The sequence below is a fragment of the Streptomyces sp. NPDC059743 genome (assembly GCF_042732975.1).
In the GTDB taxonomy this organism is placed as follows: Bacteria; Actinomycetota; Actinomycetes; order Streptomycetales; family Streptomycetaceae; genus Streptomyces.
Map to the genome: position 1 here is coordinate 1 of NZ_JBHWGS010000013.1, position 229,100 is coordinate 229,100.

Below are 229,100 nucleotides of genomic sequence, written 5' to 3' on the forward strand. Positions count from 1 at the left end.
CACAAGGACAGGGGTGCGGGCCCACGCGCGTAGTGCAGGCAGGACAACAGGCCGACAGGAAAGGTCAGCCGGCCAGAATGGCGCGGGCCAGCCCGGCCGTCTCGGTCGGCGTCTTGCCGACGCGCACGCCCGCGGCCTCCAGGGCCTCCTTCTTCGCCTGCGCCGTGCCGGAGGAGCCGGAGACGATGGCGCCGGCGTGGCCCATGGTCTTGCCCTCGGGCGCGGTGAAGCCCGCGACATAGCCGACGACCGGCTTGGTGACGTTCTTGGCGATGAAGTCGGCCGCACGCTCCTCGGCGTCGCCGCCGATCTCACCGATCATCACGATCAGATCGGTGTCGGGGTCGGCCTCGAACGCGGCGAGCGCGTCGATGTGGGTCGTACCGATCACCGGGTCGCCACCGATGCCGACGGCCGACGAGAAGCCGATGTCCCGCAGCTCATACATCATCTGGTAGGTCAGCGTGCCCGACTTGGACACCAGACCGATACGGCCGGGCTTGGTGATGTCGCCCGGGATGATGCCGGCGTTGGACTGACCGGGAGTGATCAGACCGGGACAGTTCGGACCGATGATGCGGGTCTTGTTGCCCTTGCTGCCCGCGTACGCCCAGAAAGCGGCGGAGTCATGGACCGCGATGCCCTCGGTGATCACTACGGCCAGACCGATCTCGGCGTCGATCGCCTCGACGACGGCGGCCTTGGCGAAGGCCGGCGGCACGAAGACGACGGACACATCGGCGCCGGTCTTCTCGATGGCCTCGGCCACGGAGCCGAAGACGGGTACGGACGTGCCGTCGAAGTCGACGGACGTACCGGCCTTACGCGGGTTCACACCGCCGACGATGTTGGTGCCGTCGGCGAGCATGAGCCTGGTGTGCTTCATGCCGGTGGCGCCGGTCATCCCCTGGACGATGACCTTGCTTTCCTTGGTGAGGAAGATAGCCATGGTGTTGGAGTTCCTGGTCCTTATGTCGGGTCGGAGACGCGCGTAGGTCAGCGTGCCGCGGCGAGCTCGGCGGCCTTGTCGGCCGCGCCGTCCATGGTGTCCACGCGCTGCACGAGCGGGTGGTTGGCGTCGGACAGGATCTTGCGACCCAGCTCCGCGTTGTTGCCGTCGAGCCGCACGACCAGCGGCTTCGTGACGTCCTCGCCCTTGGACCTGAGCAGCTCCAGGGCCTGGACGATGCCGTTGGCGACCTCGTCGCACGCCGTGATGCCACCGAAGACATTGACGAACACCGACTTGACGTCGGGGTCGCCGAGGATGATCTCCAGCCCGTTCGCCATGACCTCGGCGGAGGCGCCGCCGCCGATGTCGAGGAAGTTGGCGGGCTTCACACCGCTGTGCGCCTCACCGGCGTACGCGACGACGTCCAGGGTCGACATGACCAGACCGGCGCCGTTGCCGATGATGCCGACCTCGCCGTCGAGCTTGACGTAGTTGAGGTTCTTGGCCTTGGCGGCGGCTTCCAGCGGGTTGGCGGCGGCCTTGTCCTCAAGGGCCGCGTGCTCGGGCTGGCGGAAGTCGGCGTTCTCGTCGAGCGAGACCTTGCCGTCCAGGGCGATGATCTTGTTGTCGCCGGACTTGATCAGCGGGTTGACCTCGACAAGGAGCGCGTCCTCTTCGATGAAGACGGTCCACAGCTTCTGGAGCACATCGGCGACCTGGTCGGCGATCTCGGCCGGGAACTTCGCGGCGGCGACGATCTCGGCGGCCTTCTCGGGCGTGCAGCCGTCGTTGGCGTCGACCGGGACCTTGGCGAGCGCGTCGGGGTTCTCCTCCGCGACGACCTCGATCTCCACGCCGCCCTCGACGGAGGCCATGGCGAGGAAGGTGCGGTTGGTGCGGTCCAGCAGGAAGGAGACGTAGTACTCCTCCGCGATGTCGGCCGTCTCGGCCAGCATCACCTGGTGGACCGTGTGGCCCTTGATGTCCATGCCCAGAATCTGGCCGGCCTTCTCGACGGCGTCCGCCGGGTCGGAGGCCAGCTTCACGCCGCCCGCCTTGCCGCGGCCACCGACCTTGACCTGCGCCTTGACAACGGCCTTGCCGCCGAGACGCTCGGTCACCTCGCGAGCCGCGTCAGGCGTAGTGATGACTTCACCGGCCAGCACCGGTACACCGTGCTTGGCGAAGAGGTCCCTCGCCTGGTACTCGAACAGGTCCACGCGTGTCCGTCCCTTTGTCTTTTAAACCGCAGCCTGGTGATCGCGGGTTCGTTGTCTGCGTGGGCGTGCCGCGAAGGGCAACGTGACTGCGCTGTCACTGAGGGAGGCGTACTCGCTGTCCGGTACGCGGCATGTCCGTCTCGCAGGTTATCCCCGAGGGCCTTGGGTCCCTAAATCACAGATCACACCTGAGCGGTGATACCTGTCACATGAGTCCCGAACCCGGCAGATCGCTGTCCGGTACGGGTATCGGGCGCTTCTCGATCGCCGCCGCCATCACCTCCGGAAAGAGGTCCGGCGTACAGGCGAACGCCGGTGCGTCCAGGGCCGCGAGGGCCGCGGCATGCTCCCGATCGTACGCCGGGGCTCCTTCGTCGGACAGCGCGAGCAGGGCCACGAACTGCACGCCCGAGGCCTTCATGGCCGCGACGCGCTTGAGCATCTCGTCGCGTATGCCGCCCTCGTAGAGATCGCTGATCAGGACGACCACGGTGTCGGCGGGCCGGGTGATCCGCGACTGGCAGTAGGCGAGCGCGCGGTTGATGTCCGTACCGCCGCCGAGCTGGGTGCCGAAGAGGACATCGACGGGATCGTCGAGCTGGTCCGTGAGATCCACGACGGCCGTGTCGAAGACGACGAGCCGGGTGGCGATCGAACGCATCGAGGCGAGGACCGCACCGAAGACCGAGGCGTAGACGACGGACGCGGCCATCGAACCGGACTGGTCGATGCAGAGGACGACTTCCTTCTTCACGGACTGTGCGGCCCTGCCGTAGCCGATCAGCCGCTCCGGGACGACCGTGCCGTGTTCCGGGAGGTAGTTCTTGAGATTGGCCCGGATCGTACGGTCCCAGTCGATGTCCCGGTGGCGCGGCCGGCTGATCCGCGCGGACCGGTCGAGCGCTCCGGTCAGAGTGGCTCTGGTGCGGGTGGCCAGCCGCTTCTCGATGTCCTGGACCACCTTGCGCACCACGGCGCGGGCGGTCTCCTTGGTCGTCTCGGGCATGGCCTTGTTGAGCGAGAGCAGGGTGCCGACGAGATGGACGTCCGCCTCGACCGCCTCCAGCATCTCCGGTTCGAGCAGCAGCGCGGAGAGACCGAGCCGGTCGATCGCGTCGCGCTGCATGACCTGGACGACGGAGCTCGGGAAGTACGTACGGATGTCGCCGAGCCAGCGCGCGACGGACGGCGCGGAGGCGCCGAGCCCGGCGGAGCGGCTGGTGCCGCTGCCACGGTTCTTGCCCGCGCCGTAGAGGGCCGAGAGCGCGCCGTCCATCGCCGCGTCCTTGCCGGAGAGCGCGCAGCCCGTCCCGTCGGCGCTCTCACCGCCGAGCACCAGACGCCAGCGGCGCAGCCGCTCGTCCGCCGCGCCGTCCTTGGGCGTCGCGTTCCCGGTCGCCGCGGTTCCGGTCGTCGTGTCCCCGATCGTCGTGTTCCCGCTCATCCCGTCGCCTCCGAGAGGTCGTGGTCATGGTCGTCGGTGAGGTCAAGGTCGAGGCCGATGGCCTGGGCGGGCCCCAGCAGCAGGCGGAGCACCGGCAGTACGGCATCGGCCCGCGCCTCGTCGAGCCCTGGGCCGAAGCCGGGCGCGACGGCCCCGGGCCCGGACTCCACCGGCCCTGCGCCGGCGGGCCCGCGCCGGACCAGCTCGCCCAGCGTGCGGCGTACTCCCGGCTCGTACGCCGAGAAGGTGCGGCGCAGCAGCGGGAGCACATCGGTGAAGGAGTCGGCGGGCACTCCGGTCAGCCAGCCGTCGACCAGCCCGAGCAGCCGTTCGTCGTGGATCAGGAGCATGCCGCCGCCCGACGCGCCGCCGACGAAGCCCTCGATCCAGGCGGCGGCGTCGGCCGGTGGAGTGCCGGGCGACAGGGCGAGCCCCATGAACCGCGCGGCGTCGTCCTCGGCGAGCCGCCCGTCGTCCAGCAGCAGCCGGGCTGCCCGCCCTCTGATCACTCCCGCCACGGTGTCCCGCTCCGCGAGCTTGCGCAGCACGGCCGCCCAGCGCCCACCGAGATCCCGACCGTCCGGGAGAAGGCCGATCGCCGTGTGGACGCTGTCGAGGTGTCCCCGCATCTCGGCCGCGCCGTCGGCGTCGAGCCCGGCGCAGGCGGGCGGCAGACCCACGCAGATCCGCTCGGCGAGCCCGCCCGCCACATCTCCGAGCGCGGCGGTGTCCGTGGACCGTACATCCCCGTACCGCAGCGAGCGGGCGAGCGCGGGCAGCGCCTTGGCGAGCTGGCCGACATCGGCATCCAGCGCGGCGCGGTCCGCCAGGGCGCGCATCACCACGGGCAGGGCGTCGGGCAGTTCGGCCAGCAGACAGCGCTCGGCCAGCGCCGTGACCTCGGCGAGCGATGTCGCGGACGCGGCCTGGGACTCGGCCCTGGCGGTGGCGGCGGAGAGCACGGTGGTGCCCCATATGCCCGCCTCCGCGACCCGTACGTACAGCTCGGGCTCCCAGCGCAGTCGCCAGCTCTCCCGGAATGTGCCGGTGCTCCCTCGTCCCGCGGCCGGCTCGCCCCAGCCGATGCCCAGCAGCCGCAGCCGGTGTAGAAGTCTGCTGCGCGCCGTGTCCGTCTCCTTGCGCAGATCGAGCTCCAGCGCGCGCTCCAGCGCCTCCGGCTTGAGCCGCAGCGAGCGCTGGAGCCGGGTGAGATCGCGCTGCAACGGCACGGCGGGCGCCGCGTCCGGGACCTCGCCGAGCACATCTCCGACGACGAGCCGGTCCTGGATGAGCCCGAGCGGGATGTCCGATCCCTCGCACATCACCGCCCGTACGGCGTCGATGGTCTCGGTGAGACCGGCCAGCGGGCGACCGCGCATCACGGCCAGGGTCTCGGCGAGCCGTACCGCCTCGATGACATGCGCGGAGGAGACGATCCGGTCCTCCTCCCGCAGCAGACCCGCGACCTTGGTGAGCCAGCGCTCCACGGGACGGTCGGGCACGGCGAAGAGATGTCCGTACCAGCCGGGCGAGTCGATACCCGCGCCGTAGCCGCTGTGCCGGGCGAGCCTGCGATGGGTCCAGGGCACCCAGGTCAGCTCGGTCCTCACCTTGGGCAGGCCCTTCAGCAGCGCGCGGTCGGCGGCGACGGTGGTCTTCTCCGCCAGCGCGGGCACATGCCAGGCGCCGCAGACCACGGCGACGCCTCCGTCGCCGAACTCCTTGCGGGCCGCGCGCAGTTGGATACGCATATGGGCCTCGCGGACGAGATCACGCCGATGCCCGCCGGCGCCGTACTCCTCGCGCAGCGCTCCCATGGCCTCGGCGACCGCCTCGAACGGAGCGAAGGGACCGGCGGAGCGGCCAGGAGCCTGGTGCTCGACGACGTCCTCCCACCAGCGCTCCGGATCGTCGTATCCGGCGGCCTCGGCGAGAACGGCGAGCGGATCGATCCGCAGTCCATCGGCGTCGGGCCGCGTATCGGCGTCAGGGTGTCCGTCGGTGCCGGGCTCGTTCCCGTCGGATCCGTCCTCCGATCCGTCCTCCGTGGTCTGTGCCAGTGAGTGCGCCGCGGGCAGATCGATGAACCGCACCGGTACGTCATGGGCCAGCGCCCAGCGGATCGCGACCCACTCGGGCGAGAACTCGGCCAGCGGCCAGAACGCGGCCCGCCCGGGATCGTCCACCGCGTGCGCGAGCAGCGCGACCGGCGGTCGCATCGCTTCGTCCCCGGCGAGCGCCAGCAGCGCGTCGCCCTCGGGCGGCCCTTCGATCAGCACCACGCGCGGCGCCGCCGCGTCGAGCGCACTCCGCACCGCCCGCGCGGATCCCGGCCCGTGGTGGCGGACTCCGAGCAGCAACGGCCCGCGCCCGGCGGCGCCGACGGCCGCCCGTGCGGCCGATGCCGCCAGTGCCGCCGTCATGCGCTCACCTCGCGGCAGGCACGGTAGAAGTCCTTCCAGCCGTCGCGCTCGCGGACCACTGTCTCGACATACTCCTGCCAGATCACCCGGTCCGCCGCCGGATCGCGGACGACCGCGCCGAGGATGCCGGCCGCCACATCGCCCGGCCGCAGCACGCCGTCGCCGAAGTGGGCGGCGAGTGCCAGGCCATTGGTGACGACGGAGATGGCCTCGGCCGTGGAGAGCGTCCCGGAAGGAGACTTGAGCTTCGTACGGCCGTCGGTCGTGACACCGTCGCGCAGCTCGCGGAAGACCGTCACGACCCGGCGGATCTCGTCGATGCCCTCGGGCCCGGCCGGCAGATCGAGCGAGCGCCCTATCTGGTCGACGCGCCGGGAGACGATCTCGACCTCTGCCTCGGGCGTGGCGGGCAGCGGCAGGACGACGGTGTTGAAACGGCGGCGCAGCGCGCTGGAGAGATCGTTGACACCGCGGTCGCGGTCGTTGGCCGTGGCGATCAGATTGAAACCGCGGACGGCCTGCACCTCCTGTCCCAGCTCGGGGACCGGCAGCGTCTTCTCGGACAGGATCGTGATGAGCGAGTCCTGTACGTCGGCGGGGATACGGGTCAGCTCCTCGACCCGCGCGGTCATGCCCTCGGACATGGCCCGCATCACCGGACTGGGCACCAGCGCGTCGCGGCTGGGACCGTGGGCAAGCAGCTGCGCGTAGTTCCAGCCGTACCGGATCGCCTCCTCCGGCGTGCCCGCCGTGCCCTGCACCAGCAGCGTCGAGTCACCGCTGACGGCCGCCGCGAGATGCTCGGAGACCCAGGTCTTGGCGGTGCCCGGCACACCGAGGAGCAGCAGCGCCCGGTCGGTGGCGAGCGTGGTGACGGCGACTTCCACGATCCGGCGCGGTCCCACGTACTTCGGTGTGATCACCGTGCCGTCGGGCAGCGTGCCGCCGAGCAGATAGGTGGCCACGGCCCAGGGCGACAGCCGCCATCTCACGGGCCGCTGCCGGTCGTCGGCCGCGGCCAGGGCGGCCAGCTCGTCGGCGAACGCGTCCTCGGCGTGCGGACGCAGCGGCTCGCTCCCGGTGGCCGGGATGGCAGCGGTGGTTTCGGACACGGTCATGGATCCCCCTCCAGATCGATCGACCGGATGTGGATTCCACGGTGCACCACGCCACTGACAATCGGTCATCCGTGCAGGTCAGGGCGATTGTCAGTGGTGGGTCCTAACGTCGTAGCCATGAATCCAACGGGGGTGCGCTGGACGACGGAACAGGTGCTGGCCCTGGCTCCTGACGACGCGTCACGCAAGGCGGGGAACAGACTGGGCACGGCCGGACCGTGGTCGGGCGCGGGCGCCAGTGCCACGGGCTCCGTATGGGGGCTGTGCAAGGGCAGTGGAGGCAAGCCGTACCAGACGGTGGTGGACACCACGGGCCCGGCGTACAGATGCAGTTGTCCCAGCCGGAAGTTCCCGTGCAAGCACGCGCTCGGACTGCTGCTGCTCTGGGCTGCCGGCGAGGAGACCGTAGGGCAGGCAGAGGCGCCCGATTGGGCCGAGGAGTGGCTCGAAGGGCGCAGGAAGCGGAGCGAGGAGAAGCCGGCGGGCGGCCCGGCGGGCGAGGGCGGGCCCGGCAAGCCGGCCGATCCGGAGGCCGCGCGGCGCAGGGCTGAGCGCAGGGCCGCGCGGATCACGGCGGGGACGACGGAGCTGGAGCAGCGGCTGACGGATCTGCTGCGCGGCGGACTGGCCGCGGCGGAGCAGTCGGGTTACGGGCTGTGGGAGGAGACGGCGGCCAGGATGGTGGACGCACAGGCGCCGGGACTGGCGGGCCGGGTGCGGGAGTTGGGAGCGATCCCGGGCTCGGGCGCGGGCTGGCCGGTGCGGCTGCTGGAGGAGTCCGCGCTGCTGCATCTGCTGAACGCGGGATGGCAAGGGCTCGACCGGCTGCCGGAGCCGCTGGCGACGACGGTCCGCACCCGGGTCGGCCTCCCGTCGCCTCTGGCGGGCGCGCCGGTCAGGGACCACTGGCTGGTCCTGGCTCAGTACGACTCCTCGGACGGCAAGCTGACCACCCGGCGTATCCGGCTGTACGGACGGGACTCCGGACGTTCGGCGCTGCTGCTCTCCTTCGGAGCCGCGGGCCGGTCGCCGGAGCTGGGGCTGCCGGTGGGCCTGGTGATCGACGCCGAGGTCACGCCGCACGCGGGCGCCGGACAGCTACGGGCCGACTGGGGGCGGCAGTTCGGTGTCCCGGGCCCGATCCAGGAGCCGCCGCCCGGCGGATCCACGACAGCGGCGATCGAGGCGTACGGCGCGGCGCTGCGGGACGATCCGTGGCTCGACGCATGGCCGGTGACACTGCGGGATGTCGTCCCTGTTCCGGTGCCCGAGGCGGGCGGCGGCTGGCAACTGGCCGACGCCGACGGCGGATCCGCCCTGCCCGTGGCACCGACTGCCCTGGGACGGCCCGGGCTCTGGAAGCTGGCCGCGGTCTCCGGCGGCGGGCCCGTGACGGTCTTCGGCGAGTGCGGCCACCGCGGTTTCCATCCGCTCGCGGCCTGGGCCGAGGACATACCGGGAACGGTCCCGCTCACCTGACCGCCGCGTGCGGTCGCCCGCGCACCTTCGGAGGACCCGATGCATGTACGGAGGACCCGATGACAAGCACCACCACCGACACCGCCGGCATCAGCACGCGCGGGAGCGCGACCGCCTGGGAAGGGCTGGTCACCGCCGCGCTGCTCGGTACGGACCGCCGCACTCCACCCGCCGAGATCATGACGCCCGGCCGGGACGCGCCCGTCGCCCTGCTGGACGCCGCCGCGCTCCACACCGTACGGCGCAGGGCGGGCCTGCTGCCCGCGCGCGCCGCCGCCCGTCCCGAGCCTGCGCCTCACGACGGACGACGGCCGTTGCCCGAGCCGGCCAGGAGGCGGCTCGGACAGTTGCTCGCCGACCGGTCCGCGCCCTCGGGCGGTGGAGGCCGCCGCGGTACGGCGCCCGATCTCACCGAGCTGCTGCCTCAGTGGCTGGCCGCCGCCGATGAACACGGCTACCGCGCGCCCGCCGCCGCCCTGCCCGCGCTTCTCGACGCGGCCCGCGCGCGTACCGATCTGCGGCCGCTTGCCCTGGCCTTCGCGGGACCGCGCGGGCTCTGGCTCGCCCGGCTCAATCCCGAGTGGAAGTTCGCCCTGCGCGGCGCTTCCGGCGGCTCCGTCCTGCCCGACGCGCGGGACATCGAGGCCGTGCGGCTGCTGTGGGAGGAAGGCCTGTTCGCCGAGCGGATCGCCCTGCTCGGCGCCGTACGGGCCCATGACGGCGAGGCGGCCCGCGCGCTGCTGGCGTCGACCTGGTCGACCGAGCGCGCCGAGGACCGGCTGATGTTCCTCGACTCCCTGCGTACGGGGCTGTCCGAAGCGGACGAGCCTTTCCTGGAACAGGCCCTGTCGGACCGCAGCCGCAATGTCCGCTCCACCGCGGCCGAACTGCTCTCGGCACTGCCGAAGTCCGCGCTGGCCGGGCGGATGGCGGCGCGGGCGGCGACCTGCGTGAGCATGGACCGTACGGGCGGCGGCCGGGTCATCGTGGTCGAGGCACCGCACGAGTGCGACGCGGACATGCAGCGCGACGGCGTGGTGCAGACGCCGCCCTCCGGGCGAGGTGAACGGTCCTGGTGGCTGGGCCAGTTGGTGGAGGCCGCGCCGCTGAGCACCTGGCCCGGCCGGCTCGGAGGCCGCACTCCGGAGGAGATCGTCGCGCTGCCCGTCCTGGACGACTGGGCGGACGAACTCCACGCGGCCTGGTGCCGGGCCGCCGTCAGGCAGCGGGACGCGCGCTGGTCGGCCGCGCTGCTGGGCAGGCCGGTGACGTCCCGGGAGAGCGGCCCCGGCACGCCGTCTCTCGCGGAGCGGGCGAAACTGCTCGCGACGCTGCCGTCCGCCGAACGGGCCTCCTGGGTGGCCGCGTTCATATCCGCCCATGGCCTCTCCGAGGCGTTCCAACTGCTCGGCGTCTGCACGGTGCCCTGGGCGGAGCCGCTCGGCCGGGCGGTCGTGGACGCGCTCGACATCGCGCGGGACGCGGGCAGTTACCCCTGGAGCTTCAGCGGAGTGATGGGCCTCGCGGAGCGCTGTCTGGACCCGGCCGAGGCGAGCCGCCTTGAGCTGCTCACGGCGACCCCGGACGAGACGGAGGACACCTCGCCGGGCGCGGGCGGCTACTGGTCGGAGGCGTTCCAGCGCCTGGTCTCCACGCTGCGTCTGCGCGCGGCGATGCTGGCGGAACTGACACAGCCGTCGGAACTGGCTGAACTGACGCAACCCGCCGAACAGGCGGTACCGGCCGCTATGACCGTACCGGCCGAACTGGTCGCACCGACCGCACCGGCCGACCTGGCCGTACCGGCGGCTGACCAGGCCGTACCGCACATATCGGCCGAACACTCAGCGCCGTAGCGGCGGTAGAGCCGTGGCGGCCGGACCGGCCAAGGCCCGAGCCGTTATGCGCCTGTCGGCTGGCGGACATGGTCGTTGACCCAGGTGACGATCGATGTCGTCGTCGCACCCGGAGTGAAGATCTCCGCGACGCCCAGCTCCTTCAGCGGCGCGATGTCCGCCTCCGGGATGATGCCGCCGCCGAAGACCTTGATGTCCTCCGCGTCCCGCTCCTTCAGCAGCTCGATCACCTTCGCGAAGAGCGTGTTGTGGGCACCGGAGAGGATGGACAGCCCGATCGCGTCGGCGTCCTCCTGGATAGCAGTGTCCACGATCTGCTCGGGAGTCTGGTGAAGGCCTGTGTAGATGACCTCCATACCGGCGTCGCGCAGTGCCCGCGCGATCACCTTGGCCCCACGATCGTGGCCGTCGAGACCCGGCTTGGCCACCACCACGCGGATCGGACCGGTCACACCCATCACTGCCTCCACATACCGACTGCACACCGACCGCGCCGTCGACCGGCCCGGGTCCCCGCGCCCGCCCGGCCCGGAGAAGTGAACGAACGTTACCCACAGCATCCCGCACCCTGCTGTTTCGCGGCGGTCGGCGAGGGGGAAATCACACCTGGGACATGTTCGCTTTGCGGTGTTCCGGTACCACTCGGCCCCAGGGCCGGGTCGGGACAGCCGCAAGGGGAGCCGCAGAGGAGCCGCCACACGGGCGCTTCCACCGGACCGCCGGTCGGGCGGTCCGGTGGGCCACCGGTGCGTCGGCTCCGGCACGTCGGCCGCGATCCGACCCGCGTGAGCGGCGCCCCATGAGGGCACACGGGGGTCAGAGCCGCCTCCCGGGTGCCGTTCGGAGGTCGGCCATGCAAATTCTGCCGTTCTTTCCGCTCTCGCCGCTCCTGCCTCCACTGCTGCGCCAGATGAGCCGTGTACGCGAGGTGACGACACCACCGGCCGCCCTGCTCCGCGCCAGCGCGATCGATCTGGCCATCCTCACCGGCCATCTCGTCCTCTATCCGGCCGGAATCATCCAGGAGCGCCGCGCCGCGCCTCTGCCGCCCGAAACGCCTCAGCTTCCCACCGAGGGCCACGCCCGGCCGCCCGTCGTACTGCTCCACGGCCTCGTCGACAACCGCTCCGTCTTCGTGATGCTGCGCCGCTCCCTCTCCCGGCACGGCTGGACACGTCTCATCTCGCTCAACTACTCGCCGTTGACGTTCGACATCCGTACGGCCGCCGAGCTGCTCGGCCGGCACATCGAGGAGATCTGCGTCCGGACCGGCCACCATCAGGTCGATGTGGTGGGCCACAGCCTGGGCGGTCTGATCGCCCGCTATTACGCGCAGTGTCTGGGCGGCGACACCCGGATACGCACCCTGGTCACGCTCGGTACGCCTCACGAGGGCACCACCGCCGTGCCGCTGGCGGACGCCCATCCCGTGGTGCGGCAGATGCGGCCCGGATCCGCGCTGATCGAGGAGCTGAGGCTGCCCGCGCCCGGCTGCCGCACCCGCTTCGTGAGCTTCTGGAGCGATCTCGACCAGCTCATGGACCCGGTGGAGACAGCACGTATCGACCATCCCGATCTCCTCACACAGAACATCCGTGTGAGCGGTCTCGGCCATCTCACGCTGCCGGTTCATCCGTCGGTCGCGGCCGGTGTGCGGCAGGTGCTCGAATCCGGATTCCTGCCCGATCTCGGCTCCGGCAGCGGGCCCGACGGAGGTTCCGCGGCCGGCGGACCGGCCTCCGTCGCCTGACCACGGACCGGCTTGTCGGACCGGCCGATCGGATCGGCCGTCGGATCAGCCCGTCGGGCCCGCCGCCCGGCCCATCCACTCGAACAGCCTTCGAACGTACGGCCAAGCCTGTGCCCGCAGTCCGCCGAAACACGGCCGAATGCCCGTTTCCGCAGATCCCAAAACCTGCGGAAGATTGTCGCCGTCGCATACCGCCGGGTACAGTCGCGGCCACTGCTTTCCCTCTGGGGTCCTCTCCGCACAGGACCGGATTTCCCCAGACCTGGTCCTGCTGCCGAGGCGAGAGAGAAGTTGGTGAACGACCAGCACGCCCACGCCGGGTACGCCGCATACGACGGTTACCAGACCGGCAGCTACGAGACCGACCCGCTCTTCGGCTCCCTGCCGGGCGGTTATGAAGGCGCTCCGGCCCCCGTCGGGCCGTACGAGACGCAGTACGACACCGCAGGCCAGTGGGACAGCGGCGCACAGCAGCACCAGACGGCCGGGGCCGGATACGACGCGTACGGCACGCCGCAGTACGACACGAGCGGTCAGCAGTACGACACGAGCGGCCAGTGGGCGAACGTCACCACCAGCGGCACCGGATACCAGCCGTCGGCGGAGTACCAGCAGCAGGCGGACTATCAGCCGTCGTTGGGCATCCCGGGCCAGGCGGCCGAGCCGGACATGACCGGACAGTGGGACGCCGACGCCTGGAACCAGGCGAACCAGCTCAACGGGACCGGCCACCCAGGACAGTTCGAGAACGCGCCGTTCGGATACGACGCGTCGGGCGGGATCGCGACGGCCCCGTTCGACCCGGCGCAGGCCGCGCAGTTCGAGACCGCGGCGTTCGACGCCGAGCAGTTCAGGGCCGCGCCTGTCGGATACGAGCCGACCGCGCTCTGGATGGCGCCCTCGTTCGACACCGACACGTACGACGCCACCGCGTGGAACTCGGCGGGCACGACGCCCGATCCGGCGCAGGGCCAGTACGACACGGAAGGGCAGTACACCCAGGACGGTCAGTACGGCACCGATGGTCAGTACGGCACGGACGGCCACTACGACGCCGACGGCCAGTACGACACGAAGGACTCGTACGACGCGCAGGACCCGTACGATCCCGACCACCAGTACGACGGCAACCAGTACGATCCCGACGCCGAGTACGGCGCTCCCGGGCCCGAGCCCGAACCCGAGGACGGCTTCGACGCGGAGCCCGGTTACGAGACCGACGACCGCGACCACGCCAGGAGCAAGGCGGAAGCCGACGCCGAGTTCGATCCCGAGGTCGACTCGCTGCACATGGCCCCGACCATGACCGTGCCCGCCATAACCGTGACGCCCGTGACACCTCGCCCGGTACGCCGGGCCGGCGGAGGCGGAAACGGCAGCCGTGGCCGCCGCCGTACCCCCGCCAAGCGCTCCGCACTCCTCACCGTCGCCGTGCCCTCCGCCTGTGTGATGGGCGTCGCCGGTATCGCCGCCGCCTCCGTCGGCGGCCTCGGCGCGGAGGAGGCCCAGGACGACACCAAAACGACGGCGGCAGCCGCCGATCCCGGCTCCGTGAAGCCCGTCGCCGCCAACAACAAGCTGGACACCCAGCTCGCCGCCCTCAGCGCCGACGCCCGTGACTTCGGTGACCGCGCCAGCCGTACGCAGGAGCGCATCGACCTCAAGGAGCGGCAGGAGGCGGAGCGGAAGCAGCGCGCGGCGGAGGCGGCCCGCAAGGAGGCCCTGCGCCCCAAGTTCGCCCTTCCCGTGGCCGCGCACGGCCTCAGCGCGTACTACGGCCAGGCCGGCGTCAACTGGATGTCCGTACACACCGGGATCGACTTCCCGGTCTCGTACGGCACGCCGGTGATGGCCGCGACCGACGGCACCGTACGCACGCAGTACAACAGCGCCTACGGCAACATGGCCATCGTGACCGCGGCCGACGGCACCGAGACGTGGTACTGCCATCTCAGCAGCACGAGGATCCGCTCCGGCCTGGTCAAGGCCGGTGATGTGATCGCCTATTCGGGGAACTCGGGCAACTCCACCGGCCCTCATCTGCACTTCGAGGTACGTCCCGGCGGCGGCTCGGCGATAGACCCCCTGTCCTGGCTCCGCAGCCACGGCCTCGACCCGACATAGGCAAAGCAGAAAGCGGAAAGCCCCTCGGCCGAGGGGCTTTCCGCTTTTCGCTTTCCCGCCAACGTCGCTCCGGACCGAGCTCGCGGACCACGCCCTACAGCTTCTCCACCGGCGCGTACCGCAGCAGCAGGCGCTTGGGCTTGGTGTCGCCGAAGTCGACCGTCGCCTGGGTGTCCGCGCCCGTCCCCGTCACCTCCGTCACCGTGCCCAGACCGAACTGGTCGTGCGTGACACGGTCGCCGACCGCCAGCGAGATCACCGGCCGGTCGTTCGTACGCCGTGTGGCGAAGCCCGAGGCGCCGCCGGACCGCGAGCGCGAGGAACCGGAACCGCCTGCCGCCGCCGACAGCGAGGACGCGATACCGGACGTCGGGCCCGCCGGGATCTGCGCTCCGGTCCGCTTCCACTCCAGATGGTGGCCCGGGATCTCCTCCAGGAACCGTGACGGCGGGTTGTACGAGGGCTGTCCCCAGGCGCTCCGCATCGACGACCGCGTCAGATAGAGCCGCTCACGGGCGCGCGTGATCCCGACATACGCCAGCCGCCGTTCCTCCTCCAGCTCCTTCGTCTGGCCGAGCGCGCGCATGTGCGGGAAGACGCCGTCCTCCATGCCAGACAGGAACACCACAGGGAACTCAAGGCCCTTCGCGGTGTGCAGAGTCATCAGCGTGATGACGCCGGAGCCGTCCTCGTCCTCGTCGGGGATCTGGTCGGAGTCGGCGACAAGCGCCACCTGCTCCAGGAACTCGGCGAGCGTGCCGGCTGCGGGCGCGGCGGCCGGGGCAGCGGGGGCCGTGTCGTCGCCCGCCACCTCGCCCGCCACCTCGGCGGCGGCCTGCGCGCGGGCCTGCTCGAACTCCAGCGCCACCGCCGCCAGTTCCTGAAGGTTCTCGATACGCGTCTCGTCCTGCGGATCGGTAGAGGCCTGAAGCTCCGCCAGATAACCGGTCCGTTCGAGCACGGCCTCCAGCACCGTCGCCGGTCCGGCGCCCGATTCGACGACCGTGCCCAGCTCCTCCATCAGCGTGTTGAAGCGCTTCACGGCATTGGCGGAGCGTGCCGCCATGCCGTACGCCTCGTCCACCCGGCGCAGCGCCTGCGGGAAGGTGATCTTCTCCCGTAGCGCCAGGGCGTCGATCATGGCCTCCGCGCGGTCCCCGATGCCGCGCTTGGGCACATTGAGGATGCGGCGCAGCGGAACGTTGTCCTCCGGGTTGGCCAGGACCCGCAGATAGGCCAGCACATCGCGGACCTCCTTGCGCTCGTAGAAGCGCACTCCGCCGACGACCTTGTACGGCAGGCCGACGCGGATGAAGATCTCCTCGAAGACACGCGACTGCGCGTTCGTACGGTAGAAGACCGCGACATCGCCGGCCTTGGCCTCGCCCGCGTCCGTCAGCCGGTCGATCTCGTCGGCGACGAACTGCGCCTCGTCGTGCTCGGTGTCCGCGACATAGCCGATGATCTGGGCACCGGCGCCCGCGTTGGTCCACAGATTCTTCGGACGGCGGCTCTCGTTGCGCTCGATGACCGCGTTGGCGGCGCTGAGGATCGTCTGCGTGGAGCGGTAGTTCTGCTCCAGCAAAATCGTGGTGGCGTCCGGATAGTCCTCCTCGAACTGGAGGATGTTACGGATAGTGGCGCCGCGGAAGGCATAGATCGACTGGTCGGCGTCACCGACGACACACAGCTCCGCCGGATCGTGGTCCTCGCCGGAAGGGCCCACCAGCTCGCGTACGAGCGTGTACTGCGCGTGGTTCGTGTCCTGGTACTCATCCACCAGCACATGACGGAAACGCCGCCTGTAGTGCTCGGCCACATCCGGGAACGCCTGGAGCAGATGGACCGTGGTCATGATGATGTCGTCGAAGTCCAGGGCGTTGGCCTCGCGCAGCCGTGCCTGATACATCCGGTACGCTTCGGCGAGCGTCTTCTCGAAGCCGTCGGCCGCCTGGTCGGCGAAGGTCTCCTCGTCGATCAGCTCATTCTTCAGATTCGAGATCTTGGCGCTGAAGGACTTCGGCGGATAGCGCTTGGGATCGAGGTCCAGATCACGGCAGACCAGGGCCATCAGCCGCTTGGAGTCGGCGGCGTCGTAGATCGAGAACGACGAGGTGAATCCGAGCCGCTTGGACTCGCGCCGCAGGATCCGTACACAGGCGCTGTGGAAGGTCATCACCCACATGGCACCGGCGCGCGGTCCGACGAGCTGCTCGACGCGCTCCTTCATCTCGCCCGCGGCCTTGTTGGTGAAGGTGATCGCCAGTATCTCGCCGGGATGCACAGAGCGGTTGCCCAGCAGATACGCGATCCGGTGGGTCAGGACCCGGGTCTTCCCGGAGCCGGCTCCGGCCACGATGAGCAGAGGCGAACCCATGTGCACGACGGCCGCGCGCTGCTCTTCGTTCAGCCCTTCGAGCAGCGCGGCGGGATCCACGACCGTACGCGGCGAGCCGCCGCGGTGGTACGGATCGCGCGCCGGCGGTGCGTCGAACGCGCCGTTGAAGAGGTCGTCCGGCACCGCCTCCTGGGCATGCTCGTCGTGGTCCTCGGGCGGCGGCGGTGGCTCGTCACCGGAGGGCTGGAGGTCCGCCAGGAAACTGTCGTCAAAGAGGCTGCTCATCGCTCTCCGAGTCTAGGCCGCCGGACTGACAGCCCGCGCCCGCCTTGGAAAGTCGGGAAGTCTCCACCCGGTCACACGGTGTGACGAAAACACTCACTCGACCCCCGTGCGACACTCCGGAAACACTTTCCCTCATCGCATGAGCAAATGGTCACGAAAATGTATCGGGCATATCGGCCATCGACCTTCACATGAGGACCACAGTTTGGCTAGCGTGCTCGGTCAGGCACCCCGTACCACCGAAGGCGACCCGCGCCGAGCGGGCGACCTATGCCGAAATCGGACATTCCATAAGGAAGTTCGACGGAAGGAGATGCTGGCCTTGGCGTCGCATCGCAAGTCGCGCACCCGTAGCGGAGTACGCACCAACTCCCCCGCCGTCGGGCTCACGACGGCCGCCCTCGCTTCGGTCACGCTGCTCTCGGCGCAGAGCGCGAACGCCGCGCCCGCCGAGCCCAGGCCGTCCGTCGAAGAGGTGCAGAAGAAGGTCGACGATCTGTACCGCCAGGCCGGCGGCGCGACGCAGCAGTACAACAAGGCCAAGGAAGCCACGGAGAAGCAGAAGCGCGCGGTCGGCCGCGTGCTGGACGAGGTCGCCAAGCGCGCGGACAAGCTGAACGAGGCCCGCCGTACGCTGGGCAGCTTCGCGGCCGAGCAGTACCGCGAGGGCGGGCTCACCCAGACCGCCGCCCTGCTGTTCTCCGACAGCCCGCAGGCGTACTTCGAGCAGACACAGGTGATGGACCGGCTGGCGGACCGTCAGCGCGGTGTCCTGGCCGACTATCAGGCGCAGCAGGCCGCGGCGGCGAAGGAGCGGGCGGAGGCGGCGAAGAGTCTGGAGTCGCTCACCGCGTCACAGGCCTCGCTGCGGACCAGCAAGGAGAACGTACAGAAGAAGCTCGGCGCGGCCCGTGCGCTGCTGTCGCAGCTGACCGCGGCGGAGCAGGAGCGGCTGGCGGCGCTGGAGCGCAAGAAGGAAGAGGAGGCCCGCCGGAAGGCGGAGGCGAAGGCCAAGGAGGAGGCCCGCGCGAAAGCGGAGGCGGAGGCCGAGGCCGAGCGCACGCGCGAGCAGGAGCAGGCCGCCCAGCCGCCTGCGACCGGCACGGGCACGGATTCCGGGGCGGGAACGGGCTCCGGTACCGGCACCGGCACCGGCACCGGCACGGGATCCTCCGACAGCGGCTACGCCACCAAGGCCGCGAAGGTCCTCGCCTTCGCACGCGCGCAGATAGGCAAGCCGTACGTCTGGGGCGCGTCCGGGCCCAGTTCGTACGACTGCTCGGGCCTGACACAGGCCGCCTGGCGGGCAGCGGGCGTGGAACTGCCGCGCACCACCTGGGAACAGGTCAAGGTCGGCACACGCGTCGCGACAGGAGATCTGCTCCCCGGCGATCTGGTCTTCTTCTACGACGACATCAGCCATGTCGGCATCTACATAGGCGACGGCATGATGATCCACGCGCCCAAGCCGGGCGCGAATGTCCGCGAGGAGTCGATCTACTACATGCCGATCTACGGAAGCGTCCGCCCGGCCTGACCGGCACTCACACTCCAGTCATGCCTCAGGTCCAGAGTGTGGCGATGAAGATATTGGCCATCGTCAGACCGCCGACCGCGCTGAACAGGCCCTTCGGCGCCGTCTCCTCGTCCCGCTTCACATAGACGACGGCGAGGATCACGACGAGGATCGCGAGCTTGATGCCGATCTTGATGTTGTTCACGGGATTGTCGTCGGCCTGGTTCAGGCCGACCAGGGCGATGCCCGTGACCAGCATAGTCAGCGCTCCGTGCAGCATCGCGGGACCGAAGCGGGCCGTGCCGGTGCTCATCGACTTCATCTGGGTCAGAAAGCCGCCGAGCAGCGACGCTATGCCGATGATGTGCAGGGCGACGAAGACATTGATGAGTACGTCCATGACCGGAGCCTAACGGGGGCCATATCACCTCTCTCAGGTGAGGTACGGCTTTCTTTCCCTATCGGCCAGGTCGGACCGGAAGGGCACCGTTCCGCCGGGATCATCCTGATCACAAAGCGCTTCGGAACCTTCACCTCCAGCCAATAGCGGCCATGCCGACACCGAGCTGTGACCTTGCGCCATAGCGTCCCTCTCCAGGCGGCCGACTCGTACCGCCGGACCCGGACCGTACGTACCCGTACCGAAGGAAGTGGACGCCCTCGTGGCAGCGCACCGAAAACGCAAGCAGCGCCGGCTCACCGGCCCGACCGGCCGTACCGCCGCCACCCTCGCCCTCGCAGGCGCCGCGACCGCCACCGCCTCGGGCGCTCCCGCGCACGCGGAGCCCCGGCTCACCCCGGCCCAGGTCAAGGCGGAGGTCGAGGGCCTGTACGAGCAGGCCGAGGCCGCGACCGAGCGGTACAACGGCGCGAAGGAGAAGGCGGCGGAGGCACGGGCCTCGCTGACGGAGCTGCGTGACGAGGCCACCCGCAGAACGGACCGGCTCAACGCCTCACGCAACGCGCTCGGTTCGATCGCCACCGCGCAGTACCGCACGGGCGGTCTCGATCCCGCCGTACAGCTCGCCCTCAGCTCCAGGCCCGACGACTTCCTCGAACGCGCCGGGCTGGCCGAGCGCGCCGGAGCCCGTCAGGCCACCATGGTCGCCGGGATCCGCAAGGAACTCGCCGCGATCGCCCAGCTCCGCAGCCGGGCCGACGACCGGCTCGAAGAGCTCGGGGCCCGCCAGTCGGAGCTGGCCCGCCACAAGTCCGCCATCAAGGGAAAGCTCGACTCCGCCCAGCGGCTCCTGGACCGGCTGGCTCCGGCGCAGCGCGCCCTGTACGGCGAGAACGGCAGGGACGGCAGGGACGGCAGGGACGGCGAGAACAGCCAGAACGGGCTGTACGGTCCTGGCGAGACGGCCAGAAGCAGGGTGAGGGCGCCGGGCTCCCGCGCGGCGGCGGCCGTCGCCTTCGCGTACGGAGCGCTCGGCAAACCGTACGTCTGGGGCGCGACCGGGCCCGGTTCCTTCGACTGCTCGGGCCTGACACAGGCCGCCTGGCGCGCGGCGGGCGTATCCCTGCCCCGCACCACGTACACACAGATCAACGCGGGACAGCGCGTCACACGCGACCGGCTCGCACCGGGCGATCTCGTGTTCTTCTTCTCGGGCGTCAGCCATGTCGGGATCTATGTCGGCGGCGGGCAGATGATCCATGCGCCGCGGCCCGGCTCGGCGGTCCGGCTGGCGCCGATCGACCAGATGCCGTTCGCGGGCGCCACCCGGCCCGCGTAGACCGCCGCCCGGCCCGCGTCACCGGCCCGCGTCACCAGGACGGACCACCCTGGGTGCCGCGTCTCCTCCTTCGCGCCACGATGAGCAGCAGAACTGCCGTCGGCCGTGAAAGGGAAGCCGTGAGACGAGCCACCGCCGTCAGCGCGTCCGTCCTCACCGTCGGTGCGCTCTTCGTCCTGGCCCCGGTCGGTGTCACGCCCAAGGGCTGCGGCGACCTCTCCGGCGGCCGGCTCTGTATCGAGGGCCCGATCGGTGGTGCGGGCCGGTTCACCACGTGGTACGTCCAGCACGAGGACCGGCCCGGCACCGCCGTACGCCTCGGCTATCAGCGCAAGGACCACCGGATCGTCGCGTTCCCGGGCTGGTTCGGGACGCAGCACACCCGAGGCGGGCGCGCCGAGCTGGGCGGCACGCTCGACACCGCGCCGGGCGAGTGCGTACGCGGCCTGCTGGAGCACCGGGACAAGACATACGTCACCCAGTGGCGCTGCTCGTAGGCCGGTCCCGGAAACGGCGGCCGGCCCCGAGGCGGCGCCTCGTCAGACCAGCCTGCGCGCCGTCGCCCACCGCGTCAGCTCATGCCGGTTCGAGAGCTGAAGCTTCCTCAGGACCGCCGAGACATGCGACTCCACGGTCTTCACCGAGATGAAGAGCTGCTTGGCGATCTCCTTGTACGCGTATCCTCGCGCGATCAGCCGCAGCACCTCACGCTCCCGCTGGGTGAGCCGGTCCAGGTCCTCGTCCACCGGCGGCGCGTCCGTCGAAGCGAACGCGTCCAGCACGAAGCCGGCGAGCCGTGGCGAGAAGACCGCGTCGCCCTCCTGCACCCGGAAGATCGAGTCGACCAGATCGGTGCCGGTGATCGTCTTGGTGACATAGCCGCGGGCACCGCCTCTGATCACTCCGATAACATCCTCGGCGGCGTCGGAGACCGACAGCGCCAGGAAGCGCACCGGATTCTCGCCCGCGACCATCAGCGGCGCGCAGCGGCGCAGCACCTCCACACCGCCGCCGCCCGGCAGATGGACATCGAGCAGCACGACCTCGGGGCGGGTCGCCGTGATCACGGTGACCGCCTGGTCCACATCGGCCGCCTCACCGACGACCTCGACACCGGTCTGTTCGGTGCGGCCGATCTCCGCCTGTACTCCGGTACGGAACATCCGGTGGTCGTCGACGAGCACGACCCGTACACGGCGGCCGTCCCCGGCCGGGCCGCCGCCGCTGTCCGCCGGATTGCCCTTGGCCTGTACGCCCTCGCTCATGGTCTCTGCCCCTCGTCCTGGTCCTCGTCACCGCGCGGGCCACGGGTCATCCGTCCGCCCGCTCCATCTCCAGCTCGACCTCGGTGCCGCCGCCCGGCACCGAACACAGCCGCGCCGTCCCGCCGTTGCGCTGCATCCGGCCGATGATCGACTCCCGTACGCCCATACGGTCGGTCGGCACCGCGTCCAGGTCGAACCCGGGGCCGCGGTCCCGTACGGAGAGGAAGACCGTACGGCCCTCCACCTCCGCGAAGACCTGCACCGCGCCCCCATCGCCACCGTACTTGGCGGCGTTGACCATTGCCTCGCGCGCGGCCTGCATCTGTGCCGCCAGTTTCTCGTCGAGCGGGCAGTCGCCGACGACCACGACCTCGATCGGCACACCGTGGTAGTCCTCCACCTCGGCCGCCGTACGCTTCACCGCCTCGGCGAGGGTGGTGGGCTCGTCCTCCTCGTCCTTGCCGCGGCCCTCCGGCTTGTAGAGCCAGGCGCGCAGCTCGCGCTCCTGCGCGCGGGCGAGCCGGCGGACCTCGCCCGGCTCGTCGGCGTTGCGCTGGATCAGGGTGAGGGTGTGCAGCACGGAGTCATGGACATGCGCGGCGACCTCGGCGCGCTCCTGCGCGCGGATACGCATCAGGCGCTCCTCGGAGAGGTCCTGAGTCATCCGTACGAGCCAGGGCCCGGCGAGCAGCGCGACTCCGGCGACGACGGCGATGGCCCCGGTCAGTACGTTGCCGAACTGGGCCGCCGAGCCGCGCACCACCATGAAGACGGCGAGACCCAGACCGACCAGGGCGACTCCCGCGAGCGTGCGCGCGAGCTGGAAGAGCCTTCGGCGGCGGCCGACCTCGGTCCAGCGGGCACGGCGCGCGTTGTCCGCCTGACGCCAGACCAGAACGACGCCTGCGCCTATCAGCAGCAGCGGCCAGATATAGCGGTCGGCGTGGCTGCGGCCGAAGCTGACGTTGCCGATGAAGATGCCGGCGCCTATCACCAGCGCTATGAGCGCGAAGACCTGGCCCTTGTCCGGCTTGCGCAGCCGACGTCTGCCGTCGGGGCTGATCTCGAAGAGGGAGCGTGACTCGACGACCGTGCCGCCGACGCCGAGCGGGACGACGATCCAGAAGACGGCGTAGAGCAGCGCGCCGAGGCCCTGCGAGAAGAAGAGAGCGAGGAAGACGAGCCGCACCCAGACGACCGGCAGCCCGAGATGTCCGGCGAGACCGCGCGCCACACCGCCGAGGAGACGGCTGTCCGCGCTGCGGTACAGCTTGCGCGTCGGCGGCTCGTCCGGCACGGGAGCACGGGCGGCGGAGGGCGCGGTGGAGCGTGGCGGGGCGGCTGGCATGCCTTCGATGGTCACATGGCGGGATGCGGGAGGACATCAGGGTCGGACCCCTGATGCGACCCTGATGCCATATCGATCCCGGATCCCAAGGGCCGTCCGGTCCCGGATCCGCCTGGCTGCTGAGGGAACGGTCCTGCGAAGACGCGTCCCTCCGGAACGGCGCACGCGCAAACGTCCATGATCCCCGAAGCGGCCCGGGAGCCAATATCAGGGTGAGCCCAGGGTCGGCATGGCTGGAGGCGCGGGACACGGACCGTCACCATGGACATATGACCCAGCCGTCGGCCCCGTCGCCCATCGCACAGGCCGCCGCGCCGCCCGAGGCATCCGCTTCCGCGTCCGCCCCGGGCTCAGCGCCGCCGCCTCCCGCGTCCCCTCAGCTTCAGCGCAGCCCGCGCCAGAAGGTGTTCGCCGGTGTGTGCGGCGGGCTCGGGCGGTATTGCGACGTGGATCCGGTGATCTTCCGGATCGTCGTCGGAGTGCTCACGGTCACCGGCGGTATCGGGCTGATCTTCTACGGCTTCGCGTGGCTGCTGGTCCCGCTGGACGGCGCGGAGGAGAACGAGGCCCGCAGACTGCTGTCGGGACGGGTGGACGGAGCCTCGCTGATAGCCGTGCTGCTCGCGCTGATCGGCTGCGGGCTGTTCCTGTCCATGCTGGGCAATGACGGCACCCTCGGCTTCGCCGCCATGCTCTCGCTCGCCGTCGTGGGCTCCGCCGTGTGGTCGCAGCGCCGCCGCGCAGCCGCGCCCGACGGCGCGGCACTCGATCCGGCCACGGCGCAGGCAGTGGCGGAGGCACCTCCGGAGACGATGGCGCCGCCGATACCGGGCATCCACTCGTGGTGGCGTGACCCGATAGTCAAGGACGGCACCACGGGCCCGACCGTGGATGTCTATCTCTGGGGTCCCGAGGACGGCGAGGGCGGTGCGAACCGGTCGTGGCACCACCGCTCGGCCACCTCGCCGAGCCCGGCCCGTCCTCGGGGACCGCGCGGGATCGGCGGCAGCGTCCTGCTGCTCGCGCTGATAGCGGGCGGGCTCGGCACGGGCCTGTCCTGGGAGAGCCGGCCGTTCGGTACGAGCCTGGAGACAGGACTGGCCTGCGCGCTCGCGGTCTTCGGGATCGGTCTCGCGGTGAGCGCCTTCCTGGGCCGCACCGGTGTCGGCACGATCTTTCTGACCGTCGTCACGGCCGGGCTGCTCGCGGGTGCGTCGGCCGTCCCGAAGAACATCACCACGGAGTGGGGCCGTCAGCACTGGACACCTGCCTCGGTCGCCGTGGTGCAGCCGCGGTACGAGCTGGGCTCCGGCGTCGGCACACTCGACCTGTCCGGGCTCGCCGTGCCCAAGGGCCGCACCGTCAGTACGTCCGCCGAGGTGGGCGCCGGACAGCTCAAGGTCGTCGTACCGCAAGGAGTGACCGTGAAACTGCGTGCACAGGCAGGGCTCGGGGACATCCGGCTGCCAGGAGATCCGCCGAACGATGTGGACATAGCCCCGGACCAGTCCCGGCAGCGCACGCTGACACCGCGCGCGGGCGCCGGGCCGGCCGGCACGCTGGATCTGGAGCTCGAAGTCGGCCTCGGCCAGGTGGAGGTGACCCGTGCTGCGTCATGAGATCCGGCCCGGCCGGCTGGTCGCGGGACTGGCGGTGCTGGGCGCGGCGGTCGCGTACGCCGGTGATGCCGCGGGCTCCTGGCACACACCGTGGTACGCGGTGTTCCCGGTGGTCTTCGGTGGTCTCTTCCTGGCCTCCTTCGTGGCCGCCGCCGACTACCTCATACGCCGCCGCCGGTCGGCCAGGAGGGCGTCGAGGGAGAACACCGGGGCGCCGGCGAGCACCAGCGGCAGCCAGGCCATCAGATAGGCGAGGTCGTTGCCGTAGTAGTACGGATCGCTCTGCCAGCTCATGGTCAGCCACAGGCTCAGCGAGATGAGGGCGCCGCCGAACGCGGCGAGCCGGGCCAGCAGTCCGAAGAGCGTGCCCAGGCCGACGGCGAGTTCACCGATGGCGATGGCGTATCCGAATCCCGAAGGGCTCTTGAGCGCGAGATCGACCAGCGCGGGAATGGCCGAGCTGTCCCGGACCGCGCGCATCAGCTCGCCGACCGAGCCCGGGCCGGTCGCCGAGAAGAAACCACCCTGAGTCAGTTTGTCGATTCCCGCGTAGATGAAGGTGACGCCGAGGAAGATCCGCAACGGCAGCAACGCGAAGCGTGTGGCGTTCTCCCGCCAGCCGCGCCGCTCACCGCCGATCTGCCCATAGGTGTCCGTCCGGTAGCCATAGGTCATCGCCGGTCCGCCTCTCCCTGTCCCACACCGCTGCCACGGGAGCCAGTGCCCTCGTGTGCCCTTGCCCATGCATACGGATACGACTCGTCCGGCGCTCAGTGAACCAGCCGCCGGGCCTCAGGAATCGGCCATGTCTGTGAAGGGTTTGAACAACTGCGCGGGAGATACGTTCCGTTGCGGTCAGTCCATGACCTCGACGATCACGCGGTTGGTCTCCACGCCCGCCGCGGTCACGACCTGCACCTCCACGGAGCCCGGCTCCACATCGACCGGTACGGGCACGGTGAGACAGGTGTCGGACGGATTGGCGAAGCCGCCGGGCACCGGGATCAGCGGTACATGAACATGGACGGAGCCGATCCGCACGACCATGCGGGCCAGCCGGTCCGGAGTGCCCGCGCCGGGTGGTACGAAACCGGCGCCGCGGATCTCGATGTCGTCGCCGGTACGGATGGGCGCGTCCAGATCGCCCGCCTCCCTGGCCCGTACGACCGACAGGACGAGAGGCTTCCCGCCCTCCGCGTACTTGCCCGCGAAGTAGGTGGCGGCGGAGACGACGACCAGCAGGGCGAGCGCCCAGGGCAGATCGGGCAGTTGCTCGGGCCGCCTGGCGAGACGGACACCGGAGAAGAGAAGGGCCACGACATTGACGACCGCGTACTGCACATCGGTGAAGCTGCCGCGCCCGCCGTCGTCGCAGAGCAGATCGGCCAGCCGCGGCCGTTCGGCCCGTACCTTCTGGAGCCGCTGGGCCAGTACGCGTACGGCCACCACCCGGCGGACGATCACGGCGATACCGCAGACCACGGCCAGTACCGTCACCATGCCCGCGCCCCGGGCCAGTTCGAGCCCGGCGATCAGCTCGTCGCGCCGGCCGTGCCCGGAGGCGCCCGCGAGCTGGAGGGCGAGCACGAGCACGGAGAAGACGACGAGCAGCACCCAGGCGGAGGCGATGGTCCGTGAGGTCGACAGCCGGTTGTCCTCACCGATCAGCGGCGCGAGCAGTCCGCCACGGGCGCGGTGCAGCCGGGCCGCGACGGTGAGCAGTCCCGCGACGACGAGCGCGGCGACCAGCCCGGCCGTACGGGCGGCGCTCCAGCCGGCTCCGATCGCGGTCGCGGTCTGGGCCAGCGCGAGCGCCACGACGGCGCCCCAGACCACCAGCAGCGTATGGCGCCAGACGGAGTGCAGCCAGGCGTTGCCCGCCTCACGGCTGCGGTCGGCCACCGCGCGGGCGGACTGGGTGAGTTCGTCCGAAACCCACTGCCGGGAGGCTCCCGCGGAGTGCGCGACCGCGGCCGGCAGCCCTTGCCCGGCGGCCAGTTCGTCCCGCTTCTCCAGGAACGCGGCCACGGCCCGCCGATGCCCTTCGCGCGCTCCGTGCGGGCAGTCGCCGCACGTACAGCCCCCGCCGTGCGCGCCCTCTCTTGCCACTTGCACAGCCACGCCGAATGCCGCCTTCCCCGCCCCGCCCACGAACTTCCTTGCTACGCCTGGGAATTGTGCCGTACAGAGTGAGGTACGCGCGCAATCGGCCCGGTCGGTACGGGTGAGAACACGGTGACGATGTTGACTCCCGTCGACTCACCGACACCGGCTCACCGGCCCGGACGCGCGTCCGGCCGCTCCGGGCTCAGTCTCCTGCCGCGGTCACTCCCACTCGATGGTGCCCGGCGGCTTGCTCGTCACATCGAGGACCACGCGGTTCACATCCGCGACCTCGTTGGTGATCCGTGTGGAGATCCGGGCCAGCACGTCGTACGGCATCCGCGTCCAGTCCGCGGTCATCGCGTCCTCGGACGAGACGGGACGCAGCACGATCGGATGGCCGTAGGACCGTCCGTCGCCCTGGACGCCGACGGACCGTACATCCGCGAGCAGGACCACCGGGCACTGCCAGATGTCACGGTCGAGACCGGCCGCGGTCAGCTCCTCGCGGGCGATCGCGTCCGCCTCGCGCAGCAGGTCGAGACGCTCGCGCGTGACCTCGCCGACGATACGGATACCGAGCCCGGGGCCCGGGAAGGGCTGACGGTGGACGATCTCGTCCGGCAGGCCCAGCTCCTGGCCGACCATCCGGACCTCGTCCTTGAAGAGCTGCCGCAGCGGCTCGACAAGCTCGAACTCGATGTCGTCGGGAAGCCCGCCGACATTGTGGTGGGACTTGATGTTGGCGGTGCCGGTGCCGCCGCCCGACTCCACGACGTCCGGGTAGAGCGTGCCCTGCACAAGGAACGCGACGTCCTCGCCCTCCGCGCCCGCCTCGGCGACGATCTCGGCCTGGGCCTGCTCGAAGACCCGGATGAACTCCCGGCCGATGATCTTCCGCTTCTGCTCGGGATCGGAGACGCCGGCCAGCGCGGTGAGGAAGCGCTCCTGTGCGTCGACGACCTTGAGCTGTACGCCCGTGGCGGCGACGAAGTCCTTCTCGACCTGCTCGGTCTCGCCCTTGCGCATCAGACCGTGGTCGACATAGACGCAGGTGAGCTGGGAGCCGATGGCCCGCTGGACCAGCGCGGCGGCCACGGCCGAGTCCACGCCGCCCGACAGACCGCAGATGGCGCGCTTGGTGCCGACCCGCTCACGGACGAGGGCGATCTGCTCGTCCAGCACATTGGCGGTGGTCCAGGTCGGCTCGATACCGGCGCCACGGTAGAGGAAGTGCTCCAGGACCTGCTGGCCATAGGTGGAGTGCATCACCTCGGGATGGTGCTGGACTCCGTACAGCCTCTTCTCGTCGTTCTCGAAGGCCGCTACGGGCACGACATCCGTGGATGCGGTGACGGTGAAACCGGCGGGCGCGGCGGAGCAGGCGTCGCCGTGCGACATCCAGACCGCCTGCTCGGCCGGTGTGCCCTCGAAGAGCGTGGAGCCGGTCTTGGAGACATGCAGCGGAGTACGGCCGTACTCACGCGCGCCCGTGTTGTCGACGGTGCCGCCCAGCGCGGTCGCCATGAGCTGGAAGCCGTAACACATCCCGAAGACCGGGACGCCGGCCTCGAAGAGCGCGCTGTCGACGCTCGGAGCGTTCTCCGCGTAGACGGAGGACGGGCCGCCGGAGAGGATGACCGCCCTGGGCTTCTTCGCCAGCATCTCGGCCACGGGCATCGTGGACGGGACGATCTCGCTGTAGACACGGGCCTCGCGGACGCGTCGGGCGATGAGCTGGGCGTACTGCGCACCGAAGTCGACGACGAGGACGACATCGGGGGCGGCGGCGGTGGGCGCTGCTGGCACGGGGCGGCCTTCCGGCGGTGACTTGCGTGGGATCTGCTGGCTGTCTCGATTCTAACGGGGAGCGACGACGGGCCCGGGCCGCCGACGGCGGGGAGACCGGTCCGCCGATGGCGAGGGGCCCGGGCCGCCGATACGTCTCACCATCCGGTCACCGTCCGGGCCCGTTTTGACCCGGGCGGGGGCTCCGGGGCCATACTGGCCGCATGCGCGAGCAGCAGACCTTCGTCTTTACCTATGGCACCGGCCCGTCCGGCTGCCATGGTCGTGCTGCTTGAACTGACACGCGACTTCCCAGGCGCCCCGGGCCGACAAGGCCCGGGGCGTCTGTCGCGTTCGGGGCCTTACGACCTCCGGGACGCACCGCACTCCCGACAAGGACTCCGAGATGAACACCAGCTCCTCCGCCTCCTCTGTCTCCTCGACCACGTCAACCACCACCTCCAGCACCTCCAGCACCGGGACGGGCGCGCGTACGGAGCAGGCCGCCACGCTGATCGGCGGCGCGCGGGAACGGATCGACGCGCTGGACGACCGGATCATCGGTCTCGTCCAGGAACGGATGGCGGTCTCGGCCGCCATCCAGGACGCCCGGATCACTTCCGGAGGCCGGCGCGTCCATCTCTCCCGCGAGATGGAGATCCTCGGCCGCTACCGCGAGGCCCTCGGCAAGCCCGGCACGGCGCTGGCGATGACCTTGCTGGAGCTGGGCCGAGGCCGAATCTGAGCCATGGCCGTATCTGAGTTCGGGCACCGCTCTCACCCGTACGGCGCGTGACCGGGCCCGCGGAGGCTTCGTTGGACCAGGCGTCCGTGTCACCCAGGGGCGGGCTCGCAGAGATGGCAGAGAACCACACGTGGCCACCGCCGGGGCGTGCGACGTACCGCAGATACGTCGTGGGACCTCGTCCCGGCGTTCGTGACCGGTAAGCAGGGGACAGCAGCCCGGTCACCCAACGGCGGTCGGTTCCGGGGACGCCCGGACCGACCGCCCCGGCGAGACTCCCCGCTCCCCCGCTTCCCGCTCCCCCGCCCCCCGAAGCTCCCGCCGCGCGCGACGCGCGTCCACCAGGACACGTTCCCGAACGTGTGACGCAGGCCACTTAAAGATTCTGTGAAGTCGGCTGCAACCATCGCCCCATGTCATGGGTCTTGCTTGCGTAATGACCGGCCTCACCTATGACCCCAGATCTGGGAAGGCCCAACGACTCCGCACCGCGTCCGCGCGGTGCGCCGGACTTCGCTGAGGTCTTCATGAAACTTCGCCGCGCCATGGCCGTCGCAGCCGCGACCGCCGTCATCGCGCCAGCCGCGCTCTTCTCGGCGCCGGCCGCGTTCGCGAGCGGCAACGACACGGTCACCACCACGACCGAGTCGCCCTCCCCGAGCGCCTCCGAGACCACCACGTCTCCCGCTCCGGAGGAATCGGAGAGCAGCAGCACGCCCGCCACTCCGCCGACCGCCGAGAGCGGTACGCCGTCGAGCCCGGCCGCCTCGGAGGAGGACCTCGCGCCGGCTTCCTCGCCGCCCGCGACCGGGACCAGCACTACGCCGGCTCCCGGCACCGGCCCGAGCGACGAGCCGAGCGAGGGCCCGGTGGGCTGCCTGGACGCGAACGGCGAGGTCATCTTCAGCAAGGACCTTCAGACCGACGTCAGCGGGCTGCCCGAGAAGATCGTCGCGGGCAGCGGCTTCCACGCCCTCAAGCTCAACGTCACGAACAAGAGCGACGAGGACTTCAAGCGCGTCGACTTCGGCGCCTTCGCGAGTCAGCTCGTGGACGAGGAGACGGGCGAGGAGACCGGCCAGTATCTGACGCTCCAGTTCAAGGACCCCGAGTCGGGCGTGTGGGAGGACATCTCCCTCGACCAGGAAGACGAGAACTACGGCTACATCGGCTACACCGAGGTCAAGGCCAAGCAGTCGTACACCATCGATCTGCGGCTGAGCGTGGCCAAGGCGGCCCCGGCCGGGCTCGGTGTCGTCTTCAGCATCGGTCTGTACTCGGACGGCGAAGGCAACTGCGTCATCGAGGACAGCGACACCTTCTACGAGTTCGAGATCCTCGGCGCCGGTACGGACCCGGGCAAGCCCAACGAGGCCGAGCCGCAGGAAGGCGGCAAGAAGCCGCTCCCGAAGCCCACGGGTGACAACGAGATCAAGCCGCAGGGCAGCCTGGCCGAGACCGGCTCGTCCTCGATGGTGCCCGTCATCGGTATGGCCGGCGGTATCGCGATCGTCGCCGGTGCCGGTGTGGTGTTCGCGCTGAGGCGCCGCCAGGGCAGCGCCGCCGCGTAATCCGCGTACGGCCCGCATACACGCCAGAGGCGCTGCACTCGGAGGGGGGTGCAGCGCCTCTGGCGTGTCCGTCCACGGTGTCCACGGCCGACGAGGGCGTCCACGGCCGAGGACCTCGCGGTACGGCTCAGGTCTGCTTCGGCGGGACCGTCGGTATGCCCAGGAACGGCAGTCTCAGCGCGCCGAACGCCTCCGCCGGAACCGCTGGCGAAACCGGCTCGACCGGGACCGGACGGATGTACGCCGTGCCCGTGCCCTGTTCGGGACGGGGATCCGGCTCGCCCTTGTTCGGCCAGAAGGACATCGCGCGCTCGGCCTGGGCCGTGATCGTCAGGGACGGATTCACGCCCAAATTCGCCGAGACCGCCGAGCCGTCCACCACCGAGATACCGGGATGTCCGTACAGCCGGTGGTACGGATCGATCACGCCCTCCTGCGCCGACGCGCCGATGACACAGCCGCCCAGGAAGTGCGCGGTCAGCGGTGTTCCCATCAGTTCGCCGACATTGCTGCCCGCGAAGCCGTTGATCTCCTCGGCGATGAGCGTCGCGGCCCGAGTCGCCTCCGGTATCTGCTTCGGATTGGGCGCGCCATGTCCCTGGCGCGCGGTGAGCAGGCCCTTTCCCGGTCCGCCCGGTCTGCGGTACGTCGTCAGCGAGTTGTCCAGCGACTGCATGACCAGACCGATGACGGTCCGCTCCGACCAGCGGCGGTTCGAGAACGAACGGAGCAGCCGCAGCGGATGCCTGGCGGCGTTCCCGAGCCAGGCCCGTATCCGCCGGTCGCTCAGCGGGACCTGGAGGATGGAGAGCGCGCCCATCGCGTTGGAGCCCTTGCCGTAACGCACCGGCTCGATATGCGTCGAAGCGTTCGGATGGATCGAGGACGTGATGGCGACGCCCTGGGTGAAGTCGGCCCTGGCCGCACCGTGCCGCGCACGGTAACGCCGGTTGTCGGTCTGCGCGCCCACCAGCGCCTCGGAGTTGGTACGGGTCAGCTCGCCCAACCGCGCGGAGACGCGTGGCAGCAGGCCCTGGTCCTTCATCGTGTGCAGCAAGGTCTGGGTGCCGTAGGTACCGGCCGCGATCACAACCTGGCGGGCGCGCAGGGTCCGCGTACGGTCGTTCCGTCGGCCGTACCGTCGGCCCTTCCGACGGCCGCCGCTGCGGCGCGCGTCCGTGGGGACGGTGGTGACGCGGTGGCCGCCCGCCGGATCCTCCTCCACCGCGATCACCGAGGTCATCGGGTGGATGACGGCTCCGGCCCGCTCCGCGAGATACAGATAGTTCTCGTTGAGAGTGTTCTTCGCGCCCTGCCGGCAGCCTGTCATGCACTCGCCGCATTCGGTGCAGGCCTTGCGCGAAGGGCCGGCGCCGCCGAAGTACGGATCGTCCACGGCCGCGCCCGGCTCGGCCTTCGCCGTACCGTCGGCGTCCTCGCCGTCCCCGAAGAAGACACCGACCGGCGCCGGATGGAAGCTGCCGCCGACGCCCATCGCCTCGGCCGCCGCCTTGAGATGGACGTCCGAGGGAGTCATGGTCGGATTGAGCCGTACGCCGAGCATCCGCCGGGCCTGGTCGTAGTACGGCCTCAGCTCCTGCTCCCAGTCGGTGATGGCGGCCCACTGCGGATCCTCGAAGAACGCGGCGGGCGGTACGTACAGCGTGTTGGCGTAGTTGAGCGAGCCGCCGCCGACGCCGGCGCCCGCCAGCACCATCACATTGCCGAGCAGATGGACCCGCTGGATACCGTAGAGCCCGAGGGCCGGGGCCCAGAGGTAGTTCCCGATGTCCCAGGAGTTCTTCGGGAGGCTCTCGCGGGTGAAGCGGCGGCCCGCCTCCAGGACACCGACGCGGTATCCCTTCTCGGACAGCCGCAGCGCGGCGACCGAGCCGCCGAAACCGGAGCCGACCACGATCACGTCGTAGTCGTAGTCTGGCCCGTCGTCGTACTCGGGCCCGTCGTCGTCCTGCTCGTACTCGGCGTTGTTCTGGGCAGGTGGCACTGGCACTCCTCGTCGAGAACTACCGCAGCCCAAGCGCCTTCATGGCCCGCAGACTGCGGCTCATGAAGGCCGCGTACTTCTCGTCGTCCATCCCGAAGGACGGAGCCATGGGCAGGATCCGCTGCTGTGCGACGGTCTGGGCCTCGGTGTACTTGAGGATGCCCTCGGCGCCGTGCCGCCGCCCGAGCCCGGAGTCCTTCATTCCGCCCATCGGCGCCCGCACACTGCCGTACGCCGACGCGTATCCCTCGTTGATGTTGACCGTGCCGGTCCGCAGCCGCGCCGCCACCGCGCGTCCGCGTCCCGCGTCCTTCGTCCATACGCTGGCGTTGAGGCCGTACGGCGTGGCATTGGCGAGCCGGATCGCCTCGTCCTCGTCGCCGAACCGGTAGACGGACACGACCGGGCCGAACGTCTCCTCCGTACACACCGCCATCGGCGCCTCGACGCCTTCGAGGATGGTCGGCTCGTAGAAGAGCGGGCCGATGTCGGGACGCGCGACACCGCCCGCGACGACCGTGGCGCCCTTGGCCACGGCCTCCTCGACATGGCGGGTGACCGTGGCGAGCTGGCGCTCGCTCACCAGGGAGCCCATGTCCGCGCCGTAGGCGAGCGCGTTGCCGAGCCGCATCGCCTTCGTACGGGCGGCGAACCGCGCGACAAACGCGTCGGCCAGCGACTCGTGCACATACAGCCGCTCGATGGAGATGCAGAGCTGGCCCGCGGAGGAGAAACAGGCGCGCACCGCGCCCGCCGCGGCCTTCTCCACATCCGCGTCCTCCAGGACCAGCATGGCGTTCTTGCCGCCCAGTTCGAGCGAGACACCGACGAGACGGTCCGCCGCGCCTCTGGCGACCTCACGGCCGGTACGGGTGGAGCCGGTGAAGGAGACATAGTCGGCATGCCTGACGACCTCGGGACCGACGACCGGGCCCTCACCGAGCACCACCTGGAAGACCTCGGCGGGCAGTCCGGCCTCGATCAGCAGATCGCGGGCCCAGAGCGCGGTGAGCGCGGTCCCGGTGTCGGGCTTCATCACCACGGCGTTGCCGGCGACGAAAGCGGGCAGGGCATCGCCGACGGACAGCTCGAAGGGATAGTTCCAGGGCGCGATCTGGCCGACGACACCGCGCGGCTGGCGCAGTTCGATGACCTTGGTGAGGACCGGTACGGCGCCGATGTGGCGCTTCGGCCGCAGATACGACCGTGCCGCGCGCCCGTAGTGGCGGGCGGCGACGGCGACGGCCTGGACCTCCTCATGGGCGTGCAGCCGCGCCTTGCCGGTTTCGAGCTGGATCAGATCGAGCACCTCGGCCTGGCGCTCCAGTACGAGATCGTGGAAGCGGAGCAGTACGGCGGCGCGCCGACGTACCGGGAGTGCGGCCCAGCCGGGCTGGGCGGAACGGGCCCGTTCGAAGACGGTCGCCACGTCCTCGGGAGTCGACTCGGGCAGGTCCGCCAGCTTCTCGCCGGTGAAGGGCGTGCGGTTGGCGGTACGGCCGGAACCGACGACACCGTGTGTGAGCTGGGCGACCACCTCGGGCGTGACCACGTCGGCCGCGGTGCGCACACCGGCCGGGACGGCGGCCACTGGATTGGTGCCGACGTCAGCAGGGGAAGCGGCGCCGGGTCCGGGAGTGCCTGCGGAGGCCTGCGAGTCCGTCATGAGGCCGAGAGTAGGCCGCGTGCGAGGCTTTGGGTACCCACCGGTAACACCTTTTCACCGGGCGCTCACCGATCTGCACCGCACCTACGGCAGGGCCCTGTCCACGGCGCACAGCCCTACGACTGCCCGATGTCGAGATGGTCGACAACGTTCGCGTACAGCTCCTCGCCGTCCTTCACCGCCGCGCCCTCCGCGGGCATGGCCACGCGCAGCCGCAGATAGATGTTGCTCTCGCCGGGAATGACGAGTTCGTGCCAGCGGTAGCGGATCGGATCGTCGTCCGAATCGCCGTATGCCGTGAAGTCGACGACCGTCTCGAAGCCTTCCTTGCCCTGGTGGACGATGTCCTTGTTGGTGACCTCGGCGTCCTTGATCTCCGTGCCGTTCGATCCACCGCGCTCGTAGTACGCCTTCCAGACGCTCGGCCTCGGCGCCAGGATGTCCTCGTCGTCCGGCTGCTGCTGGACGCGCTCCGCGTAGATGGAGAAGACACCGCTGGGATCCCGGTAGGTGACGCCGGTTCCACTGGTGTCCTGGGTGCGCTTGTACTCGTCCGGGACGCCGACCTTGGCGGCTAGGATCTCGTTCTCCGGACGGATTCCCCAGCCCTCGGGCAGCTTGCCGCCGCCGAACGGATCGGCCAGGATCAGAAACAGCGCGAGCGCCACGGCGAGCACTCCGCCGCCGAGCCCGTACCGCGCCGCGCGGCTGCCGTACAGCACCGGCGGCACCCACGCGGCGGCGCCCGTCTGCCTCCGCACACCACCGGGTCCACCACCCGCGCCCGCGCCACCGTAGAGCTGTGTCGCGGCGAACGAAGGCTGCGGCGGCCGTGCCACCGACTCCAGGACCGCCCGTATCTCCGCCGCGTCCGGCCGCGCGGCCGGATCCTTGCACAGAAGCTGCATCACCAGCGTGCCGAAGGCGCCGGATCCCCGGGCGGGCATCTGCGGTTCGGCGGAGAGTACGGCCTGGAGCGTGGCGGGAACGTTGGAGCGGCGGTACGGAGACACGCCCTCGACCGCCGCGTACAGCACGACTCCGAGCGACCACAGGTCCGACTCGGGTCCCGGCCGCTGTCCCAGGACCCGCTCGGGCGCGATGAATTCGGGCGAGCCGACGAACGAGCCGGTCTCGGTCAGCCCTTGCTCGCCCTCGATCTGGGCGATGCCGAAGTCGCTCAGCACGACACGCTCACCACGGCCCAGCAGAACATTGTCCGGCTTGACGTCGCGGTGCAGCACGCCCTGCTCATGGGCCGCCGTGAGGCCGTCGAGTACGGCGAGTCCGATACGGGCGGCCTCGCGCGGATCGAGCGTGCCCTCCTGAAGCCGGTCGGCGAGCGACTGACCGCGCACCAGCTCCATCACGATCCACGGCTTGGCGTCCTCGATCACCACATCGTGCATGGTGACCACCGAGGGATGGTCGATCTTGGCGGCGGAACGCGCTTCCCGTTGCATCCGCAGATAAACGCGGTCCCGGTCGCGATCGCTCAAGTGGTCGGGAACGCGCGGCTCCTTGACCGCCACATCCCGGTCCACGACCTCGTCGTGCGCCAGCCAGACCGTACCCATACCGCCGTGGCCGAGCCGGGAGACCAGCCGATAACGCCCGCCGAGCAGCCGCCCGACGGCCGGATCGCCAACCGGGCCGCCCGCCGCACCACCCGCCACGCCGCCAACCGGTGCGGTCTGCGGTGGCGCGGACTGTGACGGCGCGCCCTGCGGCGGAACCTCAGCCCGTGCCGCATTCGGTGGCTGAAGTACATAACTGGTCGGCTCGTCCACCCGTCCCCCGTCGTTGGTCATGCGCACATCCTTACGAAGAGTGGTTGCGGTCGCCACCGTGAAAGCCGAGCGGATGCAGAGCCGTGACAGTGGAAGTGAACGCCGAAGTGAATGTGACAGCGGGCGTGGTGAGTTGTCGGCGTACGAGGTCAGCGCACGGGAGTGGGCACAGGCGTGCGCGCCGGGACGGGTACGAAGGAGTCGAGCGCGGTGTCGAAGTGCGCCCGCGCCGTGTCGAGTCCGTCCAGCGGGGCCGAGACCCAGACGTCGTACATCCGGCCGTCCTGGTCCCAGCAGAGGTCGAAGGTGTGGCGCTCGCCCTCCTTCCGTGAGAAGCCGTTCCAGGTGAACTCCCAGAGTGCCGCCGGGAATCCATTGTGCGTGGTGGGTGTGACACTGCCGTCGTGGTACCCGGGATTGGTGTCCGCGCCGCCGGCGTCCGCCAGCCGCATGGCTCCGACCGGACCTGCCGGGATCGCGCCCTGGACGCGGATGCCGATCCGGAACGCGCCGTCGGGCGACATGTAGAAGACGCGTTTGTCGTCGTGGGAGCGGCTGAATCCGTCGGGAACGGCGAGAGTGAAGCCCATCGGGTCGTTGACGAGGTGATAGCCGGGAGGAGCGGGCGCCGCCGAGGCCGTGGGCGTCCGTCCGGTACTCGCCGGAGGTGTGGTGCCGGGCGCGGGCCCGGAGCCGACGCCGGCATCGCCGTCGTCGGGCGCGTCGGTGTCAGTGGCGTCGGTGTCGGTGGCGGCATGGGACGTACGGCTCGGGCGGCCGTCCGTACGGTCGCCTTCGCCCGTACCGTTCCGGAGCAGGACCACGGACAGGGCGCCCGCGCCGACGAGCACGGCGACCACCGCGCACGCGACGAGTACGGTACGGCGGCTGCGGCGGCCGACGGAGTCCGCGGGAGCGGGCTCCGGCGCGGGCGAGGCCGGTGACGGAAGCGACGGACGCGGTAAGGACTGGTCGGGCGCTACGGGCAAAGGTGCCACGGACAAGGGCGGCACGGGCAAAGGCGGTACGGGCGCTCCCGTGGTCACGTACTCGCGCAGCAGCCGTTCCGCGCCCGCCGCGTCGAGCCTGTTCGCCGGATCGCGCTCCAGCAGCCCTCGTACGACGGGCAGCAGCGGCCCGGCCGCGGCGGGCGGCCGGATCTCGGCCTGCACCACCGCATGCAGCACTCCGGCCAACGAGTCGCGGTGGAAGGGCGATTCACCGCTCAGCATCGCGCACAGCAGCGCGCCGAGCGACCAGAGATCCGATGCCGGACCGGCCACATCGCCGTCCAGTACCCGCTCGGGAGCGGTGTACTCGGGCGAGCCCACGAACGAACCCGGATCGGTGATTGTCGTGGCGCCCACCAGCCGCGCGATCCCGAAGTCCGTCAGCACGACCCGTCCGGTGCCCTCCTCCAGCAGCACATTGGCGGGCTTGAGATCGCGGTGCAGCACCCCGAGCTCATGCGCGGCGCGCAGCGCGCCCAGCAGCGCGAGCCCGATCCGCGCCGCCTCGGGCGGGTCGACCGGGCCCTGGCCGGCCAGCCGGTCGGCGAGCGAACCGCCTTCGACCAGCTCCATGACGATGTACGGTCGGCCGTCCTCCTCCACGACATCGTGCACGACGACCACATGAGGATGTTTGACCCGGGCGACGGCACGCGCCTCGCGCAGCGTCGCGATGCCCTCGCCGTCGTGTGCCGCGTGGAGTTCCTTCACCGCGACGCGTCGGCCGAGGAGGTCGTCGTCGGCCCGCCATACGGTGCCCATGCCACCGCGCCCGAGCCTGGTGCCGAGCCGGTAACGCCCGGCGATCAGCCGCGCGTCCTGGGACGGAGGCGGAGACGGGGATGGGGATGGGGATGGGGACGAGGTTGGGGACGGAGATTGCTGACTCTCCGAAGGCGGCGTGCCGTCCGGGGGCCGCTGACCGCTCGAAGGCTGCTGACCGCCCGTAGGCCGCCGGTTGTCCAAGGGCCGACCGCTGTCCGCGGGCTGCCGGTCGTCGGGCAATACCGTCCCCTTCCGCTCACTGGCCGGAATCGCCGGGCGGCGGCTGCCAGCTCTGCAGCACGGCGTCGAACTGCTTGCGCGTCGTCGCCCAGTCTTCCTCAGGACCGGACATATAGATCGCGTACTCGGTGCTGTTGTCGGCCGAGAAATAGATCTGGTCGATCGCATGCCGCGGGCCCGGCTGGCCCTTTTCCTCGATCCAGGTGAATTCCCAGAGAGCCGCTTGCGTCTGGCGGCGGAACGTGTTGGGGGCCAGTTTGACGCGTGCGTACTCCGGCAGCCGCTGAAGACTCTGCTCCAGGCTCAGCATGTGCAGATACGGATTCTCGAACTCGGGCGCGCTGACGCTGATCCGGATGAGATGGCGGCCGTTGTCGGGAGTGAAGTCGATCTGGTCGCCGTCCATCTGGCGTTCCCATCCCGGCGGGACGCTGAGGCTGAAGCCCTCGGGAGCCTCGACGCGCTGCCAGCCGTCGGTTATGGAGCCGGAGCCGCCGCCGTCCGTGCCGCCGCCCTGGTCCGTGCCGCCGTCTCCGCCCGCGCCGTTGCCGTCGTCCGTACCGGCACTCTCGTTCGTACCGCCGCTCGTCGGCTGACCGCCCGTGGTGCCCGCGCTCTGTGAGCCGTCGCCCTTGCCGTCATCGCTCCCGGCGTACTGGAGAGCGGCGTAGCCGGCACCGCCGCCGAGGACCGCCGCGAGGACGACGGCCACGGCCGTCGTACGCCAGCGGCGACGGCGGCCGGGCCCGAGTGCGGGTACGGGCCCGGATACCGGTACTGGCCCAGGAACAGGCGTGGGTACGGGTACAGGCGCAGGCGCTACGGAGGGCACCGGCGCGGTGGCCGACCACCGGTCGCCGTTCGGCATGACCTGCGTCGGCGCGTACGCCTGCGCCTCGTCGGACGGACGTCCCTCCAGCACCGCGCGCAGCATCCGCTCGGTCTCGGCCGCTCCGGGCCGTCCCGCCGGGTCCTTGCACAGCAGCGCGGCGATCACGGGTGCCAGCGGTCCCGCCTGGCCCGGGTGGTCCGGCTCGTCCGTGACCACGGCCTGCATGGTGGAGAGCGGTGAGGAGCGACGGAACGGCGAGGTGCCCTCGACGGCCGTGTAAAGCGTGACGCCCAGCGACCAGAGGTCGGAGGCGGGGCCCGGATCGCTGCCGCGTACCCGTTCGGGCGCCAGATAGTCGATGGACCCGATGAGTTCACCGGTCCTGGTGATGGTGGAATCACCTTCGATCGCCGCGATACCGAAGTCCGTGAGCAGTACGCGGCCGTCGCGCGCGAGCAGCACATTGCCCGGCTTCACATCGCGGTGGAGCACGCCGGCGGCATGGGCGGCACCGAGCGCGCCCAGCACCTCCAGCCCGATCCTGGCGGCCTCACGGAAGTGGACAGGACCCGATTCCTTCGTGGTGTCGGCGAGCGAAGGGCCGTCGACGTACTGCATGACGATCCACGGCCGGTCGTCGTGGTCGAGGACATCGTGGACCATGACCACACCCGGATGGGTTATACGCGCGGCGGCCCGCGCCTCCTTCTGGGTGCGCTGGTGCAGTACGGCCCGGTCGGCCTCGGAGACATAGCGTCCCGCCGTCAACTCCTTGACGGCGACGGTCCGGTGCAGGACCTCGTCATGCGCGCGCCACACCTTGCCCATGCCTCCGGCGCCGATGGTCTCGCCGAGCCGGTAACGCCCGGCGAGCACCAGCCCCGTACCCGTACCCGTACCTGTACCAGCGGTCGCACCTGCACCCGTACCGGTACCCGTACCCGCGCCCGTGCTCTGTGAATGGTCCACGTCCCCCGCCCTGTTCCTTGGGAACCACAGGTTACGGAGGCGACGCGCGGACACGGAACCTCGGGTCGAGCACGGAAACAGCACTGTGACGCGGGAACGCGCCGCCACAGCACCGGCCGGCACCGCCGCCAAGGGCAGCGACCGCTCAGCCCGTCACCTGGTAGGCGGTCGTGGCCTGTTGGTAGATCTCGTCCACCTGGTCACGCTGGCTGTCGGGACCGATCACCTGGATGATGTGGTACCGGCCGTCGACGATCATGGCCAGATTCCGTACGAAGACCTCGCGCCCGCTGCTGTCCTGCCAGGTGTACTGCCCTTCCGCCATGGCCTGCCGGCCCACGTCTATCCGGCGCAGCCCGGAGGCCGTGGCCCAGGAGGAGTCCCGGAAGGGCTGGAGCTCCCGCTCCTTGTCGCGCTGGTACACCATGGGATCGCCGCCGTTGTCCGCCACGCTGTCCCGGCCCGGGACGACGATCAGCGTGAAGTCGCCACCGACATAGCGGACTTGCCCGCTGTCGTTGATGGAGCTCCGCTGCCAGTCCTTGTCGACGCCGATCCGGAAGCCCTCCGGGTCGTCGCGCAGGACATATCCGTCGGCGAGATCGACGGCGGAGCCGGAGGTCTGCGGAGCGGAGGTGTTGGGATCCGAGGGAGTGGGATCCGCCGTGCCCGTGCCCTTGCCGTCCGTGCTCCGGTCGTCCGGGGACTGCGGCGCCGAGGACGCGCCGGGCGTCGCCTCGCCCACGCTCTGGCCCTGCTGTCCCGTATCGGCCTTGGGCATGAACATCACGGCGTACACGACGGCGCCCACGAGCAGAAGCAGTATCAGCACCAGGAGGACACGGCCCAGGGAACGCGGGCCACGGCCGCCGCTCCGCCCGGACCTGTCCGGCCGCCGGTCCAGCCGCTCCGGCCGGTCGTACGACTCCTCGGACTCGTACGACCGCGGGTGCGGGCGCGCCTGTGGATGGGCCTGCTCATGGGACTGCTGATACTCGGGCTCGGACGGGTGCTCGTGCTGGTGCTCCTGCTGATACTGCCGCTGCTCTTCGAGACCGGCCCTGCCGCCCTTCTCCTTGCGCTCCTTGCCCTTCTTGTGCCGGTGACGTCCGGCGTCGCCCTTGCGTCCACGGCGCCTGCGCACCAGCTCGCCGCGCCGGCGCACTATCGGCAGCCGTGTCTCGTCCGCCGGTATCGGTACGACGTCCAGACCGGCCTCCGGCTCGGGCGCCGACCGGACGAGCGAGCGCAGCCAGCCGCGCAGCTCCTCGAAGTCCGGCCGCTCGGTCGGGTCCTGACGCAGCAGCGACTCGACCACGGGACGCAGCGGGCCGCACTCCTCGGCGAAGGCGGGCGGCTCGGCGCAGACGAGCTGGACCAGCTCGACGGCGCTCTCCTCCGGATACGGAGCATGTCCCTGCACCGCGCGATAGAGCAGCGCGCCGAGGGCCCATAGATCGGTGGCAGGGCCGATGGGCGGCGCGAGCTGCCAGTTCTCGTGCACGGGGCCCGCCTGCTCGGGCGCCCAGCGCTCCGTGACCGCTCCGACGACCGCGATACGGGCCTGCCGCGCGCGCTCGGCGGCGAGTGGCGTCGCGGGGCCTCGGTAGGCGGGCACGGAGCCGCTCGCCACGATGTCGTCCCACCGCCCGGCGCCCGCGCCCGGTCCGGCCACGGCGGGCAGCCGTGCGGTCTCCCGCTGGGCGTCGGCGCGCAGCGCGTCGCTCGCACCGCCCGACGGCCAGCCGCCGCCACCGCTGCGACCGCTGCCGGGCCCGGAGTACGGCGTGTCTCCGCCACGGGCCATGACGATCTCGCCGCCCTGCCCGGTCCCGGTACCGCCCGCGCCGCCGGTGCCGAAAGGACCCGCCGAGTCCGGACCGTACGGGCTGCCGCCACCGTGCTGGCTGCCGCCCGCCGGGACGGAGCCCGAGGCGTCGTTCCAGGGCGCCGGGCCGTCGCGCCAGGTGCCGGCCAGTTCGGCGCGGTAGGGCGTCGGCGGCTCGTCGTCCTCGTCGGCGTCCGGCTCCTCGAACGTACGGGGCTGGGCCCACCAGTCCGGATCGTTGCCGCCGCCCTGTGGCGGCTCCTGCGGGCCCGTGCCGCCTGCGGGCAGGCCGGTGCCCGCGGAGGGCTCCGGCAGCGGCGGCACCGCGGGCCCGCCCTTGCCGGAGGCGCGCTGGTCCTCGCTGGCGCGCGCGGCGGCGCGCGCTCCCGCGCGGTAGGCCGCGATGGCACCGGCGCGCGCGGCCCGGATGTCTCCCGAGGCGGTCCCGCCGGGCAGCGCGCCGCGCGTGCCGTACGGCGCCGGGATTCCCGGTGTACCGCTGTGCGGACGCGGCATCGCGCCGGACGTACCGGACGAGGTGCCGTCGTCGTAAGGGCTCTCCGCGGCGCGGCCGGGGCCCAGCGCGGCCCGGCCAGGCGCTCCGGGCACTCCCGCGGTCGGCCCGGGGTCGTACGGCAGTTCCGGTGTCTCATGGCCGGCCGGCGCCTCCGGCCGCGCGAACTGCTCCCGTTGCCCGAGCTGTTCGGTGGCCGCGAATCCAGGATCGCCGCCGAGCTGCCCGGCGGCGCCGGAGCTCTCGTCGGCACCCAACTGCCGCTCGGCGTCCGGCCGTCCGCCGGAGCCCAGCCGCCCGTCGTGGCCGGGCAGCCCGTCGGGACCGCGCAGATCCGGCGGCTCGGGCACCGGCGCGTATCCGCACAGCGCCTCCTCCGCCGCGCCCGCCGCGAGCCCGGTCAGTACGACCCGGCCGTCGTCGCAGACGAGCACCGTACGGACGGTGATGTTCCGGTGGGTCCAGCCGTGCGCGTGCAGCACACGTACGGCGGTGAGCACATCGGAGGCGATCTCCGCCGCCCGGAACGGATTCAGCGGCTTCTCGGCGAGCAGCGCGGCCAGCGGTCTGGCGGCGACGAGTTCACTCACTATCCACAGCGAGCCACCGTCCGCGAACACGTCGAAGACCTGGTCGAGCCGTGGATGGTCGGGGATCTGGGCGGCGCTCTGGGCGGCCTCTATGGCCCGCCGCACCGCCGGGTCGGTGGCCTTGCGCGGCGCGCGCCCGGGAACCCGCCGTGGCGCGGCGGTCCCTTCCGCGTCCACGACCTCGGCCTCCACGACCTCCGGCAACGGCACCTGTCTGACGAGGACTTCCTGCCCGCTGTACGTGTCGAACGCCCGGGTCTCGACGAGTTCGTACTCGTCGGACGGCGGCAACGGCAGGCGATAGCGGTCGGCCAGCACCCGCCCCGCGTAGTCGTCCACAACGCCTCCCCACAAACACGCTGTCTCCCGGTCCCGGAGACCCGCGAAACCGCCAATTCCGGTCGTTTACCGGCTCATTGTGGATGCGTACGGTTCGCGGGTTCTCACGATACGTGGCCGCAGGCGAACATGCCGCAGGGTCGGGACAACCCGCTGCGGAACGTTTACATCCGGTTCGCGGAGCCGATCACGGAGCCGGTCACCGCGACGGCCGGAATTCGCCGGTCCGGTCAGCCCTTCGGCTGGAACGTGTCGAACGCCGTTTCGCGCAGCGTCACGCACTCCTTCTCGTCCCACTCGCTCGCCGGGCAACTGACCATGATCGAGTAGCCGCGCTTGGCATCGATCTTGAAGCCTCGGTCGAGCACCCTGGTCCGCTGACCGCCCTCGTTCCGCTCGAACGTCCAGTCGGCGACGGTCGGATAGCCGTTGTAGTCGGCCTTCTTGATACCTATGAGCTTGTAGTTGCTGCTGCTGCCTCTGACCGCCGCCTCAAGCCCTTGCCACGCCGCCACCGCGTCGTCGGTCGGACTGTCGTTGAAGTCGACCTGGACGCGCGGGAATCCACCGTCGGCGCTGTAGATACCGCCTGAGTTCTGCCCGGCTATGCCCGTTCTGTGGAATCCCTTGGGCATCGCCATCGAGAACCGGAACCGCCCGTCGCTCACCGTGGCATAGCCCGCGGGCAACGCGTCGCCTCCGGCTTCCTTGCCGCCGGAGTCACCGGAGTCACCGGAGTCGCCTGAGTCGTCGGACGCGTCCGAACCGGAACCGGAGTCGCCGGACTCATTCCCGGCCGAGGCCGCCGCGTCCCCCTGGCCTTTGCCGTTGGCGCTCTTGTCCGGCTCGGGGCTCTGTGCTTGATCCTTGCCCTTGGCATCGCCGGCGCCGGCGCCCGCCGATGACGCCGTGCCGTCGGTGCCCTTCTCCGACGCCTTACCGTCTCCGCCATTGAGGGCGACGATCAGAACGGTGGACACCAGGGCCAGCGCGGCCACGACCGCGATGATCACCAGCGTGCGCCTGGGCACCACATCAGTGAGCGAGGCGCGCGGCGGCGAGGGCCGCGACGGCTGGGCCGGCTCGGGCCGCTGCCCTGCGCCGGGCGTCGCCGAGGCGGCGTTCCGTACGGAGCGCAGCGCACCGCGCATCCGGTCGCCGCCCGCCTCACCGGCGGAACTCATGGCCGTCGGCGCGGACTTGTCCTCGGCGGGCAGCGGCGGCAGCGGTACGACCCGGGTGGCGTCGGGGCCCGGCTCGGGCGCGCCCGGCGGCTGTTCGGGCGCCTCGATGATGTCGTTGAGGAGCGCCCGCGCGCCCGCGTCGTCGAGCCGCTGCGCCGGATCCTTGGCGAGCAGCCCGTAGATGACCTCCTCCAACGGGCCCGCGTTCTTGGGCGGATCGAGCGGCTCGGTCATCACGGCGGTGAGTGTGGCGATCGCGGAGCCCTTGTCGTAGGGCGGGCAGCCCTCCACCGACGCGTAGAGCAGACCGCCGAGCGACCAGAGATCGGCGGCGGGCCCCGGCTTGTGGCCACGGGCGCGCTCCGGCGAGATGTACGAGGGAGCGCCGACGAGCATGCCGGTGGAGGTGACCGACGGATCGCCCTCGACTTGGGCGATGCCGAAGTCCGTGAGCACCACGCGCCCGTCCTCGGCGATCAGCACATTGGACGGCTTCACATCGCGGTGCAGAATGCCCTCGCGGTGCGCGGAGCGCAGTACGTCGAGAACCGCGAGCCCGACCTCGGCGGCGCGCTTCGGTGTCAGTATGCCGTCCTCGCGGACGGCCTCGGCGAGCGACTTGCCCTCGATCAGCTCCATGACGATCCAAGGCCGGTCGTCCTCGTCCACGACGTCATAGACCGTGACCGCCCCGTTGTTGCGGATCCGGGCGATCGCCTTGGCCTCGCGCAGCGTACGTGTGATGAGCCGGCGCTTCTCGTCCTCGTCGATGCTGGAAGGGAACCGCAGCTCCTTCACCGCGACCGTACGGCCGAGCGTCTCGTCGAGGGCCCGCCAGACCGTGCCCATACCGCCACGGCCGAGCACCGCGCCGAGCCGGTACCTGCCCGCGAGCAGACGCCCTTCCGGGCTGCCTGCGGCGCTGCCGACGGCGCCGGAGCTCTTCGCCTCGTCCCGGGCGCTCTTCTCCTCGTCCCGCTGAGGCTCCTGCGCCGTGTCCCGCGACTGCTTCGACTCCGACATGCGTCCCCTCTGCGATCCCTGATCCTGGCCCGCGACTGCCGCCCGCCCGCGCGGTGCCGTAACGCGCCCTGACAGAGCCTTCATTGTCCCTCACTCCGGGACCGTCACCGCTCCCGGGGCCTGGGTACATCATGGCCTTGTTCGCACTTGACACAAATGTGCTGGGTACGCGTGTGCCTCATGGGAACGGAGTGACAGAAGATACAACGAACGGCGAACGCGGCCGACTCCGCTCTCCCCGCCGTCAGATCGCCACGATGTCCGGTGCGCCGAGCCGCGCCGCGTCCGCCGTCTGGTCGTCCGGCTGCCGCTGCGACTCCCGCTCCGCCTCCACCCGCTTCTCGTAATACTCGACCTCCCGCTCGATCCGGTCCTTGTCCCAGCCGAGCACCGGCGCCATCAGCTCCGCGCACTCCCGCGCGCTGCGCGTGCCGCGGTCGAAGGTCTCGATCGAGATCCTGGTCCGCCGAGTCAGCACATCTTCGAGATGGCGTGCTCCTTCGTGCGAGGCCGCGTAGACCACCTCGGCGCGCAGATAGTCGTCGGCCGCCGCCAGCGGTTCGCCCAGACCGGGATCGGCGGCGATCATCTCCAGCAGCTCCTCCACCAGCGTCCCGTACCGGTTCAACAGGTGCTCCACACGCGCCACATGGATTCCGGTGCGCGCGGCCATCCTCGCCCGCGCGTTCCACAGCGCGTGATAGCCCTCCGCGCCGAGCAGCGGAATGTCCTCCGTGACACACTCCGCCACGCGCTGGTCGAGGCCGTGCACCGCCTCGTCCACCGCGTCCTTGGCCATCACCCGGTATGTCGTGTACTTGCCGCCCGCGACCACCACCATGCCGGGCACCGGATGCGCGACCGTGTGCTCGCGCGAGAGCTTGCTCGTCGCGTCCGACTCGCCGGCGAGCAGCGGGCGCAGCCCCGCGTACACGCCCTGGACGTCGTCCCGGGTCAGCGGGACGGACAGCACCGCGTTCACACGCTCCAGCAGATAGTCGATATCGGCGCTGGAGGCCGCCGGATGGGCCTTGTCGAGATCCCAGTCGGTGTCGGTGGTGCCGATGATCCAGTGGCGTCCCCAAGGGATGACGAACAGAACCGATTTCTCCGTGCGCAGAATCAGCCCGGTCGCGGAGTGGATCCGGTCCTTGGGCACGACGAGATGGATGCCCTTGGAGGCCCGGACATGGAACTGTCCGCGCTCGGCGATCAGTCCCTGGGTGTCGTCCGTCCACACTCCGGTGGCATTGACGACCTGTTTGGCCCTGATCTCGTACTCGCCGCCCGCCTCCACATCCTGCACACGCGCGCCGACGACCCGCTCGCCCTCCCGCAGAAAGCCCACGACCCGTGCGCCGCCCGCCACCTGCGCGCCATACGTCGCCGCCGTACGGACCAAGGTCGCCACATAGCGCGCGTCATCCATCTGGGCGTCGTAATACTGCAACGCGCCCACCAGCGCGTCCTTCTTCAGACAGGGCGCCACCCGCAGCGCGTGCCGCCGGGAGAGATGGCGGTGGACGGGCAGCCCGCGCCCGTGCCCCGACGACACCGACATCGCGTCGTACAGCGCGACGCCCGAGCCCGCGTAGAACCGCTCCCAGCCCTTGTGCCGCAGCGGATACAGAAAAGGCACCGGCTTCACGAGATGAGGTGCCAGCTTCTCCAGCAGCAGGCCTCGCTCCTTGAGCGCTTCCCTCACCAGCGCGAAGTCAAGCATCTCCAGATAGCGCAGCCCGCCGTGGATCAGCTTGCTCGAACGGCTCGATGTGCCGGCCGCCCAGTCGCGCGCCTCGACAAGTCCGGTCGACAGCCCTCGGGTCACGGCATCGAGGGCGGTCCCGGCCCCGACCACACCCGCGCCCACCACCAGCACGTCCAGTTCACGCTCGGCCATCGCCGCGAGCGCCCGCAAGCGCTCGGCGGGTCCCAGTCTCGCTGTCCTCACTGCTGCCTCCCGTAGTCCCCCGTCTGGTCAGGCTCACCACATCGATTCTGTCCGCACCACACGACTTCAGCCACCGCCTGTGGATAACACCGGTCACACCCGAGGCGACAACGGGAAACACGGAAACGAACACGCGGAGAAACACACTTGCCCGGCCGCGCAATACCGCATAACGGTCATATTTAAGCCTAGTCTGACATTGCGCTTCCCCATTCTGTCCACCGGGCTTGCGCTCACTGTCCACTTCGGCTACGGGAAGGACGGCCACCACCGTGCCCGCAGATCTCGCCGTCATCGGTCTCGGCCATCTCGGCCTGCCTCTCGCCCAGGCCGCCGTGGCCGCCGGTGTCGACACCATCGGCTACGACACCGACCCGTGGCCCGTCGCCGAACTGGCCGCGGGACATCCACCGGTCGAGGGCTCGCTCACCGCCTCCGAGATCCGCCGGATGCTCTCGGGCGGCTTCCGGCCGACCACCAACCCGACCGATCTCGGCCGCGTCCGTACCGCCGTCATCTGCGCGCCCACGCCGCTCGGCGCCGACCGCACGCCGGATCTGAGCGCGGTCGGCGAGGCGGCCCGCGCACTGGCCGCCCGGCTGCGCCCGCACACCACCGTCCTGCTGGAGTCGCCCGTGGCGCCCGGCACCACGGAGGGCTTCCTGCGCACCATCCTGGAGGACGGCTCGGGCCTGCGCGCCGGACGCGACTTCCATCTCGCCTACTCGCCCGGCAGGCTCGACCCGGGCAACCGCACCCATGGCCTCGCCAACACCCCCAAGGTGATCGGCGGTCTCACCCCGGCCTGCACCGAATCGGCCGCCACCTTCTACGGACGGCTGACCGAGAAGGTCGTACGGGCGCGCGGCCCGCGCGAGGCCGAGACCGTCAAGCTCCTCGAAACCAACTTCCGGCATGTCAACATCGCGCTCGTCAACGAGATGGCCGTGCTCTGCCATGACCTCGGCGTGGACCTCTGGGACGTGATCCGCTGCGCCGAGACCAAACCGTTCGGCTTCCAGGCCTTCCGGCCCGGCCCCGGTGTGGGCGGCCACGGCGTACCGATGGACCCGAGCTGTCTGCCGCACGCGGGCCGCACGCCCGGCCATCCGCTCCGTATGGTCGGTCTCGCCCAGGAGATCAACTCACGGATGCCGCAGTACGTCATCCAGCGCTGCGCCACGCTCCTGAACGAGCACGGCAAGTCCGCGCGCGGCGCGCGGATCCTGCTGCTCGGCGTCACCTACAAGCAGGACCTCGCCGACCAGGAGAGTTCACCGGCCAGGGAGATCGCCTGCCGGCTGATGGACCTGGGCGCGACGGTCAGCTACCACGATCCGTATGTCCCCGACTGGCGGGTGCGCCAGGTGCCCGTCCCGCGCGCGGACTCGCTCTACGAGGCCGCCGCCGACGCCGATCTGACGGTGCTGCTCCAGCACCACCGTACGTACGACCTCCAGGGCCTGGCGGTCAAGGCGCAGCTCCTGCTGGACACCCGGGGAGCGAGCCCGGCGGGAGCGGCGTACCGGCTCTGATCAAATACGTACGGGAGTGTCGTACCGGACTGCTACTGTCCTGGCCCATCGTGCTCAAGTCATGCGCACGACACTCGTCCCGTGGGGGGATCTTCAGTATGAGTCAGCCCGTTCCACCACCCGGCAACCCGTTCGCCGACGGCGCCGTCCAGCCCGAGCCGTTCGGCGCGCCGCCGGCCCCGGTCCGCGACAACATCGGACTCGGTCTTGTGGCGGCCCTGGTCGCGGCTCTCGTCGCCGCCGGGGTGTACGGCGGGATCGCCGGCGCCATCGAGCGCGAGATCGGCTGGGCCGCCATCGGCGTGGGTTTCCTGGTCGGATTCGCCGCGGGCAAGGTCGGCGGGCCCAGCCCCGTCCTGCCGGTCGCCGGAGCCGTCCTGTCGCTGGGCGCCGTCTACCTCGGCCAGCTCATCGGTATCGCGATGATCGTCGCGAAGGAGCTGAACGTCTCGGCGACGGATGTCTTCTTCAACAACTTCGGTCTGCTGGGCGACGCGTGGAGCGAGAGCAAGGACCTCATGACCTTCGTCTTCCTCGCGTTCGCCGCGTTCGCCGCGTTCGCGGGCGCCAAGAAGGCGGCCGAGTAAGGACATCGCGCTGAGGACATCGTGGTAAGGGCGTCACCGACGCCGAAGGTGCCCGGACCACGTGCTGGTCCGGGCACCTTCCGTACAGCGCCGAAGAAACTCAGCGGCGGTGCTGCGAGTCCGCCACCGTCACCTCGACCCGCTGGAACTCCTTGAGTTCGCTGTAGCCCGTCGTCGCCATCGCCCTCTTCAGCGCGCCGAAGAAGTTCATCGATCCGTCCGGGATGTGCGAAGGCCCGGTCAGGACCTCCTCCGTCGTCCCGACGACACCCAGATCCACCAGCTTGCCGCGCGGCACGTCCTCATGGACCGCCTCCATGCCCCAGTGGAGTCCCTTGCCCGGCGCGTCCGACGCCCGCGCCAGCGGCGAGCCGATCATCACCGCGTCCGCGCCGCACGCGATCGCCTTGGGCAGATCGCCGGACCAGCCGACGCCGCCGTCCGCGATGACATGCACATACCGCCCGCCGGACTCGTCCATGTAGTCCCGGCGGGCCGCCGCGACATCCGCGACCGCCGTGGCCATCGGCACCTGGATGCCCAGCACATTGCGCGTGGTGTGCGCGGCGCCGCCGCCGAAGCCGACCAGCACGCCCGCCGCGCCCGTACGCATGAGATGCAGCGCCGCCGTGTACGTGGCGCAGCCGCCGACGATGACCGGCACATCCAGCTCGTAGATGAACTGCTTCAGATTCAACGGCTCGGCGGCACCGGAGACATGCTCGGCGGAGACCGTCGTCCCGCGGATGACGAAGATGTCGACGCCGGCGTCCACCACGGCCTTGGAGAACTGCGCGGTGCGCTGCGGCGAGAGCGCGGCGGCCGTGACCACGCCGGAGTCCCGTACCTCCTTGATGCGCTGCCCGATCAGCTCTTCCTTGATCGGCTCGGCGTAGATCTCCTGGAGCCTGCGGTTGGCGCTCGGCCCGTCGAGACCGGAGATCTCGTCGAACAGCGGCGCCGGGTCCTCGTACCGGGTCCACAGGCCTTCCAGGTTGAGCACACCCAGACCGCCCATCTCACCGATCCGGATCGCGGTCGCCGGAGAGACGACCGAGTCCATCGGAGCCGCCAGGAAGGGCAGCTCGAACCGGTAGGCGTCGATCTGCCAGGCGATCGAGACCTCCTTCGGGTCCCGGGTGCGCCGGCTCGGGACGACGGCGATGTCGTCGAAGGCATACGCCCTGCGACCGCGCTTGCCGCGCCCGATCTCGATCTCAGTCACGATGTGTGGCCTTTCGCTCTGCGTCTGCGTTGTCCAGTATCCCCGAACCGCCCCGCGCACCCCCGGCGCACCCATGAGGGGCGGTCCCGTACCTTCAGGGCCGCCCCTCATGGGCACACTCGCTCAGCGCTCCGTCAGCTCCGTGCCGCGTCAGCTCCTGGTGTAGTTCGGCGCCTCGACCGTCATCTGGATGTCGTGCGGGTGGCTCTCCTTGAGCCCCGCCGAGGTGATCCGTACGAACCGGCCGCGCTCCTGGAGCTCGGGCACCGTGCGTCCGCCGACATAGAACATCGACTGGCGCAGTCCGCCGGTGAGCTGGTGGACGACGGCGGAGAGCGGGCCGCGGTAGGGCACCTGGCCCTCGATGCCCTCGGGCACCAGCTTCTCGTCGGAGGCCACGCCCTCCTGGAAGTAGCGGTCCTTGGAGAACGAACGCTGTTCGCCGCGGGACTGCATCGCGCCGAGCGATCCCATGCCGCGGTACGACTTGAACTGCTTGCCGTTGATGAAGAGCAGCTCGCCCGGCGACTCCTCGCATCCGGCGAGCAGCGAGCCGAGCATCACCGAGTCGGCGCCCGCGACCAGCGCCTTGGCGATGTCGCCGCTGTACTGGAGACCGCCGTCGCCGATGACCGGGACGCCCGCCTCCTTGGCGGCGAGCGAGGCCTCGTAGATCGCGGTGACCTGCGGAACGCCGATACCGGCGACCACGCGCGTCGTACAGATGGAGCCCGGGCCGACACCGACCTTGATGCCGTCGGCGCCGGAGTCGATCAGCGACCGCGCGCCGTCACGGGTGGCGATGTTGCCGCCGATGACATCCACCGCGGAGTTGGACTTGATCTTGGCGACCATGTCCCCGACCAGCCGGGAGTGGCCATGCGCGGTGTCCACGACGATGAAGTCGACGCCCGCCTCGATCAACGCCTGCGCGCGTTCGTACGCGTCGCCCGCGACGCCGACGGCCGCGCCGACGAGCAGCCGGCCGTCCTTGTCCTTGGCCGCGTTCGGGTACTTCTCGGCCTTGACGAAGTCCTTGACGGTGATCAGGCCCTTGAGGACACCCGCGTCGTCCACCAGCGGCAGCTTCTCGATCTTGTGCCGGCGCAGCAGCTCCATGGCGTCCACACCGGAGATACCGACCTTGCCGGTGACCAGCGGCATCGGCGTCATGACCTCGCGCACCTGGCGCGTACGGTCCGCCTCGAAGGCCATGTCGCGGTTGGTCACGATGCCCAGCAGCTTGCCGCCGCGGTCGATGACCGGAACGCCGCTGATGCGGAACTTGGCGCAGAGCTGGTCGGCCTCGCCGAGCGTCGCGTCCGGATGGACCGTGATCGGATCGGTGACCATGCCGGACTCGGAGCGCTTCACCAGATCGACCTGGTTGGCCTGGTCGGCGATGGAGAGATTGCGGTGCAGCACACCCGCGCCGCCCTGCCGCGCCATGGCGATCGCCATCCGGGCCTCGGTGACCTTGTCCATCGCCGCGGAGAGCAGCGGGATGTTCACCCGTACGTTCTTGGAGATGTACGAGGAGGTGTCGATGGCGTCGGGCGTCATGTCGGACGCGCCCGGCAGCAGCAGCACGTCGTCGTATGTCAGCCCGAGCGTCGCGAATTTCTCGGGCACTCCGTCGACGTTTGCAGTCATGACACCTTCCCCAAATGGCCTTGATCGGTGCGGATGTCCATGCTAACGGGCTCCGCACGCCTCACATTCCACACCGGTGTACCCGATCTTCCGCACCCGGGTGCCGATCGCGTCACACACCATGGCCCGTTCCACGTTCCGGATCGCGGCCGGTGTCACTGCTCCACCGGCCGGTGTCGGTGCTCCATGGCCCGTGTCACTGCTCCGCCAGCGCCCGCAGTCTGCTCAGCGCGCGGTGCTGGGCGACCCGGACCGCGCCCGGGGACATCCCCAGCATCTGTCCGGTCTCCTCCGCCGTCAGCCCGACCGCGACCCGCAGCACCAGCAGTTCGCGCTGGTTCTCCGGCAGATTGGCGAGCAGTTTCTTGGCCCACTCGGCGTCGCTGCTGAGCAGCGCCCGCTCCTCCGGGCCGAGCGAGTCGTCGGGCCGCTCCGGCATCTCGTCGGACGGTACGGCCGTGGATCCCGGATGGCGCATGGCGGCCCGCTGGAGATCGGCGACCTTGTGCCCGGCGATGGCGAAGACGAACGCCTCGAAGGGCCTGCCGGTGTCGCGGTACCGCGGCAGCGCCATCAGGACCGCGACACAGACCTCCTGCGCGAGGTCCTCCACGAAGTGCCGCGCGTCGCCGGGCAGCCTGCTCAGCCGCGTACGGCAGTAGCGCAGCGCGAGCGGATGCACACGGGCCAGAAGATCGTGAGTGGCCTGTGCGTCGCCGTCGACGGCACGGTGAACGAGCGCACCGATCACCGTGGTCTCGTCATCGCGCATCGGACCATGGTGCCTTGGCGGCTGCTGATCGGTGGCACCGCGTCCGTAGTTGTGCACCGAAGCGTTATGAGCGGGTGCGGCAGAACTCATCCTCTGCGCCCTCCCCTCGCGCTCGTCCGACTCGTCCCCGAGGAACTCCACACCCTCAAGGATGCGGCATCGCGCGGGAAACGGATGCGCACGGGCGTACGTTGCCCCGCCCCGCCCAGGTCCTGTCCGGCTGGACAGGACCCGGCAGCGGACGGGTGGTGCGGGCTTTCGGCCGGCCTCGGCGGGCCTGCCGCCTCGGCGGCCGGGCCCGGCGTGGCGGACCGGGCCCCGGTCTCAGCGGACCAGGCCCCAGCGGAAACCGAGCGCCACCGCGTGCGCGCGGTCCGAGGCACCGAGCTTCTTGAAGAGCCGCCTGGCGTGTGTCTTGACCGTGTCCTCGGAGAGGAACAGCTCACGGCCGATCTCCGCGTTCGACCGGCCGTGGCTCATGCCTTCGAGCACCTGGATCTCACGCGCGGTGAGCGTGGGCGCGGCGCCCATCTCGGCCGAGCGCAGCCGGCGCGGCGCGAGCCGCCAGGTCGGATCGGCGAGCGCCTGGGTGACGGTCGCGCGCAGTTCGGCGCGCGAGGCGTCCTTGTGCAGATAACCGCGGGCACCGGCGGCGACCGCGAGCGCGACACCGTCCAGGTCCTCCGCGACCGTGAGCATGATGATCCGGGCTCCGGGATCGGCCGAGAGCAGCCTGCGGACCGTCTCGACACCGCCCAGGCCCGGCATCCGTACATCCATCAGAATCAGATCGGACCGATCGGCGCCCCAGCGGCGGAGGACTTCCTCGCCGTTGGCCGCGGTCGTCACGCGCTCGACGCCGGGCACGGTCGCGACCGCGCGGCGGAGCGCCTCTCGGGCAAGCGGGGAGTCGTCGCAGACGAGGACGGATGTCATGACCGTCCTCCGCAGCTGATGCGCGTCACCTTGAGCCTCCAGGCTGAGTACATATCGTCACCTGTGCGATTGACGCTCTCGGACATGTGCCCGAGCGCTCGTTCTGTCAACCGCCTCGCACACTCAACGACGGTCACTCGAAAGAGTTACGGGTCGGACGGTGGAGTTCGGCACTCCCTGTGAGGGGTCGGACACAGAGGAGAGCGCCGCAGGTCGCCGGGGTCTCACTCAGAGCTATGCCCTATTTGGCGGCTTTTCTTCACTTTTACTGGTGTCTGTGGCTAGATTCGCAATGAGTCATATTTACATCTACTTGGATAGTAGATGTACGGTCGTGAGCACCGGTGCGAGTTGCGCGTCGGGCTCGTACCCGGCGTCCAAGCGGCCCGTATCCACTTAGCACGGTTTCAAGGGGACATGAGCAATGGCAGATTTCTCCCGCCTTCCCGGACCGAACGCAGATCTGTGGGACTGGCAGCTCCTGGCAGCTTGTCGTGGTGTCGACAGTTCACTCTTCTTCCATCCGGAGGGTGAGAGAGGTGCGGCACGGAGCGCGCGTGAGAACTCGGCAAAAGAGGTGTGCATGCGATGCCCGGTACGCGCGGAGTGCGCGGCGCACGCGCTTGCGGTACGGGAGCCGTACGGCGTGTGGGGCGGACTGACCGAGGACGAGCGTGAGGAACTCATGGGACGTGCGCGCACCCGGCTGATCACCGCGTCGGCCTCGACCTCGGCGCCGGGCACGAACGGCGCCGACGGCCATGACAGCCACGACGGTCACACCAACGACTGACCCGGCAAGCACCGCCGATACATCGCAGAAACGTTCCTGCAACTCCCTTTCCGCCCGCGAGGGATCAGCGCGCGGCGGCCAGGACCAGCTGATCCAATGTCGCCGCCACCGCCGGCACCTGCGCCAGATCAGGCAGCGTCAGAGCGACGATCTCCCGGTGGACCGACGGCTCGACCGTGAGCGTACGGACACCTCTGGGACGTACGGCCTCCAGCGCCAGCTCCGGCAGCATCGCCACTCCCAGCCCCGCCGCGACCAGGCCGATCACGGCCGGATAGTCGTCCGTCGCGAAATCGATCCGGGGCGTGAATCCCGACTCCTCGCAGGCGTCCACGAGTTGCTTGCGGCAGCGCGGACAGCCCGCGATCCACGGCTCGTCCGCCAGCTCACCGATCGCGACCGTCCCCGCGCGCTCACTCGCGCCCTCACCCTCACCCTCACCCTCACCCGCGCCCTCGCTCGCGCCCGCCAGCCGGTGCCCTTCCGGGACCACTCCGACGAGCCGGTCCACCAGCAGCGGACGCACGACCAGGTCGTCCCACTCCGCGGCGGAGCCGCCGTACCGGAACGCCAGCGCCACATCGCAGTCGCCCTCGCGCAGCATCACCGCGGAGGCCGGCGGCTCGGCCTCTACGAGCGAGACCCGGGTGCCCGGATGGGCCGCGCGCAGGGCGGCGAGCGCGGTGGGCACCAGTGTGGAGCTGCCGCTCGGGAACGAGACCAGCCTGACCCGGCCCGCCCGCAGCCCCGCGATGGCCGCCATCTCCTCCTCGGCGGCGGTCAGTCCGGCGAGAATGCCCGTCGCATGCCGTACGAGCACCTCGCCCGCCTCCGTCAGCCGTGTCTCGCGGCCGGTCCTGACGATCAGCGGAGTGCCGGCGGACGCTTCGAGCGCCTTCATCTGCTGGCTGACCGCCGGCTGCGTACAGCCCAGTTCGCGCGCCGCCGCCGAGAAGGAGCCGGTGGCGGCCACGGTGCGCAGCACTCGGAGATGGCGGGCCTCGATCACTCCCTCACCATAAGAGAGTCTTTGGGAGATCGCCAGGTAGTCGATGGTTTGTTTGAGAGGAAGCCGGATGAGGCCGGATAACGTGGCGGGTATGAAGCTTCTGACCGTGAATGTGGGACGGCCGAAGGCCGTGGAGTACGCCGACATGGGCGCCACAGGGATCGACAAGCGGCCCGCCGACGGTCCCGTACGGGTGGCGGATCCGGGACCGAAGGGCGAGGGCGGGAGCGGTCTCGCCGGGGACACCGTCTGCGATCTGCGCCACCACGGCGGCAGCGATCAGGCGGTGTACGCGTTCGCGCGGGAGGATCTGGACTTCTGGGAGCGGGAGTTGGGCCGGCCGCTGCCCAACGGCACGTTCGGCGAGAATCTCACCACGTACGGCCTGGACATTACCGGCGCCAAGATCGGTGAGCGCTGGCGGATCGGCTCCGAGGTGGTGCTGGAGACGACGAGCGGGCGGATTCCGTGCCGTACGTTCCAGGCCTGGCTCGGCGAGACGGGCTGGATGAAGCGCTTCACGGGACAGGCCGTGACGGGCGCGTATCTACGGGTCATCACACCGGGCGAGATCCGCGCGGGCGATGCCATCGAGATCATCCACCGGCCCGCTCACGAGGTGACGGTCGCCATGGCGTTCCGTGCCGCCACCACCGAGCGCGCACTGCTGCCGCGCATCCTCGCCGCCGGAGAGGCGCTCCACGCCCGGGAGCTGAGGAGCGCGCGCGAGTATGTCGCCAAGTACGGAGACGGCGGGACGGCATAGCGGCGGAACGGCATGGAGGTCAGGGTTGCCCAAGGGACGGTAATGTCGGTGAAACGGCCCTGACCTGGGGCTTGTTGGGCGGAATACTTCTTGCGTAGGGGATGCCCCTGAGAGTGACCGATGGGGTCTCGGGGGCGCCTCGGGGGCGCCCCCGATGAAGTGAAGTGGCGCCCGCCGGGACGCTCTGAGCATGTCTGGCTTCAAGCGCGTCCTCATCATTCTGCTGTCGCTCGGGATCGTTCTCACCCTGGCGATCGGCGGTGGTCTCCTCTGGGTGTACTCCGGCGCCAAGGTCTCCACGGCCGGCCGCGGCGGCTTCCGTAACGAGCTGGCCGTACCACCGCTCGCCAAGTCGTCGGTCGATCCCGACGGCACCCGGGTCTTCGACCTGAAGATGCAGTCCGGCGAAACGGAGTTCACGGCCGGAAGGAGGACTCCGACCTGGGGCTTCAACGGCAGTTATCTCGGGCCCACACTGCGCGCCGAGCGCGGCGAGAAGGTCCGGGTGCGGGTACGGAACACACTGGACGAGGCCTCGACCGTGCACTGGCACGGGATGCGGCTGCCCGCGAAGATGGACGGCGGCCCGCACCAGATGGTCGCTCCCGGTACGGCCTGGTCGCCGCACTGGAAGATCGACCAGCCGGCCGCGACGCTCTGGTACCACCCGCATCCGCACGGCGAGACCGAGGACCATGTACAGCGCGGTCTTGCCGGGATGTTCATCCTCGACGACGCGAAGTCCCTCGGGCTCGGGCTGCCGGACACCTATGGCGTCAACGATCTGCCGCTGATCGTCCAGGACGTGAAGTTCGACGGAGCCCGGTTCGACCACGGACACGGAGTGCTCCAGACGGTCGGCTTCCTCGGTGACCAAACGATGGTGAACGGCACGCTCGATCCCTACCGCGTGGTCGAGGACGAACTCGTACGGCTGCGGCTCCTCAACGCCTCGACCGCCCGCACCTACGACTTCGGTTTTGACGACAGCCGCGCGTTCTCGCTCATCGCCACCGACGGCGGACTGCTGGAGAAGGCGGCGCCCATGGACCGGATCCAGCTCTCACCGGGCGAGCGTGCCGAGATAGTGGTGCGCGTACGGCCCGGGGAGCGGACCGTACTGCGCAACTATCCGCTCTCCATCGGCCAGGACTTCTACAACCAGCGCTTCAACGGCGGCGACGACACCTTCGACATCCTGGAACTCCGCGCGAGCAAGCATCTGCGTCACTCGCCCGCGCTGCCCGCCGCCTTCGGAAAGCTGGATCTGCCGGACGGTTCGCATGCCGCGCGCGGACGGTTCTTCAACCTCCAGGTGTCGGGAATCAACGGCAAGCCCATGAGCATGGGCCGGATCGACGACACGATCACGCGCGGGACCACGGAGGTCTGGACCGTACGGAACACCAATGGGATGCCGCACAACTTCCATGTCCACGGTGTGCAGTTCAAGGTGCTCTCGGTGAACGGCCGGGAGCCGGAACCGGCCCTGCGCGGCGCCAAGGACACCGTCTTCCTGCCGGACCGTACGACCGTGAAGCTGGCGATACGCTTCGACGGACCGGCCGATCCGAACGCTCCGTACATGTACCACTGCCATCTGCTCTACCACGAGGACCAGGGAATGATGGGCCAGTTCGTGGTGGTCGCCAAGGGACAGCGGGCGGGCCGTCCATCTGCCGTCCACGCACACCAGGGGCACTGACTCAGGCACTAACGTGCCGCGTATGACGACTGCTTTGATTACGGGCGCGACGGCCGGGATCGGTGCCGCCTTCGCGCGCCGGCTGGCGGCGGACGGGCACAATCTCGTACTGGTGGCGCGCGACACCACGCGCTTGCGGGAACAGGCCACCGAGCTGCACGACCGGCATGGCATCGAGGCCGAGGTGCTGACGGCCGACCTCTCCACCGACAGCGGGATCGCGTCGGTGGAGAGGCGGCTCTCGGACCGCAGAGCGCCGGTCGATCTCCTGGTCAACAACGCGGGCTTCGGCAACAAGGGACGTTTTCTCGATGTCTCCATGGCCGATGAGCTGACGATGCTGAAGGTGCACTGCGAGGCGGTACTGCGGCTGACATCGGCGGGCGTCGCCGGGATGAGGGAGCGCGGCCGGGGCGGAGTCGTCAATGTGGCGTCGGTGGCGGCGTTCGTACCGCGCGGTACGTACGGTGCGTCCAAGGCCTGGGTCGTGCAGTTCACCCAGGGCGTGTCCCGGGATCTGGCCGGGACGGGCGTACGGCTGATGGCGCTGTGCCCGGGATTCGTACGGACCGAGTTCCATGAACGGGCCGGTATGGGCACGGAGAACATCCCGGGCTGGATGTGGCTCGACGCGGACAAACTGGTGGCGGCGGCGCTGCTGGATCTGTCCCGCGGAAAGACGGTGTCCGTACCGGATCCCCGGTACAAGGCGCTGATGGGCGCGGTGAAACTGGCCCCGCGCGGCCTGCTCGGCGGAATCACCTCGAAGACGGGCCGCAAGTACGGGCCGCGGTAGGCCTCCGTAACGCGCGAGGCCCGGTACCCCCGCAGGAGTACCGGGCCTGATTCCTCACCGTAACCATCAATTGAGGAACCACGGCGGCGAGCAACCACCTCCGCGAGAGCGGCGGCGGTTCAGCCGCAAAGGCCGATCAGTGGCTGTGGCCGTGGCCGCCGTGGCCCGCGTCGCCCTCTTCCTCGGCCGGCTTCTCGACGACCAGGGTCTCGGTCGTGAGCAGCAGCGACGCGATGGACGCGGCGTTCTCCAGCGCGGAACGGGTGACCTTCACCGGGTCGATGACGCCGGCCTTCACCAGGTCGACGTACTCGCCGGTGGCCGCGTTGAAGCCGTGGCCCTTGTCCTGCTCCGCCACCTTCGCGGTGATGACGTAGCCCTCAAGACCGGCGTTCTCGGCGATCCAGCGCAGCGGCTCGACCACGGCGCGGCGGACGACCGCGACACCGGTGGCCTCGTCGCCCTCCTTGCCGAGGTTGCCCTCCAGCACCTTGGCCGCGTGCACCAGGGCGGAGCCACCACCGGAGACGATGCCCTCCTCGACCGCGGCGCGGGTCGCGGAGATGGCGTCCTCCAGACGGTGCTTCTTCTCCTTCAGCTCCACCTCGGTGGCGGCGCCGACCTTGATCACGCACACACCGCCGGCCAGCTTCGCGAGGCGCTCCTGGAGCTTCTCGCGGTCCCAGTCGGAGTCCGTGCCCTCGATCTCGGCCTTGATCTGGTTGATACGGCCCGCGACGTCGGAGGAGTTGCCGCCGCCGTCGACGATGGTCGTGTCGTCCTTGGAGATGGTGACGCGACGGGCGGCGCCCAGCACGTCCAGACCGGCCTGGTCGAGCTTGAGGCCGACCTCCTCGGCGATGACGGTCGCGCCCGTGAGGGTGGCGATGTCGCCGAGCATGGCCTTGCGGCGGTCACCGAAGCCGGGAGCCTTCACCGCGACCGCGTTGAAGGTGCCGCGGATCTTGTTGACGACGAGGGTGGAGAGCGCCTCGCCCTCGACGTCCTCGGCGATGATCAGCAGCGGCTTGGAGCCACCCGCCTGGATGACCTTCTCCAGCAGCGGCAGCAGGTCCTGGATGGAGGAGATCTTGCCCTGGTGGACCAGGATGTACGGGTCGTCGAGGACGGCCTCCATACGCTCCTGGTCGGTGACCATGTACGGCGAGAGGTAGCCCTTGTCGAAGGCCATGCCCTCGGTGAAGTCCAGCTCCAGACCGAAGGTGTTGGACTCCTCGACGGTGATGACACCGTCCTTGCCGACCTTGTCCATCGCCTCGGCGATCAGCTCGCCGACCTGCTGGTCCTGCGCGGAGAGCGCGGCCACGGCGGCGATGTCGGACTTGTCCTCGATCGGACGGGCGGTCGCGAGCAGCTCGTCGGAGACGGCCTTGACCGCGGCGTCGATGCCCTTCTTCAGGGCGGCCGGGGAGGCGCCGGCGGCGACATTGCGCAGGCCCTCGCGGACCAGCGCCTGGGCCAGCACCGTGGCGGTGGTGGTGCCGTCACCCGCGATGTCGTTGGTCTTGGTCGCCACCTCCTTCACGAGCTGCGCGCCCAGGTTCTCGTACGGGTCGTCGAGCTCGACCTCGCGGGCGATCGTGACACCGTCGTTGGTGATGGTGGGGGCGCCGAACTTCTTGTCGATGACGACATTGCGGCCCTTGGGGCCGATCGTCACCTTCACCGTGTCGGCAAGCTTGTTGACGCCGCGCTCGAGGGCGCGACGGGCGTCCTCGTCGAACTTCAGGATCTTCGCCATGGGAGCTTTCTCTGTCCTCTCACACGAACCGCGCCCCTGTCCGCCCGGCAATCGCAGGGCGGCCAGGGGCGCGGTTCACAAGCAAACTCGAACGTGGGTGATTACTTCTCGATGATCGCGAGCACGTCGCGAGCCGAGAGGACGAGGTACTCCTCGCCGCTGTACTTCACCTCGGTGCCGCCGTACTTGCTGTACAGAACGACATCGCCGACGGAAACGTCGAGCGGGAGCCGCTCGCCGTTCTCGAAACGGCCCGGACCGACAGCCAGGACGACGCCCTCCTGGGGCTTCTCCTTGGCGGTGTCCGGGATAACCAGGCCAGAGGCCGTGGTCTGCTCGGCGTCGAGCGGCTGGACCACAATGCGGTCCTCGAGCGGCTTGATGGCAACCTTGGTGCTGGCGGTCGTCACGATCCGACCTCCCCCTTCGGAGATCTCACGGGGTTAACTGTCTGAGGGTGGCGACCAGGTCGATCCGTCGTCGCGGGTGCCGGACCTGCCAGTCGCGCTTTGGCACTCTCCATTGGGGAGTGCCAGACCCGAGACTATGACCGCGGTTAGCACTCGGTCAAGCGGAGTGCCAATACGGCTGGGCGTGGCGGTTCTGTCTCAATACGGAAACGCGCATGCGGGGCCCTGGATTCCGTACGGCCGTACGAGCGGCGCACACGCTTACGCGACGGCGTACAGGGCTACGCAGCGGCGCGGCGGCGCGCACCACCGGGCGCGCGCCGTCGCGTGTACGGCTGGGCGCGCGCCGCTGGGGTCCCTGCGCTCACAGCCGGGCTCCCGCGTTCACGCCGGGGCCGCCGGGGCCCACGCCCGGGTCCGGGTCCAGGGCTGGACGTTCCTCCCCGGGGCACATCTCCCGGGGCTGCGGAGCGAGCCGTACGGCGCTCGGCCTGCCGTCCGCTCCCGGCACCGAGGGCGGCGTGTGCGGGCCGACCTTCTGCGCCGCCTTGCGGCCGAGCCGTTCGATCGGATCCACCGGATCGGACGACTGCGCGCAGCCGGCGGTGATGAGCGCGCCGGCCGCCAGCGCGCCGGCCAGCAGCCGGTACTCAGCCCTCGTACGGCCTCCCGTGGCCCCACGGCGCGTACGTGCCGTGCCCGCCGGAGCGACCGACGCGACGGGAGCGACCGGAGCGACCGGGCCGCATGCGTCCTCCCCGAGCCTCATAGCAGCGCCTCCGGTGTCATACGTACTCCTCCAGCGGTGTCATACGTAGTCCTCCAGCTTGCCCACGGCGTAGCCCTTGTCCGTGATCACCTTCATCACCTGCCGGATCATGTCGGGCATGGAGCCCGCCCACTCGTCCGGGCCGCGGAAGTGGGTGAGGATGATGTCCCCGGGGTGCATGTCCTTGTCCCACTCACGCCACTCCATGTGGTCGGGAAATGCCTCCGACGCCCACAGAGGTGCGGCCTTCACACCGCACTCCTTGGCGGCCACCAGCGTGTCGCGGTTGTAGTTGCCGAACGGCGGCCGGAAGAGCGTGGGCCGGTGCCCGTACCGCTGCTGGAGCTTGTCCTGCTGGCCGCAGATCTCCCGCTTCTGCTCGTCGTAGGACAGACCGGGCAGATAGGGATGGTTGAGGGTGTGGTTGTTCAGCGTCACCCCGTTGTCCTGCATCTTCTTGAAGTAGTCGTAGTTGTTGCTGATGACGTAGTCACTGAGGAAGGCGGTGTACGGGATCTTCAGCTCGCTCATCATCCGCAGCAGCTCGGGATCCTTCTCCGAGCCGTCGTCGATGGTCAGGAAGACGACCTTGTCCTTGGTCGGGACGGTGGTGAAGATCGGCGGCAGATCCTCGCTGTCCTGGACCTCGAAGCCCTCGCGGGTGGTGATGGCCGGCTTGACGGTCGGCGGCCTGGGCGCGGGCAGCGGAGTGGCGCTGAGCCCCCACTTCTTGGCCGCGATCGCACGGGCCGCCTGGTTGCGGCGGAGGTTGTCGGCGTAACCGGCGATCATGCCGGCCGGGGCCTCCTTCTGCGCCTCCTGGGCGCCGTGGCCGGGCCCGCCCGGCAGGCCAGGGCGCCCGGCGGCGGCGGGCTTGGGCACCTCGCCGGCTCCGGCGGCGCATCCCGAGCCGATCGCACCGACGAGCAGCGCCGCGGCGACGGTGCGTCCGCGTCGGCTGCGTCGGCTGGGCTGGTTTTTCGTGGCCTGCGCGGCGATCCCGTTACCGCTTCCGTTGGTGCTCCTGCTGGCGCTCCCGTCCTTGGCTCTCCCGCCCGGACCGCCTCCGTCCCCACCACTCCCGCCCCTGCCGCTCCCGTCCCCCTTCGCCATCTCCGCCACCTTTGCCATCATTTCTTCGTTTTGTCGTACTAGTTGCATGGTGTCGCATCCTGTCAGCGCGCGATGCCCGCGCCCGGCCGACACCGCCGCCCGGGCGCGCACCATCCCCCGGCTGGCCCACAATGGACCGGGTGACCGACCGCGTTCCTGCCACTCCCGCGCCGACTCCCACTCCCGCGCTCTCGCCCTCGCACGCCCCGCTGCTTCCTCCCTCCGCCCTCCTCGCGCCGCTGCTCTCCGCCGAGGGCCAGGCGCTCCTCGCCGAACTGCGCGACCACGACCCGGCCGGCGAACTCGCCCTCGCCACCCGGCTGCGCCGCGAGCACCCGGCGGAGCTGGTCTCGGCGGCGCTGGCCCAGGCGCGGCTGCGTCAGCGCGGAGTGGCGAAATTCGGCGCACGGGACGCGTACCGCATGTACTTCACGCCGAACGGAATCGAGCAGGCCACGCGCGGCACCGTCGCCGCCTACCGGGCTGCCCGGTTCCGCGCGCTCGCGCCGGAGCCCCGGGTCATGGATCTGTGCTGCGGCATCGGCGGCGACGCGATCGAGTTCGCGCGCGCGGGCCTCGCCGTGACCGCCGTCGATCTCGATCCGCTGACCTGCGAGATCGCCGCCGAGAACGTACGTACCCTGGCCCCGGACGCACCGCCGGTGACGGTGACACGGGCGGATGTACTGGAGTACGACCTGACGGGAGCGCGGGCGCTGTTCATCGATCCCGCGCGGCGCGGCGGCCGAGGCCGGATCTTCGATCCGGAGGCGTACTCACCGCCTCTGTCATGGGCGGTCGAGGCGGTACGCCGGGCCGGCACGGGCGCGGTCAAGATCGCGCCCGGCATTCCGCACGAGCTGATTCCCGACGACTTCGAGGCCGAGTGGATCTCGGACGGCGGCGATGTCAAGGAGGCGGTGCTCTGGCACGGCGGAACGCCCGGCTCCGTCACGCCGGGCAGCCGCCGCGCCACTCTGCTCGATGGCGGGCTCGGCGGGGAGGCCGGCGCTCTTCCCACTACTGCGGTGACGCTCACCGGCCGCGGCCTGCCTGATCCGCCCGTCCGCAGAACCGGCCACTTTCTGTACGAGCCCGACGGCGCCGTCATCCGCGCGCATCTGGTCGCCGAGGTGGCCGAAAAGCTGGACGGCGGACTGCTCGACGAGACGATCGCGTACATCACGGCCGACGAGCTGCGCCCGACCTCGTACGCCACCGCCTACGAGATCACCGATGAACTCCCTTTCGGCCTCAAGAAACTCAAGGCTCTGCTGCGCGAACGCGAAGTCGGTGTCCTGACGGTGAAGAAGCGCGGCTCCGCCGTGGAACCGGAGGAACTGCGCCGCCGTCTGAAACTCAAGGGCCCGCACGCGTCGACGGTGTTCCTGACCCGGGTCGCGGGCGCCCCGACCATGCTGCTCGGGCACCCGGTGAAGGCGTAACGACCGCAAAGAGTCGTGCAGTTGCGCAACACGCAACAACGGACGGTGCGCGGCTACTGGAGGTCGGTCAGTTCATCCGCGTAGATCTGCGACAGCGGCTGCGGGCCGACGTACTGCTGGCAGTTGCATTGCCTGCGCTCGTACCGCAAGGGCTTCCTGTTCTCGTCCCACTCCGTCGCCACCTCGACGTCCTCGTGGCACTTGCCGCGCTTGTCGTGCTTGGCGAGGTGGTGCGTACAGCCGCAGACGGGCTCCGGAGGCTTGTGGGCCTGCTCCAGGGCCAGCCGCCCTTTCTCCTCCAGCTCGTAGAGCTCACGTCTGCGTTCGTGCCGGGTACGGAGCGCGGTGCGGCCGGTGTCGGCGATCCATCCGAAGCCGCCCACGATGAAGAAGACGAAAATCCACCAAAGCCATTCCATCCGCCGCCCCTTCACCCTGAATGGCGCATGCGTTCTCTCTTCAGCATAGGACGGACGCCGAAGGAACGGCCTCAGCGGTGGACGCCACCGCGCCTGCGCACCGGTATCGGGCTCAGCAACCGCCCTGACCAGGCCTGATGCCCGTACGACTGGACGGCGCCCAGAATCCCGGTCGCCAGGACCGTGACCGCGAGACCCAGCGCGTAGACCGTCTCACCCACGGTGACGGACTCCGGTCCCGGCGCCATTCCGGCCCAGGCAGTGCCCGTCGCCCACAATCCGGCCACACAGAGGATCACGGACAGCAGCAGCCACATCACGCTCCGGCCGTGGGCCCGTACCCGTACGTCCGACACAGGATCCCGGTCGAGTTCGGCCCAGGCCTCCAGCCGCTCCCGTACCGTACGGCCACGATCCAGCCAGAAACCGAGCGCGACGCCGGCCGGTATCAGCAGGACCGCGCCGAGGACGAGCGCCACCAGCCCGGTCAGCTGGCCGAGACCGCCCTGCTCGAAGCTCTGGATCGCCAGCCCGACGGAGGCCCAGCCGAGCGCGGCGACCGCACCGGTCAGCCAAAGCAGCACCAGCCGCCCGATCCCGAGCCGCCGTCCGGTGAGGGCGGCCATGGCGGCGGCGCGGTCGGCGAGCAGCGCGTCACGGTCGGGCCAGGAACGCAGATGCGGGGGCGGTGGGGGCGGGGGCAGGCGCGGACGGTCGGCGACGCGGACCTTGCTGATCACCTGGCAGAGAGTAACGGGGCGGGGAGGGGAGGGTGCGGCGGGGTGGCGGGCGGCGGCGGCCGAGCAGGAGCCAGACCGGTTCGGTGGCTCAGACCTGCTCGGGGGACGGATCGTCCAGACGTCCGTTCATCGTCCGCTGTACGAGTGTCGGGACGGTGCGCCCTTGGCCGTCGGCAGTAGCTTCGGGGCCATGCCGCCGATCTCCTTCACGTACCTGCTGAAACGGCTGCTGAGAGGCGAGCCCTGGCAGCGGCTCCATGTGAAGGCCGCGGTCTGGGCCACCCTGCTCCTGGTGCTCGTGCTGCTGGTCGGCTCATGGATCATCGTCCCGGTCGAGGCATCGTCCCGCCACGCGACGATCACCTCCTTCCCGCGCGCCCTGTGGTGGTCGGTCGAGACCGCCACCACCGTCGGTTACGGGGACATGTATCCGGTCACCCCATGGGGACGGGCCATCGCCAGTGTGGTGATGCTCGTCGGAATCTCCGTCTTCAGCATCGTCACTGCGTCGCTCGCCACCTGGTTCGTCAGCAACGCCGTCCACCGCATGCGCCGCCTGGCCCTGACCTTGGAACACGCCGAACGCAAGGGCAGGACGGACATCTCGGAAGACCTACGCGCACTGCACGAACGCTTCGACCGCCTAGAAGGCTTGTTGAGAAACCAGGGCGGATCGCCGGAGGAGAGAGGCAACTGACAGCAGGCGACGGCAGGTGACGGCAACTGACGGCAGGCGACGGTCAGGACCGAGTGGTAGTCGTGGTGCGGGCTGGTGGGTGGTGTGCGCGGGAGTGGAATGGGGCTTCTGGGCCCTGCTTAGCGTCGGGCTGTTGTTTGTTGGCTGAGGTTCAGGACCGCTGCGGGGGTGGGGTTGTCGGGTGCGGGTCACGACCAAGAGGTAGTCGGGCTGAACCGGCAGGTCCCGTGTGACGTGGGGGCCGCCCCTGAGGTTTCAGTTTCGCGATTGCGGGCCGGGCGTCAAGGGCGCTCCTCCGTCGCGTCGGCTGCGCCGATTCCGCTGCGCTCCACCCTTGACACCCGACCCTCCATCGCAAGTACAGGCATGGGAGGGGCGGCCCGGGGGAGGGGTCCCCGGGGGGCTCAGTTCCGGGTGCCTGTTTCTTTCCGGCCTGCGGGCCGGTGGGTGGAGGACGCGGCAGTGGAATGGGGCGGCCCGGCACCGGCTCAGCGTCAGACCGTCCGCTGTCGGCTGGGGTTCAGGACCGTGTCTGAGATTCGTTGTCCCATGGCACCCCGGGCATCAGGCCATTCCATCCGCCTGGCCAGGGGCCCGGTGGAGCGGCAGGTCCGTATCCATCTGCTCCTCACGTCCGCAGGACACAAGAGACCGTCGGACGGCCCTCAGGCCGGGGTGAGCGGGTGGCGGACATCAATCGATGCCCCATATCCCCCTGTTTAGCGGCCCGTTGAGGGTCCCCGAGGCCGGTCTTGTGTCCTGAGTAGCGATAGGCCGTCCTCAGCACGTATCGACGGCCCGCACAGGCCCACTGTCCTTCCGGACAGCACCACCCACCCCACCACCCACACACCCCAGCAGCGGTCTTGAACCTCAGCAAACAGACGGTGGCCAGACGCCGAGCCGACGCGCCACCACCCCACTCCACTGCCGCGCAGAACACCCACCGACCAGCAGGCCGGAAAGAAACAAGGACCCATAACTGAGCCCCCCGGGGACCCCTCCCCCGGGCCGCCCCTCCCACCTTCCTTCAGCGGGGGCGGGACGGGGGTCAAGGGTGGAGCGCAGCGGAATCGGCGCAGCCGACGCGACGAAGGAGCGCCCTTGACGCCCGGCACGACCCCGCCACAATCAAAAACAGAGGGGCGGCCCCCACGTCGCCCAAAACCTGCCGGCCCACCACGACTACCTCTTGGTCGTGACCCGCACCCGACCAACCGCAGTACCAGTCCCGCGCCCTCAGTAGCGGTAACCCGCCCTCAGGACACACCCACGCCCCTACGTGGTTGCAACCAGGGCGAGGCCTGCGCGCAGTTGGGAACCCTCTCCGCCAACTGGCCTTTAGGTAACGACTTGACCATACGATTTTCGGCCACATACGTTTCGCCCTGGCCCGCCGAGACGGACGGGTCCTCTTTCGCCGTCCTTGGGGGGACAAATGAACTGGTACCTCGCCGTTCTCAAGAACTACGCAGGCTTCAGCGGGCGGGCACGCCGCACGGAATTCTGGATGTTCGTCCTGTTCAACATCCTTGCGGAGATCGCGGTCGTGATCATCGACAGCGCGATCGGCCTGAACAGCATCCTGATCGGTCTCTACTTCCTCGCCGTCCTGATACCCAGCCTCGCTGTGAGCGTGCGGCGTCTGCACGACACCGACAAGTCCGGCTGGTTCGTCCTGCTCTCATTCATCCCGCTGGTCGGCGAAATCATCCTGATCGTCTTCTGCGCCACTGCGGGCACCGTGGGCCAGAACAAGTACGGCTACGACCCCAAGCAGGTCGCGGCGCACTGACATCCGAGTGCTCGTGCGAAAGGCCCGTCGGCACGCTGCCGACGGGCCTTCGTCATGCCGACAACGAACTCGCCCAACTCCGCCCCGCGGCCAACCGCGCGCTCACGCGCCCAGGGCGCCGGAGCGGACCGCGTCGACAAACCTCTGCCAGGACGCCGGCCCGAAGACGGCCACGCCGCGCTCGCGGTCCTTGGTGTCACGGACGGCCTGACGGCCGGTGTGCAACAGGCCATGTTCGACGCAGTTGTTGTTGTTTCCGCTGTACGTGCTCTTGTGCCAGGGCACGCCATCAAACTCGTCGGCGGTCACGATCCACTGTCCTTGATGAGATCACGAATGTACTGCTGAGACTTGGACGGCGAGAGAGCTGCGGCTGTGAACTCAGCCCATGTCCGGCTGTACACCTGAACGTCAGCCCGCTGCTCCAACAACGTACCACCGGTGGTGTGTTCCAACCATGCGACGTCAATTGAGGGCTCACCCCGAAGCGAGTGGAGTGCGAACGGGGTGTACTGGGTCATCGGAACCGAAGCGTCGAGCGGCAGGATCTGGATGTTGACGTTCGGCTGATTCCCCACCTCCAGAAGGTGCTCAAGCTGCTCGCGCACCAGCTCCGGAGAGCCACTGATGCGATGCAATGCCGGCGCGTCGATGATGGCGCGAAGCCGGAAGTCGTGTGGCGCGTCCAGGAGTTCCTTGCGTTTCAGCCTCGTCTTGACCAGCAGCTCAACACGGTCGGCGGGCGAACCGGCGGTGAAGATCTGCCGCATGTACGCCTCGGTCTGCAACAGCCCCGGAACCAGTGCCGGTTCGTACGAACGAACCAACTCCGAGTCGGACTCCAGCGTCAGATAGTCCTTGAGCCCGTCGTAGAGCAACGGCCCCTGATTGCTCCACCAGTCGACCTTGTGGATCTCCTTGGCCAGCCGCTTGATGTTCGAGATGAGGACCTCGTCCTCAACTCCGTAAAACTCCAGCAGGATCTTCAGGTCGAGCGGCCTGATGCCCCGCCTGCCGTTCTCGATCTGCGAGATCTTCGGCTGCCCGCACAGCAACCTGTCGGCAGCGTCCTGGACTTTGAGCCCCTTCTCGGCACGCAGCCGCTTCAACTCGTTCCCGAGTCGCTTGCTGCGCATCGTGGGCATGTCGCTCTGAGCCATGGCCACATGATGGACCGATCCCTCACCGACCGTACAGATGTCACCTGAGAATTCACGCTGAAGAGGGATGAGCCATAGGAATACTTGCCTTGGCACTGCTTCACCCTGCACCATCAGTGCCTAACACGGCGCACCAGCCCGGTGACTCGCCGTAGTCCACCGTGCTGCCCGTACGGCAGCAGCCAGGAGGAGCCATGGTGAGCGTGGCCGGTATCGAGCCAGAACTGCGACTGAGCCTCACCGTGGTGCCCAAGGAGTTACGACGTGTCCGCCGTGACCTGGTCGAACGGCTGGAGTCGTGGGGCTGTGCGGCGGTCGCCGACGTGGCCGCGCTCGTCGTTGTGGAGCTGCTGACGAACGTCCACAAGCACGCGGGCGGCCGGTGCGAACTGGTCGTACGGCTGGAAGCGCCGTGTCTGCTCATCGCCGTCAGTGATCCCGTGTCCGTCGTCCCGGCCAAGCAGCAGCAGTCCGACACGGCCGAGGACGGGCGCGGGTTGCTCCTGATCGACGAGTTGACGGAGCGCTGGGAGACCGTGCTCACCGCCTCCGGCAAGGAGATCCGGTGTGCGATCCGTATGCCGAAGCGATGAGCCCCGGCGCTGAGCAAGTCGCCTACGTCCTCGCGGTGTTGGCCGTGAGCGGCGCGCTCACCCTGGCGATCCTCAGAGGTTGAGCTGCTGAGCGTCGTACGACTCGCGCGCGACGTCGATCTGTTCGATGTTCTGCTCGGCCCATCGCGTCACGGCCTGCATGACGGGAACCAGGCTCTGTCCCAGCGGGGTGAGCGCGTAGTCCACACGTACCGGCATGCCGGATCAGAGGCTGTCGAACGGAGGGATGATCCTCACGACGACGATGAGCCGGGCTCTCGGGGCGGCCAGGAAGTAGAACCACCCTCCGGCTGCGTCCATACGGCGCAGCCCGCCCGGACGCGGTCCCTCACCAAGTTCGGTGACGTCCACATCGATGTCCGCAAGGTCGACCAGTTGGCCGGCAAGGCGCTCAACCTCGGCGACAACAGGGCCAGGGATACCGCCGGCCACATGGGCATGATCAGGGTCGTACTCCCAGCGCCAAGGCTCGCTCAACGCGGACCCTGCTTCAGGGCGGCACGCGCGGTGTCGAGGATGCGGCCGAGTTCGACTGCCGCCTGACGGGCCTGCTCGGTCCCGCCGGACTCCGCCGAGTCCTCCAGCTCCCGGAACCTGGCCGCGAGCTGCGGCTGACGCTGAATCTGGACGTATACCGCCCACTGCTCGGTGAAGCGTCGCAACGGCGCGAGGTCCGAGCCAGACCGGGCCTGATCCGCCGCTTGGTCCAGCTCACGGGTGAAGGCCGGCAGTGCGGCGGGAGCGATCTGTGCGACTGCTTTGCGGAGCGCGGTGACCGTAGTCGGTGGCTGCGGAATCAGGGGCTGCTCGGAAGCTGTGGTGGCAGTCATGGTTTCTCCCATGGGCCGGACTTTGAACCCTACGTCCACCCTACAGAGCGAGAATCCCACCGCGACCACTCGAACGAGCGAACAGGACGTAGCGGACTTGCCCCGGCGTCGAACGGAAGGCGCCCAGTCCTAGGAGTCCGGCCATAGGAGTCCGGCCACAGTGGTCTGCGAATCGGCACACGCGGGTCCTACTGCACGGCCTCGAAGCGCCAGCGGTGTACCGGGCGGGCGGTCAAGGACGGTGGGGGGTCCGGGAGTTCGGGGACGTCGGCTTCGTACGGGGCGTTCCACCAGGTGATGACCAGTACGCGGTCCTCGGGGGCGCGGAGGAGTTCGCGTCGCAATGGCGCGTACGGGAGGTGCTGGGCGCGTGCCCAGGCCAGCAGCTCCGTGGCCCGGCCGGGGGCCGCCTTGGCCTCCCACATCAGCGCCACGGTCATGAGTGCCTCATGTGTACAGGTTGTCCTTGCTCAGCTCATGCAGATGGTCGTGGTCATGGTGGTGGCCGTCAGCGTGCTGATCTGCGTCGGCGTCGTGCGCCGTGCCCGGTACGTGCGGGTCCGTCACCGGCAGTGACGAGTCCGCCGACAGTTCCCAGTCCGACGTCGGCCGGTTACGGGCCACCATCTCCGCGCCCAGCGCCGCCACCATCGCGCCGTTGTCCGTGCACAGTCCCGGCCGCGGCACCCGCAGCCGGATGCCCGCCCGCTCGCAGCGCTCGGCCGCGAGCGCCCGCAGGCGTGAGTTGGCCGCGACTCCGCCGCCGATCATGAGATGGTCCACGCCCTCGTCCCGGCAGGCGCGGACCGCCTTCCGGGTCAGTACGTCGACCACCGCCTCCTGGAAGGACGCCGCCACATCCCGTACCGGCACCTCCTCGCCCGCGTTCCGCTTCGCCTCGATCCAGCGGGCCACCGAGGTCTTCAGACCGGAGAAGGAGAAGTCGTACGCCGCGTCGCGCGGCCCGGTCAGCCCGCGCGGGAACGCGATCGCCGCCGGATCGCCCTCCCGCGCGAGCCGGTCGATCACGGGACCGCCCGGGAAGCCGAGGTGCAGCACGCGCGCGATCTTGTCGAACGCCTCGCCCGCCGCGTCGTCGATCGTCGCTCCCATGGGCCGTACATCGCTGGTGATGTCCGGCGCGAGCAGCAGCGAGGAGTGCCCGCCGCTCACCAGCAGCGCCATCGTCGGCTCGGGCAGCGGGCCGTGTTCCAACTGGTCGACGCAGATGTGGGAGGCCAGATGGTTCACGCCGTACAGCGGCTTGCCGAGGGCGTACGCGTACGACTTCGCCGCCGAGACGCCCACCAGCAGCGCGCCGGCCAGCCCGGGCCCGGCCGTCACCGCGATGCCGTCCAGGTCGCGGGCGGAGACGCCCGCCTCCTTCAGCGCGCGCTCGATCGTCGGCACCATCGCCTCCAGGTGCGCGCGGGAGGCGACCTCCGGCACCACACCGCCGAAGCGCGCGTGCTCGTCGACGCTCGACGCGATGGCGTCGGCGAGCAGCGTCGTCCCTCGGACGATGCCGACGCCGGTCTCGTCACAGGAGGTCTCGATACCGAGGACGAGAGGTTCGTCAGCCATGGATCTCAGTTCCTTGATGGGTCTTCATATGGAGGCGCATGACGAGCGCGTCGACATTGCCCGGCTGGTAGTAGCCGCGCCGGAAACCGATCGGCTCGAAGCCGAACCGCTCGTACAGCCGCTGCGCCCGCAGATTGTCGACCCGCACTTCCAGCAGTACCTCTTCGCACTCGAAGGCGGTCGCGTGCTGGAGCAGATCGGTCAGCAGCCGGGAGCCGAGGCCGGTGCCCCACTGGTCGCGGGCCGCGGCGATGGTCTGTACGTCACCGAGGCCACCGGCGGCGGCGAGTCCGGCGTACCCGACGATCCGGCCGTTGGCCCTGTCCCGGGCGCCGGACCCGTCCTGGCCGCCGGACCCGGACGGCTCGGTCGCCACCACGTAGTGGCGGGTCGCCCGTGGACCGCGCGCGTGGGCCAGTTCGGACCAGAACATGGCCGGGGACCAGGCGTCCTCGGGAAAGAGCTCGTGTTCGAGGGCGAGCACCGGCTCGATGTCCCACCAGCGCATCTCACGCAGGAGTACGGAAGAGGCCGTCTCGCCGGCCGCCGTCGCTTCCACATCATTGCTCTCGGCTGCCGCGTCCGTCGCATCGGTCACTTCGGCGTGACCACCTTGTAGTTCTTGGGCACCTGCGCGTCCGGACGGCGCAAGTACAGAGGAAGGGCCGGCAGGAAGTCCCCGCCGGGGCCGGAGGAAGCCCCCGCCGCGAGTCTCTCCGCCGCCAGCGACGCCAGCGCGGCGGCCGACTGGTGCTCGGGACCGCGCGCGTCCGGGAAAACCTCGGGATAGAGCAGCGCACCGGCGCCCACCGCAGGCACTCCCACCACATGCTCATGGCCGGCGATATCGGCGGGCCGGTCGACGGCCGGCTCGGTCAGCCGCGTACGGGCATCCGCGTACCGCGCCCAGTAGACCTCCTTGCGGCGCGCGTCCGTCACCACCACGAACGGCCCTTCGAGCCCGGAGGCGTACGCGAGCCCGTCCAGCGTGCAGAGCCCGCGCACCGGCACGCCGAGCGCCGAGCTGAAGGTCAGAGCCGTGACCAGCCCGACACGCAGTCCCGTGTACGGTCCCGGCCCCACGCCCACGACGACATCCGTCACGGCGTCCAGTTTCAGCCCGGCCTCGGCGAGGACGCGGTCGACAGCGGGGAGAAGCAGCTCCCCGTGGCGGCGCGCGTCGACCTGACTCTCCGCGGCCAGGACGGAGGTGCCGTCGTGGAGAGCGACGGTGACGGCGGGCGTGGCGGTATCAACGGCGAGCAGAAGCACGCAAACAGCCTACGGCTCCGACGCCCAAGGCACGGCGCCCCGTCCCGTCACCCTGCTGCTGCTACCGTCACCACGGAGTCATACGTACGAGAGGTGGATCAAGGTGTCAAGGAGCAGCTCGGGAATCGTGGCCGGGCTCACCGCGGCGGCCATCGCCGTGGTCGGCTTCCTCGCCTACCAGGCGTCCGCGAACGTTCCCGACGACACCCTCGGGAAGCCCGCCACCGCGCCGTCCGCCTCTCCGCCCGCCTCGGGCGGCGCGCCCGCGCAGAAGAAGAAGGACCCGCGCGCGATCCCCGAGGAGTCGGGCACCGGCGCACGCGTCGTGTACGCGCTGGGCCAGCGCCGGGTGTGGCTGGTGAACCAGAAGGAACAGGCCACGCGGAGCTTCGCCGTCATGCCCAGTACGGTCAGCCCGCTGCCCGGCTCGTACCGCGTGACCTCGCGCTCCGGCGCGGTCACGGGCTCGGACGGAGTACGGGTCGAGCACGTCGTACGGTTCACGACCGTGAACGATGTGTCGATCGGCTTCAGCGCGGCGGTGGACGGCACGCTCTCCAGCCCCGATCCGACGCTGAAGACGGGCGGAGTCAGGATGAAGGTGGCGGACGGAAACGCGGTGTGGACGTTCGCGACGGTCGGCTCTGTCGTGGTCGTCGTTCCGTAGCCCGTGGTCGTCGTTCCGTAGCCGCTCGGCAGCCCTTCAGGCCCGTACGCCGGAAGTCCCTCAGGCGGCGTCGCGCTGCCGCTCCAGCTCCCTTGCCGCCGCGGCGGCCTCCGCTGTCGCGACCGCCGAAGGCTCCCGCGGCGGTGTGGACACGGCCGAGGCAGCCGCGCACGACGCGAGCAGAACGCTCATGGATACGGACGACGGTGACCGGGGCGCTGAGGACTGAGGCGCTGGGGACTGCGGACGCGTTTCGCGCTCTGTCGCCGACATGGATGCCTCCTGAGGCTCCGGGGGCAGGCGTGGTCAGGTAGTTAGGCAGACCTAACCATGTCTCACTACCATGTGACCATGCGCGGCATGGCACGCGCAACATTTTGCCGACGTCTTGTCGGAACGTACGGAACGGCTGGCCGAACAGTCCGCGGAAACGTTCGGCGGATCTGCGCGCTCACGCCCTGAGCCAGTGCTCGACCAGCGCCGGATCAGTGCCGGACGGATCAGCGCCGGATCAGCGCGTGAGCACTCCGAAATCGGTCGTCGACCAGCGGCTGCCGAACCCGGTCAGCGTGACCGTGCGCCGGTCGTCGTACTCCGTCTCGCCGTGCTCCGTCAGCCCGTGCTCGGCGGCCTCGCCGTCGGCACCGCCCACCACCCGGTGGATCACCACGCGCAGCCGGTCGTCCGACAGCTCCTCGACCTTGCCGTCGCCCCACTCCACGACCACCACGGAGTCCGGCAGCGAGACATCCAGATCGAGGTCCTCCATCTCGTCCAGTCCTCCGCCGAGCCGGTACGCGTCCACATGGACCAGCGCGGGACCGCCGACCAGGGACGGGTGGACGCGCGCGATCACAAAGGTGGGCGAGGTGACGGCGCCACGGACGCCGAGGCCCTCACCGAGGCCACGGGCCAGCGTCGTCTTGCCCGCGCCGAGTTCGCCGGTGAGCATCACCAGATCACCCGGCCGGAGCAGGGCGGCGAGCGCCCGGCCCAGCTCCTGCATCCGCTCGGGGGAATCGACGGAGATGGTCGTCCCGGGACGGGCCGCGGTCTCAGTGGTGTCGGCCGGCTCGGTGGCGGGGGCCGGCTCGGTGGTGCGGGCCGACTCGGTGGTGCGGGCTGCCCTGAGGGCTGTCTCAGCCGCCGGGCTGTGCGGTGCTTCCATGTCTGCCAACGTTAGCCTCCGACGGCACCGCACCCACTCTTGCGAGCAGGTCGGCGAGCCGGTCCGTGACGGCCTCGGGATGCTCCAGCATGACGAGATGCCCGGCGTCCGGTACGAGCACCAGCTCCGCGTCCGGCAGCAGATCGGCGATGGCCTCGCTGTGCGAGCTGGGAGTGATCAGATCGCTCTCGCCCGCCAGGATCAGCGCCGGTACCTCCAGGAAGACCGAGAGCGCCTGCACCTTGTCATGGTCGGTGAAGGCCGGGTAGAACTCCGCGACCACATCGATCGGCGTGCCCTCAAGCAGCCGCTCGGCGAACCGTACGACGGCGGGATCCACGTCCTTCGAGCTGAACGAGTACCGCTTGATCAGCCCGGCGAAGAGATCGGCGGTGGCCCGTCGGCCGCGTTCGACCAGCTCGGCCTGGGAGCCGAGCGCCTTGAGCACGCCGGGCAGGACACGGCGTACGGCGTTCACGCCCGCGACCGGCAGTCCGTAGTTGACCTCGCCGAGCTTTCCGCTGGACGTACCGACGAGGGCGACGCCGACGACCCGTTCCCGTACCAGCTCGGGAAACTGGTCCGCCAGGGCCATCATCGTCATCCCGCCCATGGAGTGGCCGACCAGCACCAGCGGCCCTTCGGGCGCCGCCGCGTCGATCACGGCCTTGAGGTCACGGCCGAGCTGCTCGATGGTGACGGGAACGGCGCCGGGACCGCTCTGGCCGACGCCGCGCGCGGAACGGCCGTGGCTGCGCTGGTCCCAGTGGACGGTACGGACGAGTCCGCGCAGGGCGGCGCGCTGGAAGTGCCAGGAGTCCTGGCTGAGGCAGTAGCCGTGGCTGAAGACGACGGTCACGGGCACGGGAGCCTTGCGGCCGAAGAGACGGCGACGGCGGGAGCCGGGAGATGGTGCCGTGGCGCCGACGCCGGTGGCTGGTCTGGCTACGGCGCCCGGTCCTGACCTGGCGGCCGGCCCAGCCCCCGCGCCCGGCGCGCCGGGCGGACCGATGGCGTCCACTTCGTCGATCTCGTAGTACAGCTCCGTACCGTCGTCGGCGAGCGCCTTGCCCGGCGCGCCGCGCAGCGCTCCGTACGGTCCCGACGAGTCGAGCGCGAGCCGTGCCCTTCTGCGCATGCCGCGGCCGACGGTCAGCCTCTCGATCGCCACACCGGCTGCGGCTCCGGCGGCGATCACGCCTATCGCGGCGCCGGCGACGCCCGCCTTGCGCCAGTTGCCACTGATCGCTGCCGAAGCTGCCGAGGCCGTAGCCACCGCGGCGGCCGTCGTGGCCGCCGCGTCCCCCGCCGGGCTCTTCTCGCTCACCGTCGCTCCTCGTCGTCCAGCCTTGCCTTCCCCGCCGTACCGCGCTTCACCCCGGAGAGATCACTCCGGTTGTCCGCGCGTCTGTTGGACGGGCGCGGGTACGCGCTCGCTCACTCGTTCACGTAGACGCGTGGGACGCGGGAGCCGATACGGGTGACGATCTCGTACGCGATGGTGTCCGCGGCCTCGGCCCAGTCCTCGGCCGTCGGCTCTCCGTGGTCGCCCGGGCCGAACAGAATGGCGGTGGTGCCCGGTTCCGGGGTGTCGCCGCCGAGGTCCACGACGAACTGGTCCATGGCGACCCGCCCGGCCACCCGCCGGGTGACTCCGCCGACGAGAACGGGACCGCGGCCCGAGGCGTGCCTGGGGATGCCGTCGGCGTATCCGAGCGGGACGAGCCCGAGCGTCGTCTCGCGCGGCGTGAGGTAGTGGTGGCCGTAGCTGACGCCATGGCCCGGCGGAACCTGCTTCACCAGGGCGACCGAGGCGGAGAGCGTCATGACGGGCCGCAGGCCGAGGTCCTGGGCGGTGCCGAGCTCCGGGTTGGGCGAGATGCCGTACATCGCGATCCCGGTCCGTACGAGATCGAAGTACGACTCGGGGACGGTGAGCGCGGCGGGCGAGTTGGCGATGTGCCGGACCTCGGGCTCGGCGCCTTCCTTCTCGGCGTACGCGACCATCGCGTGGAACGCGTCCAGTTGGGCGGCGATGGAGGGATGGCCCGGCTCGTCGGCGCAGGCGAAGTGCGACCAGAGGCCGGTGATCCGGACCTGGCCGGCGGCCTGCGCGGCGAGCGCGGCACCGACGAGTTCCGGCCAGTCGGCGGGCTGGCAGCCGTTACGGCCGAGGCCGGTGTCGGCCTTGAGCTGGATACGGGCGGGCCGGCCGGCCTCGCGGGCGGCGGCGGTCACCTCGCGCAGGGCCCACATCCCGCTGACGGACATGTCGAGATCGGCCTCGATGCCTTCCCGCCAGGGATCGCCGGGCGTCCAGAGCCAGCAGAGCACTCTGCTCCGGATCCCGGCGGCACGCAGGGCGAGCGCCTCGTGCGGCGTGGCGGTCCCCAGCCAGGTGGCCCCGGCGGCGAGTGCGGCGCGGGCGACGGGCACCATGCCATGCCCGTACGCGTCGGACTTCACGACACCCATCACGGCGGTGCCGTCCCCCACGCGGGCGCGCAGAGCGCGCACATTGCCCCGCAGGGCACCGAGATCGATCTCGGCGCGTGCCCTGAGGTGAGTCGATGTCTGCATCATTCCGGTCATCACGCCCAGTCTCTCAGAGCCCCCGGAGTGCACCGGTCCGGTCCTGGCCCCGGTCCCGGCCCGGTCCCGATACCGGTCCCGCCAAGCATGAACGCCTCTTACGGGCGGGCGGACGTCACATTCCGCCAGGCGTCCGGCAGGTGGGCCGCCACGTCCAGGGCCGAGATCGGGGCGCCCTTCGAGGCGAGGCGGGCCGAGAGGCCGTGGAGGTATGCGCCCATTGACGCGGCGTCGCGGGGTGGGAGGCCGGTGGCCAGGAGGGCGCCGGACAGGCCCGAGAGGATGTCGCCGCTGCCCGCCGTGGCGAGCCAGGGCGTGCCCGTCGGGTTGACGCGGACCGGAACGTCCTTGTCCGGATCGGCGATCAGAGTGGTGGAGCCCTTGAGCAGCACCGTCGCGCCGTAGCGGGACGCGAGTTCCCGTACGGCTGTCAGCCGGGCCGACTCGACCTCCTCCCGTGGCACACCGAGCAGCGCCGCCGCCTCGCCCGCGTGCGGAGTGAGCAGCGTCGGCGCGGTACGGCCGCGTACCGTCGCCGCGTCCAGCAGCCGCAGGCCGTCCGCGTCCACCAGGATCGGTACGTCCGAGGCCAGTACCTCCGCCACTCCGTGCCCTTCGCCGACCTCCGGGCCCTCGCCCAGGCCCGGGCCGATCGCCCACGCCTGGACGCGGCCGGCCTTCGACGGCGGGCCCTCGTGCACCAGCGTCTCGGGGAAGCGGGCGATCACCGCGTCGCCGCCGGGGCCCACGTACCGTACGGCTCCCGCGCCGCCGTGCAGCGCGCCCGCCACGGCGAGCACCGCCGCGCCCGGATAGCGCGCGGAGCCGGCGACGATCCCGACGACACCTCGCCGGTACTTGTCGCTCTCGCCCGTCGGCACCGGCAGCAGCCGCGCGACGTCCTCGTGCTGGAGGGCCTCGAACTCGGGGACGGCCGGCAGATACGGCCGTAGCCCGATGTCCACGAGCCGTACCGCGCCCGCGTGCTCGCGCGCGGGATCGATCAGCAGGCCCGGCTTGTACGTACCGAACGTGACCGTCACGTCCGCACGTACCGCCTCGCCCGCCACCTCGCCGCTGTCCGCCTCCACTCCGCTGGGCAGATCGACGGCGACGACCACCGCGCCCGAGTCCCGGGCCGCCCGTACCAGCGGCACCGCGTCGGGACGCAGCCCGCCGTGCCCGCCGATGCCGGTGATGCCGTCCAGGACGAGATCGGCGGCGGCCAGGACGGCGTAGGGATCGTTGGCGCCGTCGGTACCGCCAGCGCCGCCCGCGACCCGGCCGCCCGCGCTGCGCAGCGCGGCGAGCCCGCCCGCGTGCGCCCGGTCGGGCGCGAGGAGGACCGCCGTGACACCGGCGCCTCTGCAGGCGAGACGGGCCGCGGCGTACAGGGCGTCACCGCCGTTGTCCCCGCTGCCTGCCAGTACGACGACCCGCGCTCCGTACACCCGGCCCAGCAGATCTCGCAGCAGGCCGGCGCAGGCGACGGCGAGGCCATGGGCGGCGCGCTGCATGAGCGCGCCCTCGGGCAGCCGCGCCATCAGCTCCCGTTCGGCGTTTCTGACGGTCTCCACGCTGTAAGCGATACGCATACGGTCAACCCTCCGCGATCACCACGGCCGACGCCACTCCCGCATCGTGGCTGAGCGAGACATGCCAGCTCTTCACGCCCAACTCGGCGGCGCGTGCCGCGACCGTACCGAGCACCCGCAGCCGCGGCTGCCCGCTGTCCTCCACGCACACCTCGGCGTCGGTCCAGCGCAGTCCGCCGGGCGCGCCCAGGGCTTTGGCCACGGCTTCCTTGGCGGCGAACCGTGCCGCCAAGGAGGCCATACCGCGCCGCTCACCGCTCGGGAGGTACAACTCCCGCTCGGAGAAGAGACGTTCGGTCAGTTTCGGAGTCCGCGACAGCGACTCCGCGAACCGGTCGATCTCCGCCACATCGATCCCCACCCCGATAATCACGTGCTGCCGCTCCCCACTTCTCTTCCACGGTTCTGGCCGCTCCGCCTACTCCACCGTGACGGACTTCGCCAGATTCCTCGGCTGGTCGACCTCGTTGCCGCGCGCCGTCGCCAGCTCGCACGCGAACACCTGCAACGGCACCGTAGCGACCAGCGGCTGAAGGAGCGTCGGCGTCGCCGGGATCCGGATGAGATGGTCCGCGTACGGCACCACCGCCTCGTCGCCCTCCTCCGCGATCACGATCGTCCGCGCGCCTCTGGCCCTGATCTCCTGGATGTTCGACACGATCTTGTCGTGCAGCACCGAACGCCCACGCGGCGACGGTACGACGACCACCACCGGCAGATCCTCCTCGATGAGCGCGATCGGGCCGTGCTTCAGCTCACCGGCCGCGAATCCCTCGGCGTGCATGTACGCCAGTTCCTTGAGCTTGAGCGCGCCCTCCAGGGCGACCGGATAGCCGACGTGCCGGCCCAGGAACAGCACCGTCCGCTTGTCCGCGAGCGAGCGCGCCAGCGCCCGTACCGGCTCCATCGTCTCCAGTACGCGCTCCACCTCGCCCGCGATCTGCGAGAGGTCCTTGATCACGGCCCGGATCTCGTCGCCCCACTTCGTACCGCGCCGCTGGCCCAGATAGAGCGCCACCAGATAGCAGGCGACGAGCTGGGTGAGGAACGCCTTGGTCGAGGCGACGGCGACCTCGGGGCCCGCGTGGGTGTAAAGGACCGCGTCCGACTCCCTCGGGATGGTCGAACCGTTCGTATTGCAGATCGCCAGCACCTTCGCGCCCTGCTCGCGGGCGTGGCGCAGGGCCATCAGCGTGTCCATGGTCTCGCCGGACTGGGAGATGGCGATCACCAGGGTGCGCCGGTCCAGGATGGGATCGCGGTAGCGGAACTCGCTGGCCAGCTCCACCTCGCAGGGCATCCTCGTCCAGTGCTCGATGGCGTACTTGGCGATCAGCCCGGCGTGGAAGGCCGTACCGCACGCCACGATGACGACCTTGTCGGCCTCGCGCAGCACCTCCTGCGGGATCCGCACTTCGTCTATGGTCAGCGCGCCCTGGGCGTCGATCCGGCCGAGGAGCGTGTCGGCGACGGCCTTGGGCTGCTCGGCGATCTCCTTGAGCATGAAGTAGTCGTAACCGCCCTTCTCGGCGGCCGACGCGTCCCAGTCCACGTGGTACGAGCGGACCTCGGCCGGATCGCCCGCGAAGTCCGTCACCGTCACACCGTCGCGGCGCAGCTCCACGACCTGGTCCTGGCCCAGCTCGATCGCGGAGCGCGTATGGGCGATGAACGCGGCGACGTCCGAGGCGAGGAACGACTCGCCCTGCCCGACGCCGACCACCAGCGGCGAGTTACGGCGTGCCCCGACCACCACGTCCGGCTCGTCCGCGTGCACGGCGACCAGGGTGAAGGCGCCTTCCAGCCGCCGGCACACCTGGCGCATCGACTCGGCGAGATCGCCGCAGGAGGAGAAGGCCTCGGCGAGGAGATGCGAGACGACCTCGGTGTCGGTCTCCGACCCGAGATCGTGGCCGCGGCCGGCCAGCTCGGCCCTGAGGGCGGCGAAGTTCTCGATGATCCCGTTGTGGACGACGGCGACGCGCCCGGCGTTGTCGAGATGGGGATGGGCATTGGCATCGGTCGGCCCGCCGTGCGTGGCCCACCGGGTGTGCCCGATGCCGGTGAGTCCGGCCGGCAGCGGCCGTTCCACCAGCTCCTTCTCCAGATTGACAAGCTTGCCCGCCTTCTTCGCGGCGGCCAGCCCTCCATCGGCGAGCACGGCGACTCCGGCCGAGTCGTACCCGCGGTATTCGAGCCGCTTGAGGCCCGCGATGACCACATCAAGCGCCGACTGTCCGCCGACGTAACCCACGATTCCGCACATGCCGGCAGCCTACGGCGCCCACCCCCGCCCCTCCCGTAACGGCGAAGCCCCCACCCCACTCCCACCCTCCGAGTACCTCATCCGGCCCCCAAACCAGGTTTGGCCGGCCCCGATGGGCCATGCGTACGACTCGGGAGGTGCCACCAACGCCGCGAGAACCGATCCGATGTGCTCATCGGTGAGAACCAGCAGGCTCCAGCCTCTCGTCAAATGCCCAGGGGCCTCACGAGAATCGATTCTGGTGAGGCCCCTCTGTAGTCGCTGAAGCGCCAAGGACGGGCTGACGGACGGAACCCGCCCGCCCTTTTCAGCTATTTTCAGCTATTCGATCCTGGCGCGTATGAGAGCGTCAGTGGCCCTGCGTAGGGCCGCCTTCAGTTTCTCTCGTTCGTCGCGCACATGGTCGATCTTCTTGCCGGACGCCTGGTAGGCGGTTTCGAACGCGACCCATGTCTCGTAGGCCTCAAGCAGTGCCTCAGAAGAGGTCCGGCCCAGCTCAAACTTTCGCCGAAAGCCCAGGGGTGGTTCGTGACTTCCGATCCACAGTTCGAGCCGGGCATGTTCGGCCATGTATTGCGCGGCGAGTTCGACCACGTCGTTACCGACAATGTTGCTGCCGATCATCTGCACACCGAGGTTGAGTGCAGACGATGCCGTCGGGGTGCGCAGCCGCTCAGGCACCTCGCTGGACGGCTGCAGACCTCTCAGCCACTCCCACTCGCCTGCCATCACAATCTCCTTCGTTCAAAGCTCGCTTCCAGGAGCCGCCTTGCGGACGGTGGAACGTATCCATCGACTGCACGACCGGCGCGAAGCACACGGGTCTCCGTCAGCTTGGTACCGGTCTCCGGGTCTCCCTGCCATGTCGTGAGAGGCCGGCCGAGTGCGTCGTAGACCGTGGAGGTCTTCTTCTGCCAGGCGTCGATCACGGTGGCGGGACGGTCCACCGCATCGTAGTAAGTGAACGACGTGCCCGCGCCGCGTGACCCAGCACACCATCCATGCCCTGGGCCCAGGGTCGACAATGGGGCGTGATCAATTCGTTGCCACGAAGTGTCCTCCGTCGGGGGGAGCATGGGCCGACTCCGTATGTGGATCTGAGCCGGGACGAGTGGAGCGCGTTGCGGGAGAAGACGCCGTTGCCGCTGAGTGCCGAGGAGGTGGAGCGGTTGCGGGGGCTGGGGGATGTCATCGATCTCGACGAGGTGCGGGACGTCTATCTGCCGTTGTCGCGGCTGCTGAATCTCTATGTCCAGGCCACGGCCGGGCTGCGAGGTGCCCTGAACACGTTTCTCGGGGACGCGGGAAACGGGCACGGCGCGCAGCGCGGTACGCCGTTCGTCATAGGAGTCGCCGGGAGTGTGGCGGTCGGGAAGTCGACCGTGGCCCGGCTGTTGCAGGCGCTGCTCGCGCGGTGGCCCGAGCATCCCCGGGTCGAGCGCGTCACCACCGACGGCTTCCTGTGGCCGATGGCGGAGCTCAAGGCGCGCGGGCTGATGTCGAGGAAGGGCTTCCCCGAGTCGTACGACCGGCGGGCCCTGACCCGGTTCGTCGCCGACATCAAGGCCGGCAAGGACGAGGTCACCGCGCCCGTCTACTCGCATCTCATCTACGACATCGTGCCGGGCGAGCTGCTCACCGTACGGCGCCCCGACATCCTGATCGTCGAAGGGCTCAATGTCCTTCAGCCCGCGCTGCCCGGCAAGGACGGCAGAACACGGGTCGGGCTCGCGGACTACTTCGACTTCAGTGTGTACGTGGACGCCCGCGCCGAGGACATCGAGAACTGGTATCTGAACCGGTTCCGCAAGCTCCGCGAGACGGCGTTCCAGAACCCGGCCTCCTACTTCACGAAGTACACCCAGGTCTCCGAGGACGAGGCCCTGGAGTACGCCCGTACGATGTGGCGGACCATCAACCGGCCCAATCTGCTGGAGAACGTGGCGCCCACCCGGAGCCGTGCCACGCTGGTGCTGCGCAAGGGACCCGACCACAAGGTCCAGCGGCTTTCGCTCCGGAAGCTCTGAGCGCCCGACAGCCCGAACCACGAACCCCGAGGAGCCGTTCGCTTGTTGCATCTGCGTCTGCTCGTGCCCGCCGACCGTACCGACGAGGTCGTACGGACCGTCGAGCGCACCGTCGGCACGGCCCATCTCGCCGTCGTGCCCGGTGCCGCGCGCGATCCGCTGGGCGATCTCGTCATGTGCGACGTGGCGCGCGAGGCCGGCGACGAGCTGATCTCGGATCTGCGCGCCCTCGGGATCGACGACATCGGTTCGATCACCGTCGAGAACATCGATCTGACGCTCTCCCGGCGGGCGGAGGAGGCGGAGGAGGCCGCTCCGGGCGAGGGCGCCGACGCCGTGCTGTGGGAGCAGTTGGAGGATGTGACCCACGAGGAGTCCACGCTCTCCCTCACCTATCTCGCGTTCCTCTCCCTCGCGACGATGATCGCGGCCTGCGGTGTGGTGCTCGACAACGCGATCCTGATCGTGGGCGCGATGGCGGTCGGCCCGGAGTTCGGGCCGCTGGCCGGTGTCTGTACGGCGCTGGTGCAGCGCGCCCCGCGGCTGGCATGGCGCTCGCTGGTCGCGGTCGTCGGCGGTTTCGCGGTGGCGATGGTGCTGACGACGGCGTTCGGTCTGCTGATGGACGCCTTCGGGCTCTTCACCCGCTCCATGCTGGAGGCCGAACGCGCGAACACTTCCTTCATCTGGAATCCCGATCCGTTCTCGCTGGTCGTCGCCGTGCTCGCGGGCGTGGCCGGCATGCTCTCGCTGACCTCCTCACGGTCGGGCGCGCTGGTCGGAGTCGCCATCTCGGTGACGACCGTCCCTGCCGCCGCCAACGCGGCCGTCGCGCTCGGCTACGGCGACTTCGACCAGGTCTGGGGCTCCAGCAGCCAGCTCCTGCTGAATCTGGCGGGCATCCTGGTCGCGGGCACGCTCACGCTGGTCGCGCAGAAGGCACTGTGGGCACTGTCCCAGCGGCGACAGATACGGAGGCGCGGGCAGAGCGGGAGCCCCGGGCGCGTGGACCGTACTGGCCCTGGAGGTGTGGCCGCCGACACCGGAAGCACGCCTCCGGCCTGACGGAGAGCCGCGCGAAATCCCAGATGCGCCGAGCACCGTCTCATTGATACGTTCAACGGGCGCGGGCGGCTCTCGGATGTGCTTCCTTCTCTTTCACTGCAAATGAAACCCGAGTGCGTCAACCTTCCGCCCGCGCGTCTACTTCAACGCCGCGTCGTCCGTACGAGGAGTACGGGCGACGCGGCGTCTTACGCCGGGGGGACCGACGGATATGAGCACCACCACGCGCCCGGACGGTACGAGCGCCGATGACGCGGACGCAAACGCCTACGACGACAACGACACCGCGCGCGGCCTCGCCCTCGCGCTGCTGCTTCGCCGTGGGGCCGTGTATCTGCCCGCCGCCGGTGCCGTGCCCGTACCTGAGCGCGTACCCGACCCCGTACCGGAAAGCCTCGCGGGCGTCGCGCTGCTGGAGGCCGATCTCCTTGAGCGCGGCTGCCTCCTCTCCGCGCCGCTGCGCCAGGCGTTCGCCGCTCGGACTCCAGAGACGCTGGCCGCCGCCGGACGCGCGCTGCTCGCGGACATCGACGAGGCGCTCGGCTCCGACCGTGATCACACGCCTCTGTTCCGCCTCTTCCCGGACAGCACACCGCGCGATACGGGCAGGTACTTCGTCAACCGGGTGCTGACTCTGCTGTTCCAGTACCCGCACCAGCCGTGCGTCCTCTGCGGCACCGTCGGCACGGTCCACGCCGTCTCCCCGTGCGCGCATCTCGTCTGCCGGAGCTGCTTCGACGGTTCGGACTTCTCCGCCTGCCCCATCTGCAACCGGATCCTCGACGCCGACGACCCGTTCCTGCGGCCTTCCTCCCGGCCGCGTCTCACCTTCCGACGGCGCCAGGCGCTGCCGTCCCGGGTGCGGGTCCTCGCGTACGGAGGCGACTTCGCCGCGCGCGCCGAGGCCGCCGGCGACGAACTGCGCAGGCTCCTCGCCCGTACCGCCGCGCTCTCCGCGCAGGAGACGAACGACCTCGTCCTGTTCCTCGGCACCCGGGACCGCACCGAGCTGGACTGGCTGCCCGCGAGCCTTCCCGGCCGCGAGATCAAGGCGCGTGTCCTGGCCTGGCTGCTGCACACACCTGAGAACCGGGCCGCAGTACTGCCCGCCGTCACCGCCCGGCTGAACACGGCCACCGACATCCTGCGGCTGCTCGCCGTCCTGTCGGGCGGCGATCCCGGGCTGGTGGGCATGCCACGTATCGCACCCGTGCCACGCCCGGTGCGCCGTGCCCTGCTCGCCGCGCTCGACGCCCTCGACCCGGCGCTCGCCGTAGCCGACATGCGCCGGCACCGCCGCGCGTGGATCCGTGCGGCCCACGCGCTGCATCCCTTCGAGCACGCGGCCCGCTATCCGCGCGCCGCACTCGCCGTGGCGGCGCTGCGCGGGACCGGGCTGTCGGACGACCGCCTCGGCGCCGCCCTGCGTACGGCGGCGGAAGCGACCGGCAGCGTCGAGCTGTCCGACGCGAAGGGCACGGAGGGCACGGAGGGCACAAAAGTCACCGTGAACGCCTGGGGCCGCCGTGTCGAGATCGCTCTCGCCGACCGCGACATCCCTGCCGCCACCGCTCTGCTCGACCAGCGGCCGGGCGAACTGCTGCGTCGGCTCGACCATCTGCTGCGGCTGGCCGGGCCCGACGGCGGCGTGGTCGTGGACGCGCTCGCCGCCGCGCTGCCGCGCGTCTCCCCGGCCGTGCTGCTCTCCGCGCTCGGCGCGGTACGCAGCCGTCGCCGGCCCGACGATCTCCTGCGCGTCTTCTTCCCGAAGGGCGGCAACGCGCGGGTGTACGTGAGCGAGGACACCCGCGCGCCGCTGCCCGCCGGCCCGGCCGAGGACGCCGTCCGCGCGCTCACCGCCGAGGTGGTACGACGTGCTGCCGCACAGGGCCCGGTCGGTCTGGCCGTCGTGGACGCCGGGCTGGACGGGATGATCGCGCCGTTCACGGAACGGACCGCGTCCCGGGCACTGGTGACGCTCCCGCGCGGCAGCGAACTGCCTCTGCCGGACACGTACACGGACACGGACGCACACAACGGCCCGGACAAAGACATCAGCGGAAGCAGCACCGGTCCGGCCACGCGAACCCTGCGGCTGTTCCTCCACTGGATGGAGAGCGAGACCTCGGGCACTACCGACCTGGACCTCTCCCTCGCCCTGTTCAACGAGCAGTGGGAGCACATCGGCACCTGCGACTACACCAAGCTGCGCTTCGCCGGCACCGGAGCCGCGCACTCCGGCGATCTGACAAGCGCTCCGGCACCGCGAGGCGCGAGCGAGTTCATCGATCTGAACCTCGCCCGGCTGGAGAAGGCCGGTGCGCGGTACGCGGTCGCGCTCTGCTTCTCGTACAACAACGTGCCGTTCACCGAACTCGCCGAGGCCTTCGCCGGTTTCATGGTCCGGAACGAACCGCCCGGCCACGGCAAGATCTTCGATCCGCGTACGGTCGAGCAGCGCTTCGATCTGACCGGTACGTCCCGGGCGTGTGTTCCGCTGCTGGTGGACATACCGGCGCGGACGATGCGCTGGCTGGATGTCGTCCAGGGTGTGTCCGGCACCAACCACGCCGTACACCGGCATGTGGACAGGCTGGCGCTGCTCGGCCGCAGTCTGAACGACCTGTTCGCGTCAGGCGCGCGCGTCGGCCTCGGCGAACTGGCGGTCTGGCAGGCGGCGGCGCGGGCGACCACGGTCGTCGTCCGTCACACCGACGGTTCGGCGAGTACGTACCGCAGGCGCGAGGGCGAGGACGGCCCGGCCTTCGCGGCCCGTATCGGGAGCCCCGACCAAGATCCCGTGAACGTCCAGGACCGGGACCGGGACGAGAACCAGGGCCAGGACCAGGACCAGGACCGGAACCAGGGCCTCGATCTGGCCGAGGCCGAGCTGGCCTTCCTCGTACGCGGAGACATCGCCCTGGCCGGCGGCTCCCAGGTGTACGCCCTGCACCCGGCCGAGCTGAACGCCGACGCGGTGCGTCTGCTGACGGCCACGGACGTGGTCAACGCTCTGGCCGTCACGTAGAACCTCGGGCAAAAGCAACAAAAGCAACGGGTGCGGGAGCGGCCAGGCCGCCCCGCACCCTCTCGACGGCAGTCGCCGGATCGTTCCTGCCGCCGACTTCAGCCCAGCGCCGGCCTCAGCCCAGCGCCGACTTCACCGCGTCCGCCAAGCGGCTCGCCACCGACCTCGCCTGGTCGATGTCCGGCGCCTCGACCATGACCCGTACCAGCGGCTCCGTACCCGAAGGACGGAGCAGAACACGGCCCGTGGTGCCCAGTTCGGACTCCGCCTCCGAGACTGCCGCCGCCAGCTCCGCCGAGGTGTGCACCCGCGATTTGTCGACATCGGGCACATTGACCAGCACCTGCGGCAGCCGCCGCATCACGCCCGCGAGCTCCGCCAGCGTACGGCCGGTCGCCGCGACCCGGGCCGCCAGCAGCAGTCCGGTCAGCGTGCCGTCGCCGGTCGTCGCATGGTCGAGGACGATGACATGGCCCGACTGCTCGCCGCCGAGCGCGTAGCCGTGCTCCTTCATCGACTCCAGTACATACCGGTCGCCGACTGCCGTCTCCACGAGATGGATGCCCTCGCGCTCCATCGCGATCTTGAAGCCGAGGTTGGCCATCACCGTGCCGACCACCGCGTTTCCGCGCAGCGTGCCCGCCTCGCGCATCGCCAGGGCCAGCACCGCGAGGATCTGGTCGCCGTCGACCTCCTCGCCCGCCGCGTCCACCGCGAGACAGCGGTCCGCGTCACCGTCGTGCGCGATGCCGAAGTGCGCGCCGTGCTCCACGACCGCGGTCTTGAGCTGTGTGAGATGCGTGGAGCCGCAGCCGTCGTTGATGTTCAGCCCGTCCGGCTCCGCGCCGATCGTGATCACCTCGGCGCCGGCCCGGGCGAAGGCCTCGGGCGAGACGCGCGCCGCCGCGCCGTGCGCCTCGTCGAGGACGACCTTGAGCCCGTCGAGCCGGTTCGGCAGCACCCCGATGAGATGCGCCACATACCGGTCGAAGCCCTCGTCGTACGTACGGACCCGGCCCACGCCCGCGCCCGTCGGCCGCTCCCACGGCGCGCCGGTGCGGTGCTGTTCGTACAGCGTCTCGATCCGGTCCTCCAGCTCGTCCGCGAGCTTGTGCCCGCCGCGCGCGAAGAACTTGACGCCGTTGTCCGGCATGGCGTTGTGGCTCGCGGACAGCATCACGCCGAGGTCGGCGCCCAACGCGCCGGTGAGATACGCCACCGCCGGGGTGGGCAGCACACCGACGAGCAGGACGTCCACACCCGCGCTCGCGAGTCCGGCCACGACCGCGGCCTCAAGGAACTCGCCGGACGCACGCGGATCACGCCCGACCACCGCCGTGGGCCGATGCCCGTCGAACGTCCCCACCTCGGCGAGCACATGTGCCGCCGCGACCGACAGACCGAGCGCCAGCTCCGCCGTCAGATCGGCGTTGGCGACACCGCGCACGCCGTCCGTACCGAAGAGTCGTCCCACAGCTCTCCCTCCGAGAACACTCCGAGCCGTCACCGCTCCGAGCGAAAATGCTCCGAAAATGCAAACGTATTAAGCGCTTGATGCTGTTATACGCCCGAGATCACCAAGAAAACGAACGCCCCGGCGGCACGGAGTGCCGCCGGGGCGAACGAATGCCGTAGAGGCGTAATGCCTGGACCGGCCAGCGAGCGATTAGCGCTTGCTGTACTGCGGGGCCTTACGGGCCTTCTTGAGACCGGCCTTCTTGCGCTCGACGGCGCGGTCGTCGCGGCTCAGGAAGCCGGCCTTCTTCAGCGGGGCGCGGTTGTTGTCCACGTCCGCCTCGTTCAGCGCGCGGGCCACGCCGAGGCGCAGCGCGCCGGCCTGGCCGGAGACGCCGCCGCCGGAGATACGGGCGATGACGTCGTAGCGGTTGTCCAGTTCGAGCACCTTGAAGGGCTCGTTGACTTCCTGCTGGTGCACCTTGTTGGGGAAGTAGTCCTCAAGGGTGCGACCGTTGATCTTCCACTTTCCGCTGCCCGGGACGATCCGGACGCGGGCGATGGCGTTCTTGCGACGGCCCAGGCCGGCGGCCGGCTGCGGGTCGCCGAAGCGGGATGCCAGGGACTCGGAGGTGTACTCGCCCTCGACGGGGACCTCCGACTCGAAGGTCGTCACCGCGTCGAAGGTCTCTTCGGCCTCGGCGCCTTCGACGGGGTTCTCAACAGTGGTCTCGGCCACGATGCTCCTCAGATTTCTTTTCGTCTTAGGGGGTGGCCGGAACTACTGCGCGACCTGGGTGATCTCGAACGGGACCGGCTGCTGAGCGCTGTGCGGGTGCTGGTCGCCCGCGTAGATCTTCAGCTTCGAGAGCATCTGACGGCCCAGGGTGTTCTTGGGGAGCATGCCCTTGACGGCCTTCTCGACAGCCTTCTCGGGGCTCTTGGCGAGCAGCTCGTCATAGCGGACGGAACGCAGACCGCCCGGGTAGCCGGAGTGGCGGTACGCCATCTTCTGGGTCCGCTTGTTGCCGGACAGGTGCACCTTCTCCGCGTTGATGATGATGACGAAGTCACCGGTGTCGACGTGGGGCGCGTAGATGGGCTTGTGCTTGCCCCGGAGAAGGGTGGCGGCGGTGGTCGCCAGACGGCCCAGGACGATGTCCTGCGCGTCGATGATGTGCCACTGGCGCGTCACATCGCCGGGCTTGGGGCTGTACGTACGCACGGTCGTAGCCTTCGCTTCTTCAGTGATGGGGTCTCCCCGGGCCCGCTAGGGCCGAGGGGACGGGTCCTGTACAAGGCCACCCGGACGATGCACGACAGCCTTGGCGGGCATACGGGGACGCAACCCGCTGCCTGCCGCTGGTCATCGGCCCGGTGGACCGGCGTAAGGGCCCCTCGCGTGAGAACGACCAAGCCAATACGCATAACGAACCAGAAGGATACCGTTGGTGCGCCGTACGGGTCAAAACGGCGGGTGCGGTGCGGGGGCCGCGGGGTGCGGTGCGGGTGCGGGTGCGGGCGGTGGCGCCTGCGGCGGGCGTTCCCCTACCCGCCCCTTCCCGAACTGGAGGCTCCGCCCCCAGACCCCCGGTCCTCAAACGCCGGACGGGCTGGATCGGGAACCGGGGCTTCGCCCCGAGGCCCCTGGCGGCGCTCGCCGCCGGGCGGAAAAATCCAGCCCGTCCGGCGATTGAGGACCGGGGTCCGGGGCAGCGCCCCGGTTTCGGGAAGGGGCGGGTAGGGGACGCTCGCCGCAGGCGCCCCCACTGCCCGCGCAGCGGCTACCGCGCCCGGATCACCCTGCGTTCGTCCCATACCGGTTCCGGCGTCTCCCGTACGACGCCGTCCGTGCCGAATACCAGGTAGCGGTCGAAGGAGCGCGCGAACCAGCGGTCGTGGGTGACCGCGAGCACCGTGCCCTCGTAGGCCTCCAGGCCCTCCTGAAGGGCCTCCGCCGACTCCAGGTCCAGGTTGTCCGTGGGCTCGTCCAAGAGCAGGGCCGTCGTGCCGCGCAGCTCCAGCAGCAGGATCTGGAAGCGCGCCTGCTGGCCGCCGGAGAGCTTCTCGAAGGGCTGGTCGCCCTGGCGCTCCAGCTCGTACCGGCGCAGCACGCTCATCGCGCCGCCGCGGTCCTTCGCGTGCTCCGTCCACAGGATGTCGACCAGTGTGCGTCCCAGCAGCTCCGGGTGGGCGTGGGTCTGTGCGAAATGTCCGGGCACCACGCGGGCGCCCAGCTTCCACGCTCCCTCGTGACGGACGTCCTCGCCGGCCAGCAGCCGCAGGAAGTGCGACTTGCCGGAGCCGTTCGAGCCGAGCACGGCCACCCGCTCGCCGTAGTAGATCTCCAGCGAGAACGGCTTCATCAGTCCGGTCAGCTCCAGGTTCTCGCAGGTCAGAGCACGTACGCCGGTGCGTCCGCCGCGCAGCCGCATGGTGATCTCCTGCTCGCGCGGCGGCTCCGGCGGCGGGCCCGCGTCCTCGAACTTCTTGAAGCGCGTCTGCATCGCCCGGTAGCGCGAGGCCATGTCCGGGCTGATCGCCGCCTGCTGCCGCAGCCGGTGGACCAGCGCCTTCAGCCGGGCGTGCTCCTCGTCCCAGCGCCGTTTCAGCTCCTCGAAGCGGGCGAAGCGCTCCTTGCGCGCCGCGTGGTACGTGGCGAAGCCGGCGCCGTGCACCCAGACGTCGGAGCCGGCCGGGCCGGGCTCCACACTCACGATCTTCTCGGCCGCCGTGGCCAGCAGCTCCCGGTCATGGGAAATGAAGAGAACCGTCTTGCGGGTCTCCTTCAGCTTCTCCTCCAGCCAGCGCTTGCCCGGTACGTCCAGATAGTTGTCCGGCTCATCCAGGAGCAGCACCTCGTCGGGCCCGCGCAGCAGCGCCTCCAGCACCAGCCGCTTCTGCTCGCCGCCGCTGAGCGTGCGCAGTTCGCGCCACTGCGCCTTCTCGTACGGGACGCCGAGCGCGGCCGTGGTGCACATGTCCCAGACGGTCTCGGCCTCGTAGCCGCGCGCCTCGGCCCAGTCGCTGAGCGCCTGCGCGTACCGCATCTGCGCGGCTTCGTCGTCCACCGTCATGATCCCGTGCTCGGCCTCGTCGACCGCGGTCGCCGCCTCGCGGATACGCGGCTGCGCGACCGAGACCAGCAGGTCACGGACCGTACGCTCGTCGCGCACCGAGCCCACGAACTGCGACATCACACCGAGTCCGCCGCTGACGGTCACCGTGCCGCCGTGCGGCTCCAGCTCTCCCGCGATCAGCCGCAGCAGTGTGGTCTTGCCCGCGCCGTTGGCGCCGACAAGGGCGACGACGGCTCCCTCGCCGACGCGGAACGAGGCGTCGCCGAGCAGCACCCGTCCGTCGGGGAGGTAGTACTCCAGGTGCGCGGCCTCAAGATGTCCCATGGTCCGCATTGTCGGGGCAGGCACCGCCGGAGCCCAATCCTTTTCCGCCGGTCCTTTCCGTCCCCTCTGTCCGCTTCTCCGTCCACCCTCCTCCGCTCTTCGCCCTCCGAGGCACAACGCCCTTGCGGGCGGCCTTAAACTGCGCGGCATGAGCTTTGGGCAAGGGGGACCCTGGGGCGGCCCCGGTTCACCCGGACAGGATCCGTACGGAACGCCCGGACCGGACCCGTACGGCACACAGACACCGGACTGGGCCGCGCTGGCGGACGCCTCCGCCGCGCGTGCGCGCCGTAAGCGCTGGCTGATGATCGGCGGTGGCGTACTCGCGACCACCGCGGTCGGCGCGATCGTGGCGACCGCGGTCGTCTCCATGAACAAGGGCGACGACCGGGCCTCGAAGACCAACGCCAGCGAGCTGCCCGCGCCTCCGGAACTGCCGACCGAGAGCGCGGCGCCGGAGCCGACCTTCTCCTCCGTCGATCCGCTGCCGCCGCCGGACCCGAAGGACTTCATCTCCAGCGCCGAGAAGGACAAGGCGCCGCTGAGCGCCGACACGCTCTTCCCCGGCGCGAAGCTGACCATGGGCGACCGCGTGTACCAGAAGGGCGCGACGACCCGTACGACCAACTGCGCCGCGGCGGCCCAGGGCGCCCTCGGCTCCATCCTCGCCGCCAACGGCTGCGACCAGGTCATCCGCGCCACCTACAGCAAGGACGGTGTGGCGGTGACCGTCGGTGTCGCGGTCTTCGAGCAGGAGACGCAGGCGCTCAAGGCCAAGGCCGAGGCGAAGGACGGTATCGCCTCGCTCTCCGGCGACGGTGTCCCGACCTTCTGCCGGGCTCCCTCGGTCTGCCGCAAGGTCACCAACTCCATAGGCAGGTACGTGTACTTCACGGTCAGCGGCTTCACCAGCGGCAAGGACGTCACCGAGTCCGACAAGGACGTCTACGCCACCGGTGACGATGTCGCGGAGTTCACGTTCCGTCAGATATTCGGCCGTGGCCGCACGCAGGCCTCGGCAGCGGCCACCGCGCCTGCGGCCTGACCCAGGCAGGACGCCCTCCTGACTCGGACAAGACACACAACGGGCACCAATCGCGCGCATCTTCGCATTCGCCCTTCACGCTCCACGCACAGCTGTCAGAATGTGGCTTTCGTCGGCCACAGCAGAGCGGGTACCGGGGGTGCACGGTCGGCCGGCGTGCCACAGAAGGCGCTGGGGGGATCCGGGCCGGGCAGGACGCGCGACGAGGCGTGCCCTGCCGCGCCCTGCTGTTCCGCCCGGTCCCGCGACACGAGGCGGACACCATATGACCGAGGCGATTCTTCTCGTCGGTGGCCAGGGAAGCCGGCTGCGCCCGCTGACCAGTCACACACCCAAGCCGCTGCTGCCCGTGGCCGGCGTCCCGTTCCTTGCTCATCAACTCGCGCGCGCCGCCGCGGCCGGAGTCACCCGGGTCATCTTCGCGACCTCGTATCTGGCCGAGCTGTTCGAGCCGTACTTCGGTGACGGCGCCCGGTTCGGCCTGCGGCTGGAGTACGAGACCGAGGCCGAGCCGCTGGGCACCGGCGGAGCGATCCGCAACGCGGCGCGGCGGCTGCGCTGCGGGCCCGACGAACCGGTGCTGGTGTTCAACGGCGACATCCTCTCCGGTCTGGACATCGCGGCCCTCCGGGAGGGCCACCGCGCCTCCGGAGCCGCCGTCACCCTGCATCTGACGCGGGTGCCCGATCCGCGCGCCTTCGGACTCGTGCCGACCGACGCGGACGGACGGGTGCTGGCCTTCCTGGAGAAGCCCGAGTCGCCGGAGCAGATCGTCACCGACCAGATCAACGCGGGCTGTTATGTCTTCACACGCTCCGTCATCGACCGGATCGCGGCGGGCCGCGTGGTGTCCGTGGAGCGTGAGACGTTCCCGGGCCTGCTCGCCTCCGGAGTCCCTGTGCGCGGTGTGGTGGACGACACGTACTGGCTCGATCTGGGCACTCCGGCGGCGTTTGTGAAGGGCTCCGCCGATCTCGTCCGCGGAATCGTCTCCTCGCCCGCCCTGCCGGGCCCGGTCGGCGACGCCCTCGTCCTGCCCGGCGCCCGAGTCCATCCGGGCGCGGCGCTCGGCGGCGGCACCGTCGTCGGCGAGGGCGCCGAGATCGCGGACGGTTCGGTGATCGAGGGCAGTGTCGTACTGCCGGGCGCCCGGATCGCCGCGGGCGCCCGCGTCCGCCGCAGTGTGATCGGCCGGTACGCCGTGGTCGGTACGGACTCGACGCTCGACGCGGTGGTCGTCGGCGACGGCGCCAAGGTCGGCGCGGGCAACGAACTGCCGTCCGGCATCCGCGTCGGCTGCGGAGTGACGCTCGCGCCGGAGGCCGTCAGGCTGTCCGCGGCGCCGACGCCGTGCGCCGCGCCCTCGCTCGCCGCGCTCTCCGGCGTGCCTCACATGCGGTCCGCGTAAAGGCGGTCCGCGTAAAGTCTGTGCGATCTGTGCGGTAACGGTGAGCATCAAGAAGGCGTGGGGCGGATGGCGGTCAAAGTCACTGTGGTGGTCCCGACGTACAACTCGGGACGCCACATCGAGCCATTGGTCGAGTCGATGCTGCGGCAGACACTGCCGAGCTCCGAGTTCGAGGTCCTCTTCGTGGACGACGGCTCGACCGACAGGACGCCCGAGCATCTGGAGGCCCTGGTCGCCGCCCACGACCACTTCCGTATGACGCGGATCCCCAACTCGGGCTGGCCGGGCAAGCCGCGCAATGTCGGCGTGGAGCAGGCGAACGGCGCGTACGTGCAGTTCGTGGACCATGACGACCGTATGGCGCCGGAGGCGCTGGAGCGGCTGTACGAGATGGGCCGGCGCAACGGCTCCGACATCGTGATCGGCAAGGTCGCCAGCAACTTCCGCAGCCGTGGCGTTCCGTACGGTCTGATGAGCCGGAGCCGCGAGAGCGCCACGGTGTGGAACGCGCCGCTCATCGACAGCCTCACACCGCACAAGATGTTCCGCACGGCGTTCCTGCGCGAGCACGGCATCGTGCATCCCGAAGGGCCGTGGATCCTGGAGGACCAGCTCTTCATGGTCCGCGCCTATCTCAAGGCGTCCGTCGTCTCCGTGCTCGGCGACTACGTCTGCTACACGTACTGGGCCCGCGAGGACGCCGAGAACGCGGGCACCGCGGCCATGGATCCGCGGTGGTACTACGGCAATCTGCGCCAGGTCATGGCGACGGTCGTCGAAGGCACCGAGCCGGGAGCCGAGCGCGACCGGCTGCTGCGCCGCTTCTACCGGGTGGAGATGCTGCACCGGCTCGGTGTGCCGCCGCGCGGGCTGCTGATCGATCCGCCGTTCCGCGACGATCCGTACGAGGCCGTGCGCGAGCTGGCCGAGGAGTTCATGACGGAGGGCGTGGAGCGCGGGCTGGCCGCCGTACAGCGCACCAGATCGGTCCTGCTCCGGGCGGACAGACGCGAGGATCTCACCGAGTTCACGCGTCGCCAGAGCGATCTGGTGGCGCGGTGCGCGGTCGGGCGGCCGGTCTGGAACCGCGACCGGTTCAAGGCCTCCTTCACCGCGCGTTTCGAAGGCGATCCGGGAGACGGCTCGGGGCTGCTGCTGGCCCGGCGCGGCGAGCGGTACTTCCTCGCGCCGGCCCTGACGGACGGTGTCCTCTCCGAGCCCGTCGAGGTGACCGACGAGCTGAAGAGCTTCAAGGCCGATGTACTGCTGCGGCACACGGAGACCGCGCATGTGTGGGTGATGCCGCGCGAGACGTCTCTCGTACTCGAAGAGGAGTCGGCACCCGAGAACACTGCGGGCGCTGCGGACGGCGCCGTGCTCGTCCGTCCCGTCGTACGCGGCACCTTCGCCGTGGATCCGCTCCGCGCCGCCGGCGGCGCACCGCTGGCCGAGGGCGCCTGGGAGGTGCGGATCCGGCTGATGGGCGCCGGATTCGACCGGTACGCGCGCCTCGGCGAGAGCACCGCGCCCGGCGAGGTGGATCTGCCCGCTCCGGAGATCCTCGGCCGCCGGGAGATCACCGCCGCGCTGGACGGCGACGGGCTGGCCCTGACCGTACGCGCGACCGACAAGGCGCCTCGCGCCCGTCCGCCGAAGATCAGCGTCGTCCTGCCCACGGCCGGTGTGGATCCGGCGGCCGTCGAGTCCACGCTCGCCTCGCTGACCGCTCAGACCTTGCCCGCCCGGGACATCGAGGTGATCCCGGTGGCACAGACACCGCCGGGCACCGAGCCGCGCAACGCGGGCGCGGACTCCGCCACCGGCTCGTATGTGATCTTCATGGAGCCCGGCGACCGTCTCACCGCGGACGCTCTGGAGCGTATGTACGCGTACGGCGTCGAGCACGACGCCGACATCGTCGCGGGCAAACCGGCCGCCAAGGGCAGACCCGTGCCGCGTGAGCTGTTCGTACGGGACCGGCCGCGGGCCACGCTCGCCAAGGATCCGCTGGCCGACAGCCTCACGCCCGACAAGCTCTTCGACCGCGCCTTCCTCGCCGAGCACGGACTCCGCTTCGCCGAGGGCCGGCCGCTGGCCGGTCAGGCGTTCACCGCCGAGGCGACGCTGCGGGCGGGCCGCACGGCCGTCCTGGGCAGCCGTGTCTGCTACCAGTACGGGCCGCCGCGCACAGGACAGCCGCCGGTGGCCCCGGCCGCGTTCTACGGCGCGCTGAGCGGGCTCCTGGAGCTCACCGACGGACTCACCGGGCCCGGAGCCACGCGGGACCGGCTGCACCGGCGCTGGCTGCGCGTGGAGATCCTGGACCGGCTGAGCGGCAAGCGGCTGCTCGATCTGGACGAGGACGCGCGGCGCGAGCTGTTCTACGAGATCCGCAAGGTCGTCGTGGACGGTATCTCCCGTACGGCCCTGGCGGGACTGCCCACCGCGCGCCGGCTGGCCGTCGGGCTGATCATCGACGACCGCCCGGACGATCTCATGGCACTCGCCCGCTGGGAGGCCACCGTCGGCTGCCGCGCCCGGCTGGACGCGCTCTCCTGGCAGGACGCCGGACGGCTCCGGATCGCCTTCACCACCGAACCACTCGCCGCCGAGGCTCCGTTGGGCCTCACCACCACGGGCGACGGCGAGCCGGCGCTCGTCCCGACCGGTCTCTCCGCCGCCCTGCGCGAGCGCTTCGCGCAGGAGCCGCTCACCGGCGGCGCCCTGCCCGAGAAGGCCTCCGCCGTGCTCGTCCTGCGCGAGCGCGCGGGCGGCGCCGAACACCGGCTGCCGACCGATCTCACCGTCCGCCATGAGGACGGCACCCTGAGTGTCACCGGGACCGCGCTGCTCGATCCCGCCACCGCCGTGGACGGCTCACCGCTCAAGGACGGCGTCTGGGATCTGTACGTACGGCTCACCGCGCTCGGCTGGACGAAGACCGCCCGGCTCGGCGCGCTGCGCGGCCCGGACGTCCCGGAGCGGCTGAAGCCCGTACCGCACCCGACCGCGCCGGACCGCCGTATCACGCCGTACTGGACCAATCCGCAGACGGATCTGTCCCTGCGCGTAGCCGTCGCCAAGCCGCCCAAGCCGTCCGAGCCCAAGAAGCCGGGCCTGCTGCGAAGGACGGCCCGCCGCCTGCGCCGCGGCTAGGTCCTGTCCGGTCGGTCCGCGATCAGCAGCAGACCGAACCGCCGCCCAGCGTCCGCTTGTTGCGTGCCTCCCGGCTGCGGGAGGCCAGCAACGCGTCGGCCGGATAGCCGACTTCCTCCAGCGTGAGCCCGTGCGGCCGTACGACATGTACCGCCGAGTCCCGCACTCCCGCCGCCAGCACCTTCGCCGGCCACTCCACGGGCCGGTGTCCGTCGCCCACGAACAGCAGCGCGCCCACCAGCGAACGCACCATGTTGTGGCAGAAGGCATCGGCCCGTACGGTCGCGGTGATCACGCTGTGCGCGTCCCGCTCCCAGTCCAGCCGCTGGAGCGTACGGATGGTCGTCGCGCCCTCGCGCTTCTTGCAGTACGCCGCGAAGTCGTGCTCGCCGAGCAGCCCGGCCGACGCCGCGTTCATCGCCTCGACGTCCAACGGCCAGTCGTGCCAGAGCACATGACCGCGCAGCAGCGGATCGACACCGCCGGGATGGTCCACCACGCGGTACGCGTACCGCCGCCAGAGCGCGGAGAAGCGCGCGTTGAAGCCGGCCGGCGCCTCCGCGACCTGCCAGACCCGTACATCATGGGCCAGCCGCCCGGCGAGCCGCCGCAGCAGCCGCTCCCGGTGCTCGGCCCACACGGGCTCCGGCAGATCGACATGCGCGACCTGTCCGCGCGCGTGCACGCCCGCGTCCGTACGCCCGGCGACGGTCAGCTCGTATGTCCGGGCCGACCGTGTCACCGTACGCAGCGCGTCCTCGATGTCGCCCTGGACGGTGCGCCGGTTCGCCTGCTTCGCCCAGCCGGAGAAGTCCTTGCCGTCGTACGAGAGATCCAGCCGCACCCGTACGAAACCGGGCGCCGCGCCCTCGATGTCCTCGTTCACCTGCCGCTCCCTTCACAGCCGAACGGGCCCGCCCCCGTGAGGGAGCGAGCCCGTCCGTCAGCCGTTGTCCGTACGCTCAGGCGTCCTTGGACTCGGCCTCGTCGGCCTTGGCCTCGGCGTCGGCCGGCTTGGCGTCCTCGACGGTCTCGGCCGGAGCCTCGTCCTTCTTGAGGGCGTCCTCCTTGACCGCGCGCTTGGTCGCGGCCTCGGCCTCACCGGTCGCCTGCTGCGCCACGGTCAGCGCCTCGACCAGCTCGATGACCGCCATCGGGGCGTTGTCGCCACGACGGTTGCCGATCTTGGTGATACGGGTGTAGCCACCGGGGCGGTTCTCGTACCGCGGCGCGATCTCGGTGAAGAGCGTGTGGACGACGCCCTTGTCCGTGATCGACTGAAGAACCAGACGACGGTTGTGGATGTCGCCCTTCTTCGCCTTGGTGATGAAACGCTCCGCGACCGGACGCAGGCGGCGGGCCTTGGCCTCGGTCGTGGTGATGCGGCCGTGCTCGAAGAGCGACTTCGCGAGGTTCGCGAGAAGAAGCTTCTCGTGCGCTGCGCTGCCGCCCAGACGGGCGCCCTTGGCGGGCTTCGGCATGGTGTGTCTCCTTGTGTCTGCACCGGCCGTATCAGGTACCGGTGTCAGTTACCGACGGACTGCTGCCCGCCGGAAGCGTTCACATTCAAGCCCAGGGGCTCAGTACTGCTCGGTCTCCACGAAGCCGGCATCCGCGTCGTCGTCCGCGCCGAACGCGTCCGCCGCGGCCGTCGGGTCGAATCCGGGCGGGCTGTCCTTGAGCGCCAGGCCCATGCCCGCGAGCTTCGCCTTGACCTCGTCGATCGACTTCGCACCGAAGTTACGGATGTCGAGCAGATCGGCCTCGGAGCGCGCCACCAGCTCACCCACGGAGTGGATGCCCTCGCGCTTGAGGCAGTTGTACGACCGAACGGTGAGCTCCAGCTCCTCGATCGGCAGGGCGAGATCGGCGGCGAGCGCGGCGTCCGTGGGCGACGGGCCCATGTCGATGCCCTCGGCGTCGATGTTCAGCTCGCGCGCCAGACCGAACAGCTCGACCAGCGTCTTGCCCGCGGACGCCATGGCGTCACGCGGTCGCATGGCCTGCTTGGTCTCGACATCGACGATCAGCTTGTCGAAGTCGGTGCGCTGCTCGACTCGGGTCGCCTCGACCTTGTAGGTGACCTTGAGCACGGGCGAGTAGATCGAGTCGACCGGAATACGGCCGATCTCCTGGCCCACCTGCTTGTTCTGCACGGCGGAGACATAGCCGCGACCGCGCTCGACGGTCAGCTCCATCTCCAGCTTGCCCTTGCCGTTCAGCGTCGCCAGTACGAGGTCCGGGTTGTGGACCTCGACGCCGGCCGGCGGCGCGATGTCGGCGGCGGTCACCAGGCCGGGGCCCTGCTTGCGCAGATACATCACGACCGGCTCGTCGTGCTCCGAGGAGACGACGAGCTGCTTGATGTTGAGGATGAGGTCGGTGACGTCCTCCTTGACGCCCGGCACGGTGGTGAACTCGTGCAGGACACCGTCGATCCGGATGCTGGTGACAGCGGCGCCCGGGATCGAGGAGAGAAGCGTACGGCGGAGCGAGTTGCCGAGCGTGTAGCCGAAGCCCGGCTCCAGCGGCTCGATGACGAACCGCGAACGGTATTCGTCGACGACCTCTTCGGTCAGCGACGGACGCTGAGCGATAAGCATGCGTGAAATCCTTCAGTTGGGGACGCCCGCTATTTGACGTCCTTCGGTACTGCTCAGTTTTCGGTACTGCTCCGTTCAAGAGTACGGGCGGCACGGCACGAAAGCGCCGAGCCGCCCATACCGCACATCAGCCTCAGATGCGACAAGCGCATCTGCGGTCAGACGCGCCTCCGCTTGGGCGGGCGGCAGCCGTTGTGCGGGGTGGGAGTGACGTCCTGGATCGAACCCACCTCAAGCCCGGTGGCCTGGAGCGAGCGGATCGCGGTCTCACGGCCGGAGCCGGGGCCCTTGACGAAGACGTCGACCTTGCGCATGCCGTGCTCCTGCGCGCGGCGGGCGGCCGACTCGGCGGCCATCTGCGCGGCGAAGGGCGTGGACTTGCGCGAGCCCTTGAAGCCGACATGGCCGGCGGAGGCCCAGGAGATCACATTGCCCGAAGGGTCCGTGATCGAGACGATCGTGTTGTTGAACGTGCTCTTGATGTGGGCGTGCCCATGAGCGACGTTCTTCTTTTCCTTGCGGCGCACCTTCTTGGCTGCGCCCTGTCGGCCCTTAGGAGGCATGTTTTGACTTCCTGCGAGGAGGTGATCGGTCCTACAGCGAAGACCGCTGATGAGCGTCCGCTGAGGACTACTTCTTGCCCGGCTTCTTCTTGCCGGCGATGGCGCGACGCGGGCCCTTGCGGGTACGGGCGTTCGTGCTGGTGCGCTGACCGTGCACCGGCAGGCCACGGCGGTGACGCAGACCCTGGTAGCAGCCGATCTCGACCTTGCGGCGGATGTCGGCGGCGATCTCGCGACGGAGGTCACCCTCGGTCTTGAGGTTGGCGTCCACGTACTCGCGGATCTTGACGAGGTCTTCCTCGGCGAGATCACGGACGCGGACGTTCGGGTCGACGCCGGTGGCGGCGAGCGTCTCCTTGGACCGGGTGCGCCCGATACCGAAGACATAGGTGAGGGCGACCTCGACGCGCTTTTCGCGCGGAAGGTCAACGCCTGCGAGGCGTGCCATTCATGGCTCCTGTTGATGTTCGGAGGTCTTCCGCAGTGACTCTCCCGGCCGTCGGCGCCTCGTCTGTACGAGAGACGCCCGGTCCGGGTCCCCGGCCTCCGCCGGAGGTGTCGGTCGCCCGCGTACGGGAACCGGACACTGCGTAATTACGATTTTGCTCGCGTCGCGCGAAGTACTGCGAGAGGCAGGCGGTCGTGCGTCAGCCCTGGCGCTGCTTGTGGCGCAGGTTGTCGCAGATGACCATGACCCGGCCGTGACGGCGGATCACCTTGCACTTGTCGCAGATCTTCTTGACGCTCGGCTTGACCTTCATGGGATTGAGGTTCTCCGGGTCAGTGCTGACAGCCCGTGCACACGGTGTCCGGGATGCTCAGCAAGATCTACTTGTATCGGTAGACGATCCGGCCACGCGTCAGGTCGTACGGAGACAGCTCCACCACGACCCGGTCATCGGGAAGGATCCGGATGTAGTGCATCCGCATCTTGCCGCTGATGTGCGCGAGGACCTTGTGACCGTTCTGGAGCTCCACCTTGAACATGGCGTTCGGGAGGGACTCGATCACGGTGCCCTCAATTTCGATGGCACCTTGCTTCTTGGCCACGCTTCGCCCTTCGAATCGGCTACCTTGATCAACTCCGACAGCCATGCAGTCGCAACAGTTGCTAGACGTAGCAACCGCATACGGACACACGGGTACACCAGAGCCGACGCGTCAGTCTACGGCAGCACACCCGGAAAGACGAATCCGTGAAGTTTGCCCGCCCTGGAGATCCTTAAGCGAACCGGACCGTCCGATGCCCTGGCTCCGGGGCCTGTCCGTCGGGCCGGGCGCTCAAGCCAGGCGCTCAGGCCAGCGGATCGGGCGCCGCCGTGATGCCCAGCTCCGCCAGCTTCGCCCGGCCGCAGTCCGGCGAGGTCAGCACCAGCGGGCCCTGCTCGGTGAGGGCCACCGAGTGCTCCCAGTGGGCGGACCAGGTGCCGTCCGTCGTGATGACCGTCCACTCGTCCGCCAGCACCTCGGTGTGCGGCGTACCGAGCGAGACCATCGGCTCGATCGCCAGACAGAAGCCGGGCACCAGCTTGGGGCCCTTGCCGCGCTTGCGGGAGACATAGTTCAGCAGATGCGGGTCCATATGCATCTGCGAGCCGATGCCATGGCCGCCGTACTCCTCGATGATCCCGTACTTGCCGCCGCCGGGACGGGGCTGGCGCCGGATGTACGTCTCGATCGCGCGCGACACGTCCACCAGTCTGCTGCCGTTGCGCATCGCCGCGATCCCGGCCCACATCGACTCCTCGGTCACCCGGGAGAGCTCGATGAGCTCCGGAGCGTGACCGGAGCCCACGAACACGGTGAAGGCCGCGTCGCCGTGCCAGCCGTCGATGATCGCGCCGGCGTCGACGGAGATGATGTCACCGTCCTTGAGCACGGTCTTGTCGTCCGGGATGCCATGGACGACGACCTCGTTGACCGAGGTGCAGATCGTCGCGGGGAAACCGCCGTACCCGAGGAAGTTCGACTTCGCCCCGTGCTCGGAGAGCACCTGACGGGCGACCTCGTCCAGATCCCTGGTGGTGGCGCCCGGCACGGCAGCCGCGCGGGTGGCCGCGTGCACGGCGGCGACGACCAGTCCCGCCTCGCGCATCTTCGCGATCTGCTCGGGAGTCTTGATCTCCACCATCGTTCTGCCTTCCACCCTGACTCCGGATCCGGACTCGTACCGATACGTTTCGTCTGACGGTGCCGCGCCCCGCACAACACCCGCTCAACACTACGGCCGTGGTGCCCGAGGGCCACCACGGCCGTACGCTTACCGCCTTCTTGCCACCGGCGAGACCGACCCGTGCCTAGGCGGCCTGGTCTCCCTGGAGTGCCCGCATCGCGCGCTCGGTCACCTCGGTGACCTTGCCCAGCGCGGAGATCGTGACCACCAGGCCCTGGGCCCGGAAGTAATCGATGATCGGCTCGGTCTGGGTGTGATAGACCTCCAGCCGCGTCCGCACCGTCTCCTCGGAGTCGTCGTCCCGCTGGTAGAGCTCGCCGCCGCAGTGGTCACAGACGCCCGGTACCTCCGGCGGGCTGTAGGTGACATGGAAGACATGCGCGCTCTCGTTGCGGCAGATACGCCGGCCGGCGATCCGCTTCACGACCTCGTCCTCGGGGACCTCCAGGTCCAGCACCGCGTCCAGCTTCAGTCCCTCGCGCTTGAGCGCTTCGTCCAGCGCCTCCGCCTGCGACACATTCCGCGGAAAACCGTCCAGCAGGAAGCCGTTCACGGCGTCCGGCTGGGACATGCGCTCCAGGGCCATCGCGATCGTCACCTCGTCGGGCACCAGATTCCCGGCGTCCATGAACGCCTTCGCCTGCTTGCCGAGCTCGGTGCCCTGGCTGATGTTGGCCCGGAAGAGGTCGCCCGTGGAGATGTGCGGTACCGAGAGGTTCTTGGCAAGGTACGCAGCCTGCGTTCCCTTGCCGGCACCGGGCGGTCCGACGAGGACGATTCGCATCAGCGGAGGAACCCTTCGTAGTTGCGCTGCTGAAGCTGGCTCTCGATCTGCTTCACGGTCTCCAGACCCACACCCACGATGATCAGGATGCTCGTCCCGCCGAACGGGAAGTTCTGGTTCGCGCCTCCGAAGCCCGCCAACGCCATCGTCGGGACAAGAGCGATCAGACCCAGGTACAGCGAGCCCGGCCAAGTGATCCTGTTGAGCACGTAACTCAGATACTCGGCGGTCGGGCGACCTGCCCGGATGCCCGGGATGAAGCCACCATACTTCTTCATGTTGTCCGCGACTTCTTCAGGGTTGAAGGAGATCGCCACGTAGAAGAAGGCGAAGAACACGATCAGCAGGAAGTACGTCGCGATGTAGTACGGATGGTCGCCCTTGACGAAGTGCGCCTCGATCCAGGTCTTCCATCCGGCCTGCGAGCTGGAGAACTGCGCGACCAGCGCCGGGATGTAGAGCAGCGACGAGGCGAAGATGACCGGGATCACACCGGCCTGGTTCACCTTGAGCGGGATGTAGGTCGACGTACCGCCGTAGGACCGGCGGCCGATCATGCGCTTCGCGTACTGAACGGGGATCCGGCGCTGCGCCTGTTCGACGAAGACGACCAGGCCCACCATCACGAAGCCGATCAGGATGACCGTGCCGAACTCGATCCAGCCCTTGGCGAGCGTGCCGCTCTGCTTGATGGCCCAGAGCGCGCCCGGGAAGCCGGCCGCGATCGAGATGAACATCAGGATGGACATGCCGTTGCCGATGCCGCGGTCGGTGATGAGCTCACCGAGCCACATGACGGCCGCGGTGCCCGCGGTCATGGTGATCACCATGGTGACGGTGACGAAGATCGACTGGTCGGGAACGATCTCCGAGGCGACCGGACAGCCGCTGAAGAGCGCACCGCTGCGCGCGGTGGCGACCAGACCGGTTCCCTGGAGGACGGCGAGGGCGACCGTCAGATAACGGGTGTACTGGGTGATCTTGGCCTGACCGGACTGGCCCTCCTTCTTGAGGGCCTCCAGCCTGGGGATCACCACGGTCAGCAGCTGAAGGATGATGCTCGCGGTGATGTACGGCATGATGCCGAGCGCGAAGATCGTGATCTGCAGCAGCGCCCCGCCACTGAACATGTTCACGAGGCCGAACAGGCTGTTATTGCCCTTCTGGGCCGCATCGACACAGGTCTGGACATTCTCGTAGCTGACACCTGGTACGGGGATGTGTGCCCCGAGCCGGTACAGCACGATGATGCCGAGCGTGAAGAGCAGCTTCTTGCGCAGGTCGGGCGTCTTGAACGCCCGGGCGAACGCGGTGAGCACGGTGCCTCCTGCGACCCCCGCGCTACTGCGTCAAGGGTGACGGTCTTGAGGATCGACGGATAAGGAACAAGCAACAATGCACGCCACCTTACCGGCGACTGTGCCCCCCTAGGAACGACCAACCGGGGATGCCTCGTGTGAGAGACATCCCCGGTCGGGTGTTCAGGCCATCGAGTTCTCTCAGACGAGCTCGGTGACGGTGCCGCCGGCGGCGGCAATCTTCTCCTTGGCGGACCCGGAGACGGCGTCCACCGTCACCGTGAGTGCCACGGAGATCTCGCCCTGGCCCAGGACCTTGACGAGGCTGTTCTTGCGTACCGCGCCCTTGGAGACCAGATCGGCCACCGTGACCTCGCCGCCCTCGGGGTAGAGCGCGGAGAGCTTGTCCAGGTTCACGACCTGGTACTCGGTGCGGAACGGGTTCTTGAAGCCCTTGAGCTTCGGAAGACGCATGTGGAGGGGCATCTGCCCGCCCTCGAAGCGCTCCGGAACCTGGTAGCGGGCCTTGGTGCCCTTGGTGCCACGACCAGCGGTCTTGCCCTTGGACGCCTCACCACGGCCCACACGGGTCTTGGCGGTCTTGGCGCCCGGAGCAGGACGGAGGTTGTGGACCTTCAGCGGGTTGTTCTCCGCCATGTCAGTCGACCTCCTCAACCGTCACGAGGTGGCGGACGGTGTGCACCATGCCGCGGAACTCGGGACGGTCATCCTTGACAACCACGTCGTGCAGGCGCTTGAGCCCGAGCGAGCGCAGGGTGTCGCGGTGGTTCTGCTTGCTGCCGATGTACGACTTCGTCTGCGTGATCTTGAGACGGGCCATCACGCACCCGCTCCCGCACGCGCACGCAGCAGAGCCGCGGGAGCGACGTCCTCAAGGGGCAGACCGCGGCGGGCCGCGATCTCCTCGGGGCGCTGGAGGCCCTTGAGGGCCGCCACCGTCGCGTGCACGATGTTGATCGCATTGTCGGAGCCGAGCGACTTCGACAGGATGTCGTGGACGCCCGCGCACTCCAGCACGGCACGCACCGGGCCACCGGCGATCACGCCGGTACCGGGGGAAGCCGGCTTGAGCAGAACGACGCCCGCGGCCTTCTCGCCCTGGATCGGGTGCGGGATGGTGCCCTGGATACGGGGGACCTTGAAGAAGTGCTTCTTGGCCTCCTCAACGCCCTTGGCGATGGCGGCCGGCACCTCCTTGGCCTTGCCGTAACCGACACCCACGGTGCCGTCACCGTCGCCCACCACGACCAGCGCGGTGAAGCTGAAGCGACGACCACCCTTCACAACCTTGGCGACACGGTTGATCGCGACGACACGCTCGACGTACGCGGTCTTCTCGGCGGCAGCCGAACCGCCGTCACGGCCCTTCCGGTCCCGCCGCTCGCCGCCACCGGCACCGCTTCCGCGGCGCTGGGGTCCAGCCATTGGATTTACCTCTCTCTGTTACGTCCGCTAGCTCCGGAACCGGGGCCTAGAACTTCAGCCCGGCCTCGCGGGCGGCGTCGGCCAGAGCGGCAATCCGCCCGGCGTACTGGTTGCCACCACGGTCGAACACGACGGCCTCGACACCGGCCGCCTTGGCGCGCTCGGCGACCAGCGACCCGACCTGCTTGGCCTGGGCGCTCTTGTCACCTTCGGTGCCACGGATCGAGGTGTCCAGGGTCGACGCCGACGCGAGCGTGTGGCCCGCGATGTCGTCGATGACCTGAGCCACCATGTGGCGGTTGGAACGCGTCACGACGAGGCGCGGGCGCTCCTGCGTGCCCGAGACCTTCTTGCGGACGCGAATGTGGCGGCGCTTGATGGCAGCGGCCTTGTAGGCCTTGCCCTTGGCGATCTTCACACCGTATGCCATGGCTTACTTACCAGCCTTTCCGACCTTGCGGCGGATGACCTCGCCGGCGTACTTGACGCCCTTGGCCTTGTACGGGTCGGGCTTCCGCAGCTTGCGGATGTTCGCCGCGACCTCGCCGACCTTCTGCTTGTCGATGCCCTCGACGGAGAACTTCGTGGGCGACTCGACCTTGAAGGAGATGCCTTCGGGCGCCTCGATGAGGATCGGGTGGCTGTAGCCCAGGGCGAACTCCAGGTTGGAGCCCTTCGCCTGGACGCGGTAACCGACACCGCTGATTTCGAGCGCCTTGACGTATCCCTGGGTCACGCCGGTGATCATGTTCGCCACCAGCGTGCGGGACAGGCCGTGCAGGGCCTTGTTCTGACGCTCGTCGTTCGGGCGCGACACCGTGAGGATGCCGTCCTCGCCCTTGGTGACCTCGATCGGCGCGGCGACGGTGTGCGAGAGGGTGCCCTTGGGGCCCTTCACCGCGACCGTACGGCCGTCGATGGTGACGTCCACACCAGCGGGAACCTGGATGGGGAGCTTGCCGATTCGCGACATGAGCTTTTCCTCCGTTCCCGATTACCAGACGTAGGCGAGGACTTCCCCACCTACGCCCTTCTTGCTGGCCTGCTGGCCGGTCAGGAGACCGTGGGACGTGGAGATGATCGCCACGCCCAGGCCGCCCAGGACCTTCGGCAGATTGGTGGACTTCGCGTAAACACGCAGACCCGGCTTGGAGATGCGCTTGATGCCGGCGATCGAGCGCTCGCGGTTCGGGCCGAACTTCAGCTCCAGGACGAGGTTCTTGCCGACCTCGGCGTCCTCGACCTTCCAGCCGGTGATGAAGCCCTCCTGCTGGAGGATCTCCGCGATATGCGACTTGATCTTGCTGTGCGGCATCACGACATCGTCGTGGTACGCCGAGTTCGCGTTGCGCAGACGCGTGAGCATGTCTGCGATGGGATCAGTCATGGTCATGAATTGGCCTTCGGCCTCTCTCGCCGGGGTTTCCTGTATGCGCCATCCCTCTCCCCGGTCGAGCCGGGACGGGTGCGGTGCGGGGACCTACGGCGTAGTAAGCATTACTGAGCGGGCTCGGCCCGCGTGCATTGATGGTCGGCGGGCGCCCAACCCCGCAAGCCTACGGCATTTCGGGGAGGGCGCTCACCGGCCAACTGCTTACCGAGAGTCCTGGGTTGTTCCCGTACGGGAACTACCAGGAGCTCTTGGTCACGCCCGGCAGCTCGCCACGGTGGGCCATCTCACGAAGGCACACGCGGCACAGGCCGAACTTGCGGTAGACGGAGTGGGGACGGCCGCAGCGCTGGCAGCGGGTGTAACCGCGCACACCGAACTTCGGCTTGCGGGCGGCCTTAGCGATCAGAGCCTTCTTCGCCACGGTCAGTTCTCCTTGAACGGGAAGCCGAGGTGACGAAGGAGGGCACGACCCTCGTCGTCGTTGGTCGCCGTGGTGACCACGGTGATGTCCATGCCCCGGACCCGGTCGATCTTGTCCTGGTCGATCTCGTGGAACATGACCTGCTCCGTGAGACCGAAGGTGTAGTTGCCACGGCCGTCGAACTGCTTCGGCGACAGACCGCGGAAGTCACGGATACGCGGCAGCGCGAGCGACAGCGTACGGTCCAGGAACTCCCACATACGGTCACCGCGGAGGGTGACGTGGCAGCCGATCGGCTGGCCCTCACGCAGCTTGAACTGCGCGATGGACTTGCGCGCCTTGGTGACCGACGGCTTCTGGCCGGTGATCGTGGTGAGGTCCTTGATGGCGCCCTCGATCAGCTTGGAGTCGCGGGCGGCGTCGCCCACACCCATGTTGACCACGATCTTGACGAGGCCGGGGATCTGCATGACGTTCTCGTACGAGAACTCCTCACGCAGCTTGCCGGCGATCTCCTCGCGGTAGCGCAGCTTCAGACGCGGCGCGGTAGTGGTCGCAGTCATCAGATGTCCTCACCGGTCCGCTTGGCAACGCGGATCTTGTTGCCCTCGTCGTCAAAGCGGTAGCCGACGCGGGTGACGACCTTCTTGCCGTCCTTCTCCACGACGAGCTGCACATTGCTGACATGGACGGGGGCCTCGGTGGTGACGATGCCGCCGGTCTGCGAGCCGCGGGCCGTCTGACCGGCCTTGGTGTGCTTCTTGACCCGGTTGACACCCTCGACCAGGACGCGGTCCTCGCGGGGATAGGCCACGATGACCTTGCCCTGCTTGCCCTTGTCCTTGCCGGTGATGACCTGAACCAGATCGCCCTTCTTGATCTTCATGCTTACAGCACCTCCGGAGCGAGCGAGATGATCTTCATAAACTTCTTCTCGCGCAGCTCACGGCCCACCGGGCCGAAGATACGGGTGCCACGAGGGTCACCGTCGTTCTTCAGAATGACGGCGGCGTTCTCGTCGAAGCGGATGTACGAGCCGTCCGGACGGCGGCGCTCCTTGACGGTGCGAACGATGACCGCCTTGACGACGTCACCCTTCTTCACGTTGCCACCGGGGATCGCGTCCTTGACGGTGGCGACGATGACGTCACCGATGCCCGCGTAGCGGCGACCCGAGCCACCGAGAACACGGATGGTGAGAATTTCCTTCGCACCCGTGTTGTCGGCGACACGCAGTCGCGACTCCTGCTGGATCACGTCTATCTCCTGATCGTCTGCCGGTTCCCCGGGGGCCGATCACTCGGCCCCCGGAGCCTGGCGGAACTGTTCCGAGGAGGAACTCCCCCTCGGAGGGGTTTACTTGGCCTTCTCGAGGATCTCGACGATGCGCCACCGCTTCGTGGCGGACAGCGGCCGGGTCTCCATCAGGAGGACGCGGTCGCCGATGCCGGCGGCGTTCTGCTCGTCGTGCGCCTTGAGCTTGTTCGTACGGCGGATGACCTTGCCGTACAGCGCGTGCTTCACGCGGTCCTCGACAGCGACGACGACGGTCTTGTCCATCTTGTCGCTGACGACCAGGCCCTCACGGGTCTTGCGGAATCCGCGGTCGGTCGTGGTCTCGGTCACGTTGTTCTCAGTCATCAGGCGCTCTCCACCGTCTCGATGCCCAGCTCGCGCTCACGCATCAGGGTGTAGATCCGCGCGATGTCCTTACGGACGAGCTTCAGCCGCCCGTGATTCTCGAGCTGGCCGGTCGCCGCCTGGAAGCGGAGATTGAACAGCTCTTCCTTGGCCTCGCGGAGCTTGTTGACCAGCTCCTCGTCGCCCAGCTCGCGCAGTTCGGACGCCTTGGTCACGGCCGCCATCACGCCTCACCTGCCTCGCGCCGAACGATCCGGCACTTCATCGGAAGCTTGTGAGCAGCGCGGGTAAGCGCCTCACGCGCAATCTTCTCGTTCGGGTAGGACAGCTCGAACATCACCCGGCCGGGCTTGACGTTCGCGATCCACCACTCGGGGGAGCCCTTACCGGAACCCATACGGGTCTCGGCGGGCTTCTTGGTGAGCGGACGGTCCGGGTAGATGTTGATCCAGACCTTGCCGCCACGCTTGATGTGACGGGTCATCGCGATACGAGCGGCCTCGATCTGACGGTTCGTCACATAGGCCGGGGTCAGCGCCTGGATGCCGTACTCGCCGAACGAGACCGCGGTGCCGCCCTTGGACATACCGCTGCGCTTGGGGTGGTGCTGCTTGCGGTGCTTGACCCTACGGGGGATCAGCATGTCGGTCAGGCCTCCGTTCCACCGGTAGAAGAGGACGTCGCCTCAGCGGCCGGAGCAGCGGTGGCGTCGGCCTTGGGGGCCTCGGCTCCCGGGTTCTGCGGCTTGCGGCCACGGCCGCCACGCTCGCCGCCACGGCCACCGCGGCCGGCGGGACGGTCGTTGCCGCCGCCACGGGCCGGACGGTTGCCGGCGCGGGCCGCGGCGTTCTCGGCGCGCACCTCGGCGATGTTCTTGACGTCGCCCTTGTAGATCCAGACCTTCACACCGATACGGCCGAAGGTGGTCTTGGCCTCGAAGAAGCCGTAGTCGACGTTCGCACGGAGCGTGTGCAGGGGCACACGGCCCTCGCGGTAGAACTCCGAGCGGGACATCTCGGCGCCGCCGAGACGGCCACCGCACTGGATCTTGATGCCCTTGGCGCCGGCCTTCATCGTCGACTGCATGCTCTTACGCATGGCACGACGGAAGGAGACACGCGAGGAGAGCTGCTCGGCCACGGCCTGGGCCACGAGCTGAGCGTCCACCTCGGGGTTCTTGACCTCAAGGATGTTGAGCTGGACCTGCTTGCCGGTCAGCTTCTCCAGCTCGCCGCGGATACGGTCGGCCTCGGCGCCGCGGCGGCCGATGACGATGCCCGGACGAGCGGTGTGGATGTCCACACGGACGCGGTCGCGGGTGCGCTCGATCTCGACCTTCGAGATACCGGCCCGCTCCATGCCCTTCGTCATCATGCGACGAATGGCGACGTCTTCCTTGACGTAGTCCTTGTACAGCTTGTCGGCGTACCAACGGGACTTGAAGTCCGTGGTGATACCGAGCCGGAACCCATGCGGGTTAACCTTCTGGCCCATTACCGGGTTCCTTCCTTGCTGCTGACGACCACGGTGATGTGGCTGGTCCGCTTACGGATCCGGTAGGCACGGCCCTGGGCACGCGGACGGAACCGCTTCAGGGTCGGACCTTCGTCCACGTACGCCTCGCTGATGACCAGCGAAGAGGCGTCGGTGTGGTCGTAGTTGTGCGCGGCGTTGGCAATGGCGCTGTCCAGCACCTTGCCGACCGGCACGCTCGCGGCCTGCGGGGCGAAACGCAGGACCGCCTGAGCCTCCGTGGCATCCATGCCACGGATGAGGTCCACCACTCGGCGGGCCTTCATGGGCGTGACGCGGATGTACCGCGCCTGGGCCCTGGCTTCCATGGTTGTCCCTTCGGTGTAAGTCATAGTCGTTCCACCCCGCGTTAGCGGCGCTTCGACTTCCGGTCGTCCTTGACGTGGCCGCGGAAGGTGCGAGTCGGCGAGAACTCACCGAGCTTGTGGCCGACCATGGACTCGGTGACGAACACCGGGACATGGATCTTGCCGTTGTGCACCGCGATCGTGTGGCCCAGCATGGCCGGGACGATCATCGAGCGACGGGACCAGGTCTTGATGACGTTCTTGGTGCCTGCTTCGTTCTGGACATCCACCTTCTTGATCAGGTGGTCGTCGACGAAGGGCCCCTTCTTGAGACTGCGCGGCATCTGAAAACCCGCTCCTAGCGCTTCTTGTTCGTCTTGCGGCGGCGGACGATGTACTTGTTGCTCGCCTTCTTGGGAGAACGAGTACGACCCTCCTTCTGACCCCACGGGCTGACCGGGTGGCGACCACCGGAGGTCTTGCCCTCACCACCACCGTGCGGGTGGTCGACCGGGTTCATGGCCACACCGCGGACGGTCGGGCGGACGCCCTTCCAGCGCATACGGCCGGCCTTGCCCCAGTTGATGTTCGACTGCTCGGCGTTGCCGACCTCGCCGATGGTGGCGCGGCAGCGGACGTCGACCAGCCGGATCTCACCGGACGGCATACGCAGGTGGGCCATGGAGCCCTCCTTCGCCAGCAGCTGCACGGAGGCACCCGCGGAGCGGGCGAACTTCGCGCCGCCGCCGGGCCGCAGCTCGATGGCGTGGATGGTCGTACCGACCGGGATGTTGCGCAGCGCCAGGTTGTTGCCGGGCTTGATGTCGGCGGCCGGGCCGTTCTCGACACGGGCGCCCTGCGCCAGGCCGCGCGGCGCGATGATGTAGCGCTTCTCGCCGTCGGCGTAGTGCAGCAGCGCGATGCGCGCGGTGCGGTTGGGGTCGTACTCGATGTGCGCGACCTTGGCGGGCACGCCGTCCTTGTCGTGCCGACGGAAGTCGATCACACGGTAGGCGCGCTTGTGGCCACCGCCCTGGTGGCGGACGGTCACACGACCGGCGTTGTTACGGCCGCCCTTGCTGTGCAGCGGGCGGACCAGCGACTTCTCCGGCGTGGACCGCGTGATCTCGACAAAGTCGGCGACGCTGGAGCCACGACGGCCCGGGGTCGTCGGCTTGTACTTGCGGATACCCATTTCTCAGTCCTCGGAAGATTCCGGACTTCTGAACGATCCAGCCTCCGTCAGGAGGCCGGGCCGCCGAAGATGTCGATACGGTCGCCCTCAGCGAGGGTCACGATGGCGCGCTTGGTGTTGGCTCGCTTGCCGAAACCGGTGCGGGTGCGCTTGCGCTTGCCCTGGCGGTTGATCGTGTTGACCCCGGCGACCTTGACCGAGAAGACCGCTTCCACGGCCTGCTTGATCTGGGTCTTGTTGGCGTGGGGCGCGACGATGAACGTGTACTTGTTCTCGTCGAGCAGCGCGTAGCTCTTCTCGGAGACCACGGGCTTGACGAGGATGTCGCGCGGGTCCGTGTAGGTCTTGCTGGTGACCTCGGCCATCAGGCTTCGCTCCCTTCGGTGTCGTCGGCGCCTGCGGCGTCGGTGGCCTTGGAGGGGCCGGACACGAAGGACTCGAAGGCGGCCTGGGTGAAGACCACGTCGTCGGAGACGAGCACGTCGTACGTGTTCAGCTGGCCCGGCGCCAGGATGTGGACCTGGGGCAGGTTGCGGGCGGACAGCCACGCGGCCTCGTCGGCGCGCTCGACGACCAGGAGCAGGTTCTTGCGCTCCGAGATCTTGCCGAACAGCGTCTTGGCGGCCTTCGTGGACACATCGCCGTCGACCACGCCGGAGACGACGTGGATACGGGAGTGACGGGCCCGGTCGGTGAGGGCACCGCGCAGGGCGGCGGCCTTCATCTTCTTCGGGGTCCGCTGCGAGTAGTCACGCGGCTGGGGGCCGTGAACGACGCCACCGCCGGCGAACTGCGGAGCACGGGTCGAACCCTGACGGGCGCGGCCGGTGCCCTTCTGGCGGTACGGCTTCTTGCCACCACCACGGACTTCGCCGCGGGTCTTGGTCTTGTGCGTGCCCTGTCGGGCAGCGGCCAGCTGGGCGACGACGACCTGGTGGATCAGCGGAATGCTGACCTTGGCGTCGAAGATCTCCGCGGGGAGCTCGACGGTCCCGGCCTTCTCGCCCGCCGGCGAAAGGATGTCAATGGTGCTCATGGATTACCTCAAGCCCCCTTGGCCGCGGTACGGACCAGGACGAGGCCGCCGTTCGGACCAGGAACCGCACCCTTGATCAGGATCAGGCCCTTTTCCGCGTCAACGGCGTGAACGGTCAGGTTCTGGGTGGTCACGCGCTCGTTGCCCATACGGCCGGCCATCCGCATGCCCTTGAACACACGGCCCGGGGTGGCGCAGCCACCGATGGAACCGGGAGAGCGGTGCTTGCGCTGGGTGCCGTGACCGGCGCCGAGGCCCTTGAAGTTGTGACGCTTCATGACACCGGCGAAGCCCTTGCCCTTGCTCTTGCCCGTGACGTCGACCTTGACGCCGGACTCGAACACGGCGGCGGTGACCTCCTGGCCGAGCGTGTACTCGCCGGCGTCGGAGGTACGCAGCTCCACCAGGTGGCGGCGCGGGGTCACGTCGGCCTTGGCGAAGTGGCCCTTGAGAGGCTTGTTCACCTTGCGCGGGTCGATCTCGCCGAAGGCGATCTGGACCGACTCGTAGCCGTCGGAGTCATTCGTACGGACCTGGGTAACGACACAGGGCCCGGCCTTGACGACGGTCACCGGGACGACACGGTTGTTCTCGTCCCAGACCTGGGTCATGCCGAGCTTCTCGCCCAGGACACCCTTGATCTGCTTTGCCATCTCTTCCGCGCCTCTCAGAGCTTGATCTCGATGTCGACGCCGGCCGGAAGGTCCAGGCGCATCAACGAGTCAACGGTCTTGGGCGTCGGGTCGAGGATGTCGATCAGGCGCTTGTGCGTGCGCATCTCGAAGTGCTCGCGCGAGTCCTTGTACTTGTGCGGCGACTTGATGACGCAGTACACGTTCTTCTCAGTGGGCAGCGGCACCGGGCCCGCGACCGACGCACCAGTACGCGTCACCGTCTCGACGATCTTCTTCGCCGATGAGTCGATGACCTCGTGGTCGTAGGCCTTGAGCCGGATGCGGATCTTCTGTCCCGCCATGGCTGCTTCGTAGTCCTGTCTCTCGTAACGCTCTGGAACCTGGTGACCTTGCGCTCTGCTCCGACCCACGCGGTCGGGCGTGTCGCATCCCCTCTGTTCAGAGCTCCCGAAGGATTTCCCAGCCGAGGGGGTGCGGCCCAAGTCCGCGAGCCGGTCGCAGGCCGCTATATCAAGCATTGGCCACCGGGCGCCTGGCCGGAGCCCCGCTGACACTTCCCGGAAGATTCCCGTACGTCCGTCCCAGCGCTGCCCATAAGGCAGTTGGGACGACGAGTACTGTGGGACTCGCTTCCGGTCCTCCCGGCGGGAGGCGCGCAGCATTGGCACTCAACCGAGCAACCTGGCTAGTGTGCCACAGCGGCCTCACGCCTGGCCAATCGGGCCGGAAAGGGTACCCCACGGGCTGATCGGCGAATCCTCCGCGCCAATCATCCGCCTTCTCAGGGCAGCTCCGCCCTCTCAGGGCAGCTCGGCCCAGGTCCCCATCGTGGCTTCCAGGGTCCAGATACGGACCTCCGCCTGCGCGCGGGACGCGTAAAGGTCACGTTCGACCACGATGCTCAGATCGCCCGTCCCGAGCTGCCGCCGGACGGCGTGCTCGGCCAGATCCATCCCTGTGCTGACACCGTCGCACAGAGACACCAGGAAGGACCCGTCCCAGGTGCGCTCGTGCAGCACCCACGGGGCTTCACCGACCGCGGTCCTGCGCAGCAGCCCCATGAACGTACCCGCGCACCGGCGGCGGGCCGAGCCGTCGGCGATCTGGAAGACGTGATTGCCGGTCTCCACGACGGTCGCCGTAGGCAGGACGAACCGGACGCCTTCCTTCAGCCTGGCGTCCATCTCGGCCAGGATCTCCGCCCGGTGATCATTTCTGAAGGGAATGTCGAGAATCTCGACAAAGACGGAGGTGTCGAGGAAGTCGACGACGGGGAGCCGGAGTCCCGGCCGACGCTGCTTGCTCACAGGCTCCTCAAGAAATCCTCGACGCTGGTCACTTCGGTCTCGCGCGGGCGTACGGCATCCGGCAGACGTCCCTTGGTGACAGCGTCTCCCAGGTCACCGGCCGCCAGCAGCTCCACGTACCCGGGAAGATCGGTGAGACGCGTCAGGCGGCTCTCGCCCGAGTCCGGGTCGCGGGTGCAGACCAGAACTCCTGAGTGGTCCTGTGCGGTGAGTGCGTTGAGCAGCGCCGGACTGTGGGTGGTGAAGAGGACCTCGATACGTCCTCGCCGCGACTCCTCCCTCATGAGGCGCAGCACCCGGGCGGCCTGGGTGGGGTAGAGCCCGTTCTCGATCTCCTCGATCACGAGGAGCCGGTCGGGCCAGGTGACACCCGCAAGGCTGCCCGGGACGGACACATCGAGCATCGCCGTACCGAAGGCGAGGAAGCGGAGCATCCCGTCGCTGAGGAGCCGGGCGGGGATCTCGTGCACGGCGCCATGGAACCCGGACTCGTGGAGTACGAGCTGTACGTCCCCCAGGGAGGTGACGACCGTGTCCACATCGACCACCGGGTACTCCGGCATCCCGCTGATCAGCTTCTTGAGCCGGCCGAACGCCTGCGGGTCGTGGCGCCTCAGCTCACCCACCACCGCGCTGAGATTGTCCGCGCTGCGACGCAGTTCGGTGTCGCCCTCGGGAACGTACCGGCGCATGAGGTGCGGTACCGGGTCCAGGAGGAAGACCTCCTTGAGCGCGGCCATCACATGGCCGGCGGCCTCCTGCACCAGATGACCGGCCCTTGTCTCCGGTAGCAGCAGCGGGGCCAGGGGGCAGACGAGCCGGTCCCGGATCGGCGTGCCGCTCTCCTCAAGCTCTTTCCGGCCGTTGAAGTAGCGCAGCGTGAGCGTGTCGGAGCGTGTTCTGTGCGGTTCCGCCACCAGCAGGACACGGCCGGGCGGCAGCCTCCTGTTGCCGTACAGGGCTCCCTCCACGGCGACCAGCCGCTCACAGCGGATACGGACGGTGGGCCGCACCTCGATCTCGACGTCGAAGTCGAAGACCGCCTCCCCGACGCGCACCCGGCAGCCGATGTCGAAGGCATCACGCCCCAGCGGAGCGCACCCTTCGGCACCGCCACGGATCGGCTCCTCCCCACCGTGGCGGGGCCCGTCCAGTGCGTCCCGTACCGGCTCGCCGAGCGCCAGCCGGGAGAGGACCGTCAGAGCGTCCAGCGCGTTCGACTTGCCGCTGCCGTTCCGGCCGATCAGAAGGGTGAGCGCCTGAAGCGGCAAGCGCTGGTCGGTGAAGCTCTTGAAGGAGGTCAGGCGCACCTCCTCCAGGCGGGGTGTCTGCACCGGGCACCTCTCTTGATCGTCCGGTTGGTCCGGGCCGGGCACCACGGAACCGCTTCTCAGCTAACAGCACCCGCCCAGGACGGTCCAGCGGACTCGGACGGCATGTGCGCCCTGTCCGCCCTGTCCGCCCTGTCCGCCCTGTCCGCGCTGTGCGCCCGGGGGGCGGCTCAGTGCTTACGGGTGTACGAGATGAAGTCGGCCCAGGCGGTGGGGGTGAGGGCGAGGTGGGGGCGGTGGGGGGTCTTGGAGTCGCGGACGAGGACGGTGGTGGGGGTGGCGGCGACTTCGACGCAGTCGTTGTCGTTGCTGCCGCTGTAGCTGCTCTTGGCCCACTCCGGCGCGGAGGCGGTTGTGACGGCGACTTCGACGCAGTCGGGGCCGTCGTTGCTGCTGTAGCTGCTCTTGAACCACTCCATGCGGCTCAGCGCTCCGACGCGTACGCCACGAAGTCGGCCCAGGCGGTCGGCGCAAGCGCGAGCCGGGGGCCGTGGGTGTGCTTCGAGTCGCGGACGAGGACGGCGGTGGGGGTGGCGGCGACTTCGACGCAATCATTGTCGTCGCTGCCGCTGTAACTGCTCTTGAACCACTCGGGCTCTGAAGCGTTCTCGGCAGAGAAGTTGCGGATCATGTCTCCCCTAGCACTTTCTCGATGAAGGCCAGCGACTCCCGTGGGTTGAGAGCCTGCGACCGGATGATTCCATACCGAAGGTCCAAGATCTGGACCTCTTTCGGGTCGGAGAGGAGACGGGTGGTGAGCTGCCCCGCCACGTATCCCACCGCCGAACCGTCCCTGAGCTTCAGCACCTGGAGCTGACCGCTCATTCCGGCATGGTCCTCGCGGTCCGTCGGCATCACCTGGATCTCGACGTGCCTCAACCGGCCAATCTCCAGCAGGTGTTCGAGCTGCCGACGCAGCACCATTCTGCCCCCGATCGGCCGCCGCAGCGTGACCTCTTCTTGGACAAAGGTGAGCGTGACCAGCGGCGAGCGGTCGAAGATCTCCTGCCGTCCGAGACGGGCTGACACATACCGGTCCTGATCGTCCGGGGAGAGGGCCGGGCGCCGGACGTCGAACAGCGCCCGCGTGTACTCCTCCGTCTGCAACAGGCCATGCAGGTTGTGGTTGCCGTATGCCCCGATCTCAACCGCTTCGGCCTCCAGCTTCGCCAGATCCCGCACCTTCTTCGGATAGCGGGCCTCGACCAGGTCCTTCTTCATGGCGGCGAGCTTTCCGCCCGCGCCGAGCACCTCGTCCGCAAGGTCCAGGAACTCCGGCCTGGGGATGCGCTTTCTGGCCTCCAGCTTGTAGATCTGGTTCTCGCCGTAGCCGACCGCCGTGCCGAACTCCACCTGCGTCAAACCCGCCGCCTCGCGCCAGAGCTTGATCTGACGGGCGACGGCCGCGATCACCGCACCGGAGTCGTCCCCGGCATCGGGTTCCCAATCGGGCTCGTCCGCGCCGTCCGTGGTGTAGTCCGTGCTGTCGTTGTCGATACTCACTGTGGCCCTCCGACTCGCTTGTCGTCGTTCTACGGCGCCGACGCGCGCGAGAGGTCACGGTGTACAGGCCGGACAAGTTCCGCCAGACCACGTGCCCCAACCGGACGGTCACTGTCCGTACGGGCGTCGTCACTTTTCAGCCTACGCACACTCGGCCACGCTGTGTGATGTGAATCTCGAAAATAGTGATCGCTATCCGTCGGCCCAATCAACGCTTCCCACACGGAAGTTCTGCGTCCGCCTGTCCTCCACCCGCCGAGGCGCCCGGCTCGCGCGGCTGCTCACCGTGGAGCAACTGCGCTCGTGGGAGGTGCCCTTCGAAACGGCGGAGCTCGTCGTGGCCGAGCTGGCGTCGAACGCCGCGCTCCACGGGAGCGCGCCCGGACGGGACTTCAGTCTCACTCTCACGCTCACGACGGCGGACACGCTCCGTATCGAGGTGACGGACACCCGCCCTGGACACGTACCGACCGTACGAACGGGCGCCCCACCGGACATCGAGCGTGGACGCGGCCTGCTCCTGATCGACGCGCTGGCGGACCGCTGGGGCATCACGCCGGGACCGGGCGCCTGCAAGACGGTCTGGGCCGAACTGGGAACGGGAGCCCGTGGGTGATGGAGATGGAACCGATGACCGACAGGGCACTTTGGGGCGCGGTGTCGATCGCGGTGAGCATGGTCGTACTGGCGGTGGGTGTGCTGTACGCGTGGATGTCGCCGTCGGACGAGCCGGAGGGGCTCGTGACGGTGTCGGAGCGAATGCGGAGGAAGGGCACTCGTACACGTACACCTGTCATTGCCACCGCGATCCGGTGCAAGTGACGATCCGCGCGTGGGAGATCCCGCGTGGACATCGGTGACGGCATCGGCTTGAGGGCCGGTGGGTGGTGTGCGCGGGAGTGGAGTGGGGCGGTGGCGCGCCGGCTCGGCGTCGGACCGCCGGCAGGTGGCTGGGGTTCAGGACCGCAGTTGGGGTGGGGCCGTTGTCTGCGGGTCAGACCCAAGAGGTAGCCGTGGTGGGCCGGTAGGTCCTGTGTGACGTGGGGGCCGCCCCTGAGGTTTGAGTTTCGCGATTGCGGGCCGGGCGTCAAGGGCGCTCCTCCGTCGCGTCGGCTGCGCCGATTCCGCTGCGCTCCACCCTTGACACCCGTCCCTCCATCGCAAGTACAGGCATGGGAGGGGCGGCCCGGGGGAGGGGTCCCCGGGGAGCTCAGTGGGAGGTTCCTGTTTCTTTCCGGCCTGCGGCCCGGTGGGTGGAGTACGCGGCAGTGGAATGGGGCGGCCCGGCACCGGCTCAGCGTCAGGCCGTCCGCTGTTTGCTGGGGTTCAGGACCGTGTCTGAGATCCGTGTCCGAGTGACACCCCGGGCATCAGCCCATCCCATCCGCCAGGCCAGAAGCCCAGTGGTGGAGCGGCAGGCCGGTGTCCGTCCGCTCCTCGCGTCCGCAGGACACAAGAGGCCGTCGGACGGCCCTCAGGTCGGGATGAGCGGGTGGCGGACATCTATTGATGCCCCATATGCCACTATTTGCCTGCCCGTTGGGAGTCCTCCGAGGCCGGTCTTGTGTCCTCAGTAGCGATAAGCCGTCCTCAGGACGTATCGACGGCCCGCACAGGCCCATTTCCCTTCCGCACAGCCCCACCCACCCCGCCACCCACCCAGCTCAGACACGGGACTGAACCCCGGCAAAAGGACGGTGGTCAGACGCCGAGCCGACGCGCCACCGCCCCATTCCACTGCCGCGCAGACCAACCACCGGCCTGGCGGCCGGAAAGGACCCGAGCCCACCAGGCTCCTCCCCGGGGACCCCTCCCCCGGGCCGCCCCTCCCATGCCTGTACTTGCGATGGAGGGACGGGTGTCAAGGGTGGAGCGCAGCGGAATCGGCGCAGCCGACGCGACGGAGGAGCGCCCTTGACGCCCGGCCCGCAATCGCGAAACTCAAACCTCAGGGGCGGCCCCCACGTCACACAGGACCTACCGGCCCACCACGGCTACCTCTTGGGTCTGACCCGCAGACAACAACCCCACCCTCACAGCGGTCCTGAACCCCAGCAAACGGACGGCGGCCCGACGCCAAACCCACGCGCCACCGCCCCACTCCACTCCCGCGCACACCACCCACCGGCCCGCACCCAACACCCGCCGGCCCCCACCCGGACATTGGTCCATACCAGGACCTTGACGTGGCGTGAGTTCACTTCTTAAATCACGAGCGGGCCGCATGCGTGAATACATGTCAGATACATGACAGCACGTGACCACGCAGCTCGCGCAGTTCACGCACCCCCGCACCCCCCACCGTTGGCAGAAGAAGGGATCGTCCCCGCGATGACCACGATCAGAGACAGTGGCCGCCTGAGGAATGTCGGTGTACGACTCCTCGCGCTGCTCGCCGTACTCCTCGGCCTGACTGCCGCTCCCGCCGCCCATGGCGCCGTTCAGAAGGCGAACGCCGCCGCGCCGTTCAATGTGCTGGCGTTCTACAACGGCACCTGGGACGACGCCCACATCAGCTTCGTACGGGAAGCCAACACCTGGTTCCCCCAGCAGGCCGCCGCCAACAACTTCTCGTACACGGCGACCAACAACTGGAACCAGCTCACGAACATCACCAAGGACCAGTACCAGGTGGTGCTCTTCCTCGACGACGCACCGCAGACGGCCGCCCAGCGGTCGGGCTTCGAGCGGTACATGCGCAGCGGCGGGGCCTGGATGGGCTTCCATGTGTCCGCGTTCACCACCAACGCCGGCGGCTGGTCCTGGTACTACAACGACTTCCTCGGATCCGGGAACTTCCGCTCCAACACCTGGGGCCCGACCACCGCGACGCTCAAGGTGGAGGACCGTACCCACCCCACGACCACCGGCCTGCCGACCACCTTCACCTCGTCGGTCAGCGAGTGGTACAGCTGGACCAACGACCTCAGGACCCGGTCGAACATCAAGATCCTCTCGTCGGTCGACCCGGTGAGCTTCCCGCTCGGTACGGACCCCAACCAGTCCTGGTACAGCGGCTACTACCCGATCATGTGGACCAACACCAGCTACAAGATGATCTACGCCAACTTCGGGCACAACGCCATGAACTACAGCACGGGCCAGACGCTCTCCTCCACCTTCGGCAGCGCGACCCAGAACCGTTTCGTCCTCGACAGCCTCAAGTGGCTCGGTACGGGCGAGGGCGGTAACCCGACGCCGCCGGGACCGATCAACGAGTCCGCCTGGTACGCGCTCGTGAACGCCGGCAACAACCTGTGCGTGGACGCCCGTGCCGCGGCGACCGCGAACGGCACGGCGATCCAGCAGTACACCTGCAACAGCACGCTGGCCCAGCAGTACCAGATCCGCTCCACGGACAGCGGCTTCTCCCGTATCGGACCGCGCGCCAACGCCCAGCAGGCCGTCGATGTCACCGATGTCTCGACCGCCGACAATGCTCCGATTCAGCTCTGGAACTACACCGGCGGCCTGAACCAGCAGTGGCAGGCCGTGGCGGAGACGGCAGGCCGCTACCACTTCACGGCCCGCCACAGCGGAAAGTGCCTGAGCGCCCCGGACGGCGCGACCTCCGGCACCCAGCTGATCCAGCGCCCGTGCAACGGCTCGGCGGCCCAGTCGTTCCAGCTGGTGCAGCAGCCCTGACCTTCGCGCGCCCAGGTGACGAGTCCGCAGCTCGGTAGCATGAGCCGCGGACTCGTCGCCTGCACAGCAGGACGCGGCCGGATCGCCGAGGGACGGAAGCGAGGGACATGACGATCGCCCCTGATCCTCTACGGTGCGACTCTCTCCGGTACCGGGCGATGCGCGACATCGTTGAACAGGTGCAGGACAGCGTTCCCGGCAAGCTGGAGATCACAGAGGACGGAATCGTCCACGACATGATCTCCCCCGGCGGGCCCCACGAGCTGACAGCGGCCCGCATCAGCCGACGGCTGGAGCAGGTCATGCCGGACGACCTGCTGGCCCACACGGGCACGCCCGATGTGGAAGACCCGCATGCGGGCGTGATGCGTCACCCGGACGTGATCGTGATCGCCGAGGCCGACATGGAGACCGAGGGCTCCATCGACCCGCGCACGCTCGTCGCCGCCATCGAAGTGGTGTCCCGCTCCAACCCGGACAACGACTGGGTGAGCAAGGTGCGGGACTATCCGCTGCTCGGGATTCCGGTGTACGTGATCTTCGATCCACGCACCGGCACGGGCGCGGTCCTGTCCGACATCCACCCCACCCCGGCTGGCCCCCGGTACGCGACCCGCAAGGACTTCCTGTACGGCGAGGAGATCACGATTGCCGAGTGGACGATCTCAACCGACCGCCTGCCCCGCTACTCCTAGGGCCCGTCCTTCGGAGCGGCGGCTTCGGCATCTGGAGAACGCGCGGTCCTGGGACGAGGAGAGCTTCTGGCAGCGGCACGCGGCCGAGAAGTGCGCCGTGCACAGCGCGCCGGCCGAAGACGATCCGTAACGGCGGTCCACCCCAGCCCTCAGCCCCCTCACCCCGCCCGGTAGCTCTCCCCCGGACCCAAGTACGTCGTCGGCAGGCCGCCCGTGTCGATCAGCAGGCGTTGCAGGATCACCGTCGGGTCCACCATCCAGAAGGTGAGGCGGTGGCGGCCCGCTCGGGGGAGGGTGTGGCGGGTGGGCGTGCGGTTGATGTTGTCCGAGGTGTTGCGCGCCCACTGCGGGTTCATCGTTCCGTCGTCCGCGCCCGTCGCCGCGATGATGTCGACCACCTGCGGGACCTCGTCGTCGAAGGACACCGCGTACCGCAGACCCGCGGTCGGCAGCGCCGGGTTGCGTGGTGAGACGTACGCCCAGACCGTGACCGGCCCGGAGGTCAGCAGGCTCAGCTCGTACTCCAGCCGCGGCGAGCCTCCGCCGCGCCTCGGCGTCCGGCTCGCGGCGGTGACCGGGAAAGGTGTCATGCCCGCGCCCGTACGCCCGATGCCTTCGATGCGCTGCCAGCGGACACCGTCGGCGGCGACCGCGCGGGTGGCGTGCTCCGCGTCGATCGCGACATAACCGCCCGCCTCCACAAAGCCGTTGACGCCCGCGAGGCCGTCGAGCATCCGCCGGTGGTCGACCACCGCCGTGACCGGGACCGCCGTGCCCTCCGGCCCGTACACCACGATCTCCGCCTCCGTCCGGCCACGCGGCGCCCGCGACCAGTCCACCCGCAGCGTCGCCCGTATCTGCTGACCGACCTGGCCCTGCGGGCGGTCGACGGTGATCCAGGGCACGGACGGCACGATGCGGTAGCCGAACGGGCTCAGGCCCCGGTTGAAGACCTCGATGTACTGGGCAGGGCAGGTCTGGTACGGGCTGAACTCTGGCAGCACCGCCCGGCTTCCCGCGCCCGGCCACCACTCCTCCGAGCCGTCCACCGCCACGCCCAGCCGCGCGCCTTCCGGCAGTTCGATACGCCGGACGGCGGGGAACAGTTCGTCGGGCAGGGCGACATTGTCCAGCTCGGGCTGCTGCCAGGGCGCGTTCGGACCGTACCGCTCGATGTCTCCGTACCCGATGTGCGGCTGGGTCTGGAAGCCCCGCCATTTGCCGCCCGCCACCCGGGAGTTGAAGCGCTCGGCCAGCGCGAAGTCCTCGGCGAGCCCGGCCTCGGCGGCGGTCGCACGGTCGTTGGTGGCGGCGCGGCCCTGCCGGGCGTAGAGAAGGTTGGTGAACTCGGCCTCGCGCAGCGCGTAGAGATTGGCGGTGGCCTGGACCGCGTACCCGGCCAGTTCGTACCACGCGTCCTGGTCGGCCGCCGGCAGACGCCGGGCGATCCGGTCGGCGTCCTTGGCGAGTTGCCGCCACTCCTCGGTGACCCGCTCCAGCTCGCGGTGGGCAGTGAGCGAAAACGGCGTGGCCTGGTCGTCGTAGACCACCGCCGAGGAGTCGGTGGCCGGGTCCTTCGCCGGGTCCAGGGTGATCCTGCGGTTGAGCAGTTCGGGCTTGCGGCGCGACTGGAGCCGGCCGTACGCGGCCAGTACGGAGGCGATCGCGGCGGCCTGCGCCTCACCGAAGTTCTGCCGGGCGTAGCTCCGTTCCCACTCGGGCAGGTCGGGGAGCGTCCAGCGGTCCGGGTTCCAGGCGTAGTCGAGGAAGAACTGGGTCGGCAGCTCATTGCCCTTGAGATCACCCACATTGGTGACCCAGAGACGGTTGTTGCCGTACGCGACGGCCTGGTGCAGTTGGTCCCACATGTTCGGCAGGGAGGTGGTGTCGACCCATTTGTAGTTACGGCCGAGACCGACATAGTCGAAGTGGTAGTAGAGGCCGTAGCCGCCACTGCGGGCGGGCTCGGCCGGGTCGGGATGCTTGCGGATATTGCCCCAGTTGTCGTCGGTGAGGACGACGGTGACATCGTCGGGCGCGCGCAGTCCGCGGTCCCAGTAGTGCTGGACCTCCTTGTAGAGGGTCCACACCTGCGGGACGGAGGCGAGGGCGGTACGGGAGGCTCCTGCCGTACGGGATGGCCCTTCCGTACGAGAGGCCCCCGCGACGGCCGCAGAGCCCGCGCCACCCACGGTCGCGGCAGCCCGCTCCGCGGCCCACTCCCCCAGGACCTCCGCCAGGATCTGCCGTTGCGCCGCGATGATCTCCCGCATCAGCTCGATGCCGTCGCCGTCCGGCAGGCTCGTATCGCCGTTGCCGCGCATGCCGAGCGTGACCACGCCCTCGAAGTCCTGCTCGGCCAGGCGCCGGATCCCTTCGGTCCAATAGGCCTTGATCGCCTCGGCGTTGCGGAGGAAGGACCATTCGCCGGTGCCGCCGTACGGATCGTGCCCGGGCGTGACGATCGTGCCGTCGCTGTCGCGTACGGGCGGGACGGCATGGCGGTTCCACTCCTCGATGCCCCGCATCATCGGAGCCTCATGGGACGTGCCCATGACAATCCCATATTCCTTGGCGCGGGCGTGATTGAGCGGATCGTCCTCGGCGAAGGCGCGCCCCCACACCGCGGGCCACAGATAGTTCGCCTTGAGGCGCAGCATGACCTCGAAAACCTTGGCGTAGAAGCCGGCGTTGAAACCGCCGGGGAAGCCCTCGGCCTTGCCGGGACCGAAGTAGGCCGGGGCCCAGGTGCCGAGCGCCGGGTTCTCGTCGTTGATGAAGATCCCGCGGTACTTCACGGCGGGCGTGCCCTGCGTATGGCGGCCGGGCAGGACATAGAGGGCGTCGCGGCGGACCGGCCGTACGTCGTCCCACCAGTACCAGGGCGAGACACCGATCCCGAGGGACACGTCGTACACGCCGAAGATCGTGCCGCGCTGATCACTGCCGGCCACGACGAACGCGCGGTCCACTCCCGGCAGCGGGTGCTCGACCACGGTCTGGAGCGAGGTCTCCCAGGCGCCCTCGATCCCGCTGACATCGAGCTTTCCGGCGGCGATCAGGCCGTCGACCAGCGGCGAGCGCCCGATCGTACCGATGAGGACGATCTCCCGGTGGCCCGCCGGGACACCACGCCCGCCGAGGTCCGGGCGTACTCCGGTGACACGCTCGATGTCGTCCCGCAGATCACCCACCGCCCGTACCACGCCGGGGTGGTCGTCGCCGCTGACCACGAGCGGCGCCGCGCGCCCGGACCGTACGAGCGGGAAGGCACCGGTCCTCGGCGTGAAGGAGATGTACGCACCCGGATCCGTGGGCCGTACGCCTCCTCCCGGTACAGCCGCGGCGGCAGGACCCGCCGTACCGAGACCGACCACCACCCCGGCACCGATCCCGATCCCGGTGCCGAGAACGGCTCTGCGGCTGGGCTCGCGCGGGCCGGCACTCCCCATGACACCCATGAATCTCCTCCAGTCGCCGACGCCGCTTGGTGACGTCTCCGCATACTGGTCTGCATACTGGATCGGAGAATTCCCCGAAACAATGGCCCTGCACGCTCGAAATACTTTCGAACAGTGCCACGTGGCGCCTAGGGCCTCTCGTTTGGATCTTGCCGGGCTCGTGTGCCCGCAGTGACATCAGCCGCTGCCGCGGCGGGCCGCGCCTCGCCGCGTTGTCGTCGGTCACCAGGGCTCCGCCATGGCTCCCTCCTCCGCCTTGCGATCCACGGCACCAACGCCGACATCAGCCGCTCCCGCGGCGGGCGCTCCCTGATCCAGCCAGACCCAAACGAAAAACCCTAGAGCACCCCCCGCAGATCCACCACCGCCATCTCCTCCCGCGGCTCCGCCACCAGATATCGCCGCTGGCGGCCCTCCGCGAAGAGGTCCCGGAGATATATCCCCGGGAAGTCCAGCAGGTCCTCCCGGTCGGCCAGCGCGATACGCACCCGGTACTCGGTGTCTCCGTCGCGGACCAGCACATCGCACCAGTGCGCGACAGATGACTCGACACCGATCAGGGTGACGTGCTCTTCGGCCAGTGGGTCGATCCAGGTGGCCAAGTCCTCCAGCAGCCAGGCCAGTTGCATCCAGGAGGGCGCCTCGACGGCGGGCTGCCAGTCGTACTCACGCCGTCCCGCGCGGCCCGGCACCGGAGGCGCACCGTCGGCATAGCGGGGCGGGCCGGGCGCGACACCGGTGTCGGTGAAAGCGAGCTGCCGGGAAGCAACTGTCAGCGTCGACAAGCGAAAACCGTCCGCGCCCAGTTCGAAGGCAGCCTCGGACGCGCGGCTCAAAAATGTACTGTCCGGACTGGCCACAAGCCTTCCTCCGGGATTTCCAGGACTTCTGTGCGGATCGAACCCCGTCCACTTCATGAGAGCCGGCCGTATGAACCGACATAGCGGAGATCCCTCTCGGGCGCACGGACCGCTGAAGCGAACGGCTCGTACCCACCGACGTACCGTTCTGCGCCCGAGACCGCCACCGCCTTGGCATTGGCCTTGGCCAGCGCCGTGGTGACCCAGTTCGGGCACCGGACAATCCCCACGCAGTACTGGGTGATCACGCCCTTGTCATGGCCATCCCTGAGCTTCTTCTCGTTGACCGTCAGCAGGACCTTGTACTGCTTGACCAGCCGGCACACCCCCCTGCCGCACGCGTACTTGCCCGCATAGCCCGACTCACGGTAGGACTGCCCGCCGATGTGCCGACGGTTGGGCGACTTCGCGATGTACTCCACCGCCGAGTACTTGGTGATGTTGTGCTTGTTCTTCACCTTCGTCCAGCCGAATCCCTTGTCGGACGCCGCCGTGTAGTACCCGAGCCGGAGCGCCGCCCGCCCGGGGCCGCGGTAGTCGAGTTGCTTGAGGATCTTGTAGGCCGGGTCGGCCTTGGCACCGACGGCGGTGGCAGTGGTCGAGCCGCCGGCCGTGACCAGCAGGGCACCGGCGAGCGCGGCACCGACGATCCGTGAGCGGTTCATACGGTCTGTCCCCTTCGTGCACCAGGCGCACAGGTCAGGTACGCCGCCGTCAAACTAGCTGCCACTCACTCTCCGCATCAACTCGATCACAACAAGTGTGGCCCGCCGGGCACGACAAAGGCCCCGCACCACCGTCCTCACCGGACGGAATGCGGGGCCCTCGCGGACCAGGTCGGTGAACTACTTGTTGATCTTGGTGACCTGGCCGGCGCCGACGGTCCGGCCGCCCTCACGGATGGCGAACTTGAGGCCCTCCTCCATGGCGACGGGCTGGATCAGCTCGACCGTCATGACGGTGTTGTCGCCCGGCATGACCATCTCGGTGCCCTCGGGGAGGGTCACCACGCCGGTCACGTCCGTGGTACGGAAGTAGAACTGCGGGCGGTAGTTGTTGAAGAACGGGGTGTGACGGCCACCCTCGTCCTTCGACAGGATGTAGGCCTGGGCCTCGAAGCTGGTGTGCGGCGTGACCGAACCCGGCTTGATGATGACCTGGCCGCGCTCGACGTCCTCGCGCTTGATGCCACGGAGGAGCAGACCGACGTTCTCGCCGGCCTGGCCCTCGTCGAGCAGCTTGCGGAACATCTCGATGCCGGTGACCGTGGTGGTGGTCTTCTCGGTCTTGATACCGACGATGTCGACGGTCTCGTTGACCTTGAGGACACCACGCTCGATACGGCCGGTGACGACGGTGCCACGACCGGTGATCGTGAAGACGTCCTCGATCGGCATCAGGAACGGCTTGTCGACATCGCGCTCGGGCTGCGGGATCGCCTCGTCGACGGCGGCCATCAGGTCCAGGACCGTCTGGCCCCACTCCTTGTCGCCCTCGAGCGCCTTGAGCGCCGAGACCTTGATGACCGGCAGGTCGTCGCCCGGGAACTCGTACTCGGAGAGAAGCTCACGGACCTCGAGCTCGACGAGCTCCAGGATCTCCTCGTCGTCCACCATGTCGGCCTTGTTCAGGGCGACAACGATGTACGGCACGCCGACCTGGCGGGCCAGGAGCACGTGCTCCTTGGTCTGCGGCATCGGGCCGTCGGTGGCGGCGACCACGAGAATGGCGCCGTCCATCTGCGCCGCACCCGTGATCATGTTCTTGATGTAGTCCGCGTGACCGGGGCAGTCGACGTGCGCGTAGTGACGCGACTCGGTCTGGTACTCGACATGCGCGATGGAGATGGTGATACCGCGCTGGCGCTCCTCAGGAGCCTTGTCGATCTGGTCGAAGGCCGAGGCCTCGTTCAGGTCCGGAAACGCGTCATGCAGCACCTTGGTAATGGCGGCCGTGAGGGTCGTCTTACCGTGGTCGATGTGACCGATGGTGCCGATGTTGACGTGCGGCTTAGTCCGCTCGAACTTCGCCTTCGCCACTGGGGTCCTCCTGTGGAGTGGTTCTGTACGCCTTACTCATCGGCGCCAGGTGATCTTTGCTGGGATGCCGGGGCCCGGGGCGCTCCCGCCGTGATCCGGCGGGAATGCCCCAGGGCTTCCCGGTGACAAGCCTAAAGCGTGAGCTCGGGAGAGTTACTCGCCCTTGGCCTTCGCGATGATCTCCTCGGCGACGTTCCGCGGAACCTCGGCGTAGGAGTCGAACTGCATCGAGTAGCTTGCGCGACCCGAGGTCTTGCTTCGGAGGTCTCCGACATAGCCGAACATCTCCGAGAGCGGCACCAGGCCCTTGATGACCCGGGCACCGGCCCGCTCCTCCATGGCCTGGATCTGGCCACGGCGGGAGTTGATGTCGCCGATCACATCGCCCATGTAGTCCTCGGGCGTGGTGACCTCGACGGCCATCATCGGCTCCAGGAGCACGGGGGACGCCTTGCGGGCACCCTCCTTGAACGCCTGCGAACCGGCGATCTTGAACGCCAGCTCGGAGGAGTCGACCTCGTGGTACGCACCGTCGAGCAGTGTGATACGTACGCCGGTCATCTCGTAACCGGCCAGGATGCCGAACTGCATGGCTTCCTGAGCACCCGCGTCGACCGAAGGGATGTACTCCTTCGGGATACGGCCACCGGTGACCTTGTTCACGAACTCGTACGAGGCGTCGCCGCCCTCGATCGGCTCGATCGAGATCTGCACCTTGGCGAACTGGCCGGTGCCACCGGTCTGCTTCTTGTGGGTGTAGTCCACCCGCTCGACGGCCTTGCGGATCGTCTCACGGTAAGCGACCTGCGGCTTGCCGACGTTCGCCTCGACGCGGAACTCGCGCTTCATACGGTCGACGAGGACCTCGAGGTGAAGCTCGCCCATACCGCCGATGACGGTCTGGCCGGTCTCCTCGTTGGTGTGCACCTGGAAGGAGGGGTCCTCCTCCGCGAGCCGCTGGATGGCGACACCCAGCTTCTCCTGGTCACCCTTGGACTTGGGCTCGATCGCGACCTCGATGACCGGCGCCGGGAAGTCCATGGACTCCAGGATCACCGGGTTCTTCTCGTCGCACAGCGTCTCACCGGTGGTGGTCTGCTTCAGGCCCATCACGGCGACGATGTCGCCGGCGCCCACCGCCTCGATCTCCTCACGCTTGTTCGCGTGCATACGGTAGATCTTGCCGATGCGCTCCTTGCGGCCCTTCACGGAGTTCAGCACGGCGGTGCCGGACTCCAGACGGCCGGAGTACACCCGGACGAAGGTGAGCTTGCCGAGGTGCGGGTCGCTCATGATCTTGAACGCCAGCGCCGACAGCGGCTCGTCGTCCGAAGGCCTGCGCTTGACGACCAGCTCCGCGTCCTTGATGTCATGGCCCTCGATGGCCTCGACGTCCAGAGGCGACGGCAGGTAGCGCACGACCGCGTCGAGCAGGGGCTGAACGCCCTTGTTCTTGAACGCGGTTCCGCAGAACACCGGAGTGACGGTGGTGTCGTTCGACTTGCCCGACGCGATCGTGATGCGGCGGATGGCGGCGTAGAGCTGCTCCACGGTGGGCTCGACGCCCTCCAGGTACAGCTCCATCAGCTCGTCGTCGTTCTCGGAGACGACCTCGAGCAGCTTGCCGCGCCACTCCTCGGCCGCCTCGGTGTGCGTGGCCGGGATGTCGACGACGTCGTACATCTCGCCCTTGGCGGCCTCGGCGGACCAGACGAGGGCCTTCATCGTCACGAGGTCGACGACGCCCTTGAAGTCCATCTCGGCACCGATCGGAAGCTGCATGACGATCGGGGTCGCGCCGAGGCGGTCCGAGATCATGTCGACGCAGCGGTGGAACTCCGCGCCGGTCCGGTCGAGCTTGTTGACGAAGCAGATACGGGGCACGCCGTAACGGTCGGCCTGACGCCACACCGTCTCGGACTGCGGCTCCACACCCGCGACACCGTCGAACACGGTGACGGCACCGTCGAGCACGCGGAGCGAACGCTCCACCTCGACCGTGAAGTCCACGTGGCCCGGGGTGTCAATGATGTTGATGGTGTGGTCGACGTCCTCGAGCGGCCAGTGACAGGTGGTCGCGGCGGACGTGATCGTGATGCCGCGCTCCTGCTCCTGCTCCATCCAGTCCATCGTGGCAGCGCCGTCGTGGACCTCACCGATCTTGTAGCTCACACCGGTGTAGAACAGGATGCGCTCTGTGGTCGTCGTCTTGCCCGCGTCGATGTGGGCCATGATCCCGATATTGCGGACCTTGGCCAGGTCAAGCGAAGTGGTGGCCATGAGGCTCAATCTTCTCTCGGTCTCGATGGGGGTAGCGACTACCAGCGGTAGTGCGCGAAGGCCTTGTTGGACTCGGCCATCTTGTGCGTGTCCTCACGCTTCTTGACCGAGGCGCCCAGACCGTTGGAGGCGTCGAGCAGCTCGTTCATGAGGCGTTCGGTCATGGTCTTCTCGCGACGGGCGCGGGAGTAACCCACGACCCAGCGGAGTGCGAGGGTGGCGGCGCGACCGGGCTTGACCTCGATCGGCACCTGGTAGGTGGCACCACCGACACGGCGGGACTTGACCTCAAGCGTGGGCTTGACGTTCTCAAGCGCGCGCTTCAGCGTGATGACCGGGTCGTTCCCGGTCTTCTCGCGGAGACCTTCCATGGCGCCGTACACGATCCGCTCGGCGGTGGAACGCTTGCCGTTGAGCAGGATCTTGTTGATCAGCGAGGTGACAAGAGGAGAACCGTAGACCGGGTCGATGATGACCGGGCGCTTCGGGGCAGGGCCCTTACGAGGCATTCTTACTTCTCCTTCTTGGCGCCGTAGCGGCTGCGGGCCTGCTTGCGGTTCTTGACACCCTGGGTGTCGAGGGAGCCGCGGATGATCTTGTAACGAACACCAGGCAGGTCCTTCACACGGCCACCTCGCACGAGCACGATGGAGTGCTCCTGGAGGTTGTGTCCCTCACCCGGGATGTAGGCCGTGACCTCGATACCGGAGGTCAGACGCACACGCGCGACCTTCCGGAGGGCCGAGTTCGGCTTCTTCGGGGTGGTCGTGAACACACGCGTGCAGACGCCGCGGCGCTGCGGGGAACCCTCGAGCGCGGGCGTCTTGTTCTTCTCGACCTTGTCCTGCCGGCCCTTCCGGACCAGCTGCTGGATCGTAGGCACTACTTCTCCGGTTTCTGTGTGCCGTTAGTACAACTAACCTGGAACGACTCCGACCCACGCGGTCGGGTGTGTCGAATGCTGCATGACCCCGCCGTAGGCGAAGAAGGCGCAGATTACGGTGGCCGATACTCGAACTCGCCATGCGGCTGAAGACACGCACAGGAGCCCAGGCACACCCCAGGCACAAGGTCTGAGCGTACCTACCTCATCGACTCCGGTCAAAACAAATGCCCTGGGCCGGACACGCCGTACGGCAGAGGGAAAGGCGCCACGCCGGGATTCCCGCTTTCCCAGGGTAAACCGGCCGTTCTTCCTGCATGTACCCGTCACCTTCAGTAGCTTGTCCTGTTCATCAGGACGATCGGGGGAGCCCATGTCTGTATCGGAATTACCGGGTGACGCGGGGCTGGACGACCGCGTTCCGTTTCTGGCCCGGCTGGAGCGTGAGGACCGGGCGGCGCTGCTGGCGCTGGGCCGCGCCCTCCGCTTCGTCCCCCGTACGCCTCTTATCCACCAGCACGAACCGTCCACCCATGTGCTGCTGATCCTGCACGGCTGGACGAAGGTGACGGCATCGGCCGCCAACGGGTACGAGGCGCTGCTCGCCCTGCGCGGTCCCGGCGACATCGTCGGCGAGTCCGCGGCGCTCACCGGCCGGGTACGGGCGGCCACCGTGACCGCGCTGGAACCGGTGGAGGCGGTCGCCGTCGAGCACGACCGGTTCCGGGAATACCTCGCCCGTTCACCGCAGGTTTCGCTGAAATTACTCGGACTCACCGCCGACCGCACCAGAGCGGCGGACCGGCGGCGGCTGGAATTCGGCTCGATGAGCGTACGGGAGCGCTTCGCCGTACTGCTGCTCGATCTGGCGCGCACGCACGGGCGGCGCACGGAGGAGGGCATCGAACTCTCCGTACCGCTCAGCAAACAGGAACTGGCCGGGTCGGTCGGCGCCTCGCGAGAGATGGTGCAGCGGCTGCTCAAGGACTTACGGGACCGGCAGGCGGTCGTCACGGGCCGGCGGACGATGCTGATCCTGCGGCCGGAGGTGCTCCGGCAGATCGCACGCTCGGGACCGGACGCGCCGTAGCCGTCCGTACCGTCTGCGCCACCTACGCCACTTACGCCACTTACGCCACCTACGGTCACTCTGTGCGAGCGCGGGCATCGCGCGGGTGACTCTGTGCATACGGTCACACTTCCAGTGCGTCATCCGCCCTCACCACAGGGAGCGCTCCGGCACCACGCTGCTGCACCACGGCATCCCACCGAGAGGCGCAGCATGACCGACCCTGTGAGCCGCACGATTCTGCTGCTCGACATCGAGAAGTACAGCGACCGCGACGATGTGGAGCAGACCTATCTGCGCCGCATGCTCTACGACATCGCGGACCGCGCCCTGGAGACGGCCGGTATCGACGAGCCGCAGCGGTGGCGTGCGGACCGCGGCGACGCCGTGATGGAACTGATCGACGCGAACGCCTCGGTCGCCAGGCTGCTCCGGGCCCTGCTGACCGAGGTGCCCGCGCAGTTGAGGGCGACCAACAGGATGGCGTCCAGCTCCGCCCAGATCCGGCTGCGGGCGGTCCTCGCGACCGGCTATGTGGCGATCGACGGGCACGGCGGATGGGTCGGCTCCGACCTCAACCACGCGTGCCGGCTGCTCGACGCCGAACTGCTGCGGGAGGCGCTGCGCGAGCGGTCCGACGACTTCGTCCTCTGTGTCTCCGAGCCGGTGCACGCCGGGATCGTGCGCCATGAGTACGCCGGTATTCCGGCGAGCGACTTCCATCCCGTCACGGTCGGCAGCAAGAACGGGCCGCTGCCGGCCTGGCTGCACGGTCCGGTGCCGAAGGGGGCGGCCACCGGGTCGGGGACCGGCGGCCACGGGGTGGAAGGGGGGAGACCGGCGCCGGCTTCCACCGAGGGCGGCAGGGCTGGTGACGGGAGCGACGGCGGTACGGCGACCACCGCTCCGAGCGCGGTCGCGCCGCCCGTCAGCCCTGCGCCCGTGAGCCCTGCGCCCGCAGGCCCTGCGCCCGGCCCGCAGTTCTTCGGCGGTTCGCCGTCCTTCGGCGGCAGTCTGGTCATGGGCGACCAGACCGGTGTCTCGGGAGGCTGGGTCGGCGGCGATGTCGTCATGGGCGGAAGCACGGGCCCGGCCACCGACGCCGAGCGAGGTGAGCGGTCATGATCCCGCAGGCCCCGCCCGCAGGCCCGGTCCCGCCTCCCGCCGCCTCGGCGGACCAGCAGTCGCCGCACCAGCCACAGCCTCAGCCGCCCGAGGACGGCGAGCGGCCCGAGGAGGAGCACGCGCAGGAGGCGCGCGCCGCCCAGCGTGAACTCTTCGCCCACGCGCCGGAGTTCATGCTCCGCTCCACCGCGTTCGGCGGCTCCTATGTCGCGGGCGCCCAGCACGGCGTCTCCGGCGGGCAGGTCGGCCGTGACGTGATCATGGGCAGCAAGACCGAGATCCACCATCACGGCCCGTCGTGGCTCGGTCCCGAAAACCCTTCCGGAGAGATCTCCCGCGCCGAACTCGACCGTCTCGCCGAGGTGTTCGTCGAAGGCGACAAGGAGTTCTTCGAGGCGGCCCTGCGCCGGCTCCGTACCGAGCGGGTTCTCGTCCTGTCGGGCGCGCACTCGACCGGCCGCCGCGCCGCCGCCTGGATGCTGCTGTACCGGCTGGGCGTCATGACCGTACGCGACCTGGATCCCGAGACGCATCCGAAGTCGCTCGCCACCGGGCTCGCCGACGCCGGAGGCCATGTGCTCTGCGATCTCTCGCTGTCCCGAAACAGGCCGCTGCGCGACATCCACGTACGTGCCGTACGCGAGCAGCTCGTCAAGCGCGACAGCTATCTGGTGATCACCGTACGGGACCGGTCGTATGTCCACGCCGTCACCACCTGCGCCTGGCAGGCGCCGGCCTCGGCCGAGGTCCTGCGGGCCCATCTCACCCGACGCATCGCCGCGGCCGGCGACACCACCAGCACCACCGGCGCCGCCCACACCACCGCTTCCGACGAGGTGGAGCGGCTGCTCGGCCTCCCGCCCGTACGGGACTTCCTCGCCCAGGGCCATCAGCGGCTCGCCGAGGTAGCCGCCTTCGCCGCGGATCTCGCCGCGTACGACGGCAGCGAGCAGGCCCGCGAGGCCCTGGCCGGATTCAGCCGGGCCACCGTGGAGCAGCAGTGCCGTGAATGGCTCACCGACACCGATCTCTCCCTCCGGGACAAGGCGTTCCTGATCTCGCTGGCCGTGTTCGACCGGGCGCCCTATGTCCTCGCCGCCGAGCTGGGCGATCTGCTCTTCGTACGGTTCCAGCAGCTCAACCATCCCGAGGAGCCCGCCGAGATCCCGGTCTTCGGCCCTTCCGTCGGCGACCGGCTGCATCTGGCGCGGGCCCGTGGCGAGCAGCGCGACGAGCAGACGGAGTGGGGCCAAGTGCCTCAGTACATGGCCGAATTCCGGGAGAGCCGCACCGCGCGGACTCTGCTCAGCGATGTCTGGACCGCCCATCCGTCCGCCCGGCCGGCCCTGGTGGAGTGGCTCAAGGATCTCGCCCGCGACGGCCGGCCCTTGGTACGGACCCGGGCCGCCGCCACGACCGCGCTGCTCGCGGAGGCGGATCTGCCGTCCACCGTCGCGCTGCTGATCGACGGCTGGGCCACCTCGCGAGGTCTCGGCGCCCGGCTGATGGCGGCGAACGCCCTGACGCTGGCCCATCTCACCGGAGCGCCCGCCGTGCCCAGGCTGCTGAGCCAGTGGTGCGCGGACGCACACGGCGCCCGCCGCTGGACGGCCATCCGCGCCTTCGCGCTGCTCGCTCCGGTCAGTCCCGAACTGGTGGGGCCCGCCCTCGACGCGCTGGCCGCGCGGGCCGCCGACGAGGAGAGCGGCGAGGCGGAGACGGAGCATCTCTTCCGGTCCACGACGCTGCTGCTGTCCGCGGGCCGCCGCGCCGACATGCTCTCCGAGCTGGTACGGCTCGTCCAGCGGGACTCCCCCGCCGTCCGGACCCTCGCGCTCACCGCGTTCACCCGCTCCTGCGCCACGGTCGACGAGGACAGCCTCCTGGAGTGGTACGCCGACAACGGCGCCGCCGAACCGGACGGACGGCGTGATCTCGCCACGCTCTGGCGTACCGCCCTGGGCGATCTCTCGCACACCAGGGACGCGCTGGAGTCGCTGCGGGCCTGGGTGCGCGCGGCGGACCGGCGCCCGGATGTGGAGAGCGCGCTCGCCGCGCTGCTGCCGGAGCTGATCCGTACCGCGGCCGATCAGCAGCGGCTCAGCCATCTGCTGCGCACGCTGCGCGGTGCGGACGGCGGGCCGCCGCCGGGAGCCGCCGCGCATCTGCTGGCCGTACTCACCTGACCGTACTCGCACCAAGGAGTTGAATCGCCATGGCGGACCTCCGCCGACAGCCGGAATGGCAGCAACAGGCCGACCGGCACAGCCAGTTGAGAGATCCGGTCCTCACCGTCCGGCCGATCTCGCGCTTCGAGTACACCGCTCGTAAACCGGTCACGCCGATCGACCACGCGCTGGTCTTCGTCACCGCGAAGGGCGCCTACGACACCTATCTCCCGCCGCACCGGCCGAGCCGCTCGGACGCGGCGAGCCGCTGGTACACCTCCGTGTACGAGGTGGACATGGGCAACCATCCCGTACGGCTGGAGCTGGAGCTGCCCAGCGACGACGACGCGTTCTCCTTCGGCGCCACCGCGGATCTGACCTGGCGTGTCGCCGATCCGGCGCGCTATGTGGCCGGCGGCGAGCGGGACGTACCGACCCGGCTGGACCGGGAGTTCCACCAGTTCGCGCGGCCGGTGAGCCGGGGCTTCTCCATCGAGAAGAGCCGGGACGCCGAGATCGCGGTGCAGCAGGCGCTGGAGGACGGCGGCTTCGCGGCGGACGTCGGCCTCCAGGTGACCTGCACCGTACGGCTGCGGCTGGACGACGAGGCGATCGCGCACCGGAGGCGCAGGCGGAGCCTGGAGTACGAGCGGGACATGCTGGCTCCGGAGCACGAGTTCCAGCTCCAGCAGGCGCGGCAGGCGCATGAACTGGAGCTGCTGCGGGCCGAGCAGCAGCGGCAGTTGATGACGGAGAAGATCAACTTCTATCAGTACCACCTACAGCACGGCGGAGTCGCCGCCTGGGCGCTGCATCTGGCCGCGCATCCGGAGGACACCCGGCTGGCCATGAGCAGCATGCGGCAGGAACAGCTCGCCTTGGTGCACAGCCAGTTGGAGCTGCTGAACAACGAGCAGTTGGAGGACTACCAGAAGGCGGAACCGGCGAGGCAGGCGCTCAGGACGGTCTCGGAGCTGATGCGCCAGCAGATGCCCGACCTGGCGAACGGAGCAGGTCAGCCGGGCCGGACGGGCCAGGGCCAGGCGGACCAGCCGGGCGCTCTTCCCGCCGGGCCCGTCGGCGGCGACGCCGGACCGCCGCCCGCGGGGCCCGCAGCGCCCGGCGAGAGCGGCGGTCCCGTATGACCGACACCTCGCCTCTCACTCCCGCGAAGCCGCTCGCCGAGCGACTGCTCACCGAGTTACGGGTCGAGATCGCGCGCGCCGACAGCAAGGCGTCCGTACTGGTGGCCGCCCTCGGCGTGACCGCGGGTGTGTTCAGCGGACTGCTGGCGGGCGGTGTCTGGACTCCGGACACTCTCTCCGGACCCGGCACGACCGCCTGGTGGACCGGGACGCTGGCCCTGGTCCTCGCGCTGTTCGCCCTGCTGATGGCGGTGCTGCCGCGCTACCGCACCAGAGGCTGGGCGCCCGGGCAGCCTCTCTCGTACTTCGGCGACATCCACCAGGCCGCGCGGAGCGGCTGGCTGGAGACGGCGCTCATCGAGACCGAACGCACCTCCGCCGCCGCGCTGGTGACGGCCCTGACCGAGACCAGCCGGATCGCGGCACGCAAGCACCAGTGGATCCGGATCGGCCTGATCGCCTTCTGCTCGGGCGCGCTGCTGATCCCGGGCTCGCTGCTGATCGGCTGACCGACCGGCTCCCCACCACCACCCGCTCTCCGTACACCGCTCACTACGAGGACCGACCGATGACACAACCGCCGGAACCCGCCTACCCACAGGTCCCGGACCTGGGTACACCACCCTCACCACCGCCCTACCCGCAGGCGCCCAGCTACCCACAGGCTCCCGCGTATCCCCGGGCGCCCGCATACCCGTCCCCGCAGGCCCCCGCGTACCCGCACGTACCCAGCGATCCCCGAGCCGCCGCGTACCCACAGGAGCCGTCCTACCCTCAGGTCCCGACGCCACCGCAGACGATCCAGCCGCCGTCGATACCTCCCACACCGCCCGTCGTCCCCACCGCACCCACCACACCGCCGGCCACACACCCTCACCACCTCACCCTCGACCAGCGCCGCGTCCATATCGCCGAGCACCAGCGCGGCGCGGACGCCACCGCCGTCGGCAGTCTGCTGCTCCATCTGCCGAACTTCCTGTGCAGCCTGTTCGTGGTCGCCCTGCCCTCCCCGTTCCTGGGCGGCTTCGGCGTCCTGCTGATCCTCGTCTGGCTGGCCAGCGGTGTGCTCGTCTTCCACCGGCCGACCGAGAGCGTCATCGCCCGGCGGCTGCTGGGCCTGCGCCATCCGCTGCCCCAGGAGCGGGCCCTGCTCGAACCGGTCTGGCGCGAGGTCACCGCCCGTGCCGGTGTCGAGGCGGATACGTACGAGCTCTGGATCGAGGACAGCGACAGCCTCAACGCGGTCGCGGCGGCCGGTCATATCGTCGGTGTCACCCGGTTCGCCATGCACCAGTTGCCCAACGGAGAGCTGGCCGCGGTCCTCGCCCATGAGCTCGGCCACCATGTCGGAGGCCATGCCTGGTCGTCGCTGCTCGGCTACTGGTACGCGCTGCCCGGCCGGATGGCCTGGCGCTTCCTGCGCGCGTTCTCCCGTATCGTCCTCGCCGTCTCGCGGGCCTTCTCCTGCTTCGGCGTCGGCATGGTGCTGCTGGTCTTCGGCGCCTTCGCCATGGCCACGATCAGCTCGCTGTACGGGCTTCCGCTGCTCGTGCTCGCCATGCCGTACGCGCTGGCCGCCGTCGGCCGCCGCGCCGAGCTACGGGCCGACCAGCACGCGGCTGCTCTCGGCTTCGCGCCGATGCTCGCGGCCGTGCTCCACAAACTTCATCTGGCGGAGCAGCAGCGGGAGGCCATGGCGCGGCGCGGCGGTGTTCCCGTACAGGAGAGCGCCCTGTCGAAGCTGCTCTCGTCCCATCCGGACCACTACACCCGGCTGCACCACCTCCAGCCGTATCTCCAGCCTCAGCCATACCCGCAGCACCGCTGAGCCGGGCACGGGCACGCACGGTCCCGGACATGCCGGAGGGCGGCCACCCGTACGGATGGCCGCCCTCCGGTCCGCTCACGCCTCAGCGATGTACGGATTACCGATCGTACGGATTACTGGTTGTACGGACCGTAGTCGTAGTCCTCCAGCGGGACGGCCTGGCCGGAGCCGGTGCCGAACGGCGAGTAGTCGATGTCGTCGTAACCGACGGCCGAGTACATCGCGGCCTTGGCCTCCTCGGTCGGCTCGACCCGGATGTTGCGGTAACGGGACAGACCCGTACCGGCCGGGATGAGCTTACCGATGATGACGTTCTCCTTGAGGCCGATCAGGGAGTCCGACTTGGCGTTGATCGCCGCGTCGGTGAGGACCCTGGTCGTCTCCTGGAAGGACGCCGCCGACAGCCACGACTCGGTGGCCAGCGAGGCCTTGGTGATACCCATGAGCTGCGGACGGCCGGAGGCCGGGTGGCCGCCTTCCGTGACTACACGGCGGTTCTCGGTCTCGAACTTCGACCGCTCCACCAGCTCGCCGGGCAGCAGCTCCGCGTCGCCGGACTCGATGATCGTCACACGGCGCAGCATCTGCCGGATGATGATCTCGATGTGCTTGTCGTGGATCGACACACCCTGCGAGTTGTAGACCTTCTGGACCTCGCCGACCAGGTGGACCTGGACCGCGCGCTGACCGAGGATCCGCAGCACGTCGTGCGGGTTGGTGGCACCCACGGTGAGCTTCTGGCCCACCTCGACGTGGTCGCCCTCCTCCACCAGCAGCCGGGCGCGCTTCGAGATCGGGAACGCCGTCTCGTCGCTGCCGTCGTCCGGGGTGACGACCAGCTTCTTGGTCTTCTCCGTCTCCTCGATACGGACGCGGCCTGCCGCCTCCGAGATCGGGGCGACACCCTTGGGCGTACGGGCCTCGAAGAGCTCGACGACTCGGGGCAGACCCTGGGTGATGTCGTCACCGGCCACACCACCGGTGTGGAAGGTACGCATCGTGAGCTGGGTACCGGGCTCACCGATGGACTGGGCGGCGATGATGCCGACCGCCTCACCGATGTCGACCAGCTTGCCGGTGGCCAGCGAGCGTCCGTAGCAGAAGGCACAGGTGCCGACCGCGGACTCACAGGTCAGGACCGAGCGGGTCTTGACCTCCTCGACTCCGGCGTTCACCAGCGCGTCGATCAGGACATCGCCCAGGTCGACATTGGCCGGCGCGATGACCTTGCCGTCGATGACGACGTCCTCGGCGAGCATCCGCGCGTACACGGAGGTCTCGACGTCCTCCGTCTTGTGGAGCACACCGTCGGCGCCCTTGACCGCGATCTTCAGCTTGAGGCCGCGGTCGGTGCCGCAGTCCTCCTCGCGGATGATCACGTCCTGCGAGACATCCACCAGACGACGGGTCAGATAACCCGAGTCGGCGGTACGCAGCGCGGTGTCGGCCAGACCCTTACGGGCACCGTGCGTGGAGATGAAGTACTCCAGCACGGACAGGCCCTCACGGAAGGACGCCTTGATGGGACGCGGAATCGTCTCGTTCTTGGCGTTCGACACCAGACCACGCATACCGGCGATCTGACGCATCTGCATCATGTTTCCACGCGCGCCCGAGTTCACCATCATGAAGATGGGGTTGGTCTTCGGGAAGTTCGCGTTCATCGCCTCGGCGACCTCGTTGGTCGCCTTGGTCCAGATCGTGATCAGTTCCTGCGTGCGCTCCTGCTTGGTGATCAGACCGCGCTCGTACTGCTTCTGGACCTTCTCGTCCTGTGCCTCGTAGCCCTGGACGATCGCCTTCTTCGCCTCGGGCACGACCACGTCGGAGATGGCCACGGTGACACCGGAACGGGTCGCCCAGTAGAAGCCCGCCGCCTTCAGGTTGTCGAGCGTCGCCGCCACGATGACCTTGGGGTAGCGCTCGGCCAGATCGTTGACGATCTCGGAGAGCTGCTTCTTGCCCACCGAGTAGTCGACGAACGGGTAGTCCTCGGGCAGCAGCTCGTTGAAGAGCGCGCGGCCCAGCGTCGTACGCAGCCGGAAGGTGTCGCCCTGCTGGTACTCCTGGACCTCACCGTCCTCGACCGCCGGCGGCGTCCAGCCGCGCGGCGGGATGGTGCCCACCGGGAAGCGGATGTCGACCTTCGCCTGGAGCGACAGCTCCCGGTTGTCGAACGCCATGGTCGCCTCGGCGCTGGAGCCGAAGGACCGGCCCACGCCCTTGACCTCGCGCTCCTCCTCGTCCGTGGTGAGGAAGAAGAGACCGAGCACCATGTCCTGGGTCGGCATGGTGACCGGACGGCCGTCGGCCGGCTTGAGGATGTTGTTCGAGGACAGCATCAGGATGCGGGCCTCGGCCTGCGCCTCCGCGGAGAGCGGCAGGTGGACGGCCATCTGGTCACCGTCGAAGTCCGCGTTGAACGCGGTGCAGACGAGCGGGTGGATCTGGATGGCCTTGCCCTCGACGAGCTGCGGCTCGAAGGCCTGGATACCGAGACGGTGCAGGGTCGGCGCACGGTTCAGCAGCACCGGGTGCTCGGCGATGACCTCTTCGAGCACGTCGTACACGACCGTACGGCCGCGCTCGACCATGCGCTTGGCCGACTTGATGTTCTGCGCGTGGTTCAGATCCACCAGGCGCTTCATCACGAACGGCTTGAAGAGCTCCAGCGCCATGGCCTTCGGCAGACCGCACTGGTGCAGCTTGAGCTGCGGGCCGACGACGATCACGGAACGGGCCGAGTAGTCGACACGCTTGCCGAGCAGGTTCTGACGGAAACGGCCCTGCTTGCCCTTGAGCATGTCGCTCAGGGACTTCAGCGGGCGGTTGCCGGGACCGGTCACCGGACGGCCGCGGCGGCCGTTGTCGAACAGCGCGTCGACGGCCTCCTGGAGCATCCGCTTCTCGTTGTTCACGATGATCTCGGGAGCACCGAGGTCAAGGAGACGCTTGAGGCGGTTGTTCCGGTTGATCACACGGCGGTACAGGTCGTTCAGGTCGGAGGTCGCGAAGCGGCCACCGTCGAGCTGCACCATCGGACGCAGGTCCGGCGGGATCACCGGGACGCAGTCCAGCACCATGCCCTTGGGGCTGTTGCTGGTCTGGAGGAACGCGGAGACGACCTTGAGGCGCTTGAGCGCACGGGTCTTCTTCTGGCCCTTGCCGGTACGGATGATCTCGCGGAGACGCTCGGCCTCCTCGTCCAGATCGAAGGACTCAAGCCGCTTCTGGAGCGCGGCGGCGCCCATCGAACCGTCGAAGTACGTGCCGAAGCGGTCACGCAGCTCGCGGTAGAGCAGCTCGTCGCCCTCCAGGTCCTGGACCTTGAGGTTCTTGAAGCGGTTCCACACCTCGTCGAGACGGTCGATCTCGCGCTGGGCGCGGTCACGGAGCTGCTTCATCTCACGCTCAGCGCCCTCGCGCACCTTGCGGCGCACATCGGCCTTGGCGCCCTCGGCCTCCAGCTCGGCCAGGTCGGTCTCAAGCTTCTTGGCGCGGGCTTCGAGGTCGGCGTCGCGGCGGTTCTCGACCTGCTGGCGCTCGACGGAGACATGCGCCTCCAGCGAGGGCAGATCGCGCGTACGGCGCTCCTCGTCCACGAACGTGATCATGTACGCGGCGAAGTAGATGACCTTTTCCAGGTCCTTCGGCGCGAGGTCGAGCAGATATCCGAGGCGCGACGGGACGCCCTTGAAGTACCAGATGTGGGTGACGGGCGCGGCCAGCTCAATGTGGCCCATCCGCTCACGGCGCACCTTGGCGCGCGTGACCTCCACGCCACAGCGCTCACAGATGATGCCCTTGAAGCGGACACGCTTGTACTTGCCGCAGTAGCACTCCCAGTCCCGGGTGGGGCCGAAGATCTTCTCGCAGAAGAGTCCGTCCTTCTCGGGCTTGAGCGTGCGGTAGTTGATGGTCTCCGGCTTCTTCACTTCGCCGTGGGACCAGGTCCGGATGTCGTCCGCGGTGGCGAGGCCGATCCGCAGCTCGTCGAAGAAGTTGACGTCGAGCACTTGTCGTCAATCCCTCTTTCGGGGGTTCGAGCCCCCTCGCGTCAGCGAGAAATATGGGGCACTTCAGCAATGGTCTGAACGGGTCCGGGGAGAGCCGGCCGGATACGGGATCCGGCCGGCCAACCCGTCAGACCTCTTCGACGCTGCTCGGCTCGCGCCGGGACAGGTCGATACCGAGCTCCTCCGCCGCGCGGAAGACGTCCTCGTCCGTGTCGCGCATCTCGATGGACATACCGTCCGAGGACAGCACCTCCACATTGAGGCAGAGCGACTGCATTTCCTTGATGAGCACCTTGAAGGACTCGGGAATGCCGGGCTCGGGGATGTTCTCGCCCTTGACGATGGCCTCGTAGACCTTCACGCGGCCGGTCACGTCGTCGGACTTGATCGTCAGCAGCTCCTGGAGGGCGTACGCGGCGCCATAAGCCTCCAGCGCCCACACCTCCATCTCACCGAAGCGCTGACCGCCGAACTGGGCCTTACCACCCAGCGGCTGCTGGGTGATCATCGAGTACGGGCCGGTCGAACGCGCGTGCAGCTTGTCGTCGACCAGGTGGTGGAGCTTGAGGATGTACATGTACCCGATCGAGATCGGGTCCGGGAACGGCTCACCGGAGCGGCCGTCGAACAGATGCGCCTTGCCGGACGGCTGCACCATCCGGTTGCCGTCGCGGTTGGGGATCGTGGCCTCGAAGAGACCGGAGATCTCGTCCTCGCGCGCGCCGTCGAAGACCGGGGTGGCGACATTGGTGCCGGGGGCGACCTCGTCGGCGCCGATGGCCTTGAGCCGCTCCATCCACTCGTCGCTGCCCTCGACCTTCCAGCCCTGGCTGGCGAGCCAGCCGAGATGGATCTCCAGGACCTGTCCCGGGTTCATCCGGGACGGGACGCCCAGCGGGTTGAGGATGATGTCGACCGGAGTGCCGTCCTCCAGGAACGGCATGTCCTCGATCGGCAGGATCTTCGAGATGACGCCCTTGTTGCCATGGCGTCCGGCGAGCTTGTCACCGTCGGTGATCTTGCGCTTCTGCGCGACGTACACGCGGACGAGCTGGTTCACGCCCGGCGGCAGCTCGTCGCCCTCCTCGCGGTCGAAGACCCGTACGCCGATGACCTTGCCGGTCTCGCCGTGCGGCACCTTCAGCGAGGTGTCACGGACCTCACGGGCCTTCTCGCCGAAGATCGCGCGGAGCAGACGCTCCTCCGGGGTCAGCTCCGTCTCGCCCTTGGGCGTGACCTTGCCGACCAGGATGTCTCCGGCGACGACCTCGGCACCGATACGGATGATGCCGCGCTCGTCGAGGTCCGCGAGGACCTCCTCGGAGACATTCGGGATGTCCCGGGTGATCTCCTCGGGGCCGAGCTTGGTGTCACGGGCGTCGACCTCGTGCTCCTCGATGTGGATCGAGGAGAGGACGTCGTCCTGGACCAGCCGCTGGCTGAGGATGATCGCGTCTTCGTAGTTGTGGCCCTCCCACGGCATGAACGCCACGAGGAGGTTCTTGCCGAGCGCCATCTCGCCGAGCTGAGTGGCCGGACCGTCCGCCAGCACCTGGTTCTCGACAACCCGGTCGCCCTCGTTGACGACGACCTTCTGGTTGACCGAGGTGCCCTGGTTGGAGCGGGAGAACTTGGCGATGCGGTACGTGGTGTACGTGCCGTCGTCATTGGCGACGGTGATGTAGTCCGCGGAGACCTCCTGGACCACACCCGCCTTCTCCGCCTTGATCACATCACCGGCGTCGACGGCGCAGCGGTACTCCATGCCGGTGCCGACGAGCGGCGCCTCGGAGGTGATCAGAGGCACGGCCTGACGCATCATGTTCGCGCCCATGAGGGCACGGTTGGCGTCGTCGTGCTCCAGGAACGGGATCATGGCGGTCGCGACCGACACCATCTGGCGCGGCGAGACATCCATGTAGTCGACGTCCGTGCCGGGCACGTAGTCGACCTCACCGCCACGGCGGCGGACCAGAACGCGGGGCTCGGTGAAGCGGAGATCGTCGGAGAGGAGCGCGTTCGCCTGGGCGATGACGAACCTGTCCTCCTCGTCGGCGGTCAGATAGTCGACCTCGTCGGTGACCTGGCCGTCGGTGACCTTGCGGTACGGAGTCTCGACAAAACCGAACGCGTTGACCCGGCCGTACGAGGCGAGCGAGCCGATCAGACCGATGTTCGGGCCTTCGGGCGTCTCGATCGGGCACATGCGGCCGTAGTGCGACGGGTGCACGTCACGGACCTCGAAGCCGGCCCGCTCACGGGAGAGACCACCCGGACCAAGAGCCGACAGACGGCGCTTGTGGGTGAGGCCCGACAGCGGGTTGTTCTGGTCCATGAACTGCGAGAGCTGGCTGGTGCCGAAGAACTCCTTGATGGAGGCGACGACCGGCCGGATGTTGATCAGCGTCTGCGGCGTGATCGCCTCGACGTCCTGGGTCGTCATGCGCTCACGCACGACGCGCTCCATCCTCGCCAGACCCGTACGGACCTGGTTCTGGATGAGCTCGCCGACATTGCGCAGACGGCGGTTGCCGAAGTGGTCGATGTCGTCGGTCTCGACGACGATCGTGGTGCCGTTCTCGCCGACCGTCTCGGTCTCGCCGGCGTGCAGCTTGACCAGGTACTTGATGGTCGCGATGACATCGTCGGTGGTGAGCACGCCGGCGTCCAGCGGCTCGTCGGCGCCGAGCTTCTTGTTCACCTTGTACCGGCCGACCTTGGCGAGGTCGTACCGCTTGGGGTTGAAGTAGAGGTTCTCCAGCAGCGTCTGAGCGGCCTCACGCGTCGGGGGCTCGCCCGGGCGCAGCTTGCGGTAGATGTCGAGCAGCGCGTCGTCCTGGCCCTGGGTGTGGTCCTTCTCCAGGGTGGCGCGCATGGACTCGTACTCGCCGAACTCCTCCAGGATCTGCTCGGTCGTCCAGCCGAGAGCCTTGAGAAGGACGGTCACGGACTGCTTGCGCTTGCGGTCGATACGGACACCGACCATGTCGCGCTTGTCGATCTCCATCTCCAGCCAGGCACCCCGGGACGGGATGATCTTGGCGGAGTAGATGTCCTTGTCGGACGTCTTGTCGATCGAGGAGTCGAAGTAGACACCCGGCGAGCGGACGAGCTGGGACACCACGACACGCTCGGTGCCGTTGATGACGAAGGTGCCCTTGTTGGTCATGAGCGGGAAGTCGCCCATGAAGACCGTCTGGGACTTGATCTCGCCGGTCTCGTTGTTGGTGAACTCGGCCGTGACGAAGAGCGGGGCGGCGAACGTGAAGTCGCGCTCCTTGCACTCGTCGATCGAGTTCTTGGAGGGCTCGAAGCGGTGGTCGCGGAAGGTCAGCGACATCGACCCGGAGAAGTCCTCGATCGGAGAGATCTCCTCGAAGATCTCCTCCAGACCGGACTTCCTGGGGACGTCCTGCCCGTTCTCGAGAGCCGCCTCGACACGAGCCTTCCAAGCGGCATTGCCGAGCAGCCAGTCAAAGCTCTCGGTCTGCAGCGCAAGGAGGTTCGGAACCTCGAGGGGCTCCTTGATCTTTGCAAAGGAGATGCGCAGCGGGGCGGTGCTGGCGCCGTTGTTCGTATTCGCGGTCGAGGCGTTGCGCGAGGCGGCCAAGAGGGGGTCCTTCCGAGGGCTCGGACTCACTACGCGCGTACCGGTCCCAAGCTGGGCACGGAGAGAGAAAGCCCACTTCAGGGCCTTCAACCACCGATGCTCATACGAGGGGGTGCCCCTGGTGACGGGCAGGGAGCAGCTAACAGGCAGCGCAAAGGGTCAGTGTAGCCACTTGGCACACTGATGTCCAGAGCGGGTTTTCCGACACCCTCGTTGTTCTCAACACCCTTGTCTCAACTGCGGCAAGCCTTCGCGCCGTAGGCGCACATCGATACTGCCCTCTTCGCCGTCGATCCATGCCTCGGATCCGGATCGATTGTGCCGACTGTGCCGACGCGTTCCTGAGAATTGCGCGCTGCGTGCGGTTCGTCAAGGCCCCCCACCCCCTGCGGAGCGTGACTGGGCGTACGGAAGCACGGCGATGATCACGATACTCGTCGCGAACGGAAGAGCAAGGCAGCCCCCACGGGAACGCGGAAGGGCGACCACCCGACTGGGTGATCGCCCTGCGCGTCAACATCGCGCCTCAGGGGCGCCGAGACTGCCTCCGTACGCCCTGGGGGCGGGCGGTGGCGGACTCGTATGGGGTCACTTGACCTCGACGGAGGCGCCGGCGCCCTTGAGGGACTCGGCGGCCTTCTCGGCGGCCTCCTTGGCGACCTTCTCCAGAACGGCCTTCGGAGCGCCGTCCACGAGGTCCTTGGCCTCCTTCAGACCCAGGGAGGTCAGCTCACGCACGACCTTGATGACCTGGATCTTCTTTTCGCCCGCACCGGTGAGGATGACGTCGAACTCGTCCTGCTCCTCGACGGCCTCGGCCGGGGCACCGGGGACACCGGCGACCGGGGCGGCGACCGCGGCGGCGGCGGTGACGTCGAACTTCTCCTCGAACGCCTTCACGAACTCGGAGAGCTCGATGAGGGTCATCTCCTCGAACTGCGCGAGCAGGTCTTCCTGGCTGAGCTTCGCCATGATGGCGGTCCTTCCACTAATTCGGCTGGTGCCGTATGTACAGTTCCGCGGGCGTACCGGCCCGCTGTGACCGAGCGAGCGTGATTACTCGGACTCGGCCTCGACGGGAGCCGGCGTACCGGCACCGCCCTGCTCTTCCCTCTTGACGCGAAGCGCTTCCGCCGTGCGGACGAACTTCGACGGAAGGGCCTGGAAGAGCGAGGCAGCCTGCGACTGCTTGCCCTTCATGGCACCTGCCAGCTTGGAGAGCAGAACCTCGCGGGACTCGAGGTCCGCGAGCTTCTTGATCTCATCGGCGCTGAGCGCCTTACCATCGAGGACGCCGCCCTTGATGATGAGATTCGGGTTGTCCTTGGCGAAGTCACGAAGACCCTTCGCCGACTCCACCGGGTCACCGGTGACGAAGGCAACCGCCGTCGGACCCGAGAACAGGTCGTCCAGCGTGTTGATCCCGGCCTCGTTGGCCGCGATCTTGGTCAGCGTGTTCTTCACCACGGCGTACTGGGCGTTCCCACCGAGAGAACGGCGCAGCTCCTTGAGCTGCGCCACGGTGAGACCCCGGTACTCGGTCAGCACGGCGGCGTTCGAGCTGCGGAACTTGTCCGTCAGCTCGGCCACCGCGGCAGCCTTGTCGGGCCTTGCCATGAGCGTCGGCCTCCTTCCGGGTGATGAGGACCGCTCAGAAGGGGCTGGGCAAAACGAAACGCCCCGGCGCAGGCGCACGGGGCGTAGCTCGACCGAATGGAATCCGGGAGCTGTCCACAGTCACCTGCGCAGGTCGTCCGCAGCTAGCGGATCCTTCGGCCGCCGCGCCCTCTTACGAGCACACGGCAACGACCAGCGGTCTTTGGCTTCTCAGGAACAGTACGTGAAGGGCGACGTGCCAGGCAAATCGGGGCGCACGGCCGTCAGCCGGCCTGGGCGCCCGCCATCATCTCCGCGAGGTCGACGGTCTCGGAGGCCGGCGGGGCCTTGATCGTCACGGGCTTGTTGAAGTCCACGAAGGTGATCGTCATGTCGAGCGGGCCCTTCTTGGACTCGCCGCGGGTGCGGAACTGCTTGGTGTGGTCCTCGCCGTCGATCCACATGTCCATCGTCAGCTTGTCGACGCCCATGTCCTTGTAGGTCTTGAGAGTCTTCTCGCTCTTCTCCTTGGCCTTCGCGTCGTTCCCCAGCGCGGCGGTCATCTGCTCCAAGGTGAGCGTGCCGGTGTAGTGCGTCGTGCTGACGCCGTCGACGGTCTCCTCGCCGACCTTCTTCAGGTCCTTGGCGGCGGTGAGCGTGCCGGACTCCGCGGCCGGGTTCTTGTCCACCTGGCTGGAGAGACCGCCCAGCGGGTTCTCCCCGCCCTTGGAGAGAGCCTCCATGGGGAACTTGATCCAGCTCTTGCCGTCCATCTCCGCCGCGGCTTCCTTGCCGCCGTTCATATACATGCCGTCGGAGGTGATCCGGATCTCGAACTCCTGCTGCTCGCCCTCCACCTCGCCGCGCATCTTCATCTGGACGGCTATCGGCTTCATGCTCATCGAGGCCTCGCCCTCGATGGTGCCCTCGCCGGGAACGCTGCCCTTCATCGTGTAGCTGATCGAGGTGAACTTCTCGTTGTTGGCGGCGGCCTTCTGCACGGCGGCGACCGGGGACATCTCCACGGTCTTCGCCGGGGCCTCGCCGCCGTCGGTCTTGCTCTCCGCGGCGGGCTTGCCGCTCTCCGCCGAGCAGGCAGCCGTGCCACAGAGCAGCGCGCCCGCGAGCGCGGTCGCCGCGATGTTCCGATAAGTCGTCTTCATGGATTCCCCCCACGAATGGATAAAAGATCTTCCAGGCTCGGCAAACTCTACCGTCCGCCTCTGACAGCGCCCGCTGAATAAACCCGCTGAACCCGCCGAGCAAAGAGGCCGGTCCCCGCGCCTCCGGAGAGGTGCGGGGACCGGCCCTTCGTACATGCGCTACGTGCCGTACGCGTGGCCCGCGGCTGCCGTCACTGCTCAGACGGAAGCCGGGTCCTCCTCCACGAGGAGGTTGCGGGTGCGGTTGGCGTCCAGCGGGATGCCGGGGCCCATCGTCGTCGTCAGGGTCGCCTTCCTGATGTAGCGGCCCTTCGCGGCGGACGGCTTCAGACGGAGGATCTCATCCAGCGCCGCGGCGTAGTTCTCCACCAGCTTCGTCTCGTCGAAGGAGACCTTGCCGATGATGAAGTGCAGGTTCGAGTGCTTGTCGACACGGAACTCGATCTTGCCGCCCTTGATGTCGTTGACGGCCTTGGTGACATCCGGAGTGACCGTGCCGGTCTTCGGGTTCGGCATCAGACCACGCGGGCCGAGGACACGGCCCAGACGGCCGACCTTTCCCATGAGGTCCGGAGTGGCGACGACGGCGTCGAAGTCCAGCCGGCCCTTCGAGACCTCGTCGATCAGTTCGTCGGCGCCGACGATGTCGGCGCCCGCGGCACGCGCGGCCTCGGCACGGTCACCGGTCGCGAAGACCAGGACCCGGGCGGTCTTGCCGGTGCCGTGCGGAAGGTTCACGGTGCCACGGACCATCTGGTCGGCCTTGCGCGGGTCGACGCCCAGACGCATGGCCACCTCGACGGTGCCGTCGAACTTGCTGGTGGTGGTGTCCTTGGCGAGACGGACGGCCTCGAGCGGGGCGTAGCTGCGCTCCCGGTCGATCTTGGCGTCCGCGCTGCGAAGAGCCTTGCTGCGCTTCACTTCTTCTCCTGGTGGTTCGTACAGATGTGGAGTTCGTGGTCCGGGCCGCGCATGGCCCTGCCACTGGGACTTGCCCGGCTGGATCAGCCCTCGACCGTGATGCCCATGGAACGGGCGGTGCCGGCGATGATCTTCTCGGCGGCGTCCAGGTCGTTGGCGTTCAGGTCGGGCATCTTGGTCGTGGCGATGTCACGCACCTGGTCGCGGGTGAGCTTCGCGACCTTCTTGACGTGCGGCTCGCCGGAGCCCTTGTCCACACCAGCGGCCTTGAGGATCAGCTTGGCGGCCGGCGGAGTCTTGGTGATGAAGGTGAAGGAGCGGTCCTCGTAGACCGTGATCTCCACCGGCACGACCATGCCACGCTGCGACTCGGTCGCAGCGTTGTAGGCCTTGCAGAACTCCATGATGTTGACGCCGTGCTGGCCCAGTGCGGGGCCGACCGGCGGAGCCGGGTTGGCCGCACCGGCACTGATCTGGAGCTTGATAAGCCCCGTGACCTTCTTCTTCTTGGGAGGCATGTGCTCTCTCCGGGTCCTAGTGAGAGTTTTCGGCCGACCGTCCGGTCATCCGGATGGAGGCATACCGCACAACGATAACGGGTATAGGTGCGCGGCCAAAAACCGACAGGTCAGACATCTGTGGGAGCCTGTCTGACCTGGTCGGAAGCTGTTGTTCCGGAGCGTCCGTTCCGGAGCGTCTCGCTCAGTTCTTCTGGATCTGGTCGAAGCTCAGCTCGACCGGGGTCTCCCGGCCGAAGATCTCGACCAGGCCCTTGACCTTCTTCGAGTCGGCGTTGATCTCGTTGATGGTCGCCTGGAGCGTGGCGAACGGGCCGTCGGTGACGGTGACCGAGTCGCCGACCTCGAAGTCCAGCACCTGGACCTCGACCTTGCGGGCCGGAACCGGCTTGCCCTCGGCCTCGGCGGCCTCACGGGCGGCCTTCTCCTCGGCCTCCGGCGCGAGCATCTTGACGATCTCGTCCAGCGTCAGCGGATACGGGTCGTAGGCGTTGCCCACGAAGCCGGTGACGCCCGGAGTGTTGCGGACGACGCCCCAGGACTCGTTCGTCAGATCCATCCGCACCAGGACATAGCCCGGGAGCTTGTTCTGGCGGACGTTCTTGCGCTCGCCGTTCTTGATCTGGACGATCTCTTCCTCGGGGACCTCGGCCTGGTAGATGAAGTCCTCGACGTTCAGCGAGACGGCACGCTGCTCCAGGTTGGCCTTCACGCGCTTCTCGTAGCCCGCGTAGGTATGGATGACGTACCACTCGCCCGGCAGACCGCGGAGCTCCTCGCGGAGCGCGGCGATCGGGTCGGCGGGGACGTTGGCCGGGGCCTCGCCCGCAGCGTCTTCCTCGTCACCCGCGTCGCCCTCGTCGTCACCGGACTCGTCGTGCGCGTCCTCGGCGGAGTCGTCGTCCGCCTTGGTCTCGTCGTCCTTGTCGTCCTCGATGTGGAGGGCAGCCTCTTCGGCCGGCTCGCCGACGGCGATATCAGCGGCTTCGGCCTGGTCTGGCTCGACAGCGTCCGCCGCCTCGACGATGCCGGTTTCGTCCTCTCGGGACTCCTCCGACTCGCTGGCGTCGTTCAGTTTCGGGTCAGACACGGTGGCTGCTTCTTCCTGGCTCAATGGGTGGAACACGCGAAAGGAGCGCCGCGCCGGGCGCCCTTCGCGGGATCAGCCGAAGACGTACTTGATCGCATTCTGGAAGCCGTAGTCAATCACGGTCACCAGACCGATCATGATGACAACGAAGACAATCACCACTGTGGTGTACGTCGTCAGCTGATTGCGAGTCGGCCAGACGACCTTGCGCAGCTCGGCGACGATCTGACGGTAGAAGAGCGCGAGACGGCCCAGAGGACCCTTCTTGCCGCGCTTGCCACCCTTACGGGGCTTCTTCGACTCAGCGGACTCATCGTCGGCATCAGGCTTGTCGATGGAGCCCACGGCGTCCGTCACGCTCTCTCACCTGATTCCCGGTCGTGGCCGTGCCGCGCCCGGGGGAGCCGCACGGCGGTGCATTGAATGTACGTACATGTGCACACAGCCTGGCGGAGGCTTGTGTAGCAGGGCCGGAGGGACTTGAACCCCCAACCGCTGGTTTTGGAGACCAGTGCTCTACCAATTGAGCTACGACCCTTTGTGTCTTCCTCAACCTACCGCATCCGACCGGGTGCACGGAGTGCCTGGTACGGACCTGTCTGCCGAGGCCCAACGACGAGTGAGTGTACGTGGTCGTGGCGCCCGCGTCGAACAGCTTGTGCCGTAACGATTCCCGGCCGGGCCGTTCGCGGAGCCGTCCTCCTCCTGTTCGCCCGACGTTCGCTGGACGAAACCTGTGTGCCAGGGAGGTTTCGGGTCTGGGACCATGGCCGTATGAGCGCTGCAATCCCACCCACCGAGCGCCGGGTCTCCGCCCGCGTCGGCGCGATCTCCGAGTCCGCGACCCTCGCCGTGGACGCCAAGGCCAAGGCACTGAAGGCCGCCGGGCGTCCGGTGATCGGCTTCGGCGCCGGCGAGCCCGACTTCCCGACGCCCGGCTATATCGTCGAGGCGGCCGTCGAGGCCTGCCGCACTCCCAAGTACCACCGCTACACGCCGGCCGGCGGACTCCCCGAGCTGAAGGCCGCCATCGTCGCCAAGACGCTGCGTGACTCCGGCTACGCGATCGAGGCCTCCCAGGTCCTGGTGACCAACGGCGGCAAGCAGGCGATCTACGAGGCGTTCGCGGCCATACTGGACCCCGGTGACGAGGTCATCGTCCCGGCTCCGTACTGGACCACCTATCCCGAGTCGATCCGGCTGGCCGGCGGTGTCCCGGTAGAGGTCGTGGCCGACGAGACCACCGGCTACCGCGTCTCCGTCGAGCAGTTGGAGGCGGCCCGTACCGAACGTACGAAGGTCGTGCTCTTCGTCTCACCGTCCAACCCGACGGGCGCCGTCTACAGCGCCGCCGACACCGAGGCCATCGGCCGCTGGGCCGTCGAGCACGGGCTGTGGGTGCTGACGGACGAGATCTATGAGCACCTTGTGTATGGCGACGCCACCTTCACCTCGCTGCCCGCCGCCGTACCGGAGCTGCGCGACAAGTGCATCGTGGTCAACGGTGTGGCGAAGACCTATGCGATGACCGGCTGGCGTGTGGGCTGGCTCATCGGTCCCAAGGACGTCGTCAAGGCCGCGACCAACCTCCAGTCGCACGCCACGTCCAATGTGTCCAATGTCGCGCAGGCCGCCGCGATCGCCGCCGTCTCCGGTGATCTCACGGCCGTCGCCGAGATGGGTGCCGCCTTCGACCGGCGCCGCCGGACCATCGTGCGGATGCTGAACGAGATCGACGGTGTGCTCTGCCCTGAGCCGGAGGGCGCCTTCTATGTGTATCCCTCGGTCAAGGCCCTCCTGGGCAAGGAGATCCGGGGCAGCCGGCCGCGGACCACGGTCGAGCTGGCCGCGCTGATCCTGGAGGAGGTCGAGGTCGCGGTGGTGCCCGGCGAGGCCTTCGGCACGCCCGGATATCTGCGGCTGTCGTACGCGCTCGGCGACGAGGACCTGGTGGAGGGCATCGCCCGGATCCAGAAGCTGCTGGCCGAGGCGCAGGACTGACGCTTCCGCGGCCTTGTCGCACGAAAACGCATGAACTGAACGCATGAACTGCATGAACCGCATGAAGAAAACGAGCTCCCGGTGACGGCCGGGAGCTCGTTTTTACGTTCGGGCAAGATCTCGATCGGGGAAAGGGGCTGCCGGTCGGCCCTCACGTGCGGCAGGATCCTGGAATGGAGAGCACCACCCGCCCCCGCGACCTCAGCCTGCTGCCCAAGGCGCATCTGCATCTGCACTTCACCGGTTCGATGCGGCCCACGACGCTGCTCGAACTCGCCGACAAGTACGGCGTCCATCTCCCCGACGCGCTGACCAGCGGCGAACCGCCCAGGCTGCGCGCCACCGACGAACGCGGCTGGTTCCGTTTCCAGCGGCTCTACGACATCGCCCGGTCCTGTCTGCGCGCGCCGGAGGACATCCAGCGGCTGGTGCGCGAGACCGCCGAGGAGGACGTACGGGACGGCTCGGGCTGGCTGGAGATACAGGTCGATCCCACCTCGTACGCACCGCTGCTCGGCGGGCTGATCCCGGCGCTGGAGATCATCCTGGACGCCGTGGACGCCGCCGCCAGGGAGACCGGTCTCGGGATGCGGGTGCTGGTCGCGGCGAACCGGATGAAACATCCGCTGGAGGCCAGGACTCTGGCCCGGCTCGCCGTGCGGTACGCGGACCGTGGTGTCGTCGGCTTCGGGCTCTCCAACGACGAGCGCCGCGGGATGGCCAGGGACTTCGACCGCGCCTTCGCCATCGCCAGGGAGGGCGGACTGCTGGCCGCGCCGCACGGCGGCGAGCTCACCGGGCCCGCGTCCGTACGGGACTGTCTGGACGATCTGCGCGCCGCCAGGATCGGGCACGGCGTCCGGGCCGCCGAGGATCCCAAGCTGCTGCGCAGGCTCGCGGACCGGGGCGTGACCTGCGAGGTCTGCCCGTCCTCCAATGTGGCGCTGGGCGTCTACGAGAAGCCGGAGGACGTGCCGCTGCGGACGCTGTTCGAGGCGGGCGTGCCGATGGCGCTCGGCGCGGACGATCCGCTGCTGTTCGGTTCACGGCTGGCGGCGCAGTACGAACTGGCCCGCGCGCACCACGGTTTCAGCGACGCGGAACTGGCCGAGCTGGCGCGCCAGTCGGTACAGGGCTCGGCGGCGCCGCCGGACGTACGGGAGAAGCTGCTGTCGGGAATCGACACATGGCTGGCGGAATGAAACGCCTATCCCGTCAATCTAGCTAGATAAACCGGCTAGAGGCTGACGCCGACCGTCACGGGCTCGTTCACCAGCGTGATCCCGAAGTCCTCGTGGACTCCGGCGACCACCTCACGGGCGAGCGCGAGCAGATCCTCGGTGGTCGCCGCGCCTCGGTTGGTGAGGGCCAGGGTGTGCTTGCCGGAGATACGGGCCGGGCCCGTGCCGTATCCCTTGGTAAACCCGGCCTTGTCGATCAGCCAGGCCGCAGAGGTCTTCGTCAGGCCCTCGCCCGCGGGGAACGCGGGCGGTGTCACATCGGCGCCGAGGCGGGCCCGTACACGGCTCACGAAGTCGGCGTGCTCCCGCTCGGTGAGAACCGGATTGGTGAAGAAGGAGCCGGCCGACCAGGTGTCGTGGTCCTCGGGATCCAGCACCATGCCCTTGCCCGCCCGCAGTTTGAGGACGGTGTCCCGGGCGACGGCGGCGGGCACGCGGTCGCCGGGCTCGACGCCCAGGGCGCGGGCCGTCTCGGCGTACTTGAGCGGGGCCGAGAGCCCGCCCGCGTCCTCCAGCGCGAGGCGGACCCGCAGGACGACATACCGCTCGGGATGCTCCTTGAAGCGGCTGTGGCGGTATGAGAAGGCGCATTCGGCGTTGGTCAGCGTGACGGTCTCGCGGGCGGCGCGGTCGTAGGCGACGACCTCGGTGATGGTGCTGGACACCTCCTGGCCGTACGCGCCGACGTTCTGGATGGGTGTGGCGCCGGCCGATCCGGGGATACCGGCGAGGCATTCGATGCCCGCCAGGCCCGCGGCGACGGTACGGGCGACGGCGTCACTCCAGACCTCGCCCGCGGCCAGCTCCAGCGCGGTGCCGTCGAGCGTGAAGCCCTGGGTCGCGATCCGCAGGGCCGTGCCCTCGAAGCCCTGGTCGCCGATGACCAGATTGCTGCCGCCGCCGATGATCAGGAGCGGCGTGCCGGCCGCGTCCGCCTCGCGTACGACGGCGGTGACCTCGTCGTCGGTGGTGGCCGTGACGAGCCGGGCGGCCGGGCCGCCGAGCCGGAAGGTGGTCAGAGGAGCGAGAGGCGCGTTGTGGAGTTCCTGCACGGGGACAAGAGTACGGGCCGTCACCATCCGGAGATCGGATGGTGACGGCCCGGAGTCGGGCGGTACGAGGCCGGGTGGCCCGGAGTCGGGTGATGCGGGGCCGGGCGTGTGCAAGATCAGACGGCCGCCCGTTCGCGCAGGTCCTTGTCGTCCGTGTCTGCCACCTCGCCGGCGGCTGCGGCGTTCCCGCCGGTCGGAGCGGTCCGCCCGGCGCGCCGCCCAGGGATCATCAGCGCGGTCAGCGCCGCGAGCGCCACCGCTCCGGCGCCGATCCAGAGCGCGGGGACGGTGCCGTCGACGAAGGAGTCGCCGGACTCGTAACCGCCCTGCGCGGCGAAGACCGCGCCGAGGATCGCGACTCCGAGCGCTCCGCCGACCTCGCGCAGGGCGTTGTTGGCGCCGGAGGCGATGCCCTGTTCTGCCGGGCGGACGCTGGACATGACCAGGCTGGCGGCCGGCGCGAAGTACAGGCCCATACCGATACCGCTGATGATCAGAGCGGGAAGCTGGGCCGCGTACGACACGCCCGGTTCGATGACCAGCGCGAACCAGCCGAGCCCGACGGCCTGGAGGGCCAGTCCGACGGCGACGACGGGACGGCCGCCGATGCGGTCGGAGACCAGACCGGAGATCGGCGCGACGAGCAGAGGCATCGCCGTCCACGGAAGCATCCGCAGACCGGCCTCCGTGGGCGAGTAGCCGAGGACGCCCTGGAGGAACTGGCTGAGCAGGAAGATCGAGCCGAACATGCCCAGGAACATCAGCAGGCTCGCGGCGTTGATGCCGGTGAAGGCACGGCTCCTGAAGAGGCGCATGGGCAGCATCGCGTCCGGGCGGCGCACTCCATGGCGTACGAAGGCCACCAGCAGCGCGGTCCCGGCGAACAGGCCCAGCAGGACGGTGGTGCTGGTCCAGCCGTCGGTGTTGGCGTTGACCAGGGCGTAGACGATGCCGAAGAGGCCGCCGCTGATCAGTACGGTGCCCGGAACGTCGAGCCGGGCGCCCGGCCCGTACGACTCCTTGAGGCGCAGCCGGGCGAGCGGCAGCAGGGCCAGGCCTATCGGGACGTTCAGCCAGAAGATCCAGTCCCAGGAGAAGTGCTCGGTGAGACTTCCGCCGACGAGCGGACCGCTGGCGACGGCGAGGCCGGTGATCGCGCCGAAGATACCGAGGGCCGCTCCTCGGCGTTCCGCCGGGACGGCGGCGGTGAGCAGGGTGAGGGCGAGCGGCATCATGATCGCCGCGCCGATGCCCTGGACGGCGCGCGCCGCGATCAGCGCGTCGATGCCGGGCGAGAGGGCCGCGGCGGCGGAGGCGCCGGTGAAGACCGTGAGACCGGTGAGGAAGAGCCTGCGGCGGCCGAACCGGTCGCCGAGGGCCGCTCCGAACATCAGGAGAACGGCGAAGGTGAGCGTGTAGGCGTTCACCGTCCACTCCAGATCCCCCAGCGCGCCGCCGAGGTCTTCACGGATGGACGGCAGCGCGGTCGTGACGACGAGGTTGTCCAGGGCCGCCATGAAGCTCGCGGCACCGGTGATGACCAGGGCCCAGGCGGCGGAGCCTCGGGCTGCTGACGGAGTCATCGTTCTCCCTTTCAGATTAGTAATTGATGACTAACTTTCTTGGACAGAAAAAGTCGGACAGAAGAAGGCGTTCGCACATGCCGGAATGCGCTCGCGCGCCCATGCGGCTCAGCCGTCGGCCGGCCGCGCGGAATCGTAGAAACCGGACCAGACGCGGTCCTCGGGCGGAAAGCCCAGGGAGACCAGGGTGTTGATCAGCATTCCGTAGGCGAGGAAGGTCGTGGTCTCGTTGATGTCCGCGCCGAGCGCGAGGTGGGCCGTGTCCCAGAGCCTCAGCCAGCCGGCCCGTACGGAGTCGCCGAAGGCGTGGTCGCCCGCGGCCTCCGCGGACGCCACCGCGACATACATCTGCATCTGCATATGCAGCTTTTCCGGATCTTCGGCGATGAGCTTCTGGTATGCGCCGGCCATGGCATGGAGGGCCTCCTCGCCCTTCAGCCCTTCGGACGCCACCTCGAAGACTCGGATGGTGTCCGCGAGACAGCGCTCGGACGCGGCGAGGAAGATGGCTTCCTTGTTCGGGAAGAGCCGGAAGAGATACGGCTGCGACACGCCTACACGCCGGGCGATCACCTCCGTGGAGGTGCCGTGGTAACCGCTGCGGGCGAACTCCGTGATCGCCGCGCGGATGACGCTCTCGCGCCGCTCTTCTGCGCTCATCCTGACCATACGAGAAAGTTATTGGCCACTCACTAACTTTGTCAACCGGGAGTCGGGACGTGCGAAAACAGGGACGTACGAGACAGAACGTAAGGGGCACCCGCCATGGCGAGCACCCCTTACAGCACAGAAAAAGGATCGCGCGGATCAGGCCAGGCGGATCAGGCCAGACGGACGACGGCGCGGGACATTCCCAGCACCTTCTGTCCCGCGCTCATGGCCGTCAGATCCACCCGGACGCGGCTGTCGTCCAGCTTGGCCGCGACCTTGCCGCTGACCTCGACCAGCGCGCCCGTGTCGTCGTTGGGCACCACGACGGGCTTGGTGAAGCGGACGCCGTACTCGACGACGGCCCCAGGGTCGCCGACCCAGTCGGTCACCACCCGGATCGCCTCGGCCATGGTGAACATGCCGTGCGCGATGACATCCGGCAGCCCGACCTCCTTGGCGAACTTCTCGTTCCAGTGGATCGGGTTGAAGTCCCCCGAGGCGCCCGCGTACCGCACCAGCGTCGCCCGCGTGACGGGAAAGCTCTGCGCGGGCAGCTCCGTACCGACCTCGACCTCGTCGTAACCGATCTTCGCCGTCATCGGCCTCACGCCTCCTCGGCGGCGCGCGCCACCAGCTTCGTCCACGCGGTCACGACATGCTCGCCGGCCTCGTCGTGCACCTCGCCACGTACGTCGATGATGTCGTTCCCGGCGAGCGACTTGATCGTCTCGATGGTGGAGGTGACCGTCAGCCGGTCTCCCGCCCGTACGGGACGGGAGTACGCGAACTTCTGGTCGCCGTGCACCACTCTGCTGTAGTCCAGACCGAGCTGCGGATCGGCGATGACATCGCCCGCGGCCTTGAACGTGATCGCGAACACAAACGTCGGTGGGGCGATCAGGTCGCTGTAGCCGAGCGCCTTTGCGGCCTCGGGATCGGTGTACACCGGATTGGGGTCGCGCACCGCCTCGGCGAACTCGCGGATCTTCTCCCGGCCGACCTCGTACGGCTCGGTGGGCGGATAGCTCCGCCCCACGAAGGACTGATCGAGCGCCATGGACTCGCTCCCTCCTGATGGATGTGACCACTACATAACGGCACGGGGCCGCTACAGACGAACAGGGCCGCCACAAACGACACGAGGCCGTCCCCCAGTGGGGACGGCCTCGCATACGAGCCTGATTCAGCGCGTTTCGCGGTGCGCGGTGTGCGAGTTGCAGCGCGGGCAATGCTTCTTCATCTCAAGACGGTCCGGGTTGTTGCGCCGGTTCTTCTTGGTGATGTAGTTCCGCTCCTTGCACTCCACGCAGGCCAGCGTGATCTTCGGGCGGACGTCGGTGGCAGCCACGTGAGTGCTCCTTGGACGGACAACGGATGAAAAGATGAACGCAGAAAAGAGTAGCCGATCGAAGGACCGACCCCGCAATCGGCTACTTTGTGTAGCGGTGACCGGACTTGAACCGGTGACACAGCGATTATGAGCCGCTTGCTCTACCGACTGAGCTACACCGCTTCGATGTTGGATCTCCTCGCCCGGAGGCGAGGATCACCGAACATCTGAGCCCCAATACGGAATCGAACCGTAGACCTTCTCCTTACCATGGAGACGCTCTACCGACTGAGCTATTGGGGCGAGCGATGAAGACATTACACGGTTGGTCGCCGTTCGCCCAAATCCGTTTCCCGGCCACTTTCCCGGCCCTCGGCCGACCACTGGCCGTCGCCCGGCCGATCCCTGGCCGATCCCTGGCCGACCGCGTACAGGCCCGCGTACACGCCCTGTCCTGGGCTCCGTCCCGGGCTCTGTCCTGGGCTCTGTCCTGGGCCCACAGGTGGGCTCGCCGGTACGACTATTGCGCTCCTCCTCGAAGCACGGCTGAGCCGCGCCTAGGCTCGACACAGGCCGCGTGATCTTGCATGCCATCTTGCACGCCCGAGCCCACCGGAAAGCCTCACCACACAGCACAAAGCCCACGCCACAAGGCCCGCACCGGAAAAGCCCGCACCAGGAGCGCGATGCCCGACAGCCACCCGCAGCCGTCCGACGGCGGTACGGCCGACTCCAGCGCGCTCGTGCTGACCGGCGCCCGCCTCACCGACGGCCGTACCGTCGACGTACGGCTCAGCGCGGGCCGGATCGAGGCCGTGGGCACGGCCGGCAGCCTTACCGCGCACGGCTCCCGGGTGGACCTCGCCGGCTATCTGCTGCTTCCCGCACCGGCCGAGCCGCACGCCCACTGCGACACCGCGCTCACCGCGCTGACCTGCGACGGGCCGGTCTCGTACGCGCCCGAGGACGTCCAGCGCCGCGCCACCGAGGCCACCCTGCTCCAGCTCGGACACGGCGCGACCGCGCTGCGCTCCCATGTCCGGATCGGTGACGCGCAGGAACTCGGCCGGATGGAGGCGGTGCTCCAGGCGCGGCGCTCGCTGCGCGGTCTCGGCGATCTGACGGCCGTCGCCGTACCGCGGCTGCTGACCGGGCGCGCGGGCGCCGACGGGCTCGCGATGCTGCGCGACGCGGTCAAGATGGGCGCGGGCGTGGTGGGCGGCTGCCCCGATCTCGATCCGGATCCGACCGGCTATGTGGAGGCGGTGCTGACGATCGCCGCCGAGCACGGCTGCCCGGTCGATCTGCATACGGACGGTGACGATCCGGTGCGGCTCGCCCGGCTGGCGGCGATGGCGGGCGGCATGCGGCCGGGCGTGACGCTCGGACCGTGCGCCGGGCTGGCCCGGCTGCCGGCCGAGATCGCGGCACGGGCGGCGGCCCAGCTGGCGGCGGCCGGTGTGACGGTGATCTGTCTGCCGCAGGGCGGCTGCGGAGGTGTCGAGCGAGGCGGTCCTGAGCAGCGCGGTGTCGCTCCCGTACCGCTGCTGCGGGCGGCCGGTGTCCGGGTCGCGGCGGGCAGCGGGGCACTGCGCGACGTGTCCAATCCGGTCGGGCGCGGAGATCCGCTGGAGGCCGCCTATCTGCTGGCCTCGCAGACCGGGATGCGGGCGGCGGACGCGTACGACACGGTGAGCACGGCGGCGCGGGCGGCGATGGGCCTGCCGGAGGTACGGGTGGAGGCGGGCTTTCCTGCGGAGCTGCTGGCGGTGCGCGGGGAGCGGATCGCGGACATGCTGTCGCTGGCGTACAGCAGGATCGTGATCCACCGGGGACGGGTGGTGGCGCGGACGAGCGCGGTACGGGAGTACTGCGACACGGCGGCGACGGTCGCGCTGGAACTCCCGCGCCAGGGCCGGTCCGACTTTCCGTACGGTGGTCCGTGAGCGGTACGGGCGGGCGGCGGCGAGCGGGTACGGCGCTCAGGCATGAGGCGGCAACGGCCCATCGGACGTACGGTCATGACCATGCGAATGGTGATCGCCGGAGGACATGGTCAGATCGCGCTACGGCTGGAGCGGCTGCTCGCCGAGCGCGGAAACGAGGTCGCGGGAATCATCCGTAACCCCGATCAGGCGGAGGATCTGCGGAAGGCAGGCGCCGAACCGGTCGTCCTGGACCTGGAATCGGCCTCGGTGGAGGAGGTCGCCGCGGTGCTGGAGGGCGCGGACGCCGTGGTGTTCGCGGCGGGCGCGGGTCCCGGCAGTGGCACGGCGCGCAAGGAGACGGTGGACCGCGGCGCCGCCGTCCTGCTCGCCGACGCGGCGGAGCGGGCGGGCGTACGGCGCTATCTCCTGGTCTCCTCGACGGGCGCGGATCCGGATCACCGCGGTGACGACGTCTTCGACGTATATCTGCGGGCCAAGGGCGCGGCCGAGGAGGACGTACGGTCCAGGCCGGCACTCGACTGGACGATCCTGCGCCCGGGAATGCTGACGAACGACGCGGGCACCGGGCTCGTACGGCTGGCGAAGTCGGTGGGACGCGGTCCGGTGCCGCGCGACGATGTGGCGGCGGTGCTCGCGGAACTGCTGGAGACGCCGGGAACGGCGGGACTGACGCTGGAACTGATCAGCGGCACGGTCCCGGTACCGGAGGCCACGAAGGCAGCCGCAGCCGCCCACTGAGCCACCACCGAACCACGGCCCACGCCCCGACACCCACTCATATCGGCCCACTGGCAGGACACTTGGCCGAGTGGCGCGAGGTGCGGGTGCGTGGGCCTGCAACGGTGGGCCCGCAGTCCTGGGCTCGCAACCGTGGGCCCGCAACGGTGCGCGTACAAGCTCGTAAGCGAATGGCCCCCGACCTGCGTTTCCGCAGATCAGGGGCCATCTCATTTATCGCGTGGCGGCGCCAGGATTCGAACCTGGGTAGGCTAAGCCGACGGATTTACAGTCCGCTCCCATTGGCCACTCGGGCACACCGCCATGGGATGTCGCTGCCGTCCGGATGGGCCGCTGTGAGGCGGTGCTCCGTGGCAACGACGTAAACGATACCCGATGCCCAGGGGTGCTCCGCCACCGGATTGATCAGCGCTTCGGACGGGTGCGGGTGACTAGGCTTTACGGGAGCGACCGGCGGTGTCCGGCCGCGCTGCGAGCATGCGACGAGCACCCGATGTGCTGCCCGGGCAGCCCCCGGGAGCACCGATACAAGGAGCCACAGGACATGGCCGACTCCAGTTTCGACATCGTCTCGAAGGTCGAGCGGCAGGAGGTCGACAACGCCCTCAATCAGGCCGCGAAGGAAATCTCTCAGCGTTACGACTTCAAGAACGTCGGAGCCTCCATCGGCTGGTCCGGCGAGAAGATCCTGATGGAGGCGAACTCCGAGGAGCGGGTCAAGGCGATCCTCGACGTCTTCCAGTCCAAGCTGATCAAGCGCGGGATCTCGCTGAAGGCGCTGGACGCCGGCGAGCCGCAGCTGTCCGGCAAGGAGTACAAGATCTTCGCCACGATCGAGGAGGGCATCTCCCAGGACAACGCCAAGAAGGTCGCGAAGATCATCCGCGACCAGGGCCCCAAGGGGATCAAGGCGCAGGTGCAGGGCGACGAACTGCGGGTCAGCTCGAAGAGCCGCGACGACCTCCAGACCGTGATCGCGCTGCTGAAGGGGCAGGACTTCGACTTCGCCCTCCAGTTCGTGAACTACCGGTGATCACCGGCTCAGACCTGCACGTACGCTGTCAGACCGGCTGAGGAGGGCACAACGGGGGCACAACGCCGAGGCGGACCTCGGCTCGACGGCGGCCCCCGTTGTGCCCTCCTCTTGTGCCCTTCTCTTGTGCCCTTCTCTCTTGTGCCCTTCTCGTCTCTTGTTGCTCGTACCGTCGACGGCATCCTGGGCGTGGTGTCTGATTTCCGCCAGCTTCTGTGTCCTCGGAGGCGGAGACTCGTCACTGAAGGCGGCGGAACGCGCCGCCGGAGAGGAACGACGAGTGATGAGCGTGACCATGTACACGACGATGGACAGCCCGCTGGGTGAACTGCTGCTGGTCGGCGAGGAGTCCGCCACCGCGAAGGGTGGCGTCGCACTCGCCTCGCTCTCTCTGCCGGGACAGAAGGGTGCGGCTGTCGTCCAGGACGGATGGGTCCGGGCGCCCGAGGCGTTCGACGAGATCGCCGGGCAGCTCCGGGCGTACTTCGAGGGCAGGCTGACACGCTTCGACCTGGAGTATGCGGACGGCGGGACGGACTTCCAGCGCCGCGTCTGGCAGGCGCTGGAGGCCATTCCGTACGGCGCCACCGTGACCTACGGAGAGATCGCCGCACAGGTCGGCTCCGCCGGGGCCGGGGTGCGCGCGGTGGGCACGGCCATCGGCCGGAATCCACTGCTGGTCGTACGGCCGTGCCACCGCGTGATCGGAGCGGACGGAGCGCTCCGTGGGTACGCGGCCGGGCTGGAGCGCAAGGAGCGCCTCCTCGGTCTGGAGGGCGCGCTCGTGTCATGAGCGGAGAACTCTTCCCAAGGCCTACCAGGCCGCGCGCGGTCCTCGCGCCCGGAGCGGTGCATGTCCCCGACTGGCTGCCGGAGGAGCGGCAGCGGGAGCTGGTGGACATCTGCCGTGACTGGGCGCGCGGGCCGGTACCGATCCGGCACACGGTGCTGCCGAACGGCGGTGTCATGTCCGTACAGACCGTCTGTGTCGGCTGGCACTGGCAGCCGTACCGCTACACCCGTACCGCCGGGGATGTGAACGGCGCCCGGGTCGCGGAGTTCCCAGACTGGCTGCTGCGGCTGGGACGTGCGGCGCTCACCGAGGCGTACGGCGATCCGGCGGCCGGTGCGGCGTACACACCGGACACCGCGCTGATCAATTTCTATAACGGCGACGCCAAGATGGGAATGCACCAGGACAAGGACGAGAAGTCCGACGCTCCGGTGGTGTCCCTGAGCATCGGCGACCGCTGTGTCTTCCGCTTCGGCGGTACGGAGAACCGAGGGCGGCCGTACACGGATGTCGAACTCTCCTCCGGCGACCTCTTCGTCTTCGGAGGACCGTCCCGCTTCGCCTATCACGGCGTGCCCAAGGTGTATCCGGGAACGGCCGACCCGGCGACGGGCATGCGCGGCGGGCGGCTGAACATCACCCTGCGCGAGACGGGCCTCGGCTGAAGCGCTGTCGGGTCCACGGCCGGCCGGCCGGCCGCGTCGCGGCTTCCGGCCGCCTCAGCGGGACCGTGAGTGGCCGAAGAGGATCCGATATATGACGAGCAGCACGAGCGCGCCGCCGATGGCGGCGGCCCAGGTGGCACCGTCGTAGAAGTCCGCGTTGATGGGGTGGTCGAGCCAGCGCGCCGAGATCCAGCCACCGATGAACGCTCCCGCGATACCGATGACGGTCGTACCGATCAGCCCGCCCGGGTCCCGGCCCGGGAGCAGTATCTTGGCGACGGCTCCGGCGAGCAGCCCGAGAATGATCCAGCCGATGATGGTCATGCCCTGAACCTGCCTTTCGTGCGTGTCGTCAGGAAGGACGTCATGGAAGCGGCGCGCGGTTGCGGGGACCGGCCGTGGTCACGACCACGCACGGAATGGCCAGCGGCGTGCTGACCGGCAGTGTGATGACCGGCAGCGTGCGGAAAAGCCTCTCGCCTTCTCAAGTCCTCGTCGTGAACGCCCGTTGGGCGCTACGTCCCCGCAGGCAGGACTATGCCCCCCGCAGGCGCGGCTATGCGGGCGCGGTATTCCGGCCAGGGCGACAGATCCATATCGCTGTCCTCGTTCTCGAACCAGGCGGTGCCGTCCAGCCAGCCGGCCAGCCATGCCGCCAGACTGGACGAGTCCAGCCACCAGGCGCTGTCCACCGTGCCGGGATTGGGTTCGAAGAGCAGGACCGGTTCGTCCTCGCTTCGGCAGTCGACGCAGGCCAGCATCGCGCAGCCCCAGTCGGCCAGTGGGAAGACACCCTCGGGCCAGCCCCAGTCGTCGTCCCCGCCCTCGTCCTCCTCGCCCTCCGCGTCCGCCCTGTCCGTTCGCCGCTCCGTCGAGATACGCCGTGACGGCCGCGTCGAGGGACAGCAGACCATATCCGGGGCCGAAGCCGCCGTCCGCTATCCGCAGATAGAGACCGGCCAGCAGCGGCGGCAGGGAGAAGCCCAGGGCAGCCTCGGCGCGGGCGAGCGCCTCCGGTGTGGCCGGGGCGGGGAGCGGAGTGCTTCCCGGGTGCGCGGACGCGGCGACATGGGCCGCTACGGCCTTCAGCAACTGCTCGGTCTCGGTCATGTGCTCATGTTGGACCATGGCACTGACAATCGGCCGTGAGCCCTGCGCGCCGGCCCTCAGGCCCGTACCCGGGCCGGGATCAGCGTGCCGCGAACGGCTGGTCGGTGCGCACGATTTCCTTGCCGAGCGGCATCAGCGAGATCGGGATCAGCTTGAAGTTGGCAAAGCCCAGCGGGATTCCGATGATCGTCACACAGAGCGCGATACCGGTGAAGATATGACCGAGGGCGAGCCACCAGCCCGCGAGGATCAGCCACAGGACATTGCCGATGAACGACGGCGCACCCGCGCCGGGCCGGTCGACCGCCATATAGCCGAAGGGCCACAGCGCGTAGAACCCGATACGGAACGCGGCGACGCCGAACGGGATTCCGATGATCGTGATGCACAGAAGCAGCCCGGCCAGCAGATAGCCGAGGCACATCCAGAAGCCGCACAGCACGAGCCAAATGACGTTGAGGATTGTCTTCATGGTCGGCGACCTGCCATCTGTTCCAGTCGGGCGATGCGCTCCGCCATCGGCGGATGCGTGGAGAACAGTTTCGCGAACCCCTGTCCCGGCCGGAAGGGATTCGCGATCATCATGTGGCTGGCGGTCTCGATGCGCGGCTCGGGCGGCAGCGGGAGCTGTCTCGTCCCCGCATCCAGCTTCCGCAGCGCGCTCGCCAGGGCGAGCGGGTCACCGGTGATCTGCGCGCCCGAGGCATCCGCCTCGTACTCGCGCGACCGGCTCACCGCGAGCTGGATGACCGTGGCCGCCAGAGGCCCCAGGATCATGATCAGAAGAAAGCCGAAAATACCGGGGCCGTCATCGTCGTCGGAACGGCCCACGGGGATCAGCCAGGCGAAGTTCACCAGGAACATCACAACCGAGGCGAGGGCGCCCGCGACCGAGGAGATCAGGATGTCCCGGTTGTAGACATGGCTCAGCTCATGGCCGAGGACACCGCGCAGCTCCCGCTCGTCCAGGATCTGGAGGATTCCCTCCGTGCAGCAGACGGCCGCATTCCGTGGATTGCGGCCGGTGGCGAAGGCGTTGGGCGCCTGGGTCGGTGAGATGTAGAGCCGCGGCATGGGCTGGCGGGCGGCGGTCGACAGCTCACGGACGATGCGGTAGAGCTGCGGCGCCTCGAACTCGCTGACGGGACGGGCACGCATGGCGCGCAGCGACAGCTTGTCGCTGTTCCAGTAGGCGTACGCGTTGGTCCCGATGGCCACGACAAGCGCGACGATCAGGCCCGTACGGCCGAAGATACTGCCGATCCCGATGATGAGTGCGGACAGTCCCCCGAGGAGTACGGCGGTCCTCAGCCCGTTGTGCCGGCGGTGCACGGTACGCCCTCCAGGTGGTGCGGCAGGGGAACCCTTTGCTGGTGCTTCTCCACTCTCCAGTGGACCCTTCCGTACTGGTCAACGCCAGGCGAGCGGTACGGGTTCCCTGGCGCGCCCGGCCGCAGGCGTACGCCGTATGGGTGGGGGCGCGCGAAAGAGCGCCCGAAGGGGAGCGCGGTGGTGCGGGACGGAGTTCGTGGTCCCGGCGGAGGTCCCGGCAGAGGTCCCGGGTGGACTCGGAGCGGGTCTGGAGTGGGTCCGGAGTGGGCTCAGAAGAGGCTGGTGCCGGCGAAGCGCAGTACCAGTTGCGGCGCACCGGAGAGGGCGACTCCGGCCACGGCGGTCAGGGCAATGGCCACGGTGAGGGCCGCGGGAACCCTGCGTATGACGAGCTCCCCCGGCTCCGAAGCCTCGGCGGCTTCCTCCGGAGCGCGGAAGAGGACCGCCGTCCATTGAAGGTAGTAATACAGCGCGATCACCACATTGACGGCCATGACCACGGCCAGCCAGCCGAGCCCGGCGTCCACGGCCGCCGAGAAGACCGTGACCTTGGCGAACAGCCCGATGATGCCCGGCGGCAGTCCGGCCAGACAGAGCAGGAAGAAGCCCATCGCGAGGGCGACGACCGGCCGCCGGGCGGCGAGGCCCTGGTAGTCGGAGATCCGGTTCAGTGGCTTCGTACGGGCCACCAGGGCCACGACGCCGAAGGCGCCGAGGTTCACAACGGCGTACATCAGGGCGTACGCGACGGTGGGGCCGATCGGCACGAGAGAGCCGTTCGGCTGTCCGTCCGCGTAGCCCGCTGCGGCGATCGGCACCAGCAGATATCCGGCCTGGCCGACGGAGGACCAGGCGAGCAGCCGTACGGCGCTCCACGCGCGTGTGGCGGACTGGCGCAGTGCCGCGACATTGCCGACGGTCATGGTGAGCGCGGCCAGTACGGCGAGGACGGGTCCCCAGACGTCCGCGTACGAAGGGAAGCCGATGACGGCGACCAGGATGAGGCCCGAGAAGCCGACCGCCTTGCTGACGACGGAGAGATACGCGGCGATGGGCAGCGGCGCGCCCACATAGGTGTCCGGGACCCAGAAGTGGAACGGCGCCGCGGCCGTCTTGAACGCGAACCCGACGAGTGTGAGGGCGACGCCCGCCTGTGCCAGGGTGGCGAGTTGGCCTGGGACGCCGGCCTCCAGCCGTGCGGCGATCTGGGTGAGGTGGAGCGTGCCGGTCGTGGCGTACACGAAGCTGACGCCCAGCAGCATCACGGCCGTCGCGGCGACGGAGGAGAGGAAGAACTTGAGCGCGGCCTCGGAGGAGAGCCGGTCGCCGCGCCTCAGCCCGACCAGCGCGAAGGCGGGCAGGGAGGCGACCTCCAGAGCCACAACCAGGGTCGCGAGATCGCGTGAGGCGGGCAGCAGGGCCGCACCGGCCGCGGAGGAGAGCAGCAGGAACCAGTACTCCCCTACGGGGAGTTTCCGCATCTCGCCGCCCAGCGTCAGCAGCGCGGTGAGCAGCGCTCCGCCGAGCACCAGGAACTGGATGACCAGCGCGAAGTGGTCGGCGGTGTAGCTGCACACGGTGGCGTCGGTGGGCAGGCAGAACGTCGAGCGGTCGCCGTCGCGCAATGGCAGGAGCATGACGAGCGCGGCGACGAGACCGGCGATGGTGAGCACGCCGAGGAGCGGCTTGCGGTGTTCCGGTACGAAGAGATCGGCGACCAGGACGATCAGGGCGACCACGGCCGTGATGGTGGGAGGCGCGATCGCGAGCCAGTCGACGGACTGGACGAGGCTGGCGGCGCCGACGGCGCTCTCGGCGGCCACGGTCACGACTTGCCTCCTGCGAGGAGTTGCTGCACGGCCGGATCGGTGAGGCCGAGAAGGACCGCGGGCCAGAGTCCGGCGAGCACGGTCAGGGCGACGAGCGGTGTCCAAGCGGCGAATTCGTATGTCTGGACATCGGCGAGGTGCGGCGCCTCCTGCGGCTTCACGCCCATGCAGACCCGCCGTACGACGATCAGCAGATAGGCGGCGGTGAGCAGGGTGCCGAAGCCGGCGATCGCCATGAAGGTGAGGAAGGCCGGGCGGCTCAGTCCGTCCGCGGGATCGAAGGCGCCGAACATCGCGAGCATCTCGCCCCAGAATCCGGCGAGTCCGGGCAGTCCGAGGGAGGCGACGACCGCGAAGGCGAGCAGACCGCCGAGGCGTGGCGCGCGGCCGTAGAGCGCGGCGCCGGTCGCTCCGGCGAGGGTGTCGAGATCGGCGGTGCCGTACCGGTCCTTGACGGCTCCGACCAGGAAGAACAGCAGGCCGGTGATCAGGCCGTGGGCGATGTTGGCGAAGAGCGCGCCGTTGACGCCCGTCGGTGTCATGGTCGCGATACCGAGCAGGACGAAGCCCATGTGGCCGACGGAGGAGTAGGCGATCAGCCGTTTGAGATCGCCGCCCGCGCCCTGCTTGGCGAGGGCCAGACAGGCGAGGGATCCGTAGATGATGCCGACGACGGCGAACGCCGCGAGATAGGGCGCGAAGGTCCGCATCCCGTCCGGCGCGATGGGCAGGATGATACGGACGAAACCGTATGTACCCATCTTGAGCAGTACGCCTGCGAGAAGGACGGAACCGACGGTCGGGGCGGCGGTGTGGGCGTCCGGCAGCCAGCTGTGCAGCGGCCACATCGGAGTCTTCACGGCCAGCCCGAGACCGATCGCGAGAACGGCGATGACCTGCACGGATGTGCTCAGCCCACGGCCGTTGTCAGTGGCGAGTGCCACCATGTCGAATGTGCCTGCGCGGAGCCCGATGAGCAGCAGGCCGAGCAGCATGACCACGGAGCCGAGCAGTGTGTAGAGGATGAACTTCCAGGCGGCGGCCTGCCTGCCGCCGGTGACTCCTTCCGATCCGCCCCAGCGGGCGATCAGGAAGTACATCGGGATCAGCACCATCTCGAAGGCCAGGAAGAAGAGGATCAGATCGAGGACGGCGAAGGTCGCGAGCGTGCCGGACTCAAGAAGGAGCAGGAGGGCGACGAACGCCTTGGGTGAGCCGCCCTTCGGCTGCTTGAAGTAGCTGTAGAGCGCGCAGAGGAAGGTCAGCAGCGCCGTCAGGACCAGAAGGGGGAGTGAGATGCCGTCGATGCCGAGATGGATCCGGATGTCCAGGGCCGCGATCCAGTTGATGTCCGTGGTGGCCTGGATCCTCGACGGATGGTCATGGTCGAAGCCCGCGGCGAGGACGATCGTGGCGAGGAGGATCGCGCCGGTCACGGTCACACCGTGGCGCAGTACGGCCTGGTCGGGGCTCTTGCCGCGCAGCCCCGGCGGCGCGGGCAGGAGCGCCGCCACGGCGCCGACGAGCGGCCCGACGACGATCAACGCGAGAAGGAACTGCATCACGGACTCACTGATATCGATCACGGCTCACGCTCCGGCGGCGACGAGTACGGCGGCGATCGCCAGGACGACGGAGCCGGCCAGCAGGGCGCTCACATAGGTCTGCACATTGCCGGTCTGGGCGCGGCGCACCGCGGCGCCGAGCCAGCGGGTGCCGGTGCCCGCTCCGCGTACGTAAGTGTCCACGACCTCGCGGTCGAGGAAACGGACCAACTGGGCGGCGGCCAGCACCGGGCGTACGAACAGCCGGTGGTAAACGGCGTCGAGATGGAAGCCGACCGCCGCGTGGCGGTGCAGCGGTCCCAGTAGCAGTCGGCCGGGGTCCGCCGGGTCGGGGGCCGAGGCGATGGAGCCGTAGACACGGGTGTGGATCTCCATGGCTTCCACCTCCGCGATGGCGGGCTCGGCGTCGGGATGGGCGATGACGGCACCGATCGGGGTACGGGCGGCCAGCGCCGTGGTGTGGCGCCAGCACGCGTGGGTGACCAGACCGCCGACGAGCACGACTCCCGTGCCGAGGACGGAGGTGGTGAGGTTCGGGGCGAGGGAGTGCCCGTCGAACCAGTCGGGGAGATAGCCCACGGCCAGGCCGAGTCCGATGGACGGGATGGCCAGCACCCAGAGGACGGTGTTCATGGCGACCGGCTGTCTGCCGTGGTCGGGCGCTTCGGCGCCGCGACCGCGGAAGGCCAGCAGCCAGAGCCGGGTGGCATAGGCGGCGGTGAGGAGGGCGGTGAGCAGCCCGGCGAGCAGCACCGTCCAGCCCGCGGCTCCGGAGGCGTTGCCGGCCTCGCCGAAGGCGGCGTGTTCGGCGGCCACGAGGACGGACTCCTTGGAGAAGAAGCCCGCGAAGGGAGGGATCGCGGCCAGGGCGAGCAGTGCGACCGTCATCGTCCAGTAGGCGTCGGGAATGCGCTTGGGCAGGCCGCTCATACGGGACATGGCGGCCAGTGAGTTGGTGCCGGCGGCGTGGATGATCACGCCGGCGCCGAGGAAGAGGAGGGCCTTGAACACACCGTGCGCGAGGAGGTGGAAGACGGCCGCGCCGCGGTCGCCCACGGCCAGGGCGCCCGACATATAGCCGAGTTGGCCGATGGTCGAGTAGGCGAGGACCCGCTTGATGTCGTCCTGGGCGAGGGCGGCGAGCGCCGAACCGACCATGGTGATCGCGGCCATCGTGGCCAGCACCACCAGGGCGGCCGTCGAGGCGGCGAAGACAGGGAGGAGCCGGGCCACGAAGTAGATACCGGCGGCGACCATCGTCGCGGCGTGGATCAGCGCGGAGACGGGCGTGGGGCCCGCCATCGCGTCGGGCAGCCAGGTGTGCAGCGGGAACTGGGCGGACTTGCCCGCCACTCCCGCGAGCAGCAGCAGCGCGACGAGGGTGGGATGGTCCAGTCCGCCGCTTGCGACGGTGTCCAGGATGCCGCTGATGCGGAACGTACCGGCGTCGGTGGCGAGCGCGAACAGCCCGAAGAGGAAGGGCACATCGCCGAGCTTGGTGACCAGGAACGCCTTGAGGGAGGCGGCACGCGCCTCGGGAGTCTCCCAGTAGTGGCCGACGAGGAAGTACGAGCAGATGCCCATGATCTCCCAGCCGACCAGCAGCACCATCAGATCGCCGGAGTAGACGACGAGCAGCATCGCGGAGGTGAAGAGCGAGACCAGAGCCGCGTACGAGGGATAGCGCGCGTCGCCGCACAGATATCCGGTCGAGTAGATCTGCACGCAGGACGCGACGACGCCGACGAGGACGGCGACCAGCGCGGCGAAGCCGTCGACGGAGAGGGCGAGGTCGATGGGCACCGAGCCGGTCGGGGTGAGCCGGGTCGCGGCTTCCAGCGGCGCCGTACCGCCGCCGGAGCCACCGCCCTGGCGTACGGCCACGACAACGGCGAGACCGGCGGCCGTCAGCGTCGGCAGAACGGCCAGCGGGCGTACGAAACCCGGCGAGGTGCGGCCGAGGAGCAGTCCCGCGACGGCACCGAGGAAGGGCAGAAGAGGGACGAGGATGGCGAGAGTCGTGGTGGTCATGCGGTGACCTCGGCCTTCTGCGCCGGGGCTTCGGGTTCCTGCCGCTCGGCGGTGTCACGGAGCTTGTCCACGTCCGAGGTGCCGCGGTTGCGGTAGACCATCAGGACGATCGCCAGGCCGATGCCGATCTCCGCGGCGGCGATGGCGATGACGAAGAGCGTGAGCGCCTGGCCGGTGTGGAGCGTGTCACGGAGCCAGACGTCGAAGGCGACGAGATTGAGGTTGACGGCGTTCAGCATCAGCTCGACCGACATCAGGACGAGGATCGCGTTGCGGCGTGCGAGTACTCCGTACAGCCCGGTGCAGAACAGGAGGGCCGACAGCACAGCGGGATAGACGAGATGCATCAGCGCTGCTCCTTTCCGCTGCCGCCGGCGGCGCTGCCGTCCGTGGGCGTCGCGCCGTTCTTGCGGGACAGGACGATCGCGCCGACGAGGGCCGCCAGCAGAAGCACGGAGAGCGCTTCGAAGGGCAGCACCCAGTTCCGGAACAGGAACCGCCCGGACACCTCGGTGGAGCCCTGGGCCGGTCCTCCCAGATCGATCCAGGTCGTACGGAAGGCGTCGACGACCACCCAGACCAGGGCAGCGGCGGCGGCGACCGCCACGGCCAGCGCTACCGGGCGGTTGCCTGAATCGGCGTCCGGGGAGCGGCCGATGGGCGCCTTGGTGAGCATCAGTCCGAAGAGAAGGAGGACCACGACGGAACCGACATAGATGAGGACCTGCACCCAGGCGATGAACTCCGCCGTCAGCAGCAGATATTCGACGGCCAGGCCGCCGAGTGTCACGACCAGCCAGAGAGCCGCGTGCACCAGTTGTCTGGTGGTGACGGTGACAAGGGCGGCGCCGAAGGTGACCAGACCGACCAGAAGGAAGGTGATCTCGACGCCGGTCGGTGAGAGGAAGCCGGGTCCGGCCGCCGCGGTGGCGGTCGCCGCCGTCGCTGCGAGGCTCACTCGCCGCCCTCCTGCTCCGGCGCCGGGCCCTGGCCCTGCTGCTCGCCTTCCTGGCGCTGTGCGGCTGCGAGCTTCTCGGCCGTCTTGCGGGCCGCGGCGACCTCCTTGGGCTCCTCGGCGCCCGGATCGAGCGCGGGCGGCGCAGGCACCGTCCACATCCACTCGCGGAGCCTGTCCCGCTCATGGGTGAGTTCGCGGATGTCCGTCTCCGCGTACTCGAACTCCGGTGACCAGAACAGCGCGTCGAAAGGACAGACCTCGATGCAGATACCGCAGTACATACAGAGCGCGAAGTCGATGGCGAACCGGTCGAGAACGTTCCGGCTGCGCTCGCGGCCTCCGGGGGCCGCGGCCGGCACGGTCTCCTTGTGGGAGTCGATATAGATGCACCAGTCGGGGCATTCACGGGCGCAGAGCATGCAGACCGTGCAGTTCTCGTCGAACAGCGCGATCACGCCCCGGCTGCGGGGCGGGAGTTCGGGCTGGGCTTCCGGATACTGCGCGGTGACGGACTTCCTCGTCATCGTCCGCAGGGTGACGGCCAGGCCCTTGGCCAGGCCGGAGCCGGGAATCGGGGGCATCAGTTGATCGCCACCTTCACGATGCCGGTGAGCGCGATCTGCGCGAGAGCGAGCGGGATGAGTACGGTCCAGGCGAGCCGCTGGAGCTGGTCCTCACGCAGCCGCGGATAGCTCACCCGCAGCCAGATGACGACAAAGGCGAGCACGGCCACCTTGAGCAGCGTCCAGACCCAGCCGAGGCCGTCGGCGCCGAACGGACCGTGCCAGCCGCCGAGGAAGAGGACGGTGGTCAGGGCGCAGAGGACGACGATGCCCACGTACTCGGCGAGGAGGAACAGCGCGAAGCGCAGACCGGTGTACTCGGTGTACGCGCCGAAGATGATCTCGGAGTCGGCGACCGGCATGTCGAAGGGAGGGCGCTGGAGTTCGGCGAGGCCCGCGACGAAGAAGACCAGGGCGCCGACGATCTGCCAGGGCAGCCACCACCACTCGAAGGCATGGAGGATGCCGGGGATCGAGACGGTGCCCGCGGCCATCGCGACCGAGGCGGCGGCGAGCAGCATCGGCAGTTCGTATGCGAGGAGTTGGGCGACGGTCCGCAGTCCGCCGAGAAGGGAGAACTTATTGGCCGAGGCCCAGCCCGCCATGAGCGAGCCGAGCACTCCGACGCCCAGCACGGCGAGTACGAAGAAGATGCCCGCGTCGACGGCCTGGCCGATCGCGCCCTGGCCTGGGCCGATCGGGATGGCGACCAGGACGAGGAGATACGGGAGAAGGGCGACGGCCGGCGCGAGCTGGAAGATACGGCGGTCGGCGTTGGCCGGGACCACATCCTCTTTCTGCGCGAACTTCACACCGTCGGCGACGAGTTGGGCCCAGCCGTGGAAGCCGCCCGCGTGCATGGGACCGAGCCGGCCCTGCATATGGGCCATCACCTTGTGCTCGGTCTGTCCGACGACAAGAGGGAGGACCAGGAACACGGCGAAGACGGCGATCAGCCGGAGGGCGACGTCGAGTACGTCGTTCACGCGTCTCCTTCGGGGCGGTCGCTCGCGGGGCCGTCGCTGTCCGGACCGTTGCTCTGAGGGCCGTCGCTGTCCGGGCGCTCGGGGCTCTCCGGGTGCTCGGGGCTCTCCGGGTGCTCGGGGCTCTCCGGGTGCTCGGCCGGGTTTGCGTTGTCGGGAGCCGTTTCGCCGCCGTCGTCGAAGGCCGGGCGCGGCTTGTGCCAGGGCGCGTCCGGTGCCGACGGAGGCGGTGTCCGGGGCGGAGTCGCCTCCGTACCGCCCGTCGGCTCGTCTCCGCCGCCCTCGGGCCGTGCCGGGCGGCTCGCCGAGCCCTCCGAGGCGCTGCGCGTACGGCGGACCGGACGGTCACCGGCGGCGCGGGCGCCGCGCGCGGGACGGGCCGGGGCCGGCGGGAGCTGGCCCTTGAGCGGGCCCCACTCATTCGGATCGGGTACGCCGGGCGGAAGCATCTGACGGCGCTTGGGGCCGCCGTGGTCGGACTCTCCCGGCTCCTTCGCGCCCGGCCAGGCCTTGGCGACCCGGGCCGCGAGGACGAAGTCCTTGCGCAGCGGATGGCCTTCGAAGGTCTCGGGAAGCAGAAGAGGGACAAGGTTCGGGTGGTCGGTGAAGGAGACGCCGAACATCTCGTGCGTCTCCCGCTCATGCCAGCCCGCGCCCGCATAGACGCCGACCGCCGTGGGCAGGACGGCCGCCTCGTGCGGAACGGTCGTACGGATCAGCAGCCGGCGGACCGTACCGCCGCCCAGGGCGACCACATGGGCGCAGACGCGGAAGCCCGTACCCGGTTCGTCGACGGCGCTCAGCCAGTCGAAGTAGGTGCAGCCCAGCCGGTCGCGGGCGGTTTCGAGCGAGGCGATCCAGGAGGCGGCGGGAACGTCGACCGTCAGCAGGTCGTACGCGCGCTCGGCCGTGGCCTCCTCGCCGAAGATCTCGGCGACCGCGTCCGGGAGCCGGTCGTAAGCGAGCGTGCCGTCGCCGTTCCGACCGTTGCTGTCGCCACCGCCGCCGTTCCCGCCTTCGCCGTCCCCGCCGTTCCGGCCGGTCGCGTTCAGGTCCCGCCCGTTCATGAAGCGCCCTCCCCCGGTGTCGGCGGCGCGGCGACCAGGCCGCTGCGCAGCGCGGAGACCGAGGGCCGGCCGCCCGAGGCGTAGCGCTCGCCGAGCGACTCGCGGGCGATCTTCTCCTGGAGTTTCAGAATGCCCTGGAGCAGCGCCTCGGGACGAGGCGGGCAGCCCGGTACGTAGACATCGACCGGGATGACCTGGTCGACGCCCTTGGTGACGGAGTACGAGTCCCAGTACGGGCCGCCGCAGTTGGAGCAGGCGCCGAAGGAGATCACATACTTGGGCTCGGGCATCTGCTCGTACAGCCGCTTCACGGCGGGCGCCATCTTGTCCGTGACCGTGCCCGAGACGATCATCAGATCGGCCTGGCGCGGCCCGGGCGCGAACGGGATCACACCGAGCCGGATGAAGTCATGCCGGGACATGGAAGCGGCGATGAACTCGATCGCGCAGCAGGCGAGCCCGAAGTTGAAGACCCAGAGGCTGTAGCGGCGGCCCCAGTTGAGGATCACCTTCATGGGCTGCGGTGCCAGCCGGGAGAGCACACCGAGACGGCTCGGCTCCGGCAGCACCTGCGGCTCCGGCAGCGGCTGAGGCTGTGAACCGGCTACGGAGGCGGCGAGCGGGCCGGAGGCGGCGTGGGTCACGTCCATTCCAGGACGCCCTTCTTCCATGCGTAGAGCAGTCCCACGGCCAGGAAGCCGAGGAAGATGAACATCTCGACCAGCGTCGTGGCGCCGTATCCGGGCGCGGCGAAGATCGTCGCCCACGGAAACAGGAAGATCGAGTCGACAGCGAAGATCACATAGAGGAACGCATAGACGTAGTAGCGGACCTGGGTGTGCGCCCAGCCCTCGCCCACGGGATCGACACCGCATTCATAGGTGAGCAGTTTCTCCGGCGTCGGCACCACCGGCCGCAGCAGCCGGCCCGCCCCGAAGGCCACGGCGACGAACAGCACACCGACGACCGCGAGCAGTCCGACCACCGAATAGCTCTGGAAGTAGCCCGCCGCGAGAACGGTCGATCGCGACACGTCCGCCCCTCGCTCCCTGACCTCGTAGCAGTTTCTTCGACGATCTGTACGGACGGGAGTCTAGGCCCTGTTAAAGAGATGGTAAGCAGCCGCGTCTCGACAGTGGGGTTATCCCTACTTCAGCCCACCCAGCTACCCCATGGCGCGCGGCATCCCGTCCGTGCAGGCTTGGCCTCATGACCGTGAGCGACAGCCTCCCCGACGACGACCGGCCGCCTGCCGCGCGCTTCGCGTACGACCGGCACACCTGGAAGGAGATCGCGCATCTCCTCGCGAACCTTCCGGTCTCGCTGGCCGGATTCATCTATGTGATGTTCACCGTCTCCACCGGTGCGGCGCTGTCGGTGACGGTGATCGGTCTGCCCTGGCTCGTCGCCGGTCTCACGGGCGCCCGGCTGCTCGGCCGCGCGGAGCGTGCGCGGGCGCGCGCGCTGCTGGGCGTACGGATCGACGAGCCGAGTCCCCTGCTCGGGCGCGGGCGCGCGCGCCGTTCCGACGGCTTGCTGAGCTGGGTGTGGGCAGGGCTGAAGGATCCGGTGGCCTGGCGGACCGTGCTGTACGAGTTCATCCGGCTGCCCTGGGGTGTGGTGACGTTCACCGTCACGCTGGTGGGTCTGTTCGTCCTGTGGCCGGTCCTGCCCTTCGTGGCGCGCGGGCTCACCAATGTCGACCGGGCCATGGTGCGAGGGCTGCTCTCGCCCTCCGACGAGCTGGAGCGGCGGATCGCCGAACTGGAGTCGGACCGTGGTGTGGTCGTGGACACGGCAGCCGCAGATCTGCGCAGGATCGAACGCGACCTCCACGACGGCGCCCAGGCCCGACTCGTAGCCCTCGCCATGGACCTCGGCCTCGCCAAGGAGAAACTCACCGAGGACCCCGAGGCCGCGGCACGCATGGTGGACGAAGCACACGGAGAAGTGAAAATAGCCCTCCAGGAACTACGCGATCTCGCACGCGGCATCCATCCCGCCGTCCTCACCGACCGCGGCCTCGACGCCGCCCTCTCCGCCATCGCCTCCCGCTGCACAGTCCCGGTGAACGTGAGTGTCGATCTGACCGAGCGGCCCGCGGAGGCGATCGAGGGCATCGCGTACTTCACGGTCTCCGAGCTCCTCCAGAACGTCAGCAAGCACAGCGGCGCGCGCACCGCGGCCGTCGACGTATGGCGGACGGAGGACCGGCTGCTGGTCCAGGTCCAGGACGACGGGCGCGGCGGCGCGCGGCTGGACGGCGGTACGGGCATGTCCGGGCTGGCCGAGCGGCTCGGCGCGGTCGACGGGCTCTTCGTCCTCGATTCACCGGCCGGCGGCCCGACGGTCGTCACGGCCGAACTGCCCTGGCGTCAGCGCGGAAAGGGCTGAGAGGACCGGCCGCAAGGTCGGATCTACACCCTCCGGGGTGGGGAAAACCCCAGGGTGAAGACGGAGACCGGCCTCATGGTGCCGACACTCACCGCCCAGCAGCATGGAGTACATGGAAGCCCTCAGCCCACTCAGCAACAGCCGGCAGCACAGCCGGAGCTACAGCCCGAGCCCGAGCCACGGCCCGAGCCACAGCCCGCTCGCAGAACGGACACCACCGATGGCCATGGACCACGGATACGTATACGGCCCGGACCACGAGTACGGATCACGGCGGCGGCCTCATCTCCTCCCGCCCGCCTTGCGCGCGCCGATCGAGGCACGCACCTGGCGCGAGTTCGGATATCTGCTGCTCAGCATGCCGATCAGCACCGTGTTCTTCACCTATGCGATAGCGACGCTCTCGCTCGGCGGAGGGCTGCTCGTCACCTTCCTCGGTATCCCGGTGCTGGCGGTCGGGCTGGCCGGCTGCCGCGGCTTCGGCATGCTGGAGCGGGCGCGGGCCCGAGGGCTGCTGGGACTGGACGTGGCCGATCCCGCGCCGGTGCGGAGCAAGAAGAGCGGAGTGATGTCCTGGGTCGCCGCGATGCTGAAGAGCGGAGTGTCCTGGCGGCATCTCGTCTACGGAGTGCTGCACTTCCCTTGGGCGATCTTCGCGTTCACCGTCTCCGTGGCGTTCTGGCTCACGAGCTGGGCACTCTTCACCTATCCGCTCTGGCAGTGGGTGTTCCCCGACCATCTCGACCAGCCGGGCATCTCGGTCTACAGCGACAGCCGGGGCAACGGTCTCTTCCTCGACACGCCGTTCGAGATCGGTGTCACCAGCGCGGTCGGGCTGGTGCTCGTCCTCGCCACTCCCTGGCTGATACGCGGTCTGGTGACCGTGGACCGGCTGATGGTCGCCGGACTGCTCGGACCGTCCCGGTTGGCCACCCGGGTCTCGGAGCTGGAGTCGGACCGTGGTGTGGTCGTGGACACGGCAGCAGCCGATCTGCGCAGGATCGAACGCGACCTCCACGACGGCGCCCAGGCCCGGCTGGTGGCCCTCGCCATGGACCTCGGGCTGGCGAAGGAGAAGCTCACCGAAGATCCTGAGGCCGCGGCACGCATGGTGGACGAGGCACACGGAGAAGTGAAGACGGCGCTTCAGGAGCTACGCGATCTGGCGCGCGGTATCCATCCCGCCGTCCTCACCGACCGCGGCCTCGACGCCGCCCTCTCCGCCATCGCCTCCCGCTGCACGGTCCCGGTGAGCGTAAGTGTCGATCTGCCTTCCAGGCCGGCCGCCGCGATCGAGGGCATCGCGTACTTCACGGTCTCCGAACTCCTCCAGAACATCAGCAAGCATGCGCAGGCCCGGCGGGCCACGGTCGATGTGTGGCAGACGCACGACCGGCTGATGCTCCAGGTCACGGACGACGGCCAGGGCGGCGCGGACGCCTCGGCGGGCAGCGGGCTGGCCGGACTGACGGAGCGGCTGGACGCGGTGGACGGGATCCTGGTCATCGACTCCCCGGCCGGCGGCCCGACCACGGTGACGGCGGAGCTGCCCTGGCGCGGGTGAGAGCACGGATGCCGGTGCGGGTACGGGCACGGGCAGCCATGACCGTACCTACCAGAGCGATACATCCACACACAGAGCGATGCCTCCCGGGATGACCTTCCCGGGAGGCATTCGCATGGGGCTGTCACGTTTTCCACAGGCAGGCGCGGACCGATCCGAATACTGCGATGCTGGGACGCGTCCGGGCCGAGCAGGTCCGGATGGATTCGACAGTGACGGACTTCGACAGTGGGGGCTACAAGGTCGTGGAGGACAGGGTGCGGGTGGTCATCGCCGAGGACTCGGTGCTGCTTCGGGAGGGCCTGACCCGGCTGCTGACCGACCGCGGACACGATGTGGTCGCGGGTGTCGGTGACGGAGAAGCGCTGATCAAGACCGTGGGCGAGCTGGCGGACCAGGACGCCCTGCCGGATGTGGTGGTCGCGGACGTACGGATGCCGCCGACCCACACCGACGAGGGCGTGCGGGCGGCGGTGCGGCTGCGGCGGGAGCATCCGGGGATAGGCGTGCTGGTGCTCTCGCAGTACGTCGAGGAGCAGTACGCGACCGAGCTGCTGGCCGGCAGCAGCCGGGGCGTGGGCTATCTGCTGAAGGACCGGGTGGCCGAGGTCCGGGAGTTCGTCGACGCGGTCGTACGGGTGGCCAGAGGCGGCACCGCGCTGGATCCGGAGGTGGTGGCACAGCTTCTGGGCCGGAGCAGGAAGCAGGACGTGCTGGCCGGGCTGACTCCGCGCGAACGGGAGGTCCTCGGTCTGATGGCCGAGGGACGGACGAACTCGGCGATCGCCAAACAGCTCGTCGTGAGCGACGGCGCGGTGGAGAAGCACGTCAGCAATATCTTCCAGAAACTCGGGCTCTCGCCGAGTGAGGGGGATCACCGCCGGGTCCTGGCCGTGCTGACCTATCTGAGGAACTGACCTTGAAGAACTGACCGCGGGCCCGAGGGACAACCGGCCGGGACAACTGGCCACATACGTCTCCGCTGCCGTCCTGTCAGATGGGTAGCGGCAGATGTGTGGCGGCGCAGAAGCCCCGGGCAGGACTTAGTACCAAAGGATGAGAGCCGAGTACGGTCACGGAAAGATTCGGGGGCGGGCAAACCATGACAAACCGGTACGCCGATTCATCTCAGCCCGGCGTCCATCATACGATCGGTCCAGGGAAGGCGACCCTTACCGACGTAGGGTGGTCTCCGGGACCGCCGGGCGGCCGGCCGGTCCCGAGCAGCCGCCTCGAGGGAGGTCCAGTTCAGTGACCAGCCAGGTCAGTAGCCCAGCAGAGCACGCCGATGAGGCCGACGGCACGGGCAAGAGTGCGCGCGCCGTCGGTGAACGGCATGCCTCTCTGTCCGGGTACGAGGGTCGAGAAGGTGCGGGCGAGAAGGAAGTCCGCCGTCTGGACCGGGTCATCATCCGCTTCGCGGGCGACTCCGGCGACGGGATGCAGCTCACGGGTGACCGCTTCACCTCGGAGACGGCGTCGTTCGGGAACGACCTGTCGACGCTGCCGAACTTCCCGGCCGAGATCCGGGCACCCGCCGGGACCCTGCCGGGTGTCTCCTCGTTCCAGTTGCACTTCGCCGACCACGACATCCTCACCCCGGGTGACGCGCCGAACGTACTGGTCGCGATGAATCCGGCGGCCCTGAAGGCGAACATCGGCGATGTGCCGCGAGGCGCGGAAATCATCGTGAACACCGATGAGTTCACCAAGCGTCCGATGGCCAAGGTCGGTTACCAGACCTCGCCGCTGGAGGACGGCTCGCTCGACGGCTACCAGGTCCACCCGGTGCCGCTGACGACGCTGACGATCGAGGCACTCAAGGAGTTCGGGCTCTCCCGCAAGGAGGCCGAGCGCTCGAAGAACATGTTCGCGCTCGGACTGCTGTCGTGGATGTACCACCGGCCGACCGAGGGCACCGAGCGGTTCCTGCGCACCAAGTTCGCCAAGAAGCCGCAGATCGCCGAGGCGAACGTGGCCGCGTTCCGCGCCGGCTGGAACTTCGGCGAGACCACCGAGGACTTCGCGGTCAGTTACGAGGTCGCGCCGGCCGACTCCGCGTTCCCGACCGGTACGTACCGCAACATCTCCGGGAATCTGGCCCTGTCGTACGGACTGATCGCCGCCTCCCACCAGGCGGAGCTGCCGCTCTATCTGGGCTCGTACCCGATCACTCCGGCCTCGGACATCCTGCACGAGCTGTCCCGGCACAAGAACTTCGGCGTACGGACCTTCCAGGCCGAGGACGAGATCGCCGCCATCGGTGCCGCGCTCGGTGCCTCCTTCGGCGGCTCCCTCGGCGTCACCACCACCTCCGGTCCCGGTGTGGCGCTCAAGTCGGAGACGATCGGTCTCGCGGTCTCGCTGGAGCTGCCGCTGCTGGTCGTCGCCATCCAGCGAGGCGGCCCGTCCACCGGACTGCCGACCAAGACGGAGCAGGCGGATCTGCTCCAGGCGATGTACGGGCGCAACGGCGAGGCGCCGGTCCCGGTGATCGCGCCGCAGACGCCCGCGGACTGCTTCGACGCCGCGCTCGAAGCGGCCAGGATCGCGCTGACCTATCGCACGCCGGTCTTCCTGCTCTCCGACGGCTATCTGGCCAACGGCTCGGAGCCCTGGCGGATCCCGGAGACCGAGGAGCTGCCCGATCTGCGGGTGCGGTTCGCGACCGGCCCGAACCATGAACTGGCCGACGGCACCGAGGTGTTCTGGCCGTACAAGCGCGATCCGCAGACCTTGGCCCGCCCTTGGGCGGTGCCCGGCACACCCGGTCTCGAACACCGTATCGGCGGGATCGAGAAGCAGGACGGCACGGGCAATATCTCGTACGACCCGGCCAATCACGACTTCATGGTGCGCACCCGCCAGGCCAAGATCGACGGTATCCAGGTGCCCGATCTGACCGTCGACGATCCGGACGGCGCCCGCACCCTGGTGCTGGGCTGGGGCTCCACCTACGGCCCGATCACCGCCGCCGTCCGCCGGCTGCGCAGAGGCGGAACGCCCATCGCCCAGGCCCATCTGCGCCATATCAATCCCTTCCCGCGCAACCTCGGGGAGATCCTCGGGCGGTACGACAAGGTCGTGGTGCCGGAGATGAACCTCGGGCAGCTCGCCACCCTGCTGAGGGCGAAGTATCTGGTGGACGCGCACTCGTACAACCAGGTCAACGGCATGCCGTTCAAGGCCGAGCAGCTCGCCACGGCTCTCAAGGAGGCCACCGATGTCTGATGCCAACGAGTTGCTGACGCTGGTCCCCAAGGCCGCGGCCAAGCAGTCCATGAAGGACTTCAAGTCGGACCAGGAAGTGCGCTGGTGCCCAGGCTGCGGTGACTACGCGGTGCTGGCCGCGGTCCAGGGCTTCATGCCCGAACTGGGCCTGGCCAAGGAGAACATCGTCTTCGTCTCCGGCATCGGCTGCTCCTCCCGCTTCCCGTACTACATGAATACGTACGGGATGCACTCCATCCATGGCCGCGCCCCGGCGATCGCCACCGGTCTGGCCACCTCGCGCCGCGACCTGTCGGTCTGGGTCGTCACGGGCGACGGCGACGCGCTCTCCATCGGCGGCAACCATCTGATCCACGCGCTGCGCCGGAACGTCAATCTGAAGATCCTGCTGTTCAACAACCGGATCTACGGACTGACCAAGGGCCAGTACTCGCCTACCTCCGAGCTCGGGAAGATCACCAAGTCGACACCGATGGGCTCGCTCGACGCGCCCTTCAACCCGGTGTCGCTGGCGATCGGCGCGGAGGCGTCCTTCGTGGCCCGTACGGTCGACTCCGACCGCAAGCACCTCACCGAGGTGCTGCGGCAGGCCGCCGACCACCCGGGCACGGCGCTGGTGGAGATCTACCAGAACTGCAATATCTTCAACGACGGCGCCTTCGACGTACTGAAGGACAAGCAGCAGGCGGAAGAGGCCGTGATCCGGCTGGAGCACGGGCAGCCGATCCGCTTCGGCGCCGAAGGCTCGAAGGGTGTGGTCAGGGACCCGGCGACCGGTGATCTCCAGGTCGTGGCCGTCACGCCGGAAAACGAGTCGCGGATCCTCGTCCATGACGCACACGCGGCGAGCCCCACCACGGCGTTCGCGCTGTCGCGTCTGGCGGACCCGGACACCCTGCACCACACGCCCATCGGAGTACTGCGCAGTGTCGAGCGGCCGGTCTACGACGCCTTGATGTCGGACCAGCTCGACCGGGCAGTCGAAGAGCAGGGCAAGGGCGATCTGTCCAGGATGCTCGCCGGTGGCGACACCTGGACCGTCGTCGGCTGAGCCGTACCAGCCGAGCACGGTGGTGCGTTGCGTCGGTGAGGCCCGGATCTCCTAGGAGGTCCGGGCCTTGTCGTACGCCTCGGAAGTCCGGGCCTTGTCGTATTCCTCGCGGGCCCGGAACACCTCGTCCAGCCGCCGTTCGGTCCAGCGGGCCAGCCCCCAGACCTGCTCAGCGGCCTCCCTGCCCAGATCGGTCAGCGTGTAGTCCACACGCGGTGGGATGACAGGCCGGGCGTCACGATGGACGAAGCCGTCGCGCTCCAGAGTCCTGAGCGTCTGCGTGAGCATCTTCTCGCTGACGCCGCCGATCTCGCGCCGCAGCTCGCTGAAGCGGTACGGGCGCTCCAGCAGGGCGGCCAGTACGAGCACGCCCCAGCGGCTCGTGACGTGCTCCAGCACCAGCCGGGAGGGACACATCTGCCGGTTGACATCCGGCGCGCTGCTTACGGTCACGTCGGTACCTTACTTCAAAGTGGGTACTTTCGCTTGGTTAGTGCAGACCATAGGGTGAGCGTCAGAGCGCTACGAAACCGTACGAACTGGAGAAATCACCCATGAGCATCGTTGTCACCGGAGCCACCGGACATCTCGGCCGGCTGGTCGTCGAGTCCCTGCTCGCCGCCGATGTCCCGGCCGGCGAAATCGTCGCCGTCGCGCGGAGCGAGGAGAAGGCGGCTGCCCTGGTGGCGCGCGGTGTCGAGCTGCGCCTCGCCGACTACGACCGTCCCGAGACTCTGGCAGACGCCTTCGGCGCGGGCGACCGGGTGCTGCTGATCTCCGCGAGCGAGCCCGGCAAGCGTGTGCCGCAGCACACCGCCGTCATCGAGGCGGCGCGGGCGGCGGGCGTGGCCCAGCTCGCGTACACGGGCGTACTGGGCGGGCCCGAGGCCGACTTCGACCTGGCGGCCGACCACAAGGAGACCGAGCGGCTCATCCTCGCATCGGGGCTGCCGTACACCTTCCTGCGCAACGGCTTCTACACCGAGGTCTACACCGAGAACCTCGCTCCCGTACTGGAGCACGGCGCCGTCGTCGCCAACGCGGGCGAGGGCCGGATCGGCACCGCGGCCCGCGCGGACTACGCCGCCGCCGCGGCGGCCGTACTGACCGGTGACGGGCATCTCAACACGGCGTACGAGCTGAGCGGCGACACGGCGTGGTCCTTCGCCGAGTACGCGGCGGAGCTGTCGCGGCAGACCGGCAGGACCATCGCGCACAGCAACGTACCGGGCGAGGCACGACTGGAGATCCTCACCGGCGCCGGAGTGCCCGAGCCGTTCGCGGCGATCCTCGTGGACGTGGACCACGCGATCCAGCGAGGGCGGCTCGCCGGCGGGACGGGCGACCTGGCCCGGCTGACCGGACGCCCGACGACACCGCTCGCCGACTCGATCGCCGAGGCGCTCAAGGCCTGACGCGCCGCGCCCTCAGCGCCCCCAGCACACGCACGCCCGCACCCCATGGCCCCGAGGGCGCTCCCCGTACCGTCATGACCGTATGACGGTACGGGAATGACACGCGGCCCCGCCCGGCGCTACCTTCATGGCGGAACGGCGCGGGCGGGCAGGGCAGGTCAGGGCGGGCGGGGAGGGCCAGTGAAGGCGGACAGCGAGCAGCGGAGCGGACTGCTGTACGGGATCGGCGCCTACGGGATGTGGGGGCTGGTCCCGCTCTTCTGGCCGCTGCTCGAACCGGCCGGAGCGACGGAGATCCTCGCCCACCGGATGGTCTGGTCGCTGGGCGTGGTCGCGATCTGGCTGCTGGCGCTACGCCGCTGGAGCTGGATGGCCGAGCTGATACGTCAGCCCCGCAAGCTGGGGCTCATCGCCGTGGCCGCCGTCACGATCTCCCTCAACTGGGGTTTCTATATCTGGGCGGTCAACAGCGGCCGGGTCGTGGAAGCGTCACTCGGCTATTTCATCAATCCGCTGGTGACAATCGCCATGGGCGTTCTGCTGCTCAAGGAACGGCTGCGGCCCGCCCAGTGGACGGCGGTCTTCATCGCCTTCGCCGCCGTGCTGGTCCTGGCCGTCGGATACGGGCAGCCGCCGTGGATCTCGCTGGTGCTGGCCTTCTCGTTCGCGACCTACGGTCTGATCAAGAAGAAGATCAATATCGGCGGTCTGGAGTCGCTGGCGGCGGAGACCGCGGTTCTCTTCCTGCCCGCGCTCGGTTATCTGGTGTGGCTGGGCGCGTCCGGCTCGGCCACATTCGGCAGGGAGGGCACGGGCCAGATGGCCCTGCTCGCCGGGACAGGCGTGGTCACCGCGCTGCCGCTGGTCTGCTTCGGCGCGGCGGCGATCCGGGTGCCGCTGTCGACGCTGGGCCTGCTCCAGTATCTGGCCCCGGTCTTCCAGTTTCTGCTGGGCGTCCTCTACTTCCACGAGGCGATGCCACCGAAGCGATGGGCGGGCTTCTCACTGGTCTGGCTGGCGCTGGCGATCCTGACCTGGGACGCGCTGCGGAACGCCCGGCGTACCAGGGCGGAGGCACTGCGGCTGGCGGCTGCCGCCGCGGCGAAACCCGCCTCGGATCAGGCTCCGTCGGTCTCGGAGCCGACATCGGCCGCCTCGGAGCCGGCACCGTCCCCGAGCCGCCACGAGCCCGCGAGCTGACCAACGTCCCGCACCGCCCGGACCTCTCGTCCCCTCGTCGTCTATAAGTGGTTACATGACTGCTTCCGCGCCCACTCCCGCACCTCTGCACTGGAAACTCGTGATCGACGCGGCCGACCCGCACGCCCAGGCCGACTTCTGGGCCGCCGCGCTCGGCTATGCCGTCGAGGACAACAGCGCGCTCATCCAGCGGCTTCTCGGCCTCGGCCTCGTCGCGGACACGGACACCGTGGAGTCGCACGGGAGGCTCGCCTTCCGGGATCTGATCGCCGTCCGCCATCCGGGCGATCCGTACCAGGAGGAGAGCGGCACCGGGCTCGGCCGGCGGATCCTCTTCCAGCGCGTACCGGAGGCGAAGACCGTCAAGAACCGGCTCCATCTGGATGTGCACTCCGAGCCCGGGCGACGCGCCGCCGAGGTCGGCCGGCTGGAGGCACTGGGCGCCACGGTGCTCCACGAGACGAAGGAGCCCTCCGGGCAGTGGACCATCATGGCCGACCCCGAGGGCAATGAATTCTGCGTTCATTAGGACACGGCATACGGACATGGCATGCGGTAGGACAAAACGAATGACATCTGCCAATACCCCTGGTCACTTCTTGACTGTCGCTTCTTGACGGTCACTTCTTGACGACGGGCCGCCGTCGGGGCGCGGAGCGGTGGGCGGTGCTGGTGTGGCGTGGCTCGGGAAAACGGGTCAGGGCGATCTGCCGGATGAACTGATAAAGGCATGCGCAGGCCGAGATGGGAGGCAGCGCGGCCACCGCGATACCGGGAAGTGTTTTGGGCGCGGCGCTCACGCACAAGGCCACCGCGACGGAGGAGAAGAGCAGCAGGATCAGCCAGGGATGGGTGATCCTGCGGCGGTGCAGCGCGGAGCGCAGGATGGAGAACGTCGCCACCAGCCAGGGACCGAAGACCAGCAGCGGCCACCACCGGGCCAGTCCCGGCGGCGCGACGGTGAGCGCCATCTCTTCGAGCGGGTGGTACGAGACGCTCGCGCCCAGGGCGCTGATCACCGTGACGGCGGCGGCCGTCAGCGCGGACAGCAGCAGACTGAACACTCTCACCCAGGTACCCGCCCGCCACCGCGGCTCCTTGGGCTTGCGCCGGTTGCGGGAGCGCGGGCGCGGTACGGCCATCGGAGGCGGCACGGCGGCAGGCGCGCCGTCCGCGGCCGACGCGCGCAGGAGTTGGGCGAGTCCCTCCTCCAGACTGACCGTGTCCAGCACCGGATCGAACCCGGGATCCTGATAAGGGCCGGACTCCGGATAGGCGTCGGGGCGGTCCGGATACCCTCCGGATTCCATATAAACGCCGGGATCCGGATAGCCGACGGACTCCTGCGGAGAACCGTTCCCCTCCGACAGGTCCGTTCCATAAGGCTCCCTGGCCTCGGCGAAGCGAATGTAGTGCGGATCATGGAAATCGGCGTGATCATGCATGGCACACCTGTCCCGGCCCGCTGTCGGAACCGAGAGCGGCGGCCCGGGGCGCCGGCATACCGATATGGCGGTGGAATCCGTCCTCGATACGGTCCATGACACGCATGAACTCGTCCAGCAGATCAGCGCACTGGTCCGGTTCCACCAGGCGGGCGCCACGGACCGGCGGTCCCGCGTCACCGCCCCGCTCCGCGTTCGCCGGGGATCCGGCCACGCCGACGGCGGCAGCGCCCAAGCTCCAACTAATGGGCCAAGAATGCGAATTCGGTGACGTCATACGCAGTAAACGAACGAACACCTTCTGACAGTTGCCCGGCAATAGAGTGACCCACCAACACATGACCATACCGTCGCCGATCACGCGCCGGAGCGTGCGAGAATTACCATCGGCCTAATCACTCACCTGTATCGATATCGCCCTGAGGACGGCCGGTCGCGGTCGCATCCGGTCACACGGCTCACTTGATCCGACAGGAACCGGACACCGCCCATGACCCAACCGCGGGCCCGGCAGAGGCGGTTCAATTCCGGCGTAACGCGCCTGTGACGCACTTCACCCGCACGGTGGTCATCGCGCGCGGCGCGGTCAAGGCACGGCCACACCTCCGAACGGCTGACCGCAGAATCGATTCATCGACGGCCATTCGTGCGACGACGGCGTGCGGGCACGCGTCGGCGCGGACATTGCTGGTTCTCTTCCTCCCGCCCCACGCACCGCCGCCGGACCGGTGCCCAGGGTCGTCACACCGGTCAGGAGACAGGCATGCAGTACGAAATGCGCGCGGAGTACGCGGACGACTCGTCGCCCCGCGACCGGTACCCCCGGCTGGAGGTATGGCACATCACACGGGTGGACGAGTCGGCCGCGCTGTGCGGACGGGATCTGGACGAGGACGCCCTCACGCAGTCGACGGACGCATGGGGCACGCCCGCCGGCCGGCCTCTCTGCCACGCCTGCGGCGCTCTCTACATCCACCAGGTTCCCTGAGGTCATCCACCAGGTCCCTGAGGTCATTCGCCAGGTCCCTGAGGTCATTCGCCGGGTCCCCGGAGGGCCGTGGTCCGCTCAGCGAACACCCATGACCGATTTGCGCTCTTGACGGTAAGTCAAGCTCTCACTCACCATTCAGCACGCACAGCGCACCAACAGCTCCAACGCCCCGCGTCGCAGTCGCCGTGGGGCGTCTTGCACGTTCCGTCCTTGTCCCCGTACGGAATCCGGAGCCCCCACATGAAACTCTCCGTTCCCGGAGTGCGCCGAATACCGGCCATACGCGCCATTCCCACGATATCCGCCAGAGTCGCCCTGCCCGTCGGGCTGGCCCTCGCCGGGCTGGTCGCCGCCACCGCGCCGAGTGCGACCGCGGCCCCAGCCACCTCGCTCAGACCCGTGCAGTCCGCGCCGGCGGCCGTCCTCGCGGCCCCGGACATCCCGCTCGCCAACGTCAAGGCGCATCTCACTCAGCTCTCGTCGATCGCCGCCGCCAACGGCGGCAACCGCGCCCACGGCCGCGCCGGCTATCTGGCGTCCGTCAACTATGTGAAGGGCAAGCTGGACGCGGCCGGATTCACCACCACCGTCCAGCAGTTCACCTCCAGCGGTGCCACCGGCTACAACCTGATAGCCGACTGGCCGGGCGGTGATCCGAATCAGGTCATCATGTCCGGCTCGCACCTCGACTCGGTCACCGCGGGCGCCGGTATGAACGACAACGGTTCGGGCTCCTCGGCCATTCTGGAGACCGCGCTCGCCGTCTCCCGCGCCCAGCTCCAGCCGGACAAGCACCTCCGCTTCGCCTGGTGGGGCGCCGAGGAGCTGGGTCTGGTCGGGTCCAGGTACTACGTCACCAACCTGCCGACCGCCGACCGCGCGAAGATCAGCGGCTATCTGAACTTCGACATGATCGGCTCCCCGAACCCGGGATACTTCGTCTACGACGACGATCCGACGATCGAGCAGACCTTCAAGGACTACTACGCGGGCCTCGGTATCCCGACCGAGATCGAGACCGAGGGCGACGGCCGCTCCGACCACGCTCCGTTCAAGAATGTGGGCATCCCGGTCGGCGGGCTCTTCAGCGGCGCCGACTACATCAAGACCGCGGCCCAGGCACAGAAGTGGGGCGGCACCTCCGGGCAGGCCTTCGACCGCTGCTACCACTCCTCCTGCGACACGACGGCGAACATCAACGACACCGCGCTCGACCGCAACAGCGACGCCGTCGCCTACGCGGTCTGGACGCTGTCGGCCGCCACCGTCCCGCCGCCCGCCGGTACGGTCTTCGAGACCCTCACGGACGTCGCCATCCCGGACAACGGCGCTGCCATCACCTCCTCGCTGAACGTCACGGGCATTGCGGGCAACGCTCCTCCGACGCTCCGGGTGGGCGTGGACATCAAGCACACCTGGCGCGGTGATGTGGTCATCGATCTGATCGGCCCGAGCGGCACGGCCTACCGGCTGAAGAACTCCAGCAGCAGCGACTCGGCGGACAATGTGATCGCCACCTACACGGTGAACGCGTCGACCGAGGTCGCCAGCGGGCTCTGGAGGCTGCGGGTCCAGGATGTCGCGGCGCAGGACACGGGATACATCGACAGCTGGCGACTCACCTTCTGACGCCTGCTGCCGCCTTCTGATACCGACTGGCACCCTCTGAGGCACGTCGGCACCGTCTCTGTCCGCCTGGGCACATCTGCCACCGTGCCCAGGCGGACAGCGGACAGCGGACAGCCGGCCGTAAGCGCCATGTGCGGCTCAGGCCGTGATGTCCTTCGCCGTGAACCGCGCCCAGGCCGCAGAGCCGAACACGGCCGCGTACAGCGCCTGGAGACCGAGGTTCTTGACGATCTCGTCCCAGTAGACCGGCTCACGCAGCAGATCCGCGAACGACAGCCAGTAGTGCGGGAAGAGATACGGCTGTATCGCGTGCAACTGCGGGATCGTGTCCAGGATCTGCACCGTGATCAGCAGCCCCACGGTCGCCGCCATCGCCGCGATCCCACTGTTGGTCAGGGTGGAGAGGAACAGGCCCAGCGCCGCGAGTCCGATCAGCGAGGCGGCCACGATCACGGCGATCAGCAGGGCCCGTATCAGACCGTCCCCGAAGGAGATACGCGTGCCCGAGATCGTGGTGACCTCGCCCAGCGGGAAGAGCAGCGCGCCGACGGCGAGTGCCGAGGCCGCCACGACCAGTGTGGCGACCAGACAGAAGGCCATCGTGGAGGCGTACTTGGCGAGCAGCAGCCGGGTCCGGCCGGCCGGCGCGACCAGGAGATAGCGCAGCGTGCCGCTATTGGCCTCGCCCGCGATCGCGTCGCCCGCTATGACTCCGACCGCCATCGGCAGAAAGACGGGCAGAGTGGCGGCGAGCGCGGCAAAAACCAGGAAGAGCCCGTTGTTGGTGATCTGGGTGAGAAAGGCCGGGCCGCCCTGTGGGCCGCCGCCCATGCCTCCGCCGTCGCCCGTCTGGATCTTCACGGCGATACCGATGAGAACGGGAACGGCCGCCAGCACACCCAGCAGCGCGAGCGTGCGCCAGCGCCGGAAGGTGGTGGTCAGCTCGGAGCGGAACAGCCCGAGCATCCACCACAGCCTGGGTCCACGCACCCCGACCTCGTCCGGCGGCCCGCCCACCACGGCCGGCACCTCGGCCTCAGCCCGCGACATCGAAGCCCTCCCCGGTCAGCGCCACAAAGGCGTCCTCCAGCGAGACACGCTCGATACCGAAGGCACGCACCCGCACACCGGCCCGTACGAGCGCGGCATTCACATCCGCCGGATCCATCGGCTCGCCCTCGCCCGTGGGCAGCTCCCCGCTCACCCGGTCGTCCGTCACGGTCACATCGACCACTCCCAGGCCCTTCAGCACCCGGGCGGCCTCGCCCTGGTCGGGTGTGGTGACGGCCAGCCTGCCCCGGGTCCCGGCCGCCAGCTCGGCGACCGTCCCCTGGGTGATCAGCCGTCCCTGGGCCATCACGGCGGCATGCGTGCACACCTGCTCGATCTCATCGAGGAGATGTGAGGAGAGGAAGACGGTCGTACCGTCGGCCGCCAGCTCCCGCACCAGGGCCCTGATCTCCCGCATGCCCTGCGGATCGAGCCCGTTCGTGGGCTCGTCGAGCACCAGCAGCCGACGCGGTTGCAGCAGGGCGGCGGCGAGCCCGAGCCGCTGCTTCATCCCGAGCGAGTACGCCTTGGCCTTCTTGCCCGCGGCGGCGGTCAGCCCGACCCGGTCCAGGGCCTCGCCCACCCGGGCGCGGCGGGTGCGGGGATCGGCCGTCGGATCCGCCGAGTCGTACCGTACGAGATTGTCGCGGCCGGTCAGATGGCCGTACAGCGCGGGCCCCTCGATCAGCGCGCCCACCTGTGGCAGTACGGCGCGGGCCGCGCGCGGCACAGGGCGGCCGAGAAGCGTGGCCGAGCCGGCCGTCGGCTGGATCAGCCCCATCAGCATCCGGATGGTGGTGGTCTTGCCCGATCCATTGGGACCGAGGAAGCCGAAGACGCTGCCTGCGGGGACGGTCAGATCGAGACGGTCGACGGCGAGCTGCCCGCCGCGGAAGCGCTTGGTGAGCCCGCGCGTCTCGATCACAGGGGACACGCCGGGACCGCCGGGCGCACCCGGCTCGCCCGGCCCGCCGGGCACTGCTGCGGTGACGGCTGTCATCCCACTCCCCCGTTCTCGTTCTCGTCGGGCACCCTTTCGAGAACGGACCGGCCCCGGTCAGCGTTCCGCCCCGCCGCACATGACGTGCGACGGGGCGGTCGGCTAGCGGGTCACTTGGCCTGGTTGGCGGCCTTGACCAGCACGTCCTTCGTCACGGCGCCGACATAGACCTTTCCGTCGTCCGTCAACAGAGCATTGACGAGACGGGTCTTGTAGACGGTGCCCGAGCCGAACGCGCCCGTGGCCTTGTCGCCCAGCGCGTCGAGGAACGACTGCGCCTCGGCAGGCAGGTCGCCCGACGTCGCCGACGGCACATCCGTGCCCTCCGGAGTCGTCAGCTCGTAGACGGCGTTCCAGCCCTTGCCGATGACCTTCTGGCCACCGGACTCCGCGAAGGCACCCGCGTCCGCCTTCGGGACCTCCGGCGCCTGCGCCTTGTCGTCCTCGGCCTGTGTCACCTTCGTGCCCTTGGGAGGCGTGAAGTCGAAGGTCGAGGCGGCGGGCTTGGCGAAGTCGACCTTGGTGAAGCCGATGTCGATCACGGCCTTGCCACCGCTGCTCGGCGTAAGCGTGAACTTGAGCGGAGTGCCGGTCTCCGCGTCGACCGCGATCTTGATCGAGCCGACCGTCGAACCGGACTGCTTGGGCTTGACGAGGAGCTGGTAGGCGTCACGCCCGGCGATCCGGGCCGTGCCGTCGACCGTCACCGAGGTGGTGTCGGCCGAGGCCTTCAGCGCCTCCTTGGCAAAGTCCTGAGGCGTGGCCGGCGCGCCCTCGGCCCCGGCGCCCTCCTCGCGCTGGTGCTCGCCCTTCGCGCCCTTCGCACCCTTCTGGCCGTGCTCGCCGTCCTTCGGCGAGGCCGCGTGGTACGCCTCGTTGGAGGCGCTGTCGTACGCCCAGACCTCGTCGCCGTTGTGGATCAGGCTGTACTCGGCGGCGTCGTCCTGGATCGAGACCTTCTGCTTGTCGGGTCCGTCCGTCGCGACCCGCAGCGTGTGCGTGCCGGTGGTCAGCTCCATCAGCTTGGCGTTGGGGTCCGCGGTGGAACCGCTCGCGCCCGCGCCGCCCTTGGGGACGAGCGCACTGCCCGCCGCGCCTCCGAGGCCGCCCAGCGAGGGAAGCCCCAGATCCGTGGTGATCTTCACCGAGCCCGAGAACTGCTCGGTGTCCGACGCGGCGATCTTCTCGATGAGCTCCTGCGCGCTGATCTTCGGCAGTTCGGGATCTCCGGTCGCGGCCAGTGCCGGGACGAGCCCGATGGTCGCCGCAGCCACTCCCGCCACCGCGACAGGGACCGCGTAACGCGTCGCCATACGACGGCCCGCGCGCGGCTCCCTGCCCTCCTCGGTGGTCTGTGCGCTGTCGTTCGGTGCCATGTGTGCCCTACCTCCGTGGTCGGCGGCCTTCCGTCCTCTGCACGTGTCCACCCCGCGCCGCCATTCTCACCCGAATTGGTCAGGAGTGGTGTTGTCCATCTGACCAAATCGGCCCGGCGTAAGCGTCAGACCCCGGGTGCAACTTCCCGTACTGCTCTGGGATGACATTCGGACGAGATGCCTCCCCTGCCCAGTAGGGGACGCCCTGACACGGCGGTCACCGCCACCACATGAGTGATGACGGGCCGTCAGCCCATCCGAGGGACAGCCGCGAGGAAGGCCGGCCGGCGCGCGGGGGACCGGCGGCGGAAGCCCTCAGCCCGCGCGGCGGAAGCCGTCAGCCCGCGCGGTGGACCACCGCGTCGCAGAGCTCCACCAGCGCCGACTTCGCGTAGCACTCCGGCAGCGGCGTCAGCGTGGCGCGCGCCTCCTCCGCGTACCGCACGGTGTCGCGCCGCGCCTGCTCCAGCGCCGGATGGACACGCAGCCGGCGCAGTGCCTCCGCGTGCCGCGCGTCGTCCGCCAGATCGCCGTCCAGCAGCTCGACCAGCGCCAGATCGTCCGGGAGTCCGTGTGCCTCGGCCTGCGCGCGCAGCAGCAGCACCGGCAGCGTCGGAATGCCCTCGCGCAGATCCGTGCCGGGTGTCTTGCCCGACTCGTGCGAGTCGCTGGCGATGTCGAGGACGTCGTCGGCGAGCTGGAAGGCGACGCCGAGCCGCTCGCCGTACTGCGTCAGGATGTCGACGACGGTCTCGTCCACGCCGGACATCATCGCGCCGAACCGGCCGGAGACGGCGATCAGGGAGCCCGTCTTGCCGCCGATGACATCGAGATAGTGGTCGACCGGATCGCGTCCGTCGCGCGGTCCCGCCGTCTCCAGGATCTGGCCCGTCACCAGCCGTTCGAACGCCTCCGCCTGGACACGGACGGCCTCGGGGCCCAGATCCGCCAGGATGTGCGAGGCGCGCGCGAAGAGAAAGTCACCCGTGAGGACGGCGACCGAATTGCCCCAGCGGGCGTTGGCGCTGTCCACACCGCGGCGGACCTCCGCCACGTCCATCACATCGTCGTGGTAGAGCGTCGCGAGATGCGTCAGCTCGACAACCACGGCCGCGGGCACGACCCCGGGCGCGTACGGATCACCGAACTGGGCCGCGAGCATCACCAGCAGCGGCCTGAACCGTTTGCCGCCGGCCCGGACCAGATGCTGAGCCGCCTCCGTGATGAAGGGCACCTCGCTCTTGGTGGCTTCGAGCAGCCCCGCCTCGACAGCCGCCAGTCCGGTCTGGACATCGGCCTCAAGAGCCTGGTCCCGCACGCTCAGCCCGAACGGCCCGACGACGGTCACGAGAAGTACTCCTGTCTGCTGACGATCACACGGATTGTCGATGTGTCGCTGTCATCACTCAAGTCAGCGTATCCGGTCGCCTTTCGATCACCATGGGCGCCTTCCCGGCACCGCCGGTATGTTCGGGATCAGTCATACGACCGGGAGCGGTCGTTTTATCCGGAACGGTGACCGACACACGGGCGAACACGGAGCAGCCGCCATCTGGCGACACGCACCCGCACCGATGCGCACGACAGGCCCCGCGGACCGTGGACCGGCTGCCGGTTCGGGGCTACCGCCGGTACGGCCGCCGGGCCGTCGGGCGCACCCTGCACTTTTCGGTCGAAGCGGGCTTTTCGCCACTGCCGTGGCGGGGCAACGTCGACGTAACGTGTCCTGCATCGATCCGGAAAGCGAGGCAGCACCCATGCCCGAGCAGAGCCCGCTCGTACCGGCCGAGGGCGATCCCTTCGGCCCGCACAACCTGCCGTACGGAGTCTTCTCCACGGCCGACGAGCCCGACCGCCGTCGGCTGGGCGTCCGTATCGGCGATCAGGTGCTCGACGCGGGAGCCGCGGCGAACGCCCTGGGCTCCCCGTACGCGGCGCTGCTCGACCGGCCGAGCCTCAACCCGCTGATGGCCGCCGGGCGCACGGCCTGGCGTGATGTACGGCGGGCCCTGACCGCATGGGTCACCGTCCCTGCGCACCGGGCGGACATAGAGCCTCTGCTCCACCCGCTCACCGCCGTCACCCTGCATCTGCCGTACGAGGTCGCGGACTATGTCGACTTCTACGCGAGCGAACATCACGCCACCAATGTGGGCCGGATCTTCCGGCCCGACGGCGCCGCGCTGACGCCCAACTGGAAGCACCTTCCGATCGGTTACCACGGCCGGGCCGGCACGATCGTCGTCTCCGGTACGGATGTGGTGCGCCCGTCGGGCCAGCGCAAGGCGCCCTCCGATCCGGCACCCGTCTTCGGGCCCTCCGGCAAGCTCGACATCGAGGCGGAGGTCGGCTTTGTCGTCGGTACGCCCTCGGCGCAGGGCACGGCGGTGGAGTCGGTCTCCTTCCGCGACCATGTCTTCGGGCTCTCCCTCCTCAACGACTGGTCGGCGCGTGACATCCAGGCGTGGGAGTACGTACCGCTCGGCCCGTTCCTCGGGAAGTCCTTCGCCACCTCCGTCTCGGCCTGGGTGACGCCGCTGGAGGCCCTGGACGCGGCCCGGGTGGCGCCTCCGGCCCGTACGGACGCGCTGCTCCCGTATCTGGACGACGCGGACGACGAGGAGCCGGGCGGCTTCGATCTGCGGATCACGGTGTCCCTCAACGGCCAGGTGATCTCCGAGCCGCCGTTCTCGGCGATGTACTGGACGGCGGCCCAGCAGTTGGCCCATCTGACGGTCAACGGCGCCTCGCTCCGTACGGGCGACCTCTTCGCGTCCGGTACGGTCAGCGGCCCGGCCCGCGAGGAGCGCGGCTCCCTCCTCGAACTCACCTGGAACGGCACCGAGCCGCTCGAACTGCCCGACGGCAAGCGGACGTTCCTGGAGGACGGCGACGAGGTCACCCTGACGGCCTGGGCTCCGGGCCCCGACGGCACCCGCGTCGGACTCGGCGAGGTGACGGGCCGGATCGTCTCCGGATGAGCCACGGACGATGCCCGACGCACGGGGCCCGGCACCTCGATGAGATGCCGGGCCCTGTCGTATATACGTCTACGGGTACGCCGGGTCTACGGGTATGCCGGAGAGAGACCGGGACGCGCGGGCCACGCGGGATGCGCGCCCCGCGCTCCGGCGTCCCTAGCGCACAAAGCCTCCGGCCTGGCTCGCCAGATCCAGGAAGTACTGCGGCGCCACGCCCAGCACCAGTGTGACCACCACACCGATACCGATCGCCATCGTCGTCAGCGCCGAGGGCACCGCGACCGTCGGGCCCTCGGGCCTCGGCTCGCTGAAGAACATCAGCACGATCACCCGGATGTAGAAGAACGCCGCGATCGCCGAGGCGATCACACCGACCACCACCAGCGCGCCCGCGCCTCCGTCGGCCGCCGCCTTGAACACCGCGAACTTCCCGGAGAAGCCCGAGGTCAGCGGGATACCGGCGAAGGCGAGCAGAAAGACCGCGAAGACCGCCGCCACCAGCGGTGAACGCCGCCCGAGCCCGGCCCACTTGGACAGATGCGTCGCCTCGCCGCCCGCGTCCCGTACGAGCGTGACGACCGCGAACGCGCCGATCGTGACGAAGGAGTACGCCCCCAGATAGAAGAGGACGGACGAGATGCCCTCGGGCGTCGCGGCGATCACACCGGCCAGGATGAAGCCCGCGTGCGCGATCGAGGAGTACGCCAGCAGCCGCTTTATATCGGTCTGGGTGATCGCGACGATCGCGCCGCCCAGCATGGTGACGATGACGACGGCCCACATGACCGGCCGCCAGTCCCAGCGCAGCCCCGGCAGCACGACATACAGCAGCCGAAGCAGCGCGCCGAAGGCCGCCACCTTGGTCGCCGCGGCCATGAAGCCGGTGACGGGCGTGGGCGCGCCCTGGTAGACATCCGGCGTCCACATGTGGAACGGCACCGCGCCGACCTTGAAGAGCAGTCCCATCAGGATCAGCGCGCCGCCGATGAGCAGCAGCGCGTCATTGCCCATGGTGTCCGCGAGCGCCGGGCTGACGTTCTGCACGGTGCCGTCGACGACCTCCGCGATCCGCGCGTACGACACGGAGCCCGCGTACCCGTAGAGCAGCGCGATCCCGAAGAGCAGGAACGCCGAGGAGAAGGCGCCCAGCAGGAAGTACTTGACCGCGGCCTCCTGCGACATCAGCCGCTTGCGGCGGGCGAGGGCGCAGAGGAGATAGAGCGGCAGCGAGAAGACTTCCAGCGCGATGAAGAGCGTCAGCAGATCGTTGGCCGCCGGGAAGACCAGCATGCCCGCGACGGCGAACAGGGCCAGCGGGAACACCTCGGTGGTGGTGAACCCGGCCCTGACCGCGGCCTTCTCGCTCTCGCTGCCGGGCACGGCCGCGGCCTGCGCGGCGAAGGAGTCGATCCGGTTGCCGTGGGACTCCGGATCGAGCCGACGCTCGGCGAAGGTGAACACGGCGACGACCGAGGCCAGCAGGATCGTGCCCTGGAGGAAGAGCGTCGGGCCGTCGATGGCGATGGCGCCCATCGCCGCGATGTGCTTCTTCGAGGTGCCATATCCGCCGGCCGCCAGGGCGACCACCGACGCGAAGGCGGCGGCCAGGGCGACGACGGAGAGGAAGAGCTGCGCGTGATAGCGCGCCTTGCGCGGAAGGAACGCCTCGATCAGGATCCCGAGGACGGCGGCGCCCGCCACGATCAAGGTCGGTGCCAACTGCGCGTATTCGATGTTCGGGGCCGGGATCTTGTCGATCCCGTCGGCCGCCGTCGTTGTCCACAGGCTGTGGACGGCTGTCGCACTCACGGGGCGGCCTCCACCTCGGGCTTGGGATCGGTCTGCTGTACGTCGGACAACGTGTGCTCCACCGCCGGATTGACGATCTCGGTGAGCGGCTTGGGATAGACGCCCAGGAAGAGGAGCAGCGCGATCAGCGGCGCGACGACCACCAGCTCCCGAACCCTCAGATCGGGCATGCTCCTGACCTCGGCCTTCACCGGTCCGGTCATCGTGCGCTGGTAGAGCACGAGGACATAGAGCGCGGCGAGCACGATGCCGATGGTGGCGATGATGCCGACCACCGGATATCTGCTGAAGGTGCCGACCAGGACCAGGAACTCACTGACGAACGGCGAGAGCCCCGGCAGCGAGAGCGTGGCCAGACCGCCGATCAGGAAGGTACCCGCGAGCACCGGTGCGACCTTCTGCACACCGCCGTAGTCCGCGATGAGCCGCGAGCCGCGCCGGGTGATCAGGAAGCCGGCCACCAGCATCAGCGCGGCCGTCGAGATCCCGTGGTTGACCATGTAGAGCGTGGCGCCCGACTGGCCCTGGCTGGTCATCGCGAAGATGCCCATGATGATGAAGCCGAAGTGCGAGATCGACGCGTACGCGATCAGCCGCTTTATGTCGCGCTGGCCGACCGCGAGCAGTGCTCCGTAGACGATGCTGATCAGCGCCAGCACCAGGATCACCGGAGTGGCCCACTTGGACGCCTCCGGGAAGAGCTGGAGGCAGAAGCGCAGCATCGCGAAGGTGCCGACCTTGTCGACCACCGCGGTGATCAGTACGGCGACGGGCGCGGTGGATTCGCCCATGGCGTTGGGCAGCCAGGTGTGCAGCGGCCACAGCGGCGCCTTCACCGCGAACGCGAAGAAGAAGCCGAGGAAGAGCCAGCGCTCGGTGCTGGTCGCGATCGACAGCGAGCCGTTGGCCCGTGCCTCGGCGATCTCGGAGAGCGAGAAGGTCCCGGCGACGACATAGAGCCCGATGACCGCGGCCAGCATGATCAGGCCGCCGACCAGGTTGTAGAGGAGGAACTTGACCGCCGCGTATGAGCGCTGCGTCGCCGCCGCCTCGTCCCCGCCCGCATGGGCGCGATCCCCGAAGCCGCCGATGAGGAAGTACATCGGGATGAGCATGGCTTCGAAGAGGATGTAGAAGAGGAAGACATCGGTGGCCTCGAAGGAGAGGATCACCATCGCCTCGACCATCAGGATCAGCGCGAAGAAGCCCTGGGTCGGCCGCCAGCGGCGGTTCGGCCGGGCGTCCTCCAGCGGATCGGCGTCATGCCAGCCGGCCAGGATCACAAACGGGATCAGCAGCGCGGTCAGCGCGAGGAGCGCCACACCGATACCGTCCACGCCCAGTTCGTAGCGCACTCCGAAGTCGGAGATCCAGGCGTGCGACTCGGTGAGCTGATACCGGGCGCCGCCCGGCTCGAAGCGGACCACGACCAGGGCGGCCAGCACCATGGTGGCGAGCGAGAAGACCAGCGCCAGCCACTTGGCGGCGGTGCGCCGGGCGGCCGGGACGGCCGCCGTGGCGATCGCGCCGACCGCGGGCAGTACCGCCGTGGCCGTCAGAAGAGGGAACGACATTTCCGGTTACACCGCCCTCATCAGCAGGGTCGCGGCGATGAGCACTGCCGTACCTCCGAACATCGAGACCGCATAGGTGCGGGCGTAGCCGTTCTGCAGCTTGCGCAGCCGGCCGGAGAGCCCGCCGAACGACGCCGCGGTGCCGTTGACCACTCCGTCGACCAGGGTGTGGTCGACATAGACCAGGGAGCGGGTGAGGTGCTCGCCGCCGCGGACCAGGACCACATGGTTGAAGTCGTCCTGGAGCAGATCGCGGCGGGCGGCCCTGGTGAGCAGCGAGCCGCGCGGCGCGGTCACCGGGACCGGCCGGCGTCCGTACATCAGCCAGGCCAGCGCCGCACCGATCACCAGGACGACCATGGTGGCGCCGGTGACGGTGGCCGCGCTGATCGGCGCTTCTCCGTGGTGGTATCCGGTGACCGGCTCCAGCCAGTGCACGAACCGGTCGCCGATGGCGAAGAAGCCGCCCGCGAAGACCGAGCCGAAGGCCAGGATGATCATCGGGATGGTCATGGACCTCGGCGACTCGTGCGGATGCGGCTCGTGCCCGTGCTCGTCCGGCTGCCAGCGCTTCTCGCCGAAGAAGGTCAGCAGCATCACCCTGGTCATGTAGAACGCGGTGATCGCCGCGCCGAGCAGAGTGACGGAGCCGAGGATCCAGCCCTGTGTACCGCCCTTGGCGAAGGCCGCCTCGATGATCAGGTCCTTGGAGAAGAAACCGGAGAGACCGGGGAAGCCGATGATCGCCAGATAGCCGAGCCCGAAGGTCACGAAGGTGACCGGCATGTGCTTGCGCAGACCGCCGTACTTCCGCATGTCGACCTCGTCGTTCATGCCGTGCATGACCGAACCGGCCCCGAGGAAGAGCCCGGCCTTGAAGAAGCCGTGCGTCACCAGGTGCATGATCGCGAAGACATAGCCGATCGGGCCGAGGCCCGCCGCCAGGATCATGTAGCCGATCTGCGACATCGTCGAGCCCGCGAGGGCCTTCTTGATGTCGTCCTTCGCGCAACCGACGATCGCACCGAAGAGGAGCGTGACCGCGCCGACCACCACGACCACCAACTGGGCGTCCGGAGCGGCGTTGAAGATGGCGCCGGACCGGACGATCAAATACACGCCCGCGGTCACCATCGTGGCCGCGTGGATCAGGGCCGAGACCGGAGTCGGGCCCTCCATGGCGTCACCGAGCCAGGACTGGAGCGGCACCTGGGCCGACTTGCCGCACGCGGCGAGCAGCAGCATCAGCCCGATCGCCGTCATCTTCCCCTCGGTGGCGTCCCCGGTGGAGCCGAGGACCGGGCCGAAGGCGAAGGTCCCGAAGGTGGTGAACATCAGCATGACCGCGATCGACAGACCCATGTCACCGACGCGGTTGACCAGGAAGGCCTTCTTGGCGGCGGTGGCCGCGCTGGGCTTGTGCTGCCAGAACCCGATGAGCAGGTACGAGGCGAGACCGACGCCCTCCCAGCCGAAGTACAGCAGGAGGTAGTTGTCGGCGAGGACCAGCAGGAGCATCGCCGCCAGGAACAGATTCAGATAGCCGAAGAAGCGGCGCCGCCGCTCGTCGTGCTCCATGTATCCGATCGAGTAGATGTGGATCAGCGTGCCCACACCGGTGATCAGCAGGACGAAGGTCATCGACAACTGGTCGAGCTGGAAGGCGACATCCGCCTGGAAGCTCTCGACGGGAATCCAGCTGAAGAGATGCTGGTGCAGCGTGCGTCCGTCACCGCTCCTGCCGAGCATGTCGCTGAACAGCACCACGCCGATCACGAACGACGCCGCGGCCAACAGTGTGCCGAGCCAGTGGCCCACACGGTCGAGCCGGCGGCCCCCGCAGAGGAGGACCGCAGCTCCCAGTAGAGGCGCCGCGATGAGCAGCGCGATCAAGTTCTCCACGATTCAGCGACCCCTCAGAGCTTCATCAGACTGGCGTCGTCGACCGAGGCCGAGTGGCGGGAACGGAACACGGACACGATGATCGCCAGTCCGACCACGACCTCCGCGGCGGCGACGACCATGGTGAAGAAGGCGATGATCTGGCCGTCGAGATTGCCGTGCATCCGGGAGAAGGTCACGAAGGCGAGATTGCAGGCGTTGAGCATCAGCTCGACACACATGAAGACCACGATCGCGTTCCGCCGGATAAGTACACCGGCGGCGCCGATCGTGAACAGGAGGGAGGCGAGATAGAGGTAGTACACCGGGTTCATGAGTTGACCTCCTCCTCGTCGCGGCCGAGCCGCTCCGCGGAGCGCCGCTCCAGCGCCTTCAGGTCCGCGATCGCCTCGTTCGACACATCGCGGATCTGGCCGCGGGCCTTCAGCGTCTTGTTGACCGTCAGCTCGGAGGCTGTGCCGTCCGGCAGCAGACCGGCGATGTCCACCGCGTTGTGCCGGGCGTAGACACCGGGCGCCGGCAGCGGCGGAAGCTGTGTGCCCTTGCGCACCCGCTCCTCGGCCATCTCCCGCTGTGTCTTGGCCCGTTCGGTGCGCTCCCGGTGCGTCAGCAGCATCGCGCCGACGGACGCGGTGATCAGCAGCGCGCCGGTGATCTCGAAGGCGAAGACGTACTTGGTGAAGAGCAGCGCGGCCAGTCCTTCGACATTGCCGCCGGCGTTGGCCTGGCCGAGTCCCGTGAAGGAGTTCAGCGAGGCGTTGCCGATGCCCGCGATCAGCAGCGCACCGAAGCCGACTCCGCAGAGAGCGGCCAGCCAACGCTGGCCCTTGAGTGTCTCCTTGAGGGAGTCGGCGGCGGTGACACCGACCAGCATGACCACGAAGAGGAACAGCATCATGATCGCGCCGGTGTAGACGATGATCTGGACGACGCCCAGGAAATACGCGCCGTTGGCCAGATAGAAGACCGCCAGGACGATCATCGTGGCGGCGAGACTCAGCGCGCTGTGCACGGCCTTCTTCATCAGGATCGTACAGAGCGCGCCGATCACCGCGACGGTGCCGAGGATCCAGAACTGCACGGCCTCCCCGGTCGAGGTGGTGGAGGCCGCGGCGGTGACGGACGTCAGCGAGCTGACGGAGGCGGCGAGCGTGCTCATGCGCCGCCCCCCTCGCCGGACGGAGTCTCGCCCTTGCTCACCGCGACCTGCCGGACCGTGCCGGGCGCGGCCTCGGTGACCAGACCGCGGTAGTAGTCCTGCTCATCCGTGCCGGGGAAGATCGAGTGCGGTGTCTCGACCATGCCCTCCTGGAGCCCCGCGAGGAGCTGCTCCTTCGTATAGATCAGATTCTCGCGGGAGCTGTCGGCCAGCTCGAAGTCATTGGTCATCGTGAGCGCCCGCGTCGGGCACGCCTCGATGCACAGACCACAGAGGATGCAGCGCGCGTAGTTGATCTGGTAGACGCGGCCGTACCGCTCGCCCGGGGAGTAGCGCTCCTCCTCGGTGTTGTCCGCGCCTTCCACATAGATCGCGTCCGCCGGGCAGGCCCAGGCGCACAGCTCACAGCCGATGCACTTCTCCAGGCCGTCCGGATGCCGGTTCAGCTGGTGCCGGCCGTGGAAGCGCGGAGCCGTCACCTTCTGCTGTTCCGGATACTGCTCGGTCAGCCGCTTCTTGAACATGGCCTTGAAGGTCACGCCGAAGCCGGCCACCGGATTCCGGGGAGGACGGGGGATGTCCCCGTGCGAAGAATCAGACACCGTCAGCCTCCTTTCCGTCACTCTCGGTTCCGTCACTCACAGTATTGACCCCACCACTGACAATCAGCTCCCGCTCCCGCCTCGGCCGCCTGCGCGGTACGGGCGGCAGCGTCTGTCCTGGCAGTGGTGGTACGGGGAATCCGCCCGCCATCGGATCGAAGGCCGGCGGCTCGGGCTCGCTCGCCGCCGCGGCCCGCTCCTGCTTGTCGCGGAAGATGTCCACGACGAAGGAGAGCAGCAGCAGCGCGATGACCGCTCCGCCGACGTACAGCAGGATCGACTGGAAGTCGTAGTTCTCGTTGCGCAGCGCGCGTACGGTCGCGACGAGCATCAGCCAGACCACCGAGACCGGGATCAGGACCTTCCAGCCGAGCTTCATGAGCTGGTCGTAGCGGACGCGGGGCAGTGTGCCGCGCAGCCAGATGAAGAAGAAGAGCAGCAGCTGCACCTTGACGACGAACCAGAGCATCGGCCACCAGCCGTGGTTCGCGCCCTCCCAGAAGGTGGAGATCGGCCACGGTGCGCGCCAGCCGCCGAGGAAGAGCGTCGTCGCGACGGCCGAGACGGTGACCATGTTGACGTACTCGGCGAGCATGAACATCGCGAACTTGATGGACGAGTACTCGGTGTTGAAGCCGCCGACGAGGTCGCCCTCGGACTCCGGCATGTCGAAGGGCGCGCGGTTAGTCTCGCCCACCATCGTGACGATGTAGATGATGAAGGAGACCGGCAGCAGGATGATGTACCAGCGGTCGGCCTGCGCCTCGACGATCGCCGAGGTCGACATCGAGCCCGAGTAGAGGAAGACCGAGGCGAACGCGGCGCCCATGGCGATCTCGTACGAGATCATCTGCGCGCAGGAGCGCAGACCGCCGAGCAGCGGATACGTCGAGCCCGACGACCAGCCCGCGAGGACGATGCCGTAGATCCCGACCGAGGCGACGGCGAGGATGTAGAGCATCGCGATCGGCAGGTCGGTGAGCTGCATCGTGGTGCGCTGGCCGAAGATCGAGACCTCGTTGCCGGCCGGGCCGAACGGGATCACGGCGATCGCCATGAAGGCCGGCACCGCGGCGATGATCGGCGCGAGGACATAGACGACCTTGTCCGCGCGCTTGACGATCACGTCTTCCTTGAGCATCAGCTTGATGCCGTCGGCGAGCGACTGGAGCATGCCCCAGGGACCGTGCCGGTTGGGCCCGATCCGCAGCTGCATCCAGGCGACGACCTTGCGCTCCCACACGATGGAGAAGAGCACGGTCACCATCAGGAACGCGAAGCAGAAGACGGCCTTGACGGCCACCAGCCACCATGGATCGCGGCCGAACATCGACAGGTCCTCGGCGGCGAGAACCGTCTGCGGAGCCGTCGCGAAGTGGGCGAGGGCGGTCATGCGCGCACCTCCGGTGCCGGGTTGGCCGGGCCGATACGGACCAGCGTGCCGGGGCGTGTGCCGGTGTCCGCGAGAACACCGCCGCCCGTGGAGTTCAGCGGCAGCCACACGACCCGGTCGGGCATCTCCGTCACCAGCAGCGGCAGAGTGACCGTGCCCGCGGGCCCGGTGACGGCCAGTTCGTCGCCGTCCTTGACGCCCGTCTCGGCGGCCGTCGTGGCGGAGAGCCGGGCGACCGCGGCATGGCGAGTACCCGCCAGCGCCTCGTCGCCCTCCTGGAGCCTGCCCTGGTCGAGCAGGAGCCGGTGGCCCGCGAGGACCGCCTCGCCGTCGCCGGGACGCGGCACCGGACGGGACGACTCCAGCGGTTCGTCGGCGCGCTCTCCGTCCCAGCCGCCGAGCCGGTCGAGTTCCGCGCGTACGGCCTTCAGGTCCGGCAGCGCGAGATGCGCGTCCATCGCGTCGGCGAGCATGTGCAGCACGCGCGCGTCGCTCGGTGCGAGGCGCCGTGTCATCTGCTCGGGCTTGAGCGAGGCCTCGAACGTCCGCGCCCTGCCCTCCCAGTTGAGGAAGGTGCCCGGCTTCTCCGCGACGGCGGCGACCGGGAAGACCACGTCCGCCCGCTCGGTGACCTCGCTGGGCCGCAGCTCCAGCGAGACCAGGAAGCCGACCGAGTCCAGCGCGGCCAGCGCGCCGGCCGGATCGGGCAGATCCGCGACCTCGACGCCCGCGACGAGCAGGGCGCCCAGCTCGCCGGTGGCGGCGGCCTCGATGATCCGGCCGGTGTCGCGGCCGTGGCGGTGCGGCAGTTCGCGTACGCCCCAGACCGCCGCGGTCTCCTCACGGGCCCGCGGGTCGACGGCGGGACGGCCGCCGGGCAGCAGCGTCGGCAGCGCGCCCGCCTCGACCGCGCCGCGCTCGCCGGCCCGCCTCGGGATCCACACCAGCCGGGCGCCGGTCGCGGTGGCGGCCCGCGCCGCGGCGGTGAGCCCGCCGGGAACGGCCGCCAGCCGCTCGCCGACGATGATCACCGCGCCCGGAGCGCGCAGCGCCTCGGCGGCGCGTGCTCCGTCCCCGTCCAGTCCCGTGGCGGAGGTGAGCGCGTCCAGCCACTCGGTCTCGGTGCCGGGCGCGGCCGGCAGCAGGGTGCCTCCGGCCTTCTCCAGACCGCGCGTGGCGTGGGTGGCGAGCGAGAAGGTGCGCTGGCCGTGCTGACGCTGTGCCTTGCGCAGCCGCAGGAAGACGCCGGGCGCCTCCTCCTCGGACTCGAAGCCCACGAGCAGGACCGTCGGCGCCTTCTCCAGCGTGGAGTAGGTCAGGCCCGTACCGTCCAGGTCCCGGCCGCGTCCCGCGACATGCGCGGCGAGGAAGTCGGCCTCCTCGGTGCTGTGCACGCGCGCGCGGAAGTCGATGTCATTGGTGTCGAGGACGACCCGGGCGAACTTGGCGTACGCGTAGGAGTCCTCGACGGTGAGCCGGCCGCCGGCCAGCACACCGGCCCGGCCGCGCGCGGCGCCCAGACCGCGGGCGGCTGCCGCCAGCGCCTCGGGCCAGCTCGCCGGTTCGAGGACGCCGTCCTCGTTCCGTACGAGCGGAGTGGTGAGCCGGTCGGGCTTCTGCGCGTAGCGGAAGCCGAACCGTCCCTTGTCGCAGATCCACTCCTCGTTGACCTCGGGATCGTTCGCCGCCAGCCGCCGCATGACCTTGCCGCGCCGGTGGTCGGTACGGGTCGCGCAGCCGCCCGCGCAGTGCTCGCAGACGCTCGGCGAGGACACCAGGTCGAACGGTCGGGAGCGGAAGCGGTACGCCGCCGAGGTCAGCGCGCCGACCGGGCAGATCTGGATGGTGTTGCCGGAGAAGTACGACTCGAACGGATCGCCCTCGCCGGTGCCGACCTGCTGGAGCGCGCCACGCTCCAGCAGCTCGATCATCGGGTCGCCCGCGATCTGGTTGGAGAACCGCGTGCAGCGGGCGCAGAGCACACACCGCTCACGGTCGAGCAGCACCTGGGTGGAGATCGGCACGGGCTTCTCGAAGGTGCGCTTCTTGCCCTCGAAGCGGGTGTCCGGATCGCCGACCTGCATGGCCTGGTTCTGGAGCGGGCACTCGCCGCCCTTGTCGCAGACCGGGCAGTCCAGCGGGTGGTTGATGAGCAGCAGCTCCATCACTCCGCGCTGCGCCTTCTCGGCGACCGGCGAGGTGAGCTGCGACTTGACGACCATCCCGTCGGTGCAGGTGATGGTGCAGGACGCCATCGGCTTGCGCTGGCCCTCGACCTCCACGATGCACTGCCGGCAGGCACCGGCCGGATCGAGCAGCGGATGGTCGCAGAAGCGCGGGATCTCGATGCCGAGCAGCTCGGCGGCGCGGATCACCAGAGTCCCCTTGGGGACGGAGATCTCGATGCCGTCGATGGTCAGCGAGACAAGGTCCTCGGGCGGGACCGGGGCCTCACCGCTCCCGGAGCCGGCGGCCGACGTGGTGACGGTCATGCGTTCACCTCCAGGTGGTTGTCGGCCCAGGCGGTCGACCTGGACGGGTCGAGAGGGCAGCCCTTGCCGGTGATGTGCTGCTCGTACTCCTCGCGGAAGTACTTGAGCGAGGAGAAGATCGGGGCGGCGGCGCCGTCGCCGAGCGCGCAGAACGACTTGCCGTTGATGTTGTCGGCGATGTCGTTGAGCTTGTCGAGATCGGACATCTGTCCCTTGCCGGCCTCGATGTCGCGCAGCAACTGGACCAGCCAGTACGTGCCTTCGCGGCACGGCGTGCACTTGCCGCAGGACTCGTGCGCGTAGAACTCGGTCCAGCGGGTGACGGCCCGTACGACACAGGTCGTCTCGTCGAAGCACTGGAGCGCCTTGGTGCCGAGCATGGAGCCCGCGGCGCCCACGCCCTCGTAGTCCAGCGGGACATCGAGGTGCTCGTCGGTGAACATCGGCGTCGAAGAGCCGCCGGGCGTCCAGAACTTGAGCCGGTGGCCCTTGCGGATACCGCCGCCCATGTCGAGGAGCTGGCGCAGCGTGAGGCCGAGAGGGCCCTCGTACTGGCCGGGATTGGTGACATGCCCGCTGAGCGAGTAGAGCGTGAAGCCCGGGGACTTCTCGCTGCCCATGGACCTGAACCAGTCCTTGCCGCGGTGCAGGATCGCGGGAACAGACGCGATGGACTCGACGTTGTTGACCACAGTGGGGCACGCGTACAGACCCGCGACCGCCGGGAAGGGAGGGCGGAGCCTGGGCTGGCCGCGACGGCCCTCCAGCGAGTCGAGCAGCGCGGTCTCCTCGCCACAGATGTACGCGCCCGCGCCCGCGTGCACGGTGACATCGAGATCGAGTCCGCTGCCCAGGATGTTCTTGCCGAGATAGCCCGCCGCGTAGGCCTCGCGGACCGCTTCGTGCAGCCTGCGCAGTACGGGCACGACCTCGCCGCGCAGATAGATGAAGGCGTGCTGCGAGCGGATCGCGTAGCAGGCGATCACGATGCCCTCGATGAGGGAGTGCGGATTGGCGAAGAGAAGAGGGATGTCCTTGCAGGTGCCCGGTTCCGACTCGTCCGCGTTGACGACGAGATAGTGCGGCTTGCCGTCGCCCTGCGGAATGAACTGCCACTTCATTCCGGTGGGGAAGCCCGCGCCGCCTCGTCCGCGCAGCCCGGATTCCTTGACGTACGCGATGAGATCGTCGGGCGCCATCGCGAAGGCCTTCTTGAGGCCCTCGTATCCGTCGTGCCGCTCGTAGGTGGCCAGGGTCCAGGATTCCGGCTGGTCCCAGAAGGCGGACAGAACGGGTGCGAGGAGCTTCTCGGGACTCGTCCCGTTCTCGTCCAGCTCGGCTGTCATGGTCATCACTCCCCCTCCTCAGCTTCAGGTCCGGCCGGGCCGGCAGAGTCGGAGGCCGACGTCTGCCGCGGTGCGTCGTGCGGTGCCTCCGAGTCGCGCGGGCGGACCACCCTCGGCCTGGGCGCCTCGCCCTTGGCCAGCCGCAGACCGACCAGCGACGCGGGGCCGGCGCCGCCCGTGGCTCCGACGGCGCCCGGGCGCTCGTCGGGGAAGCCGGCGAGGATGCGCGCGGTCTCCTTGTAGGTGCACAGCGGCGCGCCACGGGTGGGCTCGACGGGACGGCCGTCGCGGAGATCGTCAACGAGACGCTTGGCGCTGTCGGGCGTCTGGTTGTCGAAGAACTCCCAGTTGACCATCACCACGGGAGCGAAGTCGCAGGCCGCGTTGCACTCGATGTGTTCGAGCGTGACCTTGCCGTCCTCGGTCGTCTCGTCGTTGCCGACGCCGAGGTGCTCCTTCAGCTCGTCGAAGATGGCGTCGCCGCCCATCACCGCGCAGAGCGTGTTCGTACAGACGCCGACCTGGTAGTCGCCGCCCGGCTTGCGCCGGTACATGGAGTAGAAGGTCGCGACGGCGGTGACCTCGGCGGTGGTCAGGTCGAGCAGCTCGGCGCAGAAGGCCATGCCCGTACGGGACACATAGCCCTCCTCCGACTGCACCAGATGCAGCAGAGGGAGCAGCGCGGAGCGTGTCCCGGGGTAGCGGGCGATGATCTCCTTGGCGTCCGCTTCGAGCCTGGCCCGTACCTCGGCCGGGTAGTCGGGCGCGGGGAGCTGGGGCATGCCCAGGCTGACCTCGGAGTTGGGCGGTGTGGCGGTCACCGGTCGACGCCTCCCATCACGGGGTCGATGGACGCGACGGCGACGATGACATCGGCGACCTGGCCGCCCTCGCACATGGCCGCCATGGCCTGGAGATTGGTGAAGGACGGGTCGCGGAAGTGGACCCGGTAGGGACGTGTGCCTCCGTCGGAGACGACATGCGCGCCGAGCTCGCCCTTGGGCGACTCGACGGCCGCGTACGCCTGTCCCGGCGGCACCCGGAAGCCCTCCGTCACCAGCTTGAAGTGATGGATCAGAGCCTCCATGGACGTGCCCATGATGTTCTTGATGTGGTCGAGCGAGTTGCCCAGGCCGTCGGGGCCCAGTGCGAGCTGGGCGGGCCAGGCGATCTTCTTGTCGGCGACCATCACCGGTCCCGGCTCCAGCCGGTCCAGGCACTGCTCGACGATATGGAGCGACTGGCGCATCTCCTCCAGCCGGATCAGGAAGCGGCCGTACGCGTCGCAGGAGTCGGCGGTCGGGACGTCGAACTCAAAGGTCTCGTATCCGCAGTACGGGTCCGACCTGCGCAGATCGTGCGGGAGCCCGGCGGAGCGCAGGATCGGTCCGGTGGCGCCCAGCGCCATGCAGCCGGCCAGATCGAGATAGCCGACGTCCTGCATCCGGGCCTTGAAGATCGGGTTGCCGGTGGCGAGCTTGTCGTACTCCGGCAGGTTCTTCCGCAGCGTCCTGATCAGCTCGCGCAGATGGTCGACGGCGCCCGGAGGCAGATCCTGGGCGAGCCCGCCGGGCCGGATGAACGCGTGGTTCATCCGCAGTCCGGTGATCAGCTCATAGGCATCGAGAATCAGTTCACGATCGCGGAAGCCGTAGATCATGATCGTCGTCGCGCCCAGCTCCATACCGCCGGTGGCGATACAGACCAGATGCGAGGAGAGCCGGTTCAGCTCCATCAGCAGAACGCGCAGCAGCGTGGCGCGGTCCGGGATGTCGTCCTCGATGCCGAGCAGCTTCTCCACGCCCAGGCAGTACGCCGTCTCGTTGAAGAACGACGTCAGATAATCCATGCGCGTGACAAAGGTGGTGCCCTGCGTCCAGTTACGGAATTCGAGGTTCTTCTCGATACCGGTGTGCAGATAGCCGATGCCGCAGCGGGCCTCGGTGACGGTCTCGCCCTCGATCTCCAGGATCAGCCGGAGCACTCCATGGGTGGACGGGTGCTGGGGACCCATATTGACGACGATCCGCTCGTCGTCCGCCTTGGCGGCGGACTGGACGACCTCGTCCCAGTCACCGCCGGTGACGGTGTAGACGGTGCCCTCGGTCGTCGCGCGGGCGGTGGCGTGCGGGGTTTCGTCGTGCGGGGTTTCGTGAGGAGCAGACATCAGGAGTACGACCTCCGCTGGTCCGGAGCCGGGATCTGGGCGCCCTTGTACTCGACGGGGATACCGCCGAGGGGATAGTCCTTGCGCTGCGGGAAGCCCTGCCAGTCGTCCGGCATCATGATCCGGGTCAGCGCGGGATGGCCGTCGAAGATCAGGCCGAAGAAGTCGTAGGTCTCGCGCTCGTGCCAGTCATTGGTCGGATAGACCGCGACCAGGGACGGGACATGCGGATCGGCGTCGGGAGCGGACACCTCCAGCCGGATCAGCCGGCCGTGGGTGAGCGAGCGCAGATGATAGACGGCGTGCAGCTCACGGCCCTCGTCGCCCGGGAAGTGGACGCCCGAGACTCCGGTGCAGAGCTCGAAGCGCAGCGCCGGATCGTCACGGAGCGTACGCGCCACCTGTACAAGGTGTTCCCGGGCGATATGGAAGGTGATCTCGGCGCGGTCGACGACCGTCTTCACGATGGCGCTCTCGGGAGCGAGTCCCTGCTCCTCCAGCGCGCCTTCGAGCTCGTCGGCGATCTCGTCGAAGACACCGCCGGGGCCGCCGTACGGCCGGACCGAGGCGCCGGGCAGCGTCACGGTCCGTACGAGACCGCCGTAACCGGAGGTGTCGCCGCCGTTGTTGGCGCCGAACATGCCCTTCCGTACGCCGATGACCTCACCGGTGTCGTCCCGGGGGGACGGAACGTTATTTCCGGATTGCTGCTCGTCGCTCACTGCAGCAGCCCCTTCATCTCGATCGTCGGGAGCGCCTTGAGAGCCGCTTCCTCCGCCTCACGGGCCGCTTCCTCCGCGTTGACCCCGAGCTTGGAGCTCTGGATCTTCTGGTGAAGCTTGAGGATGGCGTCCATCAGCATCTCGGGGCGCGGCGGGCAGCCGGGCAAATAGATGTCAACAGGGACAATGTGATCAACACCCTGGACAATCGCGTAATTATTGAACATACCGCCCGATGACGCACAAACCCCCATGGAGATCACCCACTTGGGATTGGGCATCTGGTCATAGACCTGCCTCAGCACGGGCGCCATCTTCTGGCTCACACGTCCGGCCACGATCATCAAGTCGGCCTGCCGCGGCGAGCCGCGGAAGACCTCCATGCCGAACCGCGCCAGGTCGTAGCGACCGGCGCCGGTCGTCATCATCTCGATCGCGCAGCAGGCGAGGCCGAAGGTGGCGGGGAAGACGGACGACTTCCGCACCCAGCCCGATGCCTGCTCGACGGTGGTGAGCAGAAAACCGCTCGGCAGCTTCTCTTCGAGTCCCATTGGTGCCCCCTTGGCCCCTTTAGTCCCATTCTAGGCCGCCGCGCCGCCATACATAGGCGTAGGCGACGAAGACGGTGAGCACGAAGAGCAGCATCTCCACGAGCCCGAAAATCCCCAGCGCGTCGAAGGTGACGGCCCAGGGGTAAAGGAAGACGATCTCGATGTCGAAGACGATGAAGAGCATCGCCGTCAGGTAGTACTTGATAGGGAAACGGCCGCCTCCGGCCGGCGTGGGTGTGGGCTCGATGCCGCACTCGTACGCCTCAAGTTTCGCCCGGTTGTACCGCTTTGGGCCGATAAGCGTGGCCATGACCACGGAGAAGATGGCAAACCCGGCCCCGATGGCGCCGAGCGCGAGGATCGGCGCGTAGGAATTCACGCTCCTCAGCTCCTTCCAGTCGTCCTTGACCGTTGGACCGCACCGGGCATCCACCTCGCCGCCTCACCCCGATCACCGAAGATCACGTACATGTGAGGCAGTTCACAAGCCCGACTGCCACGCATCCTATGCCTGGTGGTCTGTGATCTGCGACACGGGGTACGGCAACAGCTTTGTGATCTCCACCACCTGACGAACGATCATGAAGTCGGATGAGCGGTGATCTTCATACGCGAAGCGGCCGGGCCCTCACCAGATGTGACATCCGAGCTCGTTCCCGCTGGTCGGAGGCGTATTGCCCTACCAAGAGATGCACCGTACAGGCAAATTGGCGATGGGACGACCGGGAGTGATAAGGCGCCTGAGCTCACCCGGGCGAGGGCGACGCGAGGACCGAAGTGGACACGTGCGCGCATTCACGAGCAAGCGGGACGACGCCACGGACGCGCCACGGACGCGCCATGGACGCACCGATTCACCCTCGCGAATCCCGGCCACCGCGCCTCGGCCCGACTCCGTGATCGTTTCGACCGTCGGCGGTGACCGTCCTGTGACCTGTACCACTTCACTCAACCTTCGAGAGAAGCGGGCTTGGCCATGAGTGTGAAGGGGTGGTAAGCGGTGGGCAATTCGGGCCTTTCTTCAAAAGCCCATGATCAAGGCCATGATCAGCCGTGCCCGTTTTGCCCGTTTCGGCGTCAATAAAAGCGACAACTAAGCGGATTCAAATATTCCGGACGTAACTGTGGCGCAATACACGATGCTTGACGGGAACCAGGTCACTCCTGATAGCGATGTGCTCATGTCCCACACCGCTCACATACCCAGCCACCGGAAACCCCGCCGCGGCGCGTCGAAAGTCGCCATCCGTGCCGGAGTCGCCGGTGGCGTCCTCAGCACGATCGCGGTGGCCGGTGCCGCCGGACCGGCGAACGCCGCCGAGCCGGTGACCGAGACCATCGAAATGCCCACGCTCACATCCGGGCTCGCAGGCGCCGTCGCACAGTCCGCGGACGCCACCCAGAGGGCCGCTCTCAACTTTGAGCTGAGCGCCCAGGAGAACGCCGCCGCCGTCAAGGCCGCGCAGGCCGCCAGGAAGGCCAAGGCCGAGGCGGAGCGCAAGGCGGAGGCCCAGCGGGCGGAGGCGAAGAAGAAGGCCGAGGCCGCCGCCCGCGCCAAGGCCGAGGCGACGGCGCGCGCGTCCCGTACCGCCGAGCGCACGACGCTCGCGCCGACGTCCACGAGCAGCGACTCGGGCTCCAGCTCCGGTACGGCCACCACGCCCAAGGCCACCACGAAGGCCTCCGGCTCCGCGGGCGCGCTCATCGCGTTCGCGCAGGCCCAGCTCGGTGACGCGTACGTGATGGGTTCCACGGGCCCCAACGCCTGGGACTGCTCCGGTCTGGTCCAGGCCGCGTACCGGCAGATCGGCGTCGACCTGCCGCGTGTCTCGCAGGACCAGTCGACGGCCGGCACCCAGGTCTCCCTGAGCAACCTCCAGCCGGGCGACATCCTCTACTGGGGCGGTGCGGGCAGCGCGTACCACACCGCGATCTACATCGGCGGCGGCGAGTTCATCGGTGCGCAGAACCCGAGCTCAGGCGTGGTCCAGAAGTCCCTGGACTGGGACCCGCCGAGCGGCGCGGTCCGCGTCCTCTGACGTCCCGCCTGATAGGTGTTACCGAGGGCCCGCACCCCGCTCGGGGGGATGCGGGCCTTCGCTGTCCCCCGATCGAGTGACGGCACGGCCGATCGCTTCTGGGTAGAACCCAGGTGGACGAAGCGCACCGCCTCCAGGAGGTACCGCATATGACCGTTCGCGGGATCGACGTCTCCTCGCACCAGAATTCCACCTTCAGCACGAACGGGCTCTCGTTCGTCTTTGTGAAGGCTACCGAAGGTGTCTCCTACATCAATCCGAAGATGACCACGCAGGCCGCGCACGGGCGGGCGGCCGGTCTGGTGGTGGGCTTCTATCACTTTCTGCGGCCCGGGAGCATGAAGGCGCAGGCCAGATATTTCGTGGAGGAGTGCGCGAGCATCGAGGGCGATCCGCTCTTCGCGGACTGGGAGGACGACGGAGTCTCCTGCGCCGAGAAGGACGCGTTCCTCGCCGAGGTGAAGCGGCTCCGAGGTGCGACACACCGCGTCGGGCTCTACTGCGGGCAGTACTACTGGCTGCACCGGGACACCACCAGCAACGCGGGCGACGCGCTGTGGATCGCGGACTATGTGACGCCCGGAGAGCCCCGGATCAAGGCCCGATGGAGGTTCCACCAGTACACGGACACGCCGGTCGACACGAACCTCGGAGCGTTCGCCGACCGGGCGGCGCTGCGGAAGTGGGCGGACGGCTAGGAGGCCCCGTCCGGCAAATCCGGCCCGCAGCCGGTGATCACGCCTTCGGGACTCATGCCTTGGGGGCTCACGCCTTGGGGGCTCACGCCTTGGGAGCCACCTTCGACAGGCCGTTGATGATCCGGTCCATCGCGTCGCCGCCCGTCGGATCGGTCAGGTTCGCCAGCATCTTCAGCGTGAACTTCATCAGCAGCGGATGCGTCAGACCGCGCTGGGTCGCCAGCTTCATGATCTTCGGGTTGCCGATCAGCTTCACAAACGCGCGGCCCAGCGTGTAGTAGCCGCCGTAGGTGTCCTTGAGGACCTTCGGATAGTGGTGCAGGGCCAGTTCGCGCTGCGCGGGCGTGGCACGGGCATGCGCCTGGACGATCACATCGGCGGCGATCTGGCCCGACTCCATGGCGTACGCGATGCCCTCGCCGTTGAACGGATTGACCAGACCGCCCGCGTCACCCACCAGCAGCAGGCCCTTGGTGTAGTGCGGCTGGCGGTTGAACGCCATCGGCAGGGCGGCGCCGCGGATGGGCATCGTCATGTTCTCCGGCGTGTAGCCCCAGTCCTCCGGCATCGACGCGCACCACGCCTTCAGCACCTCGCGCCAGTCCAGCTCCTTGAAGGAGTCGGAGGTGTTGAGGACGCCGAGACCGACATTGGACGTACCGTCGCCCATCCCGAAGATCCAGCCGTACCCGGGCAGCAGCCGGTCCTCACCGGGCCCTCGCCGGTCCCACAGCTCCAGCCAGGACTCCAGATAGTCGTCGTCGTGGCGCGGCGAGGTGAAGTACGTACGGACGGCCACTCCCATCGGCCGGTCCTCGCGCCGGTGCAGTCCCATCGCGAGCGACAGCCGCGTCGAGTTGCCGTCGGCCGCGACGACGAGCGGCGCGTGGAAGATGACCGGTGTCTTCTCCTCGCCCAGTTTGGCGTGCACACCGGTGATCCGGCCGGTGCGCTCGTCGGTGATCGGAGCGCCGACATTGCAGCGCTCGTAGAGCCGCGCGCCCGCCTTCTGCGCCTGCCGCGCGAGCTGCTCGTCGAAGTCGTCCCGCTTACGGACCAGTCCGTAGTCCGGATACGAGGCCAGATCCGGCCAGTCGAGCTGGAGCCGTACACCGCCGCCGATGATCCGCAGGCCCTTGTTGCGCAGCCAGCCCGCCTCCTCGGAGATGTCGATGCCCATCGACACCAACTGCTTGGTGGCACGCGGGGTGAGCCCGTCACCGCAGACCTTCTCGCGCGGGAACGCCGTCTTCTCCAGCAGCAGTACGTCCAGGCCCGCCTTGGCCAGGTAGTACGCGGTCGTGGAACCGGCGGGGCCTGCGCCGACGACGATCACATCCGCGGTGCTTTCGGAGCGGGGCTCGGTCACGGCTGGTTCTCCCGAAGACTCGAAATTGCGTACCGGACGGCACTGGACATGTGCAGTCTATGGGGGCGCACCGATGCCTCCACTGAAGGGCTGCCCCCGTGAACAACATGACCACGCCGCTCCCCGCTCCCGTGGTGCAGCTCCGCGTGCCCACCGACGAGGACGCGCTCAACTGGCACCGGGTGTTCGACGATCCCGAGGTGATGGAGTTCCACGGCGGTACGTCGGCGGAGCTCTCGGTGTACGAGGAGTTGACCGCCCGTCAGCGCAGGCATGACGCGGAGCGCGGCTTCTGCTTCTGGACGCTGCTGGACGAGGACGGCGAGGTGATCGGCTTCACCGGCGCGCAGCCCTGGCCGCACGAGTCGTTCGGGCCGGTCGGCGAGATCGAGATCGGCTGGCGCCTCGGCCGGGCGCACTGGGGCCGCGGTTACGCGACGGCCGCCGCGCGGGCCGCGCTGGAGCGGGTACGGGCGGCGGGCGTCGGCCGGGTCGTCGCGATGGTGAACGCGCGCAACGAGCGCTCGGTCGCGGTGACCCGGCGGCTCGGGATGGAGCTGGCTGAGACCTATCCGTTCACATCACGGGGAGCCGAACAGCAGGCGCACTGCTTCCGGTTGGAGCTGTAGAGCCGCAGGAACAGTCGAGCCGGTTCGGGTCCGTTCCGGTTCGGAATGTTTCCGGATGCTTCCGGCCGGTTCAGTCCCGTACGCCTCTGTGCAGCGCCACGATCCCACCGGTCAGATTCCGCCACGCGACCCGGGACCAGCCCGCCGACTGCAACCGCGCCGCCAGCGCGGGCTGGTCCGGCCAGGCGCGGATCGACTCGGCGAGATAGACATACGCGTCGGGATTGGAGGAGACGGCACGCGCGGCCGGCGGCAGCGCCCGCATCAGATACTCGGTGTAGACGGTCCTGAACGGCGCCCAGGTCGGATGCGAGAACTCACAGATCACCACCCGGCCGCCCGGCTTGGTCACCCGGTACAGCTCACGCAGCGCGCGATCCGTGTCCTGGACATTGCGCAGCCCGAAGGAGATCGTCACCGCGTCGAACACCTCGTCCGCGAACGGCAGTCGCGTCGCGTCCCCGGCCGTGAACGGCATCCACGGATGGCGCCGCTTGCCCTCCTGCAGCATGCCCTGGGAGAAGTCGCACGGCACGACATAGGCGCCGGTGGCGGCGAAGGGCAGCGAGGAGGTGGCGGTGCCCGCGGCCAGGTCGAGGACCTTCTCCGCCGGGCGGGCGTTCACGGCCTTGGCGACCGCCTTGCGCCACACCCGGTCCTGGCCGAGCGAGAGCACGTCATTGGTGAGGTCGTAGTTGGCCGCCACGTCGTCGAACATGGAGGCGACTTCGTGCGGCTGCTTGTCCAGGGATGCGCGGGTCACGCGCCCATTGTGTCCCCCACGCCGCCTCTTCCCGAAACCGGGGCCGAGCCCCCGGAGCCTCGTTCTGTCCTCGATCGCCGGACGGGTTCTTACCGGACGGGCTCCTAACGGCTGCGGTGGAGCAGGCGGCCCGCCAGGACCGTTGCCACACAGGTGGCCGCGCCGTGGGTGGTCAGGGTGGTGTACGGCGCGGTCTCCGGGAGTACCGGGACCGCGAAAACCGCAAAATCCGCAGGGCCGCCCTCCGTGAGCAGAGGCAGGAAGACCTCCCGTGCCGGGCGACCGGCCACAAAGAGGTCCAGAGAAGGCGGGCCCGAGGGCTCCTCGTACCGGCGTTCCACGTGCAGGCCCGCGCGCGCCACCGCGTCTCGTACCGCCGCCCGCCTCAGCTCCCCGGCCACCGCGACCGTGCCGTGCGCCAGCATCCGCTGCACGCCGCGCCGCGCGCTCGCGCCCCAGCGGGCGTCGGTCAGCTCCAGCGCGGCGAGCGCCTCGCCGGTGAGCGGCTCGGTGCCCAGTTCGTCGGCCTCGCGCGGATCGGGATGGTAGGTGCGCTCCAGCAGCTCGGGACCGTACGGATTGCGCAGCCCGGGCGTGATCACACCCGGCCAGCGCCGGACCCGCGCCGTCGGGCTCACGGCGGCCAGCTCTTCGTACGGGCCGACGGCCGCGACCGTACGTCCCTCGATCAGCACCGCGCCGCCGGGCACAGGCTCGCGGTCCGCGCCCGGAAGCAGCAGGTCGGCGCGGTGAATGACCAGCACAGCAGGCTCAGTTGGCGCTGAGCAGCTTCAGCTCCGGGTGGGCCGTACCGCCCTCGATCGCCGTCGACGAGATGTGCGAGGCCACGCGGTCGTCCACCGGGTCGTTCGCCGGATCGTCGTGCACGACGAGGTGTTCGTACGTCGTGGCGCGCTGCGCCGGGACACGGCCCGCCTTGCGGATCAGATCGATGATCTCCAGCCGGTTCGAGCGGTGCTTGGCACCGGCCGAGGAGACCACGTTCTCCTCCAGCATGATCGAGCCGAGGTCGTCCGCTCCGTAGTGCAGCGAGAGCTGGCCGACCTCCTTGCCCGTGGTCAGCCAGGAACCCTGGATGTGCGCGACGTTGTCGAGGAAGAGCCTCGCGATCGCGATCATGCGCAGATACTCGAAGAGCGTGGCCTGTGTCTGACCTTTCAGATGGTTGTTCTCGGGCTGGTAGGTGTACGGGATGAATGCGCGGAAACCGCCCGTACGGTCCTGTACGTCGCGGATCATCCGGAGATGCTCGATGCGCTCGGCGTTGGTCTCGCCGGTGCCCATGAGCATCGTGGACGTCGACTCGACACCCAGCCCGTGCGCCGTCTCCATGATCTCCAGCCACCGCTCGCCGGACTCCTTGAGCGGCGCGATCGCCTTGCGCGGCCGTGCGGGCAGGAGTTCGGCGCCCGCGCCGGCGAAGGAGTCGAGGCCCGCGTCATGGATACGCCGGATGGCCTCCTCGACGGAGACACCGGAGATCCGGGCCATGTGCTCGACCTCGGAGGCGCCGAGGGAGTGGATGACGAGCTGCGGGAAGGCCTGCTTGATGGCGCGGAAGTGCTTCTCGTAGTACTCCACGCCGTAGTCCGGGTGGTGGCCGCCCTGGAACATGATCTGCGTACCGCCCAGCTCCACGGTCTCCGCGCAGCGGCGCAGGATGTCGTCGAGATCGCGGCTCCAGCCCTTGGCGGTGTCCTTGGGCGCGGCATAGAAGGCGCAGAACTTGCAGGCCGTCACACAGACATTGGTGTAGTTGATGTTCCGCTCGATGATGTACGTCGCGATGTGCTCCGTCCCGGCGTACCGGCGGCGGCGCACGGCGTCGGCCGCGGCGCCCAGCGCGTGCAGCGGCGCCGAGCGGTACAGATCGAGCGCCTCCTCGGGAGTGATACGGCCGCCCGCGGCGGCACGGTCGAGGACGCCAGTGACATGTACGGACGTGAGGTCGGCCTTCTCGGTCACCGGGGCAAGTCCTTCCCAAGGGGGCTGTAGACGACGGTCCAGCCTACGTCAGGGGTACGACACGGCTCGCGCCCGGCCGTACCGGCTCACCGTTCTCGCTGTTCGGTTTCTCACGGCTCGGTTTCTCACTGCTTGGTGAGCGTGCCCTTCGGAGTACCGGCCGCCGCCTCGTCGGACTCGTAGAGAACCGTCCCGTCATCCTTGAGTGTGAAGGTCAGTCCGGCCTCGGCACCGGTGCACAGTCCTTGGGTACCGGCGTTGTCCTCGTCGGTCCGTTCCGTGACGCGGAGTTGGCCGGCGGTGCCCGAGACGAACTTGCCGATGCTGCGGCACTCCGTGTCAATGCCGAGGACGGAGATGGTGTACGTCATACGGACCACGTCGTCTCCTTTCGCGCCCTTGCTGATCACGGCGGTGGCGTCGCCGTGCGTCGCTCCGCTGCGCTCGGTGGTCGGGCCCTTCCAGGTGCCGATGAAGGCCGCGGGCACCTCGGTGACCGGCTTGGGTGCGTCCGAGGCGGGATCCGAGCCCGTGCTCGAATCGGCGGGCGGCTGCGAGGTGGAAACGTCCGCGGACGAGCCGGGCGGCGAGGCGCTGTTGTTGTCGTCGCTCCCGTTGCTCGGCAGGAGGTCGAAGAGAAAGGCGCTGCCCACCAGCACGGCGGCCAGCGCGCCCGCCACCGTCAGGGCCACCGTGCAGCTCACTCTGCGACCGCGTCGGCCGGCGCCCGTACCGCTGCCGCTGCCGCCGCCCGGGGCCGTCCCCGTCCCCGGACCCGTACTCGTACCGGCGTCCGTGGTGAAGGCGACCGACAGCCGTCCGTCGGAGGCCCGCTGTCCCGGAAGTGAGGCGTCCCGCACCTGATCCACGGGCGAGTCCACCGCCGGATCCACGGGCGGACCGAAGACGCCCAGCGGCGCGCCACCGCTCGCCGCGCCACCGGCCGGCACGCCACCGGCCGGCGCCGCCGCCTCCAGATCCAGCAGCCGCACCGCCGCCCGGCTCACCTCCTCGACCAGCGGTCCCGGCAGCCAGCCCGCCGCCACCAGCCCGGCGGCGCCGCCGGGAGCCAGTACGCGCGCGACCTCGTCCGGCGCCGGCCGTGCGGACGGCTCCTTGGCGAGACAGCGCGCGGCCAGGTCCCGCAGATCGCCGCGCAGGGCGCCCAGCTCGGGCTCCTCGTGCACCACCTTGTAGAGCAGGGCGGCCGAGGAGTCACCGGGAAAGGGACTCTCGCCCGTCGACGCGTACACGAGGACCGCGCCCAGCGAGAAGACATCGGCCGCGCCGGTGATGCCCTTGCCGAGGATCTGCTCCGGCGACATATAGCCCGGCGAGCCGACCGAGACTCCGGTGGAGGTGAGCGAGGCGGTGCCGTCCGTGGCACGGGCGATACCGAAGTCGATCAGCCGAGGGCCGTCGAGGGAGAGCAGGACGTTGGACGGTTTGACGTCCCGGTGGACCAGTCCCAGGGCGTGCACGGCCGTCAGCGCCTCCGCGAGTCCCGCGCCCAGTGCCCGTACCGAGTCTTCGGGCAGTCGGCCGTGTCCCGCGACCGCCTGGGTCAGCGAAGGGCCCGCCACATAGGCCGTGGCCACCCACGGAACAGCCGCTTCCGGATCCGCGTCCAGCACCGGCGCCGACCAGCGAGGGCCGTCAGGTCCCGTACCGACGCGCCGCGCCGCCTCGACCTCGCGCCGGAAGCGGGCGCGGAACTCCTCGTCCGTCGCGAAGTGCGGATGGACGACCTTGACCGCGACCGTACGGCCGCCCGCCGAGCGCGCCAGATAGACACGGCCCATTCCGCCCGACCCGAGCCGCCCGAGCAGCCGGTACGGGCCGATGGTCGGCGGTTCACCTGCCTCCAGCGGCTGCATGCCCGTCCCCCTCGTCATGTCATGCGTTTGTACGCATACGAAGACTAGGGGCTGAGGATGGCGAGAGGGTTGAGGAAGAGTGGCTCCGCTCAGACCGTGAGCAGTTCTACGTTCACCGTGGCTGGGAAACCCGTCGTCGGCCCTGTCCTGCGCGCGAACTCCCGTACGCCGGCGAGCTGCTCCGGGCCGAAGCGGAAGTCCAGCGTGGTGAAGTAGCGCTCCAGCAGCTCCGCGTCGAAGGTCTCCCAGCGCGCCGCCTGTTTGGCCACCTTCGCGACCTCTTCCAGGGAGAGATCCCGGGACGCGAGAAACGCCTCGTGGACCTTCCGTACGACCATCGGCTCGCGCGCCAGATACTCCTTGCGCGCCGCCCATACCGCGAAGACGAACGGCAGCCCGGTCCAGTCCTTCCACATCAGTCCCAGATCGTGGACCTGAAGACCGAGCCGTGGCGCGTCGTGCAGCGAGGCGCGCAGTGCGGCGTCACCGATCAGTACGGCCGCCTCCGCCTCCTGCATCATCAGTCCGAGATCGGGCGGACAGGTGTAGTACTCGGGCCGGACCCGGTACTGCTCGGTGAGCAGAAGCTGAGCGAGCCGTACAGATGTACGAGAAGTCGAGCCGAGGGCCACCCGGGCACCGTCGAGCTGCTCCAGCGGTACCTGCGAAACGATCACACAGGACATCACGGGGCCGTCGCAGCCGACCGCGAGATCGGGGAATGCGACAAGATCGTCGGCGTTGCGGAGGAATTCGACAAGAGTGATCGGCGCGATATCCAGCTCTCCCCGTACGAGCTGTTCGCTGAGCTTCTCCGGCGTGTCCTTCGTCAGCTCCAGATCAAGAAGGGTTCCGGTCCTGGCGAGGCCCCAATAGAGCGGCAGGCAGTTCAGGAACTGGATATGGCCGACACGCGGCCGGCTGCGAGGGTGGTCGCTTCCGGCGGGCCCTGTCGCGGGAGCCGTCTGGCGCGATGCCGTCGGCTCCGGGACCGGCTCCGCCGCCTCTGGCGCGGTCTCTGCCTCTGTGTTTTCCACGGGACTGTCCACAGCGCGAGGCTAGACCCGCGGCGCGCGGACGAGCGCCCCGGGGCACGGTTCGCCGGCGTTCGTCAGCACGTCAGACGCCTATACAAACGTCCGGGTGAAGTGATCTTTCCCTCTACCGCCGAGCGCGGAGTGCGTGCTAGGCTCGCCGCAAGTTGCAGTTTGGTTTCCCTTGCAGTACAGAGCCTGCGGAGCATGTGACCCGCAGGCTTTTGTAGTTTTCAGACTTCTTTGCAGGTTCTGGAGCAGGGCAACCCTTTGGCCCAAGGAGGGCTTATGGCTACCGGAACCGTCAAGTGGTTCAACGCTGAAAAGGGCTTCGGCTTCATCGCCCAGGACGGCGGCGGCCCGGATGTCTTCGTCCACTACTCCGCGATCAACGCGACCGGCTTCCGCTCCCTTGAGGAGAACCAGGTCGTGAACTTCGACGTCACTCAGGGTCCGAAGGGCCCGCAGGCGGAGAACGTCACCCCGGCCTAGTTGCCCGGGTCGGCGATCGCGCACGACTTACCGCAGTACCAAGGAGTTCTGCTTGCCTCACTCGGGTGGGGCAAGCAGAACTCCTGCCTTTTTCCGGCCTGGTTTTCCCGATTCACCGCGCGTTTTCCCGCCTCACCGCGCCGGGCGTGTCGGGTGCGTTGTGAGCAGCCCCGCGGGGCCCGCAGAGCCCGCGCCTCAGGGGTACAGGGCCTCGATCTCCGTGGCGAAGTCCGCCAAGATCTCCTCTCGCCTCAGTTTGAGCGAAGGCGTCAGATGGCCGTTCTCCTCCGTGAAGTCGACCGGCAGGACACGGAACCGCCGGATGGACTCGGCACGGGAGACCAGCCGGTTGGCCTCGTCGATCGCGCGCTGGAGCGTTCCGCGCAGCTCCTCGTCCTCGACCAGTGCGGAGAGCGGAACGTCCTGCTTCCTCTTCATCTGCCGCCAGTGGGCGAGACCGTCCGGTTCGAGAGTGATCAGGGCGGTGATGTACGGACGGTTGTCGCCGAGCACCATGCACTGGCTGACCAGCGGATGGGCCCGCAGCCAGTCCTCCAGAGGCGCGGGCATGACGTTCTTGCCGGCCGAGGTGATGATGACGTCCTTCTTGCGGCCGGTGATCGTCAGATAGCCGTCCTCGTCCAGCGCGCCCAGATCGCCCGTGGCGAACCAGCCGCGCTCCGGCACCGCCTCGCCGCGCTCCGCGTCCCAGTACCCCGCGAACACCTGGCCTCCGCGCAGCAGCACCTCGCCGTCCTCGGCGATCCGTACCGCCGCGCCGGGCAGCGGCCAGCCGACCGTGCCCAGCCGGGGCTTGAGCGGCGGTGTGACGGTCGAGGCCGCCGTCGTCTCCGTCAGGCCGTATCCCTCGAAGATCTCGATGCCCGCACCCGCGTAGAACGCGGCGAGCCGGCGCCCGAGCGGTGAGCCGCCGCAGATCGCGTACGTCACCTTGCCGCCGAGGGCGGCGCGGATCCGCCGGTAGACCAGCGGATCGTAGAGCGCGCGAGCCGTACGCAGCGCGAACGAGGGCCCAGGGCCGGTGCCGTGCTCCAGCGCCTCCACGGCCTGCCCGTACCGCCGGGCGATCTTCGCCGCGCGGTCGAAGGACGAGGCGCGGCCCATCTTCTCGGCGGTGGCGCGGCCGGTGTTGAAGACCTTCTCCAGCACATACGGGATGGCCAGCAGGAACGTCGGCCGGAATCCCGCAAGATCCGCGAGCAGGTCCGGCGTCTTGATCGAGGGCGCGTGCCCGAGCCGTACCCGCGCGCGCAGACAGCCGATCGCGGCCATACGCCCGAGGACATGCGAGAGCGGCAGAAAGAGCAGGGTGGAGGCGGGCTCCTTGCTCACCGTCTTGAAGACGGGATGGAGGAGCTCGATGGCGTTGTCCACCTCCGCGAAGAAGTTGGCGTGGGTGAGGACACAGCCCTTGGGACGTCCTGTCGTACCCGAGGTGTAGATGAGCGTGGCGACGGAGCCGGGCGCGAGGGCGGCGCGGCGCTCGGTGACGGCCTCGTCCGGGAGGTGCTCGCCCGCGGCGCACAGGGTGGCGACGGCGCCGGTGTCGAACGCCCAGAGATGGGTGAGGCCGGGCAGCTGCCGGCGCTCCTGGCCGATCAGCCCGGCCTGCTGAGGATCCTCCACGACACAGGCGACCGCGCCCGCGTCCTGGAGGATCCAGCGGGCCTGGAAGGCGGAGGAGGTCGGATAGATCGGGACGGTGATCAGGCCCGCGGCCCAGGCGGCGAAGTCGAGCAGGGTCCACTCATAGGTCGTACGGGCCATGATCGCGAGCCGGTCGCCGGGCCGCAGTCCCTCGGCGATCAGCCCTTTGGCGACGGCGCGGACCTCATCGGCGAAGGCGGCGGCGGTGACGTCCTGCCAGCCGGTCTTTCCGCTCGCCCGGCCCGCGCGGCCCGCGCCGCCCGTCCTGCTCGTCCTGATCCTCCGGCTGTTCTCGTCCCTGTCGTTCGCCTTACGGCTGAGGACAACCTCGTCCGGGGCCTCGCGGGCGTTGTCGAAGGGAATGTCGGCGAGTGAGCCGCTCCGTACGGGCGGAACCAGCGGAGGTACGGACACTTCCCTGACGGTTCCGTCCTCCCGCACCTTCTCCGGTTCGACCGGCGACAGGGACGGCGACGGCAACGGCGAAGACAGGGCATCGGCGGACACGGCGGCATCGGACACAGGCGGCTCCTTGTCTGAGGATGAGGGCGATGGTGGCCGATGCCCTCCGGGCGTCCCTGCCCGGGGCCGTACGACCGGCGTAAAGCCGAGGTCAGACGGCCACCGGGACATGCACATCGCGCCCGGCCGCGTCGCCGTCACCGTCGTAGTCGTCCACCGGCGAGGCCGAGGCCGAGTTGTACGCCTCGTGGTCGAGAATCTTCTCCCGCGCCGCGACGACGACCGGCACCAGCGCCTGTCCCGCCACATTCGTGGCCGTACGCATCATGTCCAGGATCGGGTCTGGCGAAGCCGATAAGACCGACCGTGCCGATCGGCGCGAGTCTGATGACCCACCAGAGCGCCTTCTGGAGCAGTTCGAGCACGGCGGCGCTGAGCGTGAGGACCGGTTTGGCCCGCTCACCGAGCTGGAGCGCGGCGATACCGGCGACGGCGGCCATGAAGACGATCTGGAGAACGTTGAGTTCGGTGAACGGAGTGATGACATCGGTCGGCACGATGCCGGTCAGGAAGTCGAGCCAGGAGCCGGATCCCTCGGGCGCCTTGCCGTCCTTCGGAGTGAGGCCCGTGCCCGTGCCCGGGTTGGTGATCA

212 protein-coding genes, 4 tRNA genes and 1 pseudogene (1 of these 217 running past the window's edge) are annotated in these 229,100 nt (G+C 69.1%); 59 read left to right on the forward strand and 158 right to left on the reverse strand.

The genetic code is table 11. The features are described 5' to 3' along the window. Positions 1-64: 64 nt before the first annotated feature. From sucD to ACFV6H_RS23010, 5 genes are all read right to left on the reverse strand, one after another. Positions 65-949 (reverse strand): succinate--CoA ligase subunit alpha, encoded by an 885-nt coding sequence (gene sucD / locus ACFV6H_RS22990; RefSeq protein WP_066955018.1) that lies wholly within the window; start codon positions 947-949, stop codon positions 65-67. A gap of 47 nt (positions 950-996) precedes the next feature. After that, positions 997-2,172 carry an ADP-forming succinate--CoA ligase subunit beta gene (gene sucC, locus ACFV6H_RS22995; protein WP_384986738.1) on the reverse strand — a complete coding sequence of 392 codons (1,176 nt, stop codon included), beginning with the start codon at positions 2,170-2,172 and terminating at the stop codon, positions 997-999. A gap of 205 nt (positions 2,173-2,377) precedes the next feature. Next, complete coding sequence (locus ACFV6H_RS23000) at positions 2,378-3,616, reverse strand: VWA domain-containing protein (protein WP_385545105.1); 1,239 nt, start codon at positions 3,614-3,616, stop codon at positions 2,378-2,380. Next, on the reverse strand, positions 3,613-6,039 hold the full coding sequence (locus ACFV6H_RS23005) for a DUF5682 family protein (protein ID WP_385545108.1): 2,427 nt from the start codon (positions 6,037-6,039) through the stop codon (positions 3,613-3,615). Before ACFV6H_RS23005 ends, ACFV6H_RS23000 begins: the two co-directional genes overlap by 4 nt. Next, positions 6,036-7,157 (reverse strand): AAA family ATPase, encoded by a 1,122-nt coding sequence (locus tag ACFV6H_RS23010; RefSeq protein ID WP_385545111.1) that lies wholly within the window; start codon positions 7,155-7,157, stop codon positions 6,036-6,038. The genes ACFV6H_RS23005 and ACFV6H_RS23010 overlap by 4 nt, the downstream gene beginning before the upstream one ends. 117 nt (positions 7,158-7,274) lie before the next feature. On the opposite strand from ACFV6H_RS23010, the gene ACFV6H_RS23015 reads away from it, so the two are divergent. Together ACFV6H_RS23015 and ACFV6H_RS23020 are read left to right on the forward strand one after the other, a co-directional pair. Then, positions 7,275-8,636 carry an SWIM zinc finger family protein gene (locus ACFV6H_RS23015; protein ID WP_385545114.1) on the forward strand — a complete coding sequence of 454 codons (1,362 nt, stop codon included), beginning with the start codon at positions 7,275-7,277 and terminating at the stop codon, positions 8,634-8,636. Between the two features lie 59 nt (positions 8,637-8,695). Beyond that, positions 8,696-10,492 (forward strand): DUF5691 domain-containing protein, encoded by a 1,797-nt coding sequence (locus ACFV6H_RS23020; protein ID WP_385545116.1) that lies wholly within the window; start codon positions 8,696-8,698, stop codon positions 10,490-10,492. Between the two features lie 44 nt (positions 10,493-10,536). On the opposite strand, the gene ACFV6H_RS23025 is transcribed toward ACFV6H_RS23020, so the two are convergent. After that, positions 10,537-10,950, reverse strand: coding sequence for a cobalamin B12-binding domain-containing protein (locus ACFV6H_RS23025; RefSeq protein ID WP_093604512.1), 414 nt, complete (start codon positions 10,948-10,950; stop codon positions 10,537-10,539). Between the two features lie 395 nt (positions 10,951-11,345). Between ACFV6H_RS23025 and ACFV6H_RS23030 the strand changes: the two genes are divergently transcribed. Next, positions 11,346-12,242: an esterase/lipase family protein gene (locus tag ACFV6H_RS23030; RefSeq protein WP_384790023.1), complete on the forward strand. Its 897-nt coding sequence runs from the start codon at positions 11,346-11,348 to the stop codon at positions 12,240-12,242. A gap of 294 nt (positions 12,243-12,536) precedes the next feature. After that, positions 12,537-14,366 carry a peptidoglycan DD-metalloendopeptidase family protein gene (locus ACFV6H_RS23035; RefSeq protein WP_385545120.1) on the forward strand — a complete coding sequence of 610 codons (1,830 nt, stop codon included), beginning with the start codon at positions 12,537-12,539 and terminating at the stop codon, positions 14,364-14,366. Positions 14,367-14,460: 94 nt separating this feature from the next. Here the strand turns inward: ACFV6H_RS23035 and pcrA are convergent, their stop codons facing one another. Beyond that, positions 14,461-16,989, reverse strand: a complete 2,529-nt coding sequence (gene pcrA, locus ACFV6H_RS23040; RefSeq protein WP_385545123.1) for a DNA helicase PcrA — start codon at positions 16,987-16,989, stop codon at positions 14,461-14,463. A 313-nt stretch (positions 16,990-17,302) separates the two neighbouring features. Between pcrA and ACFV6H_RS23045 the strand changes: the two genes are divergently transcribed. Further along, a complete protein-coding gene (locus ACFV6H_RS23045) occupies positions 17,303-18,526 on the forward strand; it encodes an NlpC/P60 family protein (RefSeq protein ID WP_385545125.1) in 1,224 nt (407 codons plus the stop codon). Between the two features lie 25 nt (positions 18,527-18,551). Here the strand turns inward: ACFV6H_RS23045 and ACFV6H_RS23050 are convergent, their stop codons facing one another. Next, entirely contained in the window at positions 18,552-18,905 is a 354-nt protein-coding gene (locus ACFV6H_RS23050) for a hypothetical protein (protein ID WP_385545128.1), read from the reverse strand. Positions 18,906-19,167: 262 nt separating this feature from the next. Here ACFV6H_RS23050 and ACFV6H_RS23055 point away from each other — a divergent pair, with 262 nt between their 5' ends. Both ACFV6H_RS23055 and ACFV6H_RS23060 read left to right on the forward strand, forming a co-directional pair. Further along, entirely contained in the window at positions 19,168-20,244 is a 1,077-nt protein-coding gene (locus ACFV6H_RS23055; RefSeq protein WP_385545132.1) for an NlpC/P60 family protein, read from the forward strand. Positions 20,245-20,363: 119 nt separating this feature from the next. Next, positions 20,364-20,741, forward strand: coding sequence for a hypothetical protein (locus ACFV6H_RS23060; protein ID WP_384986759.1), 378 nt, complete (start codon positions 20,364-20,366; stop codon positions 20,739-20,741). Between the two features lie 42 nt (positions 20,742-20,783). Here the strand turns inward: ACFV6H_RS23060 and ACFV6H_RS23065 are convergent, their stop codons facing one another. Then, positions 20,784-21,509 carry a response regulator transcription factor gene (locus ACFV6H_RS23065; RefSeq protein ID WP_093601043.1) on the reverse strand — a complete coding sequence of 242 codons (726 nt, stop codon included), beginning with the start codon at positions 21,507-21,509 and terminating at the stop codon, positions 20,784-20,786. Positions 21,510-21,555: 46 nt separating this feature from the next. Then, positions 21,556-22,857, reverse strand: coding sequence for a PspC domain-containing protein (locus ACFV6H_RS23070; RefSeq protein WP_385545136.1), 1,302 nt, complete (start codon positions 22,855-22,857; stop codon positions 21,556-21,558). 269 nt (positions 22,858-23,126) lie between these two features. Between ACFV6H_RS23070 and ACFV6H_RS23075 the strand changes: the two genes are divergently transcribed. Further along, on the forward strand, positions 23,127-24,476 hold the full coding sequence (locus ACFV6H_RS23075) for a PspC domain-containing protein (protein WP_385545139.1): 1,350 nt from the start codon (positions 23,127-23,129) through the stop codon (positions 24,474-24,476). A 156-nt stretch (positions 24,477-24,632) separates the two neighbouring features. Here the strand turns inward: ACFV6H_RS23075 and ACFV6H_RS23080 are convergent, their stop codons facing one another. The 3 genes from ACFV6H_RS23080 to guaA form a co-directional block, all read right to left on the reverse strand. Further along, positions 24,633-25,151: a DoxX family protein gene (locus ACFV6H_RS23080; RefSeq protein WP_385545142.1), complete on the reverse strand. Its 519-nt coding sequence runs from the start codon at positions 25,149-25,151 to the stop codon at positions 24,633-24,635. A 180-nt stretch (positions 25,152-25,331) separates the two neighbouring features. Beyond that, positions 25,332-26,597 carry a hypothetical protein gene (locus ACFV6H_RS23085; RefSeq protein ID WP_385545145.1) on the reverse strand — a complete coding sequence of 422 codons (1,266 nt, stop codon included), beginning with the start codon at positions 26,595-26,597 and terminating at the stop codon, positions 25,332-25,334. A gap of 204 nt (positions 26,598-26,801) precedes the next feature. After that, positions 26,802-28,388, reverse strand: a complete 1,587-nt coding sequence (gene guaA / locus ACFV6H_RS23090; RefSeq protein ID WP_093601033.1) for a glutamine-hydrolyzing GMP synthase — start codon at positions 28,386-28,388, stop codon at positions 26,802-26,804. A 385-nt stretch (positions 28,389-28,773) separates the two neighbouring features. On the opposite strand from guaA, the gene ACFV6H_RS23095 reads away from it, so the two are divergent. Then, positions 28,774-29,112 carry a chorismate mutase gene (locus ACFV6H_RS23095; RefSeq protein WP_385545149.1) on the forward strand — a complete coding sequence of 113 codons (339 nt, stop codon included), beginning with the start codon at positions 28,774-28,776 and terminating at the stop codon, positions 29,110-29,112. 527 nt (positions 29,113-29,639) lie between these two features. Beyond that, positions 29,640-30,683, forward strand: coding sequence for an LAETG motif-containing sortase-dependent surface protein (locus tag ACFV6H_RS23100; RefSeq protein WP_385545152.1), 1,044 nt, complete (start codon positions 29,640-29,642; stop codon positions 30,681-30,683). Between the two features lie 127 nt (positions 30,684-30,810). On the opposite strand, the gene ACFV6H_RS23105 is transcribed toward ACFV6H_RS23100, so the two are convergent. From ACFV6H_RS23105 to ACFV6H_RS23140, 8 genes are all read right to left on the reverse strand, one after another. Continuing rightward, entirely contained in the window at positions 30,811-32,688 is a 1,878-nt protein-coding gene (locus tag ACFV6H_RS23105; RefSeq protein WP_385545155.1) for a GMC oxidoreductase, read from the reverse strand. A gap of 19 nt (positions 32,689-32,707) precedes the next feature. After that, a complete protein-coding gene (locus ACFV6H_RS23110; RefSeq protein WP_385545158.1) occupies positions 32,708-34,354 on the reverse strand; it encodes a succinic semialdehyde dehydrogenase in 1,647 nt (548 codons plus the stop codon). A gap of 116 nt (positions 34,355-34,470) precedes the next feature. Then, complete coding sequence (locus ACFV6H_RS23115) at positions 34,471-36,165, reverse strand: serine/threonine-protein kinase (RefSeq protein ID WP_385545161.1); 1,695 nt, start codon at positions 36,163-36,165, stop codon at positions 34,471-34,473. A 128-nt stretch (positions 36,166-36,293) separates the two neighbouring features. Further along, a complete protein-coding gene (locus tag ACFV6H_RS23120) occupies positions 36,294-37,964 on the reverse strand; it encodes a protein kinase (RefSeq protein WP_385545612.1) in 1,671 nt (556 codons plus the stop codon). Between the two features lie 211 nt (positions 37,965-38,175). Beyond that, positions 38,176-39,867: a serine/threonine-protein kinase gene (locus tag ACFV6H_RS23125; RefSeq protein WP_385545615.1), complete on the reverse strand. Its 1,692-nt coding sequence runs from the start codon at positions 39,865-39,867 to the stop codon at positions 38,176-38,178. 238 nt (positions 39,868-40,105) lie between these two features. Beyond that, positions 40,106-43,231 (reverse strand): protein kinase, encoded by a 3,126-nt coding sequence (locus ACFV6H_RS23130; protein WP_385545164.1) that lies wholly within the window; start codon positions 43,229-43,231, stop codon positions 40,106-40,108. A 230-nt stretch (positions 43,232-43,461) separates the two neighbouring features. Then, the gene (locus tag ACFV6H_RS23135) at positions 43,462-45,438 is read right to left on the reverse strand and encodes a protein kinase (RefSeq protein WP_385545166.1); all 1,977 of its coding nucleotides are present in this window, start codon (positions 45,436-45,438) and stop codon (positions 43,462-43,464) included. A gap of 244 nt (positions 45,439-45,682) precedes the next feature. Next, a complete protein-coding gene (locus tag ACFV6H_RS23140) occupies positions 45,683-47,389 on the reverse strand; it encodes a glycerol-3-phosphate dehydrogenase/oxidase (protein WP_384789964.1) in 1,707 nt (568 codons plus the stop codon). A 272-nt stretch (positions 47,390-47,661) separates the two neighbouring features. On the opposite strand from ACFV6H_RS23140, the gene ACFV6H_RS23145 reads away from it, so the two are divergent. Together ACFV6H_RS23145 and ACFV6H_RS23150 are read left to right on the forward strand one after the other, a co-directional pair. After that, complete coding sequence (locus tag ACFV6H_RS23145) at positions 47,662-48,924, forward strand: nucleotide sugar dehydrogenase (RefSeq protein ID WP_093589157.1); 1,263 nt, start codon at positions 47,662-47,664, stop codon at positions 48,922-48,924. A gap of 98 nt (positions 48,925-49,022) precedes the next feature. Continuing rightward, positions 49,023-49,511, forward strand: a complete 489-nt coding sequence (locus ACFV6H_RS23150) for a hypothetical protein (RefSeq protein ID WP_385545171.1) — start codon at positions 49,023-49,025, stop codon at positions 49,509-49,511. A gap of 100 nt (positions 49,512-49,611) precedes the next feature. Here ACFV6H_RS23150 and ACFV6H_RS23155 read toward each other — a convergent pair whose 3' ends face one another. The 4 genes from ACFV6H_RS23155 to ACFV6H_RS23170 form a co-directional block, all read right to left on the reverse strand. Beyond that, entirely contained in the window at positions 49,612-50,736 is a 1,125-nt protein-coding gene (locus tag ACFV6H_RS23155) for a GuaB3 family IMP dehydrogenase-related protein (RefSeq protein WP_384789959.1), read from the reverse strand. Positions 50,737-50,886: 150 nt separating this feature from the next. Continuing rightward, positions 50,887-52,389 carry an IMP dehydrogenase gene (guaB, locus tag ACFV6H_RS23160; RefSeq protein ID WP_093589168.1) on the reverse strand — a complete coding sequence of 501 codons (1,503 nt, stop codon included), beginning with the start codon at positions 52,387-52,389 and terminating at the stop codon, positions 50,887-50,889. Positions 52,390-52,585: 196 nt separating this feature from the next. After that, complete coding sequence (locus ACFV6H_RS23165) at positions 52,586-53,161, reverse strand: sigma-70 family RNA polymerase sigma factor (RefSeq protein ID WP_066949642.1); 576 nt, start codon at positions 53,159-53,161, stop codon at positions 52,586-52,588. A gap of 324 nt (positions 53,162-53,485) precedes the next feature. Then, positions 53,486-54,097: a response regulator transcription factor gene (locus tag ACFV6H_RS23170; protein ID WP_003948568.1), complete on the reverse strand. Its 612-nt coding sequence runs from the start codon at positions 54,095-54,097 to the stop codon at positions 53,486-53,488. Positions 54,098-54,521: 424 nt separating this feature from the next. Between ACFV6H_RS23170 and ACFV6H_RS23175 the strand changes: the two genes are divergently transcribed. Next, entirely contained in the window at positions 54,522-54,890 is a 369-nt protein-coding gene (locus ACFV6H_RS23175; RefSeq protein ID WP_384986787.1) for a WhiB family transcriptional regulator, read from the forward strand. A gap of 64 nt (positions 54,891-54,954) precedes the next feature. Here the strand turns inward: ACFV6H_RS23175 and ACFV6H_RS23180 are convergent, their stop codons facing one another. Further along, positions 54,955-55,899 (reverse strand): LysR substrate-binding domain-containing protein, encoded by a 945-nt coding sequence (locus tag ACFV6H_RS23180; protein ID WP_385545177.1) that lies wholly within the window; start codon positions 55,897-55,899, stop codon positions 54,955-54,957. A gap of 91 nt (positions 55,900-55,990) precedes the next feature. On the opposite strand from ACFV6H_RS23180, the gene ACFV6H_RS23185 reads away from it, so the two are divergent. From ACFV6H_RS23185 to ACFV6H_RS23195, 3 genes are all read left to right on the forward strand, one after another. Beyond that, positions 55,991-56,665 carry an MOSC domain-containing protein gene (locus ACFV6H_RS23185; RefSeq protein ID WP_385545179.1) on the forward strand — a complete coding sequence of 225 codons (675 nt, stop codon included), beginning with the start codon at positions 55,991-55,993 and terminating at the stop codon, positions 56,663-56,665. Positions 56,666-56,855: 190 nt separating this feature from the next. Continuing rightward, positions 56,856-58,370: a multicopper oxidase family protein gene (locus ACFV6H_RS23190; RefSeq protein WP_385545182.1), complete on the forward strand. Its 1,515-nt coding sequence runs from the start codon at positions 56,856-56,858 to the stop codon at positions 58,368-58,370. A 22-nt stretch (positions 58,371-58,392) separates the two neighbouring features. After that, positions 58,393-59,166, forward strand: coding sequence for an SDR family NAD(P)-dependent oxidoreductase (locus ACFV6H_RS23195; protein ID WP_385545185.1), 774 nt, complete (start codon positions 58,393-58,395; stop codon positions 59,164-59,166). 136 nt (positions 59,167-59,302) lie between these two features. Here the strand turns inward: ACFV6H_RS23195 and groL are convergent, their stop codons facing one another. The 4 genes from groL to ACFV6H_RS23215 form a co-directional block, all read right to left on the reverse strand. Continuing rightward, a complete protein-coding gene (groL, locus tag ACFV6H_RS23200; protein WP_384986797.1) occupies positions 59,303-60,928 on the reverse strand; it encodes a chaperonin GroEL in 1,626 nt (541 codons plus the stop codon). A gap of 101 nt (positions 60,929-61,029) precedes the next feature. Then, complete coding sequence (groES, locus tag ACFV6H_RS23205) at positions 61,030-61,338, reverse strand: co-chaperone GroES (RefSeq protein WP_023539274.1); 309 nt, start codon at positions 61,336-61,338, stop codon at positions 61,030-61,032. Between the two features lie 364 nt (positions 61,339-61,702). After that, complete coding sequence (locus tag ACFV6H_RS23210; RefSeq protein WP_385545190.1) at positions 61,703-62,107, reverse strand: hypothetical protein; 405 nt, start codon at positions 62,105-62,107, stop codon at positions 61,703-61,705. A gap of 39 nt (positions 62,108-62,146) precedes the next feature. Next, positions 62,147-63,220, reverse strand: coding sequence for a polysaccharide deacetylase family protein (locus ACFV6H_RS23215; protein ID WP_384986801.1), 1,074 nt, complete (start codon positions 63,218-63,220; stop codon positions 62,147-62,149). Between the two features lie 131 nt (positions 63,221-63,351). On the opposite strand from ACFV6H_RS23215, the gene ACFV6H_RS23220 reads away from it, so the two are divergent. Further along, positions 63,352-64,665 carry a methyltransferase domain-containing protein gene (locus ACFV6H_RS23220; RefSeq protein WP_384986803.1) on the forward strand — a complete coding sequence of 438 codons (1,314 nt, stop codon included), beginning with the start codon at positions 63,352-63,354 and terminating at the stop codon, positions 64,663-64,665. Between the two features lie 53 nt (positions 64,666-64,718). Here the strand turns inward: ACFV6H_RS23220 and ACFV6H_RS23225 are convergent, their stop codons facing one another. Together ACFV6H_RS23225 and ACFV6H_RS23230 are read right to left on the reverse strand one after the other, a co-directional pair. Next, a complete protein-coding gene (locus tag ACFV6H_RS23225) occupies positions 64,719-65,084 on the reverse strand; it encodes a hypothetical protein (RefSeq protein ID WP_385545194.1) in 366 nt (121 codons plus the stop codon). Positions 65,085-65,155: 71 nt separating this feature from the next. Continuing rightward, positions 65,156-65,824, reverse strand: a complete 669-nt coding sequence (locus ACFV6H_RS23230) for a hypothetical protein (RefSeq protein WP_385545197.1) — start codon at positions 65,822-65,824, stop codon at positions 65,156-65,158. A 190-nt stretch (positions 65,825-66,014) separates the two neighbouring features. Between ACFV6H_RS23230 and ACFV6H_RS23235 the strand changes: the two genes are divergently transcribed. Together ACFV6H_RS23235 and ACFV6H_RS23240 are read left to right on the forward strand one after the other, a co-directional pair. Beyond that, on the forward strand, positions 66,015-66,521 hold the full coding sequence (locus ACFV6H_RS23235; RefSeq protein WP_385545200.1) for a potassium channel family protein: 507 nt from the start codon (positions 66,015-66,017) through the stop codon (positions 66,519-66,521). A 1,438-nt stretch (positions 66,522-67,959) separates the two neighbouring features. Next, on the forward strand, positions 67,960-68,316 hold the full coding sequence (locus ACFV6H_RS23240) for a DUF805 domain-containing protein (RefSeq protein WP_385545203.1): 357 nt from the start codon (positions 67,960-67,962) through the stop codon (positions 68,314-68,316). Positions 68,317-68,418: 102 nt separating this feature from the next. Here the strand turns inward: ACFV6H_RS23240 and ACFV6H_RS23245 are convergent, their stop codons facing one another. After that, the gene (locus tag ACFV6H_RS23245) at positions 68,419-68,625 is read right to left on the reverse strand and encodes a DUF397 domain-containing protein (protein WP_385545206.1); all 207 of its coding nucleotides are present in this window, start codon (positions 68,623-68,625) and stop codon (positions 68,419-68,421) included. Next, positions 68,622-69,476, reverse strand: coding sequence for a helix-turn-helix domain-containing protein (locus tag ACFV6H_RS23250; protein WP_385545209.1), 855 nt, complete (start codon positions 69,474-69,476; stop codon positions 68,622-68,624). Before ACFV6H_RS23250 ends, ACFV6H_RS23245 begins: the two co-directional genes overlap by 4 nt. Before the next feature lie 194 nt (positions 69,477-69,670). Here ACFV6H_RS23250 and ACFV6H_RS23255 point away from each other — a divergent pair, with 194 nt between their 5' ends. Beyond that, positions 69,671-70,069, forward strand: coding sequence for an ATP-binding protein (locus tag ACFV6H_RS23255; RefSeq protein ID WP_385545212.1), 399 nt, complete (start codon positions 69,671-69,673; stop codon positions 70,067-70,069). A gap of 72 nt (positions 70,070-70,141) precedes the next feature. Here ACFV6H_RS23255 and ACFV6H_RS23260 read toward each other — a convergent pair whose 3' ends face one another. The 7 genes from ACFV6H_RS23260 to tsaB all read right to left on the reverse strand — a co-directional run bounded on the left by ACFV6H_RS23260 (position 70,142) and on the right by tsaB (position 73,776). Then, positions 70,142-70,288 carry a winged helix-turn-helix transcriptional regulator gene (locus tag ACFV6H_RS23260; RefSeq protein ID WP_385545215.1) on the reverse strand — a complete coding sequence of 49 codons (147 nt, stop codon included), beginning with the start codon at positions 70,286-70,288 and terminating at the stop codon, positions 70,142-70,144. Positions 70,289-70,294: 6 nt separating this feature from the next. Next, positions 70,295-70,567 (reverse strand): hypothetical protein, encoded by a 273-nt coding sequence (locus tag ACFV6H_RS23265; protein ID WP_385545218.1) that lies wholly within the window; start codon positions 70,565-70,567, stop codon positions 70,295-70,297. Continuing rightward, entirely contained in the window at positions 70,564-70,920 is a 357-nt protein-coding gene (locus tag ACFV6H_RS23270; RefSeq protein ID WP_385545221.1) for a DUF6247 family protein, read from the reverse strand. Before ACFV6H_RS23270 ends, ACFV6H_RS23265 begins: the two co-directional genes overlap by 4 nt. Positions 70,921-71,108: 188 nt before the next feature. Next, the gene (locus ACFV6H_RS23275; RefSeq protein WP_385545224.1) at positions 71,109-71,360 is read right to left on the reverse strand and encodes a hypothetical protein; all 252 of its coding nucleotides are present in this window, start codon (positions 71,358-71,360) and stop codon (positions 71,109-71,111) included. 7 nt (positions 71,361-71,367) lie between these two features. Further along, entirely contained in the window at positions 71,368-72,504 is a 1,137-nt protein-coding gene (gene tsaD / locus ACFV6H_RS23280; RefSeq protein WP_385545227.1) for a tRNA (adenosine(37)-N6)-threonylcarbamoyltransferase complex transferase subunit TsaD, read from the reverse strand. Next, complete coding sequence (locus ACFV6H_RS23285) at positions 72,497-73,012, reverse strand: GNAT family N-acetyltransferase (protein WP_385545618.1); 516 nt, start codon at positions 73,010-73,012, stop codon at positions 72,497-72,499. The genes tsaD and ACFV6H_RS23285 overlap by 8 nt, the downstream gene beginning before the upstream one ends. A gap of 86 nt (positions 73,013-73,098) precedes the next feature. Next, positions 73,099-73,776 carry a tRNA (adenosine(37)-N6)-threonylcarbamoyltransferase complex dimerization subunit type 1 TsaB gene (gene tsaB / locus ACFV6H_RS23290; RefSeq protein WP_385545230.1) on the reverse strand — a complete coding sequence of 226 codons (678 nt, stop codon included), beginning with the start codon at positions 73,774-73,776 and terminating at the stop codon, positions 73,099-73,101. Positions 73,777-73,879: 103 nt separating this feature from the next. Here tsaB and ACFV6H_RS23295 point away from each other — a divergent pair, with 103 nt between their 5' ends. Further along, positions 73,880-74,443: a hypothetical protein gene (locus tag ACFV6H_RS23295; protein WP_384789896.1), complete on the forward strand. Its 564-nt coding sequence runs from the start codon at positions 73,880-73,882 to the stop codon at positions 74,441-74,443. 60 nt (positions 74,444-74,503) lie between these two features. Here ACFV6H_RS23295 and ACFV6H_RS23300 read toward each other — a convergent pair whose 3' ends face one another. From ACFV6H_RS23300 to ACFV6H_RS23335, 8 genes are all read right to left on the reverse strand, one after another. Further along, positions 74,504-74,635 carry a hypothetical protein gene (locus ACFV6H_RS23300; RefSeq protein ID WP_370749183.1) on the reverse strand — a complete coding sequence of 44 codons (132 nt, stop codon included), beginning with the start codon at positions 74,633-74,635 and terminating at the stop codon, positions 74,504-74,506. Between the two features lie 319 nt (positions 74,636-74,954). Next, complete coding sequence (gene tsaE, locus ACFV6H_RS23305; protein ID WP_385545235.1) at positions 74,955-75,611, reverse strand: tRNA (adenosine(37)-N6)-threonylcarbamoyltransferase complex ATPase subunit type 1 TsaE; 657 nt, start codon at positions 75,609-75,611, stop codon at positions 74,955-74,957. Next, positions 75,583-76,887 carry an alpha/beta fold hydrolase gene (locus tag ACFV6H_RS23310; protein ID WP_385545621.1) on the reverse strand — a complete coding sequence of 435 codons (1,305 nt, stop codon included), beginning with the start codon at positions 76,885-76,887 and terminating at the stop codon, positions 75,583-75,585. The genes tsaE and ACFV6H_RS23310 overlap by 29 nt, the downstream gene beginning before the upstream one ends. A 161-nt stretch (positions 76,888-77,048) precedes the next feature. Then, on the reverse strand, positions 77,049-78,203 hold the full coding sequence (alr, locus tag ACFV6H_RS23315) for an alanine racemase (RefSeq protein ID WP_385545238.1): 1,155 nt from the start codon (positions 78,201-78,203) through the stop codon (positions 77,049-77,051). Between the two features lie 98 nt (positions 78,204-78,301). Beyond that, complete coding sequence (locus ACFV6H_RS23320; RefSeq protein WP_385545241.1) at positions 78,302-79,798, reverse strand: NAD(P)H-hydrate dehydratase; 1,497 nt, start codon at positions 79,796-79,798, stop codon at positions 78,302-78,304. A 4-nt stretch (positions 79,799-79,802) separates the two neighbouring features. Beyond that, positions 79,803-80,171 carry a holo-ACP synthase gene (locus ACFV6H_RS23325; protein ID WP_384789881.1) on the reverse strand — a complete coding sequence of 123 codons (369 nt, stop codon included), beginning with the start codon at positions 80,169-80,171 and terminating at the stop codon, positions 79,803-79,805. 45 nt (positions 80,172-80,216) lie between these two features. Further along, the gene (glmS, locus tag ACFV6H_RS23330) at positions 80,217-82,064 is read right to left on the reverse strand and encodes a glutamine--fructose-6-phosphate transaminase (isomerizing) (protein ID WP_093600051.1); all 1,848 of its coding nucleotides are present in this window, start codon (positions 82,062-82,064) and stop codon (positions 80,217-80,219) included. 321 nt (positions 82,065-82,385) lie between these two features. After that, a complete protein-coding gene (locus ACFV6H_RS23335) occupies positions 82,386-82,793 on the reverse strand; it encodes a hypothetical protein (protein WP_385545245.1) in 408 nt (135 codons plus the stop codon). 302 nt (positions 82,794-83,095) lie between these two features. On the opposite strand from ACFV6H_RS23335, the gene coaA reads away from it, so the two are divergent. The 3 genes from coaA (at position 83,096) to ACFV6H_RS23350 (ending at position 88,184) form a co-directional block, all read left to right on the forward strand. Next, the gene (coaA, locus tag ACFV6H_RS23340; protein ID WP_384789877.1) at positions 83,096-84,091 is read left to right on the forward strand and encodes a type I pantothenate kinase; all 996 of its coding nucleotides are present in this window, start codon (positions 83,096-83,098) and stop codon (positions 84,089-84,091) included. A gap of 42 nt (positions 84,092-84,133) precedes the next feature. Next, positions 84,134-85,156 carry a DUF389 domain-containing protein gene (locus tag ACFV6H_RS23345; RefSeq protein WP_385545248.1) on the forward strand — a complete coding sequence of 341 codons (1,023 nt, stop codon included), beginning with the start codon at positions 84,134-84,136 and terminating at the stop codon, positions 85,154-85,156. Between the two features lie 211 nt (positions 85,157-85,367). Next, a complete protein-coding gene (locus ACFV6H_RS23350; RefSeq protein WP_385545251.1) occupies positions 85,368-88,184 on the forward strand; it encodes an MXAN_6230/SCO0854 family RING domain-containing protein in 2,817 nt (938 codons plus the stop codon). A gap of 115 nt (positions 88,185-88,299) precedes the next feature. Here the strand turns inward: ACFV6H_RS23350 and glmM are convergent, their stop codons facing one another. From glmM to ACFV6H_RS23370, 4 genes are all read right to left on the reverse strand, one after another. Beyond that, on the reverse strand, positions 88,300-89,658 hold the full coding sequence (gene glmM / locus ACFV6H_RS23355) for a phosphoglucosamine mutase (protein WP_384789868.1): 1,359 nt from the start codon (positions 89,656-89,658) through the stop codon (positions 88,300-88,302). Between the two features lie 192 nt (positions 89,659-89,850). Beyond that, positions 89,851-90,378 carry a 30S ribosomal protein S9 gene (gene rpsI, locus ACFV6H_RS23360; protein WP_093590972.1) on the reverse strand — a complete coding sequence of 176 codons (528 nt, stop codon included), beginning with the start codon at positions 90,376-90,378 and terminating at the stop codon, positions 89,851-89,853. A gap of 42 nt (positions 90,379-90,420) precedes the next feature. Then, positions 90,421-90,864 (reverse strand): 50S ribosomal protein L13, encoded by a 444-nt coding sequence (gene rplM / locus ACFV6H_RS23365; RefSeq protein WP_384986839.1) that lies wholly within the window; start codon positions 90,862-90,864, stop codon positions 90,421-90,423. A 559-nt stretch (positions 90,865-91,423) separates the two neighbouring features. Beyond that, on the reverse strand, positions 91,424-93,043 hold the full coding sequence (locus ACFV6H_RS23370; RefSeq protein WP_385545258.1) for an ABC-F family ATP-binding cassette domain-containing protein: 1,620 nt from the start codon (positions 93,041-93,043) through the stop codon (positions 91,424-91,426). A gap of 148 nt (positions 93,044-93,191) precedes the next feature. Between ACFV6H_RS23370 and ACFV6H_RS23375 the strand changes: the two genes are divergently transcribed. From ACFV6H_RS23375 to ACFV6H_RS23385, 3 genes are all read left to right on the forward strand, one after another. After that, on the forward strand, positions 93,192-94,088 hold the full coding sequence (locus ACFV6H_RS23375) for a hypothetical protein (protein ID WP_385545260.1): 897 nt from the start codon (positions 93,192-93,194) through the stop codon (positions 94,086-94,088). A gap of 265 nt (positions 94,089-94,353) precedes the next feature. Beyond that, positions 94,354-95,496: a sugar phosphate nucleotidyltransferase gene (locus ACFV6H_RS23380; RefSeq protein WP_385545263.1), complete on the forward strand. Its 1,143-nt coding sequence runs from the start codon at positions 94,354-94,356 to the stop codon at positions 95,494-95,496. A 66-nt stretch (positions 95,497-95,562) separates the two neighbouring features. Continuing rightward, the gene (locus ACFV6H_RS23385) at positions 95,563-98,652 is read left to right on the forward strand and encodes a glycosyltransferase family 2 protein (protein WP_385545267.1); all 3,090 of its coding nucleotides are present in this window, start codon (positions 95,563-95,565) and stop codon (positions 98,650-98,652) included. A 22-nt stretch (positions 98,653-98,674) separates the two neighbouring features. Here ACFV6H_RS23385 and truA read toward each other — a convergent pair whose 3' ends face one another. From truA to ACFV6H_RS23565, 36 genes are all read right to left on the reverse strand, one after another. Continuing rightward, on the reverse strand, positions 98,675-99,538 hold the full coding sequence (gene truA / locus ACFV6H_RS23390; protein WP_385545270.1) for a tRNA pseudouridine(38-40) synthase TruA: 864 nt from the start codon (positions 99,536-99,538) through the stop codon (positions 98,675-98,677). Between the two features lie 76 nt (positions 99,539-99,614). Next, positions 99,615-100,133: a 50S ribosomal protein L17 gene (gene rplQ / locus ACFV6H_RS23395; protein ID WP_093594192.1), complete on the reverse strand. Its 519-nt coding sequence runs from the start codon at positions 100,131-100,133 to the stop codon at positions 99,615-99,617. Between the two features lie 99 nt (positions 100,134-100,232). Continuing rightward, positions 100,233-101,255, reverse strand: a complete 1,023-nt coding sequence (locus ACFV6H_RS23400) for a DNA-directed RNA polymerase subunit alpha (protein WP_003956430.1) — start codon at positions 101,253-101,255, stop codon at positions 100,233-100,235. 158 nt (positions 101,256-101,413) lie between these two features. Further along, the gene (gene rpsK, locus ACFV6H_RS23405; RefSeq protein ID WP_003956432.1) at positions 101,414-101,818 is read right to left on the reverse strand and encodes a 30S ribosomal protein S11; all 405 of its coding nucleotides are present in this window, start codon (positions 101,816-101,818) and stop codon (positions 101,414-101,416) included. Between the two features lie 67 nt (positions 101,819-101,885). After that, positions 101,886-102,266, reverse strand: coding sequence for a 30S ribosomal protein S13 (gene rpsM, locus ACFV6H_RS23410; RefSeq protein ID WP_046504684.1), 381 nt, complete (start codon positions 102,264-102,266; stop codon positions 101,886-101,888). Positions 102,267-102,465: 199 nt separating this feature from the next. Next, positions 102,466-102,579 (reverse strand): 50S ribosomal protein L36, encoded by a 114-nt coding sequence (gene rpmJ / locus ACFV6H_RS23415; RefSeq protein WP_003956441.1) that lies wholly within the window; start codon positions 102,577-102,579, stop codon positions 102,466-102,468. 67 nt (positions 102,580-102,646) lie between these two features. After that, entirely contained in the window at positions 102,647-102,868 is a 222-nt protein-coding gene (gene infA, locus ACFV6H_RS23420) for a translation initiation factor IF-1 (RefSeq protein WP_003956442.1), read from the reverse strand. 244 nt (positions 102,869-103,112) lie between these two features. Then, positions 103,113-103,949: a type I methionyl aminopeptidase gene (map, locus tag ACFV6H_RS23425; protein WP_093594195.1), complete on the reverse strand. Its 837-nt coding sequence runs from the start codon at positions 103,947-103,949 to the stop codon at positions 103,113-103,115. 166 nt (positions 103,950-104,115) lie between these two features. Next, positions 104,116-104,775 carry an adenylate kinase gene (locus ACFV6H_RS23430; RefSeq protein WP_385545276.1) on the reverse strand — a complete coding sequence of 220 codons (660 nt, stop codon included), beginning with the start codon at positions 104,773-104,775 and terminating at the stop codon, positions 104,116-104,118. After that, positions 104,775-106,094, reverse strand: a complete 1,320-nt coding sequence (secY, locus tag ACFV6H_RS23435; RefSeq protein WP_066943587.1) for a preprotein translocase subunit SecY — start codon at positions 106,092-106,094, stop codon at positions 104,775-104,777. Before secY ends, ACFV6H_RS23430 begins: the two co-directional genes overlap by 1 nt. Positions 106,095-106,274: 180 nt before the next feature. After that, the gene (gene rplO, locus ACFV6H_RS23440) at positions 106,275-106,730 is read right to left on the reverse strand and encodes a 50S ribosomal protein L15 (protein WP_093594201.1); all 456 of its coding nucleotides are present in this window, start codon (positions 106,728-106,730) and stop codon (positions 106,275-106,277) included. Position 106,731: 1 nt separating this feature from the next. Further along, complete coding sequence (gene rpmD / locus ACFV6H_RS23445; RefSeq protein ID WP_093594204.1) at positions 106,732-106,914, reverse strand: 50S ribosomal protein L30; 183 nt, start codon at positions 106,912-106,914, stop codon at positions 106,732-106,734. Beyond that, positions 106,914-107,519: a 30S ribosomal protein S5 gene (gene rpsE / locus ACFV6H_RS23450; protein ID WP_384986851.1), complete on the reverse strand. Its 606-nt coding sequence runs from the start codon at positions 107,517-107,519 to the stop codon at positions 106,914-106,916. The genes rpmD and rpsE overlap by 1 nt, the downstream gene beginning before the upstream one ends. Positions 107,520-107,565: 46 nt before the next feature. Continuing rightward, positions 107,566-107,949 (reverse strand): 50S ribosomal protein L18, encoded by a 384-nt coding sequence (rplR, locus tag ACFV6H_RS23455; protein ID WP_066943596.1) that lies wholly within the window; start codon positions 107,947-107,949, stop codon positions 107,566-107,568. A gap of 3 nt (positions 107,950-107,952) precedes the next feature. Continuing rightward, positions 107,953-108,492 (reverse strand): 50S ribosomal protein L6, encoded by a 540-nt coding sequence (gene rplF, locus ACFV6H_RS23460; RefSeq protein WP_066943598.1) that lies wholly within the window; start codon positions 108,490-108,492, stop codon positions 107,953-107,955. 21 nt (positions 108,493-108,513) lie between these two features. Next, entirely contained in the window at positions 108,514-108,912 is a 399-nt protein-coding gene (gene rpsH, locus ACFV6H_RS23465; protein WP_030351444.1) for a 30S ribosomal protein S8, read from the reverse strand. A 235-nt stretch (positions 108,913-109,147) separates the two neighbouring features. Next, entirely contained in the window at positions 109,148-109,333 is a 186-nt protein-coding gene (locus ACFV6H_RS23470) for a type Z 30S ribosomal protein S14 (RefSeq protein ID WP_003948630.1), read from the reverse strand. Between the two features lie 2 nt (positions 109,334-109,335). Then, positions 109,336-109,896, reverse strand: a complete 561-nt coding sequence (gene rplE, locus ACFV6H_RS23475) for a 50S ribosomal protein L5 (RefSeq protein ID WP_030351443.1) — start codon at positions 109,894-109,896, stop codon at positions 109,336-109,338. Then, entirely contained in the window at positions 109,896-110,219 is a 324-nt protein-coding gene (rplX, locus tag ACFV6H_RS23480) for a 50S ribosomal protein L24 (protein ID WP_066943600.1), read from the reverse strand. Before rplX ends, rplE begins: the two co-directional genes overlap by 1 nt. Positions 110,220-110,221: 2 nt before the next feature. After that, the gene (rplN, locus tag ACFV6H_RS23485) at positions 110,222-110,590 is read right to left on the reverse strand and encodes a 50S ribosomal protein L14 (RefSeq protein WP_003974257.1); all 369 of its coding nucleotides are present in this window, start codon (positions 110,588-110,590) and stop codon (positions 110,222-110,224) included. A 99-nt stretch (positions 110,591-110,689) separates the two neighbouring features. Continuing rightward, positions 110,690-110,974, reverse strand: coding sequence for a 30S ribosomal protein S17 (gene rpsQ / locus ACFV6H_RS23490; RefSeq protein ID WP_093605047.1), 285 nt, complete (start codon positions 110,972-110,974; stop codon positions 110,690-110,692). After that, complete coding sequence (gene rpmC / locus ACFV6H_RS23495) at positions 110,974-111,198, reverse strand: 50S ribosomal protein L29 (RefSeq protein ID WP_046504635.1); 225 nt, start codon at positions 111,196-111,198, stop codon at positions 110,974-110,976. Before rpmC ends, rpsQ begins: the two co-directional genes overlap by 1 nt. Beyond that, the gene (gene rplP, locus ACFV6H_RS23500; RefSeq protein ID WP_093605049.1) at positions 111,198-111,617 is read right to left on the reverse strand and encodes a 50S ribosomal protein L16; all 420 of its coding nucleotides are present in this window, start codon (positions 111,615-111,617) and stop codon (positions 111,198-111,200) included. The genes rpmC and rplP overlap by 1 nt, the downstream gene beginning before the upstream one ends. Positions 111,618-111,622: 5 nt before the next feature. Further along, positions 111,623-112,468: a 30S ribosomal protein S3 gene (gene rpsC / locus ACFV6H_RS23505; RefSeq protein WP_066943605.1), complete on the reverse strand. Its 846-nt coding sequence runs from the start codon at positions 112,466-112,468 to the stop codon at positions 111,623-111,625. Further along, a complete protein-coding gene (gene rplV, locus ACFV6H_RS23510) occupies positions 112,468-112,815 on the reverse strand; it encodes a 50S ribosomal protein L22 (protein WP_004571827.1) in 348 nt (115 codons plus the stop codon). Before rplV ends, rpsC begins: the two co-directional genes overlap by 1 nt. 41 nt (positions 112,816-112,856) lie before the next feature. Next, on the reverse strand, positions 112,857-113,138 hold the full coding sequence (rpsS, locus tag ACFV6H_RS23515; RefSeq protein ID WP_030351437.1) for a 30S ribosomal protein S19: 282 nt from the start codon (positions 113,136-113,138) through the stop codon (positions 112,857-112,859). Positions 113,139-113,152: 14 nt separating this feature from the next. Continuing rightward, positions 113,153-113,989, reverse strand: a complete 837-nt coding sequence (rplB, locus tag ACFV6H_RS23520) for a 50S ribosomal protein L2 (RefSeq protein ID WP_093600081.1) — start codon at positions 113,987-113,989, stop codon at positions 113,153-113,155. Positions 113,990-114,036: 47 nt separating this feature from the next. Next, on the reverse strand, positions 114,037-114,354 hold the full coding sequence (gene rplW / locus ACFV6H_RS23525; protein WP_066943608.1) for a 50S ribosomal protein L23: 318 nt from the start codon (positions 114,352-114,354) through the stop codon (positions 114,037-114,039). Then, complete coding sequence (gene rplD, locus ACFV6H_RS23530; protein ID WP_093600078.1) at positions 114,354-115,025, reverse strand: 50S ribosomal protein L4; 672 nt, start codon at positions 115,023-115,025, stop codon at positions 114,354-114,356. The genes rplW and rplD overlap by 1 nt, the downstream gene beginning before the upstream one ends. An 8-nt stretch (positions 115,026-115,033) precedes the next feature. Then, positions 115,034-115,678: a 50S ribosomal protein L3 gene (gene rplC, locus ACFV6H_RS23535; protein WP_093600075.1), complete on the reverse strand. Its 645-nt coding sequence runs from the start codon at positions 115,676-115,678 to the stop codon at positions 115,034-115,036. A gap of 14 nt (positions 115,679-115,692) precedes the next feature. Beyond that, positions 115,693-116,001 carry a 30S ribosomal protein S10 gene (gene rpsJ / locus ACFV6H_RS23540; protein WP_003948644.1) on the reverse strand — a complete coding sequence of 103 codons (309 nt, stop codon included), beginning with the start codon at positions 115,999-116,001 and terminating at the stop codon, positions 115,693-115,695. A gap of 459 nt (positions 116,002-116,460) precedes the next feature. Next, positions 116,461-116,967 carry a hypothetical protein gene (locus ACFV6H_RS23545; RefSeq protein WP_385545294.1) on the reverse strand — a complete coding sequence of 169 codons (507 nt, stop codon included), beginning with the start codon at positions 116,965-116,967 and terminating at the stop codon, positions 116,461-116,463. After that, positions 116,964-118,301, reverse strand: coding sequence for an AAA family ATPase (locus ACFV6H_RS23550; protein ID WP_385545297.1), 1,338 nt, complete (start codon positions 118,299-118,301; stop codon positions 116,964-116,966). Before ACFV6H_RS23550 ends, ACFV6H_RS23545 begins: the two co-directional genes overlap by 4 nt. 167 nt (positions 118,302-118,468) lie before the next feature. Then, positions 118,469-118,717, reverse strand: a complete 249-nt coding sequence (locus ACFV6H_RS23555; RefSeq protein WP_385545300.1) for a DUF397 domain-containing protein — start codon at positions 118,715-118,717, stop codon at positions 118,469-118,471. Between the two features lie 5 nt (positions 118,718-118,722). Then, positions 118,723-118,929, reverse strand: a complete 207-nt coding sequence (locus ACFV6H_RS23560) for a DUF397 domain-containing protein (RefSeq protein ID WP_385545303.1) — start codon at positions 118,927-118,929, stop codon at positions 118,723-118,725. Further along, the gene (locus ACFV6H_RS23565; protein ID WP_385545306.1) at positions 118,926-119,801 is read right to left on the reverse strand and encodes a helix-turn-helix transcriptional regulator; all 876 of its coding nucleotides are present in this window, start codon (positions 119,799-119,801) and stop codon (positions 118,926-118,928) included. The genes ACFV6H_RS23560 and ACFV6H_RS23565 overlap by 4 nt, the downstream gene beginning before the upstream one ends. Positions 119,802-119,970: 169 nt before the next feature. Between ACFV6H_RS23565 and ACFV6H_RS23570 the strand changes: the two genes are divergently transcribed. The 4 genes from ACFV6H_RS23570 (at position 119,971) to ACFV6H_RS23585 (ending at position 124,141) form a co-directional block, all read left to right on the forward strand. Continuing rightward, on the forward strand, positions 119,971-120,417 hold the full coding sequence (locus ACFV6H_RS23570) for an ATP-binding protein (protein ID WP_385545309.1): 447 nt from the start codon (positions 119,971-119,973) through the stop codon (positions 120,415-120,417). 14 nt (positions 120,418-120,431) lie between these two features. After that, positions 120,432-120,623 carry a hypothetical protein gene (locus ACFV6H_RS23575; RefSeq protein WP_385545312.1) on the forward strand — a complete coding sequence of 64 codons (192 nt, stop codon included), beginning with the start codon at positions 120,432-120,434 and terminating at the stop codon, positions 120,621-120,623. A 1,509-nt stretch (positions 120,624-122,132) separates the two neighbouring features. Next, positions 122,133-123,446 carry a ThuA domain-containing protein gene (locus tag ACFV6H_RS23580; RefSeq protein ID WP_385545315.1) on the forward strand — a complete coding sequence of 438 codons (1,314 nt, stop codon included), beginning with the start codon at positions 122,133-122,135 and terminating at the stop codon, positions 123,444-123,446. Between the two features lie 107 nt (positions 123,447-123,553). Next, positions 123,554-124,141 carry a Uma2 family endonuclease gene (locus ACFV6H_RS23585; RefSeq protein WP_385545319.1) on the forward strand — a complete coding sequence of 196 codons (588 nt, stop codon included), beginning with the start codon at positions 123,554-123,556 and terminating at the stop codon, positions 124,139-124,141. 158 nt (positions 124,142-124,299) lie between these two features. On the opposite strand, the gene ACFV6H_RS23590 is transcribed toward ACFV6H_RS23585, so the two are convergent. From ACFV6H_RS23590 to rpsL, 7 genes are all read right to left on the reverse strand, one after another. Continuing rightward, positions 124,300-127,593, reverse strand: coding sequence for a glycosyl hydrolase 115 family protein (locus ACFV6H_RS23590; RefSeq protein ID WP_385545322.1), 3,294 nt, complete (start codon positions 127,591-127,593; stop codon positions 124,300-124,302). Between the two features lie 347 nt (positions 127,594-127,940). Then, on the reverse strand, positions 127,941-128,438 hold the full coding sequence (locus ACFV6H_RS23595) for a hypothetical protein (protein ID WP_385545325.1): 498 nt from the start codon (positions 128,436-128,438) through the stop codon (positions 127,941-127,943). A gap of 77 nt (positions 128,439-128,515) precedes the next feature. Further along, positions 128,516-129,127: a hypothetical protein gene (locus ACFV6H_RS23600; RefSeq protein ID WP_384987948.1), complete on the reverse strand. Its 612-nt coding sequence runs from the start codon at positions 129,125-129,127 to the stop codon at positions 128,516-128,518. A gap of 180 nt (positions 129,128-129,307) precedes the next feature. After that, on the reverse strand, positions 129,308-130,501 hold the full coding sequence (tuf, locus tag ACFV6H_RS23605) for an elongation factor Tu (RefSeq protein ID WP_384987946.1): 1,194 nt from the start codon (positions 130,499-130,501) through the stop codon (positions 129,308-129,310). 153 nt (positions 130,502-130,654) lie between these two features. Further along, positions 130,655-132,781, reverse strand: a complete 2,127-nt coding sequence (fusA, locus tag ACFV6H_RS23610) for an elongation factor G (protein WP_093589345.1) — start codon at positions 132,779-132,781, stop codon at positions 130,655-130,657. Between the two features lie 38 nt (positions 132,782-132,819). Continuing rightward, on the reverse strand, positions 132,820-133,290 hold the full coding sequence (gene rpsG / locus ACFV6H_RS23615; RefSeq protein WP_030742163.1) for a 30S ribosomal protein S7: 471 nt from the start codon (positions 133,288-133,290) through the stop codon (positions 132,820-132,822). A 2-nt stretch (positions 133,291-133,292) separates the two neighbouring features. Then, positions 133,293-133,664: a 30S ribosomal protein S12 gene (rpsL, locus tag ACFV6H_RS23620; RefSeq protein ID WP_003948652.1), complete on the reverse strand. Its 372-nt coding sequence runs from the start codon at positions 133,662-133,664 to the stop codon at positions 133,293-133,295. 373 nt (positions 133,665-134,037) lie between these two features. Here rpsL and ACFV6H_RS23625 point away from each other — a divergent pair, with 373 nt between their 5' ends. The 6 genes from ACFV6H_RS23625 (at position 134,038) to ACFV6H_RS23650 (ending at position 140,999) form a co-directional block, all read left to right on the forward strand. Next, complete coding sequence (locus tag ACFV6H_RS23625; RefSeq protein WP_385545331.1) at positions 134,038-134,754, forward strand: Crp/Fnr family transcriptional regulator; 717 nt, start codon at positions 134,038-134,040, stop codon at positions 134,752-134,754. A gap of 192 nt (positions 134,755-134,946) precedes the next feature. Continuing rightward, complete coding sequence (locus ACFV6H_RS23630) at positions 134,947-135,858, forward strand: hypothetical protein (RefSeq protein ID WP_385545334.1); 912 nt, start codon at positions 134,947-134,949, stop codon at positions 135,856-135,858. Further along, the gene (locus ACFV6H_RS23635) at positions 135,855-138,044 is read left to right on the forward strand and encodes a hypothetical protein (RefSeq protein WP_385545337.1); all 2,190 of its coding nucleotides are present in this window, start codon (positions 135,855-135,857) and stop codon (positions 138,042-138,044) included. The genes ACFV6H_RS23630 and ACFV6H_RS23635 overlap by 4 nt, the downstream gene beginning before the upstream one ends. Positions 138,045-138,073: 29 nt before the next feature. Next, positions 138,074-139,171, forward strand: coding sequence for a PE-PGRS family protein (locus tag ACFV6H_RS23640; protein WP_385545340.1), 1,098 nt, complete (start codon positions 138,074-138,076; stop codon positions 139,169-139,171). Next, on the forward strand, positions 139,168-139,680 hold the full coding sequence (locus ACFV6H_RS23645; protein WP_385545344.1) for a Pycsar system effector family protein: 513 nt from the start codon (positions 139,168-139,170) through the stop codon (positions 139,678-139,680). Before ACFV6H_RS23640 ends, ACFV6H_RS23645 begins: the two co-directional genes overlap by 4 nt. Before the next feature lie 59 nt (positions 139,681-139,739). Beyond that, complete coding sequence (locus ACFV6H_RS23650) at positions 139,740-140,999, forward strand: M48 family metalloprotease (RefSeq protein WP_385545348.1); 1,260 nt, start codon at positions 139,740-139,742, stop codon at positions 140,997-140,999. A 113-nt stretch (positions 141,000-141,112) separates the two neighbouring features. Here the strand turns inward: ACFV6H_RS23650 and ACFV6H_RS23655 are convergent, their stop codons facing one another. The 10 genes from ACFV6H_RS23655 to ACFV6H_RS23700 all read right to left on the reverse strand — a co-directional run bounded on the left by ACFV6H_RS23655 (position 141,113) and on the right by ACFV6H_RS23700 (position 154,451). Next, entirely contained in the window at positions 141,113-145,015 is a 3,903-nt protein-coding gene (locus ACFV6H_RS23655) for a DNA-directed RNA polymerase subunit beta' (RefSeq protein ID WP_384786948.1), read from the reverse strand. A 127-nt stretch (positions 145,016-145,142) separates the two neighbouring features. Then, positions 145,143-148,625 carry a DNA-directed RNA polymerase subunit beta gene (rpoB, locus tag ACFV6H_RS23660; protein ID WP_093601413.1) on the reverse strand — a complete coding sequence of 1,161 codons (3,483 nt, stop codon included), beginning with the start codon at positions 148,623-148,625 and terminating at the stop codon, positions 145,143-145,145. 588 nt (positions 148,626-149,213) lie between these two features. Next, positions 149,214-149,597: a 50S ribosomal protein L7/L12 gene (rplL, locus tag ACFV6H_RS23665; protein WP_093601410.1), complete on the reverse strand. Its 384-nt coding sequence runs from the start codon at positions 149,595-149,597 to the stop codon at positions 149,214-149,216. Positions 149,598-149,681: 84 nt separating this feature from the next. Continuing rightward, positions 149,682-150,242, reverse strand: coding sequence for a 50S ribosomal protein L10 (gene rplJ, locus ACFV6H_RS23670; protein WP_066942718.1), 561 nt, complete (start codon positions 150,240-150,242; stop codon positions 149,682-149,684). Positions 150,243-150,505: 263 nt separating this feature from the next. Then, positions 150,506-151,384: a DUF6612 family protein gene (locus ACFV6H_RS23675; protein ID WP_385545354.1), complete on the reverse strand. Its 879-nt coding sequence runs from the start codon at positions 151,382-151,384 to the stop codon at positions 150,506-150,508. 198 nt (positions 151,385-151,582) lie between these two features. Further along, positions 151,583-152,305, reverse strand: coding sequence for a 50S ribosomal protein L1 (rplA, locus tag ACFV6H_RS23680; RefSeq protein WP_093601406.1), 723 nt, complete (start codon positions 152,303-152,305; stop codon positions 151,583-151,585). 83 nt (positions 152,306-152,388) lie between these two features. Then, the gene (gene rplK / locus ACFV6H_RS23685; RefSeq protein ID WP_023539372.1) at positions 152,389-152,823 is read right to left on the reverse strand and encodes a 50S ribosomal protein L11; all 435 of its coding nucleotides are present in this window, start codon (positions 152,821-152,823) and stop codon (positions 152,389-152,391) included. Positions 152,824-153,007: 184 nt separating this feature from the next. After that, positions 153,008-153,913 carry a transcription termination/antitermination protein NusG gene (nusG, locus tag ACFV6H_RS23690; RefSeq protein WP_385545359.1) on the reverse strand — a complete coding sequence of 302 codons (906 nt, stop codon included), beginning with the start codon at positions 153,911-153,913 and terminating at the stop codon, positions 153,008-153,010. 72 nt (positions 153,914-153,985) lie between these two features. Continuing rightward, the gene (gene secE / locus ACFV6H_RS23695; RefSeq protein WP_066942727.1) at positions 153,986-154,270 is read right to left on the reverse strand and encodes a preprotein translocase subunit SecE; all 285 of its coding nucleotides are present in this window, start codon (positions 154,268-154,270) and stop codon (positions 153,986-153,988) included. Positions 154,271-154,378: 108 nt separating this feature from the next. After that, positions 154,379-154,451 (reverse strand) — tRNA-Trp (locus ACFV6H_RS23700). Between the two features lie 236 nt (positions 154,452-154,687). Here ACFV6H_RS23700 and ACFV6H_RS23705 point away from each other — a divergent pair. Then, complete coding sequence (locus tag ACFV6H_RS23705) at positions 154,688-155,914, forward strand: pyridoxal phosphate-dependent aminotransferase (protein WP_384987925.1); 1,227 nt, start codon at positions 154,688-154,690, stop codon at positions 155,912-155,914. Positions 155,915-156,087: 173 nt separating this feature from the next. Then, the gene (locus ACFV6H_RS23710; RefSeq protein ID WP_385545364.1) at positions 156,088-157,116 is read left to right on the forward strand and encodes an adenosine deaminase; all 1,029 of its coding nucleotides are present in this window, start codon (positions 156,088-156,090) and stop codon (positions 157,114-157,116) included. 35 nt (positions 157,117-157,151) lie between these two features. Here ACFV6H_RS23710 and ACFV6H_RS23715 read toward each other — a convergent pair whose 3' ends face one another. From ACFV6H_RS23715 to ACFV6H_RS23750, 8 genes are all read right to left on the reverse strand, one after another. Then, a complete protein-coding gene (locus tag ACFV6H_RS23715) occupies positions 157,152-158,234 on the reverse strand; it encodes a UDP-N-acetylmuramate dehydrogenase (RefSeq protein WP_385545367.1) in 1,083 nt (360 codons plus the stop codon). 89 nt (positions 158,235-158,323) lie between these two features. Next, a complete protein-coding gene (locus ACFV6H_RS23720) occupies positions 158,324-159,790 on the reverse strand; it encodes a DHA2 family efflux MFS transporter permease subunit (RefSeq protein WP_385545370.1) in 1,467 nt (488 codons plus the stop codon). 108 nt (positions 159,791-159,898) lie between these two features. Next, a complete protein-coding gene (locus ACFV6H_RS23725) occupies positions 159,899-160,459 on the reverse strand; it encodes a TetR/AcrR family transcriptional regulator (protein WP_385545374.1) in 561 nt (186 codons plus the stop codon). Positions 160,460-160,611: 152 nt separating this feature from the next. Further along, on the reverse strand, positions 160,612-161,040 hold the full coding sequence (locus tag ACFV6H_RS23730; RefSeq protein ID WP_384786926.1) for a MaoC family dehydratase: 429 nt from the start codon (positions 161,038-161,040) through the stop codon (positions 160,612-160,614). Positions 161,041-161,045: 5 nt separating this feature from the next. Beyond that, the gene (locus ACFV6H_RS23735; protein WP_363082059.1) at positions 161,046-161,498 is read right to left on the reverse strand and encodes a MaoC family dehydratase N-terminal domain-containing protein; all 453 of its coding nucleotides are present in this window, start codon (positions 161,496-161,498) and stop codon (positions 161,046-161,048) included. A gap of 126 nt (positions 161,499-161,624) precedes the next feature. After that, on the reverse strand, positions 161,625-161,789 hold the full coding sequence (rpmG, locus tag ACFV6H_RS23740) for a 50S ribosomal protein L33 (RefSeq protein ID WP_003956487.1): 165 nt from the start codon (positions 161,787-161,789) through the stop codon (positions 161,625-161,627). 92 nt (positions 161,790-161,881) lie between these two features. Further along, positions 161,882-161,954 (reverse strand) — tRNA-Met (locus tag ACFV6H_RS23745). Positions 161,955-162,001: 47 nt separating this feature from the next. After that, a tRNA-Thr gene (locus ACFV6H_RS23750) sits at positions 162,002-162,074 on the reverse strand. 383 nt (positions 162,075-162,457) lie between these two features. Between ACFV6H_RS23750 and ACFV6H_RS23755 the strand changes: the two genes are divergently transcribed. Together ACFV6H_RS23755 and ACFV6H_RS23760 are read left to right on the forward strand one after the other, a co-directional pair. Continuing rightward, complete coding sequence (locus ACFV6H_RS23755; RefSeq protein WP_385545379.1) at positions 162,458-163,717, forward strand: amidohydrolase family protein; 1,260 nt, start codon at positions 162,458-162,460, stop codon at positions 163,715-163,717. 81 nt (positions 163,718-163,798) lie between these two features. After that, positions 163,799-164,458 carry an SDR family oxidoreductase gene (locus ACFV6H_RS23760; protein ID WP_384786920.1) on the forward strand — a complete coding sequence of 220 codons (660 nt, stop codon included), beginning with the start codon at positions 163,799-163,801 and terminating at the stop codon, positions 164,456-164,458. Between the two features lie 221 nt (positions 164,459-164,679). On the opposite strand, the gene ACFV6H_RS23765 is transcribed toward ACFV6H_RS23760, so the two are convergent. Beyond that, positions 164,680-164,761, reverse strand: a tRNA-Tyr gene (locus ACFV6H_RS23765). Positions 164,762-165,002: 241 nt separating this feature from the next. Between ACFV6H_RS23765 and ACFV6H_RS23770 the strand changes: the two genes are divergently transcribed. The 3 genes from ACFV6H_RS23770 (at position 165,003) to ACFV6H_RS23780 (ending at position 166,949) form a co-directional block, all read left to right on the forward strand. Next, a complete protein-coding gene (locus ACFV6H_RS23770) occupies positions 165,003-165,491 on the forward strand; it encodes a YajQ family cyclic di-GMP-binding protein (protein WP_093596820.1) in 489 nt (162 codons plus the stop codon). Positions 165,492-165,780: 289 nt separating this feature from the next. Next, the gene (locus ACFV6H_RS23775; protein ID WP_385545625.1) at positions 165,781-166,284 is read left to right on the forward strand and encodes a methylated-DNA--[protein]-cysteine S-methyltransferase; all 504 of its coding nucleotides are present in this window, start codon (positions 165,781-165,783) and stop codon (positions 166,282-166,284) included. Beyond that, entirely contained in the window at positions 166,281-166,949 is a 669-nt protein-coding gene (locus ACFV6H_RS23780) for an alpha-ketoglutarate-dependent dioxygenase AlkB family protein (RefSeq protein WP_385545383.1), read from the forward strand. The genes ACFV6H_RS23775 and ACFV6H_RS23780 overlap by 4 nt, the downstream gene beginning before the upstream one ends. Positions 166,950-167,003: 54 nt before the next feature. Here ACFV6H_RS23780 and ACFV6H_RS23785 read toward each other — a convergent pair whose 3' ends face one another. From ACFV6H_RS23785 to ACFV6H_RS23850, 14 genes are all read right to left on the reverse strand, one after another. After that, complete coding sequence (locus ACFV6H_RS23785; RefSeq protein ID WP_066943796.1) at positions 167,004-167,273, reverse strand: GlsB/YeaQ/YmgE family stress response membrane protein; 270 nt, start codon at positions 167,271-167,273, stop codon at positions 167,004-167,006. A gap of 191 nt (positions 167,274-167,464) precedes the next feature. Then, positions 167,465-167,863, reverse strand: coding sequence for an SMI1/KNR4 family protein (locus tag ACFV6H_RS23790; RefSeq protein ID WP_385545387.1), 399 nt, complete (start codon positions 167,861-167,863; stop codon positions 167,465-167,467). 275 nt (positions 167,864-168,138) lie between these two features. Continuing rightward, the gene (locus ACFV6H_RS23795) at positions 168,139-168,531 is read right to left on the reverse strand and encodes a YccF domain-containing protein (RefSeq protein ID WP_384786910.1); all 393 of its coding nucleotides are present in this window, start codon (positions 168,529-168,531) and stop codon (positions 168,139-168,141) included. Next, positions 168,528-169,391, reverse strand: coding sequence for a zinc metalloprotease HtpX (gene htpX, locus ACFV6H_RS23800; protein WP_384986422.1), 864 nt, complete (start codon positions 169,389-169,391; stop codon positions 168,528-168,530). Before htpX ends, ACFV6H_RS23795 begins: the two co-directional genes overlap by 4 nt. Positions 169,392-169,660: 269 nt before the next feature. Further along, positions 169,661-171,220 carry an NADH-quinone oxidoreductase subunit N gene (locus ACFV6H_RS23805; protein WP_385545391.1) on the reverse strand — a complete coding sequence of 520 codons (1,560 nt, stop codon included), beginning with the start codon at positions 171,218-171,220 and terminating at the stop codon, positions 169,661-169,663. Continuing rightward, positions 171,217-172,782: a NuoM family protein gene (locus ACFV6H_RS23810; RefSeq protein WP_385545628.1), complete on the reverse strand. Its 1,566-nt coding sequence runs from the start codon at positions 172,780-172,782 to the stop codon at positions 171,217-171,219. The genes ACFV6H_RS23805 and ACFV6H_RS23810 overlap by 4 nt, the downstream gene beginning before the upstream one ends. 27 nt (positions 172,783-172,809) lie before the next feature. Then, positions 172,810-174,816: an NADH-quinone oxidoreductase subunit L gene (locus ACFV6H_RS23815; RefSeq protein ID WP_385545394.1), complete on the reverse strand. Its 2,007-nt coding sequence runs from the start codon at positions 174,814-174,816 to the stop codon at positions 172,810-172,812. Beyond that, a complete protein-coding gene (nuoK, locus tag ACFV6H_RS23820; RefSeq protein WP_093596839.1) occupies positions 174,813-175,163 on the reverse strand; it encodes an NADH-quinone oxidoreductase subunit NuoK in 351 nt (116 codons plus the stop codon). The genes ACFV6H_RS23815 and nuoK (ACFV6H_RS23820) overlap by 4 nt, the downstream gene beginning before the upstream one ends. Next, a complete protein-coding gene (locus ACFV6H_RS23825; protein WP_384986418.1) occupies positions 175,163-175,774 on the reverse strand; it encodes an NADH-quinone oxidoreductase subunit J in 612 nt (203 codons plus the stop codon). Before ACFV6H_RS23825 ends, nuoK (ACFV6H_RS23820) begins: the two co-directional genes overlap by 1 nt. Next, complete coding sequence (locus ACFV6H_RS23830) at positions 175,771-176,355, reverse strand: NuoI/complex I 23 kDa subunit family protein (RefSeq protein ID WP_385545399.1); 585 nt, start codon at positions 176,353-176,355, stop codon at positions 175,771-175,773. The genes ACFV6H_RS23825 and ACFV6H_RS23830 overlap by 4 nt, the downstream gene beginning before the upstream one ends. Continuing rightward, complete coding sequence (locus ACFV6H_RS23835; RefSeq protein ID WP_385545402.1) at positions 176,355-177,323, reverse strand: NADH-quinone oxidoreductase subunit H; 969 nt, start codon at positions 177,321-177,323, stop codon at positions 176,355-176,357. The genes ACFV6H_RS23830 and ACFV6H_RS23835 overlap by 1 nt, the downstream gene beginning before the upstream one ends. Next, positions 177,320-178,387 (reverse strand): NADH-quinone oxidoreductase subunit C, encoded by a 1,068-nt coding sequence (locus ACFV6H_RS23840; RefSeq protein WP_385545405.1) that lies wholly within the window; start codon positions 178,385-178,387, stop codon positions 177,320-177,322. Before ACFV6H_RS23840 ends, ACFV6H_RS23835 begins: the two co-directional genes overlap by 4 nt. Next, positions 178,384-179,037: an NADH-quinone oxidoreductase subunit B gene (locus ACFV6H_RS23845; protein ID WP_384986415.1), complete on the reverse strand. Its 654-nt coding sequence runs from the start codon at positions 179,035-179,037 to the stop codon at positions 178,384-178,386. Before ACFV6H_RS23845 ends, ACFV6H_RS23840 begins: the two co-directional genes overlap by 4 nt. After that, positions 179,028-179,420, reverse strand: a complete 393-nt coding sequence (locus ACFV6H_RS23850; RefSeq protein WP_385545409.1) for an NADH-quinone oxidoreductase subunit A — start codon at positions 179,418-179,420, stop codon at positions 179,028-179,030. The genes ACFV6H_RS23845 and ACFV6H_RS23850 overlap by 10 nt, the downstream gene beginning before the upstream one ends. Positions 179,421-179,596: 176 nt before the next feature. On the opposite strand from ACFV6H_RS23850, the gene ACFV6H_RS23855 reads away from it, so the two are divergent. The 5 genes from ACFV6H_RS23855 to ACFV6H_RS23875 all read left to right on the forward strand — a co-directional run bounded on the left by ACFV6H_RS23855 (position 179,597) and on the right by ACFV6H_RS23875 (position 186,627). Beyond that, positions 179,597-180,781 carry a sensor histidine kinase gene (locus ACFV6H_RS23855; protein WP_384986414.1) on the forward strand — a complete coding sequence of 395 codons (1,185 nt, stop codon included), beginning with the start codon at positions 179,597-179,599 and terminating at the stop codon, positions 180,779-180,781. Between the two features lie 220 nt (positions 180,782-181,001). Beyond that, entirely contained in the window at positions 181,002-182,345 is a 1,344-nt protein-coding gene (locus ACFV6H_RS23860) for a sensor histidine kinase (protein WP_385545412.1), read from the forward strand. Between the two features lie 257 nt (positions 182,346-182,602). Next, positions 182,603-183,262 (forward strand): response regulator transcription factor, encoded by a 660-nt coding sequence (locus ACFV6H_RS23865; RefSeq protein WP_305129631.1) that lies wholly within the window; start codon positions 182,603-182,605, stop codon positions 183,260-183,262. A 334-nt stretch (positions 183,263-183,596) separates the two neighbouring features. Then, positions 183,597-185,576: a 2-oxoacid:acceptor oxidoreductase subunit alpha gene (locus ACFV6H_RS23870; protein ID WP_385545415.1), complete on the forward strand. Its 1,980-nt coding sequence runs from the start codon at positions 183,597-183,599 to the stop codon at positions 185,574-185,576. Then, a complete protein-coding gene (locus ACFV6H_RS23875) occupies positions 185,569-186,627 on the forward strand; it encodes a 2-oxoacid:ferredoxin oxidoreductase subunit beta (RefSeq protein ID WP_385545422.1) in 1,059 nt (352 codons plus the stop codon). Before ACFV6H_RS23870 ends, ACFV6H_RS23875 begins: the two co-directional genes overlap by 8 nt. Before the next feature lie 51 nt (positions 186,628-186,678). Here the strand turns inward: ACFV6H_RS23875 and ACFV6H_RS23880 are convergent, their stop codons facing one another. Then, a complete protein-coding gene (locus tag ACFV6H_RS23880; RefSeq protein WP_384986431.1) occupies positions 186,679-187,044 on the reverse strand; it encodes a winged helix-turn-helix transcriptional regulator in 366 nt (121 codons plus the stop codon). A gap of 137 nt (positions 187,045-187,181) precedes the next feature. Here ACFV6H_RS23880 and ACFV6H_RS23885 point away from each other — a divergent pair, with 137 nt between their 5' ends. The 3 genes from ACFV6H_RS23885 (at position 187,182) to ACFV6H_RS23895 (ending at position 189,771) form a co-directional block, all read left to right on the forward strand. After that, a complete protein-coding gene (locus ACFV6H_RS23885; protein ID WP_385545425.1) occupies positions 187,182-188,042 on the forward strand; it encodes an SDR family oxidoreductase in 861 nt (286 codons plus the stop codon). Positions 188,043-188,222: 180 nt separating this feature from the next. After that, complete coding sequence (rarD, locus tag ACFV6H_RS23890; protein ID WP_385545428.1) at positions 188,223-189,242, forward strand: EamA family transporter RarD; 1,020 nt, start codon at positions 188,223-188,225, stop codon at positions 189,240-189,242. A 55-nt stretch (positions 189,243-189,297) separates the two neighbouring features. Next, a complete protein-coding gene (locus ACFV6H_RS23895; protein ID WP_093593413.1) occupies positions 189,298-189,771 on the forward strand; it encodes a VOC family protein in 474 nt (157 codons plus the stop codon). A 91-nt stretch (positions 189,772-189,862) separates the two neighbouring features. On the opposite strand, the gene ACFV6H_RS23900 is transcribed toward ACFV6H_RS23895, so the two are convergent. Both ACFV6H_RS23900 and ACFV6H_RS23905 read right to left on the reverse strand, forming a co-directional pair. After that, on the reverse strand, positions 189,863-190,687 hold the full coding sequence (locus ACFV6H_RS23900; protein ID WP_384786865.1) for a DUF2637 domain-containing protein: 825 nt from the start codon (positions 190,685-190,687) through the stop codon (positions 189,863-189,865). Continuing rightward, the gene (locus tag ACFV6H_RS23905) at positions 190,680-190,922 is read right to left on the reverse strand and encodes a hypothetical protein (protein ID WP_384786862.1); all 243 of its coding nucleotides are present in this window, start codon (positions 190,920-190,922) and stop codon (positions 190,680-190,682) included. The genes ACFV6H_RS23900 and ACFV6H_RS23905 overlap by 8 nt, the downstream gene beginning before the upstream one ends. A 528-nt stretch (positions 190,923-191,450) precedes the next feature. On the opposite strand from ACFV6H_RS23905, the gene ACFV6H_RS23910 reads away from it, so the two are divergent. Then, complete coding sequence (locus ACFV6H_RS23910) at positions 191,451-191,675, forward strand: hypothetical protein (RefSeq protein ID WP_093591094.1); 225 nt, start codon at positions 191,451-191,453, stop codon at positions 191,673-191,675. 243 nt (positions 191,676-191,918) lie between these two features. Next, positions 191,919-193,307: a M28 family peptidase gene (locus ACFV6H_RS23915; protein ID WP_385545433.1), complete on the forward strand. Its 1,389-nt coding sequence runs from the start codon at positions 191,919-191,921 to the stop codon at positions 193,305-193,307. Positions 193,308-193,445: 138 nt separating this feature from the next. On the opposite strand, the gene ACFV6H_RS23920 is transcribed toward ACFV6H_RS23915, so the two are convergent. The 4 genes from ACFV6H_RS23920 to ACFV6H_RS23935 form a co-directional block, all read right to left on the reverse strand. After that, positions 193,446-194,357, reverse strand: a complete 912-nt coding sequence (locus ACFV6H_RS23920; RefSeq protein WP_385545436.1) for an ABC transporter permease — start codon at positions 194,355-194,357, stop codon at positions 193,446-193,448. Next, a complete protein-coding gene (locus ACFV6H_RS23925) occupies positions 194,344-195,357 on the reverse strand; it encodes an ATP-binding cassette domain-containing protein (protein WP_385545439.1) in 1,014 nt (337 codons plus the stop codon). The genes ACFV6H_RS23920 and ACFV6H_RS23925 overlap by 14 nt, the downstream gene beginning before the upstream one ends. A gap of 110 nt (positions 195,358-195,467) precedes the next feature. Then, complete coding sequence (locus ACFV6H_RS23930) at positions 195,468-196,733, reverse strand: outer membrane lipoprotein carrier protein LolA (protein WP_385545442.1); 1,266 nt, start codon at positions 196,731-196,733, stop codon at positions 195,468-195,470. A 337-nt stretch (positions 196,734-197,070) separates the two neighbouring features. After that, positions 197,071-198,081 (reverse strand): polyprenyl synthetase family protein, encoded by a 1,011-nt coding sequence (locus tag ACFV6H_RS23935; protein WP_384986403.1) that lies wholly within the window; start codon positions 198,079-198,081, stop codon positions 197,071-197,073. A gap of 409 nt (positions 198,082-198,490) precedes the next feature. Between ACFV6H_RS23935 and fahA the strand changes: the two genes are divergently transcribed. Beyond that, positions 198,491-199,714, forward strand: coding sequence for a fumarylacetoacetase (gene fahA / locus ACFV6H_RS23940; protein WP_385545445.1), 1,224 nt, complete (start codon positions 198,491-198,493; stop codon positions 199,712-199,714). A 156-nt stretch (positions 199,715-199,870) separates the two neighbouring features. Here fahA and nuoN read toward each other — a convergent pair whose 3' ends face one another. The 14 genes from nuoN to ACFV6H_RS24010 are packed head-to-tail and all read right to left on the reverse strand — an operon-like array spanning position 199,871 to position 215,810. Next, positions 199,871-201,523 carry an NADH-quinone oxidoreductase subunit NuoN gene (gene nuoN, locus ACFV6H_RS23945; protein WP_093591073.1) on the reverse strand — a complete coding sequence of 551 codons (1,653 nt, stop codon included), beginning with the start codon at positions 201,521-201,523 and terminating at the stop codon, positions 199,871-199,873. Beyond that, positions 201,520-203,097 (reverse strand): NADH-quinone oxidoreductase subunit M, encoded by a 1,578-nt coding sequence (locus ACFV6H_RS23950; RefSeq protein ID WP_384786840.1) that lies wholly within the window; start codon positions 203,095-203,097, stop codon positions 201,520-201,522. The genes nuoN and ACFV6H_RS23950 overlap by 4 nt, the downstream gene beginning before the upstream one ends. A gap of 6 nt (positions 203,098-203,103) precedes the next feature. Beyond that, positions 203,104-204,999 carry an NADH-quinone oxidoreductase subunit L gene (nuoL, locus tag ACFV6H_RS23955; RefSeq protein WP_384986400.1) on the reverse strand — a complete coding sequence of 632 codons (1,896 nt, stop codon included), beginning with the start codon at positions 204,997-204,999 and terminating at the stop codon, positions 203,104-203,106. A gap of 14 nt (positions 205,000-205,013) precedes the next feature. Then, the gene (gene nuoK, locus ACFV6H_RS23960; RefSeq protein WP_066948562.1) at positions 205,014-205,313 is read right to left on the reverse strand and encodes an NADH-quinone oxidoreductase subunit NuoK; all 300 of its coding nucleotides are present in this window, start codon (positions 205,311-205,313) and stop codon (positions 205,014-205,016) included. Then, positions 205,310-206,158: an NADH-quinone oxidoreductase subunit J gene (locus ACFV6H_RS23965; protein WP_093591062.1), complete on the reverse strand. Its 849-nt coding sequence runs from the start codon at positions 206,156-206,158 to the stop codon at positions 205,310-205,312. The genes nuoK (ACFV6H_RS23960) and ACFV6H_RS23965 overlap by 4 nt, the downstream gene beginning before the upstream one ends. Continuing rightward, on the reverse strand, positions 206,155-206,760 hold the full coding sequence (gene nuoI, locus ACFV6H_RS23970; RefSeq protein ID WP_385545451.1) for an NADH-quinone oxidoreductase subunit NuoI: 606 nt from the start codon (positions 206,758-206,760) through the stop codon (positions 206,155-206,157). The genes ACFV6H_RS23965 and nuoI overlap by 4 nt, the downstream gene beginning before the upstream one ends. Then, positions 206,753-208,153, reverse strand: a complete 1,401-nt coding sequence (nuoH, locus tag ACFV6H_RS23975; RefSeq protein WP_384986399.1) for an NADH-quinone oxidoreductase subunit NuoH — start codon at positions 208,151-208,153, stop codon at positions 206,753-206,755. Before nuoH ends, nuoI begins: the two co-directional genes overlap by 8 nt. Beyond that, complete coding sequence (locus ACFV6H_RS23980) at positions 208,150-210,645, reverse strand: NADH-quinone oxidoreductase subunit G (protein WP_385545455.1); 2,496 nt, start codon at positions 210,643-210,645, stop codon at positions 208,150-208,152. The genes nuoH and ACFV6H_RS23980 overlap by 4 nt, the downstream gene beginning before the upstream one ends. Beyond that, positions 210,642-211,997: an NADH-quinone oxidoreductase subunit NuoF gene (gene nuoF, locus ACFV6H_RS23985; RefSeq protein ID WP_384786827.1), complete on the reverse strand. Its 1,356-nt coding sequence runs from the start codon at positions 211,995-211,997 to the stop codon at positions 210,642-210,644. Before nuoF ends, ACFV6H_RS23980 begins: the two co-directional genes overlap by 4 nt. Next, positions 211,997-212,773: an NADH-quinone oxidoreductase subunit NuoE gene (gene nuoE / locus ACFV6H_RS23990; RefSeq protein ID WP_384787002.1), complete on the reverse strand. Its 777-nt coding sequence runs from the start codon at positions 212,771-212,773 to the stop codon at positions 211,997-211,999. Before nuoE ends, nuoF begins: the two co-directional genes overlap by 1 nt. Positions 212,774-212,808: 35 nt before the next feature. Continuing rightward, positions 212,809-214,158 carry an NADH-quinone oxidoreductase subunit D gene (locus ACFV6H_RS23995; protein WP_384986398.1) on the reverse strand — a complete coding sequence of 450 codons (1,350 nt, stop codon included), beginning with the start codon at positions 214,156-214,158 and terminating at the stop codon, positions 212,809-212,811. Continuing rightward, positions 214,158-214,880, reverse strand: a complete 723-nt coding sequence (locus ACFV6H_RS24000) for an NADH-quinone oxidoreductase subunit C (protein ID WP_384986397.1) — start codon at positions 214,878-214,880, stop codon at positions 214,158-214,160. The genes ACFV6H_RS23995 and ACFV6H_RS24000 overlap by 1 nt, the downstream gene beginning before the upstream one ends. Then, a complete protein-coding gene (locus tag ACFV6H_RS24005; RefSeq protein WP_030351362.1) occupies positions 214,877-215,431 on the reverse strand; it encodes an NADH-quinone oxidoreductase subunit B family protein in 555 nt (184 codons plus the stop codon). The genes ACFV6H_RS24000 and ACFV6H_RS24005 overlap by 4 nt, the downstream gene beginning before the upstream one ends. 19 nt (positions 215,432-215,450) lie before the next feature. Beyond that, positions 215,451-215,810, reverse strand: coding sequence for an NADH-quinone oxidoreductase subunit A (locus ACFV6H_RS24010; protein WP_093590499.1), 360 nt, complete (start codon positions 215,808-215,810; stop codon positions 215,451-215,453). A gap of 802 nt (positions 215,811-216,612) precedes the next feature. On the opposite strand from ACFV6H_RS24010, the gene ACFV6H_RS24015 reads away from it, so the two are divergent. Beyond that, positions 216,613-217,470 (forward strand): C40 family peptidase, encoded by an 858-nt coding sequence (locus ACFV6H_RS24015; RefSeq protein ID WP_385545462.1) that lies wholly within the window; start codon positions 216,613-216,615, stop codon positions 217,468-217,470. A 149-nt stretch (positions 217,471-217,619) separates the two neighbouring features. Beyond that, entirely contained in the window at positions 217,620-218,168 is a 549-nt protein-coding gene (locus tag ACFV6H_RS24020; protein ID WP_385545465.1) for a glycoside hydrolase family 25 protein, read from the forward strand. Positions 218,169-218,250: 82 nt separating this feature from the next. Here ACFV6H_RS24020 and ACFV6H_RS24025 read toward each other — a convergent pair whose 3' ends face one another. Next, entirely contained in the window at positions 218,251-219,537 is a 1,287-nt protein-coding gene (locus ACFV6H_RS24025; protein WP_385545468.1) for a geranylgeranyl reductase family protein, read from the reverse strand. A 107-nt stretch (positions 219,538-219,644) separates the two neighbouring features. Here ACFV6H_RS24025 and ACFV6H_RS24030 point away from each other — a divergent pair, with 107 nt between their 5' ends. Next, on the forward strand, positions 219,645-220,166 hold the full coding sequence (locus ACFV6H_RS24030; RefSeq protein ID WP_384786812.1) for a GNAT family N-acetyltransferase: 522 nt from the start codon (positions 219,645-219,647) through the stop codon (positions 220,164-220,166). A gap of 70 nt (positions 220,167-220,236) precedes the next feature. Here ACFV6H_RS24030 and ACFV6H_RS24035 read toward each other — a convergent pair whose 3' ends face one another. From ACFV6H_RS24035 to ACFV6H_RS24055, 5 genes are all read right to left on the reverse strand, one after another. Further along, positions 220,237-220,929: a demethylmenaquinone methyltransferase gene (locus tag ACFV6H_RS24035; protein WP_385545472.1), complete on the reverse strand. Its 693-nt coding sequence runs from the start codon at positions 220,927-220,929 to the stop codon at positions 220,237-220,239. A 104-nt stretch (positions 220,930-221,033) separates the two neighbouring features. Continuing rightward, entirely contained in the window at positions 221,034-221,693 is a 660-nt protein-coding gene (locus tag ACFV6H_RS24040) for a hypothetical protein (protein WP_385545475.1), read from the reverse strand. A gap of 7 nt (positions 221,694-221,700) precedes the next feature. After that, complete coding sequence (gene mqnC, locus ACFV6H_RS24045; protein ID WP_385545478.1) at positions 221,701-222,915, reverse strand: cyclic dehypoxanthinyl futalosine synthase; 1,215 nt, start codon at positions 222,913-222,915, stop codon at positions 221,701-221,703. 125 nt (positions 222,916-223,040) lie between these two features. Then, positions 223,041-224,792 carry a serine/threonine-protein kinase gene (locus ACFV6H_RS24050; protein WP_385545633.1) on the reverse strand — a complete coding sequence of 584 codons (1,752 nt, stop codon included), beginning with the start codon at positions 224,790-224,792 and terminating at the stop codon, positions 223,041-223,043. Between the two features lie 89 nt (positions 224,793-224,881). Next, entirely contained in the window at positions 224,882-225,694 is an 813-nt protein-coding gene (locus ACFV6H_RS24055) for a menaquinone biosynthetic enzyme MqnA/MqnD family protein (RefSeq protein ID WP_093589609.1), read from the reverse strand. Positions 225,695-226,114: 420 nt separating this feature from the next. On the opposite strand from ACFV6H_RS24055, the gene ACFV6H_RS24060 reads away from it, so the two are divergent. Beyond that, complete coding sequence (locus ACFV6H_RS24060; protein ID WP_017948713.1) at positions 226,115-226,318, forward strand: cold-shock protein; 204 nt, start codon at positions 226,115-226,117, stop codon at positions 226,316-226,318. Positions 226,319-226,513: 195 nt separating this feature from the next. Here ACFV6H_RS24060 and ACFV6H_RS24065 read toward each other — a convergent pair whose 3' ends face one another. After that, positions 226,514-228,478 carry an AMP-dependent synthetase/ligase gene (locus ACFV6H_RS24065; RefSeq protein ID WP_385545636.1) on the reverse strand — a complete coding sequence of 655 codons (1,965 nt, stop codon included), beginning with the start codon at positions 228,476-228,478 and terminating at the stop codon, positions 226,514-226,516. Between the two features lie 121 nt (positions 228,479-228,599). Beyond that, a pseudogene (locus ACFV6H_RS24070) lies at positions 228,600-229,100 on the reverse strand (cation:dicarboxylate symporter family transporter); it runs 385 nt beyond the window's last position.

Bases quoted from the DNA above. Each gene is read 5' to 3' on its own strand.
- ACFV6H_RS23170 (WP_003948568.1), bottom strand. From the start codon at position 54,097: ATGACATCCGTCCTCGTCTGCGACGACTCCCCGCTTGCCCGAGAGGCG.
- ACFV6H_RS23625 (WP_385545331.1), top strand. From the start codon at position 134,038: ATGTCTGTATCGGAATTACCGGGTGACGCGGGGCTGGACGACCGCGTT.
- ACFV6H_RS23215 (WP_384986801.1), bottom strand. From the start codon at position 63,220: ATGGCGAAGGGGGACGGGAGCGGCAGGGGCGGGAGTGGTGGGGACGGA.
- rplF (WP_066943598.1), bottom strand. From the start codon at position 108,492: ATGTCGCGAATCGGCAAGCTCCCCATCCAGGTTCCCGCTGGTGTGGAC.
- ACFV6H_RS23005 (WP_385545108.1), bottom strand. From the start codon at position 6,039: ATGACGGCGGCACTGGCGGCATCGGCCGCACGGGCGGCCGTCGGCGCC.
- ACFV6H_RS23815 (WP_385545394.1), bottom strand. From the start codon at position 174,816: ATGACCACCACGACTCTCGCCATCCTCGTCCCTCTTCTGCCCTTCCTC.
- tsaE (WP_385545235.1), bottom strand. From the start codon at position 75,611: ATGGAAGCACCGCACAGCCCGGCGGCTGAGACAGCCCTCAGGGCAGCC.
- ACFV6H_RS23640 (WP_385545340.1), top strand. From the start codon at position 138,074: ATGGCGGACCTCCGCCGACAGCCGGAATGGCAGCAACAGGCCGACCGG.
- ACFV6H_RS23645 (WP_385545344.1), top strand. From the start codon at position 139,168: ATGACCGACACCTCGCCTCTCACTCCCGCGAAGCCGCTCGCCGAGCGA.
- nuoH (WP_384986399.1), bottom strand. From the start codon at position 208,153: ATGACCGCCCTCGCCCACTTCGCGACGGCTCCGCAGACGGTTCTCGCC.
- rplD (WP_093600078.1), bottom strand. From the start codon at position 115,025: ATGAGCACCATTGACATCCTTTCGCCGGCGGGCGAGAAGGCCGGGACC.
- ACFV6H_RS23195 (WP_385545185.1), top strand. From the start codon at position 58,393: ATGACGACTGCTTTGATTACGGGCGCGACGGCCGGGATCGGTGCCGCC.
- alr (WP_385545238.1), bottom strand. From the start codon at position 78,203: ATGACCGGAATGATGCAGACATCGACTCACCTCAGGGCACGCGCCGAG.
- rpsM (WP_046504684.1), bottom strand. From the start codon at position 102,266: ATGGCACGCCTCGCAGGCGTTGACCTTCCGCGCGAAAAGCGCGTCGAG.
- ACFV6H_RS24015 (WP_385545462.1), top strand. From the start codon at position 216,613: ATGTCCCACACCGCTCACATACCCAGCCACCGGAAACCCCGCCGCGGC.
- ACFV6H_RS23995 (WP_384986398.1), bottom strand. From the start codon at position 214,158: ATGTCTGCTCCTCACGAAACCCCGCACGACGAAACCCCGCACGCCACC.
- ACFV6H_RS23590 (WP_385545322.1), bottom strand. From the start codon at position 127,593: ATGGGGAGTGCCGGCCCGCGCGAGCCCAGCCGCAGAGCCGTTCTCGGC.
- ACFV6H_RS24060 (WP_017948713.1), top strand. From the start codon at position 226,115: ATGGCTACCGGAACCGTCAAGTGGTTCAACGCTGAAAAGGGCTTCGGC.
- ACFV6H_RS23370 (WP_385545258.1), bottom strand. From the start codon at position 93,043: ATGGGACATCTTGAGGCCGCGCACCTGGAGTACTACCTCCCCGACGGA.
- ACFV6H_RS23885 (WP_385545425.1), top strand. From the start codon at position 187,182: ATGAGCATCGTTGTCACCGGAGCCACCGGACATCTCGGCCGGCTGGTC.
- rplV (WP_004571827.1), bottom strand. From the start codon at position 112,815: ATGGAAGCCAGGGCCCAGGCGCGGTACATCCGCGTCACGCCCATGAAG.
- ACFV6H_RS23715 (WP_385545367.1), bottom strand. From the start codon at position 158,234: ATGGTGACGGCCCGTACTCTTGTCCCCGTGCAGGAACTCCACAACGCG.
- ACFV6H_RS23375 (WP_385545260.1), top strand. From the start codon at position 93,192: ATGAGCTTTGGGCAAGGGGGACCCTGGGGCGGCCCCGGTTCACCCGGA.
- ACFV6H_RS23175 (WP_384986787.1), top strand. From the start codon at position 54,522: ATGGCAGATTTCTCCCGCCTTCCCGGACCGAACGCAGATCTGTGGGAC.
- ACFV6H_RS23260 (WP_385545215.1), bottom strand. From the start codon at position 70,288: ATGCCGGTACGTGTGGACTACGCGCTCACCCCGCTGGGACAGAGCCTG.
- glmS (WP_093600051.1), bottom strand. From the start codon at position 82,064: ATGTGCGGAATCGTGGGTTACGTCGGCGGACAGTCGGCGCTTGATGTG.
- ACFV6H_RS23735 (WP_363082059.1), bottom strand. From the start codon at position 161,498: ATGGCGCTCGATCAGTCCTTCGTGGGGCGGAGCTATCCGCCCACCGAG.
- ACFV6H_RS23650 (WP_385545348.1), top strand. From the start codon at position 139,740: ATGACACAACCGCCGGAACCCGCCTACCCACAGGTCCCGGACCTGGGT.
- ACFV6H_RS23770 (WP_093596820.1), top strand. From the start codon at position 165,003: ATGGCCGACTCCAGTTTCGACATCGTCTCGAAGGTCGAGCGGCAGGAG.
- rplC (WP_093600075.1), bottom strand. From the start codon at position 115,678: ATGGCAAAGCAGATCAAGGGTGTCCTGGGCGAGAAGCTCGGCATGACC.
- ACFV6H_RS23555 (WP_385545300.1), bottom strand. From the start codon at position 118,717: ATGGAGTGGTTCAAGAGCAGCTACAGCAGCAACGACGGCCCCGACTGC.
- ACFV6H_RS23225 (WP_385545194.1), bottom strand. From the start codon at position 65,084: ATGGAATGGCTTTGGTGGATTTTCGTCTTCTTCATCGTGGGCGGCTTC.
- ACFV6H_RS23165 (WP_066949642.1), bottom strand. From the start codon at position 53,161: ATGCGCGATGACGAGACCACGGTGATCGGTGCGCTCGTTCACCGTGCC.
- rplQ (WP_093594192.1), bottom strand. From the start codon at position 100,133: ATGCCGAAGCCCGCCAAGGGCGCCCGTCTGGGCGGCAGCGCAGCGCAC.
- rplJ (WP_066942718.1), bottom strand. From the start codon at position 150,242: ATGGCAAGGCCCGACAAGGCTGCCGCGGTGGCCGAGCTGACGGACAAG.
- ACFV6H_RS23785 (WP_066943796.1), bottom strand. From the start codon at position 167,273: ATGACCATCATCGGCTGGATCATTCTCGGGCTGCTCGCCGGAGCCGTC.
- ACFV6H_RS23845 (WP_384986415.1), bottom strand. From the start codon at position 179,037: ATGGACGTGACCCACGCCGCCTCCGGCCCGCTCGCCGCCTCCGTAGCC.
- pcrA (WP_385545123.1), bottom strand. From the start codon at position 16,989: ATGAGCAGCCTCTTTGACGACAGTTTCCTGGCGGACCTCCAGCCCTCC.
- rpsG (WP_030742163.1), bottom strand. From the start codon at position 133,290: ATGCCTCGTAAGGGCCCTGCCCCGAAGCGCCCGGTCATCATCGACCCG.
- ACFV6H_RS23335 (WP_385545245.1), bottom strand. From the start codon at position 82,793: ATGGCAGGCGAGTGGGAGTGGCTGAGAGGTCTGCAGCCGTCCAGCGAG.
- ACFV6H_RS23720 (WP_385545370.1), bottom strand. From the start codon at position 159,790: ATGACTCCGTCAGCAGCCCGAGGCTCCGCCGCCTGGGCCCTGGTCATC.
- ACFV6H_RS23235 (WP_385545200.1), top strand. From the start codon at position 66,015: ATGCCGCCGATCTCCTTCACGTACCTGCTGAAACGGCTGCTGAGAGGC.
- ACFV6H_RS23585 (WP_385545319.1), top strand. From the start codon at position 123,554: ATGACGATCGCCCCTGATCCTCTACGGTGCGACTCTCTCCGGTACCGG.
- ACFV6H_RS23095 (WP_385545149.1), top strand. From the start codon at position 28,774: ATGAACACCAGCTCCTCCGCCTCCTCTGTCTCCTCGACCACGTCAACC.
- rpsC (WP_066943605.1), bottom strand. From the start codon at position 112,468: ATGGGCCAGAAGGTTAACCCGCATGGGTTCCGGCTCGGTATCACCACG.
- ACFV6H_RS23285 (WP_385545618.1), bottom strand. From the start codon at position 73,012: ATGCGCTGGTGGGACATCGAGCCGGTGCTCGCCCTCGAACACGAGCTC.
- ACFV6H_RS23350 (WP_385545251.1), top strand. From the start codon at position 85,368: ATGAGCACCACCACGCGCCCGGACGGTACGAGCGCCGATGACGCGGAC.
- ACFV6H_RS23920 (WP_385545436.1), bottom strand. From the start codon at position 194,357: ATGTCGCGGGCTGAGGCCGAGGTGCCGGCCGTGGTGGGCGGGCCGCCG.
- ACFV6H_RS23755 (WP_385545379.1), top strand. From the start codon at position 162,458: ATGCCCGACAGCCACCCGCAGCCGTCCGACGGCGGTACGGCCGACTCC.
- ACFV6H_RS23255 (WP_385545212.1), top strand. From the start codon at position 69,671: ATGGTGAGCGTGGCCGGTATCGAGCCAGAACTGCGACTGAGCCTCACC.
- rplE (WP_030351443.1), bottom strand. From the start codon at position 109,896: ATGACTGCGACCACTACCGCGCCGCGTCTGAAGCTGCGCTACCGCGAG.
- ACFV6H_RS23210 (WP_385545190.1), bottom strand. From the start codon at position 62,107: ATGAGGCTCGGGGAGGACGCATGCGGCCCGGTCGCTCCGGTCGCTCCC.
- rpmD (WP_093594204.1), bottom strand. From the start codon at position 106,914: ATGGCCCGTCTCAAGATCACGCAGACGAAGTCGTACATCGGCAGCAAG.
- ACFV6H_RS23635 (WP_385545337.1), top strand. From the start codon at position 135,855: ATGATCCCGCAGGCCCCGCCCGCAGGCCCGGTCCCGCCTCCCGCCGCC.
- ACFV6H_RS23015 (WP_385545114.1), top strand. From the start codon at position 7,275: ATGAATCCAACGGGGGTGCGCTGGACGACGGAACAGGTGCTGGCCCTG.
- ACFV6H_RS23760 (WP_384786920.1), top strand. From the start codon at position 163,799: ATGCGAATGGTGATCGCCGGAGGACATGGTCAGATCGCGCTACGGCTG.
- ACFV6H_RS23860 (WP_385545412.1), top strand. From the start codon at position 181,002: ATGGCCATGGACCACGGATACGTATACGGCCCGGACCACGAGTACGGA.
- ACFV6H_RS24050 (WP_385545633.1), bottom strand. From the start codon at position 224,792: ATGCAGCCGCTGGAGGCAGGTGAACCGCCGACCATCGGCCCGTACCGG.
- sucD (WP_066955018.1), bottom strand. From the start codon at position 949: ATGGCTATCTTCCTCACCAAGGAAAGCAAGGTCATCGTCCAGGGGATG.
- ACFV6H_RS23795 (WP_384786910.1), bottom strand. From the start codon at position 168,531: ATGAAGACAATCCTCAACGTCATTTGGCTCGTGCTGTGCGGCTTCTGG.
- rpmC (WP_046504635.1), bottom strand. From the start codon at position 111,198: ATGGCGGCCGTGACCAAGGCGTCCGAACTGCGCGAGCTGGGCGACGAG.
- ACFV6H_RS23840 (WP_385545405.1), bottom strand. From the start codon at position 178,387: ATGAACGGGCGGGACCTGAACGCGACCGGCCGGAACGGCGGGGACGGC.
- ACFV6H_RS23630 (WP_385545334.1), top strand. From the start codon at position 134,947: ATGACCGACCCTGTGAGCCGCACGATTCTGCTGCTCGACATCGAGAAG.
- ACFV6H_RS23910 (WP_093591094.1), top strand. From the start codon at position 191,451: ATGCAGTACGAAATGCGCGCGGAGTACGCGGACGACTCGTCGCCCCGC.
- fusA (WP_093589345.1), bottom strand. From the start codon at position 132,781: ATGGCCACCACTTCGCTTGACCTGGCCAAGGTCCGCAATATCGGGATC.
- ACFV6H_RS23065 (WP_093601043.1), bottom strand. From the start codon at position 21,509: ATGAGCGAGGGCGTACAGGCCAAGGGCAATCCGGCGGACAGCGGCGGC.
- rpsH (WP_030351444.1), bottom strand. From the start codon at position 108,912: ATGACCATGACTGATCCCATCGCAGACATGCTCACGCGTCTGCGCAAC.
- ACFV6H_RS23895 (WP_093593413.1), top strand. From the start codon at position 189,298: ATGACTGCTTCCGCGCCCACTCCCGCACCTCTGCACTGGAAACTCGTG.
- ACFV6H_RS23220 (WP_384986803.1), top strand. From the start codon at position 63,352: ATGGACCGGGTGACCGACCGCGTTCCTGCCACTCCCGCGCCGACTCCC.
- ACFV6H_RS23050 (WP_385545128.1), bottom strand. From the start codon at position 18,905: ATGGACGTACTCATCAATGTCTTCGTCGCCCTGCACATCATCGGCATA.
- ACFV6H_RS23965 (WP_093591062.1), bottom strand. From the start codon at position 206,158: ATGAGCACGCTCGCCGCCTCCGTCAGCTCGCTGACGTCCGTCACCGCC.
- ACFV6H_RS23580 (WP_385545315.1), top strand. From the start codon at position 122,133: ATGACCACGATCAGAGACAGTGGCCGCCTGAGGAATGTCGGTGTACGA.
- ACFV6H_RS23185 (WP_385545179.1), top strand. From the start codon at position 55,991: ATGAAGCTTCTGACCGTGAATGTGGGACGGCCGAAGGCCGTGGAGTAC.
- ACFV6H_RS23100 (WP_385545152.1), top strand. From the start codon at position 29,640: ATGAAACTTCGCCGCGCCATGGCCGTCGCAGCCGCGACCGCCGTCATC.
- rplO (WP_093594201.1), bottom strand. From the start codon at position 106,730: ATGGCGGAGAACAACCCGCTGAAGGTCCACAACCTCCGTCCTGCTCCG.
- ACFV6H_RS23855 (WP_384986414.1), top strand. From the start codon at position 179,597: ATGACCGTGAGCGACAGCCTCCCCGACGACGACCGGCCGCCTGCCGCG.
- ACFV6H_RS23240 (WP_385545203.1), top strand. From the start codon at position 67,960: ATGAACTGGTACCTCGCCGTTCTCAAGAACTACGCAGGCTTCAGCGGG.
- rpsE (WP_384986851.1), bottom strand. From the start codon at position 107,519: ATGGCTGGACCCCAGCGCCGCGGAAGCGGTGCCGGTGGCGGCGAGCGG.
- ACFV6H_RS23110 (WP_385545158.1), bottom strand. From the start codon at position 34,354: ATGACGGACTCGCAGGCCTCCGCAGGCACTCCCGGACCCGGCGCCGCT.
- rplB (WP_093600081.1), bottom strand. From the start codon at position 113,989: ATGGGTATCCGCAAGTACAAGCCGACGACCCCGGGCCGTCGTGGCTCC.
- rpmJ (WP_003956441.1), bottom strand. From the start codon at position 102,579: ATGAAGGTCAAGCCGAGCGTCAAGAAGATCTGCGACAAGTGCAAGGTG.
- rpsQ (WP_093605047.1), bottom strand. From the start codon at position 110,974: ATGACTGAGAACAACGTGACCGAGACCACGACCGACCGCGGATTCCGC.
- ACFV6H_RS23710 (WP_385545364.1), top strand. From the start codon at position 156,088: ATGGAGAGCACCACCCGCCCCCGCGACCTCAGCCTGCTGCCCAAGGCG.
- ACFV6H_RS23030 (WP_384790023.1), top strand. From the start codon at position 11,346: ATGCAAATTCTGCCGTTCTTTCCGCTCTCGCCGCTCCTGCCTCCACTG.
- ACFV6H_RS23675 (WP_385545354.1), bottom strand. From the start codon at position 151,384: ATGAAGACGACTTATCGGAACATCGCGGCGACCGCGCTCGCGGGCGCG.
- rpsS (WP_030351437.1), bottom strand. From the start codon at position 113,138: ATGCCGCGCAGTCTCAAGAAGGGGCCCTTCGTCGACGACCACCTGATC.
- nuoF (WP_384786827.1), bottom strand. From the start codon at position 211,997: ATGACCATGACAGCCGAGCTGGACGAGAACGGGACGAGTCCCGAGAAG.
- ACFV6H_RS23270 (WP_385545221.1), bottom strand. From the start codon at position 70,920: ATGACTGCCACCACAGCTTCCGAGCAGCCCCTGATTCCGCAGCCACCG.
- ACFV6H_RS23000 (WP_385545105.1), bottom strand. From the start codon at position 3,616: ATGAGCGGGAACACGACGATCGGGGACACGACGACCGGAACCGCGGCG.
- ACFV6H_RS23010 (WP_385545111.1), bottom strand. From the start codon at position 7,157: ATGACCGTGTCCGAAACCACCGCTGCCATCCCGGCCACCGGGAGCGAG.
- ACFV6H_RS23380 (WP_385545263.1), top strand. From the start codon at position 94,354: ATGACCGAGGCGATTCTTCTCGTCGGTGGCCAGGGAAGCCGGCTGCGC.
- ACFV6H_RS23790 (WP_385545387.1), bottom strand. From the start codon at position 167,863: ATGGTCTGCTGTCCCTCGACGCGGCCGTCACGGCGTATCTCGACGGAG.
- ACFV6H_RS23780 (WP_385545383.1), top strand. From the start codon at position 166,281: ATGAGCGGAGAACTCTTCCCAAGGCCTACCAGGCCGCGCGCGGTCCTC.
- ACFV6H_RS23560 (WP_385545303.1), bottom strand. From the start codon at position 118,929: ATGATCCGCAACTTCTCTGCCGAGAACGCTTCAGAGCCCGAGTGGTTC.
- ACFV6H_RS23925 (WP_385545439.1), bottom strand. From the start codon at position 195,357: ATGACAGCCGTCACCGCAGCAGTGCCCGGCGGGCCGGGCGAGCCGGGT.
- ACFV6H_RS23070 (WP_385545136.1), bottom strand. From the start codon at position 22,857: ATGCCAGCCGCCCCGCCACGCTCCACCGCGCCCTCCGCCGCCCGTGCT.
- tsaD (WP_385545227.1), bottom strand. From the start codon at position 72,504: ATGGCTGACGAACCTCTCGTCCTCGGTATCGAGACCTCCTGTGACGAG.
- ACFV6H_RS23320 (WP_385545241.1), bottom strand. From the start codon at position 79,798: ATGCGTATCGCTTACAGCGTGGAGACCGTCAGAAACGCCGAACGGGAG.
- ACFV6H_RS23020 (WP_385545116.1), top strand. From the start codon at position 8,696: ATGACAAGCACCACCACCGACACCGCCGGCATCAGCACGCGCGGGAGC.
- ACFV6H_RS23930 (WP_385545442.1), bottom strand. From the start codon at position 196,733: ATGGCACCGAACGACAGCGCACAGACCACCGAGGAGGGCAGGGAGCCG.
- rplW (WP_066943608.1), bottom strand. From the start codon at position 114,354: ATGGCCGAGGTCACCAGCAAGACCTACACGGACCCGCGCGACATCCTC.
- ACFV6H_RS23135 (WP_385545166.1), bottom strand. From the start codon at position 45,438: ATGTCGGAGTCGAAGCAGTCGCGGGACACGGCGCAGGAGCCTCAGCGG.
- ACFV6H_RS23190 (WP_385545182.1), top strand. From the start codon at position 56,856: ATGTCTGGCTTCAAGCGCGTCCTCATCATTCTGCTGTCGCTCGGGATC.
- ACFV6H_RS23430 (WP_385545276.1), bottom strand. From the start codon at position 104,775: ATGCGAATCGTCCTCGTCGGACCGCCCGGTGCCGGCAAGGGAACGCAG.
- ACFV6H_RS23115 (WP_385545161.1), bottom strand. From the start codon at position 36,165: ATGACCAACGACGGGGGACGGGTGGACGAGCCGACCAGTTATGTACTT.
- ACFV6H_RS23915 (WP_385545433.1), top strand. From the start codon at position 191,919: ATGAAACTCTCCGTTCCCGGAGTGCGCCGAATACCGGCCATACGCGCC.
- ACFV6H_RS24030 (WP_384786812.1), top strand. From the start codon at position 219,645: ATGACCACGCCGCTCCCCGCTCCCGTGGTGCAGCTCCGCGTGCCCACC.
- ACFV6H_RS23575 (WP_385545312.1), top strand. From the start codon at position 120,432: ATGACCGACAGGGCACTTTGGGGCGCGGTGTCGATCGCGGTGAGCATG.
- nuoK (WP_093596839.1), bottom strand. From the start codon at position 175,163: ATGCATCTCGTCTATCCCGCTGTGCTGTCGGCCCTCCTGTTCTGCACC.
- ACFV6H_RS24005 (WP_030351362.1), bottom strand. From the start codon at position 215,431: ATGGGACTCGAAGAGAAGCTGCCGAGCGGTTTTCTGCTCACCACCGTC.
- rpsJ (WP_003948644.1), bottom strand. From the start codon at position 116,001: ATGGCGGGACAGAAGATCCGCATCCGGCTCAAGGCCTACGACCACGAG.
- ACFV6H_RS23275 (WP_385545224.1), bottom strand. From the start codon at position 71,360: ATGACCGTGGCGCTGATGTGGGAGGCCAAGGCGGCCCCCGGCCGGGCC.
- rplP (WP_093605049.1), bottom strand. From the start codon at position 111,617: ATGCTGATCCCCCGTAGGGTCAAGCACCGCAAGCAGCACCACCCCAAG.
- ACFV6H_RS23075 (WP_385545139.1), top strand. From the start codon at position 23,127: ATGACCCAGCCGTCGGCCCCGTCGCCCATCGCACAGGCCGCCGCGCCG.
- fahA (WP_385545445.1), top strand. From the start codon at position 198,491: ATGCCCGAGCAGAGCCCGCTCGTACCGGCCGAGGGCGATCCCTTCGGC.
- guaB (WP_093589168.1), bottom strand. From the start codon at position 52,389: ATGACTGCAAACGTCGACGGAGTGCCCGAGAAATTCGCGACGCTCGGG.
- ACFV6H_RS23950 (WP_384786840.1), bottom strand. From the start codon at position 203,097: ATGTCGTTCCCTCTTCTGACGGCCACGGCGGTACTGCCCGCGGTCGGC.
- rplK (WP_023539372.1), bottom strand. From the start codon at position 152,823: ATGCCTCCCAAGAAGAAGAAGGTCACGGGGCTTATCAAGCTCCAGATC.
- ACFV6H_RS23810 (WP_385545628.1), bottom strand. From the start codon at position 172,782: ATGCAGTTCCTTCTCGCGTTGATCGTCGTCGGGCCGCTCGTCGGCGCC.
- ACFV6H_RS23725 (WP_385545374.1), bottom strand. From the start codon at position 160,459: ATGGTCAGGATGAGCGCAGAAGAGCGGCGCGAGAGCGTCATCCGCGCG.
- ACFV6H_RS23730 (WP_384786926.1), bottom strand. From the start codon at position 161,040: ATGACGGCGAAGATCGGTTACGACGAGGTCGAGGTCGGTACGGAGCTG.
- ACFV6H_RS23900 (WP_384786865.1), bottom strand. From the start codon at position 190,687: ATGCATGATCACGCCGATTTCCATGATCCGCACTACATTCGCTTCGCC.
- rplX (WP_066943600.1), bottom strand. From the start codon at position 110,219: ATGAAGATCAAGAAGGGCGATCTGGTTCAGGTCATCACCGGCAAGGAC.
- ACFV6H_RS23600 (WP_384987948.1), bottom strand. From the start codon at position 129,127: ATGAACCGCTCACGGATCGTCGGTGCCGCGCTCGCCGGTGCCCTGCTG.
- ACFV6H_RS23980 (WP_385545455.1), bottom strand. From the start codon at position 210,645: ATGACCGTCACCACGTCGGCCGCCGGCTCCGGGAGCGGTGAGGCCCCG.
- ACFV6H_RS23250 (WP_385545209.1), bottom strand. From the start codon at position 69,476: ATGGCTCAGAGCGACATGCCCACGATGCGCAGCAAGCGACTCGGGAAC.
- ACFV6H_RS24020 (WP_385545465.1), top strand. From the start codon at position 217,620: ATGACCGTTCGCGGGATCGACGTCTCCTCGCACCAGAATTCCACCTTC.
- ACFV6H_RS23080 (WP_385545142.1), bottom strand. From the start codon at position 25,151: ATGACCTATGGCTACCGGACGGACACCTATGGGCAGATCGGCGGTGAG.
- map (WP_093594195.1), bottom strand. From the start codon at position 103,949: ATGGTGGAGATCAAGACTCCCGAGCAGATCGCGAAGATGCGCGAGGCG.
- ACFV6H_RS23830 (WP_385545399.1), bottom strand. From the start codon at position 176,355: ATGCCCCCGATTCCCGGCTCCGGCCTGGCCAAGGGCCTGGCCGTCACC.
- ACFV6H_RS23705 (WP_384987925.1), top strand. From the start codon at position 154,688: ATGAGCGCTGCAATCCCACCCACCGAGCGCCGGGTCTCCGCCCGCGTC.
- ACFV6H_RS23400 (WP_003956430.1), bottom strand. From the start codon at position 101,255: ATGCTTATCGCTCAGCGTCCGTCGCTGACCGAAGAGGTCGTCGACGAA.
- ACFV6H_RS23025 (WP_093604512.1), bottom strand. From the start codon at position 10,950: ATGGGTGTGACCGGTCCGATCCGCGTGGTGGTGGCCAAGCCGGGTCTC.
- ACFV6H_RS23045 (WP_385545125.1), top strand. From the start codon at position 17,303: ATGCTGGCCTTGGCGTCGCATCGCAAGTCGCGCACCCGTAGCGGAGTA.
- ACFV6H_RS23875 (WP_385545422.1), top strand. From the start codon at position 185,569: ATGTCTGATGCCAACGAGTTGCTGACGCTGGTCCCCAAGGCCGCGGCC.
- ACFV6H_RS23385 (WP_385545267.1), top strand. From the start codon at position 95,563: ATGGCGGTCAAAGTCACTGTGGTGGTCCCGACGTACAACTCGGGACGC.
- ACFV6H_RS23150 (WP_385545171.1), top strand. From the start codon at position 49,023: ATGAGTCAGCCCGTTCCACCACCCGGCAACCCGTTCGCCGACGGCGCC.
- ACFV6H_RS23300 (WP_370749183.1), bottom strand. From the start codon at position 74,635: ATGAGCGTTCTGCTCGCGTCGTGCGCGGCTGCCTCGGCCGTGTCCACA.
- rplL (WP_093601410.1), bottom strand. From the start codon at position 149,597: ATGGCGAAGCTCAGCCAGGAAGACCTGCTCGCGCAGTTCGAGGAGATG.
- nuoE (WP_384787002.1), bottom strand. From the start codon at position 212,773: ATGCCCCAGCTCCCCGCGCCCGACTACCCGGCCGAGGTACGGGCCAGG.
- ACFV6H_RS23880 (WP_384986431.1), bottom strand. From the start codon at position 187,044: ATGTGTCCCTCCCGGCTGGTGCTGGAGCACGTCACGAGCCGCTGGGGC.
- nuoK (WP_066948562.1), bottom strand. From the start codon at position 205,313: ATGAACCCGGTGTACTACCTCTATCTCGCCTCCCTCCTGTTCACGATC.
- rpsK (WP_003956432.1), bottom strand. From the start codon at position 101,818: ATGCCTCCTAAGGGCCGACAGGGCGCAGCCAAGAAGGTGCGCCGCAAG.
- groL (WP_384986797.1), bottom strand. From the start codon at position 60,928: ATGGCGAAGATCCTGAAGTTCGACGAGGACGCCCGTCGCGCCCTCGAG.
- rplR (WP_066943596.1), bottom strand. From the start codon at position 107,949: ATGGCATACGGTGTGAAGATCGCCAAGGGCAAGGCCTACAAGGCCGCT.